A 230,686-nucleotide genomic window follows, 5' to 3' on the forward strand; every position below is an offset into this window, starting at 1 on the left:
GCGGGTTACCTACCGCCGCAGCAACGGCGAAGTGTATTCACACGACCAGCTCCGCGTGCGGATGTCTGACATCTCGTCCTGGGCCTTCGGTCGTTAGCGCCGACATCCCCTCACCGAGATGGACGGTAAGTCTCCAACTGTCGTCGGCGCCATCGCTTCACCAACTCGCCGATCTCCCCCGGATCATCGGCGATCACGAGCAAGTCGACGTCGGCACCCGACACCAGTCCCGTGTCCAACAGTCGGTCACGAATCCAACGTTCCAACCCGGTCCAGTGGTCCGAACACGCAAGTACGACAGGGAAGTTGCGTATCTTCTGAGTCTGTATCAGCGTCAGGGCCTCGAAAAGCTCGTCAAGCGTTCCGAAGCCGCCCGGAAGAACTACGAACGCCGAGGCATAGCGGACGAACATCAACTTGCGCACGAAGAAGTAATTGAACTGAAGTGAGAGGTCGATGAACGGGTTAGGCCGCTGCTCGTAAGGCAGCTCGATGACAAGGCCTATCGACCGCACACCGGCGTCGCGGGCGCCGCGATTCGCGGCCTCCATGATCCCCGGCCCCCCGCCGGTAATGATGTCGAACCCCAAGCTGCCTAAGTGTGCGGCCAGCGTGCGCGCCATCTTGTAGTGCTGATGATCCGGCGGCGTCCGCGCGGAACCAAAGAACGACACGGCATGGGTGACATCCGCTAGGGCCGCAAAACCATGCGCCACCTCGTCGCGGATCCTGGCGACCCGGCCGGGATCGCTGCCCGACAGCGGCGGAAAGCCCGGCCCCAGGCAGGACAGCAACTCCTCGTCGCATGTCGCGGGGACGCAATTTGATGACTCTTGCATTTGAGCCGATCGTGCCACGGCCAGGACAACAAGGAAACTGATGCGCCCTATACCACTTCGTCTTGTCACCGGTTGGGCTGAGGAGTGATCGCGACCGAATCTCCGTCAGTCGAGAATCTCCGCACTGGCTAAGGGCTGATACGTTATTTGAACGGCCACTGCCTGGCGACGACAGCGCCTGCGGACTAGCGCTGCCGATGGAAGTCATCGACGACTTGGGTTTAGAAGCGGCCGCGACGGTACCGAGTTCGTGCCACCACGACAGACGAGGAGCCGCGATGTATGCGGGTGTGGCGTGGACCCTGGCGGTTGTTGTTGCGGGGCTTGCCAGTGTGTACGGATTGCATCGCTTCAGTGCAATCAGCCCTAACACGTTGACGGTGCTGCCTTTTCAGTCAGGATGGCCACCTGAAGAGCATGCGTTGTCGCGGTATCACGTTCGCTGGTATCTGGCGACGCTGGTGTTTCTCGCCTTCGACGTCGAGATGTTGTTCATGTATCCGTGGGCGCTGGTGGTCATCAAAATGGGCGCGACCGCCATCACCGAAATGTTTGCGTTTCTGACGGTGCTGCTTGTGGCGGTCGCATGGGCTTGGCGCGAGGGCGTCCTGCGGTGGGTCTGACGCGGCAGCTGGCCCGATGCGCAGCACGACGGGCACACGTGCTCATCGTGGAGGCCCCTGGGTCGTGGATGTTGCGCGCACAGACCGAACACCGACTTCGAGTCCGCGGTTGGTGTGTGGCTACATCCCCCGCGGACGCTGACGTGTTAGCGGTCTGCGGTACCCCGGGACCAGAACTGAACGAGGCGATCGAGCGGGTCTGGGACCAGATGCCGGGGCCTCGGGTTCGCATCGACTTGGCTGGTCCCGACGCGGTCGAGTCGGCGCTGCATAGCGCGGGCACGCAGTTGGCGGAGGTCGAGGTGCACCGCCGGGACGCGCGAAAGCGCGCTCAATCTCCGAAGCTGAACGGCAACGACCACGGCGTACACGAGCACCACGTCACCAACCACGGCGAGCACCACCACCACACCATGGACCACGGCGAGCACCAGCACCACGCCACCAACCACGGCGAGCACCACCACCACGCCATGGACCACGGCGAGCAAGAGCATCACGAGCACACCGCCCCCAGTCCGGGCGGGCACGAGCACATGGACCACAGCGCACACCAGCACATGCACCACGGTGGGATGGACATGGCACCGGCTGGGATTGCGCTGGCCGAAAGCGGCGACGACCGTGACGGATTGGAAATGGATGTGCTGCACCTTCGCCTTGGGCCGGTGCTGCGCTACTGGCCCGCGGGGCTGGTGGTGCGGTGCTCGCTACAAGGGGACGTCCTCACCCGAGCCGAAGCGTGGATCGTCGACCGAGAAGTCGGCGAGCAGGTCCCGCCGACCGGACCGAGTACTCACATTGCGGCGCGACATTGTGACCATGTCGTTGATCTGCTGGCACTGGCCGGCTGGCCGGGTGCGGCAGCAAGCGCCCAAAGCGCACGTGACGCGCTGCTCAGCGAGGCGGACATCGGGCACGCCGCTCGCCTGCTGGACACCCTGCACAGCAAGCTCCGGCGCTCACGAACGCTGCGCTGGTCGTTGCGCGACATCGCAACGTTGACGCCCGAGGACTGCGACACTCTCGCGCTGCCGCCGGCCCTGGTCGGCGATTGTTACGACCGCCTCCTCGCGCAGGTCAATGCGGCGCAGCACGCGCTCACGAACGAACGAAGTGGCGTCTCCACAGCTGCAACCACCGTCGTTGACGCATTGCCCGATCTAGTCAGCGGACTGGACGTCGCGGCTGCCCGGCTGGGGATCGCCAGCCTCGGCATCGACACAGCATCGCACCCGGGTCGTCGCGATGGCTGACGTCTCGATCACCACGGTCCCAGGCGGGTGGGCGCTGGGCGGTGTGGCATTGCTGCTGTGCCTCGGCTTCTACGCGGCGACCCTCGACGGCTTGCTTGCCGCCCAAGGCGCCGGGCCGGCTAATGCGGTTTACGAAGTCGCCCGGCTGATGCGACAGCGCCGTCGCACCACCGTGGCCGCCGATGCGTTGCTGTGGCGTGCCGGTGGAGCGGGCCTGATCGTCGCCGCGTCTCTCATGGTGACTGTCGTGCCGTTCGGGCGCTGGACGCTGGCCGACCTCGACGTCGGAGTCATGTGGTTCAACGCCATGGACGTCATGGTGTGGGCACTGGTGTGGCTTGCCGGGTGGGGTCCGAACTCCGCCCATCCTCTGGTCGGCGGCTATCGATTCCTGGCTCATGGGCTCGGCTATGAGATGCCGCTCATGTTCGCGCTGGTTGCGCCGCCCATCGCCGCGCAGAGCCTACGGGTCGCCGATGTGGCCGCCGCGCAACAAGGGCTGTGGTTCGTGGTGTGGATGCCGATCGCGTTCGTCGTCTATTGCCTTGGAGCAGTGGCCTTTTCGGTGTGGGGACCTTTCTCGGCCGCGTTGGGAGTTGATATTGCCGGCGGTGTCAGCGCGGAGCTGTCCGGGGTGGATCGACTCGTATTCCAGGCGGGCCGCTACACCCTCTTGGCTGCCGGTGCGGCGTTCGCGGTGCCGATGTTCCTCGGCGGCGGTGCGGGTCCGCTGTTGCCGGCCTGGCTATGGGTGTTGCTCAAGACCCTCGGCTTGCTGTCGGTGTTCGTGTGGCTGCGCAGGCGGCTTCCGGTGCTGCGACCCGAGAAATTCCTGGAGATCGGGTGGATGGTGCTCTTGCCGCTCACGCTTGTGCAAGACCTCGTCGTGGCCGTCATCGCAGTGAGGAAGTGACTCGCATGATCGTTGACTTTGTGTTCTGGGTCGTCGCCGTGACCGCCGTGCTGACCGGAGCCGCGGTTTTCATCGTCAATTCGATGGCCCGCGCCACCTACGCCCTGGCCGTTTCGTTCATCGCGGTCGGCGTCGCGGTTGTGCTGTTGCAGCAGAACTACATCGGCATCGTCATCATCTTGATGATGGTGATGGAGATGGCAGTGATGGCGGTCTACATGGTGATGTTCATGGGCATGAACCCGGCGCTGATGCCCATGAGCATGGTGCATGACAAGCGACGCGCATTAGCCGCTGCGATCGGAACGTTCGTGGTGCTGGCGTCGGGGATCCTGCTCACCGACTGGCCAGCGCGGCGCGGCGCACCTCCCAAGGATCTGACCTTCGCGCTCGGCGAGGAGTTGATGGGCCCCAGCATGCTGGCCATGTCGGTGATCAGCCCGGTGATGGTCGCGACCATCGTCGCCGGTGTCGTCCTGGCGTCACGACGCAGCCGCTACGACCGGTTCGGCGACGACCTCAAACGCAGGCCCACGAGCGATCCACAACCCGGCGGGTTGGGGCGATGACACTGCAAACCGTTCTGTTGGTAGCCGCGGCGTTGTTCAGCGTCGGCCTTTACGGAGCACTCTCGCAGCAGGTCGTGGTCATGGTGATGATGGGCCTTGAGCTGATGATGAACGCCGTCATCCTGGCGGCCGGCGGCTTTTGGTGGTTTTCGGCACCCGCACCGCCCGGACAGGTGGTGCTGCTGGTGATCATCGCCGCGATGACCGTGGAGATGGCGATGGGATTCGCAGTGGCCACACTGCTGCACCGCGAGCGCCGCACCGACATGACCGATGCGGCCGCCGACTTGGCCGGATGAACGGATGATCTCGACGACGCAGCTGGCCTTGTGGCTACTGGTCTGCGCGCCGGCGGCCTGCGGTGCGGCATTGCTCCTTGCGCGCCGCTGGGATCGGTTCGCGCCTGCGATATCGCTCGCCACGTCAGCGGTAGTGGTCGGGTTGTCGATCGTGGTGGCAATGACTCGTCCCGCTGTAAGCGTCGCTTTCGTGGCTGGTGGGCAGTTCGGGCTGTCCATGGACAGCCTGTCGGCGGTGGTGGTTCCCACCGTCGCGGTGGTCACCCTGCTGGTCCTGGTGTTCGCCGTGGCCGACATCCGCGAAGCCGCAGGCCGATTCCACGGGTTGATGCTGCTTTTCGCCTCGGCCGCCCTACTGACCGCGACCGCCGCCACGTTGCCGGCGCTGCTGTTGGCGTGGGAGGTGATGGGGGCGGCTTCGTATGCGCTGATCGGATTCTGGTGGCGCGATGACTTTCGCATGTCGGCCGGCCTCACCGCGTTCGTGACCACCCGCAGCGCCGACCTCGGGCTCTATCTGGCCGCCGGCGCGGCGCTTGCCGGCGGCGCGGGGCTAGCGTTGGCGGATCTGCCCCACGCAACTACACTGTGGCGCAACACTATTGCGGCTGGGCTGTTCATCGCCGCCTTGGGCAAGGCGGCGCAGCTGCCGTTTTCCTTTTGGCTTTCACGCGCGATGGAGGGCCCCAGCCCCGTTAGCGCACTCCTGCACTCGGCGGCCATGGTGGCCATGGGCGCGTACCTGCTGCTGCGCATCCAGCCGCTGCTGGCAGCGACTGGATGGGCCGCCGAAGTAGCGGCCTGGACCGGCGCCGCAACCGCAGTGTTGCTGGGCGCTGCCGCGGTGGCCCAACGCGACCTCAAACAGTTGCTCGCCGCCTCCACTGCGGCGCAGCTCGGGTTCGTGGTGATGGCAGCAGGAGTGGGTACGGTCAGCGGTGGCGCCGCGCAGCTGGTCGCGCACGCCTTTACCAAGGCCGGGCTCTTCGTTGCCGCCGGCGCCTGGCTCTCGATGCTCGGCACCAAACAGCTTGACAAGCTGCACGGTGTGGCCCGGCGATGGCCGCTGGTCGGCTGGTGCGCCACCGTCGCTGCGGTCGCTCTGGCTGGAGTTGCGCCGCTATCCCTCTGGGCGACAAAGGACGCTGTGCTGGCGGTAGCGCTTGACCACTCGATCGCTCTGTATGCGGTCGGGTTGGTGGCCGTCGCGCTGTCGGCGGCCTATGCGGCGAAGATCCTCGTTGCGGTGTGGGGCGCGGCAGCGCCGGTCGGGGAGCCGAAGTCTCCGAAGCCCAAGGCGCTCAACGCCTTTGTGCAGCTGCCCATTCTTGTGTTAGCAGCTGGTGCCGCCGTGGCAGGGGTACTGGCGTTGCCGCCAATCGCGCCGACGATGAGCCGTGTTCTCGACCACGGGTCGACCGCACACGCCACAGCGCCCGAGTTGGCGGCGTCGGCGGCGTTGGCGCTTCTGGTGGTGGTCACGGTGATGCGCTGGGGGGTCCCAGAGCCGCGATGGGCCGCCGACTGGCTTGGCTTGCAACGGGCCGCCAATGCCGCGGTCGCCCGCCCCACCATGCGGCTGGCTCATGCGCTGGCCCGGTTCGACGACGGCGTTCTCGACCGGGCCGTGAACCGGATCGCCGCCGGTTCGCTGAGAGCCGGCCAATGGGCGGCCCGCACCGATGACCGCCGCGTCGATGCCGCTGTGGAATCGTTGGCGACGCGAACACGTCAGCTCGGGGCGCTGGCGCGCAGACCGCAGACCGGCCAGCTGCACCAGTACTACCTTGTCGCAGCGGTGGTGGTCGTGCTAGGCGTCGTGCTTCTTGTGGCGGTGAGGTGACAGGTGCTCAGTCTGATCGTTTTTATGCCGTTGGCCGCTGCGGCGGGCGTGCTCGCCATACCTAAGTCGGGCGAGTTCGCCGCCCGCTGGGTGTGGGTCGTCCTCACTGCCGTGGATTTGCTGCTGACGCTGCTGGTGTGGGCACGCTATAAGACACCGGCACCGAATGGCCTGGCTTTCGAGGAACGTGCCCGCTGGATCCCGGGAGTCAACAGCAGCTACCACATCGGCGTCGACGGCTTATCGCTACCGCTGGTGGTCATGACCGCAGTGATCTTTCTGGCCTGCGCGATCTATGGTTTGCGCGGCCGAGACCGGCCTCGGTCGCAGGCCGCCCTGTTCCTGTTTCTGCAGAGCGTGAGCCTAGGTCTGTTCGTCGCCGCGGATCTGATCTTGTTCTTCGTGTTCTTCGACCTGTCGATCGTGGCGATGTATTTCGTGATCGCCGGATGGGGCCACGGGGACGCGGCTCGATCGGCGCTGAAGTTCTTCCTCTATACCTTTCTGGGTTCACTGGCGCTGCTCGTCGGCTTCATCGGCCTCTACATCGCCGCCGATCCGCACACCTTCGACATGATCGAACTGGTTGCCGCTGCTCCGCTGACAGGTAGGCCGCTGGCCGGCGGGCTGGTCCTGGCGGCGATTCTGCTCGGGCTGGCGGTCAAGACGCCGACGGTTCCGTTCCACACCTGGCTTCCCCCGGCCCACACCGACGCGCCGGCCACCGGCTCGGCGGTGCTGGCGGGGGTGTTGCTGAAGATGGGCACCTACGGGTTCGTGCGGATCGCGATGCCGATGCTGCCGCAGGCCTGGCGTGCCTGGGCGTGGGTGATCATCGCCGTCGGAGTGGTGTCGGTGCTTTACGGTGCGCTGGTTGCGTTGGCGCAGAACGACTTCAAGCGCATGGTGGCCTACACCTCGGTCAACCACATGGGCTACATCGTGCTGGCCCTCGGCGCCGCCGGTCTGCTCTCGGGCAGCACCGCCGACGCGCGGGCGGTGGCGGTCACCGGAGCGGTCACGCAGATGGTCAGTCACGGTCTGATTACCGGGGCGCTGTTCCTGCTCGCCGGCGTGTTCTACGACCGTGCCGCCAGCTACGAGATGGACTCCTACGGCGGTCTGGCCGAGCCGGCACCGAAATTGGCTGCCTTGTTCGCGCTCGGCGCTTTCGCCTCCCTCGGATTGCCGGGATTTTCCGGCTTCATCGCCGAATTCCAGATCTTCACCGGCAGCATCGCCGCCGCACCTCTCACCGCGGCCGCGCTACCGGGCATCCTGATCACTGCTGCCCTGTTCTTGCGGGCCCTGCAGCGCATCTTCACCGGGGACACTGCAGGCCACTCGCAGGGCTTTCTCGATCTGCACCCATCCGAAATGGGCTCGGCCGGAACGCTACTGACGCTGTCAATTCTGATCGGCATCCTGCCGCGACCTCTGCTGGATCTGATCGAGCCGGCCTCGCGCGCGCTCATCGGGCTGGTCGGGAGATAGCCGGTGAACACCGAGACCGGGATGCGGCCGCTGCTGATGCTGCCAGAGATACTGACATTCGGCGGTGGCCTGCTGGTGCTGATCGGAGGATCATTTCTGCCGCGCAAGCGTCAATGGTGGGCCCGAATCGTCGCAGCCGCAACGCTTATCGGTGTCGTCGTGGTCGCGGCGGTCGGCATGGCGGCACCGGATCAGACCGCGTTCGAGGGGGCCTTGACCGTCGACACCACCACCTCGGTGGCGCGGATCACCGCCGCGATCGGGGTCCTGATGGTTCTGGCGCTAGCCGGCGACGACATCACAGGAACGGCCCGGGAAAGCGAAACCTATGCGCTGCTTCTGTTTTCGACCGCCGGGATCATGGTGCTCGCCGGAACTGACGACCTGCTCGTCCTGGCCACCGGATACCTGCTGGCCAGCATCCCGCTTTACGGACTGATCGGACTGTCGCGCTCGGGCCTGGCGGCCGAGGCAGCGTTGAAGACTTACCTGATCGGCGCCCTGTTCGGGATCACTTTGCTGCTGGGTGTGACCGTCCTGTACGGGATCAGCGGGGCAACCCGCTACAACGAACTCGCCGCCCAATTGCGCGGCGCGCCGGCCGCGGTAGTGGCGACTGGGGTCGTGGCGGTGGTGGCAGGACTGATGTTCGAAGCAGGCGGTGTGCCCGCCCACTTCTGGGTTCCCGACGCCGCCCAAGCTGCCAATGGTGTAGCAGCCGTCTTCTTGACAACGGTCCCCAAGATCGGCGCACTGATTGCGCTGTACCGCGTGGCCACCGTGCTGCCGGGCACGGTTGCGTGGCCACTGCTGATCGCGATATTCGCCGTCGCGAGTATGACTTTGGGCAACTTGGCCGCCTTCGGGCAGCAGGATCCCCGTCGGCTCCTGGGTTGGTCGACGGTAAGCCAAGTCGGCTATCTACTCGTGCCGATCACCGTCGCCGGCCGCAGCGAGCTGGCCCTTCCGTCGCTGCTGTTCTATCTGGTCGGCTACACCATGACGAACAGCGCGGCGTTCGCGGTGAGCACCGCACTGCCCGATCGGCGCGACCTCAAGGCCTACCGTGGCATGGCGCGAGCCCGGCCCTGGCTGGCCGGTGCGCTGGTGGTGGCGCTGCTCGGGCTGGTCGGCACCCCGCCCACCAGTGTCTTCGTCGCAAAACTCACCACCGCCATGGCCGTTTGGGACGGTGGTCTCGCATGGTTGGCCGTGGCGGTGTTCGTCAACAGCCTGCTCAGCCTCTTCTACTATCTGCGTTGGATCGCTCCGGTATTCCAGAAGCCGGAAATGCCAGACGATTTCAACACTGGCAGGTGGTCTGCACGCGCCGCGATTGTCGCGGCAGCACTGAGCTTGGGGCTCGGCATTGCGGCGGGACCACTGTGGGACGTGCTCCCGACGGCACCGCTGCGGTAGCCGATGTCGGCGTCTTAAGCGCTGAGTTTTTGTGGCAACGGACCCGGACGCGCTAAGTCGCGATGGCTACCAGGTGGCGGCCATGCTACCCGCGCTGACCACCGCCGATCTGGGCCTTGCGATGGGCGCTATGGGCACTGACGTGGCCATCGAAACCGCCGACGTCCCGCTCACCGGCGAATACCTGCGCCATCTGCCCTAGCCGCTCAGCCATGCCCGCCGGGCCCAGCGCATCCTGTGACAAAACGTCGGCCTGTCACTCGCCTTGATCACCGCGCCGATCCCGCTGGCGCTTGTCGGGGCCGCTCGCCTGGCCGCGATGGCGCTGGTGCACGAACGAGCCGAGGTCATCGTCATCGCCAACGACGTGCGAGCCGGCCGCAGCTCCGGTTCGCCTGACTTCTGCTGATCGCCCATGACGACAAATGCTTTGTTGCGCAGGGGCAGCACTCCGTCGACCTTTGTTTGTTGATAGCGCGGTTTGGCCGCACAGGCCCGTACCTCCGACGTGTCCGACAGGTACCAACACGTGAGGTACCCGACGGTGAAGGTCAGATCGGAAACAGCGCGGCCAGGAACAAGATCGACATGCCAGCAGCCAACATCGCCTGAACAAGCTGTCCCAGCGAACACTCAGCCGGCTGGTGCTGCCGCCGGTGGAAGTAGCGATAGGTCCACCACAGGGCGGCAACTGCAAAGCCGACGACACCGACCCAATTGGTCGCGCTGAACCACACGGGGTGCCCGTTGCTTCCCGACATGTGCGCCGCATCCATGGCCATCCCCGGCATCATCTCCATGCCCGGCATCGGCGTCGCCGGCTGGGTGCCCAGCAGATGGGGGTCCATGATGGCGTACATCCAAGCCGTCGCCAACATCATCAGCGCGTGATAGCCGTCAAGTGCAACGCGGTCACGAATCGGACCAGCCGCGACAGCGACCGCCACGAACCACACGGCTCCGAGCAGAAAGAACACCGCAGGTCCCGTCGCCGGCAAGCGCACCCCCACGGCCAAGCCATCACCGCCATGCCAACTGCCATGAGCAAATGCCACCCGTGGCTCACGGACAACGTCCACGGCCGGGGTTTTTTTGCGATCGCCCGAGCGCATTCAGCGGCCGAGATCACGAACAGTGCGGTTACTACCCACCGCAGAATGAGGCCATCAATCATGCACGGCGCTCCCGGGAGGCAATGGTTGACGCAGTCTGATACGGATGGAGCAATACGGCACTGTCACGAGTCGCGGCCGAAGCCCCGTAGCCGCAGCGAGTTCGTCACCACGCTTACCGACGACAATCCCATCGCCGCGCCCGCGACGACAGGATTAAGCATGCCCATGGCGGCAAGGGGAATGGCGGCGGTGTTGTAGCCGAACGCCCATCCCAGGTTCTGGTAGATCGTGCGTAGGGTCTGACGGGAGAGTTGAATCGCACGGACGACCCCGTCGAGCTGGCCGGATATCAACGTGATGTCGGAGGCCTCGATGGCTACATCGGTACCGGTGCCGATGGCGATGCCCAGATCCGCTTGCACCAGGGCAGGGGCGTCGTTGACACCGTCGCCGACCATCGCGACTATCCGGCCCTCATCTTGGAGCCGCCGAATCTCGGTGACCTTGTCCTGCGGTAATACCTCGGCCAGCACTCGGTCGATGCCGACCTGATCGGCGATCGCGGCGGCCGTGCGGGCGTTGTCGCCGGTGATCATGGCAACCTGCAGCCCCATGGTGTGCAGCCGACGCACAACGTCGGCGGCGTCGTCTTTGACGGTGTCCGCGACAGCCAGCACACCCACAACCTTCTCGTCGCGGCCGACGAACACTGCGGTGCGGCCCTGCTCTTCTAGATCCTGCGCCGCTGCAGCCAGGTGCTCAGGCAGCAGCAATTCCTCTTGGTCGACGAGCTTGCGCCGCCCGACCACCACCGGCTTGCCGTCGACCTGGGCCCGCACACCGTGTCCAGCGAGGTTGGTGAACTCCGTCGCCGCCGGAATCTGCAATCCGTGCTCCTGCGCAGCAGCGACGATTGCCGCGCCGATCGGGTGTTCGGAACCCGATTCGACCGCGGCGGCGAGCCGCAGGACCAGATTCGGCTGGCGCCGCTTGTCGGCGATGACGTCGGTGAGACGCATCTGGGCGCGGGTGAGGGTGCCGGTTTTGTCGAACACCACGGTGTCGATCTTTTTCGAGGCTTCCAGCACCTCGCCGCCCTTGACCAGGATCCCCATCTCTGCGCCACGGCCGGTGCCGACCGTGATCGCCGTGGGGGTGGCCAGGCCGAGCGCACACGGACAGGCGATGATGAGCACCGCGACGGCAGCGGTCATCCCGGCCACCGGGTTGGCGGCAATCAGCGTCCACCCGGCAAAGGTCGTGGCCGCAACACCGATGACCGCCGGTACGAAAACGGCCGAGACTCGATCGACCAGCCGCTGTACCGGCGCTTTGCCGCCCTGGGCCTGCTCGACCAGGCGCACGATCTGGGCCAGCGCTGTGTCGGCGCCGACAGCAGTGGCGCGCACCGTTAGCAGCCCGTCGGTATTGACGGTGGCCCCGGCAACACGGTCACCCACGGCTTTTTCGACTGGCACGGACTCACCGGTGAGCATCGACTCATCGACGGCAGCGCGCCCGTCGGTGACTTCACCGTCGACCGGGATCTTCTCACCAGGCCGTACTCGCACCAGATCGCCAACTTGAACTTGATCGACTGGGACGAGACGCTCCTCGCCATCCACTAGCAGCCGGGCTTCCTTCGCGCCCATCTCCAGCAACTTGCTGATCGCCTCTGACGCCTTCCCGGTGGCTCTGGCCTCGAAATAGCGGCCCAGCACGACGAACGCGATGATCAACGCCGCGGTGTCGAAGAACAGCGGCCCGCCGGCGAACAACTCATACGTTGAGTAGATGAACGCGGTCAAGGTCCCCAATGCGATCAGCGTGTCCATATTCGCTGTCAGCGCCCGTGTTTGCTGCGCCGCAGCTGTGAGAATTGGCCACCCGGCCAAAAACTGCACGGGCACTGTCGCGGCGAAAGCCAGCCATCCCGCCCACGGATAGGCACGTACCAGCATGGTCGATGCCAACGCCAGCAACCCCAATGGCACGGCCAGCCACACCCTTCGTAACCACTTCCGCCGTTCGCGACCACCGTCCTGGACGGGCGCGGAATGGCAGGCGCTATCTACCGCGGCCTCGTGATCGACGGCGGGCGTTCGACTCAGCAAGCGACGAAGCCCGCCGATGACTTTCTGCACCACTCCGGTCGCACTGCCATCGGCCGAGTGCGGGGCGCGCGCCGGTACTGATTCTGCCGGGATGTGCCGCGCTTCGGCGATCGCCGCCAGAACCAGTTCAGGGTCGCAATGCTCGAGCGAAGACCAGATCACAATCGAAGAGGTGCGGGGATAGGCCTGCACAGCATGCACGCCCGGCACCACGGCGACCGAGTCCTCGATCGCCACGGCTCGCACGTCATCGAACTTGAAACCATTGGTCTGCACGCGCATTCGGCCGCCAGCAGCTGATACGACTCGCAGCGTGAGATCAACGTCAGACAGGGTGTCAGTGGGCATGGTCGCGCGCCCTAGTCCACCACTTTGATCGGCGCACCATCCTCAGCAGAGCGCTCCCGCGCCTCGGCCAGCACGTCGGCGGCCGTCAATCGAGCCTGCTCGGCACTTTTCGCGGCGGTGCGTCCGGCCTTTCGGGCAGCGCTTAAGCCCCATGCAGTCACCGTCACTGTCGCCCGGCGCAACGGAGCCTTGCCGGCCGCCTTGCGCACCCCTTCATACGCCACAGCCCCCACCAGGCCGGTTACCACCGTCGGAACCGCCTTGGCGGCGACTCCGTGCAACGCCATCAACATCTCCCTCACTACCTTTCTATTGTCATGCCATAGGTCTGCGTTCAGTCCAGATCGCGGCTGGCACATTTACGTGCGGACGGCAGCCGGCTTGCCGGTCGGTGAGGGGGTGGTGACCACCTGCCACACGGGCGGCCGAAGGCGGCCACGAAGAATTCCGGTGTTCGTCATTCCACGCCCGCCGCGGTCATGAAGGGTTGGCCGCCGTTCGGTTCGCCGACGGCTGCGCCACTCAACTGCGCTTGCGGACCGGTCAGAGCTGACGTGAATTTCACCGCGTCGATGAGTTCGTCGATGGCGGCTCTCCCGTGCCCATCGAGCACCGCCGTGGAAAAACATGTCTCCAAATGATTGTGGAGCATTATTCGATTTGCCCGCTCTAGCGAGGATTGCACGGCGGAGATCTGCTTCATGACGTCCACGCAGTAGGCATCGGATTCCAGCATCCGAATTATGCCGTCCAGGTGACCCCGCGCCGTCTTCAGGCGATTGAGCGCCGCGCGCTTCTTGGCCGTCAATTCCATGTCAATACGTTCCGCCGAGTGTCACAACCGACACGGTACTCCACCCCACCCGGGGTGGGGAAGGGCATACGTCGACACCGTTGGCGGCGCAGGCGCTCTCAGGACGCAGCTAAGACTCAGAGCTGCGCGGAGGCACAGGCGCACAGCTCCACGTGTTCAGGTCGCAAAAGTCGTCCAGGCGCTGTTGCACAACGCATCACACGGATCGATGGGGCTTCAGCGCCGACCCCTAGTCCACCCTGGCCGAAATTACTCCGGGTGATCATGACTTGCATCGAGCGGACCTAGCACCGGCGGCGCAACCGCGTCATGAGCGCACAAGTCGCGCGATTGCTGCCGACGCTTCGGTGAGCTTGGCGTCGGCTTCGGTCCCTCCAGTTGCGATTGCCTGGGTTATGCAGCTGTCAAGGTGGTCATCGAGGAGGTTCAATGCCACAGATCGCAAAGCACTGCTGGCCGCACTGATTTGCGTCAGGATGTCGATGCAGTACTTGTCCTCGTCGATCATCTTCGCGATGCCGCGGATCTGGCCCTCGACTCTGCGCAGGCGCTTAGCGTAGGCGTCCTTGTTGGCCGCATAGCCGTATGTGGACATTACCTAGCTCCTGCCTCGTGATCGGCTAGTTTCTGATCGCTACCGCGCCGTGATCGCAATCAGCCGCCAAGCCGTCTTTGGTCACAGCATACCCGGTGGGGGTGCCGCCGGTTCGCAACTCACGACTACCTTTGGTGGCATTTGACGCTGGCTCAGGCCAGTCGTCAGGCGGCACGCCCGTTTGCGGTCGAGTCCCATTGACTGGCAATGCCATTGGCATCAGGGATCACCCTCCCCGCCGGTACTTCTCACACCGCTTGCGGTGCAGTACCCCGTGGGGGTACCTTCTTCGGCATGGACGAGGCCCGCAGTTGCACAGGCACCGGGCGCGGCTCCCGGCTCCCGACAGCTCGTCGCCGAAATGTCACAACGCTGGTTAGACCCGCAACATCAGCTTCAGACAACGTGGCGGACAGTATCTGTTCGCGACCTGTGAAGGTTCAACAATAGGAAGGAAGTGTTCAACATGGCCTGGCAGGGACTCCTGGCGAAGGCGGTGCCCACTGTGGTGACCGGGCTGGTCGGTGCCGCGGCGTTTGAAGCCTTGGCGAAGGCGCCCTGGCGGAAAGTGACGGTCGGCGCGACCGCGTTGGGCCTGCGCGCGGCGCGCACGACCGAGCGCAAGACCAAAGCGGGCGCCGAGCGTGCTCGGTTGGCCGTAGCCGACGTACTCGCTGAGGCAGCAGACCGCATCGGAGAACGGGTTGAACCCCCCACGGCGGTAGCGACGACGTCGACCTTGACTCCCAAGCCCGGCAATGCTTGCCACTGACACTCGGGTCGGTCCCGAAACCTGCCTCACGCTGACTGTCGTATCCCAGGGTGGCGGGCGAATGCGTGTGCGCGCCAGCGGTTTTGACTTCAACGACGTCCGGGCCGTAGCGATCGAAGATGCTGTTGCCAAGGTGGCTGGTGTGCAGGCGGCGCGTGCCTACCCGCGATCGGCTTCGGTGGTGATCTGGTATTCGCCGGATGACTGCGACACCGCTGCGGTCTTGTCGGCGATCGCCGAGGCCCAGCGGGTCCCCGCGGAATCCGTCCCCGCCCGCGCCCCACACTCCGCAAATTCCGGCGATCCCGGTGTGGTGCAAAGGATTGCCGGCGGCATCTTCCGGTTGCTCGGACTCTCGACCGGCCCTGCGGCCGAAGAGCCCCTCGGCGAGGGTGGCTGTCATCAGCCAGCGGCTTCGTGTCACGGGGCGCCAGCGGCAGATGCCGAGGGTGAGCAACGCAAGTGGTTGCGCCGCGTGTGGCTGGCCGTGCCGCTGGGGTTGATGTCGATGGCAGCGCCGATGGTGATCGGCGCCTCCTGGGCGGGGTGGTTGGCCTTTGCCGCGACGGTGCCCGTGCAGTTTGTGGCCGGCTGGCCGTTCCTGAGGGGGGCCGTCCAGCAGACGCGAGCGCGCACGGCCAACATGGACACGCTGATCACGCTGGGCACGCTGACGGCGTTCGCGTACTCCACCTACCAACTCTTCGCCGGGGGGCCGCTGTTCTTCGACACCGCGGCTTTGATCATCGCGTTCGTGGTGTTGGGCCGCTATTTCGAGGCCCGAGCGACCGGCAAGACCCGCGAGGCGATCAGCAAACTGCTGGAGATGGGCGCCAAGGAAGCCTGCCTGCTCGTCGACGGTCAAGAGATTCTGGTGCCCGTGGAGCAAGTGCAGGTCGGCGACCTGCTGCTGGTGCGGCCCGGGGAGAAGATACCCGTCGACGGCAAGATCATCGAGGGACGTGCCGCCGTCGATGAGTCGATGCTGACCGGCGAATCCGTCCCGGTAGAGAAATCGGTGGGAGACGGGGTGGCCGGGGCGACCGTCAACATCGACGGGCTGCTGACCGTGCGCGCCACTGCTGTCGGGGCCGACACCGCACTGGCCCGGATTGTGCATCTGGTCGAGCAGGCCCAAGGCGGCAAAGCCCCGGTGCAGCGGTTGGCCGACCAGGTCTCGGCGGTGTTCGTGCCCGCCGTCCTGGGTGTGGCCGCCCTAACGTTTGCCGGCTGGGCGATCCTGGCGGCCAACCCGATCGCGGGGATGACCGCGGCAGTCTCGGTGCTGATCATCGCCTGCCCGTGCGCGCTGGGCCTGGCCACTCCCACCGCGATCATCGTCGGCACCGGCCGCGGCGCGGAGATGGGGATCCTGGTCAAAGGCGGAGAGGTCCTCGAAGCGTCGAAAAAAATCGACACCGTGGTGTTCGACAAGACCGGCACCCTCACCCGCGGCCAGATGCAACTCACCGATGTCATCCCCGACAAGCGACAGAAAGAAGATACGGTGCTGCAGATTGCTGCCGCGGTCGAGTCGGGCTCCGAACATCCCATCGGGGCGGCTATTGTCGCCGGCGCCCGGGAACGCAGCCTCGATATCGAAACGGCCACAGCGTTTACCAACCTGGCCGGCCACGGCGTCCGCGCCCAGGTCAATGGTCAAGCCGTGCTGGTCGGGCGGCGCAAACTGGTCGACGAAAACGAATTGCGTCTCCCCGAATATCTCGCTGCGGCCGCCACCAAACTCGAAGAGCAAGGCCGCACAGCGGTATTCGTCGGCCGCGACGACCAAGTAATCGGCGTGCTGGCGGTCGCTGACACGATCAAAGACGACGCCCGTGACGTAGTGCGTCAGCTGCATGCGATGGGGCTGCAGGTTGCCATGATCACCGGCGACAACGCCCGCACCGCTAACGCCATCGCCAACGAGGTCGGCATCGACCGGGTGCTGGCCGAAGTCCTGCCCGAAGACAAAGTCAACGAGGTCCGCCGACTCCAAGACGAGGGCCGTCTGGTCGCCATGGTCGGCGACGGCGTCAACGATGCTCCGGCACTCGTGCAAGCCGATCTGGGGATCGCGATCGGCACCGGCACCGACGTGGCCATCGAGGCCTCCGACATCACCCTGATGTCCGACCGCCTGGACGGTGTGGTGCGCTCGATCCAACTTTCCCGACAGACCCTGCGCACGATCCACCAGAACCTGGGCTGGGCCTTCGGTTACAACACCGCGGCAATACCCCTGGCGGCATTAGGGCTGCTGAATCCCGTCGTAGCGGGCGCTGCGATGGGGCTGTCCTCGGTGAGCGTGGTCACCAACTCCCTGCGCCTCCGACGCTTCGGCCGCGACCAATGACAGCAGGCTCCTGTCTCGGCGATCCACAATTTCATCAACCACCGCGATTCGAGCGGCTTGCGATCGGATGATCCACGACCTACTGCTGCGCTGGGTCGTCACGGGACTCTTCGCGCTGGGAGCCACTGAATGCGGCTTGCCGCTCCTTTTTAGACGCCTCCCTCTGAGGGCGGCGATCAGCCACGGTCTGCACCTGCTGATGGCCATCTCCATGTCCGTGATGGCGTGGCCATGGGGCGCAAAGGTACCCACTCTCGGCCCCGCCGTGTTCTTCCTGCTGGCAGCTCTGTGGTTTGTCGCGGTAGCCATCACCGCGGTCCGATCGCGCTATCCACGAATGGCCAACGGCTACCACGCGTTGATGATGCTGGCCACGGCGTGGATGTATGTCAGCATGAACAACCCCGTGCACGTTCATTCCCCCCCCTCGCCGATCACTCCGATGCCCGGCATGGACATGGCTGCAATGAACGAACAGGCAAGCAGCGAATCGCCCGCCTTATTCACCGCACTGAACTGGCTCGGGGCGGTCGTCTTCACGATCGCCGCAGCTTTCTGGGTGTCCGCATACTTCGTCGAGCGGCGGCGCACCACCACGCGTTTCGGGCCACTCGGCGATGTCGCGCAGGCGATGACAGCAGCCGCCATGGCGATCTTGTTCGGGGCAACGCTTTTCGCGATCTGAGCAATGCAACACCCCAGCGCGCCGCACTCCGGTCCGATCCACATCTCCGTGCCCCGCTCCGCTTTTACCGCCAGATTTTGGCTGCCGCGACCGGCGGTGAGCAGAAATTTCTTGATATTTCGAGAAATTCACCGTTCGTCGTCCTGCATTTCTGTCACGCCGCAATCGGCCACCTTGGACGCCTCGAACTGTGTTGCATCACAGAACTTGCCCAGATCCCAATTCGGCACCTCAACAGGGGTATAGGCCCCTGCGGGACCATTCACCGCACCCACCGATGTCTGGCGTGCGGGCACACGATTTACACACCGGCACAAAGCGGTCGGTGCCAACCGAGAAGTCTCGACGGCCGCTAAGGTAACCCGCCGACCGGATCCGGATGGGCGAGGGAGTGTTGCACTGCACTACACCGCAACAACCTCGATCAGGTCGTCAAGTCCGTGGAATTCGCTGATATTGCGCGTGTAGAGCCTCGCCGAGTGTGCGTGAGCAGTCGCGGCGATCAGCAGATCCATCGATCGTGCGTGCGGCTGACGCCCAGCATCGACAACCGCAGCAGCGATGTTGCCGTAACTTGCGGCCACAGCCTCATCGAGCGGCAGCGCGTCGAATTCGCGTTGGACGAGGAGGAGTCGTCGTAACCGTTCACCGCGCACCGAGCGGTCCTTGGCGATAAGGACGCCGAAGTGCAACTCAGCCAATGTGACAGCGCTGACGGCGAGATCACCATCGAGAGAAGCGACATTCGTCGCGATCACCACACTGGTGTCAAGAAGCGCCTTCACCGCGCTGACCACGGGTCGCGCACGTCCTGGGCGACCTCTTCGCGGTCCGCATCCCATGCCGGGTCAGCGGGTCCTGCGAACAGCTCGGCCACGTCGGACCACCGCCGCCATCTGCGTGGTCTCGCGGGAACTAACCTGGCGCTCGGCCGGCCGGAAACGGTGATCGCGATCTCCTCGCCATCCTCTGCGCGCCTGACCAGATCGGAAGCATGTTGGCGCAATTCGCGTAGCCCCACAGTCTCCATACCTTATTGTAGCACTTGTGCTACCATTGGAGGATGGAGAGTTCGGTGCCGTCCGGGTACTCGCCATACACATTCGACCAATGCCGCGGCGGCCGCTGCCGGCCGCATCCCGACTCCGTTGCCCGCCCGCCGCAGTCACCGGTGATTAGCATGCGGCAACACGATTCGCACACCAGCACAAGACCTATCGGTGGCGCCCTAAAAGTCTCGACGTCCGCGAAGCGTGCGCGTGTGCCGCCACTCGCCGCCGTGCGGGGGATACGGCGTAGCCGCTGCGATCCAACGTTGACATCACGTCGACATCCGGATCCAACGACGAGGTCCCATTAGCGGATCGGGGCCGTCCTAAATCCAGGTCGCGGCCAGCAGTGCACTAATTGCTGTGGGCGGTGCGCAGCCCCACTCCCTACTTCCAGAACCCATTCATCGGCGTCGCATACATGTCATTAAACGTCAACGGCGCCAACGGAACTCCCACCGCCGGACCCAGCGCGTACTCGATCGTCGACATCAAGCTGTACTGGTCGTAGTAACCCTGGGTGACGAACTGCCCGGATTGCATTGGATGCACCGCCGCGGTTACGGCGCCCTGGTTGGGGATGACGATCATCGGAACATGGTTGCCCTCGTTGCCAATGCCCAGTCCAATATTGTTGAAGTCCTCGTCCCAGGTGATGATGATGGCGTCGCGCTGGCCGGCGGTGTTCCATGCGGTGGAGTTCTGAATGAGGGACACCTGTTGCTGCAGGAATTGGTCGCCGGCGGCGACGTTGTACTGGTGGTTCGTGAGCTGGCTGCCCACGAAGTTGAGGACACCCAGCGGCGAATCAACGGGCCCTTCCATGTCATTGGCGTTGTTGGCGACAATCCAGCTGAACCGCGGCGTGGTGTTCGCGTTCTGCAGATCCGTGCTCAACTGCGTCAGCGGCAGCAGGTGCTGCTGTTGGTAGGCCACGGTGTTGTTGAACACGTAGCTGTACTGCGCAGCCGGTATTTGGAACGTGCTGTAGTCACCCGAGGAGACCAGCGCGCCAGGGTAGGGCATGCTCTGCGCGTAGTTGGCCCACGTTATGTTCCCGGCATCCATCTCTTGCATCAGGCTAGGTGCGTTGATCGAGGGCGGGTTCGGGTTGTAGGTCAGACCGAAGTCCGAGCCGCCCAGGATCCGGAAGTAGGTGGGGGCACTCGGGTGGCTGTTGGCGAAGAAATTGTCGGCGGATCCGTAGGTGCCCAGCAGGCTGTTGATGTACGGGGCGTTCACACTGCCGACGATGTCACTGTAGCCGTGGTTTTCCATGTAAATCAGGAACACGTGATCGAGTTGGCCGACGTTGGAGGCCGGTACGGTGAGCGCCGCCGGGGTCAGACCGGGCGCACCGACGGTGAACGACAGGTTGTCGGCATAGGCGTTGTTGTAGTGGTTGAGGACGGGATTTAGGTCGTTGTAGGTGGCGGTGACCACCGCGGAGGTGGTACCTACCGGGACCGTTCCGGAGACCGAACGCGGCTGCAGCCCGGTGATTCCCAGGCGATCGATCACGCTGACCGAGGTCGTCGATCCGGTACCCAGCACGACGCCGTTGGCGTTGAGGAAGCTGACCTGCAGCGAGGTCGACGACGGGTCGATCATATAGCCACCGAGCTGCCCGCTGAGCGTGTAAGGCGTTGTGCCGGTGTTGATCCTGGCGGCTGCGGCGCTGAGGTCGACGGTTTGGCGGATGCTGGAGGTGGCCACGGGTCCACCGCCGCCGAAATTGGCGCCGGCACCAGGGGGCGGCGTGCCTGGGAAGCCCAGGAAACTCGGCAAATCCGGGAACGGGAACGAGACCCCCAACACATAGCTGACCTTCTGGGTGCCGTAAGTGATGATGGTCGGGGTGCCGCTCACGGACCAGCCCGGGTAGGTCACCGAGCTGGTACCCGACGGTGACGGGGTCGCGATTTCAAAGTTCCCGTTCACCAACAGGTTCGGGCTCATCGGCAAACCGGGAATCCCGTTGACACCCAACAGAATCCCGCCGGTGCCGACGGTACCGGGACCACCCAACAACGCCAGCGTCGCGGCGTTGCCGGCGTTGCCGCCGTTGCCGCCGGTGCCGATCAGTTGGGCACTGCCGCCGGGGCCCCCGTCTCCGCTCCCGTAACCGGGGGCCCCCTCGGCACCCGTCCCACCGGGACCGCCGCCACCCAGAAGCGCCGCGCCGCCCCCGCCCCGGCCGCCGGTCCCACCGGTGCCGAAGGCGGCGAATCCACCGGTTCCACCGGCCCCGCCGCCGCCGATCAGGCCCGCGGCTCCACCGAGGCCACCTCGACCGCCAGGGGTTAGCACCGCGGACGCTCCCGCCGTGCCGCCGGCACCACCCGCACCACCCGAGCCCACCCACCCGGCGGCGCCTCCACCTCCGCCGAGACCTCCGCCGGCGCTACCAAGCGCGGGCGACAGCACCGATCCGCCGGTCCCACCGGAGCCGCCGGTGCCGGCGAACTGCCCGCCCGTCCCGCCGCTTCCTCCTGCGCCCCCCGAGCCGTGGAAGCTGGCACCGCCGTCACCGCCGGACCCGCCGGCACCCAGCACCGAGCCCCCAATGGTGCCGGCCCCGCCGCCGAATATCGAACCGCTGATACCCGCGGCCCCACCGGTTCCGCCCGCACCACCGATGTCCCCGGCGCCACCGACCCCGCCGGTACCGCCGCCGGCACCGACCAAGCCACTGAGCGCCCCGCCGGCCCCGCCGTTCCCGCCGGCGCCGCCCCGCAGTCCCGCATTCGTCGAAGCAGCCATTCCACCGGTGCCGCCGGTCCCGCCAGAACCCAGAAGCCCACCTGTGCCGCCGGCGCCCCCGCCCCCGCCGTTGCCGTCAACCGCACCACCGACTCCACCGGCCCCGCCGCCCCCGCCGTTGCCGAAGAACAAGCCGCCGTTGCCGCCCTGACCGCCGGACCGTCCGACACCGGTCGCACCGAACCCACCGGCCCCGCCAGTGCCTCCGCTTCCCAACAACGCGGCAGCCCCACCTGGCCCGCCGGGGATGCCGTTCGCGCCCGATCCGCCGGCGCCGCCGTCCCCGAGCAACCAGCCGCCCGCACCGCCGGCGGCACCGCTACCTGCGGCGCCCGGGGCGCCGTTGCCGATCAGCGGGCGCCCGGTCAGCGCCACACTGGGCGCATTAATGACATTGAGCGCCGCCGCGGGCAGCAACAACCCATTGGCGCCGGTGGCGCCGCTGGCCCCAGCAGGTGCGCCGAGACCGCCTATCCCGCCGTTGCCGCCGAGCCCGAGCAGCACGGCCCGGCCGCCTGCTCCGCCCGCACCACCGGCGAAGGTGGGGGCGCCTTGGGCGCCTGCTCCACCCGCCCCGCCGCTGCCGAACAGCATGGCACCGGCGCCGCCGTTGCCGCCCGCCCCGCCGATGCCGGTCGAGGCAAATCCGCCGACCCCACCGGCGCCACCGAAACCGAACAGGCCCGCGTCGCCGCCGAGCCCCCCATGACCGCCGATGGCGCCGCCGGAGCTGCTGCCGCCGGCCCCCCCGACCCCGCCGGAGCCCAGCAGCCAGCCGGCGTGCCCGCCATTGCCGCCGGCGCCGCCATTACCCGAGAAGCTGGTGCCGCCGGTTCCGCCGCCGCCGCCGTTGCCGAATAGCGCGCCGGCCGCACCGCCGGTCCCGCCGGCACCGCCACCACCGCTGTCACCCAGTCCGCCGGTGCCACCGGTGCCACCGCCACCGAACAGCAGGCCACCGGCACCACCCGCCCCGCCGGCACCGCCGGTGACGCCGACTCCGCCCGCCCCGCCGGCCCCACCGCCGGCGCCGACCAGCCCGGCAAGCAGTCCACCGGACCCGCCGGCCCCGCCGACCCCGCCCGCTCCGGCCGCCGCGAATCCGCCGGTTCCTCCGGCCCCGCCGGCGCCGAACAGACCGCCCTCGCCCCCGGCGCCGCCGGCGCCGGCTGTCCCGGTCGCCGCGAATCCGCCAACCCCGCCGGCCCCGCCAGTGCCGAGCAGCCACCCGCCTCGACCACCCGGACCACCGGCACCCCCGATGCCGCCGGCCCCGCCGGCCCCACCGGTGCCGATCAATCCCGCATCCCCGCCGGCCCCGCCACCGTGACCGAACGGAGGACCGGCCGCGCCCGACCCGCCCGCCCCGCCGTCACCGATCAGCCATCCGCCGGGAGCTCCGTTGGCTCCGGTGCCGGGTGCCCCGTTGGCGCCGTTGCCGATCAGCGGACGCCCAGTCAACGCCATAACCGGCACATTCACCGTGTCCACCACTTCCAGCAGCGTCTGCTCCACCGTCTGCTCGAAGCCTTGCAGCGACAGTCCGTTGACGGCCTCCGCGGCCGCGTACGCGCCCGCACCGGTGCTCAACGCCTGCTGAAACTGCTTCTGGTACAGCGCAATCTGAGTTCCTACCGACTGATATGACTGGGCATAGCCGCCGAACATCTGGGCAATCGCCGCGGACACCTCATCAGCCGCAGCGGCCGCGATCTGCGTGGTCGACGGCGCCGCCGATGCCGTCGCTCGCCTGATCGACTCGGCGATCCCATTCAGATCCGCTGACGCCGCGGCCAGAGCCTCCGGTGCTGCAATAAGAAAGGTCGACATCTGCGGCTCCCGTCAGTCAACGGCACGATTCGATCGGGGTAACTCTATTCACACCGATTGCAAATGTGAACACATATTGCGTCGTGGTGGCGTGTCGATTTCAGCCCCCGAGTTCGTGTTGGGGCGGATCCATTGCTCCACAACGGCCAGGTTCACCGGGTACCGCTGCCCGCATCTTCAGCAAGAGCGGCATAACTGTGAATGGAGCCGGTGGCAGAGCCGAGACCCGTTGTGCTGGAGGGTATTACGGACGCCGAATCATCGCCCTGTCAGGCGCGCACCTTCCTTCGGCGGCTTGAGTGGCTTCGTCAAGCGGAGCCATCGACAAACTGCGGATGTATCCGTTCCATACAACCGCTACGACCAGAAGTCATTCATCGGTGTCGCATACAAGTCGTTGTTCGTCAACGTCGTAAGAGGTTGATTGGCCGTGGGGCTCAAGGCGTACTCAATCGTCGACATCAGGCTGTAGTGGTTGTAGTAGCTGTTGGTCACAAAGTGGCCGGACAGCATTCCTCCGGTGGCAACGGCGGCCTCGTTGGGGATGACGATCATCGGAATATGATTGCCCTGGTTGCCGATTCCCGTAGACAGGTTGTTGTAATCCTCGTCGAAGGTGATGATGATGGCGTCCTTGGAGCCGCTGTTCCACGTCGGCGAGTTCATGATGGTGGACACGTACTGTTGCAAGTACTGGTCACCGGCCGCGATGTTGTACTGGTGGTTGGTGACCTGGCTGGTAGCCCAGTTCAAAATGTCGAGGGGCGAACTCACCGGGCCTTCCATGTTGGCTTCCTCGGAGCCGCAGATCCAGGCGAATCTCGGAGCGGTGAGCGGGTTCAGCAGATCGTCGTGCAGTTGTGTCAAAGGCAGCAGGTGGTCCGCCAAGTAGGTGGGGCTGTTGTTGTAGACGTAAGTCAAACGGGGGAAAGGTAATTGGTCGACGTTGTACTCACCGGATGAGAGGTAGCGGCAAAGCAGATCGTTGCATCCACATTCAATGTGCGGCCATAGCGACGAGGACTTGCGGCTCAGCGCCTGCAGCCAGAGTCGCCCGAGCCAGCCCAATCAGTCCGACGCCGCCGGCGATTCACATCGGTTACGGGGTGCCGCACGTGGTCGAACGAGTCGCAGTGGTACAAACTTAGCAGTAGTCCGGCGAAATTGCGCCGCCGCTGGGTAATGCTTGAGTTCGCAATGGGCCATCAGAAGGGTATGGCCGCGACCCGAATTCCTCGCCGTCACAGGCCAGTTGGGTTCTCTGCGTCCGCGCTGTGCGGTACAGCAACTCGGCGCCGTAGGCATTATCCGGGTGCACGGATCGCATTTCGCGTGCCGATTTGGTGGGTCCGTTCGCGCGGCCACCTGCGCCCTTTTTTCGGAGGAAATCAGCGCGCCCGCACGTCTCTCGCACGGGTCGACGGCAGCGGCAAAGCTGTGGCGCCTGGAATGCCCGAGCGGTGGCCATGAATAGTGGCGTCGACCCGACGCTCGTTGTGATGTGCCGGCGATCACCGTCGACCACTAAACGGCACCGCGCCGGATTACTCGGCCTCGACTTCGTCCAGATTCCAGTTGCCCGGAATCATTGGCACCTTGGGCCCACTGCCGAACTCGTCTTCGGGCAGCGTAATCATGCCCGCCGCCGCACCGCCCGCTTCCTTACTCATCGTGCCGGCGAAGCCCAGATATCCGGCACCTTGATCCGACGCGGCGCTCGACAACTCCTGCTCACCATTTGGCGGTACGCCCCAATCCGGGTCGACATCGACATTCATATCCATGAACTCATCGCCGTGATCGTGCAGCGCCGCGCGCCGACGGCGACGTGCCCGCGCACGCGCGGCCGCACCGGCTTCCGCCGCGGCGGAATCGGGTTCCGGCGCCTTCTTTTTGGCAACGCCACTGGCACTGGCACTGGCACTACTGCTCATCCCGGACCCGAAGCCGAGGCCAGGGCCGCCGCCCACCAGGAACGGGTAACCGAAGCCCGCGGCGGCCGGAGCCGGGGGCGGCGGTGCTGTCCCAGCGCTGGTGACCGTGCCCGTAGCGGGCGCCGACGTGGAAGCCGGCGCAGCGGGCGCGACCGTGACGACACCCGGGGCCATCCCAGCGGCCGGCAACATCGGCGCTGCAGGCGCGCCAGGCGGCGCCACGACGGCAGGAATTGCCGTGGGCTGGATGGGGGCCAGGGCGGACAGCCCCGCCAAACCGGGGACCGCTCCCAGATTCGTGACTGCGGCCCCAAAGGCGACCCCCAGCAATAGCGGGGCCTGGTTCACCGCTTGAAGAATCTGCACTATGTGCTCGGGGTAATCGAAAAACACAAGTTCGAAGTAAGACTGCAAAGCCTCCTCGGGATTTGTAATAAGTTCCTGCAGAAACGACTCAAAATCTTTCGGGAATTCGATCGCACGAGCAACCCACCAGTACGGGTCAGCCGCATTCGTATATTCCTCAAAGCGCATCCCGTTCAGGGTGCCTTCGGCGGGATCCCAGATCACGCGGCCGCCGGAGATGACGCGCAAGAGTTCCGCAACGACGTTGTCAATGGGGGTGACCTCACCTCCGTGCGCGACCTCATCGCCCTGGTCGCCCTCCTGGTTCTCCTGCACGATCTCCGGTGCAGGAGCGGCCTGCGGTGTCGACGCCAGCGCCGCGTCGGACACTGCTTCATACGCCGCCATGGTGGTAGCAGCCTGGATCCACATCCGCGCGTAGTCAGCCTCGTTAAGCGCGATCGGGACGGCGTTGATCCCAAAAAAATTCGTCGCCACCAATATTCCGTGGAGGACGTGGTTGGCGGCTAGCTCGGCCAGCGTCGGCATGGTGGCCAACGCGGTCGTGTATGCCGCGGCCGTGATCTCGTGTTGGGCAGCGGCCTCGGTGCTGGTAATCCCGGCCTGCGTCAGCCACGCCAGATACGGCATGTGCGCGGCCAAATACTGCTCAGCGCTCGGCCCCTCCCAAGCCCCGCCTTGCACCGCACCCAGCAAAGCCGCGAGCTCGTAGGCCACCTCGGTGTACTCGGTACTTAGCGCCGACCACGCCCCCGCGGCCGCTAACAGCGAGCCGGGTCCCGCGCCGCTGGTGAGCAACGTCGAGTGCACCTCAGGCGGCGACGCCATCCACATCGTGTACTACTCCTCTACTAAGCACCGGCCCAAAGATTACTGAAGGTGACAATCGTTTTCAATAACATAGTAAAACGCAGGATGGTGCGTACTTTTGGCTGCTGACAAGGCGCCGCAGCCTGCCACACCGAAGCGCATGCGGGGCCTCGTCGGGCAAATGCGCGACATCACGCTGGATGCAGCTCTCCGTAGGGCCTTGTATGCGGGGGCTAGCCCTTGAGCGCGATGCGCTGCGGATCCCCCACGAACGGACCGCCGCCGAGCGCGCCGCCAACCTTCCCGGAAAGGTGAGCCGATGAAAGCGTTTCTAAGCCAATTGATCCGTGCGCGTGAAGGCCGCTGCGCAGGATGCGCGAGCCATCACCGACCGGGCCACAGCGGAGGGGTGGGATATGCTCACCGACGCAGAATCGCAGCAAGTCGCCGAGCTGCTCGAAGCACGCAAGGAGCTGGACGAGAGGATCGCGTTCACACGGGGTGAGATCGCCCGGAGCGGCGACGACAATCCTTTGGTCCAGCGGCTACGCGCGGCGACCGGCAACACCACCGCCCTCGCTAATGCGGAGTGGGCGCGGCGCGCGGCGCCCGCCATCGTGGGAAGCGGCGGCGAAAACCGTGCCGTCTCCGTGGGCAGCCTCGACGTTCGTCGTTGATCTTGCCGGACGTAATTGCTACACCCTGTACCGAAACGGCTCACCGATTTGTTTACGAATCACGTTGTCGCGCGAGGTAATAGCGTTGAACACTTCCAAGAGACTGAACCATCCCGCGTTTGATGCGCACCTCCTTCCTTGGGAAGGTGCATGTCATGCCGAGCAAGTACGACCGGGACACGCGGGCGAAGGCGGTTCGTCTTGTGCTGGACCATCGCGATGACTATCCGAGCGAGTGGGCAGCGATCACCGCGGTGTCCAAGCGGTTGGGGATGACCGCTGAGACGTTGCGTCACTGGATCCGTCAGCACCAGATCGACGAAGGTGATCGCGACGGTGTATCCAGCTCCGCGGCTGCAGAGATCCGCGCCCTCAAGCGACGTAACGCTGAGCTGGAGCAGACGATCGAAATCCTGAAGGCGGCAACAACTTTCTTCGTGCGGGAGAGCGACCCGCGCAACCGCCGCTGACCGCTACGGTCTGCCAGTTCATCGCCGAGAACAGGAACCGTTTTGGGGTCGCTCCGATCTGCCGCGTGCTCACCGAGCATGGGGTGCCGATCGCCCCGCGAACATTCCACGCCTGGGCCACGCGGGCGCCGTCGAAGCGGGCCCTGTGGGACGCCACGATCACCGAGATCCTGGCCGGCTACTACGAGCCCGACGAACACGGCCGCCGCAAGCCGGAGTCGCTGTACGGGTCGTTGAAGATGTGGGCTCATCTGCAGCGCGAAGGCATCCCGGTGGCCAAGTCCACCGTGGAGCGGCTGATGCGCAAAAACGGCTGGCAGGGCGTTCGGCGGAGCAAGACGGTCCGCACCACCGTCGCCGACCCAGATGCGGTGCGCCCGCCGGATCTGGTCGACCGCCAGTTCGGCGTGGGCGCCCCCAACCTGCTGCTGGTGGCCGACTTCACCTACGTCAGGCTCATCACCGGGATGTTCGTCTACGTCGCGTTCGTCATCGACGCCTACGCCGGGGCCATCGTGGGCTGGGAAGCCTCGGGTTCCAAGCACACCCGCTTCGTCGAATCGGCGATCCGCCAGGCCGCCGCACTGCGTGCACGGCAGGGCCATCCCATCGAGGACGGCATCCATCACAGCGACGCAGGCAGTCAATATACAAGTGTGAGATTCGGTGAGACACTGACTCTTTCGGGATTACGTCCCTCGGTCGGCAGCGTCGGCGATGCCTACGATAACGCGTTGGCCGAGACCACCATCGGGCTCTACAAGAACGAGTGCATCCGGGCGGATTCGCCGTTTCGCCGCGGCCCGCTGAACGCCCTGGGCGATGTCGAGTACATCACCGCCGACTACGTCGCCTGGTACAACCAGCAGCGCCTCATGCACCGCCTCGGGCGCATCCCACCGGCCGAAGCCGAAGCCCGCTACTATTCCGAACTCGTGACCGACCAACCGGCCGGCTCACAGAACCCCGAGGGTGCATGAAACTCGGGACGGTTCAGACAGCCAGGACGAATAACGCCACACCCGTCGCGGACCTCGACACCAAGCCGACTTCGGTTTCACCATCACTCCGCAAACCGATCGAACGAGGGTGATCGCTCATCTGTCGGAAAAAGTTCCGGTGCGGTTGTTGTCGGATGTGCCGCGGCTCCAAAGCTGGCTTGCGTCCGAGATGGCGAACGGTGTTTCGGCCGGTTTGGAGAACGAAGTCGTGTTGGTTATCGGCTCGGGTGAGGACCTGACCGGGTTGATGGCGACGCCAGGCACGACTCAGGTTGACTTCGCCACCGACGCGGCCACCAGGATTTCAAAGGCGTTGACCCGCTTGCAGATTCTCGGCGAGCAGCCCAACGGGATCGCGTTGCACCCCACCGACGCGGAAGCCCTCGACCTAGCCCGCTGGGGCGCGTCGGGCGGGTTCCTGTCGTCCGAGTTCGAGCACCCGAACACTCCGGGATATGGGTCAAGTGACAATGTATTCGGCGACCAGAGCACCATCAAGCGCGTCATAAGTCCATCTGTCCCATAAGGATTCGCGATCATTGCCAATTGGAACAGTATGGTTCTGGTTGTTCGCGAGGCGATGACGCTCGCCGATTCCTGGGCGGACGGACTATTCAGCCGGAACGCCTATGTCATGCGCGCTGAGCTACGCGCGACGGTCGGATTCACTCGCCCGCAGGCGTTCGCCGTCGCGACCATCCACGCGGGTTCCTGACATGATGCCGATGCCGCCGCTCCCGGACTTCGATGAGTCGCTTGAGTTCCTGCCGTTGGCCGAGTGCGCCGATGGGTGTCACTCCGCACGAGCTGCGGAAGCTAATTAAGGTCGGCGCGATGGCCTATCGCGACGATGGTTGGGGACTGACGGCCCGGCCAACTCTGCTGGTATGACTAAGACTCTCACCTGGCGGGTGAGTTGTGGGGGCGCGGTTCCCGCGCTGGAGCCGTCCATCGACAGCCACGCCCCCACTCTGGGCCTCTACCGCGCCCAACGGGCCCACGGCGGGCATTGTGCTCACCAGCTAGACGGTGGGAAGATCTTCGCTGTGGGGGTGCGGAGGTATACACAGCCAGACCCTGACCACCCGTGCCTAGTCTGTGATGCGCCCAGCGAACTTGTGGTCCAGGCGGTAGCCGCGTGGGGGGGATCTGATGAGGCCGTTGTTAGCCAAGTTCGACGCTGCACGGATCCGAGGTGTGACGGACGTCAGGGCGTGCAACTGTGCGATACCAGAGTTCCGCCCCCGAAGAACCCCGGCCTTCCGGGGTTACCAAGTAACCAGGCCCCGTAATCGGCATGACCTGCGCTATGAGCACAGACCGATAGGGAAGTCAAAACTAGCAAAGCCCACCTCGCAGAAGCTCAGTGCCTGAACTGGGCTCTCCAGTGAACAGTTTTGTGCGAATAGCTAACTACCTGCGCAAATGCGGCTTGTGTAGTCGAATTCCGACTTTTACCAACGGTATTCGTGTGTTGAAAGCTGTTGCTGCACAACATGTTCCACTAGCTTTCGCGCAGGCAGTCAAGTTTGACGTTGGGCGCGGTTGGTCGACCGGGCAGGATGCCCGGCGTTCGACGCGATAAACAGTGCACCGGGAAGATCCCGCCCATGTCGGACGAAGTCGGCAATTTCGTCGATACGTCACCGTGACGAAATTGCAGGATTGGGAGGCCCAGAACGGACGGGTATCATATCTTCGAGGTGCCGGGCGAAGGTTAGCACCGGATCACCGGATCACCGGATCACCGGATCACCGGATCACCGGATCACCGACCAATGAACCGTCCCGCGTTTGATGCGCACCTCCTTCCTTGGGAAGGTGCATGTCATGCCGAGCAAGTACGACCCGGAAACGCGGGCGAAGGCGGTTCGTCTGGTGCTGGATCATCGTGATGACTACTCGAGCGAGGGGGCGGCAATTACGGCCGTGTCCAAGCGGTTGGGGATGACGGCCGAGACGTTGCGTAGCTGGATCCGTCAGCACCAGGTCGACGAAGGTGAGCACGACGGGGTCTCCTCGGCGGCGGCTGCGGAAATCCGCGCGCTCAAACGCCGTAACGCCGAGCTTGAGCAAACCATCGAAATCCTCAAGGCGGCAACAACTTTCTTCGCGCGGGAGAGCGACCCGCGCAACCGCCGCTGACCGCATCGGTCTGCCAGCTCATCGCCGAGAACAGGGACCGCTTCGGGGTCGCTCCGATTTGCCGCGTGCTCACCGAGCACGGCGTGCCGATCGCCCCAAGAACCTTTCACGCCTGGGCGACACGAGCACCCTCAAAGCGGGCGCTGTGGGACGCCACCATCACCGAGATCCTGGCCGGTTACTACGAGCCCGACGAGAACGGCCGCCGCAAGCCGGAGTCGCTGTACGGGTCGTTGAAGATGTGGGCCCATCTGCAACGCGAAGGCATCCCAGTGGCCAAGTCCACCGTGGAACGGCTGATGCGCCGAAATGGCTGGCAGGGGGTACGGCGGAGCAAGACGGTCCGCACCACCGTCGCCGACCCGAATGCGGTGCGCCCGCCGGATCTGGTGGACCGCCAGTTCGGCGTGGGCGCCCCCAACCTGCTGCTGGTGGCCGACTTCACCTACGTCAAGCTGATCACCGGGGTGTTTGTCTACGTCGCCTTCGTCATCGACGCCTATGCCGGGGCCATCGTGGGCTGGGAGGCCTCGGGCTCCAAGCACACCCGCTTCGTCGAATCCGCGATCCGCCAGGCCGCCGCGCTGCGTGCCCGGCAAGGCCATCGCATCGAGAACGGCATCCACCACAGCGACGCAGGAAGTCAATATACAAGCGTGAGATTCGGTGAGACGCTGACTCTTTCAGGATTGCGGCCCTCGGTCGGCAGTGTCGGCGACGCCTACGACAACGCGCTTGCCGAGACCACGATCGGGCTCTACAAGAACGAATGCATCCGGGCGGATTCGCCGTTTCGCCGCGGCCCGCTGAACGCCCTGGGCGATGTCGAGTACATCACCGCCGACTACGTTGCCTGGTACAACCAGCAGCGCCTCATGCACCGCCTCGGGCGTATCCCACCCACCGAAGCCGAAACCCGCTACTATTCCAAACTCGTGACCGGCCAACCGGGCGGCTCACAGAACCCCGAGGGTGCATGAAACTCGGGAGGGTTCACAACATGCCAATCACCGGGCCGGCTGCGCGAATTGACCTGGCATCCGGCCAGACCAGTTCTGGTATCGCTCTGCGGCATGAGATGCTTGCTGAAGCCCGATTGTGCGTGCAGGAAATACAGCCTCACTCCGTGACGATATGAGCATGTCGCGACCGACGGATGAATCGTGCTTCGTTGGAAAGTAGTGATGGGTTAGCGAGGTGCTGGGTCGAGCCAGACCTTTTCGTCACGGTGACGGATTTGAGATTTTCCACCGACTTGAAGCGGTGGATTCTCTTGGCCGTTAAGCGGCGTTCGCAAATTCCGCCGGCCTAGGGGCAGGAACCGTGAGGGGGTCGGGTTTACTCTTGCTTCCCGCCTGGCTGTTCACCTCTCCGAATATCTCGCTGCGGCCGCCACCAAACTCGAAGAGCAAGGCCGCACAGCGGTATTCGTCGGCCGCGACGACCAAGTAATCGGCGTGCTGGCGGTCGCTGACACGATCAAAGACGACGCCCGTGACGTAGTGCGTCAGCTGCATGCGATGGGGCTGCAGGTTGCCATGATCACCGGCGACAACGCCCGCACCGCGGCGGCCATCGCCGATCAGGTCGGCATCGACCAGGTGCTGGCCGAAGTCCTGCCCGAAGACAAAGTCAACGAGGTCCGCCGACTCCAAGACGAGGGCCGTCTGGTCGCCATGGTCGGCGACGGCGTCAACGACGCTCCGGCACTCGTGCAAGCCGATCTGGGGATCGCGATCGGCACCGGCACCGACGTGGCCATCGAGGCATCCGACATCACCCTGATGTCCGACCGCCTGGACGGTGTGGTGCGCTCGATCCAGCTTTCCCGACAGACCCTGCGCACGATCCACCAGAACCTGGGCTGGGCCTTCGGTTACAACACCGCGGCAATACCCCTGGCGGCATTAGGGCTGCTGAATCCCGTCGTAGCGGGCGCTGCGATGGGGCTGTCCTCGGTGAGCGTGGTCACCAACTCCCTGCGCCTCCGACGCTTCGGCCGCGACCAATGACAGCAGGCTCCTGTCTCGGCGATCCACAATTTCATCAACCACCGCGATTCGAGCGGCTTGCGATCGGATGATCCACGACCTACTGCTGCGCTGGGTCGTCACGGGACTCTTCGCGCTGGGAGCCACTGAATGCGGCTTGCCGCTCCTCATCAGACGCCTCCCTCTGAGGGCGGCGATCAGCCACGGTCTGCACCTGCTGATGGCCATCTCCATGTCCGTGATGGCGTGGCCATGGGGCGCAAAGGTACCCACTCTCGGCCCCGCCGTGTTCTTCCTGCTGGCAGCTCTGTGGTTTGTCGCGGTAGCCATCACCGCGGTCCGATCGCGCTATCCACGAATGGCCAACGGCTACCACGCGTTGATGATGCTGGCCACGGCGTGGATGTACGTCAACATGAACAACCCCGTGCACGTTCATTCCCCCCCCTCGCCGATCACTCCGATGCCCGGCATGGACATGGCTGCAATGAACGAACAGGCGAGCAGCGAAGCGCCCGCCTTATCCACCGCACTGAACTGGCTCGGGGCGGTCGTCTTCACGATCGCCGCAGCTTTCTGGGTGTCCGCATACTTCGTCGAGCGGCGGCGCACCACCACGCGTTTCGGGCCACTCGGCGATGTCGCGCAGGCGATGACAGCAGCCGCCATGGCGATCTTGTTCGGGGCAACGCTTTTCGCGATCTGAGCAATGCAACACCCCAGCGCGCCGCACTCCGGTCCGATCCACATCTCCGTGCCCCGCTCCCCCTTTGTGTGCGCCACCGGTACGGTTCAGCATGCAGGGCAGCGTCGGGTCCGCTGTCAGCAAACTGGTCGCGGAGCATCGACCACCACACGATTGGACATTTCACCGAGCTGAGAGCGGCGGTCTGACACTGCTTCCGCTGCGCCGCGCCTGAGCCACGGGCGTTTGCGCCGCAACATGATTCGTGGCTTGTTATCGATGCCGCGACCAAGGCCGCTGTCTCTTGCCGGGCAGCATGTGTTAGATCTGTGCACCGGAGTGGTATCAGGCAGGTGCGCCGGCGCGCTCAGCTGCGTAGTGATGGCCTGCGGATTGTCCAATATCCTGGCCATCACTACCGCGGCCGCAGCCAAGCACAAGCCCGGCCGTCACACCGATTTACGTGGTGACGCAGCACTTACTTTTTGAAGAGGTCCGTAACCTTCTCGCCGGCCTCTTTAACCTTCTCGCCGGCCTCCTCAACTATCTCGCCAACCTTCTCGCCGGAGGTTGTCCCGGGTCTCGTAGAAGTTGAGGTGGCGGTCCCCCGCTTGCGACCTGCCGTTTGGTAGGTGTCGGGCGTTCCGCCAAAGAACACCAACAGCAAGGGGACCGCCGTGAAGAAGAGTAGCCAAATCCAGCCCGTGGATGCGAGTGCGTTTCCGGAGCAGGTGAGCGTGGCGATGGCCGAGATCGCCGAGAACATGCATGAGGGCCTGTTGGCGCTCGCCGTGGGCGCCGGTTTGCAGGTGATGGCGGCGTTGATGGAGGCCGACATGAGCGCGCTGGCCGGGCCGAAGGGCAGGCACGACGCGAGTCGCACTGCGGTGCGGCACGGCCGCGAGCGCGGGTCGGTGACGCTGGGTGGGCAGGCGGGTGGCGATCAACCGGCCGCGGGTGCGGGCTGCCGACGGGGCGGGTGAGCTATCGGTCGCCTCCTATGAGTTGTTTAGCTCGACGGAGATCTTGGGCAGGATGGCGATGGAGAAGATGCTGGCCGGCCTGTCGACTCGCCGTTACCCGGTCGGGCTTGAGCCGGTCGGTGAGCGGGTTGATGAAATAGCCTCGGCGACTAGCAAATCCGCGGTCTCGCGGAGGTTCGTGGCGATGACCGAAACCGCGCTGGCCGAGCTGCTGTCGCGCGATCTGTCCGGGCTGGATCTCGTCGCGCTTATGATCGACGGGGTGCACTTCGCCGAGTCCTGCTGTGTGGTGGCCCTCGGTATCGGCCTCGACGGGGTCAAGCACCCGCTGGCATTGGTGGAGGGCTCGACCGAGAACGCCACCCTGGTCACTGAGCTGCTCGTCGGCCTGCGCGATCGAGGCCTGGATGCCAGCCGCCCGATGTTCGTCGGCCTCGACGGCTCCAAGGCGCTGCGCAAGGCCGTCGTCGACGTGCTTGACCACCCGGTCATTCAACGCTGCCAACTGCATAAGATCCGAAACGTCAAAGATCATCTGCCGCAACGATTTCGGTCCGGTGTCGGCCGGCAGATGACCGACGCCTACCACGCCGGATCGGTGCTGGAGGCCGAGGCTGCGCTGCTGGCTCTGGCCAAAGAACTCGACCGCACCCACCCAAGCGCGGCGGCCAGCCTGCGCGAGGGCCTCGACGAGACTCTCACCGTGCTGCGCCTGAACGTGCCACCCACGCTGGCGCGCACGTTGCGCTCGACCAACTGCATCGAGTCGATGATCTCCGTCTGCCGTGAACACGCAAGCAACGTCAAACGCTGGCGCGACGGGCAGATGGCGCTGCGCTGGTGCGCGGTCGGGATGGTCGAGGCCGGCAAGCAATTTCGCCGTGTCAACGGTCACCTACACCTGCCGACACTCCGCGCCGCGCTCCAACGCGAGGTTGCCAAATCTGTCGGCACCATGGGGCATGATGACCAGGTGAGCGCAGCCTGATGCTCACCGGACCGCCGCCGAAGTTCCACGGAATTCGGGACAACCTCCCCGGGAGGTCGTCACATGGTTAGAGTCACGCGGCGGGCGGCGCTCGCGACGCTGGGCGCGGGCGCGGGCGCGGTTGTGGGTATCGGGTACGGGCTTCGCGGCGTCGTTGGTCCACCCGTGCTGCGGATCCGCCTGACCGACGGCAGCATGATGGGTGCCAGTGCGGCGGACATGAGCCTCTACATGGACATGTTCAACCGGCACACCGAGATCAGCCGCACGGTCCAGGAGATCCCCGGCGGGGCACGCACCACCACCCAGTCAGGCTCGCCGGATCTGGCGGCGCAGCTGCATGCGCACGTGTCGAGCATGTACTCCCATGTCGACCAGGGCTCCGAGGTCATGTGTATGAGCCAGAGCCTGCCGACGCTGTTCGGGAACGCCGGGGGCTACCGCCGCCAGTTGACGCTCACGCCCACCGGCGTCATCGCCGAGGAAACCTCCGATGATCCCGCCCTCACCGACGCCATCCGTGCCCACGCCGGTGAGGTGAGCGGGTTAGTGCACGACGGAATGCCCGCGATGATGCGCGGCATGATGGGCGGTTCCGGCGGCATGATGGGGCCCGGGGGGATGATGGGGCCCGGCGGCATGATGGGACCACCGTAGCCGCCAACAGCCGCCAGGCGTCGGCGAGTTCGGGAAACGCGAAACGGCCTAAGGATTTTCGCGGCGACGCCATCCGCATGCACGCTCTGCCGACGCGTGCATGCTCACTTGCGTCGGGCGCGTCTGGCCAGGCGCTGCAACGCAGCACGCAAACGCGCGGATTCTTCGGGGCTGATCTGTTCGATGAAGTGGCTCAGCACCAATTCGGAGCGCCCCCCACCGTCGAGTGCCGCACGCATCAGCTGGGCGCTGTGCTGCTCGCGGGTCAGCGTCGGCCAGTACCGGTAGGCCTTGCCGTCTCGTTCACGCGCCAACCAGGCCTTGGTGTGCAGGTTGTCCATGGTCGACATCACGGTGGTATAGGCGATTTCGCGTTCGGCGGCCAGCTCGTCGAAAATCTCGCGGACCGTCGTCGTCCCATCCCGGTCCCAGATACGGTCCATCACCACCGCTTCCAACTCCCCGAATCCACGTACCCGCACTGCCACGCCTCCGATCTGGCTGCCACCCTGCGTGCCCGATTCGATTCGCCTCGGGTATGTGTGCCGCCGCTGCGATCTCGGCCCGCCTATGCGCCGATGCAGTCGAGTATGATTGTGGGCGAGGTCGATCTAAATTACTATCTCCGTACATAGACAGTAGAACGTTGGCCAACGTGGCTCGCGGCCTTCGCGACGGGAGGACCGTGGACCAGGTCCGCACGTGCAGCGTCGGCCGCGATGGCGGCGCCTGCCAGTTGATGATGACTTGTTGGCGCCGGTGATGGTCGGGGTGCGGCCGAGTCGGCCCAAGCGCAAGACTGAGGCGTGGGAGGCGATCGCCGTCCACGCCGGGCAGATCAAGGCGTGGCTGGATCAGGGCTTGACGATGACCAAGGTGCATACACTGCTCGGCGAGCGTGGCGTGGTGGTGCCGTATCGGTCGTTGCTTGGTTACGCCACGGCCGAATTACATTGGGGGCGGCGGCAGATCACGGTACCGGTGCCCATCTGCGAACCTGGGTCAACGGTGCAGGTCGTCTTCGGCCGGCTGGGCATGCTCCCCGACGAATCGGACGAGCGGCGCCGGGTGGTGCACGGGTTGATCTTCACCGCGGTGTACTCGCAACACATGTTCGTTTATCCCACCTGGTGGCCGACGCTAGGCGATGTGATCGCGGGGTTCGAGGCGGCGTGGGCGTTCTTTGGTGGGGTGTTCCCGGCGGTGGTGTGTGACGACATAGGTGCCATCGTTAACCGCGCGTATGCAACGGACCCAATACTCAACGAAACGTTTGGCGAGTACGCCCAAGTGCGGGGGTTCGCTGTGGAGCTCACCGGCATCGGCAGTCGACATGACCGACCGCGGGTTGAGCGCAGTGTGTCCTTTGTGAGGTCGAATTTCTATGCCGGTGCACAATTCCGGGATCTCGATGATTGCCGGGCACAAGCTGAGCACTGGTGTGCTGAGGTGGCGGGGATGCGGGTGCACAGCACCAACGGACGCCGCCCCGCTGAGGTGTTCTTCACCGACGAGCAGACCAAGCTCAAGCCAGCACCGGACGAGGCGTTCGACATCCCGACCTGGACCCACCCCAGAGTTGCCCCAGACGGGCACGTGCGGATCGCCAACGCCTTCTACAGCGTGCCCGGTGAGCTGGTTGGGCAGCGACTGGACGCCCGGGTAGATGCCCGCACGGTGCAACTGTTTTGGCGCGGCGAGCTGATCAAGGTCCATCCGGTCGTGGGGCCCGGCCTTCGGCGCACCGATCCGGCCGACCCCCCGCCGATGTCTCGGCCTATGCGATGAGTGACCTGAACACCGTGCCGCGCAACGGCATCAGCGCACGTGATCATGTTTGCGCGTACGCCGCGGCGGCGCTGGATGGCCGTGACGGTGCAACACATCGTCGGCTACACCGATGAGTGGACCGCAGTGCTGCTTACGAGGTGACACTCTCGCGGTTGGGGTCATGCGTCAACGTCCGCGAACAGCCGACCCGACGGTGGTGTACGACGACAGCGGCCCGCGAAAGACCGGTGATGCTTGACAAAATACCGCCGATGGGTGCCACGGCGCAGGTTCGCCCTAATGGCAGGAACATGCCGTCGTGCCGTTGATACCAATGGGAGGAGCAGCCGATGACCGTGCTCGTTGAACGGGCGCGCGTCGTCGACCCGGATGCCCCGGGTCTGGACAAGGGCATGCCGGCACTCCTGCTGCCCGGACGTGCGGTTGGCGTGCTGTTGCGGCGTGCAGCAGGTGGCGCTGTTCTTGCTGTCCGATCAAACGCTGGTTCCGGTCAGAACATCGATCCGTTCGGTGGGGCGGGGGTGATATCGCGGGGAATCACCGGCGACCGCTGCGGTGAGCCCACCGTCGCGTCGCCGCTGCCCAAACAGCTCTTCTCGGTTCGTGATGGACGCCGCCTTGATGACGAGTCGCTGCCGCTGAGGGTCTACGACGTGCGGGTGAGGAATGGAATCGTTGAAGTCGTCCGCAAGTGATCCACTGGCAGGATTCACCATCGGGGTGACGGCGACACGTCGGTCGGAGGAACTGATCGCCCTGTTGGAGCGCCGTGGCGCTACCGTGGTGCACGCCCTGGCCATCCGGATCATTCCGCTCATCGATGATATCGAATTACGGCGTCACAACACTGCTCGTGGAGAAGCCACCCGATGTGGTCGTCGTGACCACCGGCATCGGCTTGCGCGGCTGGATCGAGGCCGCGCATGGTTGGGATGTCGCCGATGAACTGGTCGCCGCGCTCGCGTCGGCGCGCATCCTGGCGCGGGGACCAAAGGAGTGCGGGGCAATTGGCCAGGCCGGGGCTGCGCGAGGAGTGGAGTCCAGAATCCGAGGCGTCGCGGGAGGTGTGCGGCCGATCCGCGATGCACCCACATATGCGATCGGGTCTTGCGGTCGATCTCACCAAAGATATTGTGCTGCAAGGCTATTGGTCGTCAGTGACGCCGGGGTCGAAGATAGCTTCGGGCAAAGCGGCCGACCACGAAAAATTTTCGCCGATATCAGGCGAATGCCCGAATTCCCCGTCATGGTCATTCACCGGCGCGAGCGGAGTGGTGGAAAGCGCGGCGTTTCGAAGGTCATTCCAGGGAAAAGGCAGATAAATCAAGGTTTTCGCCAGAAAACAACGTGGCCGCACACCAACCGGTGTGCGGCCACACTGCTACTGAAAAGTGTTGCGTCAGGCCCAGCTGGAGCCGACGGCGCTGTCGGTCTGCGCCATGTTGTTGCCGGCGCTCTGCACCTTCTGGCCGTGCTGGTTGGCCTGCTCGTAGATCACCTGGAAGTTGCGGCCAAGCTGGGAGATGAACTCCTGGCAAGCCACCGAACCGGCGCCGCCCCAGAAGTCACCGGCAGCCAGCACATCGCGAACGATGGACTGGTGCTCGGCCTCCAGGTTGGCGGCCTGGGCGCGGATCAGCGCGCCGTGGGCGTCGACATCGCCGAACTGGTAGTTGATTGACATTGTTGTAATCCTCCTGAGTTGAAGCTGTCGGGCAGCTGGGGTTGTAGGGGTTAGCTGCCGAGGATCTGCTGCGAGGCCTGCTCTTGCTGCTCGTAGTTGTTGGCGTCGCGGACGAGGCCGTCGCGCACCCCGTGCAGCATGTTCACGATGTTGCGGAAGGCGGTGTTCATCTGGCCCATGGTGTCCAGCGAGGTCGCCTGCGCCAAACCGCTCCAGCCGGCACCCGAGATGTTCTGCGAGGACGCCCACATGCGGCGGGCCTCGTCCTCGACGGTCTGAGCGTGAGTTTCGAAGCGGCCAGCCATGGCGCGCATCGCGTGCGGGTCAGTCAAAAAACGTGTGGTCATGCTTGGTGTCTCCTTATCTTGAAGTCATCTTGAGGTCTTCGGTGTGGTTGAGCCGTCCAGCGGTTAAATTACGGCTTTGCGGTTGATTGCTGGCTGCAAACGGAGGACGAGTCCTCCTTTTTTCTCCGCGTCACACGACGAACGATTTGGGCATGACGATCGGCTTGACCCCGTACCGCGGTCCGGCGAAGGCACCAGACCCCTTGGCTGCCGATGCCATACCCGGCATCCCGGCCATCATCCCCGGTGCCGCGGCTTCCTCGGGAACGGTCCAGCCGCTGCCCGCCAAGGCGGTCGCGGCGGACGCCGCAGGCGTGGCGCTGGCCCAGCTGGCCGGCACCGACAGGCTCCCGACGAGAGACGCCTCGCCCAGACTGGCGGCCGCCCCGACCGGCGCCACCTCTCCGGCCACGCCCGCTGCCGCACCTTCAACGGCACCTTCGGCGGCGACGGCAGCTTCTGCGGGAGCGGCGGCTGCGAGGCCGGCAGCGGTGTGTGCACCCAATATCACGTTAGGAATAGCATTCATGGCCATCCAAGAGCCCGTGACACCTACCTGCTGGATGCCATTGAATATGAGCGGGCTTCCGATGAAGCCGTCCAGCGCGGTCAGCAGCTCCTGCACGGGGACAGGCAACGCGTTGAACAGGCCGGTACCAATGGACGACGTCCCGAGGGCGAGGTTGCTCAACTCGCCCTGCAGGCCAGTGACGATGTCGCCCAGACCCGCCGCGGGCTGAACCGCCGCCGCCGCGGCGACCGCCGCCCCCTGGACGCCCGCGGCACCCGGATTGGTGGTCGGCGTGGCCGGAGTCAACGGCTCCAACAGGGCAGCGACGGCCGCAGCGGCCTGATACGTGGCCATCGCGGTGGCGTCCTGGACCCACATTTCGGCGTAGTGAGCCTCGGTGGCCATGATCGCCGGGGTGTTGATACCCAGGAAGTTCGTGGCGACGAGCGCGGACAGCGTTGCCCTGTTGGCTGCGATCAATGGCGGAGGCACCGTTGCCGTAAACGCCGCCTCATAAGCGGCTGCCGATGCCGTGGCCTGGATACCCGCCTGTTCTGCCGCCGCCGCCGTCGAGGTCAGCCAGGACACGTAAGGCTGAGCCGCTGCCGCCGCTGCCGCCGACCCGGGGCCGGTCCACTGCTCGGTGGTCAGTGACGTGATGATGGACTCGTACTGCGTCGCTGTGGTGCTGATCTCGGCGGCCAGGTTGTTCCACGCCGTCGCGGCGGCCATGAGCGGTCCTGCGCCCGCACCGCTGTACATGAGCCCGGAGTTGATTTCGGGGGGGAATGCTGCGAAAGACATTTTCTATCCCGTTTCTTTTGGGTTAGTCCGTTTAATGACCGGGTTGAATTTGTGCGGTGCTTAGACGGCGACCGGCTTCGGCATGACGATGGGCTTGACGCCGTAGCGCGGCGCGCCGAAGCCGGCGCTGTTGCGCGCGGCCGATGCCATCCCCGGCATCCCGGGATAGAACCCGCTGCCCGTCGCGGCCGCCGGTGCAGCCGCGGTCCAGCCCGCGCCCGATAGTGCGCTCGGGCCAGTGCTCGACACCAGGGTGGTGCCTGCGGCCCAGCTGGGCGGCACCGACATGGCACCGACCGTGGTTGCCCCGCCGAGGCCGGCCGCGACCGGAGCCCCACCGCCGGCGGTCCCTACCGCGCCCACCTCCCCCACGGCAGCGCCCTCCGCGCCTTCTGCGGCGGCGCCGGCAGCGTCGGCCCCAGCATCCGCGGGCGCCGACATAAGACCACCACCGAACAGCCCGAAAAGGTCTGAACCGGCCGAGGTCCAGTTTCCAATCTGGAAGCTCGTAATGTTGGCCGTGTTACCCGACAGGCTGAACGGCTGGCCACCGACGCTGGTGAGGGGGCCACCGATCAGCGTGGATACCGTGTTGAGGAAGCTGTCCACAGGGGAAGCGGCCGCAGGGGCGGCCGCCGCGGCCTGCGCACCCGAGGTCAATGTGGCCGCAGCCGCGTTGGCCGCCTCGCTTTGTTCGTAGGTACCGCTGCTGAGCCCCAGGGTTTGTACGAACTGCTCTTGAATCGCCTGAGCCTCGGCGGAGACCTGCTGATAAAGAGCGCCGTACGCGGTGAAGATTCCGGACTGAATGATCGACACCTGGTCGGCGGCCGCGGGAGCGATGGCGGTCGTCGGGGCCGCGGCACCCGCGTTCTGCGCCGCCAGGGCGCTGCCGATCGCTCCCAGTTGCGCCGCCGCCGCGGCCAGCTCTTGCGGCACTGCTGTCAGAAATGACATCTATTGCTCCTCGTGTGTGAAGAAATACCGACCTTGTTCCCCGGGTCAGCCCTGTGTGTTTGCGTAACGGCCCCTGTGCGTTGGCGTAACACTAATCAGCCACGGCTCCAGAGTCGCCACGGAAAGCTGCAGCGTGACGGACGTTTACGGCGTTTTAACGAAGCGCGGGCAGTTTTAACAGGCTTCTCGCAGCCGACATAGCCATGTCATATGGATAAAGCCGGGCCGCCACCCCTATCCGGCGCGCGGCGCGCGGCCATACTCAGATCGTGGGAAGAGCGCAAGTCGGTTTTTTCACGGGAGGACTGCCGGTCATTGGAGACGCGATCTGTAGCTTCAATCCCGTCTACGGTCAGGGAATGTCGATCGCAGCACTCCGAGCGCAATTGCTGCAACAATGTCTCCGCGAAGGAAACGACCAGACTTTCGAGCCACCGCCAAGCCGATCGGTAACGGAACGCGTCAACACCACCAAGGTGGCGCCTATTCGTGCAGCAGACCTGTCCGCTAATCGGAACTGGTAATCGTCGGCGGCAGCCGATCAAACCAATCGAGTACCGCCCGTTCGTAGGTCAGCCCGAAGTCTAGGCCGAAGCTACGGTGCTGAGATCGGGCTAGTAGACCTCGCGGAAGCCGCCGATCAGCGTGATCGTCTTGCCATCAGGGTCGGTCAGCGCCGAGAGCCGCACACCCGTGTTTGCGGTCTGGATCTCGCCCGGAGCTAGTCCGCGACCGATGAGCTCGTTGACCGCGTTTTCCAGGTCATCGACGGCGAGGTTCAGTGCGGTATGCCCGGCTCGCTCGGCGTCGGCGAAGACCTGCACCCACCCAGTGCTCGTTGTTTGCCATTCAACCAGCGACGGCATCGGACAAGCCAATTCCTGATCGTCACGGGGCACTCCACCGCAGCACCCGGGAGTTGACGCGATAGATTCGGCGGCAGCCAACCGGATCGGTGCGCTGCGAACGGCATTCATCGATATGATGTCCACGAACATCACCGTGACCTCGCGGCGTTCCCCGGTGAAGACATCGTCACCCTGTTCAAGTAGCCGCGCCGCCGGGCCGGGATCGACATACGTCCCGAACGCCGCCTGAAGTCGTTGCCGCTCAGCCAGACCGGCCTGCATGCGGTTGAACGATGCCGCGAGCGCACCCAGGTCATCGTCCTGCACCACCGGCAGGCGCTGGCTGAAGTCGCCAGCCCCAACACGTTCGGCTCCTTGGGCGAGGTCGCGAATCGGTTGCAGAGACGGTGAAAACCCGAGGCCGATCGCCAACGCACCACCGATCACGACGGCGAGAACGGGGATCTCACTGGCCCGATTGAACACGGCCGCCAGCATCGCGCCTGCCAGGGCGAAGGTGAACGCGACCGCCACCACGGACACGTTCGAGCGCGCGGCAAAGCTGGGGCGGGAGCGCGGCAGTGCATCCCGATTCCGGTGTCACCGGCCAGAGCGACCCGCACTGACCGCAGCACTGCCTCCGCGATGTTGTGATAAGCGATCAGATCGACGCCCGTTGCATAGACGGCGCCGAGGATCGGGCACTGGAACAGCCGCAACCCCGTCGCCCCGGCGATCGCACCGACAGCGACCGACACCACCGCGACCCACACCCCGGTGCTCCACACCATTAGGGAAGACGACCGGCGGGCAAAGGAGTAGGTGCCCTCAAGGGCAGTCGCACGATCGACTTCGTGGCCTGTTGCCCACTGCTCCACTTAGCCGCATTTGCCGGTGGCCTGGAGAAACCATCAGGTATCCGAGCACCAGCGCGGCGCCAGCGGTGACGATTGCCGCCTCAAGGTAGTGGCCGGACTTTTCGAAAGTGGCAATCGACAACGTCAAGGGGAGGTAGACCGACAGCGTCACGGGAAAGAAGACCGCGTAGAGAGCCAACCTGTACCTCGTACCGTACCGCCCTGCGTGTCAGGGTGAGTTGAGTCCACTGGTTCACAGCAAATCGGCCTGACGCGGGGCGAGATACGGATCGGCACACGATGACCAGCTCCACGATTGCCGCGGTGAACCACAATGATCGGATGGATCCATCTCCCCCGAGAGCTGATGGGCCGCGGCGGCGTCGCGCGTTCACCGCGTCGGACAAGCTTGCCTACCTGAGCGCCTACGAACGGGCCTGCGAGCATGGTGAGGGTGGCGCCTACTTGCGGCGGGAGGGCTTGTATTCGTCGTTGATCAGCGAATGGCGCAAGCAGCGCGACGCTGGGGTGTTGGCAGGCAAACGGCCCGGCGAAAAGGTCGGCAGGCTCACCGCCGAGCAGGCCGAGATCGCCCGTCTCAGCCGGGAGAACGCGCGTCTGAGCAAGCGGTTGAGCACCACCGAAGCCGCCCTGGACATCATGGGAAAAGCACATGCTCTCTTGGAGACTCTTTCCGAGAGAGCGGATTCCGACGAGCAGCGCAAGAATCGATGACGCAAACCTACATGTCGCTGATCGCCGGTGGTGTTTCTACGAGGCAGGCAGCGGTGTTGACCGCAATGGTGCGCTCAACGGCGACCCGGCGGCTCAATGCTGCCAGGGCCCCCACGCCAGCGCTGTCGGCGCAACCGGCGGGCGACCCGGCCAACAAGCTGACTGATCTGGAACGGCGCCGGGTCCTTGAGGTGCTCACCAGCGGCCGGTTCGTCGATCGCGCCGTTGCAGATCTATGCCCAACTGCTCGACGAGGGCGTCTACCTGTGTTCGGTGTCCACGATGTACCGAGTGTTGGCGGAGAACTCGCTGGTCGTCGAACGCCGCCGGCTGGCGCGACACCCGGCCAAGGTATGCCCGGAGCGGTCGCGACCGCACCGCGGCAGGTGTATTCGCGGGATATCACCAAGCTCGCGGGCGCGGTGAAAGGCACCTACTTCGATGCGTACGTGATGATCGACATCTACTCCCGCTACATCGTCGGTGTCCACGTGCATACCCACGAATCCGGTGTTCTGGCAAAGGAACTGATGGAGCAGATCTTCAAGGTGCACGGTGTACCGCAGGTCGTGCACGCCGATCGGGGAACGTCGATGACCAGCAAGACCGTCGCTGCGCTGCTCGCCGATCTCGAGGTCACCCGGTCACATTCGCGGCCCCGGGTGTCCAACGACAACCCGTGCTCAGAGTCGCTGTTCAAGACCTTGAAGTACGGGCCGGAATTTCCTGAACGATTCGGATCACTCTGCCAGGCAAGGCAATTGATGGACATCTTCACCAATTGGTACAACCATGAGCATCGTCAGACCGGGATCGGGCTACACACACCCGCCGACGTGCACTTCGGGTTGGCCACCGACAAAGCCGCCGACCGGCGCGCCGTACTCACCCAGGCCCGCGCCCGACACCCACACCGCCTCGGCACCACCGGCCCACCGAAGATCCTCGACCTACCCGACACCGTCTGGATCAACCGACCAGCCCAGGACACCACTCAGGAGACCGACACGACAGCCGCCTAACACCCCTTGGACTCATCCACCTTGAAAAATTCCGAGGCTGCCATCCTGACGGCAAGGTCCACGAGGCTGCCCCTCGCTAAGGGCCAGTACACGCTCCTAGGGCCTTTAGTCACTTGTCTTCGCCGTGAGGCTATACCATCGGCGGATGGGGATAACAGCGAGTTCTCAGGAAGTGGAGCGGGTTGAGCTGGCCCCCGCGGCGGCACTATTCCGGTCGCTGGGCGACCCCACCCGGCTGGCGATCGTGCGGCGGTTGGCGACCGGTCCGGCGCGGGTGACCGACCTGGTCGACGCGGTCGGGTTGGCACAGTCCACGGTGTCCAAACACCCTTGGCTGCCTGCGCAAGTGCGCCCTGGTGGATTTCGAGCCGGTGGGGCGGGCCTCGCTGTTTCGGCTGACCCAGCCCGCCCTGATCGACGTGTTGACGTCGGCAGAGGCGGTGCTGCAGGCCACCGGTCAGGCGGTGGCCTTGTGCCCGACCTACGGCGTGCACAGTCCCGCCACGGAGCCGACGCACTGACTGCCGGGCCTCGCCGGTGATGCCTGCGTCGCCTTGATAGTGTGCACCCAGAACTGGTAGATCAGGTTGATCGAGAAGCGGGCGAACACCATCCACGGCGGAATGCCGAACAGCGGCAACCGAACCCACATCAGGATCTCGCCGCTGTTGTTCCACTTCTGCAGCAGCGTCTAAAGAAAGCCCGGATCCCGTCCACCCTGACACCTCCCGGCCAAGCAGTTAATCCACGGAATTGGCGGGTGGCGGCGCCGGCGCCCGCGACTACCGGAAGTGCAGCACCTCGCTGCCCCACGCGGCGCGGATGTGCGCGTCGATGTCGTGGGCGATCGTGTCCTGCTTGTCGATGATCAGGCAGGTGCGGTCAGTCAGCCGATACGGCAGCCACTGCGGTTCCCCCGGCGGGCCGATGGGCTTGGCCTGCGTGGCGAAATTCAGCCAGCGGGCCCGCATCCGCTCCGACACTGCTCTGGCTGTCTTCAGGCCGCCGAACCGGAACAGGATGGACTCTTTCGCGAGATTGCCCCACACGTAGGGCAATTCCGTGGCGTGGGCGCCGCCGATGCGCAGCAGCCGCAGCATCGGGGTGCTCGAGTCGAAGCGGTACAGATACACCGGTGCGGCCGCGCTGTGGCCTTCGGCGAACCACACCGACGGCATCCGGAAGCCGATGTCGCTGGCGATGCTCAATCCGCGGGCCTTGGCCCGCATCCCGGAATAGGCCGAGACGATCTGTTCCTCGGCCGGCAATTGCAGGTTGCAGGTCGGGCTGTTCGGCGGCGGGGTGATCGGCATCAGCCGCGCCGTAGGCTGCCCGGATGGCCTACGTGCGCACGGTGAAGACGTCGTCGGGGGCCACGGCGGTGCAGATCGTGTGGTCCTGATGCAAAGGCTCCCGCTCAATCGAGCATCTCGGTTCGGCGCGTGACGACATCGAGTTGGCGGCGCTGGAGGCCGCGGCGGCCGACCGGTTGGCCGCTTGGGCAGACCGAGCTAGATCTGGGGATCTCTGATCGTCTGGAGCCGGGTACGTTACCGATCCTGTCCTTGCAGATGAGTGCTTTGCGGGAAGCCTTCTGGCAGTTAGGCGGTCAGGGCCTCGTCGGGCAGGGGCGTGGCCAGCAGGTCGGACACGGTCGATTCGAACAGGGCGGCGACGTTGACGCCGCGCAGCTCGGCGAGCCGGGTCAATCGCTGGTGATCTTCGGGGCGGAGACGCAAACCCACCATCTTGGTGCGTTGCCTGGTCTCGGTACCCTTCCTGGTCCGAGCCTGGTGTTCGGTTTGTGTCGCCACAACTGTTCCCCTCGACAACATCGCTCTATAACTTGCCGCGATACCGCGGTCCTCGCTGCCACTAGTTTAGGGCATCGATGTCGTTAATTAGCGACATATACGGCCGCGCCGCGCGCCCATGTCGCTACAATGCCACTAATTAAGAGCATAGTGTCGTTAGGAGAGGAGCACTCCCCCGCGCGCGGATCGAGACGATGAGCGAGTTCAAAGAGGCGCCACCAGGCGTGGAGACGACACCAACGGGTCCCTACGTGTCGCTGCAGGAAGCCGCTGCACGGCTGGGCAAGGACCCGCGCACGGTGGTGCGCGCCATTAAGGCGGGGGAATTGCGCGGCGGAGCCATCCCGCGCCCCGAGCGGCTGCGGTGGTACGTCTACGCCGACGCCTTACCGGCTCCGGCGGTCCCCTCCCCCGCGACGCCATCAAGTACCGACCTTGCTGACCTACGCGCGCAGCTGGTCACCCAGATGGAGGTCAATCGGCTGCTGATCGCCGCGCAACAGAACATGCTGGCCGGCGAAAGCGCGGCCGAGAAGTATCGGGCCGCGGCCCAGAACTATCTGGACGCGCTGGCGCAGTTCGTCACGCCGGGTCACCTAGGTGAACTGGCTGATCACCTCTGACGCGCCGGTAGCATGCCAACCCCACCTAGGAGCGTCCGCGTGCGGCATCGCCGGCATGCCCGGGTTGCAGCAGCGCTAGCAGTCTGCTGAGGCCGTCGTCGCCGAGGTAGCTGCGCAGCGCGTCGGCGAGCAGGTTGGGTTCGGCGTCGAACTTAGCCAGGGCGGTCGCCAGGACACGCGACCGCGGGGTCGGTTTGGGATTCTCGGGTGTGGTCTTGTCGTCCCGGGACTGCTGTCTATCCAGGGCTGCGCGCCAGCGGGCGACTTGCTGTTCAAGGGGCACCCGGGCCAGGGAGCGGGCTTCGCGGATGGCGAGTTCCCCGCGGCGCAGGGCGGTTTGCAGTTCCGGGGCCAGTTTGAGCAGGGCGCGTCGCTGCGACACCCAGCTTTCGGTTCGGTGCAGACGCTGGCCGGCCAGATCGGCGCGGCCGCACTCGGCGACCAGGGCCTCCACGGCGCGGGCTTCTTCAATGACGTCGAAGTCTTGCCGGTCCACGTTTTCGGTGATCGCCGCCGAGATCAGGGTGATCCGATCCCGGGCGATGGCGTCGTTGACGACGATGTCCAGCTCGGCGCAGCCGTATTTGTGCGCCGCGGCCAGCCGCCGGCATCCGTTGACCACGACGTAGCGGGTGGTGATGCGGTCCTTGGGGTACAGCTCGAGGTAGGCGCTGGCGGTGACCACGACGGCGGGCTGGAGCTGCATGTCGGCGATGGAGGCCAGGTCGGTGAGATCACCGAGGTCCTCGCGCGGGTTGTGCGGGTTGGCGCTCAGTTCGGAAAGCGGCGCGCTGCGCGGTGTGGCGGCGCCGGGCTGCTGTTCGACGGGTGAGTTCTCGCCGACGTCGCCGGCCAGCGCGGCCAGGCTGGTGCGTCTTCCGCGCGGCGCCATCAGTGGCCTGCCCCGATGTTGAGCTCGAGCGCGAAACGGTAGAAGTCTTCGCGGGCTTGCAAGGCGACGCGGTTGGCGGGGTATTCGGTGACGACCTGCCCGTCGGCGCTGGCGCGGGCGTGCAGCTTGTAGTGGCGGATGACGGTGTTTGCCATCGGCCACTTGTTGAGTCGGATGAATTCCTTGGTCTCGTTGAGGTCGTGAGTTCCGTCTCGGGGGTCCCAGTTGTTGATCACCACGACGTAGGGCAGGCCGAGTGGTTTGACGACCTTATTGATGGTGCGCGCGGTCGGATCAAAGGACAGCGGTTCGGTCTCGATGGGGATGATGACTTGGTCGGCGACGTTGAGGACGGCGCGCAGCGCGTCGGCGGCGGGGCCGCGGCCCAGCGGGTCGGCGGTGTTGGCGCCGTCGAGGTCGATCCAGCCGGGGGTGTCGACGTAGACGTGTTTGATGCCGGGTAGGTGTTTGAGCCGGGCCAGGCCGGCCAGATCGTCGTGGGCCTGCACGATGTGGAACGGCAGATCGTTGATCCGCGAGGCCCACCACACTGCTGAGCCTTGCGGGTCGACGGAGACGGCGGCCACCGGTGAGCTGGCGTCCGGATCGTCGTGGTGGTTAAGGACGTCGGCGGTCACCGCGGCCAGATTGACCGTGATGGTGCTTTTGCCGACGCCGCCCTTCTGGTTGATGACGACGTGCACAGCCATAAATGGCCTTCCGTATGCTTCCCCCGCACGGCGGAGTACTTCGGATGGGTCGGCCCCGATGTTAACGGTCGACGATGTCTGGGCGCCGCAGTGACACGCGGACTTCCGGTGCGTCGGTCTCCCCGACCTGTCCGACAGATCAGCGCCAGCACGCTATTTGCCAGTTTACCGCGGTAAAGTGGGTTGACACGCTTGCCAGCTCCCCCAGCTCGGATTTTGTAGTGACGTCAGGTCCACATGCGATCTATACCTAGTTTGCCAGACTACCTCACCTCCGAGGTGTCGACGCCAAAGTTGCCAGACGGGGCGGCGTCCAGTGCCGTGATTGGTGATCGAGATCACTCGGTAGGCCCCAGTGTCGCAGTTAGTGATCGGATCACCCGGTGATGCGCTGATCGGGTCAGCCGATCACGGTGTGGCGTGATCACCGAGACACATGGTGATGGCCTGATTACGTGATCGGCTCACGGAGCCACCTCATCGCGTGGTGATTGGATCACCGCCTCCCCACGTGATCAGGTGATCAAGTGATCAAGTGATCAAGTGATCAAGTGACACGGTGATCCGATGACACGGTGAGCGCGTTGCCTCATCACCGAGTGGCGGCGCGATTTCATCACCCGGCCACTCCGCGATCAAGTGTTCGGATCACGGGGTGGCGCCGTGTCCGGGTGTTGCCATCACCCGGTGACCGCAACACGCCGTTACCGCGTCGCGCGAACACTGGGTCACGCCGTGTTCTAATCACCACTGTGACAGCTGTGATGTAAGGGGTGCATGTGAAAGCAGAGATTATTGCGATTGCGAACCATAAGGGCGGTGTGGGCAAGTCCTTCACCGCGGTGAGCTTGGCGGCCGGGCTGGCCCATGGGGGTTGGCGCACACTGTTGGTGGACTGCGACGCGCAGGCCAACTCAACGTCGATGTTCGACCCCGACGATGATGTGGAACTCGACCTGTACGACTTGATCGCTGAGCAGGCCCCGATCGCCCGGGTGATCCGCAAGACCCGGATTCCGAATCTGGAGTTGGTGCCCTCGACCTTGGCGGTGGCCAAGCTCGATCAGCAGCTGGTCATGATGCATCGTCGTGAGTATCAGGTGGCGATGCGCCTGGCGCCGGTCTACGGCGACTATGACGCCGTGGTGCTCGATCTGTCGCCGAACTTGGGGCAGCTGGTGATCTCGGCGCTCAACGCCGCCGACTGGATGATCGTTCCCACAGATGCCAGCAAGTGGGGCCGCCGCGGGGTTCACATGTTCTTGCAGTGGGCGGCCTCGCTGCGTGAGCACGAGGTCCTCTCGGCCGAGCTGCTGGGTGTGCTGTTGACCAAGTACGAGCCCAACACGGTCATCAGCCGCGAAACCCTGGCGGCCCTGCGTGCCGACGGGCTGCCGCTGTTCGAGGCGCTGATCCCTAAGCGCACCGCCGCCGAGCGGATGGTCAGCGGGGGATTCGTTCTGGGTGACCCCGAGGCCGACCCCGATCTGGCCCAGGCCTATGCCGCCTTCACCGTCGACGTGATGCAGCGCGTTGACCAGGGCCGCCGCAACCGAGGGAGACACCATGGCTAAAAACGTGTCGGACGTCGTGATGGGGATGTTGTCCGACGTCGGTTCGGCTACCCGCGCCGCGGGGGAGCCCGAGCGCCAACCCGTCGCCGAACCACGCCAGGCCCGCGCGGCTCTGGTGTCTCGCCGCCCCGCACCGCCGCCGCGTGCTGCTGCGCCGGTGCCGCTGGCCGTACCGGCCGACCCGCCGCCGCCCCCGCCGACCGAGTCTGAGGCGCCTGGGGCCCCGCGGACGCTGCGTTTGCGGCCCGAGACCGCGACCCAGCTGCGCGCGGCATGGCTGGAAGCCAAGCGCGACGACGTGCTGTTGACCGCGCAGGATTTCGCGTCGAATCTCGTTGAGGAGGCCCTGGTGTCCCGCCAGCGCCGGCGCCGGACTGCTGGCACGGCCTGACCTGGACCCTACGAGCAAACCGCATCCCGCCTACCTAGGCCGTAGCACACACCGCTGAACTCGCGTTATTGCGCGCTGGATCCCGAATAGCACTTTACCGCGGTAAAGTGGCAAACTCCCGGGCCCCGTCTCGGCGCACCGCCCGGCGTCGGACACCCCTCACAGGCCGCCGAGGACTCTGGCTCCGACGAGTTCGGCGAGCAGGTCGATAGCGTGACGTTCTTCGTCGATGGTGGGCGGTCCTGTGGCCAGTACCGCGCTCAGATAGTCCTGGCGGTCGGGGTCGATCGGCTCGGCGACAGCGGTGCTCACCGCGGTCTGGTTGTAGGGCTGCTCGCGGGCATCTTCGCGAATACTGAGCCAGTCGTGCCAGTTGGCGCGTTCGCGCTGGTGTCGTTGGATGCGTTGGGCCCGGACCTCGTGCAGGTGATGAGCCGTGGCGATCTCATCGAGGGTGACTGTTCCCGGGCTGACGTGGCCCCGCCGACGTGTGATCAGCCCAGCGGTGGCCAGGGCGGCAAGGGTGGCGTATCCGGTGCTGGTCGCCACGTGTGCGGCCGCGAACACGTCTTGGGGGTCGTTGAGCCCGCGGTGCACGATCAGCTCGTAGACGCGCCGGTGCCGGTGCCCGATGACTTTCCAGGCCGGGTGGACGTCTTCGACCCGGGTCGTCGCGATCACTGCTGGTGTGGTTTCCACCGGATTCTGTCGGGTCAGGGCGTAGTAGTCGGGCCGGCGTCCTTGCGCGACGCGGGTCCGGACCAGCGGAGAACCCGGTTGATCGCGGGTGTCGCGCAGGAATTGCCACACGGTGGTCTCGCTCAGCAGGCCGGTCGCGATCGACAGTGACCGCCCGCCCACCCCGACGACGGCCACGCCGTTGACGATCTCGCCGGCCCGTACCGCGTGCACCGCCAGCGCCTGGTAGATCGCCGCCCCGATCCAGCGGTAGGGGTGACCGGGGTATTCCCTTTCCACCCAGGCGGTCGCGTTGGCCAGCCAGCGCCGGTGGAGCTCGGGGCCCTTGCCACCCCCCCGTGTGTGTATCTGTGCTTGTGCGCAGACAGGCCGGAAAAGCGGGCTACTGGTGGCCGCCCAGGTGAGCGCCTTGTGGAAGTCGCGGTGCAGCGCGGCGCGGGCGTTGTGGTGGTAGCGGGCATAAGCGCGGCCCAGTCCGCGCTGCCAGGGCCGGCCGGGGGCGATCAGGGCCTCGACGGTGGCCAGGCTGTGGCCGTGTAGGACGGCGTGCGCCAGCACGGATTGGCGGGCCTCGGAGTGGCTCGCCCAGGTGGTGTCGGTTGGGAGCTGGCCGGTGGTGGCATACGCGGTGATCCGGTCGGGGAGGTCTGCGGTGCGGGTGTATTCGGGGCGCAGCTGGGTGTGGGCCCCGGTGCCGGTGAGCGCGTGGTGGGCATCCGGCGTCGGGTGGCCGGTCCAGCCGGTGGCGGCGGGGTGCAGGGCGCCCAGCAGGACGTGGAGCCGGGGGAGCAGGCCGGGGTCCGACCGGGTGGCGAAGGCGTCGACGGCGGTGCTCAGCTCTCCGTCGAGGCTGCGGTGTCCCCCTTCGCGGCACGGTGATCCGGGCGCGGTGATGCACCCGGTCTTGGGATTGGTCATCGGGGTCTTGTCCAGGCTGGGCAGCCGGGCCTCCAGGAGCCGCATCAGTGGGGTGATCTCCGCGGCGGTGGCCGAGGTGCCGGCGGCCAGGGGCACCAGGATGTGGCGGCCCCCGCTGCTGGATTGGTCGGTGACCGCCACCCCGCCGCATTCGGTGATCCAGGTCAGCGCGCGGGTGAAGTCGGCGTCGACGGTGTCCTGACCGTGGCGTTTGGTGTCGAAGTCCAGCGCCAGCACTTGGGTGCGCCCGCGCAGGTAGAGCAGCACGGCGGCCGGGACGCGGGGCAGTCTGCTGGTGAGGGGTCTGCTGCGGTCGAACTTGTTGGTGGCCGGGTTCCAGGTGCGGATGGCGGGTCGGGCCGCGATCAGGTGGGCCAGCGCTTTCCAGGTGGCGGCCGGGTCGGCGCCAGCACCGGCCGGGGCAGAGGTGGGCATGGGTCAGGCGATCCCGAACAGGTCGGGACCGCCGGTGGGGTGCAGGCGACCCCGGGTGTCGAGGTACACCCAGCGGTGTTGGCGCCACAGCATCGGCGCGGTGCTGGTGGTGGAGCGCGGGTCCACGAGGTATCCGAGGTCCAAGGCGGTGGGGGTATCGGTGTGTTCGATCAGGTCGATGCAGTTGCGGCAGGCGGCGATGGCGTCGGCGGGGCTGGTGAGCGCGGTGCGTGCCGTGCGGCGGCGTCGGGTGAAGATCGCCGACTGCTGGTGGGTGCAGGCCGGAGCCATGATTTCGCAGTGCCCGCTGGCGCGGGCGGTGATCAGCGCGGCCACTGCCGGGGCAGGGGGCGTGGTGGGGAGTTTGCCGACCCGGGCGCGGCGGGCGGGTGGGCTGCCGGCAGGCGCCGGTGGCGGTGGTGTCGGCGGATGTGGCTGCGGGTCAGGGGATTGCGGTGTCAGGCTGGGGCCGATGTCTGGATGGGGCAGGCCCAGCAGGTGCTGTTTGACGGCGAGATCGCCGTCGATCCAGACGCCGGCCCACATGCCGTAGCTGGGTCGGTGGCGTATCGCGGCGGCCGCGCAGTCGCTGCGATTGGCGCACTTGAGGCACTGCCGGCGGGTGAAGGCTCGTCGGCGTGGATCGAACCAGTCGCCGGGGTTTTGCTGGCAGGGTAGGGACGGTGACGAAGTGTCAGTCTTGTGGTTCACGCAGGTGTCCTCTATCGTGAAACCGGCCTGGCTAGGCGTGGTTTCTGTTGTCAGAGGCCATATCCGGAGTCGCTAGCTCCGGTGCAGGTGTCCCCGCTTCGGCGGGGATTTCTGCGTTTGGGCCGTGTGCAGTTGTCGTGGTCGGCTCGCCAGCGGCGGGGCGCTGGCGAGTGCGTGGGTTCCGGCGACTCCTAGTGACTCGTGTTGTCTGTGTCTTTGGTGGGACAAGAGTGACATAAGGGCGCGGTTTAACCGCGCAGACACGCCGCGCGGTTAAACCGCACGCACGCTGTGGCATCACCCCGCGCCGGCTGCCGTAGCGGCAGACAGTCTGGCCGCCCGGCTGTGGACCACGTACTGAGGCCGGCCGCACGGTGCGAATGTGGCCGTCAGGGTCACCGACATCGTGGTGCGCCGGGCGCGCCGGGCGTCGTCACCGGTTCTGTCGGCCTGCGACCGTCGCATAGCGACGTCGGCGCCGGTAGCGTTCTCGGGGCAGATAAGTGCAAGTCAGCGGTTATATAGGGGCGCTCATGACTGACCTGGTGCTAGATGCGATCGATAGCCTTCTCCCACCTGGGTTGCGGGTTCTGTTGAAGGGCGCTGAGACATTGTTCGGCGGCCACAAGCCGCCAGCGGGCGGGGATGGATTGACGCCAAGCCAGCGTGTCGAGCAGATCCTCAACGAAACACCGCCGCCCGGGCCGGTGACGCCGCCCGGGGGGAGTGGTGGTTTGCGCGATGGGCTGGACCGCGCCGGGGAGGCTTACCAGCAGGCTGGTGGTGCGGCAGCGGCGGCCGACGCGAAGCTGGCGCACCTGCTGAAACAGATTTTCGCGTCCAACGAGGCGCTTCGGAACAAAGTCACCGCCATCATCAGCGAGATCGAGTCGGCTCGCAAAAAGATCGCGGCCGATCCAACGTTGGCCAACGATCCGCGCGCGATGAAGCGATTCGGGGAGTTCGTAGACCACAAGCTGGGCGAGATCCAGCAGCTGATGGAGTCCGCCAAGGTCGAAAGCGCTCAACAGGCGGATCTGCTCGATGCGCTCACAGATGACTATCGCGCCGCGGCGGCAACTGCCCATCAGCAGAGCTCCGGGAAAGACGATTCCCACACCGGTGGCGGTAGCGGCGCGGGCGATGCTGCTGCTGACGGCAGGGGCGGCGGAGCCCCTGGCGGGGGAGATCCCGGTGCGGCCGGGGCAGGATTGAGCGATCCGTTGGCCGGCATGGGCTTGCCCGGCGGGTTGGGCGGGATGGCCGATCCGATGTCGATGCTGGGGCCCGCCCTGGCCGGGATGGGCTCGATTCCGGGCGCGCTGGGTGGGTTGGCCAGCTCGCTTCCGGCCGGTGCGATGGGGTTGGCGCCTTTGGCTGGCCAAATGGGCGGCGCTGGGTCCGGGGATGGGTTCAAAGACCGGGCCGCTCGGGATGCAGCGAAACCGGCCGATCTCGTCGACGATGGGCACGGCAAGGACGGCGGGGGTGCCAAGCCCGATGCTGCCGCCGACGACCATGACAGCGGGGACAAGAAGCCGGGAACCTCCCACTCGCCGGTGCCAGCGCAGACGCCGCCGGCTGGCGCGGTGCCGGCCAGCGCCGGCGCAGACCCGGCGCTCGTGGTGCAGATGCCCGATGGTTCGCCGGTGACCGCGCCGTCGGGGCAGCATGCGACGGCGCTGCGTTCGGTGGTCAACGGGATGTCGGTGACCGAGGCGTGGAAGTCGGCGCATGTCGATTTGCCGCCGCCGGGTACCCCGGTCACTGAGCCCGCCGATCCCAGCCATTTGGCGCCGGGCGCGATTGCTCAGTTCAAGACTCGCGAAGCTGTCATGTACATGGGTAATGGGAAGATTTGGTTGGACGGCCAGCTACAGCCCCAGAGCACATTGCCAACTGCGGATTTTTTGGGTTGGGTTGACCCGACTCAGCAGGCTGGCGCCGCGCCGGTGACGTTACCGGCACCCAAAGCGCCAGCAGGTACGTAATCGGTTGTGGTTGAAGGGATATGCGGGCGGATGGCCGACAGCGATGAGCAAGCCGCGTCCGAGCCCACTATCGTCGAGTGCTCTGCTGACGGCGCGCTGCTGATCGAGGTCGATTACTCCGGTGAGCAGGTGCGGGTGCAGTTGGAGCCGGAGGCAGCCACCTGGCCCATGGAGGTTCTGGCCGACCGGATCATTCGCTTGCATCGTTTGGCCTTGATGCGTGCCCGGGCCGACAGGCGACTGGCCGAGAATTTCGGGGTCAGCCCGACCAGGGGATGGCCAAGTCACGCGGAAGTCGACGAATACCGCCGCTCAGCCATCGATTTCTGAGCGTCCCCGACCATGCAGAAGGGTTCATCGAGTGGTTAGGCTAGCAAACAGCAAGTTCGGAGTGTAGGAGGTAAGAGTCGGTGGCCGCAGAGGTTGTGCTCGACGTCGACGAATGGCACGAACATGCACGGTGGTGGGATGCGGAAGGGCCTCGGGTTCGCGAGCAGCTCAGTGTGAGCCCTGAGGTCTTGAACGAGTCCCGCTCGATGTTCGGCAAAATCGGGTCCTCCACGGTGGGGGCCGCATTGCAGGAGCTTTTGCAGGCCCGGGCGGACGCCGGGCATTCATTGGGCCGCTATTGCGAGGGCGTGGCCGGTCAGATCCGTACCAGCCTTGCCGCCTACACGCAGTCCGAGGAAACCAACCAGCGAACGCTGCGCACGTAACGTTGGCCGATTCGGTGCGGGCCGACACCGCGGCACTGAGGTCGGCCGGATCACGGGCAGCAGCCGCGGCGGCCAGCGCCTCGCCGGGGGTCGGCCACGTGCAACCCTGCGCGCCGGACGTGGTGTCAGTGGGCGCCAGCACCCGCTTTGACGCTCAGGTCGTCCTGGCTCGCTGGTACACGACCGTGGCGAACCGGATGGCCCGCCAGTTCGGTGTCTTGCTGGATGCCGGTGCTGATGCCTATGACGGGCAGGAAGCGGCCTCGTCAGCGGTGTTGGGCGGGGCGGCGCTGCCAAGCGCGGCGGCCGGGGTGTCTTTACCGACGGCAGCACTCGAGGCTGCGGACTGGTTCGAGGGTGGGCAACCATCCTCGCTGCCGAGCGTGCCGGGCGGGCAGGTTCCGGCGTCACCCCGCGATATCGCCCGCTTGATCGACAGCGGCCGCGCGGGTCCTGGACCACCGGCGTGGCAGGCCGTGGCCGACAGTCTGCGGAAGGAGGCGGGCCGTCTGGAGCGGGCCGCCGAGCAGCTGGCAGGCGTGATCGCTGCAGCGCAACACGGGTGGAATTCGACAGCGGCTGATGCGGCGTTGGCGCGGATGCGTTCGTTGCGATCGTGGTTTGAAGGTCACGCCACCTACGTGCGCGGCCTGGCCGCCGCTGCGACAGGGCATGTGGAGGATTTCCGGACGGCCGCGGCGCAGATTCCGGAGTTTTCTGCCATCGTCGCGGCCGAGCGTGAGTTGCGCGCCGCCAACGACGCCAATGTTCGCAGCCGAGGCACATTGCAGCCGGCGGTGGTGCGGGCTCAGGTCCAGTTGAGCAAGCTGTACACGCAGTCGGCCGACGGCTTCAAGAACTACACGTCCGCTGCGGGGGCGACCTCGCCGCATCCCCCGCCGGCGCCGCCGGCGTGGACACCGGGGTCGCACCCGGAGCCGGTTCCGACCGCCGGCCCGGGCGACGCGGTGATTTCACACAAAACTGATGCGGCGCCGGCGAACGCACCGCTGGAACCAGTGGATGCCGGCAATGGGGTGGGGGAGGACGTGGTTTCCGCGGGTCCGACGTGGCCGCCGACCGGAGTGGACCCAGACGCGGTCGATGTGCGGCTGGCGGATGCGCTGCCGGATGCGGCGGCGGTCGCGCCGCAAGTGATCCCGGCGGTTGTCGGCGGCGTGGTTGGCGGAGCCGGTGGCGCGCTGGGCGGTCTGATGGGGGCCGGGGGCCAGGCCATGCAGGGGTTGCAGCCGGCGTCGATGATGAGCGGTCTCGGCGAGCAGTCGGGCGGCGGCGGGCCGCAGCAGGGCGGGGAAGAGCCGCCGCAGGAGGCGCCGCCGTCGCCCGGTGGTGGGGATGAGGCAGCGCCGGGTGGCGGCGGGGGCGGGGAGCCAGGGGACACGGAGCCGGCCTGGGGTCAGGGTTCGTTGAGTGCGCCGCCAGGTCTGTCGGCCGCCCCGGCGGCCGCTGCGCCGATGTCGGCGCCGATGGCAAGTAGCGCGTTGCCGGAGGCGGCGCCGGCTGCCGGGGCGCCGATGGGTGCGATGGTGCCGCCGATGATGGGCGGGCCGCGGGGGAGTGGGTCGGGGGATGACAAGAACGAGCTGTACAAGGATCGGGAGCTTAAGGTGGTGGCCCCACCCAATAGCGAGCCGGTGAAGGGTCGTCGCGAAGGGCGCGGGAGTAGGGACGGAGCTGCGAAGTGACCGACGACGAATACGTGGACACTGTGACGCAGGGCCTCAGGGAGTCGCGGTCCTGGATGGCGCAGTTCAATGATGTCGTGCAGCGGGCGATGCAGTTCGACCCCGTCAGTGACGTGGTGGCTGCGACGTTTGACGGGGATGGGTATTTGCAGGACTTGGTTATCGATCCGACCGCGCCTGCGCAGTACACGCACACCGAATTGGAGGAGCTGATCACGCTGGTGCTGCGCGACGGCAGCGCCAAGCTGCGTGAGGCGATGCGCAAAGCGGTGGAGCGGTACTTCGGGACCGACTCGGCATGGCGGGAGATGGACGCGCTGGCGGAGGAGTGGTGACCGCGATCGATTAGCTATCGGGCGTCCGTCTCACACGTGATTCCGTCGGCGCGCGGCGTCATCGAGAGCCTGCCGGACAGCAGCCCGGCCCGGACCGGACAGTGCTTGGCGGCCAACGAGTTTGGCCTGACGTGACTCGTCGAGTTCAGCTATTGATGGTTCCTCGCGGGCCTGCCGGAGGGCCAGCTCTTGCGCGTCGCGGGCGTCGTCGAGGGCTGCGGGTCGTTCGTCGAGGTTGTCGCGACCGTGCCGGGCCAGGATCGCACCGAGCAATCCGATGGGCTTGTGAGGGCTGTCGGGTATCCAGTGCCCGGTGCTCAGCCAGTCGGTGACCATCTGGTTGAGATCGCGAGGGGTCCAGCCATGACGTGCGGGACGAGCCAGGATCCGAGACCAGGCCGCTGAGCTGTGCCGCCGGCACCACGGCGGTGCTCCCGGATGCGCACGCCACGCTTTGGCCAGGGCCAGCCCCCCTTCGTCTGGGCTGTGGCGGCGCGTGGCGCCGCGTTGCCGGCGGCCGCAGTGCCGGCGGTGGGTCGTAAGAGATGTCAATAAAGACCTCTTCGAGGTAAAAACACCACTACGTGGGTGGGATGACAAGCTGTGGATAAGGCGGCTCAGCTGCTGGTTGTCGTGGAGCGCCCACACCGAGGCCCACCCGCGGCCGCGGTCACCGACACGCCAGGACGCCAACCGCTCGGCCCGGGTGCGCTGCCTGCCCCGCAGGACTTCGGTGGCCACGCCCAGCAGTCGTAGGGCTTCATCCACCCGCTGAACGGTGCGCACCGTGTAGCCGGTGTCTTGCGCGAGGCGCTCGTTGGTGGGCCGTGAGTTGCGGCCGGTGGCGTGATCGGCGTAGCGCGCCCGCGCCGCGGCGACGGCAACCAGGGCCTGGCGGCTGACACCTCCGTTGCGCATCAACGGACGAATCCGGTCGTAGTGCAGGTCGTAGGCGATCGGCACCGTCCAGTGCGCCCACCGGGCAGCCCGGCCCGCCCAGCACGGCAGCCCACGATAGGCATCGTCGCCGAGGTCGAGCTGGATGGCCGGCGGCGGTAAACGCCCGCCCAGGTCGCCGCAGCCGGCCGCCACAACGACATGCGCTCGCGGCCCCGTGCGCGCGACGCCGCGCCGCGGGGAGCGGGAGCTGCAGCCGCGGTCAAACGGTGGCGAGTGCGAGTGGTTTGGTGCTGGACTTGTTACTGAACAGCCACGGTGCGCCAGTGCAACCTGACATGGGTATGCGCTACCGTGAGACGGGTCGGGCACGACACGTCCCTTCGGGGAAATGGGTGGGAAGACCCAGAACCGAGCGCCAACTCGGATCGAACCTTCAGACATGGCCCCGCTTCGGCGGGGCTTTTGTCATGTCAGATGGGGGTTGGTCCCTACCCGTTATTGAGATGTTCACGTCTGCTCCGCGAAGCCGCCCGCCGGGCCACGGAGTCCGGGTTTCACATCGCCAGGGGCAACTCCTGCCGCTGCTTCGTCCCGAGCCCGCGGGCCGAATCTGGGCGGCCTGTGTGGATCGCGACAAGATCCGCTAGATGCTGCGACATCGAGGAGACCCCGGAGTCCACTGACTTCGCCTCCGGCAGAGGGACGACGTCGTTAGCCGGCCGAACGGTCAACGGCTCGCGTCGGCCTGGTGATGAGCCGGCACCGCCTTGACCTGCCCGCTCACCGGGATGACGCAGCATCAAGACACGCCGGAGGTCTCACGCTTTGCGCACGAGGCCCTGACGCCAGGGAACGCTTGGTCCCGGCCAGGGGGAGGTAGCGCGAAAAGGCTTGGGTGTCGATCAGATTCAGTCGTGCGCGCGGCATTGCCGGGGCGCCTACGCGGCGCCGGCGTAAGTCGCTGGGGGGCTGTCGCGATCTTCAACATTGTGCAGCGCGGCCACTGGCACGTCGCCGACTTCGCTGCGCCGGCACTGCTCGAACTGTTCGGCGAGGCGAGCGTAGATCGGCGCAAGTTTGGAGGGGTAGTCGCCGGGCAACACCATGCCACCCCACACACCGTGCGTGGCGCCGGTGGCCACGGCGTTGTAACCGCAGCGTCCGCGGAAGGGGCAACCGGCGCACAGGCTGACAGCCCGGCGCATCCGGTGGGGGTTGAAGAACATGTCGGGGTGTTGGCGGCAGGCCAACTCGGTGTCAGCGGTGTGAAACAGCCGTACAGAGGTCGGCATTTGAATGGATGCGAACGGCCGGCCCGAAGGCGATTTCGTGAGCGGGGCCGTGATCGGGCTGGTCATGGGCATCCTCCGTTTTGTGCTCAAGGGCAGGTACTCCCGGACCGGTCGGCCCGGTTCATCACCGGTGCGTAACCCGGCGAATCACCGCCAATCTAACAGATATTTTAGCGGTTCTAGCGCATATACCGCTAAACTATTGGTGTGGGATTATTTGGGACGCTGGGTCAGGCCTGTGGCTTGAGGTGCAATACCCGCATGTCAGCGATCATTTCTGGGCCCGCCTCGTAGAGAACCGCCGCGTGGTGGGCCGCAGCGCTGATTTAGCCGAACCGACGGGACGGATAGCGATGTTTAGCGGTCTGTCGGGCAAAATACTGGTCATGTCGTGGGAGCGGCTCGGCGACGAGGTGCGGCTTCGGCGCAAGCACCTCAAACTGACGCAGCCTGAGGTGGCCGAGCGCGGTGGGCTTTCGGTGGCCACGATCCGCGCTATCGAGACCAACCGCGCGGGCCGTCTCAGTCCGCGGCTGCGCCGCGCGCTGGAGCGCGCAATCGAGTGGGAGCCGGGCACCATCGACACCGTGCTCGAGGGCGGTGGCCCACGCCCAGTGGCTACAACCACCGCCCCCGCGTCGCGACCAGGTGACCAGAATCCGGCGGCGACTGCGGAGCGTTTCGCCAGGGCCCGCTGGATGCTCAAGATGCGGCGCTCGTTTTCCCAGCACCGAGACGGCATGGCTGCCTCAGCGCGGGCCGCGCTCGACGAAGAGTTCGCCACGGCGGCCCGCGAGATGGAAGAAGCGCTGATTTGGATGTTGCCTTGGTTAGAGGATGGGGAACGCGCCGAGGCGATCCGGATTCTGGCGGAGCTGCGCGACGGCTAAGCGGCGGTGTCAGCCCCTCCGCTTACGGTCTGCACATGTTTGACATTCCTGGGATGCGGACGGGCCCACAACGACTACCCGCCATCCGCACAGCCGCCGCCCCGGCGCGCGTCTGCGCCCCGGCGAGCCCGAGAGTGCGCGCCGGCCAAAATCCCCGAATTCCTGGGCGGCCACTCAGCGACGCCGAGCAGTGGTGGCAGTACAGCCGCAAGTGTGCTGCGGCGCTGCAGGCTGGCCTACCGCCGACACCGGTGAGCGTGTTCGGGCCAGTGCTCAGAGCAGGCGAGCTGGCGCTGCTCAACGTCGACGTCGGCTACAGCCGCTACAGCGGGTCAAAGGCGAGCTGCTCGCCGCTGCCGCTGATCGTGGCGGGCAGGCCGGGGGTCATGGTTGGCGCGTTGGCCGTTCAAGGACTGATCAACCACCGTCGGAAATCAGCAGCACAACGTCAAGCCGCACCGCAGTGGCGATGGCACCAAACCACCGCGGCGATCGTGACGACCGAGCGACTGCTGTGCGCCACCGAGCCACACGGCCTGGTCAGCTTGTGGTTCGGGGACTGCACCGAGTTCCACCCCGACCTGCAGCAGTGGACGTTGACACTTGGCTTCGGCTCGACTGTTCCGGTCAGGTTCAGCGGCGTCGCTACACCAGCGCTGAGCCTGTTGAGCGCCTACGGGACCTTCGGCGACGCCTGGGCGGATGATCCGCGACTGGCCGCGCTACTAGCCTGATCCGATTCGTCGCCTCGAATCAGTTGGTGCTGGTCGACCCACGTATAGCAGGATCGGCGACGGTAGCATGCCAACCATGTTCGAAATGGATCCTGCCGCCACACGTACTGGTTTGGCCGATGCGGATGCCTCCGCCGCGGCCCAACCGAGCGGGCAGATTCGGAGCCTGCGAATCGGCGGCTACATGACGCCGCTGCTCCACGCAGTCGATACGGTGCACGCCGCGCGGGATGCACAGGTGCAGGCCCACGCCACCGCCAATTCGGTTAGCCGCGAAACCAGTGTCACCACAGTCGAGACCACTGAGGCAGCTAACGCCGGCGCACTCAGTTGCTGACAAGGGGGACAATAGAAATGTCGTCGCCGTGGTCCAAGAACGCACCTTCGTCGCCGGTGACATTTCCACCACCACCCGCGACCTTCACACCACCACCCCTACCACAGTCGGCCAGCGGCATCCCCACACGCCCGCGCCGGCGCTGGCCCTTGGCTGTAGCGGCGCTCTTCGTCGTAGTGGGATTGGCCGCCGGGGTGGCGTCGGCAGTCACGTACCTAGCTATGCAGGGTGATCGGGGGACATTGCCTCCGGTAGCACCGCCACCGTCCACACCGACCGCACCACAGTTCGCCGCCTCCGAAGTGACGGCGGCCAAGAAGAACCTCTGCCAGGTATTCGATCTTTCCGTGCGCGGACAAACCGGTCAGGGCGGGTTACGGGTGGAGGGCCAACTAAACGTGCCAGCAGTGCTCCGCTCACTCAACAGTGCGTCAGCGGTGCAGAATGCACTCATACCGTCAGTGCCGCAGGAAATCGCGGCGGCAGCAAAGGAATACATCAGCACCACACTGGCCCAGACAACGGCTGCGATGAGCAACGCCTTGACCAGTGAGGTTAACCGACTAACTGACGTCCGCAACGAGGCTAGCAACGCCCTGCTCGATGCGTGTGGGCTGCCGAGGTAACCGGGGTGGCGGTGGTGACTGGGTCGGCCGAGGCGTGGGCCGAACGCAATAAGGACCAGGCTGGGCAACTGCTGAGGATGTTCACCAAGGCCAAGCCGTTATCCGGTGTGCCTAGCATTGAGACTTCTCTGCTGTCGGGTGGCGATCACCCGAGGCCGCAGGGTCTATTCGCCCCAACGCTGTTCCCGCCGTTTGTGTGGCCCGAGGATTCCGAAACGGAGCTGCATAGCCGGGCGGAGGCCGAGGGACAGCGCCAGAGATTCCGTGAGAATCAGTCCGATGACGTTCACACCGCGCGGAGAGGCGTGTTTACCCCCGGCGTGTGGCAAGGCAAAGGGGCGGACGCCGCCGACGCGGCCTACGCCACATTGGAGCGAATGCTCAACGACTCCGGCGCCGCATCTAAGCTCGCCCAGAGACTGCTCGCCCAGGCCGCGGCGGATGTAGAGCGCACGAAACGACTTATGGCGCAGGCGAACAACGCCATGCACGCCGAAATCGAGGCATACCTGCGCAGCGGTAGCGGACAATCCGTAGCTCAGATCGCGGTGATCACCAGCAAATACCGGACAGTCGTACAGGCACACATGGCAGACCTGCACAGCTACTCCGCCCAATACACCACACAGATGCTTGGCAATTTCCCGCTGACCCCAGAGGGCGGCGGTGTCAAACCAGCCGGCAATGGGACAAACTCAGATCAGTCGAGTGACGAACCGTCGCCGCCAGGCGGCGCCCCACAGCCTCAGCCCCAGAGTGCGACCGCGCCTCGGTCATCCGGTGGGGTGCCAAGTGGACCTGATAGCCGCACCGCGCCACCACACTCAACGGATAGTCCTGGTCTACACGGGCCGTTAGTACCTGGGCAGGGTCTGCCTTCGCCGCTGGGGTCCGGTGGTTTGCCAATGTCTGGACTGCCGAGCGTGCCCGGTGGGGGAGGCGGGTCGGGCTCGCCGTTGTCGGGGTTGCAGGGTTTATTCAGCGGTATGGGTTTTCCTCCGGGCGCTTCGATGTCGCCGGCTGGCCTGGGGCCGGCATCGCTGCCGAGTTCCGCAACTCCATCGACGGCAGGTCTGGACTTCGGTCGCGGCTTGGCCGCAGGTATGACGGCCGCAGGTGGGGCCGCGGCCCCGGCGCTTGGGCCTGTGCCGCAGGCACCAAGCGGGCCACTGGCTGCCCCGGCTGCGAGCGCGCCCACCGTTGCCGCCCCGGCCGCGGCAGTTTCCACGGCTGCGCCGTCAGCTGTTGCGGCACCAGCGCCAGCGGCGGGGATGCCGGCGGGTGGTTTGACTCCTTATGGGTCGGTGCTGCCACCGGCCGGACCTGCCGCGCCCGCGCCAAGTTCGATTCCGTCTATGCCGGGGCTTCCAGGCGAAAGCGTGAGTTCGGCCTCGCCTGGACCTGGTGCAGGGTTGGTGCCGGCGATGGGAGGACGAGCCGCGGCCGGGGTGTCACGTGACGATTCGGCGTCGGATGTGGAGCTGGCCAAGATGGCGGTGGCTGAACTGGCTGGCGCGTCGTGTGTGGTGGATGCCGGGCTTGATTGGGCGGTGGCTGTGGGCCACAACGGATCTGGCGGTACGACCTTGTGGGTGGCAACCAATGACGGGGCCTGCTACATCCCGCCGGGAGTCTTTTTGCGGAACGGGATGGCGGTTGCGGCGGGTTTCGATGAGGATTTCGATGCGCGGTGGCTGGGGTGGTCAAACCCGGCGGAGAAAGCGGTACGTGCGGCCCGCACGTATGGGGACAAAGTAGGCGCCGTCGCGACGACGTGGGCTTGGCCCTCGGAGTTCCTCGAGGATCCGGATGAGGGGGTTCGTCAGGTGGCGATCGGTGTGCCCCATGCCGGTCCGGATGGTCCGGCCTCGGAGTTGCGGCGCACCAGGATGCACCGGCTACAGACAGTGAGCCCTGGTTTGTATGCGGATTTGAAAGCGTTGGATGAGGCTGCGGTTCGCGGGTACTGCCGTGAGTTGGTTCGGCGAGTGGTGTTCGGCGGCGGGCCTGAGTTGTCGCCGGTTGCGCAGGCGGTAGCACATGCGCTGGGGGCGGGCGGGTGGCCCAAGGCTGACGAGTGGTCAGCGCTGAGCGCCGAATACGATGCCGAGCGGCTGATGATGGCCGCACAGCGCCCTGGCCTCAACGGCTTGGAGGATCCGGCGCAGGTCGTCAGTTACCACAATTGCTTCGTCAACTGTCGCAGGCTCGAAATGTTGTTGTGCTGGAAGAGATCTGATCCGTTGATGGCAGCCGATGTGGTGTACGCGGCATCGGTTGCGGGTGTGCGAGTGCCCATTCCCGATTACGTCTGTTGACCCGCGCCAGTCAGTGCCAGCAGCCCGCACCGTCGCCCTCCACCAGCTGTCGCAGCAAGCGCCGCGTCGAACGCGTCGGCGGCCGAATGATGCTGTCCGGCTACCTCCACAAGGAGTTTCATCTCTCCGCCCGTCGGTGAAGCCTTCCCGTTCTGGCTGCTGTCGCTTTGGAAGCCTAAGCACGCCGTCCGCGCAACGTTTGACGCAGCAATCTCGCCCGGTGAGGATGTCGGGAACGAGTTATACCGGGTTATACTATTGGCTTATGAAGACCGCCATCTCCCTACCGGATGAGACGTTCGATCGCGCTTCGCGCCGCGCGCGTGACCTCGGCATGAGCCGGTCGGAGTTCTTCACGCGGGCCGCACAGCGCTACCTCGACGAGTTGGACAGCCAATCGCTGACCGGGCAGATCGACGACGCTCTCGAGCATCTTGGTGAGCGGCTTGGTGACAGCGATGAGGGGCAAGCCGCCGCGGTGGCCGTCGGGCACCGGGTGCTTGACGCCGCGGACGACCAGTGGTGATCGGCCGCGCAGAGATCTACTGGGCCGACCTCGGCGTCCCCTCCGGCAGCCGACCCGGCAAGCGTCGTCCCGTAGCAGTGATCCAATCCGATCCCTACAACGCCAGTCGCCTGGCCACGGTGCTCGCCGCCGTGATCACCTCCAACACGGGGCTCGCAGCCATGCCAGGCAACGTGTTCCTACCTGCGTCCACAACGGGACTGTCACGTGATTCGGTCGTCAACGTCACGGCACTTGTGACGCTGAACAAGACCGACCTCAGCGATCGCATCGGGGAGATACCGCCGAGCTTGATGCACGAAGTCGACCGCGGACTTCGTCGCGTACTCGACCTTTAAGTTGAATCGGGCGTTTCCGGGGAGTATCCGAAATTCGGTGTAAGTGGCCCGACACGCCGGGTGTGAGCTTGGCGGGGAAGGTCCGTGATGACCGAAACGATAAGGGCTGTGACAGCAACAACCGAAGTCAACAATGATGATGTGATGGTCAGCTCGCCGACGCCGGAGGAGTTGGCGACGGCCCGGGAGTTGGTGCGCGCCGCTCAAGCCCGGGGGGTCTCGTTCTCCGACACCGCCGACGGGGTGCTCAAGGCCTTGACGAAAACGGTGGTCGAGACCGCGCTCGAAGAAGAGCTCGCTGACCACCTGGGCTATGACAAACACGACCCAGCCGGGCGCAACGGCGCGAACTCTCGCAACGGCATCCGTACCAAGACGGTGCTGACCGACACCGTGGGTGAGATCGAGATTGCGGTGCCGCGTGACCGCGACGGCAGCTTTGAGCCGCAGATCGTCAAGAAGCGCCAGCGCCGCCTGACCCGCGTCGATGAAATCGTGTTGTCGTTGTACGCCAAGGGATTAACGACCGGAGAGATTGCCGCGCACTTTGACGAACTCTACGAGGCCAAGATCTCCCCGGACACCATCAGTCGGATCACCGACAAGATCATCGCTGAGATGGCCGAGTGGGTGTCACGACCGCTGGAGCCGACCTACGCCGCGATCTTCATCGACGCCCTGAGCGTGAAGGTGCGTGACGGCCAGGTCGCCAACCGGCCGTTCTACGCCGCCATCGGCGTCGATCTAGCCGGGCACAAAGACGTGCTCGGACTATGGGCCGGCGACGGCGCCGGGGAATCAGCGAAATTCTGGTATGCGGTCTTGACCGACCTGCGCAACAGAGGCGTCGCCGATGTGTTCTTCCTGGTCTGCGACGGCCTCAAAGGTCTGCCCGACGTGGTCGGTGAGATATGGCCGGCCACCATTGTGCAGGCCTGCACGGTGCACTTGATCCGCAACAGCTTCCGCTTCACGCCTCGCCAGCACTGGGACGCGCTACGGCGCGACCTCAAGCCGATCTACACCGCTCCGACTGCGGCCAGCGCGGAGGACGCACTCGATGCGCTCAACGACCGCTGGGGCAGCCGATACCCGGCGCTGATCCGGATGTGGCGATCCTGCTGGAACGAGTTCATTCCGTTCCTCGATTACGACACCGAGATACGCCGGGTTCTGTGTAGCACCAACGCAATTGAGTCACTGAATGCACGCTACCGGCGGGCGATCAAAGCCCGCGGACATTTCCCGTCCGAGGCCGCTGCGCTCAAGTGCCTGTACTTGGTGACCCGCTCACTTGATCCCAAGGGCACCGGTCAGCAACGCTGGGCGGTGCGCTGGAAGCCCGCGTTGAACGCTTTCGCAGTAACATTCGCCGACAGAATGCCCGACCTCAACCGAGGCTAGGGAGAAGCCACTTACACCGGAAATCGGACAGACCCCGTTTCCGACCCGCGGCGCGGGTGGTGGTGTGTTGGCCACCTTCTTTCGATGTGTTCGGTTGTGGTGTGGGGGTTTTTGGCGGGTTAATTTTGGTGGGTGGGTGCTGGTGTGGCGCAGTTGGTCGCGGATGTGGATCGTCTGCTGACCCGCGCCCATGAGCTGTTTCCCGCCTCGGGGGGCTCCGCCGGCACGGTGTTCGCCGCTAGTGGCGGTCAGGGCGCTGCACCGCCGGCTCCTGGTGGTGGCAGCGGCTTAGGCTCCGGGGTGGCCGGCGCCGCCGGTGCGTATGGGGCGGTGCGCGGCCTGGTGTCCAGCCTGGATGCGGAGTCGGGTCACGGTGCCGGTGCAGCGGGGGCGGTGGGGCAGCGGGGACATGCGGGTTCGGGGTCGGTGCGTGATGTGGCGCGGGCCCAGGCGGCCGCGATCGGGCGGGTGGCCCACACCGGGGCGGGGATGCGCCTGATGGTGTCGGCGATGGATGAGCGGTTGGGCGCGATGCAGCGTCAGATCGAGCAGACCACCGCCCAGAATCGGCTGTTGACGCTGCGGTTGCGGCAGATGGCTCAGGCCTATCAGGGGTTGAGGGTCGGCGGTGGTGGCGGCGGGTTGTCGGGATTGAGCGGCATTCCGATGATGCTCGGCGGTGGTCGGGGCGGGGGTGTCAGCGGGCTCAGTGGCCTGGGTAGCTTACCGACGTCACTGCTGGGCCAGCTGGGCTCAGGCGGGGCGAGCGGAGGCACGGCGGCGGCGCGATCGGCCGGGTTGGCGGCGGGGGCCGCGGGGCTGGATCGGGGCGCTATTCCGCTGTCTGACGTGTCATTCGAAGGGAAAGGGGTCTGGCCTGGAGGCCGGGGGGCGATTGGCCGTTTCCTTGAAGAAGCGCTGGATCGGATGGGGATCTCCGATCCGGGGGCGCGGGCGAACTGGCGGGCGGGCATGATGACGATCGCCGAGCATGAGTCGAGTTTTCGGGCTGATGCGATCAATCTCATTGACGGCAATGCGCATGGGTCGCGTCAGGTGGATGGCGGGCCGTTGAATTCCAGCCGTGGGCCCTGGCAACTGGTGCCGGGCACTTTCGCTGAGCATCACCATCCGGGGACGTCGAATCACATTTGGGATCCGGTGGCCAATGCGTGCGCATCGATGAACTACCAGATGTCGCGTTATGGGGTGGCGCGTGATGGGCACAATCTGCGGGCGCTGGTCGGGCAGGCGAACCCTGGGGTTCACCACGGCTATTAACGGCGGCGGTTCAGCGTTACCGTGGTGGCGTGAGCGGCGAGGCTGATCCGGTGATGCAGGAGTTCGCCGATCTGGTGATTGATCGGCTGATGGCTCGTGGGTGCACGCTGTTTCCTGGTGCGGAACCTGCGGTGGCGTTGGCTGCGACGGATTCGGCCGCGGCGGTGCCGGCGGGGGGTGCGCTGGCGGACACAGTGGCCGGCGCGCAGGGTGAGCTGGCTCGTGTGCAGTCGTTGGTGCGGGGTGCGGATGAGGCCAGCGCGCAGGTGGTGGCCGCTGCTGGCCAGGTGGGCGTGGCTGCCCGCCGCGAGGCCGAGTTGCTGCGGGAGCAGGCTCGCGCGCAGGTGTCGGCGATTTTGCCGGTGACGAATTCGGCGGCCGGGATGCGGCTGCTGGTCTCGGTGCTCGATGAGCGTCTGGGGGATTTGCAGGGTCGAGTCGAGGCGGTCAGGGAGGCTAATTCTGCTGCGGCCGAGCAGCTTCGTGAGTTGGCGCGCGGCTACGGTCAACAATCTGTTTGACACCGCCGTCGGCGGTGGTGAACGGGTCCGCTTTCTTCCCTCCGTTGTGGTGTGGGGGTTTTTGGCGGGTTAATTTTGGTGGGTGGGTGCTGGTGTGGCGCAGTTGGTCGCGGATGTGGATCGTCTGCTGACCCGCGCCCATGAGCTGTTTCCCGCCTCGGGGGGCTCCGCCGGCACGGTGTTCGCCGCTAGTGGCGGTCAGGGCGCTGCACCGCCGGCTCCTGGTGGTGGCAGCGGCTTAGGCTCCGGGGTGGCCGGCGCCGCCGGTGCGTATGGGGCGGTGCGCGGCCCGGTGTCCGGCCTGGATGCGGAGTCGGGTCACGGTGCCGGTGCAGCGGGGGCGGTGGGGCAGCAGGGACATGCGGGTTCGGGGTCGGTGCGTGATGTGGCGCGGGCCCAGGCGGCCGCGATCGGGCGGGTGGCCCACACCGGGGCGGGGATGCGCCTGATGGTGTCGGCGATGGATGAGCGGTTGGGCGCGATGCAGCGTCAGATCGAGCAGACCACCGCCCAGAATCGGCTGTTGACGCTGCGGTTGCGGCAGATGGCTCAGGCCTATCAGGGGTTGAGGGTCGGCGGTGGTGGCGGCGGGTTGTCGGGATTGAGCGGCATTCCGATGATGCTCGGCGGTGGTCGGGGCGGGGGTGTCAGCGGGCTCAGTGGCCTGGGTAGCTTACCGACGTCACTGCTGGGCCAGCTGGGCTCAGGCGGGGCGGGCGGCGGTGCCGGAATACCGGCCGGTCTGGTGGGCGGCTCGGCTGGTGGGGTGTTGCCGCCGGGCGTGGCGTCGGAGAAGGGGTTGCAGCGCGACACGATTTTGGCCGCTCGGGCGGTGTCGGCGGCGTTTCCTGAGATCCGGACTATTGGTGGGGTGCGTCCTGATTCGTTGAAGTGGCATCCGAATGGTCAGGCTATTGATGTGATGATTCCTGATCCGGGTTCACCGCACGGCAAAGCGTTGGGGGATGCGGTTTTACGGTTCGCGCTGCAGCACACCCACCAGTTCAACCTGAATCACGTGATTTGGCACCAGACGTTATACAACCCGGACGGGTCGTCGCAGCTGATGGAGAACCGCGGGTCTGCGACGCAGAACCACATGGATCATGTCCATATCGCGACCAATGGCGGCGGGCATGCCCGTGGCGATGAGGTGTACCGGCTGTGAGTGAGAGAGGGCCTGTGAGCAGGTCTGAGGAGGATCGGCGGCCGGGCCGTGGCCTGGTGCTCTCGACGCGGGTGCAGGTGTCGGGGCACCAGTTCTTTGCCCGCCGCGCGGTGTTGGCGATGACCAGGCGGCGGGTGCGGATGGAGGCCGAGCCGGGGCGGCGGCAGTCGATGGCGGTGCTGGCGGGAGTGACGGCCACGGCGGTGTTGTGTCTGGGCGCGTTGTTTTTGTCGTTCGTGCGGCCGGCGAGCTCGGCGGGCTCGTCTCGGATTTTGGCTGACCAGCATTCTGGTGCCTTGTACGTGCAGGTGGGCGACAAGCTGTATCCGGCGCTGAATTTGGTGTCGGCCCGGCTGATTGCCGGTGAGCCGTCCATTCCGGATCGGGTGCGGCGCAGTGAAATCGACGCGCGCCCCCGGGGTCCGCTGGTGGGTATTGGGGGGGCCCCGCAGGAGATGTCGGCGACGTCCCCGCCGCGGTCGTCGTGGTTGGTGTGCGATGAGATTACGAAGGCGTTGGGCGCTGGAGCTCCCGAACCGGTGACGGTGACGGTGATCGACGGGCGCCCGCAGTTGGGGGAGCGGCGCCGTGTTTTGGGCCCTGATGATGCGCTGGTGCGCCGGTTCGGTGACGACGTGTGGCTGATCCGCGATGGTCGCCGTTCGCTGATTGATCGGGGCTCACGTGCGGTGTTGCTGGCGTTGGGGTTGGGGGCCGAGGCGTTGTCGTCGGCGCGGCCGATGAGCCGGGCGTTGTTTGACGCGATTCCGGTGGGTCCGGTGTTGTCGGTGCCGGTGATCGCCGGTGCGGGGTCACCGGCGAAGTTCGTTGGGGCACCGGGACCGGTGGGGACGGTGGTGTCGACTCCGCAGGTCGGTGGCCAGACGGCGTATTCGGTGGTGCTTGCCGAGGGTGTGCAGCCGGTGTCGGCGTTAGCGGCGCAGGTGTTGCAGAATGCGGGCCCTGCCGGGGTGGGGACGCCGGTTGTCGCGGGTGCGGTGTTGGCAAAACTGCCCGTCGTCAACGTGCTGGATCTGTCGGCTTTTCCGCCGGCCCCGCCGCGGGTGGTGGATAGCCAGGTGAATGCGTCGGCGTGCTGGCATTGGGAGAGGGTGTCGGGGGAGTCGATGGCGTCGACGTCAGTGATTGTGGGACCCACCATCCCGGTGGCCGACTCTGATACCGGCAAGGTGGTTGAACTGGTGAGAGCCGGCGGTTCGGCGTTGCAGGCCGACCGTGTGTTTCTCGGTCGCGATTACGCTAATTACGTTGTTTCCACCGGTAATTCACCGTCATCGTCCACGGCCGAGTCGTTGTGGTGGCTGTCCGATTCCGGGGTGAGGTTCGGTGTGGCTCGCGAGGATGAGACGTTGAGGGCATTGGGGTTGTCGAGTCCTCCGCGGCCGGCTCCGTGGTCGGTGTTGCGGCTGTTGGCCGCTGGCCCGATGTTGTCGCGTGCCGACGCACTGGTGCGGCACAACGCGTTGCCGGTGGACGGCAACCCTGCCCCGTTGGAGATCCCCAAGTGAAGGAAGCGTTTGCCCGGTCGAAGCCCGCTGCTGCGCCGGAACTGAAGCCGGCATCGATTGAGCTTCCCACGCCACTGAAAACGCCTCCGCCGGAGGGTAAGCCGTGGTGGACGGTGGTGCTGGTGATCGGGTTGATCGGCCTGGTCGGGGCGATGGTGGGGATCAGCTTTGCCAGCGGTGCGCGATCGTTCACCGGGGCGGGGTCGTTCTTCCCGATCCTGATGGTCGGCGGTCTGCTGGCGATGCTGTTCACCGGCCGTGGCGGTTCGCAGGAGTTGTCGCGCACCAAGTTGGATGCGTTGCGGGCCAGGTTCTTGTTGGTGGTCGACCAGTTGCGGACGAGCACCGCGGAGATGGCGGACCGCCTGGATGCCAATTACCGGTGGTATCACCCGCCGCCTGCGACGCTGGAGGCCAGCCTGGGCGGCGTGCGGATGTGGGAACGCAAGGCCGACGGCACCGATACCTGGTTCGGCGTGGTGCGCGTGGGCGTGGGTATGACGGATCTGGTGGAGTCCGGGGCGGCGAGATTCGCCGAGCCGCAAGACATGCCGACCGATATCGAGCTGGAGCCGGTGACGGGCAAGGTGTTGCAGGAGTTCGTGCGCTATCAGACGGTGGCTTACGGCACGCCGGCGTTGGTGTCGTTGATGGTCGAGCCGGGTTATGCGTTGCGGGGGCCGCGGGAGCGGGCGCTGGGGCTGATGCGCTCGGTCATCTGTCAGCTGGCGTTTTTCCACGGCAGCGATCACATTCGGCTTGTCGTGGTGACATCGGATGCGGCGGAATGGGATTGGGTGAAGTGGCTGCCGCATGCCGGTGACGCGGCCGTTGAGGACGGCGCCGGGCCGGTACGGATGGTGTATGGGTCGGTGGCGGATTTTCTCGCCGCTCAGCAGGAGGCGCTGGCGTTGCGGGGGCGCGGCGAGTTCCGGGCACGACATGGGGCGCTCAAAGAACCGATCGCACCGTTGCCGCAGACGGTCATCGTGTGCGACACCGACGAGGGTTGGGATCTTCTGGGGGATAGCGCCGGGATCAGCGGGGTGACTTTCTTCGATGTGCGGGGGAGCGGCGTGGTGCCGGCGTGCGCTGACCCGAAGCGGGTGCTGGATATCTCCGAGGGCGGGATCATCACGGCGGTTCCGCGCGACCCGATGACCTGGGACGCCAAGGAGGCCCACCGCGGGCAGTTTTTCGCCGTCGCCGACCAGATGAGCCGCGATGACGCCGAGGCCTTCGGCGAACGGATGGCCCGCTGGCGGTTGGCGGAGGCTTACGAGACCCTGGATATGAGCGGCGCGGACCGGTTCATGGCGCGAGACATCCTGGCGCATTACGGGATCGACGATGCTGCGAACATCGATTTCGAGGCGCTGTGGGCGAGTCGACGTGACATCAATTCCGCGCAGCGATTGCGTATTCCGCTGGGTAACCGAGCAGACAACCGCGAGTTGTTCTTCCTGGACCTCAAGGAGTCATCGCAGGGGGGCCACGGCCCGCACGGGGTGATGGCGGGAACAACGGGTTCGGGGAAAACGGAGATGCTGCGCACTGCGCTGGTGTCGCTGGTGCTGGGGCATCCTCCGCAGAACCTTCAGTTGATGCTGGCCGACCTCAAGGGCGGCTCGGGTGTCAAACCGTTCGCCGGCGTTCCGCACGTGGCGCACATCATCACCGACCTCGAGGACGACCAGAGCCTGTTGGACAGGTTCGTCGACGCGATGTGGGGGGAGATCGCGCGGCGTAAAGCGTTGTGCGATAAGGCCGGCGCCGATGATGCCACGGAGTACAACAAGATGCGCGCGGCCCGGTTGGCCTCGGGGCAGCAGCCGTTGCCGCCGCTTCCGGTGCTGCTGGTCATCATCGACGAGTTCGCCGAGCTGTTCAAGATGATGGCGGCCGACGTTCAAGACGCCCTGGATCAGATCTGCCGGCAGGGCCGCTCGTATTGGGTCCATCTACTGATCGCCAGCCAGGAGATCGACAACCGGGCCGAGAAGCTGCTGGGAAACATGGGGTACCGGCTGGCGTTGAAAGCGCAGACCCAGGCGGCGGCGACGGCGATGGGTGTGCCCAACGCGGTCAACCTGAAACAGTCCGGTGACTGCTATTTCCTGCACGGCACGCCGTCGAACGCGGACGTGACGAAGTTCCGGGGCGAATGGCTGTGGCGGGAGTACCGCAAGCCGGGCATCGAGGACTTCGACGACGACAGTTCCGCGGGAACTGGCCCGTCCGTGACATACGTTGCACCGCAACTCTTTACCACGGATTTGACACCCGTCCCCTCCACCGATGCCGGCGAGGACCCCGCCGGTGCACCCGATTCGGGCGTGCCGGCATCAGCGCCGCATTCGGAGCCCACCGCGGCTGAGCACGCGGTCAATGCGGCGCTGATGCGGCCCAAGGTCGCGCGCATCATCATCGATCAGCTGCGCCAAGTCGACTTTGAGCCGTACCGGCTGTGGCAACCTCCGTTGGACGAGCCGTGGAGCGTTGAGAAGCTGGTGAACGCGCACCTGGGCCGCAACTGGCAGGACGACTATGCCGGCACCCCGGACCTGGTGTTCCCGATTGGTGTGGTGGACCGGCCGTTCAAGCATGATCAGCACCCGCTGAGACTGGATGTGTCAGGCCCGGGCGCCAACGTTCTGGTTGTCGGCGCGCAGGGTTCGGGTAAGACGACCGCACTGCAGGACCTGATCTGCGCGGCCGCGATGACCCACACCCCCGAGCAGGTGCAGTTCTACTGTCTGGCGTTCTCCGGTGCCGCACTGGGCAGTGTGGCGGGTTTGCCACACGTCGGCGGGGTCGCCCAGGCGCTGGATCGGGATGGTGTGCGCCGCAGCGTGTTCGAACTGACACATCTGCTCAAGCAACGCCAGCGCAGCTTTGACGAACACCGGGTGATGTCGATGGAGGTGTTCCGGCGACGCAAGTTCGGCGATGAACCTGGCGACGTTCCCGACGACGGCTACGGCGATGTGTTCTTGGTGATTGACAACTACGCGGGCCTGGCCAGCGAGTATGAGGTGCTGCTGGACCCGGTCAACAAGCTGATCAAGGAGGGGCCCACCTTCGGGATTCATGTGGTGGTCACGGTGAGCAAGACCAGCGAGTTGCGCCCGGAGGTACGCAACAGCTTCGGGGTGGGGTCGCGGGTCGAACTTCGCCTCGGTGAGACCACCGATGCGCTGCTGGTCAAGCCGCGAATGGCCGACACGGTTCCGGCGAGCCGTCCGGGCCGGGGCATGATCGCGCAGAACTACGAGCGCCGCGGCGCGGACCCGGTGGGTTTGCACACCTTGATGGCACGCCCGACCACCGAAGCCGCAACGGGCGACGGGTTCGATTCACGCAGTGTCGTCGAGGCGGTGAGCGCGCAGGCGGCGCGATTCAGTGCGGCGCCCAGGGTGCGCCGCCTGCCCAAGCGGGTGACGTCGGCGGAGCTGACGGCGCTGGCCGGCGCCGTTTCCAGCGCAGATGAGTCGCTGGTGTGGGCGCTGAGCGAGACCGAGCAGCCGGTGCACTTCGAGGGACAGCATCTGCTGATTACGGGGCAGGGCAAGTGCGGGCGCACGTCGGCGTGCGCGGTGATCATGACCGAGCTCGCCCGGGCGTGTGCGCCGGCCGCTGAGGGGCATGCACCGCACTCCGATGGTCGTAAGGCGGTGCAGGTGTGGCTGATCGATCCTCGCCGGCAGCTGCACGACGTGCTGGGCCCGTCCTATGTGCACCGCTTCGCCTCCACGCCGTCGACGATCAAGCAGCGGATGGCGGAGTTGGCCGCGGTCCTGGCCGCGCGGGAGCCCGACGACAACCCACAGGCGGGCCCGATCGCGCAGAGCACCTGGACGGGGCCCGAGATTTGGCTGGTGATCGACGACGCCCAGCGCCTACCGCCCGGCTTCGATTCCCCGCTGGAACCCATCGCGCGATTCGTGGAGTCCGGGGCCGATGTGGGCCTGCGGATCATCTACACCCGCGCGTTCGGCGGGTTCGTCTCGGCGATGGGGGCCGATCCTGTCCTTCGCAGGCTGCGGGAGTCCAGGGCTCCGCTGCTGGTGATGGATTCCGACCCCGACGACGGTTTCATCCAGGCCCGATGGAAGGGGCACCCCATGCCACCGGGCCGCGGATTCCTGATGAATACCACCGAATCGGGAATATATGTGCAGGTCGCGGACCTGGGGCTGAGGGAAACGGGGCCATCGTGAACCGCGCGCATCCGAGTCGGTGGCGCTAGACTCCGGCAAAGAACCAACCATCAATTCAAGAATGTTTCCGATGCACTGACGTTTCAGGAGGGGTGTATGTTCGTTACCGCGTTACCGACGTCGATGGAATCGACGGCGTCGAGCCTGGCCGCAATCGGGAGCACCGTGGCGGCGGGCAATGCCGCGGGTGCCCCGGCCACGCTGGGCGTCCTACCGCCGGCGGCCGAGCCCGCATCTGCACTGCTGGCCGCCGCGTTCGGAACACATGCCGGGGTGTATCAGGTGACCCAGGCCATCGGAACGGTGGTGCACGAGATGTTCGTGGCGACGATGGGCGCTAGCGCCGGCAGTTACGCCGCCGCCGAGGCGCTCAACATCACCGCAATGATTTAGCCGCACCATGACCGGCTACGAGGTGCCACCGGAGATCAACTCGGGACGGATGTATGCCGGCCCGGGCTCGTCGTCTCTGGTCGCCTCGGCCGCCGCGTGGCAGGCGCTGGCAGTGGAGTTGGGCTCGGCCGGCGCGGCGTTCGGGTCGGTGGTCTCAGCGCTGGCCGCGGGTTCGTGGCTGGGGCCGTCGTCGATTTCGATGGCACTGGCGGCGGCACCGTATGTCGTGTGGATGATCGCCACGGCCCAGCAGTGCGAGGAGGCCGCCGCCGCGGCGGGTGCGGCCGCCGCGGCGTTCGAAGGCGCTCGGGCCGGGGTTGTGCCCCCGCCGGTCATCGAGGCCAACCGCAACACGCTGATGACGCTGATGGCCACAAACTTTCTGGGCGTCAACACTCCAGCCATTGCGGCCACCGAGGCCGCCTACGACGAAATGTGGGGCCAGGACTCGACGGTCATGTACGGGTTCGCCGCCGATGCGGCGGGAATCACCGGCACGTTGGTGCCGTTTCTGCCACCGCTGCCCAACTCCAATCCGATGGGCCTGGCCGCCCAGGCCGCAGCGCTGGGTCAAGCGGGCGGTACTGCGGCGGGGCAGCAACCGTTTAACCTCGCCAGTCAGAGCAGCGGGTTGACCAGTCTGCCGGCCGGCATTGACGCGCAAACGATGCTGACGATGGGGCCACAGCTGGTCACCATGATACCTTCTGCGCTGCAAGGGCTTTCGTCTCCGCTCAGTAGTGGCCTGGGGTCACCGGCCGGCGGTCTGGGCCAGTTCCAATCCCTGCTGTCCCCGTTCATGGGCATGCTGAACAATCCCGGCCTGATGGGGATGGGCACTGGCGGGGCGGGAGCTGCCGGTGGCCTCACGGGTTCGGGGTTATCCGGGCTCAGCGGGGGCGCGTCTGCCGGTGGCGGGGTGGAGGCGATCGCGGGGCGCGCGGCTTCACTGGGCGGGTTATCGGTGCCGGCGACCTGGACGGCCGGTGGGCCCAGCGAATCGGGCACGACAGCTGCCAGGGCTGCGGCGCCCGTGGTCGCGCCACCGGGTGCGGCGACGGGGGCAGCGGTACCCGCCTCCGCCTCGGGTGCGGGCATGTACGGAGGCGCACCGATGGCGGCCGGGCTGGGTGGACGCGGCAGCGACGGCGCCGGCACACCCCGCTACGGGACCCCGGTGAAAGTGTTCGATCGGCACTAATCTCGCTCGGGATTAAAGGCCAGGAATGGCGTTTCACAGAGTCTCGGACTTTCTTTGAAACTGGCCACCGGCCGCCGTTGCCCGACATTGTGCGGGGCCAATAGACTTGGTTCACAGCAACGGCTGAACAATAGTGCGCAATCCCTGTCGATTATGGAGAGAAGAGGATATGACAACACGGTTTATGACCGACCCGCACGCGATGCGGGACATGGCCGGGCGTTTCGAGATGCATGCCCAGACCGTCGAGGACGAGGCCCGCAAGATGTGGGCGTCATCGCAGAACATCGCCGGTGCCGGCTGGAGCGGTCAGGCCCAGGCGACCTCGCTGGACACGATGAGCCAGATGAATCAGGCGTTTCGCAACATCGTCAACATGCTGCACGGCGTGCGCGACGGGCTGATCCGTGACGCCAACAACTACGAGCAGCAGGAACAGGCGTCCCAGCAGGTTCTGAGCAGCTAGCCGCGGACGAGAACCACAACGGTCAGGAGAACGTGAACCATGTCAATCAACTACCAGTTCGGTGACGTCGACGCCCACGGGGCCACGATCCGCGCCCAGGCCTGCGCGCTCGAGGCCGAGCATCAGGGCATTGTGCGTGACGTGCTGGCCGCCGGCGATTTCTGGGGCGGCGCTGGCTCGGCGTCCTGCCAGGAGTTCATCACCCAATTGGGCCGGAACTTCCAGGTCATTTACGAGCAGGCCAACGCTCACGGGGCTAAGGTGCAGACCGCCGGGAACAACATGCACAGCACCGACGGTGCGGTCAGTTCTGCATGGTCGTCGGTATAGATCCGGGCGGCCCCGGCGCGGCGGCACCTGTTGGTGTCGCCGCGCTTCGTTGAGGAAGGGTGAGTTGGCGCGGTGAACGCTACTGCCGGTGACATCACCGTCAACCTCGACGGGTTGTGGCTGCTACAGGCGCTGCTGGGGGTGGGTCGGCTTGCTCCGGAGTTGCGCGGCCGGCCCTATGGGCAGCCGCGCTCGATGGAGTGGGTGATGCAGCACCCGGGTCTGGGTGTGCTCGTCGATGAGGGCATCTGCGACGAGGGTGCCGTCGTGCGCCCGGACATCGCAGCCCGCATGCGCGTGCTGGGCACCCCTGATGTGGAGGTCGTGGTCCTGGTGGCGCAGGGGCCGATGAGCTGGTCAGCCCCGGTGGCATTGGACGATCCGGCCAGCTGGCGCTCGATCCCGGAGGGGCAACTCAGGATCGTGCTGGCCCGCCGGGACGGGCGCTGGGCGTCGGCGGTGCGTGCCGGCTCACACGTCACCATCGATGACTGCGCCGTGGTGGATCCGGACTGGTTAAGCCGGTTGGTGTGTGAGGCGTTGGACTCGGTGCACCGCGCGGAGCCCGCGGCAATCAGCGCGGTGAACGTGCCGTTGGACGGGATCTGCGGTGCGGCAGCCGAATTGGCCGGGGCCAGTACTGCCGCGAGCCGTCAGGCGGCGCTCAGGTCGGTCGGGTTGGCCGGGCCGGCGCTGGCGCAGATGGCGCAGGCGCTCGAGGAGCCGGTGGCCGAGGCGGTGCTCTACGGGCGGGCGTACATCGATGCCACGACGGCACCCGGTGAGTCGGTACTGGACTTGCGCGACACCAACGCGGGCCGGGTGGCGCTGTACCGGGTGAATCCGCCGCGGGGTAGCCAGCAGCAGTGGATGGCGGCGGGTCCGGCGAATGCGGCGCAAGTGCGTCACGGGGTGGTGTCGGCTCTGGACAGTGTGCCGGTGAAGTCCTGGGATACCCACGAAAGAATGGGGTGAAAGGGTACGCCTCGTGACTCAGCAGAATCGACAGGAAGTGATTCCAGCAAACGGATTCGCGGAAAGTGCCGGGCGGCCGCGGTATGGCGAGAATTCGCGTCATAAGATTGGCGCAGACGGTCACACTGAACTGACTATGTGGGGTTACTGAATGACTACCGATAATGCAGATTTCATGGCGCGCTACCTGCCCCCGGAGGGGCCGGACCGCGCCAATCCCGCCGGCCCGGCCCTACAGCCGGGTGCGCCGTCGATGCCGGCCCCTGTCGCGCCGCCGCAGGCCCGGATGGAGACCGCGGAACCGCCTCAGGCGGCGGCGCCGCCCTCGGGGCCGTCATTCGCGCCGCCGGCCAGCGAACGCACCGCAGCGCCCCCGGCGCCTGCCCAGCCCACCGGAGCCGGGGCCGCCGGGGTGGGGCACCTGCCCGACAGCGGTAACCGGCCCGAGCCGGCGCCGCCGCTCCCGGCCGGGCACCAGCATGAAGTAGCCGCCGCGGCCCAGCGGTGGGCTCCGCAGGCCGACCCTCATGCCGCGGCATACGGCCACCGGCAGATTCAAGTCGGCGAGGTTGTCAAGCAGCGCCGGCGGCCACCCGAAATGGGTTGGCGCAAAGCGGTTTACGCAGCGACGATGCATCAGGTGAACTTGGGCGCGGGCCCGGCCGAGCGGACATTGCGGGACCAGACGGCACGGATCACGACCAACATCCCGGGCAACTACCAGATCAGCGCCATTTCCATCAAGGGCGGTGTGGGGAAGACGACGTTGGTCGCGGCCGTGGGAACCACACTGCGCAAGTTCCGCAACGAACCGGTCATCGCCGTCGACGCCAATCCGACCTACGGGGGCTTGGGCCGCTTGGTCTCAGATGGCACCAAGGCGCCGTCCTCCATTCGGGAATTCCTGGGACACGGCGACTTGACGAGCTACAGCATCGCCCGGCAATTTTTCGGCCACAACGAGGAAGGCCTCGAGGTCCTGGCCGGCAACCAGAACGTGGCCCATCCGCTGACCCTGACACCGGAGACGTTCGCCGACACCATCGCGCGCACCCAAGGCTTCTATCAGCTGTCACTGGTGGACTGCGGGGCCGAAATCGACCATCCGGTCATCCCGTCGGTGTTGTCGGCGTCAAACGCGCTGATGATCGTGGGATCGATGAACATCGAAGGCGGCCTCGCGGTCGAAAAGACGCTGGACTGGCTGGCCGCCCGCAACGGGCACGAGCTGTTGAAGCGGTCGGTGATCGTGCTCAACGACGCCTACCGGTGCGCGAACAAGAAGTTCATCACGCACGTCACACAGACACTGGGTCCGCGGGTGGCGGCGGTGAAGGTCATTCCCTTCGACGCGCACCTTCGCGACGCGCAGCCGCTGGACTTCGGTGGGCTGCGACCACGGACGCGCGCTGCGTTGATCGACCTGGCCGCCGAACTGGCCGACGGATTCCCCACCGCAGGAGCGCTGCACGGGTGAGCGCCGAGCAGCACGACGCCGCGGGCACACCGGCGGCGGTGTTACCGCCGCGGGTGCTGGTGGCAGTGACGGCCGCAACGACCAAAGTCGGTGTGGTTCTGGATGCCTGCGCGCCGGTGTCGGTGCAGATGTCGGCCCTGGTCGAGGTGATCAATGCCCGCCTGGACGAGCTTGGGCAGCCCGCCATGACCGCCGGGCAGGGCCGGGGCCGGTGGGCGTTGTGCTGGGTGGACGGCAACGCGCTCAAACCATCGCGATCGCTGGCCGATCAGGGTGTCCGCGACGGCACGCGCCTGTGGCTTCGGTTCGTGCCTGATAGTGAGGCGCGGATCAATGTGGTCGAACATGTGACCTCGGCGGTGGCCGAGGAGCTCACCAAGCGGTGGCCGGGTCTGACGCCGGCCTGGGCGGGGCGGGTCGGGGCGGCGATGGTGGTCGCCGGCGTGCTGGCCGCCTCGGTGTTGATGCTGCGGTGGCGTTATGGCCACCCGGGGTGGTGGCCGAGCCTGTTCTGCGGCGCCCTGGCGGTCATGCTGTTCACCGCGGCGGTGATCATCGTGGTGCGCTTGACCCGCACCGAACCTCGCCGAATCGGCGACACATTGCTGCTGACCGGTGGCGTGCCGGCGGGGGTGGGTGCCGCAGCGGTGGTGCCGGGCCCGGTCGGGGCCCCGCATGCGGCCTTGGGTTTGGCGACGCTGATCAGCGCGGCGGTGCTGATAGTTCGGTTCACCGGCCGCTATATCGCCCTGGGGACAGCGGTGGTCGTGGCCGGTGGGGCGGCCGGGCTGGCTGCGCTGGCGCGCATGTTCCTGGTGACCTCGGCGGTGACCCTGTTGACCACTGTGCTGCTGGCGTCAGTGCTGATGATGCACCTGGCGCCGACCGTGGCGCGGTGGGCGGCGGGGATCCGGTTGCCGGTGTTCCCATCGGCGTCGGGGCGCTGGATTTTTGAAACCCGCCCAGACCTGCCGTCGGACAAAGTGGTGGCCTCCGGCGGCATCGCCACCTATGACGGGCCGGAGTCGGTGCGTGATGTGGTGGTGTGCACCGACCGGGCCCACGCCTATTTGTCGGGGCTGCTGATCGCCACGGCCACCCTGATGGTGGTGTGTTGCGTGGGGTTGTGCGATCCGCACGGGCCGCGGCGATGGCTGCCGCTGCTGGTGGCGGGATTGGTGGCGGTGGCTGTGTTACTGCGAGGCCGCTCGTTCACTGATCGGTGGCAGGCCACGGTGCTGGCGGCGGCGGCCGTCGCGGTGGTGATCGGTGTGGCGGGCCGTTACGTGGTGGGGTTGTGGACGGTGGCGGCTTTGGTGGTCGGGGCATCGGTGATGGTTGCCGTGCCGGTCGCGGGACTGGTGGCCGGGGTGGTGGTGCCGCACCGGTTTTACACCCCGACGTTCCGCAAAGTCGTGGAGTGGATCGAATACCTGTGTCTGGCCGCCGTTTTCCCGTTGGGGTTCTGGCTCATGGGTGTGCTGGCCGCGATCCGGTACCGGTAGGCGGGCGGTGATGTCGGTGCAGGGTTGCCGCAAGACGGTCGCCGCGGGGCTGAGCGTGGCGGCTGTGAGTGTGAGTGCGATGTGGGTTGCCGCGCCGACGGCCACGGCGGTGGAGCCGCCGCAGATCGACCTCGCCGCGTTGCCTGCCGATGGCCCGCCTGGCCCGGATCAGCCGATGCGCCAGGGCGCGTACTGCACGCGGGTGGGGACGCTGCCGGGCACCGACTACCGGGTGCAACCCCACTTCATGGACATGCTGGAGTTGGCTGAGGCGTGGCGGTTCGGACGCGGCAGCGGAGTGAAGGTGGCGGTCATCGACACCGGGGTCAGTCCGCATCCGCGACTGCCCGATCTCGTCGGCGGCGGGGACTACGTGGCGGCCGGCGGTGATGGCCTGTCGGACTGCGACGCACACGGCACGGTGGTGGCCTCGCTGATTGCGGGCGCCCCCGCCGACGGCAAGACCCCGCTACCGGCGCCGCGGCAGACGCGCCGGCCCGACTCGGCACCGACCACCGAGGCCCCACCGCCCCCTCCGCCGCCGCAGACGGTGACGGTGCAGGTGCCTCCTCCACCGCCGCCGGAGGAGGGACCGGCGCTGTGGCACCGGTCGGCCTCGCCGGTGATCGTCGCGGCCGGGGCCGGCGTGCGACCGCCGGTCAACGTGCCGGGGGCCGCTGAGGACCCCGCACCGGCAACCAGTGGCGAACAGCCGCCGCCCGGCCCGCCCCCTGCACCCCCGCCGCCTGCGGCGGACGGATTCAGCGGCGTGGCCCCGGGTGTGCAGATCATCGCGATCAGGCAGAGTTCGCGGGCGTTCAGTCCCAAGGATGCCTTCGGCGGGGACCAGGACCCGGCGACGCGGCGCAAAGCCGGCGACATCCGCACGATGGCACGGGCCATCGTTCATGCGGCCAATCTGGGCGCGGCGGTGATCAATATCTCCGAAGTGTCGTGCATGAGCGCGACGAACATCATCGACCAGCGGGAACTGGGGGCTGCGATCCGCTATGCCGCCGTGGAGCGTAACGCGGTGATCGTGGCGGCCGCGGGCAACAGCGGGGAGAGCGGTAACAGTGACTGCAAACAGAACCCGGTGTATGACCCGTTGACCCCCAACGATCCTCGGGACTGGGCGGGGGTGACGACCGTGGTTACCCCGGCATGGTTCTCCGACTATGTGATGACTGTGGGTGCCGTGGATGCCACGGGTGCGCCGCTGGATACCAGCATGGCCGGGCCGTGGGTGTCGCTTGCGGCGCCGGGCACCGATATCGAGAGCGTGTCACCGCGCGAGGACGGGTTGATGAATGCCGTTGAAGGCAGGGACAACACGATGGTGGCGCCGGTCGGGACCTCGTTCTCGGCGGCCATCGTGTCCGGGGTTGCCGCGCTGGTGCGCGCCAAGTATCCGCAGCTGACCGCTCATCAGGTGATCAACCGCATGTTGGCGACGGCGCGGGCTCCGGGCCGCGGGGTGGACAACCGGGTCGGGCACGGGATCATCGACCCGGTGGCCGCGTTGACCTATGACATTGCACCGGGGGAACCGGTTGGCCCGCAACGGTTGTCCTCACCATTGGTGCTCGCACCACCGAAGGTGGGCCGCGACATGACTGCGGTGTGGGTCGCCGCCGGCGGCGTCGGGGCGTTGGCGGTGGTGTGCAGCGCGGTGTTGGGAAGCGCGGCATTGATGCGAAGCAGGGGGCAACGATGAGGCCGATGCTTGCGCTGGGCGCGGCTCTTGGATGGCCCCGCGTGGTGGCGGTGTTTGTCGCCGATGTGGCGTTGCTGTGGGCCGGCGGCGCCGTGGCAGGCCGGGCTGGTTGGTGGGTCGCGGCCGTGCTGGCGGCAGCGCTGAGCGTGTCGGCACTGCTGCGCTGGCGGGGCGCACCGCTGTTGACGTTAGCGTGGCGCACAGTGACGTCTCGGGGCGCAGCGCTCGTCGTGCCGGCAGGCGAGGCCGCCGACTATGACCGCACCTACGGGCAGGGGCCGGTCGGAATCCGAGGTATGGGGCCGTATTTGGTCGCGGTGGTGGCCGTGGACGGCCAAGCGCACAGCCCGTCGGCTCTGGACCACCATCGGGTCGCCTCGTTGGCGACGTTGCCGGTGGCCGCGGTAGCACAGGGATTACGCCAGTTCGATGTCACCCTGGAAGCGATCGACATTGTCAGTGTCGGAATGCGCCGGGCTTCAGCACGACACCACAACTACGCGGCGGTGTATTCAAGCCTGGTGGGGGATCATCCGGCGGTGGGGCAGCGCCGGACCTGGCTGGTCGCGCGATTCGACGCCACCGCAAGCGCCCGGGCGATCCTCTGGCGGGAGTCGGTGGCGGCCACGTTGGGAGCCGCGGCGGAGTGGCTGGCCCAGGAACTCACGAGCCGGCGCTGCCCCGCGCGGGTACTGACGGCTGCCCAGATACGGGAGGCCGACATGGAGCTGTTGGCCGGGGCCGATCCGGCAGCGCTTCACCGCGGGTGGAGTGGGCTGCGTCATCCCGACGGCTATGTGCAGACCTATTGGATGTCGCCCGGCGACATCTCCAGCGACACCGTGGACCGGCTGTGGACTCCGGACACCGATGCGACGGCGGTCACCGTGCAGCTGCGCCCGACCCCCGACGGTGCCACGACAGTGGGGGTGGTGGTGCGCTACCACACCGGCGGCTCGCTGCCCGAGCCGCCGTTGAGCGGACTGAACCCGCTGACCGGCCGACATGATGTGGGTTTGGCGGCCGGATCGATCACCGCCAGAGCACCTTTGGCGGTGCCATCCCGCGAGCTAAGCGATGACGCCGAGTCGCTGGACGTCGCGATCGGGGCTACCGGCATCGTCGTGGGCAGTAACGCGACCGGGCATCCGTTGTTAGTCGATCTGGGCTTCCCCACGGCGGCCTCGACGGTGACGATAGCCGGTGAGCTCGCGTTGACGGTCCAGGTTGCGCTTCGCGCGGCCGCGACCGGCTATCAGGTTCTGGTCCACACCGACAGGCCGCAGCACTGGAAACAGGTCACCGGGGCCGGGTTGCAGCTGGTGGGGCCCGGCGGGCTGGACGCACAGTTGCCGCTGACACGGCGGCGCTGGATGGTCGTCTATGACCAGGTGCCCGGCACATCCCCGGAGGGGGCGGCCGTGACCGTGCGTACCGTGCCCGCTGGTACGGCCAGCGGCGCCGACATCCATCTCGAGCAGGAGGGTGCGCGCAGCGCCGTCATCCGAACGTGGGCGTTTCGGTACCGTCTGCGCATTGACCTGGACTACGAACGCCATCTCGTTGATGCCCGGCCGCACCGGGCCGCCTGAAGACCCGAGGGAGCAGCGATGACAGGCATCGATGCGGAAAGCCCGGCGCGCAGCGCGTTTCGCCGCGGCTTGTTGGCGTCGGGGATCGGTGTGGGCGGCCTGGTGCCCAGTCATAACGATCGGGTGGCCCGCGACATGTTCGCAACGGTGACGCGGACCGATCCCAGTGTGTGCGATGGATGGCTGGGCAGGATTCTGACCGGTGAGGACACCCTGGAGGTGCTGGCCGGCGCGTGGGGGGCCGCAGAATCCTACGGGTGGGAGATCCGCCGACTCGGGGTGGCGGGCACCGAATTTCGCCCCGCGGTCTTCGATGGGCTCTTCTTGCAACTGCCGATCTTCTCGATGGATTCTCTGCGCGCAGCGTTTGCCACCGTGCTGATCCGCGAACACAGCTACGGCCAGGCCCACGAGTTGCTCACTGCCGGGGCCACGCCGGCGGATCCACTGGATGCCGACATGCATCGGTATGTGTCGGGTTTGCTGCATTTCCGTGCTCAACGCTGGACCGATGTGCTGCGGGTGTTTCCCGCGGACAAACGTTGGTACCGGCCGGAATACGAGTGCGCAGCTACCGCGATGGCCACCACGGCGCTGGCGTCGCTGGGGGTGTTCGAAGATGCCTTCCGCCGCGGCGAGCACGCCCCAGGCGATGATCGCGTGCCGCCGGCGACAACGGTGATCCTGTACACGCAGGCAATGTGTCTGCGCCACCTGGGCCGCGAGGCCGAGGCCGCGCAGCTGCTGCGGCGGGTGTATTCGCGGGATCCGAAGTTCGCGCCGGCGCGCCAGGCGATGGACGACACTGCGCGGCGGCTGGTCCTGACCGATCCCGAGACGATCGAGTCCCGCACCGACCCTTGGGATCCGGCCAGCGCCCCCAGCCCCCGCGACAACGAAGTCGCCCGTGACGCGGAGATGGCCTCTCAGTATTCGGCCGAGGGCCAGGCCGAGCTCGACGCGATGCTGGGCATGGACACGGCCAAGCGGGAGATCAAACGGATCCGGTCGACGACGAAGGTGAACCTGGCACGCTCCAAGGTGGGGCTACGGGTGCCGGTCACCTCACGCCACACGCTGCTGCTGGGCCCGCCGGGTACCGGGAAAACGTCGGTGGCAAGGGCATTCACCAAGCAGCTGTGCGGTCTGAAGGTGCTGCGCAAACCGCTGGTGGTGGAGACCAGCCGCGCAAAACTGTTGGGCCGCTACATGGCTGATGCGGAAAAGAACACCGAGGAAATGCTCGAAGGCGCACTCGGCGGGGCAGTGTTCTTCGACGAAATGCACACGCTGCATGAGACCGGCTACTCCCAAGGTGATCCCTACGGCAACGCGATCATCAACACGTTGCTGCTGTACATGGAGAATCATCGCGAGGAACTGGTCGTGTTCGGCGCGGGTTACGCCAAGGCCACCGAGAAGATGCTCGCAGTCAATCAGGGTCTGCGGCGGCGCTTTTCGACGGTGATTGAGTTCCACAGCTATACCCCGTCTGAGCTGATCGGCCTGACCAAGTTGATGGTCAGCGAGGATGACGATGTCACTACCGACGAAGCCGTCGAGGTGTTGCGACCCGAGTTCGAAAAGTTTTACGCCGAGCAAACCATGACGGCTGACGGTGATCTGATCCGGGAGATCGACATGCTGGGCAATGCCGGGTTCGTCCGCAACGTTGTGGAAAAGGCGCGTGACCACCGCAATGATCGCCTTGACACCGCCGAACTCGACGAGCTGCTGACCAGCGACGAGTTCACCATCACCGACGAGCAACTGCAGAGCTTGCGGGAGCTCACCGGCGAAGATTTGGCCGAAGGCTTGCGCGCGGCGGTGTCAGAAAAGCGGGAACGACATGGCTGAGGGTGGGTAGGAGGGTCGTGTGGGCCCAGCCTGTAGCGCCGGGACCGCTGAAGCCGCGACAACGAGATGCAGCCCGCGTGCTGCTGGGCTATGCACAAAGCATCTTGCGCGACGGTGGCTGTCATTGCCGCGTTGTTGACAGCACCGCCAGCCTGCGGCGACACCGCTTGAGCCGTTGGAGGAATCTAAAAGGGAACTCCAACGTCTTCGGCTGAAGATTCGGCGCGACGACTCTCTGGCGTCTTCTACGGAGCGAGAGGATCTTGCTGTGCCTCAACCGCGGACTTGCGCACTGCGTCGCCAATAAGGTTGTAGATGTTTCGCACGCGGTCCGTTCTGAGACTGCCGCGCCTGGCCAGTAGCTGTCGTGACACTTTGAGTAAGCCGGCGGCCTGCAGTTCGGTGGTTCCGCGCGCCCGCGTAGCAGTGGAAAGCTCCCGCTCGACGACTTCTTGGACGGCCTCCTTGATGAGGCCGCGGAGTGCTTGCGCGGGCCGGTCGGCGACGTGGCTTATCGCTGCCGCGTTCGCTCATCAGTCCGCTCAAAGGTGTTGTGATCCAGCCATTCCGCGACATCTGACCAGCGGTACAGGACCCGGCGTCCACGCTTGATGAATATTGGGCGCGATCCCCGGTAGCGATCCTGGGCGAGCGAAGGGGTTGTGATGTGGAGATATTCGGCGACTTCGGTGGGCGTCGCCAGCGCCGGTAGTTGGTTGGACATGACCGGCGATGGTAGCCAGCACTGACCTAAAACTCTGCCGGGCGCGGCAATCACGAACCAAGGGTTCTCCGTGCGGTCGCACGTTGATCCGGCGAACCTGCGACCACTTGACCCCCAGGGAACCGGACAGTGTGAACTACTGTTTTATTGCGTCCAACACGTCCAGGTCAGGGCGTGCCGTTAGTCCGATCTGTGTCATCATGTCCAGTCTGTTCGCGCCTATCTTGGGACACTGGCGGGACACTGACGAACGGGTGTTCGGCGCTATCACGGCGTCCTCGTCGGTGGGTCGGCGCGCACCACGACGTTGCAGGGCAGCAGCAGCCCGATCTGGCGGTCTATGGTGACCGCCCGGTGAGCCAGCGGAGTTGCAGGCGCCGAGGATCAGGTAGTCCTCCATGTCCTCACCGAGCTTGGCCTTCAGCGTCGCCTTCATGTCGATTTCGGTCAATATGCCAAACCCTTGATGGGACAAGGTTCCCGGGTGCGGGCGACGGAGTCTGGGAATGCGGTGTGCAGTGTGGTTGAAAATGCGATGCTCACGGTCTCATGCGTTTCTGGCTGCAACACGGTGAGAACCCACCCGTGTTCACCGGTGTTCATGCAGCAGCGTTACCCGCCGCCGAAATTCTTCCTCATCGATCTCGCCGCGGGCAAAGCGCTCGGCCAGCACATCTTCTGCCGCCCGCGCCGAACCCGCGCCGGCTTGGCCGCGGTGACTGCCGCCGGTGACGTAGCGGACGGCGAAGACCACCGCTGTAATCAGCAGCGCGAAAAACACCACCATCACAACGGCTGTCAGGATCCAGCCGCCCCAACCCCAGCCGCCGTAGCCGTCATGCCACATCCATCCGTTCCCGCCGTTCCCGCACATCGTCGCCCACTTTCCTGTTGGCCCCGCCGCGAACCGACGGGATGGGGCCAGAATGCGCGCGGACACTGCGCGGTTCTAGGGCCGATGGTCTATTTCTTCGTGAGCTGGCGATAACATCGCTAGATGGCAATGATGACGACTGTTTCTGCCGAGGTGCGGCGAATGGAGCTGGCGCCGGCGGCGGCGTTGTTCCGTTCACTCGGTGATCCCACCCGGTTGGCGATCGTGCGGCGGTTGGCGGTCGGGCCGGCGCGGGTGGTGGAAATAGTTCAGGCGGTCGGACTTGCGCAGTCCACCGTATCCAAACACCTTGCCTGCCTGCGGGACTGCGGTTTGGTGCAGTCCGACCCGGTAGGGCGGGCGTCACTGTTTCGGCTGACCCAGCCCGCAGTGATCGACGTGCTCACCGCCGCCGAAACGGTGCTGGAGGAAACCGGTAACGCGGTGGCATTATGCCCGACGTACGGCGTGGACAGCTGCGCAGACGACAGAGACAGCCGATGAGCGACGCGTGCGGCTGCGGACACCACGAACCCAGTACTGACGAGCAGGCCGAGGACCACGAACCGGAACGGCTGTGGCAGGTCAGCGAACTACGGCTTGCGGCCGTATCGGGCGTATTTCTGCTGGCCGCGTTCATCGCCGGCTGGGCCGATGCGCCACGCCCGGTGATCCTCACGTTGGAAGCGGCGGCGCTGGTGGTCGGCGCCTACACCTTCGTCCCGACCACCCTGAAGCGGCTGGCCAAGGGCAAGATCGGGGTGGGCACGCTGATGACCATCGCCGCTGTGGGCGCGGTGATCCTCGGCGAGGTCGGCGAAGCGGCGATGCTGGCGTTCCTGTTCTCCATCAGCGAGGGCCTGGAGGAGTACTCGCTGGCCCGCACCCGCCGCGGACTACGCGCGCTGCTATCTCTGGTTCCGGATCAGGCCACCGTGCTGCGCGAGGGCACCGAGATCGTTGTCGCACCAACCGAATTGCGGGTCGGGGACCGGATGCTGGTCAGACCCGGCGAGCGGATCGCCACCGACGGGATCATCCGCGACGGCCGCACCGCGCTGGACGTCTCAGCCATCACCGGGGAGTCAGTGCCCGTCGAGGCCGCACTGGGCGACGACGTGTTCGCCGGGTCGATCAACGGCACCGGCGTGCTGGAGGTGGAGGTCACCACCACCGCGCAGGACAACTCGCTGGCCCGGATCGTGCGGATCGTAGAGGCCGAACAGGCCCGCAAGGGCACCTCGCAGCGACTGGCCGACCGCGTCGCCCAGCCCCTCGTGCCCGGGATCATGATCGTCGCGACGCTGATCGCGGTGATCGGCAGCCTGCTCGGCGACCCCGCCACCTGGATCGAGCGTGCCCTGGTCGTGTTGGTGGCTGCGTCACCGTGCGCCTTGGCGATCTCGGTGCCGGTCACCGTAGTCGCCGCGATCGGCGCCGCGAGCAGACTCGGGGCGTTGGTCAAGGGCGGCGCCGCACTAGAGGCTCTCGGCGCGGTGCGCGGTGTCGCACTCGACAAGACCGGCACGCTGACCGCCAACCGGCCCACGGTCATTGACGTCGCCACCTCCAACGACGCCACCCGCGAACACGTGCTCGACCTGGCCGCGGCGCTGGAAGCGCGCAGCGAACACCCCCTCGCGGCGGCGATCCTGGCGGCCGTCGACCAAGTCAGCCCGGCCACCGACGTGCACGCGGTGCCCGGCGCCGGGCTGATAGGCCGCCGCGACGGACACACCATCCGGCTGGGCCGGCCCGGCTGGCTCGAGCCCGGACCACTGGCGGAGGAGGTCGCGCGCATGCAGCAGGCCGGCGCGACCGCCGTGCTGGTCGAAGACAACGACCGGCTGATCGGCGCGATCGCCGTACGCGACGAACTACGCCCCGAGGCCGCCGACGTCGTCGCTCAGCTGCGCCGCGACGGCTACCACATAGCGATGCTCACCGGCGACAACCAGACCACCGCCAACGCGCTCGCCCACGAAGTCGGCATCGACACCGTGCACGCCGAACTCCGCCCGGAAGACAAGGCACGCCTGATCGCACAATTGCAAGCCCAGCGCCGGACCGCCATGGTCGGCGACGGCGTCAACGACGCCCCCGCGCTGGCCACCGCCGACCTCGGTATCGCCATGGGAGCGATGGGCACCGACGTGGCCATCGAAACCGCCGACGTGGCCTTGATGGGTGAAGACCTCCGCCACCTGCCGCAGGCGTTCGCCCACGCCCGCCGCGCCCGGCGCATCATGCTGCAAAACATCGGCCTGTCCCTGGCGCTGATCACCGCGCTGATACCGCTGGCGCTATTCGGCATCCTCGGCCTGGCTGCCGTCGTGGCCGTGCACGAGCTCGCCGAGATCATCGTCATCGCCAACGGGGTGCGCGCCGGAAAAGCCAAGCCACTGGCCATCACCGCCGTCGAGCGGGCAGCATCACTGCCCCGCACCGCGGCACCGGCCGCGTCGTCCTGACACCAGCAGTCCCACCCCTGGCGTCGATGGACCCGACCGTGCACAGCGGAGGCCGCGCGTTGGCGTGCGCTTACTGCCGCATCGCCTGCAACCAGGCCGTTCAGTGGACTCAGGACGCGTGCATACCGCCCATTATCCCAGGACCCATCATGCCGCCCGGCCCATCATCGACTGCATCATCGCCGGCATGCCCTCCACGACAAAGCCGGTGACTGCGCGCGCATGCGCGCGGATGGCGTTGGTCAGGTCGGGATCGGCGGCGGTTTCCACCACGACCAATCCCTTGGCGGTGAAGGTGATCTGGCGCTGATAGTCCGCAGCGCGGCGAAACAGCGTCGGCAGACTCGAGCTCATGGACGTCATCTCGGCGCACTGGTCGAGATGGGTATATATCGACGAGGCATGCGCCGGCGACGAGGTGGGCAGAGTCCGATTCGGTGGTGGTGTGCACACCTCCGGGAATGTCTTCGACGCTGCCGTCGGAGTTCAGTGTGCCGCATGAACATGTTCATGTATTTGCTCATCTCCATGCCGTTCACGCCGCCAAAGTCCGGTTCCGCGCGGCTTACTGACGACGACGCTATGGGGATATATCCCAGACCAAGCAGACCGCCACCGGTGGCGAGCATGACCAGCACCGCCCGCCTCGTCAATTTGGCCCTGTCCGATTATCTCTGAGCCTGTATCCCTTCCGACGCCGAACCCAAACCGCCGGCGCCCGTGAGGCCGTCGGTGATACCGCAGCGGCGACCTGACCGATTGGGTGCTCGACCCGCGCAAGGTGGGTGGTGTCGACTCGCAGTGCTGGCGGCCGCGTGCGCAATTCGCGAGGATGCTCAGATCGGACGGGGATTGGAGCGCCGACGAGGACCGACGTGCTGGTGGACCTGCCTACTCGTCGCCGCGGGTTGGCAATGACCCGGTGATCCTGGTATTTGAACATGCGCATGAGCTAATGTGTTCTCGGGTTGTCGATCCGAAGTGGCCGCACGCTCGTAACGAGACGCAATACCACGGGGTGCCAGACACGGGTGATTCGAACTGGTGGGAAGGTTCTGCGGGATGGGGCATGAGGACAGGCACGGCCATGCCCACAGCCACAGCCATAGCCATGGGCTGTCGGCGGAGGCGGATCGGCGGTGGCTAGCCATCGCGATGGTGTTGATTGTCGGGTTCATGGCCGCCGAGGTGGTCGTGGGCGTGCTGGCGCATTCGTTGGCGTTGATCTCCGACGCCGGCCACATGCTCACCGATGCGGGCTCGATCGCGTTGGCGTTGGTGGCGATCCGGCTCGCCGCGCGGCCCGCGGGGGGCCGATACACCTACGGTTTCAAACGGGTGGAGATTCTCTCGGCGCAGGCCAACGGGATCACACTGTTGCTGCTGGCGGCCTGGTTTGTCTACGAATCGGTGCGGAGGCTGATCGAGCCACCGCAGGTCTCGGGACCGCTGGTGCTCATCACCGCCCTGGTGGGGATCGTGGTCAACATCGCCGCGGCCTGGAGCATCAGCCGCGCCAACCGCAGCAGCCTCAACATCGAGGGGGCTTTCCGGCACATCCTCAACGACTTGTATGCGTTCATCGGAACCGCGATCGCCGGCGCCGTGGTGTGGGTCACCGGATTTGCCCGTGCGGACGCGATCGCCGCGCTGCTGGTGGCGGTGTTGATGGCCCGCGCCGGCTGGGGATTGGTGCGCGAATCCGGACGGATCTTCCTGGAAGCCGCCCCCGCTGAGGCCGACCCAGCAGTCATCGGGCCGCGCATCGCCGCCATGGATGAGGTGGTCGAAGTGCACGATCTACACGTTTGGCAGATCACGTCGGGCCAGCTGTCGCTGTCGGCGCACGTGCTAGTCGGCAGCGACGTCGACTGCCACGCCGCGCGGGGCGACATCGAAAACCTCCTGCATACGGAGTACCACCTCGACCACACCACCTTGCAGGTCGACCACGCCGGCAGCGAACGCAGCGGCGGGCAGGGCCACGACGAGCATTGCATTGCACCGCACGGACCGGTTCACCGCTCGCCAGAACAGCCGGACTGACCCAAGTATCGTGTCGTCGCGGAAGGAGCCACATGGCTGTCGTTGCAGCTCCGCCGCGATCATTGATGGGCGGTGGATGCGGCTGGTGGGCAGGGCTTTCGGTGCGTCGCCACCACCGACTGCGGCGGGAGTGGTGACGAACTCGTCACGGTGGCTCGTGCTCACGCGCGGCGGACACGAGTCCAGCACCAAAGCCGTCGGGGTGCTTCGAACCGTCGGACACCTGTAAACCCACACACGGCATCATTGACCGTCTAAACCGAATCGAGGCGCTATGGCCACCATCGTCGTTGGAATCGACGGCTCCCCGGCATCCGGGAAGGCACTTCGTTGGGCCCTCGAAGAGGCGCGCCTGCGCGGCGCCACGGTGAGGGCCGTCTACGCCTGGTCGTTTCCGTTCCAGGGCGGCGAGATCGCCCGCCTTGCCGCCCAGGCCGCCCACGAGGCGCTACAACAGGACGCCGAGCAGTCAGCACACACCGCTGTCCGTAAGGCGTTGGGAGCCGATGCCGATACCGTCGAACGCGTCGTCACCGAGGGGCCCCCAGTGCAGGCGCTGACCGCGGCCGCACGCGACGCCGACCTGCTGGTCGTGGGTTCCCGAGGCCGCGGCGGCTTCACCGGGCTGCTGCTGGGTTCGGTCAGTACCCAATGCGCCCAGCACGCCCCGTGCCCCGTCGTGATCATCCGCCCATAGATGACGCGTCCATCCCACCCATGCGATACAGGCCTGGCCGCCCAACTCCATCTGGCATCGGGCTCGCGGTGGGTCGGTCCCGGCCACGACCTTCGTGGGCGTCAATGTCGCGGCCTTGTCCAGACCCGAGTTCCACCACCTCGCGGATGTGCTGTTGCCTAAGAAACTCGGCAGCGTACGCGCCCGGCTTGCCCGGGTGGGTGCCGTTCATATTCGGATTCACCTGAAACGTGACCTGCCAGTGTTCCCGCTGCCCATCGAGGTTACCGTTCGTGGTCACTCCGCTTCTTCTTCCCAAGAGCGGCGAGGGATTGGCAGTAGTACTGCGCCCGCCAAGCCTCGGCACCAGAGTCCGTGGTCCCGATCAGGTCGTCTTCGATTTCGTTGCCCGCTCTCGGTGTGGCTGACCACTTTAAGAGAGACACTAGTTCGGTGCCCACACCCCAGCAGGGACGCTTCAGTGTGAACATTGCCGCGCCGCCTCAACTGGTTTACGACCTAATCGCGGACATCGCCCGCATGGGCGAGTGGAGTCCCGAGTGCTATAGCTGCGAATGGCTGGACGGTGCAACGGCTGCTGCCGTTGATGCCCGATTTCGTGGATACAACCGGCTGGGCCGCTATCGCTGGGAAAGAACGGCGATAATCACCGCCGCTGAGCCTGGCCGGGAATTCTCGTTCGTGACGGTCGACGACCGTACAGGTCGTGAAGAAACCCGGTGGCAATACATCATGGAGCCATCGCCATCTGGGACACTGCTCACGGAGTCGTTCCAGTTTGTGTGGTGCTCAACCCTGGACAGAGTAATGGAGTTGTTGCTGCCTCGGGGAAGGCAGGTGGAACGCGGCATGAAGGAAACACTGCGGCGTCTCAAGCTCGCAGCAGAAGCACACCAAGCGACCAATCCTGGCTAGCTCGCCGACCCTCCACCCAGTCTCAGAACTCTAGTTGTGAGAATGCCTGTCCGTGAGAGGCAGATCAGCGGCGGAAGCCACCCGCGCAGCGGGTCGTACGGGCTAACGCTGCGGCCCCATACTTGAGCGGCCGTGACGCGGAACTGTGAGCGGGGCAGCGGCTCCAACACAATGACCTCCGCCTCGATCGCCTCCGGTTCGGCCTCGGGCTCGCCGGGCTTGGCCTCGGGGTGCTCTGCCACGGTGCGCGGCGGCCGATCGGAGTTGGTAACGACCGCACGACCGTTTGCCTCGGGCACCAGCTGCTACCCGCCGGGTCCCATCATGCCGCCGGGTCCCATCATGCCGCCGGGTCCCATCATCCCGCCGCAACCGCCCATCATGCCTTGCATCATCGCGGGCATTCCGTCGCGTACGAACCCGGTGACCTCGCGGGCGTGGGCGCGGATGGCGTCGGTGAGGGCGGGATCGTCTGCGGTTTCCTCGGCGATAACACCGGTTGGGGTGAAGGTGAGTTGGCGGCGGTAGCCGCCGGCGTTGCGGAACAGTGTTGGCAGGCTCTGGCTCATACACATGACCTCGGAGCCCTGGTCAAGGTGGGAGTACATGCTTGACACGTGTGCGTGCAGTTGGGCAGCGAGATCGGGAGCGTCTGACTGGGTGGTGGTGCGCACGCCGCCGGGGATCTCCTCGACCGTGCGCGTGATCTGCGTGTGTCGGTTGAACATGTCCATGTAGAGGCTCATATCCGCCGGGGTGGCACCCATCATGCTGCCGCAGTCGCTCAGGCGGATGCCCAGGCCGGGTGAACCAAGGACTCCGCGAAGCACATACCCGACACCCATGACTGCGCTAGCTCCGAGCGCCGTGAGCGCCGCCCGCCGAGTGACTCTAGCCATCGGATTACCTCCTGAACACCTCGATCATGTGTCTGTGGTCAATGAGCTTCGCGATCACCCATTCCCAACCATCGCTGTGCGGTGAGAATTACCGCGTCAATGCCAGTGCGGGTTCCGCAGGCTGGGCGGGCCCCCGTCGGGTGTCGCGGCCGAATTGGCGTAGGCGCAGTGAGTTCGTCACCACGCTCACGGAGGAGAGCCCCATCGCAGCGCCAGCCACGACGGGGTTCAGTAGGCCGAGTGCGGCGAGGGGGATGGCGGCGGTGTTGTAGCCGAAGGCCCAGCCGAGGTTCTGATGGATCGTGCGCAGGGTCTGCCTGGAGAGCTGGATGGAACGCACGACACCGTCGAGCTGGCCGGACATCAGTGTGATGTCGGAGGCCTCGATAGCCACGTCGGTGCCAGTGCCGATCGCAATGCCCAGGTCGGCCTGTACCAGGGCGGGTGCGTCGTTGACGCCATCGCCAACCATGGCGACGACCCGGCCTTCGTCTTGGAGTCGGCGAACCTCGGTGACCTTGTCTTCGGGCAGCACTTCGGCCAGCACTCGGTCGATGCCGACCTGTTTGGCGATTGCGGCAGCTGTGCGGGCGTTGTCGCCGGTGATCATGGCGACCTGCAGTCCCATGGCATGCAGCTGACGGACCACGTCGACGGCGTCGTCTTTGATGGTGTCCGCCACGGCGAGCACGCCGACGACCTGGCTGTCGCGGCCGACGAATACCGCGGTGCGGCCTTGCTCTTCGAGCTCTGCGGCCGCCGCAGCGAGGTGGTCGGGCAAAACCAAATCGTGATCGTCGACGAGCTTGCGCCGCCCCACCAGCACCGGCTGGCCGTCGACCTCGGCCCGCACCCCGTGCCCGGCCAAGTTGGCGAACTCCGTGGCGACTGGAATCTTTAACCCCCGCTCTCGGGCACCGGCGACGATCGCCGCGCCGATGGGGTGTTCGGAGCCCGATTCGGCCGCGGCGGCGATCCGCAGTACCAGATCGGGCTGCCGACGCTTGCCGGGGATCACATCGGTGAGCTGCATCTGGGCGCGGGTCAGGGTGCCGGTCTTGTCGAACACGACAGTGTCGATCTTCTTCGAGGCTTCCAGGACCTCGCCGCCCTTGACCAGGATTCCCATGTCTGCGCCGCGGCCGGTGCCGACCATGATCGCGGTGGGGGTGGCCAGTCCGAGCGCACAGGGGCACGCGATGATCAGCACAGCCACCGCCGCGGTCATACCCGCAATCGGGTTGGCCGCGAGCAGCGCCCAGCCGGCAAACGTCGCGGCGGCAACACCGACGACGGCCGGCACAAACACCGCCGAGACCCGATCAGCCAATCGCTGTATCGGCGCCTTGCCGCCCTGTGCCTGCTCGACCAGGCGCACGATTTGGGCCAGCGCGGTGTCGGCCCCGACGGCGGTGGCGCGAACGGTCAGCAGCCCGTCGGTGTTGACGGTTGCCCCCGCAACACGGTCACCCGTCCTCTTTTCGACTGGGACCGATTCGCCGGTCAGCATCGACTCATCGACGGCGGCGCGCCCCTCGATAATCTCGCCATCGACGGGGATCTTTTCCCCGGGACGCACCCGCACCAGGTCTCCGACTTGTACCTGACCAATCGGCACGAGAATTTCTTGCCCGTCGACGAGCAGGCAGGCTTCCTTGGCGCCCATCTCGAGCAGTTTGCTGATCGCCTCGGATGCCTTGCCGGTGGCTCTGGCCTCGAAATAGCGGCCCAGCACCACAAACCCGATGATCAACGCCGCGGTGTCGAAGAACAGCGGCCCGCCGGCGAACAACCCATACGTGGAGTAGCCGAACGCGGTCAGCGTGCCCAGCGTGATCAGCGTGTCCATGCCCGCGGACCCCGCACGCGCTAGCTGCACGGCCCCCTTGAGGAACGGCCACCCGGCCACGAATTGCACAGGCACCGTCGCGGCGAACGCCAACCACCCCGCCCACGGATAAGCACCGAACAACATCGGCGCCGCCATCGACAGCAGCCCCAACGGCAAGGCCAGCCAGACCCGCCGCAACCACCTGCGCTGCTCGCGCTTAGTCTGCTCAGCAGGCGACAACTCGCTGGCTGTGATCGGTCCAGATTGGCAGCTGCCGCAACTCTCGATGTCGGGTGTGCGGTCGTCCACGCGGCGGTGCAAGCCGAACAACGCCAGCCCGATCCCGCTGGCAATCCTTCGCACCACACCGATCCTGGGGATATCAGCCGAATGCGGGGAACGCGGTGGCACCAACTCTGCAGGAATGTGCTCGGCTTCGGCGATCGCTGACAACACAGCAGCGGTGTCGCACTGCTGGGGCGAATACCGGATCACCACCGATGCCGTTCGCGGGTAGGCTTGCACGGCTTGCACGCCGGGCACCTTTGCGACCGCCTCCTCGATCGCGACGGCCCGGACCGCGTCGACATCAAAGCCGTTGACGTGCACCCGCATTCGTCCGGACGCGTTGGACATGACCTTCAAAGCGACGTCGACGTCGCACAGGACACCAGTGGTCATTCGTCGCCCGAGCCCGCCACCGTCAGCGGTGAACCTTCCTGCCCGGCACGCTCTCTCGCCTCGGCCATCACGTCCGCGACCGTCAATCGAGCCTGCTCAGCGCTCTGGCCCGCCTTGCGCTCCGCCTCACGGACGACCCGGATACCCCAGGCGGTAGCCATCACAGTCGCCTTCCGCCACGGCGCTTTCGCCAAGGCCTCGTAGGCGGCAACCCCCACCACGCCGGTCACCACCGTGGGCATCGCCTTCGCCAAGAAGCCGTGCACTGCCGTCATCGTGAACACTCCCTTCCTTGTTTGGTGCCTCGCTCAACGGTGCAGTGACTTCTCTGACGCCGCACCTGGCCTGTGTGACGATGTCGACCCAGGGCCGCCATCAAGCCGTGACCGATGGTTTGCTCAACCCGCGCCTATGCTCGTTGTCATCTCAGGGGCGCCCTTCCGCCGCCGGCCCCTCATCAGCGGCCTCGCCGACCGCGACGGCGCTCAATCGCGCCAGCGGACCGGTCAGCGCTGGCGTGAACTTCACCGCATCAAGCAGCTCCTCGATGGCTGCTTGTCCGTGGCCATCGAGCACTGCCGCGGAAAAGCAGGTCTCCAAGTGGTTGTGCAACATCACCCGATTTGCCCGCTCGAGTGAGGACTGAACCGCTGAGATCTGCTTCATCACATCCACGCAATACGCGTCGGACTCCAGCATCCGAATGATCCCGTCAAGGTGGCCCCGAACCGTCTTCAGACGATTCAGCGCCGAATGCTTCTTGGCCGTCAGTTCCATCTCGCCACACCGCATAGGGGGAGCATAGCCCACCCCACCCGGGGTGGGCTATCGTGCGTGTCGAGAAACGAAATTAGTCATCGCGTTCTTGTCGTGCGCGGTTTAGGAAGTGCCCTTAGGCTGGGCGCCAACCGAAGGGAGCAGCCGAGTGAGCGACGGCCACGGACGTGTGCGGTTGGGAGGCGATGTTTGGTTGCCGGCAGTCCTGCTGAGTTTGGCAGCTCTGGGCTGGTGGTGGTCAGTTGTCAGCGCCGCCGGCATGCGCGGCGCCGACATGTCGATGGGCACCCAATCCGCGATGCCGCTGGCCGCGTTCCTTATCGCGTGGGTGGCCATGATGGCAGCGATGATGCTTCCCGCCGTCCTACCCGTTGTTCGCCAATATGCCCGCGCCGCAGCCGGCAACGTCATCCCAGCGCTCATCTTCGTCGCCGGATACCTGGTCATTTGGACCGCGGTGGGCATCCCCGCCTTTCTGGCGTCGAGCCGCCTCAGCCCGATGGACCACACGTGTACCTGGGTCGGACGCGTCGCCGGCGCGGTGGCACTCGTCGCGGGACTGCACCAGCTCACGCCGCTCAAGGCAATGTGTCTGCAGCACTGCCGCTGGCCCATGTCCTCATCCCGCGGCCCCGGCAATCACAACCTCAACAGCCCGGCTCGGTCATTGCTTGCCGGAGGCCGCTACGGCATCTATTGTCTCGGATCCTGTTGGATGCTGATGATCGTGCTGATCGCCTTCGGCACAATGCAATTGGCGTGGATGCTGGTGCTTGCGGTTGTGATCTGGCTGGAGAAAGTAGCCCCCTTCGGCGATCAGCTAAGGCGTCTGACGGCGGCGATGCTCACAATTCTCGGTGTTGCACTACTGGTGCACCCCACATTTGTCACCTACCTCATCTCATAAGCCGACACCGCGGTAACGCCGACGACAGCACACTTCCCTCATAGCGCCGCAAAAGCGCTGTGTCGCGAATTCTGTAACCGCTTCCGCGCGTCGCTGACATCCGATGGAGCTTGCGCACCCTCGGCCGCAAGGTTGGCGCAGTATCGATGGCGTAGCCACCGGCTCAAAGGGACGCCCGGCCGTGTTACCGCCGGACCGCTTCACCGCTCGGAGAGCCGGTCGGCAGGAATCGCGATCCGACCGGCGGCCTCCTTCGGCCGGCGGAGAGTTTTCCATACGGACATACCTACCCCGTAGGTGAAGATGACGGGGTCGGGACGGATCCGGATGAAGCACAGGTCACCGCTGCGCGACACGATCCGTCGCTCGGTCGACAGGATTCTGCGGAGAAACCACGAAGAATTGAAGGCGCGGAGCGCGCCTTCCTCCTGACCGTCGACGATCTCGGCCGTGCCTTGGAACTGAGCTGCACGGGGCGGAAACCACGGAGCGGAGATGCGGGCAAGTGGGACAACGAAGGCCACGTCCGGACACGCCAGAATGTTGTGCACTTTGCGCGTGGCGGTTCGGGTTGTGACGTAGAAACAAACGGGTTCACCGGGTTCCGACATGGCGTAGATCACCTCTGTCGCGTGCGGGCGCCCGTCCTTGCCCAGCGTTGCGACCGTCGCGAACTTTCGGCGGCCCAAAACCCGCGCCAGGGCGTCGAAATGGTCCCGGCTCCGGCTCACATCGATCAGTCGTTGCAGGTGCAATCGGGGTGGCCGCACTGGCATCCCGCCGCGTGGGTGCAAGCAGAGTCGCCGCACGTGCAGCCGGTGGACTTACATTGGCAGGATTGTGTGTTCGTCATGCCTGAACCATACCCCTGTAGGGTATGTACGTCAACCGGGACATCTCAAGACCGAACGAGTCGCGCGATCGCGGCGGAGGCTTCGGCAAGCTTCGCATCCGCTTCGTCACCCCCCTGCGCGATCGCGCTGCTCACACAGTGGTCGAGGTGTTCGTCGAGCAGGTTCAACGCCACCGCCCGCAGGGCACTGCTGACGGAGCGGCGGCCGAGCTTACAGCTCTCGGGGCCTTCTCCGGTGAGGACCCAGTACCGCCAGGTCGAAGCTGGTATCCCGGTCAGCTTTTCCAGCGCGGCAGAGCCCAGATAATCCGTTGTCGCACTGGCGTTTACGTTCAGATTCATCGGTAAACCTTTCACTACCGTGTGACTCTCGAAATAGAGCGATGGTCAACGGCCACCGACGGAACCACGTTTGGCGCGCTAGTCGCGGCGGTCAGCATGCCCCTGTGGGCTTCCCGGGCACCAAATCTGTACCGATGCTCCGCCACCAATCCGCTTGACGATGGTGAAGGCGGCGAACGTGCAACCACTATCCAGTGGCATAGGTAGACGCTCCTAACGTGTGCCGCATTGCCGACCCTGCACAGGTGGATGGTCTGAATGTTCGGGGAGATCAAGCGGGGGGAGGACAGCGGAGCGCGGAACGGGCGGCCCAACTCTTCCAGCGCGGCCGCCAGCTGGTCCCTCTGCGACGGCGGCCCCTGTAGTGCCGGGCCGGGGCCTGGGGCCGCCGCCGAATCCGTTTTCGCGCGAAGGAACTTTGCCTGCGGCCGGCGATTTGGGGGCAGATGGGCGCTGACCGGCTGAGTGTTGCCGCCCATTGCTGACACGGGATGCGACCGCGGCCACGGCGACGACTTCGGGTGCCACGGCGGCGGCCGCAGCAGCGGCTTCGGGGGCTACGGCAGTTGCGTCGCCGCCGCCGGCGTCTGCGCTGGCGGCAGGCTCGGACGGCCGGTCAGCGGGTTGGGTGCGCCGGCCTGTGGCCGGTGGGCGCCCGCCGGGGGGGCGGCCGTCGACGGGGTTGCCGGTGAGGGGTGGATCGTCGGGGTCGTCGCCGGTGGTGTCCGCCTTTGTGGACAGCGATGTGCGGGGCAGGAGTCGAGTGAGATCGCGGGTGCGGTCTGCGCGGTCACGGCCGCGTTCATACCCTTGGCGGGCTTCGCGGCCGAGTGCGGTGACGAGGTGGGTGATGTCGTGGCGGGTGTGGTCGCCGAGTTCGCGTTTGAGCCACCAGAGTCCGCCGATCGCCACAGCGGAGATGAGGGCGATCATGACCAGGCGGGCCAGGGGATGGGTCATGCCGACTTGGTCGGCGTAGCCTCCGCGTGCAGCCATTTTGAGGACGATCACTGCGGCGATGGAGACGTAGGTGGTGTAGGCGAAGACAAGCACCGCGTGTTTGAAAAACAGCGTCAGGCGCCGCAGGGCACGCTGTCGTGGCCGGCCGTGGATCATGGCGGGTGCGGCGGCGACGACAGCGAGAAGCGCGTTGATGAATGCGGCGCAGCAGACCATCACGTAGCTGTAGGTGACGTAGAAGACGAACAGGGTGAACGCCGCGCCCAGCAGGAGGTAGAACGCGCCGAGGGCGAGGTTGGCGCCGTCGAGCTGCTGAGCGAAGGCCAGCGCTTGTTGGGCGCCGCAGCTGCCCATTGCGTGGGCGGGGCCGTCTGGTTTACCGCTGAGGATGGCCGCGGTGTAGGCGTTGCCGCAGCTGCCGATGTCGTCAACGGGAGTTCCGAAGTTCATCAGTTGCAGGGGCATTCGCAATGTGGCATCGGCGATGAGGCCGGTGAGGTGCTGTAGTTGGGCACTGGTGCCGCCGCCGGTGACGGGGCCGTTGTTGGCGAATGCTTGGGCGATCTGGAATCCGAGGCCCCGTGCTCGGCCGAGCAGCCCGTTTTCGTTGTAGAGCTCGGTGAGTGGATCTCTGGTGAGAACGAGGCCGAGGATGCCGATGATGAAGGTGGACAACATAATTCCGGAGCCGTGGCCTTTGCGGCCGTGCCAGAGGATGTGGTAGGCGCCTACGGCTAGCCCGGCAAGCATGCACAGGGGGAATACCCACAGGTCGGTGAGTAGGGCTCGGATGATGTCGAAGAGGGGTCGAAACCAGGTGGCAAGCCAGTACAGCCAGGTGTTGGACATGGCGAACCGCATCAGCCAGAGGGCCGTGGTGATCATGAAGATGTACAGCGCTGCCTCGAGTTGGAGCAGCTGGACGATGCTTTGGTGCGTGAGCCCGGTGGTGACGGCGTTGGCCAGCCAGCGTGTCCAGCTGGTGGGGTCCGCGGTCAGTTCGGGTCCGGCTTTGGTGAGCGCTTCGCTGGTGGAGACGACCGAGAGGTAGTAGTTGCCGACCGGTACTGCGTGGCTGTCGGCGACGCCGGTCCAGTTCAGTGCGCCGGCCAGGGTGGAGGCCGCCGCCGTCGGGGCGGCCACGACCGACCAGGTGGCCAGCAGGTGCGTGGTGAACCATAGCGTGCAGATGCGGCGCAGTCGAGGCCTGGTGGCCAGGTGGTAGCCGAGGTGCTCCGCTGCACGTTGGGCGAATGTTGTTGGGTGCGTGGGGTTCATGCGGCTCGTCCGGGTGTGGTGTCGTAGGCGTCGTGGATGGCTGCGTCGGGTTCGGCGGCGACCCTGATGGGTGATTTGCGGCGGAATTCGTCGACGAAGAAGCCGTAGCCTTTCCGGTCGCTTCGGTCCGGGGTTCCCGAGGTGTCGGCGTCGTCGAATCCGGTGGGGTCGCGCATCTCGTCGGTGCTGGGTTGGGCGAGGAAGAATTCTTCGATGTCGCCGTAGTCGTCGGCGCGGATGCCGACTTTGGCGGCGACTTGGCGTGCGAGGTCTTCGTTTTCGAACGGCATGATGAGTTGTTGGGTGATGAATTGGTCGCCCATGAGGGCCAGGTCGGCGATGGGGTCTTGGGTGATGATCAACAAACCGGTGTAGTGCTTGCGAGCGCGGCGGCTGATCAGGTGCGCGTCGTCGGCGCCGGCCCGGGAGTTCAGGAGGGCGGCGGCTTCCTCGATGACGATGAGCCCGAAGCGTTGTGTGTTGGCGAAGAAGGTGACTCGGGCCAGGCGTACCAGCATGCCGTAGATGGCCACCGAGGCGCGTTTGCGGTCTGAGAGGCGTTCGTAGAGGTGCGGGGTGGCCATTTCCTCAGCGCTGGGTAGGTCGAGACTGCCGGTGAGCCAGACGGTGACGTCGAGATTGGCGAGGTCGGGAACGGGCAGTGTGTCATCGAAGATGGCTCTGGTGAACTCGTAGGTGGCCCAGGATTTGAGCGCGGCCAGGATGGGGGCGAGGTCGGTGGCGAGTTGGGCGACCTGCGGTGGCCGGTGGTCGGGTCCGCCCGGAGCTTGGATGGCGGCGATGTAGGTCATCAGCGCGGTGGTGCTGGTAAGGCCGAATCTTTTGCGGGCTGAGGGTTCAAGTAGGGTGCGCAGCCGCTGCACGCTGGTGGTGCGGGGGTCGATTCCCATCATGGGCACCATGTAGTCGAGCCAGTATCCGCCGGCGATGTCGTCGGGGAAGGTGCGAAGCGGATCGCAGCTGTATTGGTTGCCGGCCATGTCGATGACGGCTGTGTTGGTGACGTCGGCTAGCGCGGTTTCCCATTCGGTGCCGGGGTCGACGATGAATGCTTGTGCGCCGCGCTGGATTTCGGCGCGGGTGATGCGTTTGGCGGCGTAGGACTTGCCGTAACCGAGGGCTCCGCTGCACACCAGGCATGGGTTGCGGTTGCGTCGGGCAGTGCCGGGCAAGTCGAGCAGGACTGCGCTGCGTAGTGCGTTGTTGGTGTTGAAGCCCAGCAGGGTCCCGGTGGTGTTGCCGACCATGGATGAGGTGAAGGGGACGAACCGCGACCATTTCTTGGTGGTGGTGGGTTGAGCGAATTGGTCGACGGCGGTCTTGTGGTTGGGTGCGCCCGGGTTGAAGGCGGCCCAGAGCCGGGTTTGGGCGCCGTGGTAGTGGCGGATGGCGATTTGTCCGGATTGGGTGAGTTCCTCACGCAGCCGTTTGACGCTGTAGTCGAGGGTTTGCGGGTCAGGAGCCCCGACGGCGATGAGGAATGCGGCTTCAACGGGGCGTTCGTCGATGTTGGCCGACAGTTGGCGGTTGTATTCGGCGAGCTGGCGGGCGGTGGCGATGAGTTCGGCGTCACCGTTGCGGACGTCGCGGCGCTGGGTGAACTGGTCGTCGATGTTGCCTTTGGCCCGGTCGTTGCGCACGAATTCCATTTCGCGGCTTCGTGCGACGAGGTTGAGGGCGAAGTCAAAGGTGGCTCCGGTGTCGAGGTCGTCGAGGGCTTGGAGGAATTCGGAGCCGGGGAAGACGATGCCGGCTTTGGGCATATCCACGACGGGCAGGATCGCCTGGTAGCTGTCGGGGTAGAGGCCGTCGGGGCTGAAGATCCGCAGGGTTTTGCTCCAGGAGGGGATTCGGCGAATCCCGAGGTTCCAGGCCGCCGTGAGCAGCCCGCTCAGGCCCGCGGCGAGCAGCGCGGGCGCAACGGCTCCCGCGGCGGCGGCGAGGACTGCGGCGAACGCCAGGATTGCGGCCAGGGTGCGCAGTGGCAGGGCCCGCCCGGCGCCGTGCTGCTGGTCACCTTCGTCGAAGTCGGCCGGCGGTAAGCAGCCGCCGACACCCGCTGAGGTGTTGCGGTGGCGTGGCAGCGGGTCGTTGAACACACCGCGCCAGGCGTTGTGCCGCCAAAACCAGTCGATCATGTCTTCGCTGGCCGGTGTTGGGGTGAATTCTTCGGGTAGGGCGGTGATGATGTCGTGGGCCAGGCGCTGGTATGCGGCAACGGAATTGTCGGAGTCTTTGTCGCGACCGATCATCCAGTCGCGCAGCTTGGCGGCGTGACCGGCCGGGCTGTGCCCGGCGCGGCCGGCGTCGACAGGTAGTGCCAGCCAGTAGATACGGGTGCGGGGTTGCTGGCCGGCGATGACAGGGGCCATCTGGCGGCAGGCCTGGACCCAGTCGTGTTTGTCGCGGTGACCGTGCAGCATCGCACCCAGCAGTTGGCGCTGGTTCTGCGGAACACAGAGGCCGTAAACCCAGGTACCGGCGGGGATTTCGCGGGCAAGCACCTGGTGGCGGTCAGCGACGCCGATGCGGCGTTTGGTGGATTGCAGATAGTAGGGCAGTCCGCTGATCAGGTAGTGGGCGTAGACGCCGTGGGCGGTGAAGCTCACGTTGGAGGTGATGCGGGTCGGCGGTGCGAGCAGGGAGTGGTCGGTGCTGGATGATTGCACCGGCCGAAGCACCTGCCACCAGCTGCGCAGCCGGAAGCGCAGGGTGGGTCGCCCGCGCGGGATCAGGGCCGCTATCCCGGCCGCGGCGCCGCTGAGCAGCGCCCCGCAGATCAGGGTTGCGCGGGCATGTCCGGATTCCAGCGTGAGCACGGTGAGCACAATGGTCAGGCCACCGCCTCCGTAGAGGCTGACAGCCACCCAGAGGCGGAGGGGCTTTCGGAAAAGGATGTCGGTGTAGACGGGTGTGTCGTGAACACCTTTGAAGATCTGTGCTGACTCAGCCATGTGAATCCCTTTGACAATCCGTGATGTTGGACACGAACGCGGGCCGCAGGGGCCGGCCCGCGCGGGTGGGGCGTCGCGAGGGGCCGGGGTTACATCCCGAATTGCCCGGTAGTGATGCCGGTGCGGTCAACGGTGCGCTTGCTGGAGATGTAGATGGCGTAGCCGGAACCGACGACGACGGCGACGATGACGCTGGTCAGCGCCCAGGCGACGGTTTGGCCGATGCGTCCTCCGAAAAATGCTGCGGCGGCGCGTATTCCGCCGGCAAGCAGGATGAAGATGACGAGGACCGCTACCCCGATCGTGTAGAGGGATCGGCTGCCCGAGACCAGATCGGCGGCGGCGAGCAGCGTGGGGGTGGATGTGGCGAAATACATGGGAGTTGCCCTTCGTGTGCGTGGATTTCAGAGTTGGGTCGGGTCCGGTGGCTATCGGGGTGCCGCGGGGGTGGGGAGGACGGGGGTCAGTTCGGCGTTGTCGGCCAGAAGTGGTGCGTAGTCCAGCGCGGAGACCGTCCATCGCCCGCTGGTGACGGTGAGCGAGATGGGGTAGTCCAGTTGCCGGGGTGCGAATTGGCTGGTGACTGCGTTGACGGCGGCCAGCACGTGCAGGGTGGTGCCCTCTGCCGGCACGTCGTGGTCGGGTGCGTTGTGGTTGGCGCTCAGGCGGGTCAGTTGAACGGATCGATAGTCGGCGGCGGGCAGCAGCCCAGAGTCGGGGGTGACGTAGCGTTCGAGGCCGCCGGCGGCGGTGAGGTAGCTGGTGAGGAATCCCGCGACGGTGCTGAACGCGGGGGAGGTGTCGGGCAGGGTGGCGGGGTAGGCCAGGGGGGCATCGGCACCGGCCCCCGGGCCGTTGACGCGGGCGGGCAGGGCGCTGGCGCGTACTCCATAGCTGCTGTAGACGACGGGCAGCCGGTAGTAGGTGGTGTGCGGGGTGGCGGCCTGGTAGGGCCGCTCGGACACCGACACGACGACGCTCCATTGCTGGGCTGTGCCGGTGTCGCCGATGAGGGTAACCGCTGATACGGCAGGAGAATTCACGACGACGGCGGGGGTGGTGGGCAGCCGCAGGGGGTCGCGCAGGGTCCAGCAGTCGTGCAGTGACTGCTGGTCGGATTGGGTGGCGGTGAGCCAGCGTGTGACGCAGTCCTGGGCGTAGGAGCCGATCAGGGCGGTGCGGTTGACAGCGGTGCGGGCCGGGCCGGCGACGTCGACGGGGCTGTCGAAGATCGCGCCCCAAATGGTGGCGATCGCCACCACGCTGCAGGAACCGATGCCGGTGATCAGTGCGCCGCGCCGAAGCAGGGCGCTGCTGCGGTCCAGGCGTGTGCGCCAGGTGTTGGTCAGCATGGGGGAGCCCTTTACTGGGGTGGGTGGCCGAAGATTTTGACCGACGACACCGCGAACGTGTGGTCGGCGGGGTCGGTGCGGGATGGGTCGGCGGGCAGGCCGGGCAGGACGGCGGTGGTGGTGGGTGCCGGCTCAGCAGGGCTGGGTGTCGGCCCGAGAATGTCGCCGAAAAGCCCACCGCCGCCGTGGTCGGGGTGAGGGGCTGAGCTGGGGGCCGGATCAGTGGCGGCGCGGCCGGTCTCCTGGATGAGCACGATGATTCGGGACGCAAGGACGCCGCGCCCCGGCAGTGCCTGGGGAGCGTCACCGTGCACGCCGTGGGTCTCTTGCGGGATGACTGTGGGTGGGCTGTCGTTGAAACTCCACTGCACCCGTTTGACGACGAGGTGCTGCAGCCACTGGTCGGCGCCGGAAGCGTCGGTGCCGACCCAGCCGGGGGTCAGCGAGACGCCGGTGATGACCATGGTGCGTCCCAGGTTGAGCACCAGGTGCTGGCCGACGGTGGCGCCGTGCACACACACCCATGCCTGGGTGGGATCGGTGCCGGCAACCGATTGGGCGGCACTGGATCCGGCCAGGCAACCGACGGCGGTGGCGGTGTAGGGGATTGGCGCGTCTTGACCGCCGGCGCTGGGCCCGGTGCTGGTGGTGGGCGCGGCCACGACGCTGACCTGGGTACTGGGACGGGTCGGGTGGTCTTGGTCGTCGGTATGGGGGCTGTGGCGCATCGCCAGCAGCACCCCGCTGACCACCAGTGTGGTCACCAGGGTCGCCGCAGCAAACCCAACAGCGATGGCCTTGTTGTAGCGGGGTGACTCGGCGTCGGGTTCCTCGCCCGCCGCGGCGGCGGCAGGATCGAGGGCGACGGCATCGGGAGGGGGGTTGTCATCGTGGTCACCGGTGTCGACGTGACCGGCTTGGCTGCCCGGCTCATCCGAGGAGTCGGGTTGAGCTCCGTCCGCAGCGGTCGATGCCCCCTCATGGGCGTCTGCGTGGTGTTCGTGGACCCGGCCTTCGGCGTCGCCGCCCGGTTCACCGGCCCGGGGGTGCGGGTCAGGAAGGCCGGGTGCGTCGAGTTCCACCGGCGGGGCGTCGCGGCCGTCGGGGTCCCCCGGCAGAGCGTGCAGGTCGTCGAGCTTGTCCGGTAGGGCGTCGAGTTCGCCTCCACCTTCGTGTCCGACGAGTGAACCGTCCTTGTCGTTGATCCACTCTTGGGTGTGACACCAGAGCCGCTCGGGGTCGTCGGCGGTGCCGCTCACGGAGAGGTCCGCCGAGATGTCAGGGGCCTGGGATGGTCGCAGCGGCGAACCGGCGCGCCGGACGTCGCATGCGCGGGAGGTGACGAGCGCGCGCCCGCCCGGGGGGAGTGCGTCAGGGGGGTGCAGCGGAGCGGCTCACGTCGCCGTGGCGGGCGGCTGCGGTATCGGCGGTTCGGCCACGCTCCGGGGATATTGGCCGCCGCGAGCAACGCGTTGACGGCGGTGCGCCGCGCGACCAACAGTGCGGCTTTCACCGCAGTATTAAGGCGTTGCATTACCCTGCGCAGGAACGCCCCGATAATCACTGGCATGATCCCAACCTCCTTACCTCGGGTCAGCTTAAAGGGCGGCATAACGAATATTCGACGGCCGTAGCGAAATAACTTGACCGATTGTTACCGTCATTGGCGTGGACCCAATACCAACGGACGGTATGAAGCGGTTGTTCTTTTTCGTGGAGGACCGCCTGGCGCAACTGCGCTGGACCCGGGACGACCTCGCCTGCGCGGGTGGCCCGGCCCCGTCGACGCTGCGTAAAGCCGGTCAGCGTGGCGGCGGCCTGACTGCGCGGACACTGGCACGCCTGGACTTCGCCCTCGGCTGGCAGGAGGGGTCAGCGCAGCGGGCGTTGCTGGGCAACAGCCCCTCTGTCCGCATATCTGAGCAGTTCAGCGCGTATTCATCCACGATTGATGCCGCGATGCGTGAAGCGGAATGCGAGGGAACGAGGCGCTGCGCGACGGAGTTGAAAAACTTCTTATTGGACGTCGCACAACGGTTGGGCGACTTCTACACTGATTCAGTAGAGCCGGTTAGGGACAGCGCTGATGCCGGTTGTTGCTGACACGTTCGACGAGGTCCGCCGTAAGTGGATCGCCCGTCATCAACACACTTTCATATTTCAGAAAAGGCGCGCGGAACTGTTGGCGCGCCAAATACGTGACCGCGACACGATAGCGAGCGGCGCGCGCGATGATCCCGCCGATGATGATGTTATTCATCCGTGGTTTATGCGGCCCGTTAAAACGCCTTACGCAATGCTGGACTGGGCCATTTTCATGACGGCAGGCGTGTTGGCGCCGGCGGGCTGGGTGCTTGGCAAATCGCTGTCGAAAACGGTGGTTCAGCTAATCCCTGGTGAACTGCGCTCGTACCCCATCGCCGCGTTCATGTGGTCGGCGGCCGTCGTCGGATTGCCGGTGCCGGCGTTGGTGATGCTGATCGGGCCCAGCGCATCCCTGGATGAGGCGGTGGGGATCCCGTGGCTGCTGGCCCAGATTCCCGCTGCCCTCCTCACCGCAGGTCTCTACGGCATTTTGGAGGGGTGGCTGGCCGTCGACGGGGCCCGGGACTGGTGGCCGATGCGTCCACCGGGCAAGGCCGATGAAGTCGATTTCGGCTTCGAGGCCGACGACCTGACCGGCCCCGGGATTTTCCCGACGCGCTACGACCCACTGGGTGATCCCACCCCGATCAGAAAGGCATAGTGATGGCCCCACGGCCCATCGCCCCGTATTGCGGCTTTGTCCGCAGCGATGACGAACGGCTGGTGCTGGCCGACGCACCCGCACACGTGCTGGTCTCAGCCCCCACCGAGACGGGCAAGACGACCGGAGTCCTGGCGCCGGCGGCGGTGCTGTGGGGCGGGCCCGCGGTGTGCGTGTCGTCGAAAGATGACCTCATGTGGCTTGTCGGGCAACGCCGTTGGGGACCAAAGCAAGTCATCGATCCGCGGCCCGACTATTCACCGTTGTACCCCGGCGACGTCGAGGCCCGCTCGTTCGATCCGACCGCACTGATCACTACTGCGGATCAAGCTGTGACCGCGGCCAACACGATGATGCAGATGTCGGCGGTAGGACTGGGGTCGGGCGTCGATCAGGTCTCCGATGGGGGGGTGTGGGAGGCCAATACGGAAGCACCCCTGGCCGCGATGCTGTACGCGGCATCACCATGCGGAAACGGCAAAGGGATCGAGTGGGTACTGCTGGCGGTCGACAACGTCCGCCAGGATGACCAACACCCAGATGCCCCCGGCTGGCATAGCGCCGCAAGGCGAGTGGCCGACCAGCCGTTGTTTCGGAATGCGCTGCTGCGGACACTGGACATGGATCCCAAGCAGCGCGACAGCATCGCCTTGACCATGCGCAAGGCCGTGACGCCGTGGATGAGGTTGGGGCTGCGGGGAATAACCGCTCCCACGTTCGACGAGTCGTTCCTGTGTCAGCCGGATGCGACCCTGTACATCTTGACCTCCCCTGAAGGCGCCATCGCCGGGGCGGCGGTGACCCTGCTGGAACACCTGGTGCACAGCTGGCGCGGCAAGACGGCCCGCAAGGAAATGCTGCACCGCCTACTGATCCTCATCGACGAGGCCGCGAACGTGGCACCCATGCCGGCCCTGCGTCGCCACGTCTCCGAGGGCCGCGGCCTGGGGGTCAATCTGCTGCTGTCGGTGCAGGCGTCGAGCCAATTCGACACCGTGTACGGAACCAGCTACGCGCGCGAGCTACGCGACACTTTCCCCGCCGCGCTGATCATGTACGGGGCCGCGGAGATGGACATGCTGCAACGCGCCGAGCAGTGGTCACGGCAAACCACGCGCCGCCAGGAGACCTTCGATCAGGCCAGCGGTTCTAAGACGTTGTCATCGCATCTGAGCAGCAGCCTGGACTACCGGCGACTGCTGCCGTCAAACCAGGGATACGCGCGGCTGCTGCGGCGGGGGACGGCCGGTGTGATCACAGAGCTACCGGACTGGGGAACTTTCGTAGAGCGGTACGACGGCGCGGTCAAGAGGCTGCTATGCCAACCGGAGCTTCGAGAGCGCGAGCCAAAAAGCCTGTGGGAATGGGTCGCCCAGCGGCATCGCCGCGCAACGGCAGCGATGGGCCGTTGAATGGAGGCCGCACAACTTCGCGCTGAGCTCTTGGCGGTCCTGGCCACCGCTGAGGGGCCACTCACCACGACTGATGCACGGATGGCGGTCGCCGACAAGCTTGATAGGCAGGACCGTCCGGTGGTGGCCGAGCAGGTCTACCACGCCTTCATGGTTCTGCGCCGCCGCGGCGTGGTGCGCCGCGTCGATGAACGCTCAAGCCGGCGAGCGCGGTGGGAGTTGGCGGTGCTGTTCGGCGACACACTGCCCGGTGTCCCGCCGCGCCCACCGATATCGGCTGAACAGTGAGCGGTGTTGCCACCGAACAGATCGTCGCGGGACTGCGGCGGCGAGGTGTCGATGCACGCACATTCGTCGATGCCGACGAGTCAGGGGGTCAGGGCCACCGCGGCGCGGCCGTACACGGGATCTGCGTCTTGGGTTGGCGATATCCGAACGACCGTTCGGAATTCACCGACCGGCCGCCACGGCTGATTGAGCCTGACGAGCACGACCCTTCCGGACGCTGGATCTGGGACGACATCTTGAGCGTTTGCTGCCAGCCCGCGGCCGCGGTATCTGATCAGGTCCAGGTGGTTGTGGGGCGGGTCGCAGAACTGCTTGCTGCGGGCTCCAATCAACCTTGCTCGCAATGCTTTGCGGATTTCTGGGCCTGGGATGCGTTGTGTCGGGACAGCGCACAGGCACCCGATCGATGGTACCGACAATGGTGTGACCATTTGTTTGCCGAGTTGCGTCCTGAAGAGGCTCGGGCGGGCTACACGCCGGACACCGCGCGGTTCGCAGATCACATGTGCAGTCCGCGGGCAGTCGTGCAGTGCGTCGACACAGTAGGGTGCGTGACGTTCATCTGCGAACCGACTTTTCCACCTGGGCACAGATCGGGCATACCTCAGATCCGGTCGACTGGCCTGCCCTCGTCGCCGAGATGCATCAACACCTGGGCTGGGACAACCAACGGCTCGACAGTGAGCACGGGGCCGGTTCCAGCGGCGTACTTCGACGCGTCCAATCCGAACCGCCTCTCGAAGTCACACTCAGCGTGGGACCAGACGGGCGCATATTGGTGTCCCCGACCGCCTGTCGCTGTGTCAGCAGCCCATCACGCAGGAGAGCAGAATAGTGACTAATTCCCGTCGATTCCCTTGGCTCAGTGGACTTATCGCGGCGATCACCATCGCTGTCTGGCTGGTCTACGAGGTCATCGGTGATGCGATAGCAGTGATCGGCAGCAGCATCGACATCCACCGCGGCGGTGTGAGATGAACGTGGGCAGAAACGCAACTGGGGTCGGTCTGCTGCACGAACTGGTGACAGTTTGACCTGACCCACCGCTTAAGTTCCAGATTTGGTGACCAACTGACGGCCTGTACGAAAGGCTGACCGTCATGCCCCTCCCCTATCCGGCAGACTTCCGTGCCCGTGCGATCGCGTTTGTACCCGCCGGCAAGCCGCAGAAGCAGACCGCCGACGATCTGGGTATCCACCCGGTCACGTTGTCGACGTGGATCAAACAGGACGACATCGACCGTGGTGTGCGTCCAGGAGTATCTACGAGCGAATCCGCGGAACTGCGGGCCGCTCGGCGGCGGATCAACGAGTTGGAGACCGAGCTGGCCATCGTGCGCCAGGCCGCCACGTTTTTGGGTGAGGACAAGCCCCGCCCAAAAGGATCTACCCGGTGATCGACCGTCGCGTCGACGCCGGGGCACCGGTAGACCGCTGCTGCAAAGTCCTTGGGATCAGCCGACAGAACTACTACAAGCACAAACGCACACCCACCACCGCTCGGCAGTTGCGGCGCCACTGGCTGACTGGACTGATCCGTGAGATCCACGTCGCCTCCCGGGGCACCTACGGGTATCGCCGCGTCCACGCCGAACTCACCTTGGGCATGGGAGTCACGGTGTGTTCTCGCACCGTGTCGGTCCTGATGACGCAGGCCGGCATCTACGGCCTGCCCGGACCAGTACGCGTCAAACGCCTCCGCGGGGTGGTCACCGCCGATGATCTGGTCAACCGCAAGTTCCACCGACTGGCTCCAAATGAGTTGTGGGTCACCGACATCACTCAGCACCGTACTCGCGAAGGGTGGCTGTACTGCTGCGCGGTTCTCGATGCGTTCAGCCGCCGGATCGTGGGCTGGTCGATGGATTCACGTGCAGACTCCACGTTAGTAGTCAACGCATTGGATATGGCCATCCGCAACCGTCGCCCGGCCATTGGGGCAATTGTGCATGCCGATCACGGAACCCAGTTCACCTCTTGGGTTTTCGGCGAGAAGATCCGCGCGGCTGGACTTGCGCCGTCTTTCGGCACGATCGGCGACGGACTGGACAACGCCATGATGGAGAGCTTCTGGTCCTCGATGCAGATCGAGCTGCTCGACCGAAAGAAGTGGAAGACCCGCGTCGAGTTGGCCAACGCGATCTTCGACTACCTCGAAATCTTCCACAACCGCCGACGGCGCCACTCCGCGCTGGGCTACCGCACCCCGGTCGAATACGAACTATCCTTCACCAACAACACCCTGACCGCCGTCAGTTAGTCACGGAAAATGGAACCCAAAAGATGGGTCAGGCCAGTTTCAGTTACGCGGCACCTGTCCCGCTCACGACGCGAGCCGTGGGCGGCCGTACGTCCTGACGTGGGAACACCTGCGTATCCGTTCTCCGCGTCGGCGCGTTGATATGCAGTCGCCCAGCAATCGTGGTCAGCCGCTAAACGTCAAATCAGCAAGCCGCACGCCCAGCGCAGCCGCAACAGACTTCAACACGGGTGGCGAGAGCGACTCGCGGTTAGCCGGGATCGTAAGCGGTTGCTTGCCAACATGTTTGAGTCGAATATGTGAACACTTGCCTCGCCCCGGATCGATTTTCCATCCCTGATCTTCCAGGTGGCGGATGGCCTTTCGGCTACTTACTGAAGGAAGGGCGGGCGTGTGGCCGATCCAGGGGAGGATCGGCTTCTGGCCTGTCGGCACGAGCACATGGGTGATGCGCTGGCAGTCGAACAGACCGCGGCACAGATGAGGGGTTAAGTTCCACTCTCTGGCCGCGCGCTTGGGTGCGGCGGCAGCTTCGTGCACTTGGCTCATCAGCGTGCGTCCGGCTGGGACCAACGGGCTTGTTATATGTCCCAAAAGTGTCCGCGACGGCGCCGAGGGCGGGGTCGACGCGGATTTCTCGGCAGCGGATGCCTTGGGTCTGCGGTTTCCGAGTCCTGACATGGTGGCCTCGGCGGCGGCACTGTTTGAGCCGGCGCAGCCGTGGGCTGCCGGCTGGGAGTGGAACCGGAGTCCGGGCCGGTTCCGGATCACTATTGGCCCTGGCGTCGTTCGGCTGGGCTGGACCAGGCCCGTTCGTGCGGAGAAGGCATCTGAGCGGACCGTCGATCGGCGCCGGCTCGATGTAGCTAACGAGGAAGATCGTTTGAAGGCCGGCCGGGACGTGTCCGATCCGCCTGGGCGGACGATTACCGAATGGTCCCGCAAGTCACGTGCTGCAATGTGCCGCACCTTCGCCGAGCTGGACTACACGCCGCTGGTGGAGAGCGGCCGCGTGCCTGCAATGGTCACGCTGACCTACCCCGGTGAGTGGGAGTCCGTTGCTCCTGACGGGGCCAGCGTGAAGCGGCACATGGTCTTGTGGCGCAAACGATTTCAACGCGAGTGGGGCGAACCGGCACGGTACTTATGGAAGCTCGAATTCCAACGCCGCGGCGCACCACACATCACTTATGGATGGCTCCCCCGCACGGCGCTGGCAGGTCAGGGCGCAGGTTCCGAGACTGGCTATCCCAGGAATGGGCTGACATAGTCGCGCATTCCGACCCGGAACAACGCGCTCGACACATATATGCCGGCACCGCGATCGACGTCCTCAATGGATTGCGAGCCTGCGATCCGAAACGCCTGGCGATCTACTTCACAAAACATTCATCACCGAATCAGCAGGGTGACAAGGAATATCAACACATCGTCCCCAACGCCTGGCGCCAAACGGGCAAAGGTCCCGGTCGGTTCGGGGGGCGCACGGCCTGAAACGTGCAACGGTTGTCACTGAGATGACAAAGGAGGCCTATGTAACGGCGCGCCGGACTCTGCGGCGGTGGTCGCGCAACCAGACCGTCTACCGTGACCCCAACCAGCGTTTCCCGACCAGCGTCATTCCCAGGACGGCGAGCTTGCAAGGGGAACGGGTCGAGGCGTCCACGGGTCGCATTACCTGGAGACGAGTCCGCCGGCGGCGGGTTTTCTGCAATCAAGGCGGCCTGAACGGCGGTTACCTTCTCCTCAACGATGGCCCCGCTTTCGCGACCCAGCTTGCGGCGGCGGTCCGAAGTTCTCCCCCTGGGCGAGACCCAGCAGCCAACGCAACGTAAACGCCTACGTCGCTCAGCAACAAACACGCGCCCGCGAGGACGCGACTCAAGCGCATTGGCTAGGTCGCGATTCCGTTCGAACTCTTCCCCTCCGCCCAGGCCTGCTGGAGTAGTGTGCTCTCAAACCCTGACACCGGAACTGTCGCGTGTAGAGGGTCACGCGGTGAGGGGTCTGGCGTTGTTTGATTGGTGTTGGCGTACCCACGTTTGGGCTGCCATTTGGGTTGCGTCCCAAGGGGACCCGAGTGGCGGGGTGTAGGACAAGTCGAGGTTGCTGAGGCTGTCGACGGACATGCCATGGAAAAGGGCGGTGGCGTAGGTGTCGACGCGTTTGGCGATTTCGGCGCTACGGTGTCCGACGAGTTGCGCGCCGAGGAGCCGACCGCTGTGTTGGTCGCCGGTGATGCGGATGTGAACCGGAGTTGCGCCTGGGTAGTAGGCCTTGTGGTCGTCGGGGTTTGATTGGCTGCTCACGGGAGCCCACTCGCGGTTGGCGGCGAGCGCTTCGTGTTCGCGGAGACCGGTGCGCGCGGCGACGACGTCGAAGACCTTGACAACCTGGGTGCCCAAGCTGCCGGCGAAGCGGGCCTGTCCTCCAAGCGCGTTTTCTCCGGCCACGCGACCTTGCTTGTGAGCAGTGGTGCCCAGCGGCAGCCAGGTAATACCGAGGAGTCGGTGGTGGGTGTGCGCGCAGTCTCCGGCCGCGAAAACGTCAGGCAGGTTAGTGCGCATGGCTTCGTCGACAACAATGGCGCCCTTGACGCCGAGCTGGGCGCCTGCGTCGGCGGCAAGTCCGGTGTCGGGCCGGACCCCAACCACGACCAGGACGAAATCAGCTGTCCGCGAGATAAATTCGCCATCGCAGCTGGCGGTGACAGTCACTGCGCCGGTGTCGACGCGGGTAATGGCGGAAACGGTGGTGTTGGTGAGGACTTCCACACCATTACTCTCGAGTTCCGCGTGCACGAGAGCCCCAAGTTCCCGGTCGACGGTGGGCAGCACTTCGGGCAACGCTTCAATCTGGGTGACACGGATGCCACGAGTGGTTAGAGCTTCTGCCATTTCCAGCCCGATGTAGCCGGCACCGACGATCACCGCAGTGGCAGGGTTGCGCCGCTGCAGGAAGTCCATGACTGAGAAGGTGTCCCCCATTGAGTGCAGCAAGTGCACCCCATCGGCGGGCCTCAGCGCATCGGAGCCGCTGATGCCGGGCATGGATGGGCGAGCACTAATTGCCCCGGTGCCCACGATCAGGGCATCGTAGGACAGCTGCTCTTGAACGCCGTTTGGATTCAGGACGTCGAGAATATGGTCCTCGACGTTGATCCTCACTGCGCGGGTATCCGTAAGCACTCGCATGCCCGTGGCGGCCAGATCAGCGGCGGTGCGATGGGCCAGGCTGGTCCAGTGAGCGACTTCTCCGGAGACGTAGTAGGGGATACCGCAGATGGAGTAGTTGGGATAGACGTCGGCGACGACCACGGTGACATCGGTGGTGGGGTCGAGCTCGCGGGCGCGCAACGCCGCGCTGATGCCAGCATCGCTGCCGCCGACGGCGACGATATGACGCACGGCCATAAGGGGTTTGGCTCCTGTTGTGTCGGGGCGCCGAGGTGCAGCGATGCGCCACAGCACTTGTGAGGTCTTAGCGGATGGCGTTGGCGGCGCTGAGCACCTTCGGCTGAAACTGTTCTGGCAGCGGGAAGTATCCGTAGTCCTCTAGATCGGCCTGGCCCGGCCCGAGAGCGGATTGCAGAAATGCCCGCACCGCCATCGCGGTCTGAGTGTCACCGTATTTTGAGCACACCAGTTCGTAGCTCGCCAGCATGATCGGATATGCGCCGGTCTGGGTGGGCTCGTAAAACGACGAGATGTTCAACACTATGTTGTTGCCCTGACCGGCGATCGTGGCACTGGTGATGGCCTTGCCGACTGTTTCGCGGTTGATGGCTACTGGATCTGGCCCGGCCGAGGTCACGATTCTGGCTGCGAAGAGCCGCTGCTGCTGCGCGAACGACCATTCGTTGTAGGTGATCGCGCCTTCGGTGTTCCTCACCATGGCAGATGTGCCCTCGTTGCCTGGGGCGCTTTGGCCGGTTCCGCCGTTAAAAATCTTGCCGCTGCCCTTGCCCCACGCGCCGCCTGAGGCAGCGTCGAGGTAGAGCTGGAAGTTGTCGGTGGTGCCTGAAGCGTCGCTGCGGTACATCACGCGGATGGGTTCGGAGGGCATCTCCTCGCCGTTGAGTGCCTTAATCGCCGGGTCGTCCCAGCGGGTGATCTGGCCGTTGAAGATCTTGGCCAGCGTTCGGGCGTCGAGCACCAGCCGGTCAACGGCTTGCAGGTTGTAGGTGATCGCCAACGGGCCGAACACCACGGGCAGATTCCAGGCATCCGAGCCGCACCGCTCTTTGGCCTTGGCGTACTCGTCTCCGGCGAGGGGCGAATCGGAGCCACCGAAATCGGTTTGTCCTGATAAGAATTCGCTCACCCCGGCACCCGATCCGTTCGATGTGTAGGTGAGTGTCTGCCCGGGACAGGCTTGTTGATAGGCGTTGATAAACCGCGTCATTGCGTTGGCCTGTGCGGTCGAGCCACTGGCCTTTAGCGTTTGTTTGCCACCGCACTCCACTTTCGCCCCGGTGGCATAGGAGGGTGTGACCCGTTCTCTGGCGCAGCCGGCGAAAACCAGCCCGGAGGCCGCCAGCAAGCTGAGTGCGGCCACAGACAACTTCATTGGACTGCGCATGGTTGTTACCTCCGGTGGTAGATGCAATGCGCCACTGGTACGCGAAATGGGCTCGGCTGCTAGCGGGGGTCGAGGCAGGGTGCCAGGTGATCGATACGCACGGTCAGCTCATCAAGGGCTCGGTCGAAGGCAGCAGAGCGGCCGGTACGCACCGGGTCAGGGATGGACCAATGCAGGCGCCTGCTGTCGGCAGGCAGTTCTTCGTGGGCGTTATCGCAGACCGCAATGACCACATCGGTGGGCTTGACAACGTTGTCCAGATGGCGCGGGGTGTGCGGGCGCATCGGCAGATTGCGGCGCGCCGCGGCGGCTAACGCCTTCGGGTGTACTTCAGCCGCAGGATGAGTGCCGGCCGAGGTGGCTGGCAGCGAGCTGCGCCGATTCCACACTGCAACCGCCAACTGGCTCCGCGCCGAATTGTGGGTGCAGACAAACACCACCCGCTTCGCGTGCCATGCGGTCGAGGGCACCAGCAGGTCAAGTGACTCCGGGATCAACTGCAGATAGCTACGGCGGCGATCTCCTTCGGAACGGACGCGGCGCACGACGCCTGCGCCCTCAAGCACCCCTAAATGGTGGGCGATCAGACTGGACGATATTGACAGCGCGGTTTGGAGCTCCGACGGAGATGCGTCGGCGAGCAGCAACCGATCCACGATGATCAACCGACCCGGGTCAGCGAGAGCGGCATGTATCTGAACCCGCCGTGTTGAGTCCGGAGATAGCTTAATAGTCATTGAGTCAATTCCTACTGAGCTATCCAGACTGGGTCAAGGCCAAACTTGGATTCGTGGATACCTTTGTTTGTCGTTCACGCAGAAGACGATTGACGTTAACGAAGCCCCAGCGCGCACGGCCCATGTCTTGGGAGAGTCGCGAAGACAAGCGGCCCGCAGCTATCTCGTTGGCCTGAGGTAAAAGTTCGGTGCATGTATCGAAGCCGTAGTGACCGACCCTTCCCGCTGCGCATTTGCCACATCACCCAGCGGCCATACTGAGAGTCTGCATACCCCTGCACCGAACATCCATTTGCGTTGGAATTCGATCTTTGTCAATATCGATCTATGTCGAAGCAAGGGCCCGGTTCCTGTCCGGTGGTCCCACTGGTGTCCGAGCCGTTGAGCATGGCCGCGGCGGTGGATCTGGCGGTAAAGTTCAAGGCACTCGCCGATCCGGTGCGGTTGCGGTTGCTTAGTTCGGTGGCCAGTCACGCCGGTGGTGAGGCCTGCGTGTGTGACGTCTCCGCGGGCGTGGATGTGTCGCAGCCGACGGTGTCACATCACTTGAAGGTGTTGCGGGATGCCGGCTTGTTGACCTCTCAGCGCCGGGCATCGTGGGTGTATTACGCGGTGGTTCCTGAGGCGCTCGCGGTTTTGTCGACGTTGCTGATTGCGGGCGGCGATTCGGCTGCGGCGGTAGGGGTTTCGGCATGACCGACACTGTGAACGCCGACGCGCATGTGACCGACAGGCTGTCCACGCTGGATCGATTCCTGCCGGTGTGGATCGGTTTGGCGATGGCCGCGGGCCTGTTACTGGGCCGCTGGATTCCGGGGCTGAACACAGCGTTGGAGAAGGTGCAGGTCGACGGGATCTCCCTGCCGATTGCACTGGGCCTGCTGATCATGATGTACCCGGTCCTGGCCAAGGTGCGCTATGACCGCCTCGACGCCGTGACCGGGGACCGCAAGTTGCTGCTCAGTTCGCTCGTGTTGAACTGGGTGCTGGGTCCGGCGCTGATGTTCGCCCTGGCCTGGCTGATGTTGCCGGACCTGCCGGAGTACCGCACAGGGCTGATCATCGTCGGGTTGGCCCGGTGCATCGCGATGGTGATCATCTGGAACGACCTGGCCTGCGGGGACCGGGAGGCCGCCGCGGTCCTGGTGGCGTTGAACTCGTTGTTCCAGGTGCTAATGTTCGCGGTGCTTGGGTGGTTCTACCTGTCGGTGCTGCCGGGCTGGCTGGGGTTGGAGCAGTCGGGGATCTCGACCTCGCCGTGGCAGATCGCCAAGTCGGTGTTGATCTTCCTGGGCATCCCCCTGCTGGCCGGCTACCTGTCGCGGCGGATTGGGGAGAAGACCAAGGGCCGCCAGTGGTACGAGACCGTGTTCCTGCCCAAAGTCGGCCCGTGGGCGCTCTATGGCCTGCTGTTCACGATCGTGATTCTCTTTGCGCTCCAAGGTGATCAGATCACCAACCGACCCTGGGACGTGGCCCGTATAGCACTGCCGCTGCTGGCCTACTTCGCGATCATGTGGGGTGGAGGATTCCTGCTCGGCGCCGCCCTGAGGTTGGGGTACGCCCGAACCACCACCCTGGCGTTCACCGCCGCGGGTAACAACTTCGAACTCGCGATCGCGGTGGCCATCGCCACCTTCGGCGCCGCCTCCGGCCAGGCCTTGGCCGGGGTGGTCGGCCCGCTAATCGAAGTGCCGGTCTTGGTCGCCTTGGTCTATGTCTCGCTGGCGCTGCGTCGCCGATTCCCGGCGACCGGCCGGAATTGATGTCTTTCCGCGTCACACCCCCATAGAAAGGGTTCTCTACGACATGGCTTCTCGCCCGAGTGTGTTGTTCGTCTGCATCCACAATGCCGGCCGTTCCCAGATGGCCACCGGCTTCCTGCGGTCGCTGGCCGGGGAGGCCATCGAGGTCCGTTCCGCGGGCAGCGATCCGGGCGAGCGGGTGAACCCGGCAGCGGTGGAGGCGATGGCCGAGGTGGGCATCGACATTTCCGACCAGACACCGAAACTGCTGACCCACGAGGCGGTCGAGACTTCAGATGTGGTGATCACGATGGGCTGCGGCGACGCATGCCCGGTCTTTCCCGGGATCAGCTACCGGGACTGGGCCCTCGAGGACCCGGCCGGCAAGGGTGTCGATGCGGTGCGTCCGATCCGCGACGAGATCAAGACCCGGGTGCAGGCGCTGGCCGCCGAGCTCCTGCCCGTTAGCTCATCCGGCCACCCGCAGGGATGACGACGCCGAAAGTGCTGTTCGTCTGTAGGTCGAATAGCGGCAAGTCCCAGATGGCTGCGGGGTTGATGCGCCAGTTGGTCGGTGACCGTATCGAGGTGTATTCGGCGGGCACCGACCCGGGTACCGCGCTCAACGCGCTTTCGGCGGAGTCGCTGCGGGAGGTGGGCGCCGACATCAACGCCGAATATCCCAAGCCGATCGACCCCGCACTGGTCCGCGTCGTCGATGTGGTGGTCGTCCTCGGTCGTCAGGCTCTTGTCGAGCCGGTAGCGGGCACGCGATTTGAGACCTGGTACACCGACGAGCCTTCTGAGCGGGGGATCGACGGGATTGAGCGGATGCGGCTGATCCGCGACGACATCGCCGCCCGCGTCGAGACGCTGGCCCACGAACTGAATCCGGCTGTTGCCCAATCTGATGAGGAGATCTGATGAGCAAGATAGAGGTATTCGAGCCCGCCCTGTGTTGTGCCACCGGGGTGTGCGGGGAGGATGTCGACCAGCAGTTGGTGATCTTTTCCGCGGACATGGATTTCATCCGCAGCCAGGGCGGTGACATCACCCGCTACAACCTGGCCAGCGAGCCACAGGCCTTTGCCGACAACGAGTCCGCCAAGGCCTTTCTGCATGTGTCCGGTTCGGCCGGGCTGCCTCTGGTGCTTGTCGACGGTGTCACTGCGATGTCAGGCCGCTACCCGGACCGGACCCAACTGAGCACGTGGGCGGGGCTGCAGGCGGCAGCGGCTCCCGCCGGCGGCGGGTTGGGCATCACCGCGACCGGCTCTGAGGGCGGCTGCTGCGGCGGCGCGGCTTCGAGCTGCTGCTAGCCCCTGAACAGCACAATGCCTGTGCTGGTGGACTTTTGGGCGCCCTGGTGTGGGCAGTTCAAGATGGTGGCCCCGGTGCTCGAAGACATCGCCAATGAGAGGGCTGGGGTGATGACGGTGGCCAAGGTCAACGTCGACGCCAACCCGGCCAGCGCCCCCGAGTTCCAGTTGATCTCCATCCCCACGCTGGTCATGTTCACGGACGGCAAGCCCTCACCCGGATCGTCGGGGCCAAGAGTGAGGCTGCCCTGCTCACAGCGATCGCCGACGTCGTCCAGGTCTTGGGCGATCAACTAACGCAAAGGAATTCGTATACTGTGATGAAGTTCCTCGTCGATCCGCCGCGCTTTTTGTTCTTCACCGGCAAAGGCGGCGTTGGTAAGACCTCCGTCGCATGTGCCACCGCGATCACCTTGGCCGGCCTCGGAAAGAAGGTGCTGCTGGTGAGCACCGATCCCGCCTCCAATGTCGGGCAGGTGTTCGGGTTGACGATCGGCAACACCATCACCGACATCCCCGACGTTGCGGGGCTGGCGGCGTTGGAGATCGACCCCGACCAAGCCGCGCAGGCCTACCGGGAACGCATTGTCGGACCGCTCCGCGGGCTCCTACCCGAAGCCGAGTTGGCTTCTATCACCGAACAGCTCTCGGGGTCGTGCACCACCGAAATCGCCTCGTTCAACGAGTTCACCGAACTGCTCACCGACTCCGAAGGCCGCATCGGTCAGTACGACCACGCCCTATTCGACACCGCCCCCACCGGGCACACCATCCGGCTGCTGCAACTACCCGGGTCCTGGACGGACTTTCTCAACGAAGGCAAGGGCGACGCGTCCTGCCTGGGGCCGCTGGCCGGCCTGGAAAAGCAACGCACCGTCTACTCCGCCGCGGTCGAGGCGCTGGCCGACCAGCAGCGCACCCGCCTGGTCCTGGTCGCCCGCGCCCAAACCTCGACCCTGACCGAGATCACCCGCACCCAACGAGAATTGGCCACGATCGGGCTGACGCACCAATACGTGGTGATAAACGGGGTCCTGCCCGCACCCGCCGATGACAGCGACCCGCTGGCCTCGGCCATCTACCGCCGCGAACAAAAGGCCATCGCCGCCCTGCCCGACGAACTACGTGTCCTGCCCCAGGACCAGGTGGAACTCAAGGCCAGCAACATCGTCGGCATCGACGCCCTGGCCACCCTGTTCACCCCCGACACCGCCACGCCCGTGCAGGCCGATTTGCCCCCGGTCGAGGTGCCCGAGGCACCGTTGGCGGCGCTGGTCGATGAAATTGCCGCAGGCGGCAAGGGATTGATCATGTGCATGGGCAAGGGCGGTGTCGGCAAAACCACCGTCGCCGCCGCGATCGCCGTTGTACTCGCCGAACGCGGCCACCCCGTTCACCTGACCACCACCGACCCGGCCGGGCACCTCACCGACACCCTGCACGGCACACTGAACAACCTGAAGGTGTCCAGCATCGACCCCGCCGAAGCCACCCGCCTTTACCGCGAGCACGTCCTGTCCACCAAAGGCGCCCGCCTCGATGAGCAGGGACGGCTGACGCTCGCCGAAGACCTGCGCTCACCATGCACCGAGGAAGTCGCTGTCTTCCAAGCATTCTCGAAAGTCATCGCTGAATCGCGCCGCCAATTCGTCGTCGTCGACACCGCCCCCACCGGCCACACCGTGCTGCTCCTCGATGCCACCGGCTCCTACCACCGCGAAGTTGCCCGCCAACTCGGCGACCGCCACTTCACCACACCCCTGATGCGGCTACAGGACCCCCAACTCACCAAGGTCATCATCGTGGCCCTGGCCGAAACCACCCCCGTTTTGGAAGCCGCCGGCTTGCAAAGCGAACTCGAACGCGCCCGCATCCACCCCTGGGCATGGGTCATCAACAACTCCCTGGCCGCCGCCCAACCAACCTCACCACTGCTCCGTCGTCGCGCCGCCGCCGAAATCGCTCAAATCACCACCGTGCAAAAGGATTACGCTGACCGGATCGCGGTCGTTCCCCTGCTGGCCGCCGAACCCGTCGGGATCCCCGCACTTACCGCGCTGGCCGGATAGCGGCATTTCCCAGCTGCGTCTGCGGCCGGCAGCGGTCTTTGAGGTGCGCAGCCAATTGGACTGGGCTCCTGTCTCCAGGATCTGAGCGTTGACAGCGGCGCGATCGACGATGGCGACGAGTGACCCAGGGATCGGGGAACACCGATCCCCACTCGCTGAAGCGCAAATTGCTGGCCAGGCATACACTTGCCTTTCCTCACGTTCGGCGATGATCTGTAACAGCAATTCGGTTCCGCGGTAGTCAATTTGGACATGCCCCACTTCATCCAGCAGGAACAGGTCCAGACGGGCGTAACAGGCCACGACCCGGGGCCGGACATGCTCGTCGGCACCCTCGACGAGTGCGTTGACCAACGCCGGCTCGCCCGCATTCCTGTGATGCCCGGCAGCCAGCGCGGCCAGCTGGTCGTCCCGACAAGCCGTTCCCGGAGCGGCCTTGTTCAAGAATCCGGTACAAGATCGACACCATTGTGGGCGCGCGAATAAGTGCCGTCTTCGAATGCGTCTAGCACGCGGACCGCGAAGGCGGGGCTCATTGCCGACTCAACTTCTTCGCTTGTCATCCAACGAACTTCGCGCGCCTCATCCGTCGAGTGAGTGTCGCCGTCGACCGGACGGCAGCGGTAGACCAGGGCGACAATCCCCTGGGTGAGGTTCTTGCAGACGCCGGTAAGGCGTTCTACCGTGACCGTCAATCCGGTTTCCTCGAGGACCTCGCGCCGAACACCATCCTCGAAGGATTCGTCCAGTTCGAGCACGGCAGTAGCGCCCGGCATCCGAAAGCGGACCAATTCAGCCGGCCAGGCACGCTACCAGGTGCGTTACTTGGTGCGCGATCCAGATTCCTCATCGGGATGGGTCGAGACGTCATCGACGTTCGCCACACTGCGGGAAGCGCGAGCGTTCAAGGCGGACCGCGACGGTGAGGCTGCGATCGGTGCCAGACGCTTCGACCCCAGGCTGGGCCGGGTCAAGCTCTCCGCAATCTGGACCCAGTACAGCGCATCGAAACGGCCGGGCGTCTCACCCAAGACGTGGAGTGGCTATACACAGCACTGGGAACTGGGCATCAGTCCACGCTTCGGGCATGTCCCCGTCGACGAAATAAGCCGCGCAGACGTCCAGCAGTTCATCAGCAGCCTCACCGTGGGCCCGTGGGCCAAACTCGCCACCCTCCGGCTGCTGCGCTCGATTCTCGACATGGCTTGCGAGGACGGCCGAATTCACATCAACTGCTTCGTACGATTTCAACGTCACTTGTTAGTCGAGGGATTGTGTGAAGATTGCCGTGCATGAGCAAGCAGATAATCCGGTGTTGTACTGCGTGAGGACAAGTGTAATGAAGGTTGCTAAGTGCAGTCTGGACCGGAACGATTGTTCAGGCGGTTCCACATGAACCGCAGGAGTCAACTGCCTCCTGCGGCGAGTGGTCCCGCGTATGTGCACTTACGGCACAGACTTTGGCCGATGATCACCACGGGGGGAGTCCACAGAGCGGGTCCTTTCCGACATTGTTGCTGAGCACGTTCATCGTTCGATGCCGTGGCTGTTGTCGCGGTCGCGAATTTGCCCGCGTCGGGTGACCGCGTCGAGTTGGGCTTGGGTGGAGTCGACGTCGCGGAGATGTTCGAGGAGTTCGTTTCGACGAGTGAGTAGTTCGGCAGCTTGGGTGCGCGCGCCGGAGGGGTTATTGGTTGTGGCGAGGTGGTGTTCGGCGCGGGCGATGGCAGTGCGGGGCTGGGTGGGGGTTGTGGGGGTGCCGATGTGTTGGGTGTGGGGCAGGTTGTCAGCCAGCACGTCGAGCAGGGTGTGCGTGGGTTGGCGGTGGTTCTCGGGGGTGGTGATGAGGATGAGTTTGGCGTTGGTTGTTGCCGCGGTGTGGGTGAGCCAGCGTAGTTGGTCGGGGGGGAGTTGGTCGGCGTCGTCGACGATGAGCAGGGTTCCACGTGGGAGTTTCCAGCGTTGGTTTTCGATGTGGGCTTGGGCCTGTCCGGGGGTGGCGGTGAATCGCCCCGGTGAGTCCGGAGACTTTCTGTTTTGAGGATTCAGCCGGCGGCTGGCCTCTGGTGTTGAGCGTAGTAAGCGGCCTCAAGCTGAGCGGGTGGGACGTCGCCGCAGTATTCGTAGATCCGGTCGCAGTTGAACCAGTCGACCCAGCGTGCGGTGGCCAATTCGACGTCATCGACGGTGCGCCAGGGCTTACCGGGTTTGATCAGTTCGGTCTTGTACAGGCCGTTGATGGTCTCGGCTAGGGCGTTGTCATAGGAGCTGCCGACCGCGCCGACCGAGGGTTGGATGCCGGCGTCGGCGAGGCGTTCGGTGAATCGGATCGAGGTATATTGAGAACCTCTATCTGTATGGTGGACAACATCTTTGAGATTCAGGACTCCTTCCTGTTGTCGGGTCCATATGGCGTGTTCGATGGCGTCGAGCACCATGGTGGTGGCCATGGTGGCAGCAACCCGCCAACCCAGAATGCGTCGCGCGTAGGCATCGGTGACAAACGCGACGTAGGCGAATCCTGACCAGGTCGACACGTAGGTGAGGTCAGCCACCCAGAGCCGATTGGGAGCCGGCGGTCCGAAGCGACGCTGCACGAGATCGGCCGCCCGCACCGTCGTGGAATCGGCGATCGTGGTGCGCTTGGCCGTGCCGCGCACCGCACCGGTCAAGCCGAGGTCGGCCATCAACCGCTCCACCGTGCATCGGGCCACGTCAATGCCTTCGCGGTGCAGTGCCAGCCACACTTTGCGGGCACCATAAACGTGATAGTTGTCAGCGTGTACCCGGGTGATGTGCTCTTTGAGTTCGGCGTCGCGGACCTGGCGGCGGCTGGGCTGGCACCGCATCTGTTCGTAGAAGGTAGAGGGGGCGATCGGCACACCGAGCCCGGTGAGCTGTGTGCAGATCGACTCGACACCCCAGCGCAAACCATCTGGGCCCTCACGGTGGCCCTGATGATCGGCGATAAATTGGGCCACTAGTGCGTTGGCCGGTCGAGTTCGGCCGCGAAGAAAGCCGATGCAGTCTTCAAAATTGCATTGGCCCTGCGTAACTCCGCATTCTCCCGGCGCAGCCGCTTCGAGTTCGGCGGATTCTTCGGTCGTGGTTCCCGCCCGCTGACCTGCATCGATTTGAGATTGGCGGACCCATCTGCGGACGGATTCGACCGTACCGATGCCCAGCAACCGGGCGACCTCACCAATCGCCGCCCACTCCGAATCGTGCTGATCGCTGATCTCGGCGACCATCCGCACCGCCCGCTCGCGCAACTCCGGCGGATACCTCTTCGTCGAACCACCTGGCATAACTCCAACCTTCCCAAGAAGTGGAGTCTCCGGACATCCCGGGGCGATTCACGGCGGTATCGGCGTAGCGGTGGGTGGTGGCGTAGTCGATGGCGGTGGGGCTGGCGGGTAGGGCCAGTATGCGGTGGTTGTGGTGGTGTGCGGAGGCAGCGAGTGCGCCGAGCAGGCCGGCTTTGTCGGCGCCGGGGTGGATGTGGAGGGGTTGGACGGTGTGGATGCTGCTGGCCAGCGCGGTGACGGTGTGGCGGTGCGGTTCGTCGAGGCCGGTGAGCGCGGTGGCCGGTGGGTGGTAGAGGGCGGCGGGGCTGGCGGCGCTCGCGGCGGCGAGGTAGTCGATTTCGCCGCGTAGTTGGGGCAGTTCGGCGGCCAGATCGTAGGTGTAGGCCGGGTTTTCGGCGAAGGATCGGGCGGCGAGGTGTTCGGCGCGGGCGAGTTGGTTGTCCAGGTCGCGGGCATGGCGGCGGGCCGCGGTGAGGGCTTGGGTGTCGGCGTGGATGGCTGGGGCGCGCAGGGTGTGAATGTGGCGGTCGGTGACGATGCCCTCGGCGCCGCCGGCGGTGCCCAGCAGTGCGCTACGGGCAGTGTCGAGGCGTTGGCGCGCTGTGTCGACTGCGGTGGTGATGCGGGGGGTCTGTTGGGTGATGTCGTGGTGGTGTTGTCGGTAGCGGTGTGCGGCTGCGGTGTCGCCGCGTTGGTGTGCGGCGGTGATGGCGGCATCGAGCTGGGTGAGCAGTTGGTGGTGCAGTTCTGCGGTGTCTTCGGCGTGGACCCATAGTTTGTGGGCGTGGGCAAGGGCGTGTTGGTGGGGCCGCTGGTGATGTTGGAGGCGCCGCAGTTCGGCGAGTTCGTCAGCAGCGGCGCGTTCGGCGGGTCCGCCGCCGCGCAGGATCTCTTCGGCGAGAGCTTGGGCGTGTTGGTGGGCGGCGTGGCGGCGGGCGCGTAGGGCGGGGATGTCGATGTCGTCGACGCGCTCGGTGGTGGCGGGCCGCTCGGTGGGGAGGTCGTTGATGTCGAGGCCGGCGAGGTCGTCTTCGGCGAAGCCGTAGGGGTAGTCGTAGGGGTCTGGGGGTGGTTCGTCGGGGGTGTCGGCGGGGTGCGGGACCGCGGGGGTGAACAGGTCGAGTTGTTCGCCGGGTTGGGGTGTGTGGAGGCCTTCTGCGGGGTGGGGGATGTCGGGGTCGATGGTGGCGGCGCGGTGGGTGAGCAACTCGATGCGGTAGGTGAGTAGGCGGGCGTATTCGTCGGGGCGCAGGGGTGTGGTGGCGGCGATGTCGTGCAGGTGTTCGGTGGCGGCGGCGAGTAGGTCCGCGGGTGCCCAGTCCGAAGCGGTGACGGCGGCGACGAGCGCGGGCCAGGCGGGGTCGGTGATGACGGCTTCGGCTATTCGGGTGCCGAGTAGGTGGTGGAGCTCGTCGGTCCAGGCGGGCCGCAGTTTGGTGTCGGCGCGCTCCAAGGAGGGCGGCGCGAGGGTGCCGGCGAGGCGCCACCAGAGGGCGGCGGCGGGCATTTCGTCGGGCAGTGGGCCGCCGGCGTTGATGGCGTTGTACAGCAGGGTGGGGATGTCAGCGCCGGCGCGTGCGGCGCCGTCGAGGTGGGTGGCTAACCGGGGCCAGAAGGGGTCGCGGGCCAGGTGTGGGTTGGTGCGGTCGGCGAGTTGGCGCCAGCGGCCGGCGGTGTCCTCGGCGCGGGTGAGGCTGGCGTCGAGGCGGGTGTTGATGAGGTGTTGGACGGCGGCCGAGCGGTTGGGGCGTTGTTCGGGTCCGGTGATCCGGGTGTCGGCGGTGTCGACGTCGTGGGCGGCGCGGAAGACGGCAATTTCGGCCATGAGTGGGGCCCGGTTGTCCAGCAGTGGGCGCGCCCAGGTGGGTGCGGTGTCGGGTGTCCAGTGGCGGGCGGTGTCGCGGATCTGGTTGGCGAGGTCGGCGACGAGTTGGGCGCGTTCGGTGAGGTAGGGGCCCCAGGTGGGGTGGGTGGTGAGCGCGTCGGGGACGGCGGGCAGCCAGCGCAGTGGTCCGACTCGTTCGGCGGCGGTTCCCGGTGGGGTGGGCAGGCGCCATTCCAGGACTGCGGCGGGGTCGTGCGGGTCGCCTAGGGGTGTGGCTGCGGCCTGGTGCAGAGCGTCGATGGGGTCGTGGCCGTCGACGGCGAGCAGGGCCAGGTTGCGGCGTAGCACGGGCCAGGCTTGGGCGTCGGTGAGGTCGCCGCGCACGGCGGTGGCGGCGGTGTCGATGCTGGACATGATGGTGGGTCCGGCGTGTTGTTCGGCGGCTGCGGCGAGTGCGTCGGTGTACATGGCGGCGGCGCGGTGCAGGCGGGTGAAGGGGGCGGCGTCGGCGGCGGCGGCGCTGTGGGCCGATTGTTGTGCGCCGTCACGGCGAAGGATGGTGGACAGGACGTCGACGGCGGTGGGCGGGTGGGTGGCTTTGGGCGCGAGGATGCGGTGCGGGTCGGCTTCGGAGGTGGAGCCGTAGAGGTGGTTTTCGGTGCGCCCGCGGGTCAGTGCGACGTAGAGCAGTTGGCGGGAGAGCCGGTCGTTGATGACTGTGTGACAGGTGCCTTCGAGGTCGCGGCCGCCGGCGGTCATGCCTTGGGCGGCGTTGATGGTGCTGGCGTATCCCAGGGTGGTGCAGGTGCGCACGTAGCGGGCGGGCAGGCGCACCGGTGTGGCGTGTCCGCGCAGCGGCACAACGGTCAGCGAGCCGTCGTCGTGGACGGTGCGGATGGTCCATCGGTGGCCGTTTTTGACCCAGCTGCCGTTGCTGTCGGTGACGAGGTAGCGGGCGTTCTTGCGGGTGGCGATGCAGTCGCCAGCCGACGCGGTCAGCCCGTCGGCCAGGGTCAGGGTGGCCGCAGAGGTGCTGTCGTGGGTGCCGGCGAGTCGGTCCAGCCGGGCGCGTTCGTTGAGTTGGGCGACGATCTCGTGGGTGGGGGCCAACAGGATGGAGTCGCGGCCTGCGGCGCGGTCGGCTGCCCACGCCTGATAGGCCATGTCGGCGGCGGTGTAGTCGGCTCCGACATGGACGCGGTGGTGGTCGATGTAGAAGCCGATACCGGCGGGGTCTCCGGCGCGGATGGCCAGGCTGGCGGCGGCTTCGGCGTTGCCGGTTTCGGGGTGGGTGAAGCGCACGACGGTGTTCAGGGTGACCGCGTTGTGGCGGTCGGCGAGGTCGCGCAGGATGCCGCCGGCGGAGATGGATGCCAGTTGCTGGTCGTCACCGACCAGGCGCACGCTGGCACCGCGTGCCAGTGCGTGGGAGATGGCGGTGTCCAGGTCGAAGGTGGAGGCCATGCCGGCTTCGTCGACGATGAGCAGGGCGTCTGCGCTGATGGTGTCGAACCACTGTCGGGCGGGGTCGTCGTTGGGGGTGTGCGGTTCGCTGCGGGTGCCGGCGAGCTGGACGAGTTTGGCGATGGTGTCGGTGGCTGCGCCGAGGTCTTCGGCCAAGACTTCGGCCGCTCCGGCGGTGGGGGCCAGCCCGATCACGGTGCCGCCGCTGTTGCGCCAGGCCGCCGCCAGGGCGGCCATGGCGGTGGTTTTGCCGCTGCCCGCTGGGGCCAGTGCGAGCTGCAGGCGGGCACCGGAGGTGGCCATCTCCTTGACCAGTGCGGTTTGTCCGTCGTTGAGCGCCAGACCGGTGTTGGCGTGGGTTTCCAGCAGCGCCAGCCGGATGCTGTCGTCGTCGACGGTGCGGCCGTCGCGCCGGGTGGCGGCGGCCAGGATGCGCCGCTCGGCAGCCATGACGTCGGTGCTGGTGTAGACGGTGGAGTCGTGGCGGGTGTAGACGCTGGCACCGTCGATGCGGCGCAGGACGGCGGGCTCGTTTTTCTCGGTGTCGGCGTGGCTGGTCAGCGCGATACTGTGCTCGCCCACGGCGGTGGCCACGATGCGGTTGACCAGGTCGGGACCGCCAGGGTGGTGTGCGTAGCGCAGTTGGCGTTGGGCTTCGGCGCGGACGTGGTTGACCGTCCACGTGGCGCGGGTTTGGGCGACGTTGTCGATGACATGGGTGGCTTGGGTGCTGATCCATTCCGTGGTGATCTGGGCCCGCACCGGCGGGTCGCGGCTGGTGACGTCGGCGATCATGTCGGTGACGGCGCGCTGGCCACCGAGGACGCCGATCGCTTGGCCGCGCCAGGTGTGGCGTTGCTCGCCTCGTGAGCGCGGTTCGTGTTTGGCTTGCCGGGTTTCCAGGGTTGCCTGCTGGGACAGTGCGAGCATTTCAACGGCGGTCGGTTCGCGGCCGTGGGCGGTGTGGAATTGTTTGGCCAGCTGCCCGACTCGGTGGTCGATCGCGGTGCTGCGCGAGGAGTAGGCATTGAGGAGTTCCTCGGGGATCCCGTCGATTTCACGCACCGGCCGCTTGCCGCGTGTGGCCGGTCTGGCCGCGAACCGGACCCCGAGTTTGTCGATAAGCAGGGACTCGATGCGGGTGTTGTAGAACTCTGAGGCGGCCACCGTGGCGTGGTGCAGCGGGGTGCCGTCCAGGGCCAGCCAGCGGGGTATTCCATCGGCTCCGATGACTTGCACTTTGTTGCTGACCACGAGGTGGGTGTGCAGGTTGGGGTCACCGGCGCGGGAGTCGCGGTGATCGAATGCCGCTGCGATCAATCCGGTGGTGTTGACCTGGGCGACACCGTGGGCTCCCATGCGCGAGAACGCCGCATTGTCTTCCAGGAACGCCAGCGTTTCGGCGACCGCTTGGTGGTGGCAGTCCTCGAGGGTGCGCGCGATCGGCGCCGGGGCTACCGCCCATAACGCTGACACCGATTTGACCGGGGTGAAGGTGAGGTCGTAGCCGGCCACGGCGGTGGTTGCAGCCCGCGACTGGCGGGCGATGAACCCGGACAGTTCGCGGTCGTCAGCTGGTGGCCGACTGTAGGTTTCAGCGAATAGTTCCTTGCCTACCGCAGTGCGGATCCGGGCGCGGAGCTCCGGGTCCAGACCGGCTTTCGGGTCGGCGGCGGCGGCGATGTTGTAGTCGCGGTAGGCCTGCCGCACACGGGTGCTGAACCGGTTGTCCTTGCTGCTGATCGGGAATGGGCGACCCAGCCGTGCCGCCGCCAGCGCGCCCACCTTTCCCACCCCGAGCCCCGTCAGATGGCGGGTGATCTGATCGGCGTTGGGGTGCAAGCCTTCCCCGAACAACGCCTTCATCTGGTCCTCGCTGACCTGGGAGCCATGCTCGACTCCCCAGTACTGGGCGACCAGGGGATCGGAGGCGTCACGCGAGACCGGCTTGCTCAGCGCGGCCAGGCCGCGGCCGATCCACACACCCGGGGTTTCACCTTTGGCGCTGTAGTAATCGGCCAGGCTCGGCCTGCCCCGATCGGTGGCATCCGAGGCGGCGACCTGCCGGATCAGGTACATGTACCCGTCTCCGGCGGTCAACTTGTGCAAGCCCATCACCGCGTCATCACCTCAGCCCGAAACTATGGGGGGGCTACCCCTTAGGCCTGGGCCGTTATAAAACCGTGACCCTGAGTGCAAGAGGTGTGATGTTCGGCGGTAGGGAAAAGTTAGGGCACCCTAAGTGCCGTTCGGGTCGGCGGTGAGTGCTCGGGTGCGATGCCCGGTGATGGGTTCGGTCGGAAAGATTTTTGGCTTGCGTTGCGGCGCTGGGGGGTTGGTGGGGCTTAGCGTGTGATCCATGGCGAACACAGTGATCAGCAAGCAGGCCCGCCGCGCCGCGCGTGAGGCCGCCAGCGCCGCCCAGGACGACGTGGTGCGCCGCACCCGGGCCAACGTCGAGGACCTGGGACGGTACTTTTCCGCCCGCGAACGCGTCGAGGCCGTCGACGGCTGGCTTGCGGCGCGCCAGCAAGTGTTGCGCGAGGACGCCGAGCGGCGCCGCGGCGCGCAGCGCGTGGTGTGCGGGCAGGCGCTGGCCGCGATGCGCGACCGGGGGGAGCCGCTGCGTGAGATCGCGCGGATGGCCAAGCTCTCCGAAAAGCAAGCCCGCGAACTGATTCGGGAAGCCGAGACCGCCGCGGCCGATGCCACGCCGCCGGCCGCGGACGAGTCGGCAACGGCGGCGCAGCCGCCGGGTGCAGACGCCGAGGCCGGGCGGGCGGTTGCTGAGCCATCGCGCGATGCAGTCGAGGCGAGCGAGGCGCCAGGAGTGACGGCGGGCGACGCGAGCCGAACCGATGCCGCTGCGAAGGCGCTGGCGCCGTCCTCGGCGTAGGCCTAGGCGGCGGTGTCGGTGGCCGCGGCGATGATGGGTGCGGGTGCGGCAACCGGGCCGCGCTCAGGCATCGAAACGCAGTGGGGTCATGGGACGTTCGCAACCGTTGCAGCTGGTCGTTGATCCAGTCGCGCATGGAGAGGAGCTGGCGCGTTTTGAAGCCCACGTGGTGCGCGGCCCCGGAGCGGAGGATTGCGCGATCTGGACAGGCGCGGTGGGAACCGACGGCTACGGCCGGTTCTGGGTCGGCCGCGGGTCGGACCGGATCATGGTGCGACCGAACCGGTATGCGCTGGCGGCCGCGCTTGAAGGCGAACCGTTGGCGCCGTGGGTGCGGGCTCTGCATGGCTGTGACAATCCGGCGTGCGTGAGGGTGAGCCTGCCCGGGGAGGTCGGCCTGCTGCACATCGTGGGCGGGACTCAGCGCGACAACATGGTGATGATGGCGCGGGCCGGTCGCGGCGGCGGGCGGCTGCCGATCCGTCAGGGCGGCAATGGTCTTCGCGCGCGCCGCGAGCGGGCGGTGGCGTTACGCGAAGCGGTGCGCCACGGGTGGGACGCCGAGGCGGTGCGCGCGGCGCTGCTGGGATCGAGTGATCCGACTCTGTGGTGAGTGGTGGGCCGGAGGCTAAAAAGGGTGCCCGACCGCCAGCGCTGTCGGGGCGGCTGGCGGTCGGGCCCCTGGGTGGCGCTTACTGGCGCGCGGTCCAGCCGGGCCCGGGGTGGTTGAGCCGGTAGTGGAGTCGGTCGCGCGCCCAGGCCCCGAAGTTCTGCGAATTGGGTGTGGTGCGTTCGGATTCGGCGGTCAGCGAAGGCAACGGTGTGCGCCGCCACCCGGTGTGGTCGGCACGCAGATCGGTGTGGGCGAGGTATTCGCGCTTGTCGAGGTTGCACAGGTAACCTCCGGCGGTCGCCGCGGCCGCGGGGCGCGGCGGCGTGTTGGGTGCTACGCCGTCGGCCACGAGTCCGTCGAACCGCACGAAATGGCGGTCCTCGACGAGGAAGTACAGAGCGGCCTGGTGGCCGGGATCGGGGTCGGCGCAGTCACCGGCCCAGACCAGGCGCAGACCGCCGTCGAGAGCCAGCAGCGTGAGCACCGCAGACATCAGCGGGGCGTCGGCGCGGGTGTGGCCGGCCAGTTTGAGGCCCGAACCGTAGTCGGCGGGGTCCAGCGCGCAGACGATGTGCCCGGCGGTGTTGAGAAAGGTCGGGGTGAAGTACTCGCCCATGAGCTCGGCTCCTTTCGGTGTTTGGGGGTCAGCGCAGGATGCCGGCGGTCAGGGTGTCGGCGGAGACAGGCTTCCATCCGATCGGGGCGACTGCCCAGGCGGTTTCGCCGGTAACGACGACGTCGCCGACCGACAGGCTGCGGTGCCCGGCCAGGCGGTAGCGCAGCGCCCAGATGTGTTCGGGCTCGTCGATGTTGAGCTGTTCGAAGACCACGTCGAGGGCGGCGTCGACGAGAGCGGCTCCGGTGAGGTGCTCGGGGAGCTCGAGGTCGAAGGTTTCGGCCATGCGCAGTTGCGCGGTGGTCTCGTTGAATCCGAAGAAGCGGGCGTGGGCGTGGTTGAGGTACACGGTGGTGCGCACAGTGGTCATGGGACAGTCCTTCCGTCGAGGTTGGTGTGCCGGTCGGCACGGGGTGCGGGCAAGCGGGTGAGGGTGGGCTGTCCACCCCGAAGAGTCCGGTGGTGGCGCCGGCGGATTTTCGGCCCGCGAGCGGCAGCGAGCTGGTAGGGCCGGAAATGTCCTCCGCCGCCGGCGCCACCACCGGGCGTGGGTGGACAGCTCGGGCCCCCGCCCGGTTAGCGTGTGCGCCCCGTCGAGCGGCAGAAGGTGAGTGGCTACGGAGGAGGAGGTGGCCGCCGCTGAGGCGGCCCGCCCGCGCGCCGTCAGGCGCGGCGGTGAGGCCGAAAGAAAAAGGGGGGCCCGGCCAACCCCCGAGTGTGGGGAGCTGGCCGGGCCCGGGCAGGGTCGGGTTAGAGCGTCTGCAGCATCCGGAAGGCTTGGCCTTTCAGCGAACTGGTGCTGGCGGCGCTGGCGATGTTGCGCAGCGCGCGGGCGTTGGCCGCGTCACTGCTGGTGCGGGCACCTCGGACCGGGACGTGATGGTCGAGGTATTCGGTGACGGCGTTGTAGGCCGCCCACCGGGTTCCAGCGATCGGGGTGAGGGTCGGCGAGGACGTCCACAGCTTCACGATGCCGCCAGCGCGTTCGCGGCGGTGCCGGCGGGTGGCGGTGCTGGTCGCGGCGTCGACCTCGAACAGCTGGTGGGCGAAGTCGCGGACCTGATCGGTGTCCATCTCGCGGGCATACAGCGCGGCCGCTTCGGCCTCGAACGCCTGGGCGTAGCGCCAGGTCAGTTTCAGCGCGTTGCGGGCCTCCAGGATGGCCGCCCGGGCCCCTCCGGTGTGCCGGATTCCCCAGCTGGCCTTGGCATCCCGCAACGCCGCCGATTGGGTGTTGGCGCACACGATGCGGATCGGGGTCACGAGGAAGGTGAACTTCGAGGACCCGTCGTGAGAATTCAACGCCGCCAGATAGAGCTCGGTGCGGTCTTGGGTGCCGTCGCGGCCATCGAACACGATCGCCTCAGGCAGCTTCATGGTGACGAAGGTTTCCCGCCCGCCGCGCAACGCGCCGGCGGTCTCGAAGTGCGCCCCGCTTTCATCGACGAGGGCGTCGAGCAGATCACACGACGCCTCGTTTTGGACGGGCTCGTACTTGCTGCCCACGACACCAAGGACGTCAAGGCGCCCGTTGATGGGGTTGGTGCGCACGGTGGCGTAGAAATCGGGCACCGCCAGGGGTTCGGGTGCGGTGACGCCGTTTTCGTCGATGACGGGCTCCTGGGGCACCTGCAAGGCCATCTTGCGAACGTTCCAGCCGGCCAGGTGGGCGGCGTCGAGGGCTTCCCGTGCGGTCATGGTGTGACCGACGGTTTGGCCCAGCCGGTGCCAGTGGTCGCTGCGGGAGTTGGCGAAGGATGCGATGCCGCCGGTGATGTCGAGTTCGTGTGCCATGAGAGGTGTTCCTTTCGGGAAACGGTGTTGTTGTGCGCCGGTCGGCGCAGGGGTGCTTGCAAGCGGGTGGGGGTGGACGGTCAACCCCGACGAGTCCGCGGCGGGTGCTCGCCGGGTTTTCGGCCCGCGCCCGCCCGGCGCGCAGCGCCTTCGGGCGGGCTGGCATAGGGCCGAAAACGGTCACTCGGTACGGCGATGCCCGGCCGTGGGCGTGGGTTGAGCGGACGGGCCCCCATCCGGTTACCATTCGCGCCCTGCTGACAGGCAAAAAAGGTGAGGGGCTGCGGATTACGCGACGCCACGGGCGGCAGCGGCAGGGGTTGCCTACGGCGGCTGGCCGGGCGTGGGGCCGGAAGAAAAAGGGGGCCCGGCCAACCCCCGAGTGTGATGGGTGCTGGCCGGGCCGCGGGTAGGTCGGGTTCAGGTCAGGCCTGCGGCGACCAGGGCGCGCCGGATGGCGGCCAGGTCGGCGATGGTGTCGTTGAGCATGGCCCAGGTCTGCCAACCGTGCAGGGCGGCGTCGACGTCGGTGTGTGCGACGCGGGGGCGGGTGAGCGCTTGGGTGCGGCCGTGGTCGGGGCGGCGGGTGTCGTCGATGACGGCAACGAGTTGGCCGGTTCCGTCGAACAGGCGCGGGTCACCGGGGGGTGCCCAGTTGAGTTGAAACCGGAGCTGGCGGGTGATGTTGTCGGCGGGGTCGACGAAGTCGAGGGCCAGTCCGTAGTCGATGTCAGGCATGAGAGATCTCCTTGAAGGGGTTGGGGTAGGGGAAACCCGGCCCGCCGAGTCGGTGGCGGGCCGGGCTGTGAGGTCGTCGGTGAGTGCTAGGCGGCGCGGCGACGGTGGTGGTCGACCAGGTGCTCGATCGCGTCGTCGAGGGCGTCGTAGTCGGTCGGGCGGTGGTCGTCGATGGTGGTGGTCCACAGCGGGTCGTCGGCGTCGTGGAGTTCGTCGCCGGTGGCGGCGGCCAGACGGTAGGTGTGGCCGGCGGCGGCCGCCGACCAGGCCCACTTGTTCTTGGACAGGGCGTGGAAGGTCAGGTCGCCGGCGCGGACTTTGAGGATCCGGGTCACTGGGCGGGTGTGCAGGTTCGGTGTGGTGGCTTCGACGGCGGCGAGCTGGCCGTGGTCGTCGGTGGCCAGCAGGATCAGGCGGTGCCCACCGTCGGCGGTGCGTTCGTGCACGGTGGTCAGTGCGATGTCACCGTGGTTGTGGGCGGTGATGTGGGTAATTCCGTAGGCCTGCTCGGTGATGCGGCCCGCGGCCTCGTCGCACAGGTTGAAGGCGTGCTCGAATTCTGAGATCTCCATGATCGTGTTCTCCGTTCGCTCAACGTGATTGGCTGCGCCGGTCAGCGCTAGGGGTGCGGTCAATCGGTCGAGGGTGGGCTGTCAACCCCGAAGAGTCCGGTGGTGGTGCCGGCGGATTTTCGGCCCGCGAGCGGCAGCGAGCTGGTAGGGCCGGAAATGTCCTCCGCCGCCGGCGCCACCACCGGGCGTGGGTTGACAGGTCGGGCCCCCGGCCGATTAGGCTGCGCCCCCTTGCTGACGGCAAAGAGGTGAGCGGCTACGGATTACGCGACGCCACCGGCGGGCTTGACCGGCACTGCGTGCGGCAGCCAGCCTGCTTCCGGGCCGGAAGAAAAAAGGGGACCGGCCAACCCCGTGCGGTGGGAGTTGGCCGGTCCAGGCTTGGTGGTGATCAGTCGGTGTCGGGGGTGCGGGGTTCGGTAGCGGCAATGAGCGCTTGGCTGATCTTTTCCGGTGAGAGCCCGGCACGCAGTGCGGCCGAGAGCAGACCGGCCAGGTGCGGCTCGGGTGTGTGGCTGGTGTGGGCTTCGTCGAACGCGGCGTCTAGGGCGATGCCGGCGCGTACGGTGTCCCCGTTCAGGCACAGGCAGGCTGCTGCCACGGTGAGGGCTTCGGCGCGGGGTGCTCCGCGCAGTCGGCGTGCGATGTGGGTCCACAGGTCCGCGGCGTATTCGGGGGTGTCGACGGCCAGCCCGATCATCGCGTCGCGCAGGGCGGGGTGTGCGGTGATCAGGATGCCCGCGCGGGTGGCCAGGGTGGGGTTGGTGATGGGCCCACCGGCCAGGGCGGCGGTGATCTCCTCGACGGTCGCTGCGACGAGGCGGGCGTGGTCGCCGACTGTGGCGGGCGGCGCGGGTGGCAGTGGGCTGAATTCGTCCTCGATGTCGCTGCGGTTGGCGCGGATGGTGTGGCCGCGGTGGACGAGTTGGGCGGTGAGCACGGCGTCGGTGTAGGGGTAGGTGGGTCCGTACTGGCCGGTGTCGATGTCGAGCCACTGGCCAGTCTCGGTGACGTCGCGGGTGTGCAGGCAGCGCAACACCTCGATGTTGATGGCGCGCAGAGCGTCTCGGGTGGCTTCCAGTAGGTGGTGGGCGTGGGTGTCGTGGGGTTGGTCGCAGACCGCGAGGATGATCGCGGCGGCGAAGTTCCCGGCACGCAGGTTGCAGGTGGCAGGGAAGTTGGTGGCTTGCTCGGTGCTGTTGGTGATGTCGAAGCGGGCCGCGCAGCGCACCCCAAGACCGGTGGTGGGGTGCTGGGCGAGCAGGTAGACCACGATGCTGTTGGTGGGAACGAATCCGAGCAGGCCGGGTGCGGCGGCGACGATGTCGGCGGGGGTGCGCAGTGCGTTGAAGTTCTCCATGGTGTTCTCCGTTCGGTCAAGGTGATTGGCTGCGCCGGTCAGCGCTAAGGGGTGCGGTCAATCGGTCGAGGGTGGGCTGTCAACCCCGAAGAGTCCGGTGGAGGGGCCGGCGGATTTTCGGCCCGCGAGCGCAGCGAGCAGGTAGGGCCGCAAAATGTCCTTCACCGCCGGCGCCGACGCCGGGCGTGGGTTGACCGCTCGGGCCCCCGGCCGATTACGCTGCGCCCCAAGCTGACGGCAAGAGAGTTGAGCGGCTACGGATTACGCGGCGCCACCGGCGGGCGTGACCACCACTGCGCGCGGCAGCCAGGCCTGGTTTCGGGCCGGAACAAAAAGGGGGCCCGGCCAACCCCCGGTGTGAAGGGTGCTGGCCGGGCGTCGGTGGGTGGTTAGCGTTGCGCTTCGGTGGTGTCGGTGACGTATTCGGCTGCGCCGGTGGGTCCGGCGAAGGCCGGCTCGTGGCGCTGTCCGTCGATGCGCAGATCCCAGTATTCGCGGAAGCTGGCCGGGTTGAGCCGGCGGCTCAGTTGGTAGTGGTGGTGACCGGACGCAACGAAGATCGCGGCGTCGGTGGGGTCGGGGCAGGCGTCGTCGGTGATGCGGGCGGCGGCGTTGTGCCATGCCAGTGGCCCGCTGCGGAAGGTTCTGATTCGTGAGCTGATGGCCGTGGGCAGGGGGTGGATGGCGGTGGCTTCGGCGGCGGCGTGCAGGTTCCCGTGGCTGTCGGTGGCGTGCAGTTGGGCGCTGTATCCCCAGGGGTGGGTGGTGTGCAGGGCGGTGACGGTGTGCCCGTCGATGGGGGCCAGGGTGCGGTGGCCTTCGGTGAAGCGGTAGAGGCTGTCGATGGCCAGGCCTTTGAGTCGCTCGGCGAGGTGGTAGGTGGTGGGGTCCGGTGTCGTTGTGGTGTGAATCTTGCTGCGCGCCATGATGTTGTCTCCTGATTCGGCGATGGTGATGTGTGGGTTGGTGGGCGGGTCGGGGACACACCCGGCCGGCCCCTGTGCGGTACCCGGCCGGGGTGTCGTGTTAGACCGCGACGGCGTGGTGGTGCTCGCGGACGCGGTGGTCGAGTTTGAGGACCTCGAGGAGGTGCGGTGCCTGGGTGTGCTCGCGGCGTGCTGCGACGTCGACGCGGTCGATGAGGGTGGCGCTGATGCCGGGGTTTCCGCCGGCCAGGGCGAAGGTGGCGGCCAGGGTGAGGCTTTCGATGCGGGCCTGCCCGCTCAGGTGATCGGCGATGCGGGTCCACAGCAGTGCGGCGGCCAGGGGGCGGCGTTCGGCGATGTGGTGCAGCGGGGTCTTGTTGAAGGTGTCGTCGAGGACGAGTCGTCCGGCGAGCTCGGCCAGGCCGCGGCTGGGGTCGGGTTTGCCGGCGAGCAGTTGGGTGTGTAGTGCGGCCAGGATAGCGATGCTGTTGTAGGACATGATGTTTCTTCCGTTCTCCTGTGGTGCTTGGTTGCGCTGGTCAGCGCTAGGGGTGCGGTCAATCGGGTGAGGGTGGGCTGTCAACCCCGAAGAGTCCGGTGGTGGTGCCGGCGGATTTTCGGCCCGCGAGCGGCAGCGAGTTGGTAGGGCCGGAAATGTCCTTCGCCGCCGGCGCCGACGCCGGGCGTGGGTTGACCGCTCGGGCCCCCGGCCGATTACGCTTTACCCCCTTGCTGATGGCAATAGAGTTGAGCGGCTAAGGATTACGCGGCGGGCGGGCGGCAGCGCAGCCCGGGCGGCAAACTTGGCCGGGTTGGGCCGGAAGAAAGAGGGGGACCCAGCCAACCCTCGGTGTGGCGGGGGAGTTGGCCGGGCCCGGGGTGTTAGAACAGGCGCCCGGCGCGGTGCGGGTCGTTGTGGCAGGAGCAGCCACAGCGCCAGCAGAAACCGGGCAGGGACAGCTTGAGCAGAATGCCGCCTTCGTGCGGGCCGCCGAGGCGATGCCCGCACTGATCGTGGCGGCCCTGGTCGCACGTTTTGGTCGGTGCGTTCTCGGGCATCTCGACGATGACTGGGGCGCCGTTGATTTCGTCGGGGAAGGTGATCCAGCGGCGCCGGATGACCAGGCCGAGGTGGCGTTCTTCGCGGAAGGCCACGGTGGCGCGGCGTTTGAGGCACTGGATCGGTGCGGCGGTGGTCGCGGCCCATTGTTCCCAGAACTCGCTCATGATTGGTCTTTCGGAGTGTGGCCGGGTCAGGACCGGTCGGTGACGTGTTGGGTCAGGGCGTAGGCGGCGCGGGTGAGCCGCAGGCTTTCGGTGATGAACGCGGCCACGTCCTCGCCGCTGGTACCTTCGCTGAACTCGACGTCGTAGACCTGGTCACTGAGCAGGGCGCTGACCGCTGCGTGGGCTCCGGTGAGTGCGCTCAGGGCGGTGTTGAGGCTGGCGACGAGTTGGGCGCGGTGGTGTTCGATTTCCAGATCCCAGTCGGCGTAGAGGTTTTCGGCATCGGCGTCGCTGCCCGCAGCGGGCGGCTGGTGCGGGTCGTGGTCGGTGCTGGTCCACGGGTCGATGGTGTGCTCGGTGGTGTTCATGGTCAGGATTCCTTTGCGGTAGTGGTGATCTGCGCCTGGTGGCGCGGGCTTCGGGGGACCGGTGGGGTGGCGGTGTCAACCCCGCAGAGGCCGGCGGATCAGCAGGAGGCGGCCCCGGCCGCCGGTGCCGCACGGGCGCAGCGGGAGCCCGCCCGTCAGGGCGGCGGGAGCGTAGAACGGGCGAGCCCGCCGGGTGTGGGTTGACAGCGACGGGGTCCTCACCGGTCATACTTGCTGCCCGCTGACAGGTAAAAATGGTGAGGGACTACGGATTTCGGTGAATACTCCGCATCAGAGTCCGTGTAATATGCATTGCAGCCTATATCGCTTTCAGGCCATACTTGGGTGGTGTTGATCGATTGGACAGCGGAGTTCGATGGTTGGCTCAATCGGTTGGAATCCGCCGCCGAGGAGGGCAGCCGGATTGCCCGGCTGCAACTCGACTACATCGTGCCCAGCTGGTGGTTCTTGAGGAACCCGTCGAGGAGACCCGCGGTACTGCGGCGTGTGCGCCAGTCGAGAAAGTTTGCGGTGTTGGCGGGTTTCGCATCCGTTCGATCCGGATGTCGCGGTTCGGCTGACTTGTTGGTTTCCCGATGACCAGCACGTGGTGGTGGCGCTGTTCGCCGGCGACAAAGCCCGCATGGGCGATGTGTTTTGCAACATCGGCGCTCGCGCGGACGCGGCGATCGCGCAATGGCAACGAGAGGTGCAACGAGATGGCTAGGGACAGGGGTAATCAACGCCTGCAGGACATGCGTGCCGATGCGCAGCGGGCGGCGCGGGTGGCCGCGATCCGCGAGGGGATGCGCGAGGTGGACCGCCAGTACGCCATCAATCTGGCGGCCATCCGCAAAGCTGCCGCGTTGACACAGACCGACCTGGCCGCACGGTTGGGGATCAGCCAAGGCTCGGTGTCAAAGATTGAGGGCCAGCAGGACTGGCTGTTGTCGACCCTGGCGGATTACATGCGCGCCGCGGGCGTCGAGAACGCGCGTCTTGCGGTGACTGTCAACGGCGAGGACATGGAGTTCACCCTCACCTAGCGCGCGGTCGGGCGCGTCGGTGGTGGTGGAGCTGGTGGTGCTCTTGCCGTGCGAGCAGGGCACGTCTCGTCCCGGCAGGTGCGGAGGTCTGTCGTACAGCTACGTCATGATGGGAGCTATGAGCACCGACAGTCGCTACCCCCCGACAATCGTTTCCGTACCGCAGGGGCTTACAGCGATCGATGCGGACGGCAAGGTTCTGCCGATCGTCGCGCTGCGCGTCGACTACAACCCGGCTGCCCCTGCTGACTACGGCGAGCCCGCGACGAAGATCACCCCGCTTTACCTTGCCGAAGGAGGGTCAATCGGTGCGGTCTTCAACGAAGCGACAATTGGTTTGAGCGAGGCCTGGACGCCTGCGTCTTTCGTCGGCTACATCGAGACAGCACTATCGATGGACGATCCGGGCCCTTTCCGTTGAGGTTGAGAACGCGTGGCGGTGAATGTCGCTGTCGCAGTAATCTGGTGGCGTGATCGAGACGGCGTTGTGGCGGTTGATGGTGGATTCACCGGGTCCGGTGCCGGTTGCGCTGGCGGCGTGGGTAATCACCGGTGAGTGGCCAGCCCACCAACGGCGTTGCGACGTCGCAGTGTGCGAGTTGCCGTACTAAGTTGTGGCGCGCCTGTTTTAGGTGGCTGTTGGCGGACGGTACAGGTAGGGCGTTCCCGCATCGGGGCACCTCGCTCCGAGGAACTGCAGCCGGCATGAACAGCGCCGTAATGCCAGGATCTCGCTATCTACGGTGATGAACTCGGCCCCGACACGACGGTGTCGCGTGGTGGGAATGCCCACGTCGCCATCGCCATCGGCGGGCGGGAACACAGAGGGTGGCACGGGTCGATTCCTCGGATCAGTTCAGCAGTTGCAGGCCGTCGGCCAGGGAGGCGAAGCGGCCGTGTTCTTGGCCGTTGGTGGTGGTTTTTTCGCCGAGCCAGATGCCGATGATTTCGGCGGATCCGGTCGCGGTGGTGAGCCAGACGGGGCCGCCGGAGTCGCCGGGAATGCTGGCCGGCATGCCGGTGGTGAGGTATTGGTTTTTGCCGGCGTATCCGGTGATGGCTCCGCAGTGTTGGCCGCTGGAGACTCCGGTGCGGCAGACTTGCTGGCCTTTTTCGGGTTGGGGGTGACGGTTGGTGGTGGGGGTGTCACCGATGTAGGCAAGCGGCAGTGATCGGATACCGAAGTCGATCAGGCCGTAGTCGGGGCCGCCCTGGTAGGGCGGTTCGACGATGGCGCGGGTGAAGTCTCCGGTCAATCCGGTGCGGGTGGCGCGGGCGTAGCCCGCGGTCTTGCCTCGGCAGTGCCCGGCGGTGACGGCGTAGGTGTGCAGGTCGCGGCCGGTGTAAACGTAGCCGATGGTGCAGAACATGGTGGCATCGGCGGCGGCACTGAGGTATTCGATGCGGTCACCGGGGCTGACCGTGGGTATGTCGGCTCGGGCCGGTGGTGATCCGGCTACAGCCAGGACAGCCAGGAAAAGGGCGGTCGCGGCCGCGCGGGCTGGGCTGGTGATGTGCATGGGTTCCTACCTCGAGGAGTGCGGGCGGTGGGGGCGGAGGTGTCGTTCGGAGCGCAGCTGGGCGCGTGCGCACAGGCCGTCGATTCAGGCGCGGGCGGCGTGGGCGGCCGGGCCGCCGGTGCGGCCTGCGGCCGCGGTGATGGCGGTGGTGACTTGGGCAGTGACCAGGGTGTCGATGCCGGTGTTCATGCGGACTCCTGCAGGCGGGGTTCGGCAGTGGCGCTGCGCCGGTAGTCGGCGGCGGCGCGGGTGCGCAGTGCGGTGACGGTGCGCAGGGCCGTCTCGGCGGTTGCTGAACGTTTGTGGCGCACGATCTTGGTCAGCTGCTGGTGTTGGTGGTGCACGGCGCGCAGCTGGCGGGCGGCTTCGGCCAGCCACCGGCGGTGGGTGTGCGCTTGGGTGACGGTGGCGCGCGCTTCGGCCAGCGCGGTCGCGCATTGGTCGGCGGCCTCGGCGGCGGTGGCGGCCAGGGCCAGGGCGTGCAGTTCGTCGAGGCCGACCACGGTGAGTCCGCCGAACGGTTCACCCGGTTGCCACAGGCCGGCGGCGAGGTGATCGGTGATGTCGGATTTATCGGCATGCAGCGCTGCGAGCACGATGACAACCTGCGCGGCGCGCCGGCGCAGCCGGGTGTGCAGGTCCAAGGCGCGCCGGTAGCCGGCCAGATCCCGGTCGGCGGCGATGACCACCTTCAGGCCGTCGAAGTGCGCCAGCAGGTCGTCGGTGAAGTTGGCGGCTCCTTGGGCGTTGGTGGTGGCCAGACGGCCTGCGCCGGTGAGGGTGTCGGCGTCTTTCTCGCCTTCGGTGATCCAGATCCACTGGTCGCCAGCGGCGGCGGTGCTGATCGCGCTACTGCGGTAGAGCACGGGGGTGAATCCTTCGGGTTTGCGGTACACCCAGCGGCGGCCGTCGCGGTAGCGTTGCTGAAATCGTTTGTGCCGGTTGCCGTTGCATCCGCATTCTTGGCGCACCACTTGCTGGTGGGGCAGTCCGCGGTCGGTGGTGTAGGTGTAGACGCGCACCGTTGTCCACTGGTGGTCGACGCGCTCGGCGGTTCGGGTGATCCGCGCGGGCAGCGGACCCGAGACGAGCGCGGGTCGCGCAGCGGCGGTGCGACGGTGCCGGGCGGGGTGATTCGCGGGTGCCGGTGCGGGGGCGTCGAACAGCTCGGCCACCCGCAATCCGAGGGCGGCGGCGAGGTCGGCAATGCTGGCCTGGCAGCTAAAGCAGTGCATCAGGACCGCGCCCCCCTGCTCGCCGCGCCCGGTGGGCCGCCAGGTGACCGACAGCGACGGGCTGTGGTCGGTGTGCAGCGGGCAACTTGCCATGAAGGCATCGGTCCCCCGGGGGCGGATGAGGTGACCGGCAGCCTCGAACGCCTGGTGGACGTGCTCGAATGCATCACGCGGCCGCCAGGTGTGGTGTGCGGAGCTCATCGCGGGACCCCGTTGTCGATGACGGCGTGCACGACGGCGTAGGTGGCGCGAGCGTTGCGGATGGCTTCGTCCAGGAACGCGGCGACGTCGCGGCCATCGCGGCCGTCGATGAAGTCGACGTCGTAGATGGTGTTGCTGCACAACCGATCCAGGGTGTCGGCCGCGCTTTGCAGGGATTCGATGCCGGCCGCGATGTGGGCGAGCAGTTGGCCGCGGGTTTCACCGATGCGTTCGAGATGGTCGAGTTCGAACGCATCGGGCAGGTCGTGGTCCAGGGCGGCGAAAGTAGGCATGGCAGTCGTCCTTTTCGATGGAAGGCGGCCTAGGCGGCCAGCGCCTTAATGCGGTCCGGGCGGAAGCCCCCCCAGTGCGTGTCCTCGGCGACCACCACGGGTGCTTGCAGGTAGCCCAGCGCCATCACGTAGTCGCGGGCCTCGGCGTCGGTGGTGATGTCGATTGTCTGGTAGTGCACGCCTGCTTTATCGAGGGCGCGGAATGTGGCGGTGCATTGCACGCATGCGGGTTTGGTGTAGACGGTGAGAGTAGACATTGGTAGCCTCCTGATAGTAAATGCGGGATGGGTTATCGATAATTCAATATTACTGCGCCAATTAGGCTGGCGCTACATCGGTGAGAAACAAATTTGTTGATCTTTTGTCACGGATTCCCTGTGCGTATCGGACGCCGGAATCACTGCTCTTCACCGCAGGCCGACACTAGTCAGTCCAGTTGTTTGACAGCGCATTTCGCTTGGGACGGGTCTCCTTGTCTGGTCACTGTGCAGCGCGGCGGTGTCGCCCTGATTCTCGCGCGGAGTGACCCGGCGAAGAAATGCATTCTCTGACGGATTCCGCCCATCCAGTAACCAAGATTGATTGTCGTAATTTATTGGCTGATGCGTTCCCCTCCTGCACACTTCATTTGATTCCCGTCCGTCTGTGACATCTATTCTTTTTGCCCTTCTGGCAGCACGATCTAGACCGGGTTACGGGCGGTGGAGCGCAAGGCCCGGGCGCGAAGTTTTGCCAGGGAGCCCGTTGTGTGGGCGAGCGGCTCGGGGAAAAGTTCGCGAGCCCGCCACGGCCCGGAGCAACGCGCAGGCCGGTGCCTTGCGTGCAGCCGATCCGGCCGGTCACGATCGACAAGCCAGAAGGCAAGATGCGGTGTGCTTGTTGCACAACGGGGTTGGGCCGGTCAGATGGGAGTGGGGGCCAGCGCCGAAGCCCTGACCCCCACCAGCCGCCGAAGTTACTGCTTCCCGGCGTCGGACAGATACTCGCTGTAGACGGTCTCGGCATCGGTTGTGCCGGTGATGATTTCCTCGACCGCTGCCAGTGGGTAGTCGTTGGAGGCCAGCCACCGCAGGTAGTCCGCGCTGCCGACGCGAGGGCCGTAGCCGTGCGCGGGCCTGCGCCAGGCGTCCTTGGGGGTTTCGGCTTATGTATGACTGAACACTGTTCGTGCCCAAGAAGAAGTGGTGGGACACCATGCGTAAGCGACGGTCGGCCCGTTAACGAGTGTTGGTGTGTCGAATGTCCCTCGGCAGCCGTCTTGAGCCGATGCGCTGCAGGTGAGCGGGGCTGTCTCTTGCAGTTGGTGCCCGCTTCAGGCCCGCGCCGCGGCGTCATCGGGTCAGCCGCGCGTTGTTGGGCGCGGCTGTGTCGGGCCCACATCGATTCGCCGATCGGTTGAACTCGCTGCGATGCTTCAGTCGCTGGTTGGGTTGGTGGAGGCGGGTTCAGCGGTGGCGGCGCGGTGAGTGTCGCTGGCCGCGGCTGGGTGCGTTCGTCGCGGGAGTGTGACTAGTGCGGTGCTGATGGCGATGATGGCGAATGCGGCTGTGGCGACGAGTGTTTGGTGCGTGGTGATCCAGGTGCCGACTCGGGCGACGCCGGTGGCCAGGGGATCTGGGGGGAGGCGGTGTCCTGTGAGTTGTGGGATCCAGTAGTGGAGCAGATAGACCCCGGATGCAAAGAGAATGGTCCCGGCGATCCGGGTCATGTGCGGCATCAGTGGCCGCATGCGCTGTGTGGCAACGGTGTTCGCGACGGCGGCCAGTAGTGCGACGGTGAGCAGAAGGGTGGCTGAGCCGGCGGTGTAGGCGCCGAAGACAACGAGTACACCGGACACGTTGCTGGTGGCCAGTGCCTGGCTGATAACCGAGAGCAGGATCGCGATGCTGCAGGAGGCCGAGGCGATCGCGTACCCGACACCGTAGAGGAGCATGTCCAGGGGCCGTTGAGGATTGCGGCCGAAGTGGGGGCCGGGCAGCCGGATTGGGATATGGCGCCCGGCCAGCATGACCAGTCCGGCAAGGGTCAGCATCGCCGCGAGGACGGTCGCGGCCCACGGGACGGCGCCGATGAGTTGGCGCAGCCCGAGTGCTGCGGCCACGCCGAGAACTGTGAAGGTGCCGGCAAATCCGATGGTCAGCGCCGCGCCGGCGCGCAGCCCCCGGCTGATCCTGGCCGCCAATCCCGCGGACGTGTGCTCACCGGTGGCGGTGTAGGCCAGCACGGCGGGCAGCACCGCGAATCCGCACGGGTTGATGGGGGCGATCATGCCGGCGCCGAAGGCAAGTGCCAGTAGTCCGTTCACCGATCGGCCACTTTGGCTAGTGCCGCTTGGAGTTGTTGGGCGGAGGGTTCGACGGCGCGGAATACTTCCTTGCCGGTGGTGTCGATGATCACCACGGTGGACAGTTGGGTGATATTGAACCGGCGGGCCCAGGCGGTGTCGGTGTCGATCGCGTTGGCCACCCCCGCTGCGTTGTTGGCGGTGAGGAAGCCGGCGACTTCGGATTGCGGCTCCTGCCCGGCGATGTCCACGGCGACGAAGTCCGCCCGGGTGGGGTTCTGGGCTTGGGTTTGGGCGAGTGTTTGGGCGGTAGGCCCGCAGGTGCCGCATTCGACGGCGAAGAACAACACCACTGCGGGTCGGGAACCGGGCACGGTGAGCGGTGTGCCGGTGGCGGTGTGCGCAGTCAAAGTAGGTGTGGCGCCACCGTTTTGGTCTGCCGCAGCGTCGGTCCACGGGTGCCAGCAGAGCACGACATAAGCGATGGCCGCTGCGGCGACTACCACGCCGCCGATGATGATCAGGAGCCGCCGTCGCGGGCCGGTGTGCACGGTGGGTGTGCTGGTGTCGGTCATGATCGCTCTCCGTTAACGCGGTGCTGGTCGCCGGTGTTGGGGTGTGTGGGTGGATCGCAGTGCGGTGACTGCTGGCCGTGGTGGCGGGATCGGCGGTGATACACGGTGTAGGTGAGCGCGGCGAGCAGCACCGCCGCGGCGGTGCCGATGACCCACCCGTTACGCACGAGGCCGCCGATCACGGCCAGCGCACCCGAGGCGATGAGCAGCGGCGCCGCGCAACAGGCGATCGCGGCCACGGCCAACGTTATGGCGCCCAGGATCGCTGCCAGCGTCCCGGTGTCGTGGTGTTTGGTCACGGCGCGATCTCCTCGCGGCTGGCCGGGGCGCTGCGCATACAGGCGGCCAGCGCGGCGGCGTTGTCGGCGGCCACCGAGCGCGCCAGCAGCACCAGTTCGGCCACCCGCGGGTCGCTCACCCGGTAGTAGGCATAGCGGCCGTGGCGGCGCAGCTGCACATAACCGCAGTCCGATAGGCAGGCCAGGTGGGTGGAGATGCGGCCCTGGGACAGGCCGATGTGTGCGATGCATTCGCTGACGGTGTGTTCCTCGTTGAGCAGGAACTCCAATAGCCGCAGCCGGGCCGGGTCCCCGAGGGCGCGGAAGAACTTCGCCACCATCTCGACGCCGTTGGCGGTGGCTGGCAACAGCGTGGGGCTGGGGTGGGGAGTCTCGGGCACGAAAACACGGTCCTTCGATTGAGTCGCTGATATTCGGATAAACAGATACTAGGATGCCATCTATATATTCGGCAAGGCGGATACGTGAGGATGGGAAGCATTGTGGTCAGTTATGACCTGGCGGTGATCGGCTCGGGGGGTGCCGCGTTCGCGGCGGCGATCGCCGCCCGCGGCAAGGACAAAACCGTGGTGATGATCGAGCGCGACGTGACCGGGGGCACCTGTGTCAATACCGGTTGCGTGCCGTCCAAGGCGCTGCTGGCCGCGGCCGAGGCCCGCCATGTGGCGCTGGACCAGCACTTTCCGGGCATCGCCACCGCGGCGGGCCCGGTGGATGCCCCCGCGCTGATCGGCGGCAAGGACGCCCTCGTGGAGGGGCTGCGCGCCGACAAGTACGCCGACCTGGCCGCCGAATATGGGTGGGAGATCGTGCCGGGGCAGGCCCGCTTCGCCCCGGGGCCGGTGCTGCAGGTGCAGTTAGGGGACGGGGGGCGCGCGCGTATCGAGGCCGAGCACTATCTGATCGCCACCGGTTCCGCGCCGCGCATCGACCGGCTCGACGGCCTGGATGGCATCGACTACCTGACCTCCACTACTGCGATGGCCCAGACCGCGCTACCGGAATCGCTGGTCGTGGTCGGCGCCGGCTATGTGGGGCTGGAACAGGCGCAGTTATGGGCGCGGCTGGGGATGAGGGTCAGCATCGTGGGCCGCTTCACCCCGCACACCGAACCCGAACTGGCCGAGCGACTGGCGGCGGTGTTCGCCGATGAGGGCATCACCGTGATCGGCGAGCGCGCTGTCCGCGTGGATCCCGACAACGCCGGCGTCATCGTCGCGACCAGCGGCGGTCAGCGGGTGAGCGGGCAGCGGCTGCTGGTGGCGACCGGGCGGGCACCGGTGACCGCCGGGTTGAACTTAGACGCCGTCGGCGTGGCCACCGCTGACAGTGGTCGGGTGGTGGTCGACGGGCAGCTGCGCAGCGCCAACCCGCGGATCTGGGCGGCCGGTGATGTCACCGGTCATCCGCAATACGTCTACGTCGCCGCCGCCCACGGCGCCGTGGTGGTCGACAACGCTTTTGACGGGGCCGGGCGCAGCGTCGATTACCGCGCGCTGCCGGCGGTCACCTTCACCTCGCCCAGCCTGGCCACCGTTGGGCTGACCGAGGCCGATGCCCAGGCCCAGGGTTATGACTGTGAGTGCCGGGTGCTGTCGCTACAGAACGTGCCCCGCGCGATTGTGAACCGCGACACCCGCGGCGCGATCAAGCTTGTCGCCGAACGTGGCACCGGGCGCCTACTCGGTGCGCATGTGCTGGCCGCCGGCGCAGGTGACGTCATCGCCGCCGCCGTCTACCTGCTGGCCAACAAGATGACCGTGCAGCAGGTGGCGCAGCTGTGGAGCCCGTATCTGACGATGGCCGAGGGCCTCAAACTGGCCGCGCAAACCTTCACCCGCGACGTCACCAAACTGTCCTGCTGCGCCGCCTGAGAAACATGCAGTATCGAGGGAGGGCTACATGACTACCATCGCGCTCGCCCCGCCGAACCGGGTGCCCGCCACAGCAATCACACTTTGGCGGGTGGTGTCGTGATGATCTGGTCCAGCAGAGGCGAATTCGCCGAAGATCTGCTCGTCGGGGCTGTCGGCGGCTATGTGGGCACCAAAGTGATGGAGCCGGTGAGCAGCAAGCTTTACCAGCGCGAATCCCAGCGGGATCGCCAGCGTGAAGACGCCGCCCGGCCCGGCCCGCCGTTTCAGGTCGCCGCCGACAAGACGCTCGACCTGCTCGGCATCCACCTACCCGACCCGGTGCGAGAGCGCGCCGGGATGGTCGTGCACTACGGGCTGGGCATCAGTTGGGCGCCGGTGTATGCGGTCCTGCGCCGCGCGGTCGGCCTGAACCCTGCGGTGGCCGGTCTGCTCACCGGCGCGTCGATGTCACTGATCGTCGATGAGATGCTGACCCCGCTGCTGGGGTTCAGCGCCGCAGACCGCGCCTATCCGGTCAGCACCCACGTGCGCGGATTCCTGGCGCATCTCGCCTATGGCGCGGTCACCGCCGCCGTCATCGAGGGCTGGTGGGCGCTGCGGCGCCGCCGCCCCTGACCACCGCACCCACCCGAAGGAGACAATCCGTATGGCAGAGCACTTCGACGCCGTCGTGATCGGCGCCGGCCCGGGCGGCGAAGTCGCCGTCGGGCGGCTGATTTCCGCCGGCTTGCGCGTGGCACTGATCGAGCGGGAGCTGATCGGCGGGGAATGCGCCTATTGGGCGTGCATCCCATCCAAGACGCTGCTGCGGCCCACCGAGGCCCGCGCCGAAGCCGCGGCCGCCGCCGGGTTATCGCGGCCGGCGCTGGATTGGCCGGCGCTGCGGGACTATCGCGACTACATGATCCGCCACCTCGACGACACCAATCAGGTCACCGGCTATCAGCGGCAAGGGGTGACGGTCCTCAAAGGCACCGCCCGGTTGACCGGTCGTGACCCCTGGCGCATCAGCGTCGCCGACACCGAGATCACCGCGGCGCATGTGGTGATCGCCACCGGTTCGCAGCCGGTGCGCCCACCCATCGACGGCCTCGACGACCTGGACGCGACTGTGGTGTGGACCAACCGCGAGGCCACCACCCTGCGCGAGATCCCGCAACGGGCGGTGATGATCGGCGGCAGCGCGGTCGGGGTCGAGTTGGGGCAGTTCCTGGCCCGCATGGGCAGCCACGTCACCCTCGTGCAGCGCGGCCCGCGGCTGCTGGACCGCGAAGACCCGCGAGTCGGTGAGCTGGTCGCTGCCCGGTTACGCGACGACGGCATCGACGTGCGGCTGGGCCGCCAAGCCACCCGGGCGCGCCGCGACGGCGCCGACGCCGTGGTCGAGTTCGACGACGGCACATCGGTGCGCACCGATGTGATCGTGCTGGGCGCCGGACGCGAACCCGCCACCGCCGGCCTGGGCCTCGACAGCGTCGGCGTCACCATCGGCGATCGCGGCGAGCTGGCCGTCGATGAGCACTGCCGGGTGACCGGTGATGGGTTGTGGGCGCTGGGCGATGTCACTGGTGTCGCGTTGTTCACCCACGTCGCGATGTATCAAGCCCGGGTGGTCGCCGACAACATCGCGGGCACCTCGCGGCGGGCGCACTACACCGGCATTCCGCGGGTGGTGTTCGCCCAACCCGAGATCGCCGCCGTCGGAATGACCGGTGAGGAGGCCCAAAGCGCAGGCCTGGACGTCGTCAGTACCGAACTGAACCTGCCTGATGCGTTGGCGCGGCCGTGGACCTATGAAACCCAGCCCGCCGGCACCCTCGGGCTGCTCGCCGACCGTAGTCGCCGCGTCCTGGTTGGTGCGTGGGCGGTGGCTCCGATGGCCGGGGAATGGATTCATCAGGCCGCGTTGGCCATCCGCGCCCAGGTTCCCATCGACGTCTTGCTCGACGGCATCGCCCAATTCCCCACCTACAGTGAGGCCTTGCTGCATGCCGCCGAACGACTCGACCTCGGTCCACGCAAGCCGCAGGAGAATTCATGAACCACCACAGTTTTCACGCTGACGTGTTCACGGTCGGTGAGCTGTCGCGCCGCACCGGCATCCCGATCAAGGCGGTGCGGGAGTACACCGATCAGGGCTTGGTGAACACCATCGGGCGCAGTCCCGGCGGGTATCGCACCTATACCCGCGAGGCGCTGCGCTGCCTGCAGTTGATCAGCACGCTGCGCGGTATGGGACTGACGCTGCGTGAGATCGGTGACCTGACCCGCCCGCACCCCCAACCGCCGGGGATACGACTTGCCGCACTGCTGGCGGCGTCGCGGCAGCGCACGAATGAGCGGATCGCGGCGTTGCAAGCCACGCTGGACCGCATCGACGCCTACGAACTGCCTCACGTTCCTATCGGGCTCACACCGGCGAGGCGGCCCGGAACGCATCGACATCACCGGTATCGACCTCGCCGACCTGGTGCGCCAGGAGCACCACTCCTACCTGTTTGACCACTGGCCCGAACTTCGGTGGGCAGCGCGGGTCACCGTTCCGCTGCGCGCCGGTGACGTCACCTTGCACCACCGCCGCACCGCACACTGCGCCGGTGCCAACCACACCGCCCAGAACCGGGTATCAATGCTGATCACCTACACCGACGCCCAAGCCACCTACCAGCCGCTTCCCGGCCACGACGGGCTCCCATATTCCCCGGGTCAACCACTGCCCGATGAACGTTACCCATTGATCAGCTCAGCGCCATGTGATGGTTAAGCATCAGCCGAGCCGTCGGTATACCGAATTGACATGGTGCACACCAGCTCCCGCACGACTACACGCAGGACCGGTTCGGTCACAGTCATCAGCTGGGCAGGCCTACTTGAGTGGCTGGGTCATCGACTGACACCTTGATCGCGGCGACTCCTGCTGAAGCAGCGGGCGCCCAGACATCGACGGATTGGCACATGCGAGTGTCTGCCGTGTGTCGGTCGCGCGCATGCGATAGACGCCGCGGTAGCTTTCCAGGCAATGCCGATCTTAGGTTGGCGAGTGCATTTCACGCATCGACAATTGGTGATGCCGCGCACGGCGCGGCCAACGCTGCAGAGCCTGAACACAGACGTAGTCGCAGAGTGGTTGGACAGCAAGGGCATTGAGGACGGCGTGCCATTCTTGATATCGCCTGACGGCCACTACGACATCGACCTGAACACCTACTTCCTGTTGCACCCGGCGCCGGAAAACACTCAGGCAGCGATCGCCTACGACCTAGCGAATTTCCTGACGTTTCTGTGGCACCATCGCCAACCGCTCGGAAAGCGATCGTGGCGCGACGCGACCCCCGAAGATCGCGCAGCCTATCACCGGTGGCGGCGCATCGATGAGCGCGGGCCTGGGGTGAGGGGTGCCACGTGGGGCCGCGAAGTCGCCACCGTGAACTCGTTCTACCGGTGGGCAACCGAATCGGGATTCGTTGAGCACAACCCGATCTTGCAGCGGGCAGCGCGCGATCGCCGATGGCGCCGTCGCGAGGAGGCGGGACTGACGCCTGCCGAAGCACCCAAGGACGGCCATCGTGAAGACTTGGCGTGGTTGCCACCGGCGTCCTATCGCCGCTGGCGCGATGTTGGTGTTCGCGGGTATCTGCCCACCGGTCTGCTCGATCAGTCGTTCGGTGGCCGAAACGCTGCCCGCAACGCCACCTTCTGCGATCTGATGGTTCGCACCGGATTGCGGCTGACCGAGCAGGCCAGCCTGACCATGTTCGACGTGCCCGACATGGACACCCATCGCGCCTACTCGCCGACCCGATTGCCGGCGGCGATCGCCAAGAATGGTTCGGGCCGCCGGATCTACATCCCGGCCACGGTGTTACGCGAGGTGTGGGACTACATCCGCTTCGACCGCGCCGAGCTGATCGAACAAGCCCGCAGCCGCGGCAGCTACAACCAGATTGCGGCCAAACTGGTTGTTGAGGACCCGCAATGCGCGGTGATCGCGCCGCGCACCAGCGGTGGTCGCCGCCGCCCGGTGGAGACTCTCAATCCACGCCAGCGTCGGCGCCTATTCATCTGTGGCGCCGAGGGTTTGGAACCGGCGACGCTGTGGTTGAACCGCAACGGGCTGCCAGTCATGCCGGGAACCTGGCAGTCAATGTTTGGTGATGCCAACGACCGCTGCCGACGCCACGCGGTGGACCTGCGGGCTCACCCGCATTTGTTGCGCCACACCTACGCGGTGGTGACGTTGGAGCAGCTACAACGTGAGCACATCCGCGAGCTGGGCGCCATGAACCCGGCGCAGCGCACGACTTATGAGCAGATTTTCGGTGATCCGCTGGACTGGGTGCGCCGGCGCTTGGGGCATCGATCGGTGGAAACAACGTTCAAATATCTGCACACCCTCAACGAACTCGCCATGGAAACTCGGCTAGCGCTGGTTCCTGACGAGTGGGCCGAATTGCAGCTGCCGGCCGGCGAATTGAGCGGCGAGATCGCCGACGAGAAGATCGTTGACACCGCGGATTCGGCGTGACGAGCCCAGAGCCGAGCGAGGCGCCGCGCCAAGGACCCCTCACACGCAGGGGCCGCCCCGCCGATCGCCCTGAGGGCGTCTACGAACCACCCGAGCGGGTGCAGCCCACGGGCAGCGGATTGGAAGTGGCGGTGGTGGGGAGAACGGGCGTCGCCGCACGTTCAAATTGAAGACGTTCCCACTGCCGGGCTGGCATAAGCCGTTGGCCGACGCCTTCGCCCGCTGCACCGGTGCCAGTGGAACGCTACGGACACCCGAGAGTGCAGCCGGAGTGTTCTGGTGCTGGCACCGCTTCCTGGTCGCGTTGGCGTCGCTGGTGGATCCGCCGGCGACGCCCGGGGAGCTGACCGTCGACCATCTCGAGTGCTACTGGCGGCAACGCCATGCGCAGGTGAAACAACGCGGACTGGTGCATGAGGTTAGAGCTGTGGGCCGTGTCGTCGGCGAGATGCCGGCGGGCATGATCGCCGAGGAGGTCGATGCGTGGCTGCATCGCCGTCGTTCTGTGGGCCAGAATCCCGCCATCGGCGGGTATTCCGACCGGGAATTCAACGCGATCATGGCGGCGGCCCGGTCGGAGGTCGCCGCGATCCGATCGCGGCTTCAGCGCGGCCAACGCCTAGTCACCCGCTATGAGCGTGAGCCTGACACGTTGAGCGCCGAGGAGCGTCGACTCGCGAAGGTGCTGGCCGAGATTGCGGCTACCGGTGAGATTCCAGTTATCGCCCACGATTCCAGGGCGTGGGACAACCACCCGATGATGACGCTGGCACGCCAGCTGTTTGTCACCGGCTTCGATTTGGGCCCGCTACTGACATTGGCCGTCGGAATCTCGGGGCGCAACCTGGAAACCCTCAAAGATCTCACGATCGAGCACGATGTGTTGGAGGACAAGGCTGTCCGGGTGGAGGTGATCAAACGCCGGCGCGGTCCTGCACGCATGTTCGAGACGGTGCACTGGGAGATCGGCACTCCCAGCCAGCAGCTACGCCGCCCCGGCGGCTATTACCTGCTGCTCGAGCAGATGATGCGGCTGGGTCGGTCGTTCAGCGGCACGTCGTCGCTGTGGTCGGTGTGGGATCCGCCCGACGGTCACCACGGCCCGTTCGACGTGGGATTGCATCTGAAGGACTGGCATATGCAGCGCTGGAAGCAGCGCCACCCCCTCCTTGATGACAACGGTCAACCGCTGCAGATCACTTCGCTGCGCTTGAAAAAGACAGTGGACATTCGCAATACCCGCGCCGCCGGCGGCCATCTGCCCTCGTCGATTCGCTCCAACACCATGCCGGTGCTGTTCACCAACTATCTGCGCGGCGATCCGTCGGTGCATGACTGGGCGGGCGGGGTGATCACCGCGGCGCTGTCAGACGCCGAGACCGCAGCCCAGGCTTGCCACGCCCGGGTGCTGGCCGGTCAGGTGACAACGCCGAACAACGCAGCCCTCCAATTGGATGTGACCGCTACCACCGCCACAGACCTGTTGGCCGGAAATCTCGATACCGCCGTGACCGCCTGCGCTGATATCGATCACAGCCCTCTCGATGGCGGAGGTCGCTGCGGTGTGTCATTCCTGATGTGCTTCGGCTGCTCGAATGCCCTCGTCACCCACAACCACATCCCGAAACTGAAAGCGTTGCTGGACTGGTTGATCGATGAGCGCGGCAAGATCGCACTGGATCTGTGGTGGCGCCGTTACGGCATGGCGTGGATAGCGATCACCGAACACATCCGCCCGAAATTCACTCCAGCGGAATGGGATCGAGCACAGCCCGCTGAGGGTCTGCCCGAGCTGTTGGCGTTGCTGGATGGCCCGCAGGAGCCACGATGACGACGCCCCAGGTGGCTCACACCCCGGTGTTCATCGACCCGGACGCCTTCGTCCTGGGTGGACACGAACTCCGCGAGGGAATCGAACTTGCCACCACGTCGCGGTTCGGCGATGACATCTGGGACCTGCACCCGATCAACCACCAGGACCAGCTGGCTCGCAGCATCTTGAACTTCCCCACGCTGCCCGAGCCGTTCCGCGCGGTCACCAAAGAACTGTTCTACGCCTTGCTGGTTGGCGAGCTGCCACCCGGGGAGGCCCGCCTCAAGCAGGTCTCTATTCGTATTGCCTTTAGCCACGTGAAGAAGTTCTTGGACTGGTCACACGGTCGGGGCCGCTGCACACTAGCCGCGATCACCCGCGAGGACCTCGTCGACTATCAACAATGGGTCCTGCTCACGGATTTGAGTCCAACACAGCGCGGTATGCACCGGCGGGCCGCCCGGCTGTTTTGGGTGTTCCGCGACGCCCTACACACCGACCGGCTCACCGTCGACCCGCAACGTTTGCAGGCATGGCACAACCACAGCAGCCATCCACCCCGGCGTATCGAGAACGCCACCGATCGGATTCCCGAGGAAGTGATCAGCCCGCTGCTGGTCTGGGGGTTGCGGTGGGTCAACGACTTCAGCGTCGACATCCTCGCCGCACGTGAGGAATGGTGGTCGCTCTACACCGCCAGGCATGCAATGGATCAACGCAAACCCTTCGCCGGCGGGCCACTCCCAGCACGACTGGCCAAGCTGCAGCACCTGCTAGATGACTACCGCAGCCAGCGCCGCCCGCTGCCAACGACTGCTGACGGCGAAGTCAATGCGAACTTCCTTGCCCGACAACTACACACGGAATCCACGTTCATCAGCCGAGCGACCGGACGTGCGATGGTCGCGGCCGCCGCGGCAGAGGTAGGCTTCGCAGACGGCTGCTATCTGTTCACACCAGTACGGGCATGCATCGACAGCGCGCCCTGGCTGACCGGATTCGACTATCACCGAATGCCCGAGCTGAGCCGAATGTTGCTGACCGCCTGCTACGTGGTGATCGCATACCTGTCAGGGATGCGCGACAGCGAAGTCAAACATCTCCAGCGAGACTGTGTGAGCCGCCAACGAGACGCCCAAGGGAACGTCTACCGACGCACCATCACCAGTCGCGCGTTCAAGGGCGAGACCCCGAAAGGAGTCACCGCCTCATGGGTAGTGTCGGAATCTGTTGAGCGAGCAGTCGGCGTTCTCGAACAACTCCAACCCGACGACGCGAAGTACCTATTCACAGCACTGTCCGCAACGATGGGTTCTTGCGGAACCGATCGCTCCCGCTCGGTGACCATCAAGTGCACCAATAAGAATTTGAACGAATTCGTCGACTGGATCAACGCCTACTGCGCCGCACACAACCGGGCCGACGACATCCCGCTCATCCGGCGCCAACGCTGGCGGCTCACCAGTGGCCAGTTCCGCCGCACCCTGGCATGGTTCATCGCTCGCCGCCCCGGCGGCGCCATCGCCGGCACGATCCAATACCGCCACCACAGCATCCAAATGTTCGAGGGCTATGCGGGAACAACCGAATCCGGGTTCCGCGGCGAGGTCGAGGCCGAACAATCACTGCAACGCGGCGAGCGCCTCTTGGCCATGATCGAGAACAATGAGCACCATGACTTACGGGGACCTGCGGCCCCCGAAGCCGAAGAACGGCTCACCAACTGAATCGCCCCGGTGAGTCCGGAGACTTTCTGTTTTGAGGATTCAGCCGGCGGCTGGCCTCTGGTGTTGAGCGTAGTAAGCGGCCTCAAGCTGAGCGGGTGGGACGTCGCCGCAGTATTCGTAGATCCGGTCGCAGTTGAACCAGTCGACCCAGCGTGCGGTGGCCAATTCGACGTCATCGACGGTGCGCCAGGGCTTACCGGGTTTGATCAGTTCGGTCTTGTACAGGCCGTTGATGGTCTCGGCTAGGGCGTTGTCATAGGATTATCCGGCTAATCGGTGGACGGTTTGGTGGTTAACCGGTTAAGACGTCGGATTTGTTGGTCATGGCGGCGGATTTGGTCGGCGAGTTCTTTGATGGCGATGCGGAGGGTTGCGACGTCTTCGTCGAGGCGGTCGAGAGGGCTGGTCGGTGTGCTGGATCGCTGGTGGTGTTCGACGAGGGCGTGGAGGGTGGGGTTGCGGTAGAGGGTGGCGCGGGAGATGTGCGCGGCATCTGCAACGGCGGTGAAGGTGACGGGCTGGTGGTTGTTGGCGAGATCGATGCAGGCTTGCTCGACGCGAGATGGTAGGTCGTTCATCCGGTTTGGGCCTGGGCGATCGCGGCGTCGAGTCGTTCGATGAGTTTGCGGTGGCGATCTGCTTCGCTGATCCAGCCGCGTTGTTCGGCGTCTTTGGCGAGGGTTTCGGTGTCGGTGCGTTGGGCGGCGAGGACGGGCAGGTAGCTGGTGTCGGTGCGGAAGTTGGGACAGTGTTCGCAGATGTTGGCGTAGGTGCAGGCGCCTTGAGCGGGGGCGCGTAGGCAGAAGCCGCCGGCGAGGCGGGACTTGATTGCTGGTGCGTCGGTCCATGTTCCGCCGCCGGTGATGTCGGCCAGCGGCAGGGCTTGGCGTGCTGAGGTGGTCGATGTGGCGGGCAGGGCGGTGAGGTGGTCTTTGGCGAGGGTGAGGGCACGCTCGTATTCGGCGCGGACGGTGGTGTCGAACAGGCGGCCGTAGCGCAGGCTCATCTGCGCGGAGACGTGTCCGAGCAGCGCCATCAGCGATTGCAGGGACACTCCGGCGTTGACCAGTGCGGTGGCGTAGGTGTGTCGCAGTTGGTGTGGGGTGATGTGGTCGAGTCCGGCAGCGGTGGCGGCGCGGTCGAGTTCTTCTCGGATCGCGTTCTGGGACAGGCGGTGTCCGTGTCGGGTGAACAGGAATTGGGCGGGTCGGCCGGTGCGGGGATGGTCCAGCGGCCTGCCGCTGGAACGGATCTCGGCGATCCGGTCGATCAGCTCGACGGTCTCCTCGTCGAGCGGGATCATCCGTTCGGTGTCGAGTTTGCCCACCGGCACCTTCAACCAGGTTCCGTGTCCGGGTATTTCGTGCACGCAGTCCAGTTCGAGGTCGAGCAATTCCCGATCCGCAGCCCGCAGGACCGCTGCAGCAGCAGCGCGGATGCTGCAAGTTCGTAGTCGCTTGCCCTCAGCGCCTGGGTGAGTCGGCGGTCGGCGTCGACGGGCAGATGCCGCGGCAACGGCTGCGGCAGCCGCGGGATGTCACCACGGAACACCAGCCGCCGGGTCGGGGTGTCGGCCCAGCCCCATTCGGCGATGTCGGACAGGAAGTTTCCCAACGCCAGCACCCGGCGGGAACGTTCGGCGGCGGTGATCACACCGTCGGTCTTGGTGTTCACGGTGTCGACGAGCGCGCTCAGATACGGTTCGATGTGGCGACGCCGGTCCAGCTGCGACAGCCGAGTCAGGCCGGGGTCGGTGGCGGTGAGGAACCGGCCGAAGTGCATCAGCCGGGTCGACAGGCTGGAGACGGTCTTGCGGGTGCAGGTCGCTTTCTTGGCGTTGAGGTAGGCGATCATCGCCGTCGCGATCGGTTCGGTGATCCCGGCGAACCGGTCGGCGAAGGGCACCGGTCCGCCGGTGCGTGGCGGTGTGGGCAGGATGGCGAGGTGGAACAGCACCAGGTGGGTGTTGCTCAGCGCAGCCTTGTAGTGTCCCCAACCGGCGCCGGTACGGGCCTGGCGGTCCCGGCATGCCGCGGCGAACTCGTCCAGATCCGCGGCCGTGAGCTGGTCGAGGCGTTTGCCGGTCTGGATCAGCAGCCGCGCCGGCGCCTGCGAGCCGGTCGCCGACCGCACTCGTTCGGTAAACCCCAATTGGGTTGCCGTAGAAGTGAATCGAGTCAAATCGGCGCCGATCGGGGAAACGTCGATCTCACGCCACAGGCTCGAGATCTTGCGTTCGAGCAGATAGTCGTAGCCCGGCCGGACGAACCCATACAGCATCAAGAAGGTAATCATCGGACGAGTGGAACCGTTAGCCGAGCACCGCACCGCCAGCGGCTCATCCGCCCACGCCCGCGGATCGGGCCAGCGCTGCAGAAACGAGCGCGCGGCGCTGTCGTATGCAGTGTTGCCGCGACCGGTGCGGGCTAGATGCGCCTGGTAGGCGTCATACACTTCCTGCGGGTCGGTCGCGGTCGCGGATACGTGCGCGGGCAGCATCGAATTCCTCCTTCACCCGGGTCGGTGCCAAATGGATGTAGCGGGCCGTGGTGTCGATATGTGTGTGTCCCAACAGATCCCGCATCACCGTGAGGTCGACGCCAGCCTCTGCCAAGGCGGTGCCGAACGAATGCCGCAGCGCGTGCGGATGCCCGCCGACGATCCCGGTGACCTGTCGGTGGTAGCGGAAGATCGTGCGCAGCCCGGCCGCGGTCAGCGGCTGCCCGCGACTCGGGCCTTTCGCGACGAGGAACATTCGGCGGCTGTCGGATTCGGGGCGTTCGGTCAGCAGATACACCTGGACCGCGCGGGCCACGTCAACATCCAGCGGCACCCGGCGTTCCTTGCTGCCCTTGCCCCACACCGCAGCCAACGCCCGCCGATGTCGGCGTCAGTCACATCCAGGGCGAGCACCTCGCACGAGCGCAGCCCGCAGTACAGCATCAACCCGGCGATTGCCCGATCCCGCCACGTACGAAGACTTTCCAGTAGTTCGCCTGCCTGCGCGCTGGTCAGCGGCCGCGGCAGCCGTTTCGGGCTCCCGCAGCCGCAGCGTGGACCGGGGCCGCGGCTTGCGCACCGTATGACCCAGCAATCCGGTCTTCTCTCCGGGCACCACCCGCCGCGCCTCCCGGCCTTTGGGGACCGGATTGGGCTGGTCGGGGTCCCGCATCGCCCGAAACGCGAACATGCCCGAGATCGCCGCCAACCGGCGGTTGATCGTTGTGGCCGCATACGCATCCGCCGGCCGACCCGCCATGGTGACAACATTCGGGCCCGGCCGCCCAGGCAGCCGCGCCTCCCGGCACGCCGCCAAGAACCGCAGCAACATATCCGTGTTCACCTCACCGAGCGCGGCATCCTCGCTTTCCAACCAGCGGCAGAACGCCAACAGGTCGAACCCGTACGCGCGCACCGTTTTCGGCGAGTAGTTCCGATCCGCGAGATACCCCAGGTACTCGTTCACCAGTCCGTACCGACCCGCGGCAGGACCGGCCAGTCGCCAGCCGACCGAGCCTTCGAGCCTCAGGTCGGAAGCCGCGGGTTTCATAGCGACAGATGTATCCGTCATGTCGCAGCGACGCAAGCATCAACACACCGCGTGTCGCATCTCCCACCAGCCGATTCTCTACGATTAGCCGGTTAAGAGGCAGCTGCCGACCGCGCCGACCGAGGGTTGGATGCCGGCGTCGGCGAGGCGTTCGGTGAATCGGATCGAGGTATATTGAGAACCTCTATCTGTATGGTGGACAACATCTTTGAGATTCAGGACTCCTTCCTGTTGTCGGGTCCATATGGCGTGTTCGATGGCGTCGAGCACCATGGTGGTGGCCATGGTGGCAGCAACCCGCCAACCCAGAATGCGTCGCGCGTAGGCATCGGTGACAAACGCGACGTAGGCGAATCCTGACCAGGTCGACACGTAGGTGAGGTCAGCCACCCAGAGCCGATTGGGAGCCGGCGGTCCGAAGCGACGCTGCACGAGATCGGCCGCCCGCACCGTCGTGGAATCGGCGATCGTGGTGCGCTTGGCCGTGCCGCGCACCGCACCGGTCAAGCCGAGGTCGGCCATCAACCGCTCCACCGTGCATCGGGCCACGTCAATGCCTTCGCGGTGCAGTGCCAGCCACACTTTGCGGGCACCATAAACGTGATAGTTGTCAGCGTGTACCCGGGTGATGTGCTCTTTGAGTTCGGCGTCGCGGACCTGGCGGCGGCTGGGCTGGCACCGCATCTGTTCGTAGAAGGTAGAGGGGGCGATCGGCACACCGAGCCCGGTGAGCTGTGTGCAGATCGACTCGACACCCCAGCGCAAACCATCTGGGCCCTCACGGTGGCCCTGATGATCGGCGATAAATTGGGCCACTAGTGCGTTGGCCGGTCGAGTTCGGCCGCGAAGAAAGCCGATGCAGTCTTCAAAATTGCATTGGCCCTGCGTAACTCCGCATTCTCCCGGCGCAGCCGCTTGAGTTCGGCGGATTCTTCGGTCGTGGTTCCCGCCCGCTGACCTGCATCGATTTGAGATTGGCGGACCCATCTGCGGACGGATTCGACCGTACCGATGCCCAGCAACCGGGCGACCTCACCAATCGCCGCCCACTCCGAATCGTGCTGATCGCTGATCTCGGCGACCATCCGCACCGCCCGCTCGCGCAACTCCGGCGGATACCTCTTCGTCGAACCACCTGGCATAACTCCAACCTTCCCAAGAAGTGGAGTCTCCGGACATCCCGGGGCGATTCAAACCTCCAACGCGGCAGCGCCTACACAGGCAGTGTGGTCACCGACCCACGACGACTCCGAAGGATCATGCGCAGCGAAGACCCCAACATCTACCTCGGTCACTTCGTCACCTGCGTCTACAACCCGGACAAGGCGCTCTGTCGACGCCAACTCGCGCCCGCAGGCGATCCGAGCCTGCCGGACCTCGCCAACTGCCAACCCCTGCAGTGCCGCAACGTCGCACTCACCGCCGACAACCTCCAAGCGCTCACCGACCAGCTGCATCAACTCGACGCCCACCTCGCCACTGCGGAACTCTTGGCCCCCTTCGTTGCTCACCGCCTCACCCAGCAGCGCCGCGATCTTGCTGCGCTACTTGAGGCTGCCACTGCACCGAAGGACATTGTGTGACCGGGCACCCACTTCCTGGCGACGATGATGTGCGCTCCGCGGCTGACGCATTGCTCACCGAACACCGCGAAGGCGGCGCCTACCCCAGCGTCTCCGCATTGGCGAAGACATTCAACGTCAACCGCACCACGTTCTATCGGCACTACGCCGCCATCACCAACGCGATGCTCGACAGCGCCGCACAACGACAAACCGATGGCCCAAAACGACGACATCCTCGCCACAGTGACGATGGCCGCGACGAGACCATCCGGCGCCTCCGCACCGAAAACACCGACCTACGAAAGCATCTCGAGATCTACGAAGAGCACATCCGGATGCTCACCATCCACAACGCAGCCTACAGAAACCAACTCGAGCGACTGGCCGGCATTACCGATCTGAGCTCACACCGAGACAGTTAACGGCCAACAGGACAGACGCCCCGGCCCACAGACCGAACCTAAATCGCCCTAGCACTGCCGAACCATCTCCTGGCGGGCATCCCCCGATACCGGCATCCCTGACGCTGACTGATCCGAAGGGGTAACACGTCCGAACAATGAACAGATCCAGATACGCCACATAAGCGGGCTTCCAGCGCTCCCAGGACCAGGGCCAAGGTGATGACTTGGGCGCGAGCATCGCCGCCGGCCGACAGGGTGGCACCGACTTTGGTGACCGATTGCGCACCGTCGAGGCCGAGAAGGTCGGCGATGGTGTCGGCAGCGTTGTGGTTGGTCAACAGGTAGCCGTCGCGGGCCAGGCAGTCGGCGACGAAGATGGCCGCGCCCTTGGGTGCGGTCTTGCGGGCCAGCAACTTTGTCACGAAGTCCCGACGCACGGTCATCGCTGCTGCACCGAGCTTGTTGAGCGCTAACACCTTTCGCCGCTCCCGTCTGTCGGCCTCGGCGCGCTCGGCCTCGGCCTTGTGCCGTTCGGCCTCACGTGCGTCCCCGTCGAGTTCGACGGTGTCGTCAGCGCCGGTGTCCACCAGTCCCGCGTTGCGGGCGAACCCCGGCTCAGGCTTGAGTCCTGCTGCCCGGTAGTCCACGCAGAAGTACTGCGGCTCAAACACTGTGGCTTCGGTGACGGTCGATGCGTGGCGCAGTCCCTCGCCAGGTGTGGCGTCGGGCTGATCCTGGGTGTCCCAGTCCACGTCATCCTCCTCGACAGTGGCACCGGTTTCCGCATCAACCAGAGCGGTGGTTTCGAACAGCAGCACGGCCCAGTGGCTGGGATCGGTCACGACCTGCTCGTCGGCTTCGGCACCATCGGCGGTTTGCAACCGGTACAGCGGTATGCAGGCCGGGTCGAACGACTCCGGACGCTGCTCTAGCCAGGTGAACCCACGCTCGATGTAGGCTTGCGCCGCGTTGGCCTCGGCCTCGGCGGCGGCCTTTTCCTGACGCAGTTGTGCAACCATGTGCTCGAACCGCCGACTACCCGCAGCCTGCGTGAGGCGGCTGATCGCGCCGGGCATGCCCTCGAACTCGGTAAGGGCCGCAGCCTCTTCGAGACTCAGCTGACCATCGGCGAGACCTTGCATCGCGGTGTCGGATTTCACCACTGCTGCCGCCGCCTTCACGGTGTCTTTGGGCGCCGAAAGCTTCTTGGCGATTCGGGTGATCGATACCCCGGCGTCGATCATCTGCTGGATTCCACGCGCCCGCTGAGCATCGGTGAGTTGGCGCCGCTGGTCGTTCTCCACGATCTGCTCGGCAACCCGTTCGACCAATTGCGCCTTGTCGTTGGTGTCGGCGGCGCTGCGCACATAGACCGGCACGGTGGACAAACCGGCCTCGCGGGCGGCGAGGGTACGGCGCTGTCCGGCGCGCACCAACAGTTGGCCATCGCCGCGACGGATCGCGGCGATAGGGATCAGCACGCCGTGCTCTTTGATGCTGGCCAGGAACTGAGCATCGAGGGCAGCGTCGTCACGGACGTTGTCGTCGAGGATCAACGCGTGGGGATCGACGTGCTCGATGGTGCCCAGGCCGGGGTGCTCGATGTCGGGGACAAAGGTGTCGGTCATGTCAGTACCTTTCAGAGAGGAAGGCGTCCCTGCGGGCCGCCTGTTCTTTTTGCCTTCTGGCACTGATGATTCGGGCCGGCACAGGGCCCAGCGGAGTGCAAGGTCCGGACGCAAAGTGTTCGGCGCGAGCTCGCGAGCGTGGCCGGACACGTTGCGGGCCCTGTGCCCGTAGCGAAGCGGAGGCCGTGGCCTTGCGCGCAGTGGGCCGCCGGCCATAATCGAAAGCCAGAAGGCAAAATGTGTGCTCGGACCTCTCGCCGAGGGCCAAGCCAGCACCATTTCAGCAGCACCGCAGGCGTTTCAGCTTGTTAGCGCCGCTGGGGGCGCTTCAGCGAGAAGGGCAGTGCGAACGGCAGTTTGGACGTTGACACGGCGCCGACCCAACCGTCGAACGGCGCGAGACGGTAGGCCGGCTATTCCCTGCGTTAACGCCGCATCGGGCGCCCGCCAGAAGCAGCAGAAAGGGCGCCCCCTCCACTGTGGGCCACACCTGGATATGACGCAGTGAGCGGCTCTACAGCGGTGCCCGGAGTTGAATGGCACCGCGCGGCCGGGTAATTGATGTGGTAGCGGATCGACAGCCGCGATCCGTCCTCACCGTCGAATTGCGGCTCACGGCTTATGAGGCCGCGTGTTTCCAGTTCGTTGACCGCGCGTAGGACGGTACTTCTGCCAGCACCAGACTGGGCCGCCAGTAGGCGGATCGACGGAGCGCAGAAATAGTTCGCAACGGCCTCATCGGCCATGCCGGCCAACAGGATAAGAATCAATCCTTTAAATCGGAGACCCCACGTCGGCGTGGGCTGACCAGGCGCGAACGCCGCCGTTCGGTCGTCGGTCCACGACTATCACGCTAGGGCCCAGATGATGAAAGCCTCACCCAGCTTAGTTGCACACCGAGTTGACGATCTTCCCTCCACCCAACCTGTTTAAGGCGTCAGTTTCTGCCGCTGCACGAGAGAAGCCCCTTCCACCTTGGTAATTCGAGCCGTCGGACGCGACCGCGCCACAAAGGTTGAAGCTAATGATCACTCGGCATCCGGGGTCGCCGCACTTCTGCAACGCGACTTGTTCTGCCTGTGCCTTGACTGGGTGACCTTGCGATGTACCCGACGCCCCACTCGGGGCGTAGGCGATTGCCCCGTAGCGCATCACATGCGGGACGGGCATTTCCGGCCTCATGCCCATCTCCGATAGGACAGCGTTGTCGAGATTGGCGCCTACCTGCGGAACCAGCGGAACCGCGAAGACCATCAGCCCGGCGGTAGCCCCCAGGGTGGCGACTGTGAACGCGATTCGATGACGGCGTGTATTAATCATTTTCTTGACTCCTTTTTGAAGGCGGTGTTGTGGTGGCCTGAACGCGTTGAGCTGAAGCTAAATAAGCCTCACCACAATGGTTTTGGCGTACTAGGGTGCGGGGTTGGTTGCGGGTTGGCGTAGTAGCTTGCTGGGGCGGCATCGAACCTCCCGGGCCCATCATCCCGGGTCCCATGCCTCCGTCGGAGCCCATCATTGGGCAGGCGCTCCCACCCCCGCTGTCAAAGGCTTGCTGCCCGCCGTAGGGGCCGTGTGTGGCCCGGCCCAAAAATAACCCCGAGAAACGGATCAGCGCCACGACGAAGACGACGCCAGCGGTGATACTCACTATGGTCCACACTTGATCCAGCCGAGTGGGCCGGCCAGTAAGACCCGAGCGTTCCGACTGCTGTGTTGCGGTGGGCGGTTCCACGGACTCTGGTATTTGCGCCACGCTCAGTAGCATGACACCATATACCCCTTGGGGGTAGGGTCGAAGGTCCCAAGTATTGGGGCGCAGCCGCTGGCTTGGTGACACACCCGGACGTTCTCAGCGCTGCAGCGCGAGGGTCCATTTTTGTGGGCCCCGCCCCGCTCGAGCAGCCTGGGGAACTGGGGAATTTCGCTGTCGTGTCCGATCCTGACCCGCAACATCCGCGCACGCGGGGCCGCCGTCGCGCCCCAAAAGTGGCGGCGAGCATTCGTGCGCGCACGGCGTATCCGTCAGAGATTGTTCGATGCGATATCGGTTGCATCCCTTAACGTTCGCCTAGACAACCCCTCACTCGCTGCGTTGCCGCGACCCAATCCTCGCGCATCGGACAGCATTGCGTCGGCTGCAGTCAGAGCGGCGGGTATCAGCGGCCCCCCAGCAATGAGAAGCGTTGTGGCGGTGAGCAACAGCCCGGCTGGTCCCAATGCCGCATTTGGGTCGCAATGGAGAGGCCTGCGGCGATCAGCCACCACGCGACAACGCTGACCATCGCCACCAACCACGCAAACGCCCCAAACCGCGGCAAGGCGCCCGCCCGGGTCAGGCTCAGCAACGCCCAAGGTGAGAGCATCGCTACCGCGAAGCTGTACAACAGCGAACACGCCACGACACCCATCACGCCGCCCTTCCTCCTTGCCACTCCCCGGTTGTTACCCAGACATCACTGGTTCCTGGTTGCTCTGATGGCCGGGTGAGCTGAAATAGACTGATAGTCCTTCCTTTTCGGTTCACCCGGGGCCCGACCAGCGCGGCACCATGGCGGGGCGCTCCAAGAACCGGCCATCAGGAACCAGGCCGCCTCCCGCACGCCCGCTCATAGGGGCCAAGGGCATCCCGCCCAACACGCTTGCCGGCCCGCCTGCCTGGACTGGCGAGGCGGCGCCCAGGCCGGTGCCGGGCAGCGCGGTGGCAGCAGGGCTGAGCGCGGGGGCAGCAGGGCTGAGCGCGGGGGCCGCCGCGGCCCAGGACTGCGGCACCGACAACGCTCCGATCAGCGCCGGCCGGCCCGTACCCGCAGACACCGCCGCTGCGCCGAATCCCGCTGAGCCCGTTGACCCGAGCGCGCCCGGACCGAGCCCCCAACCCAGACCCGAAGTGAGCCCGCTCGTCAAACCCGATCCCGAAGCCGTCTGGCTGACAGCGCGGCGCCGGCCGCGGCCGCAGCGCGGGAGCAGGCCCGGGCGCGGCGACGCAGGCGCGCGGCGCGGCTACGGCGACGAGTTTATGGATACCGACATCGACCCAGACTGGGGCGCGCCGCCGGGTGAGGAGCCCGTCGCCTCCACGGTGGGTTCCGATCAAGATGCCGGACCGTTGGGGTTTGCCGGGACGGTCCGCAAGGACGGCGCACCGCAGGCGGCAGGGGAGACCGTGCTGGCCGAAGATGAGTTCGGCGGCGGCCCGCGGATACCGATGCTGCCGGGCACCTGGGACCCAGGCCGCGCCGGCGAGGCCCGAGAAGCTGGAGAGCGCAGCTGACACAGCTACGCGTATCGCCATGACCAGCGCCTGAATTTGAAAAGCAATCACTATGAGTCGGCCGGACGCCCGTGTGCGGGCAATTGGCTGTATTCCGCAATTGGTGGCTGCGCAGTCGGCGTTTGCCGCGAAGGCAGCGCTGATGCGCCACATGTCGGTCAGACCGAGCAGTCCGCACTGTCATCCGGCGGACCGGGCTTTGCCCCTGGTTGAATGTGCTCGCAGGGGGAACGTTTAGGCGAACCCGCCACTAGCGCGTGCGGCCGCGACCGGCGGATGCCTCTATGGTCCCATTCCTGCCGATGACCCACCCGCCACCAATTCTCCGCGTGCCGCTGCACGCCCAAGCGGGCCGCCTTCGTGCGCCATCGATGCACTTGGCGCGGAGGCGGATTCGTCCGCGGTTCCCATGTAGGCTCCTGCTCGTCGTTGTGCTAATCCGCATGAGCGCTTAAGCGATCACGGTGAGCCCGTCGGTGTTGATTCGGGCAACGGCCGTGGCGCGGCGGGGTGCGGTTCCCGCGGGGCGGGCAGCGAAAGTCGTTTGAGCATTAGGGCGTTGACCGCGACGATGAGGCTGGAACCCGACATCGACAGGGCGGCGATCTCTGGGCGCAACACCAAACCCAGCCACGGCTCGAAGACGCCGGCGGCGATCGGTAATGCGATCACGTTGTAGCCGACCGCCCAACCCAGGTTCTGTCGCATCTTGCGCAGGGTGCCGCGCCCAATCCGCAGCGCGGTGGGCACATCGAGCGGATCCGAACGCATCAGCACCAGATCCGCGGTTTCAATCGCGACGTCGGTACCCGCCCCGATAGCAATACCCAGGTCGGCCTGCGCCAACGCCGGTGCGTCGTTGACGCCGTCGCCCACCATCGCGACCTTCTTGCCGCCACGCTGCAGCGCGGCGATCTCGGCGGCCTTGTCGCCGGGCAATACCTCGGCGATGACGGTGTCGATGCCCAGCTGCGCGGCGATGCGCTTGGCGGTGGCCTCGTTGTCGCCGCTAAGCATCACCACCTCCACGCCCAGCTCGTGCAGCGCGGCGACCGCATCGGCGGAGGTTTCCCGAGCCGCGTCGGCCAGCGCGATGACCCCGACCCCGCGCCCGTCCACAGCAACCAGCACCGCCGTGCGCCCGCTGGACGCCAGTTCGTCGCGCCGCTGCATCAGCGCGCCGAAGTCGACGTTCTCTGCGATCATCAACTTGCGATTACCGACCGCCACCCGCCGGCCCTGCACCTGCGCGGTGGCGCCGTGCCCGGGCACGGCACGAAACCTGTTGAGCGGCAAAGGCGTAACGCCACGGTCGGCGGCATAGCGCACGATCGCAGCGGCCAGCGGATGTTCGGATTCGGTTTCAACCGCGGCGAGCAACCCCAGCAGCTCGTCCTCGTCGATGCCCTCAGCCACCACATCGGTGACCTCGGGCTGTCCCTTGGTCAACGTGCCGGTCTTGTCCATCACAACGGTGTCGACGCGGGCGGTGGTTTCCAGCGCGGTGGCGTTCTTGAACAGCACGCCGCGTTTGGCGCCCAGGCCCGTTCCCACCATGATCGCCGTCGGGGTGGCCAAACCCAACGCATCGGGGCAGGTGATCACCACGACCGTGATCGCAAATAGCAGCGCCGTCTGCACGCCGGCACCGACCGCCCACCAGACCAGAAACGTGGCGGTGCCGCCGACAAGCGCAACGAGCACCAACCAGAACGCGGCGCGGTCGGCCAGCCGCTGGCCCGGTGCCTTGGAATTCTGGGCCTCCTGGACCATCTCCACGATCTGGGCCAACACGGTGTCGGAGCCCACCTTGGTCGCGCGCACCCGCAGCGTCCCGGTGGTGTTGATCGACGCGCCGATCACCGTGGAGCCCGGATCCTTGGTCACCGGCAGGCTTTCTCCGGTGACCATCGACTCGTCGACCTCGGAATGACCGTCCTCGACAGTCCCGTCGACGGGAATCTTCGCGCCCGGGCGAATCAGCACAAGATCGCCAACGGCCACCTCAGCGGTGGGGACTTCCACGGGCTCGCCGTCGCGCAACACCACGGCCATCGGCGGTGCCAGCTCCAGCAGCGTGCGGATGGCGTCGTTCGCGCCCCCCCCCGCGCGCGCATCTCAAACCAGTGCCCCAGCAGCACAAATGTCGTCAACACCGAGGCGGCCTCATAGAAGACGTCACCGCCGCCAGTCAGGGTGACCCCGACGCTGTAGAGCCAGCCCGCCGCCACCGCCACCGCCACCAGCACCATCATGTCCAACGTGCGTGCCCGCAGCGCCCGCCAGGCGCCGTCGAAGAAAATCCACGCCGAGTAGAACACCACCGGCAGGCTCAACAACAGCGTGAACACGTCGTCGCGCAACCCGAAGGGCGCCGGCACCGAGAACCCGAACATGTCGCGACCCATCGGGGACCACAACATGATCGGGACCGACAACACCATCGCCACCAGGAACCGGTTGCGCATATCGCGGACCATGTCGTCCATCGACATCCCATGCGCGCCGCCGTGGCCCATCATGTCCTGCGGCGACCGCCCCGCAGGCGCCTCGTGCTGCGCGTGCATCTCGCGGGCAGCAGGCTCAGCGGGTGCGGCGAGCGGCCGGGCAGGGGCGTGTGCGGCCTCGTCATGTGAAACGGGCGGCTCAGACATCGGGTCGCATACATGCTCAGGCACCGAACGCCCGGCGCAGTGATATCCGCAGTCGCGCACCCACTTCGACAGCTCGACCACCGATGTCCGGTCGGGATCGTAGGTGACGGTGGCGGTCTGGTTCACGGCGTTCGCCTCAACGGAGATGACCCCCGGGCGACGCACCAGAGTGGCCTCAACGGCTGCCGACGAGCTCGCCCAGTTCAGTCCACCCACTTCCAAAACGGTGGTGCGCTTCATTGGCTATAGCCTTTCGTTGCGGCGACACCGAATCCGGCGCCCCCTACCATCACTGCTATCTATCGGAACGAGTGCGCGGACCCACCCCCACCAGGCCGGGTGCCTCCAGGCTAGAAGACGCTCCCGGCGACGGCACCATGCTGCGGTGCTGAGCACGGCTGCCCTCACACGGCCAGCATTTACCGTTGACGCGCGATGTTCACAGGTATTCGGGCCGCCTGCACCATGGCTGCGCTTACAGAGCCGAGCAGCATCCCTGCGAATCCGCCGCGGCCGTGACTGCCGACGACGAGTTGGGTGGCCTCGGACCGCTCGACAAGCTCACGTGCGGGCTGATCCCACACGACGATTTGACGCACCGCGACGTCGGGGTAGCGTTCATGCCACCCTGCCAGCCCCTGAGCCAGGATCTCGTCTCCCTCAGTTTTGATCGGCGAGAAGTCGACATCGCGTATCTCGAATGCACCCACGTCACTCCACCCATGCAGGGCGGCTGATGCCAGGCATGGGGACCGGTGGCGATATCATCATCGGCGCGGTGAGCACGTGCAACATTGCGCATCGCCGCGTCGCGGGCGGCCCAGCAGACCGCCACATCCGAGGCAGGTGATCCGTCGACGCCCACGAGAATTCCCGGATATGTTATGAGAGCGGATATTTCGGTCTCCTGTCATAGGTGATTGAGTCGCAGGGCGGCTGACAGAGTTCCCCTTGTACACGCGGGTGACCGCCGCGCCGATGACGTTAGGAGTCCGGCTGTCGTCGGTCGGGAGGCATTGGTCACCGGCCAAATGGTCATAGGGCCCACGCCGCTGCTGACCACGCCGTAACCGATTGCCATTCCGATCACCTCCGATGCGCCGCGTCGATATCGTCGCAATCGTCGATATTCTCTTCGGATACCCCTGCCGGGTAGGGGACTTGGGTTGATGGGCAAGGTGTCTTTGGTCCCACATCCCAGGGAGGTTGTCCCCTTGGCATCGTTGGCGGATGAGCGAAACCTGATGACGAAGGTTGTCCAACAGGAGGAAATGGCATGAAACGTCAATACTTTCCGTGGTATGCGATCGCGTTGGCTATTCTGATCGTCGGCCTGGTGTTGGCGGGGGTCCCGGCTGCGACGCTGCTGATCGCGCTGGTCGTGGTCGCATGCCCAGTGATGATGATGTTCATGATGGGCGTTATGGGCGTTAAGGGCGGTCACGGTCACGGCTCCAGGCACGAGGACTCCAGCCACGAGGATTCCAGCCACCAGGCCGACGTTCAGCACGTGCATCGCCCCACACCAGGCCAGCCGTGGCACGACGCACGGACCGATCGCGAACAAGGGCAAAGCGATGGCTGACGCGGCATCGGGGTTGTGGCCGTTGGTGATTCTGAACACCATGTTGTTCGTTGCGTTCGGACTGAGTTAATTTCACCCGCGGACCAAGCGGGACTGGCGGATCATGAGCGGCTGACAGCACCCCAGTGTTATCCATCCAGTGAGCTGGAAGGTCAAAGGAGAGGCACTTGCAGATCGGCGAGCTGGCGAAACTCACCAACACCAGCACCAAGACCATCCGCTTCTAGGACTCGGGCCTGTTACCGCCACCTGCGCGCAGTGCGTCCGGGGTATCGCGATTACGGGCCCGAGATCGTGGGTCGGCTGCAGTTCATCCATCGAGGCCAAGCGGCGGGGCTGACCTTGCAGAAGGTGCGCCAAATCCTGACGATCCACGACCGGGGAGAGGTGCCGTGCGGACATGTCCGACAGGTCCTGAACACCCGTCTCGACCAAGTCCGCGCGCAGGTCGCCGAACTCGTCGCTCTCGAAGGCCACTTGCAGACCCTTCTCGACCGCGCGTCACACGGATCACCCACTGAACTCGACCATCCCGCGGTGTGCTGGATTCTGGAATACGACTTGGATCCACCCGCCAACGGCGAACTCACCGACTTCCGCGTATAAGGCCGGCGGCGTAGGGGAGGGCACTGCGCGAGCAGTTCCTCCCCGAGAGGCTACTATTTCGGCACGTAGGCCAGCGCCAGACGGCGCTAGGTGAACAATGAAAGCCTCTGGTGTCCTTGGTATTCGGCTAAGGTCACGGCGCGCTCGCTCGGGTTGTCGGAGCCGATGTCGACGACGGTTGACCGGGCCCCGGAGGCCCGTACCGCCATCGGAACCGATACTCTCGCCGGGCCTGTCCATCTGAAACGCATCGTCTGCGGTCGGTTGGAGCGCGCGCCCGGGAAAACCTGGCATGACGGGGACGATGAAGACAACACCAGCGACGAGGCCCACGCCGCCTCGACTTGATTGAGGCGGCGGGGCCGAGCACTGCCATCAGTAGCTGTGGCGGTGGATTCGCTTGCGGCTAAGGGTGGTTGGGTCATGCGTGCCTCCGGTATAGCCCGATGCCATTGATGGCGACGACCCGCGCGGCGGCGGTCTTCTGCAAGGAGTCGTGGTGTGCGCCGAAGTGCTGGCCCGGACGCGCTTCGCGGATGACCACCTCGGTGCATCGGAATGGCCAGCGCGTTCATCGCTTGGATCCGCCCCACTTACGTTGGGCAGCTCACGCTTCCGGTCCGGATCTACCGACTTTCCACGGCAATCCAAAAGAGCGACCTTGGTGCCGTCGGGCCGGGCCACCCGTGAAGTTTGATGGGTAGTTATGTAGCCCAGCGTCGTATGCTGAAGACCGACGTGGTCGTAGTTGTAGGCGGGCACAAAGATGCGGTGGCCTGCGTCTTCGCTTTCTCGATTACCCGACTATTCTGCGCAGTCAAACTACCGCGTCAATGGCTTTGCACCGCTGCGGATGGCGGCAACTGACGGGATCACGACAGTCTGCGGTGCGGGCCCCTGGCGGGCGTCGCGGCCGAAGCGGCGTAGCCGCAGCGAGTTGGTCACCACGCTGACCGAGGAGAACCCCATCGCCGCGCCCGCAACGATCGGGTTGAGCATGCCGACTGCGGCCAGGGGGATGGCTGCGGTGTTGTAGCCGAAGGCCCAGCCGAGGTTTTGGTAGATCGTGCGCAGGGTCTGCCTGGAGAGCTGGATCGCCAACACGACACGGTCGAGCTGGTCAGACATCAGCGTGATGTCGGAGGCTTCGATGGCCACGTCGGTACCGGTACCGATCGCAATGCCCAGGTCGGCCTGCACAAGGGCGGGGGCGTCGTTGACGCCGTCGCCAACCATCGCGACGACCTGGCCCTCGTCCTGCAGCCGCGCAATCTCGGTGACCTTGTCCTGCGGCAACACCTCGGCCAGCACTTTGTCGATGCCGACCTGCTTGGCGATCGCGGCAGCCGTACGGGCGTTGTCGCCGGTGATCATAACGACCTGCAGCCCCATGGCGTGCAGCTGACGGACCACGTCGGCGGCGTCGCCTTTGACGGTGTCAGCTACCGCGAGCACACCCACGACCTGGTCGTCGCGGCCGACGAACACCGCTGTGCGGCCCTGTTCTTCCAGCTCCGCGGCCGACGCAGCGAGGTGGTTGGGCAGCAGCAATCCTTGCTCGTCGACGAGCTTGCGCCGCCCGACCAGCACGGTCCGGCCGTCGATCTCGGCCCGCACCCCGTGCCCGGCGAGGTTGGCAAACGCAGTTGCGGCCGGAATTTCCAACTCCCGCTCGCGCGCACCCGCAACGATCGCCACGCCGATCGGGTGTTCGGAGCCCGACTCGACCGCGGCGGCGATCCGCAGCACCAGATCAGGTTGCCGCCGCTTGCCGGCAATCACATCGGTGAGCCGCATCTGAGCGCGCGTGAGGGTACCGGTCTTGTCGAACACCACGGTATCGATCTTCTTCGACGCTTCCAGCACTTCCCCGCCCTTGACCAGAATCCCCATCTCCGCGCCCCGGCCGGTGCCGACCGTGATAGCCGTTGGGGTGGCCAGCCCCAGGGCACAAGGGCACGCGATGATCAGCACCGCGACCGCGGCGGTCATGCCGCCCACCGGGTCGGCGGCGATCAGCGTCCACCCGACAAAGGTCGCGGCGGCAACACCGACGACGACCGGCACGAACACCGCCGAGACCCGGTCGGCCAGCCGTTGCACTGGGGGCTTGCCGCCCTGTGCCTGTTCGACCAGGCGCACAATCTGCGCCAGTGCGGTGTCGGCCCCGACGGCGGTGGCGCGCACGGTCAGCAGCCCGTCGATGTTGACTGTTGCCCCGGCAACATGGTCGCCGACTCTCTTCTCGACCGGGACGGACTCACCAGTGAGCATCGACTCATCGACAGCGGCGCGCCCGTCGGTGACCTCACCGTCGACCGGGATCTTCTCCCCAGGCCGTACCCGCACCAGGTCTCCGACTCGGACCTGATCAACCGGCACGCTGCGCTCCTCGCCGTCCACCAGCAGCCGGGCTTCCTTGGCGCCCATCTCCAGCAGCTTGCTGATCGCCTCCGACGCCTTGCCCGTGGCTCTGGCCTCGAAATAACGGCCCAGCACCACGAACGCGATAATCAACGCCGCGGTGTCGAAGAACAGCGGCCCACCGGCGAACAACTTATACGTGGAGTAGATAAACGCGGTCAATGTGCCGAGCGCGATCAGCGTGTCCATGTTCGCGTTCAACGCCCGCGCCTGCTGCACCGCCGCCTTGAGAATCGGCCACCCGGCGACGAATTGCACCGGCACCGTCGCGGCGAAAGCCAACCACCCCGCCCACGGGTAAGCGCCGAAAAACATCGTCGAGGCGGACGCCAGCAGCGCCAACGGCCAGGTCAGCCAGACCCGCCGCAACCACTTCCGCCGCTCGCGAGCACTGTCCTCACCCGACGACGAATGGCACGCGGCGACCGGCCCCTGATGACAGCTCCTGCCATCGCCTGTCCCGCGCAGTATGTCGACATCGGTTGGGCGGCCTAGTACACGACGGCACAGACCAAACAGCGCCACCGCGGTCCCACCGATGGCATTCCGCAACACACCGGTATTGCGCACATCAACCGAGTGCGGGGCACGCGCGGGTACCAATTCTGCAGGGATGTACTCCGCGTCGGCGATCGCCGACAGCACGGCAGCGGTGTCGCAGCTTTCAGGCGAATACCAGATCACCACCGATGCCGTTCGCGGATAGGCGTGCACGGCGTGCACGCCTGTCACCTTGCCGACCGTCTCCTCGATCGCGACAGCTCGAACCGCATCGACACGAAATCCGTTGGCGTGCACACGCATCCGTCCCGCCGCGTTGGATATAACTTTCAGCGTGACGTCGGCGTCAGGGAGAGTGTCAGTGGTCACAGTCATGGCCCGAGTCCACTACCCGTAGCGGTGGAACTTCCTCCCCGACGCGCTCCCTTGCCTCGGCCATCACGTCAGCGACCGTCAGTCGAGCATGCTCGGCGCCCTCTTCGGCCTTGCGCTCGGCTTCGCGGACAGCGCGCAGCCCCCAAGCGGTCATGGTGACGGTTGCCTCGCGCAGCGGAACCTTCGCCACCGCCTTGCGGAGCGCCCCATACGCCGCAACCCCCACCACGCCGGTCACCACCGTGGGCGCTGCCTTGACTAAGAATCCCTGCCACACAACCATCTCGAACACTTCCTTCATATCGTTGCCCCGCCCAATGAATCGCCCCGGTGAGTCCGGAGACTTTGATGTGCCCCGGGTTGCATGGAGTCAGTTTGCTTGACTTTTGGTCACGACATCCGATGAAGGAGCCGTGTCCGTGCCCAAGCGTTATCCCGAGGAGTTCCGCCGTAAGGTGCTCGATCTGGTGGCCGCTGGCCGCCCCGTGGCCCAGATCGCTGCCGATCTGGGCATCAGTGACCAGACGATTTACGGCTGGCGCAAACAAGAACTGATCGACACCGGGCAACTACCCGGTTTGAACCGCGCCGAACAAGCCGAGCTGACTGCGGCCAACAAGCGCATCCGCGAACTGGAGAACGAGGTAGTCATCCTGAAAAGGGCTCGTGAGCTGCTGCGGGAGCCGGACGACCCAAAAGGCGGTACGCGGCCATAGCCACGATGGCCGCGGAAGGACTGCCCGTGCAGCTAGCCTGCCGACTGTTGTCGGTGGCCGAATCGGGCTATTACGAGTGGCGCTCACGACCGCCGTCAGCGCGGGCTGTTCGTCATGCGTGGCTGACCGAACAGATCCGCGCCGTGCACAGCGCCTCACGGGGCACCTACGGCGCCCGCAGGGTCCACGCTGAACTGACCCTCGGGCTCGGACTGCAGGTCGGCCACAACCAGGTCGAGTTGTTGATGGCGCGGGCAGCGATCAAGGGGCTGCCGGGTAACCGCCGTCCTCGGCCGCGTCACGAGACACCGACAGCCGCTGATCTGGTCGAGCGAATGTTCACACGTGAAGCGCCAAATCGGTTGTGGGTCACCGACATCACCGAACATCGCACCTACGAAGGCAAGGTGTACTGCGCGGTGGTTCTTGACACCTTCTCCCGCCGGGTCGTCGGGTGGTCGATCGATTCCAGCCAGACCGCAGCGCTGGTCACCAACGCGCTGAGCATGGCCATCGCAAACCGTGATCCGCAGGGCGGTGGCGTCATCCACTCCGACCACGGCGTGCAATTCACCTCTTGGGCATTCACTGATCGAGCCAAGCGCTCGGGGCTGGTGCCCTCGATGGGCTCGATCGGGGATTGCTATGACAACGCAATGATCGAATCATTCTGGGGCAGAATGCAAACCGAGCTACTCAACCGCAAACGCTGGAAGACACGCATCGAGTTGGCCAACGCCATCTTCGACTACCTGGAAATCTTCCACAACCGCCAACGCCGCCATTCCGCCCTCGGGATGCGCACTCCGATAGAGTTCGAACTGCTACACCAATCCGCCCAACCCGTGGCCTGAAACCAAGTATGACGACACCGCCGAACCCGGGGTACATCACTTTCTGTTTTGAGGATTCAGCCGGCGGCTGGCCTCTGGTGTTGAGCGTAGTAAGCGGCCTCAAGCTGAGCGGGTGGGACGTCGCCGCAGTATTCGTAGATCCGGTCGCAGTTGAACCAGTCGACCCAGCGTGCGGTGGCCAATTCGACGTCATCGACGGTGCGCCAGGGCTTACCGGGTTTGATCAGTTCGGTCTTGTACAGGCCGTTGATGGTCTCGGCTAGGGCGTTGTCATAGGAGCTGCCGACCGCGCCGACCGAGGGTTGGATGCCGGCGTCGGCGAGGCGTTCGGTGAATCGGATCGAGGTATATTGAGAACCTCTATCTGTATGGTGGACAACATCTTTGAGATTCAGGACTCCTTCCTGTTGTCGGGTCCATATGGCGTGTTCGATGGCGTCGAGCACCATGGTGGTGGCCATGGTGGCAGCAACCCGCCAACCCAGAATGCGTCGCGCGTAGGCATCGGTGACAAACGCGACGTAGGCGAATCCTGACCAGGTCGACACGTAGGTGAGGTCAGCCACCCAGAGCCGATTGGGAGCCGGCGGTCCGAAGCGACGCTGCACGAGATCGGCCGCCCGCACCGTCGTGGAATCGGCGATCGTGGTGCGCTTGGCCGTGCCGCGCACCGCACCGGTCAAGCCGAGGTCGGCCATCAACCGCTCCACCGTGCATCGGGCCACGTCAATGCCTTCGCGGTGCAGTGCCAGCCACACTTTGCGGGCACCATAAACGTGATAGTTGTCAGCGTGTACCCGGGTGATGTGCTCTTTGAGTTCGGCGTCGCGGACCTGGCGGCGGCTGGGCTGGCACCGCATCTGTTCGTAGAAGGTAGAGGGGGCGATCGGCACACCGAGCCCGGTGAGCTGTGTGCAGATCGACTCGACACCCCAGCGCAAACCATCTGGGCCCTCACGGTGGCCCTGATGATCGGCGATAAATTGGGCCACTAGTGCGTTGGCCGGTCGAGTTCGGCCGCGAAGAAAGCCGATGCAGTCTTCAAAATTGCATTGGCCCTGCGTAACTCCGCATTCTCCCGGCGCAGCCGCTTGAGTTCGGCGGATTCTTCGGTCGTGGTTCCCGCCCGCTGACCTGCATCGATTTGAGATTGGCGGACCCATCTGCGGACGGATTCGACCGTACCGATGCCCAGCAACCGGGCGACCTCACCAATCGCCGCCCACTCCGAATCGTGCTGATCGCTGATCTCGGCGACCATCCGCACCGCCCGCTCGCGCAACTCCGGCGGATACCTCTTCGTCGAACCACCTGGCATAACTCCAACCTTCCCAAGAAGTGGAGTCTCCGGACATCCCGGGGCGATTCACAACGATGGCGGTGGCTTCTCTGACTCTGTTCTCCCCCTCGTCCAACCGCAATGGCGCAATCACGCGGTAGCGATCACGAGCGAACGAGTCGTGCGATGGCGGCGGAGGCCTCGGCGAGCTTCACCTGGGCCTCGTCGCCGCCCTCGGTGACCGCGTCGCTCACGCAGTGGTCAAGGTGCTCGTCGAGCAGGTTTAAGGCCACTGACCGCAAAGCACTGCTGACGGCACTGATCTGGGTCAGGACGTCGATGCAGTACTTGTCCTCGTCGATCATCTTCGCGATGCCGCGGACCTGACCCTCGATTAGGCGCAGCCGCTTGGCGTAGCTGTCCTTGTGCGCTACGTACCCGTATGTGGCTGCCACCTGGCCTCCCAGCATCTTCGTCATCGGTTCGATCTCAGCCCAATTGCTGCGTAATGACACTATTCTCGACCACTAACAGGACGGCAATGTCAACGCTGGACACCATGAACTCCTCGGGAGCGTGGACCAATTAGGGGCTGCGCTGTGGACGGCGCCCCGGGATGGCCGGCCGCGCGAGGTCGTTCATGCGGGCCCGGTACGTCTCAGCATCGATCTCCCCAGACAGCCGCTGTCGGACGATGAGCGCCTCCGCGATCAGGGCCCGACACCGCCAGAGACTCGCACCCATGTCCGACGGCAATGGGTCGGATAGCCGAGCGATTGGCTCTGGCAGTGTTTCTTTGCGACGCAGCCGGTATCTTCGCATGATCGCCGCGGTCGTGGTCGCGACGTAGATGAGCAGCATCACAACACCAATCAGCACGGCGGGCCAGTAGCCGCTCGTGATCTGTCCGTATGCCGTCATGACGGTACTTACCTTTTCCGCTACCGCAGCGCAAGCCGCCGCACATCTGGTCTAGCATGGCCCACGATACCCCCTAGGGGTAGGGACTTATGTCACTTCTCATGGGCAATAGGTCTCTAGCCGACGCACGCCTCCGCCCCAATAGCGTGGGCTACCGCCTCGAACTAACGCACCGGACGGCCCGCCTGATACCACCGCGGGCCGACATGCGGCCGCCGCAAGATTGAGGGTCGAAGGTCATGGAAACTTGTGTCCTACGGCCCCTGCGGCCCAGGTCGTCGCGAGAGAGACTGGAGTAAGCAGCTTTCGGGCTGCCCCGATTGGAGGCTAACCACGATGATGTTCTGGTACGACCACAACATGGGCTGGTGGGGGTGGGCCGGAATGGGCATCGGCATGGTGTTGTTCTGGGCGCTGATTATCGCCGGCATTGTTGCCCTCATCGCCTACGTCACGCGAGATCGCCAAAACCGCCAAATCCCCCCCGAACTAACCTCGACAACCTCGCCGGAACAGGTGCTCGCCGCTCGGTTCGCGCGCGGTGAGATCAACGAAACCGAATACCGCGACCGACTGGCTGTGTTGCGCGATCACGCGCATCCGTGACGTAACCAGGTACGGCAGATTTCGCAAAGCTCTATAAACAGCGTCGATAAGTCACGACGGCAACGAACCCCCTCGATTTTCACGATCCGCCTTATCCTGACGCGACGACTAATGTTGGCGCGCCGCTCAGGATGCGATCGTGTCGACTCGCTGCAGTGCACCAGGGTAACCCCACTCACGATGAACAGCCCTGCAAGCCAGAGCAACCGGGTTTTCCTCCAGTTCTTGCGCGCGCAGGGCTGGACCAGCCCAGACCCCAAGCCTGGTCCCCGGGGACAGGGGACACCCGGCGAAAACCCCGGGCACACTCTGAATAACGTCCCGAACATAAGGGACGAGTTCCATGACGCGGTTGATTTCGCTGTGCCGCTGAAACATCTCCGTATAGCGGCTCATGTCCACCGGATCGGCACCCCATAAAGCCGCCTCCGTCGGTCAAGCGGACAGCCATCGACGGTGATTCGACGATGCTGTGACGGCCATACCGCAGACCGAGACACTGCCCGCACCGAGCGCACCGAGCGCACCGAGCGCACCGAGCGCACCGAGCGCACCGAGCATGGCGAGTGCTGCCCGCCGCGTCAACCTAGCCATAGTGGTTAGCGGCGTTCGTGCAGCAGCGCAATGCGCTGCCGGTATTCGTCTTCATATATCTCGCCACGAGCGAAGCGTCCGGCGAGCACGCCCTCGGCGGCAGCTGGTACCGGGCCGCCGCTAGCGCCCCCCGAGCCCATCAGGTAGCGGACGGCAAAGACGATGACGGTGATCACGACCACCCAGAACAACACCATCCCAACGCCAATTGACGCCCAGCCGCCCCAACCCCGGCCGTCCCCCCACATCCCGCCGTCGTACATCATCGCCGTATCCTTCCGAGACGCTTTCTAGGCAACAGCAAGGAAAGCAAGCGCGCCCTCTTGCAAGCACCCTTAGCAAGCTGACCAGATGCCGGGGTGCGTTTTTTAAGGCCGTTAGTTCCTACCCCGGTTGGGTATGTGGTGGCGTCGTTCGAAACATGACGCACCTGAATCCGGGGCCAGGGCGAATCACGCACGACATCGAGCGCCACGGTGAACCCTCCCGAGTTTCATGCACCCTCGGGGTTCTGTGAGCCGCCCGGTTGGCCGGTCACGAGTTTGGAATAGTAGCGGGTTTCGGCTTCGGTGGGTGGGATACGCCCGAGGCGGTGCATGAGGCGCTGCTGGTTGTACCAGGCAACGTAGTCGGCGGTGATGTACTCGACATCGCCCAGGGCGTTCAGCGGGCCGCGGCGAAACGGCGAATCCGCCCGGATGCATTCGTTCTTGTAGAGCCCGATCGTGGTCTCGGCAAGCGCGTTGTCGTAGGCGTCGCCGACACTGCCGACCGAGGGCCGCAATCCTGAAAGAGTCAGCGTCTCACCGAATCTCACGCTTGTATATTGACTTCCTGCGTCGCTGTGGTGGATGCCGTTCTCGATGCGATGGCCTTGCCGGGCACGCAGCGCGGCGGCCTGGCGGATCGCGGATTCGACGAAGCGGGTGTGCTTGGAGCCCGAGGCCTCCCAGCCCACGATGGCCCCGGCATAGGCGTCGATGACGAAGGCGACGTAGACAAACACCCCGGTGATCAGCTTGACGTAGGTGAAGTCGGCCACCAGCAGCAGGTTGGGGCGCCCACGCCGAACTGGCGGTCCACCAGATCCGGCGGGCGCACCGCATTCGGGTCGGCGACGGTGGTGCGGACCGTCTTGCTCCGCCGTACCCCCTGCCAGCCATTTCGGCGCATCAGCCGTTCCACGGTGGACTTGGCCACTGGGATGCCTTCGCGTTGCAGATGGGCCCACATCTTCAACGACCCGTACAGCGACTCCGGCTTGCGGCGGCCGTTCTCGTCGGGCTCGTAGTAACCGGCCAGGATCTCGGTGATGGTGGCGTCCCACAGCGCCCGCTTTGAGGGTGCTCGTGTCGCCCAGGCGTGAAAGGTTCTTGGGGCGATCGGCACGCCGTGCTCGGTGAGCACGCGGCAAATCGGAGCGACCCCGAAGCGGTCCCTGTTCTCGGCGATGAGCTGGCAGACCGATGCGGTCAGCGGCGGTTGCGCGGGTCGCTCTCCCGCGCGAAGAAAGTTGTTGCCGCCTTGAGGATTTCGATGGTTTGCTCAAGCTCGGCGTTACGGCGTTTGAGCGCGCGGATTTCCGCAGCCGCCGCCGAGGAGACCCCGTCGTGCTCACCTTCGTCGACCTGGTGCTGACGGATCCAGCTACGCAACGTCTCGGCCGTCATCCCCAACCGCTTGGACACGGCCGTAATTGCCGCCCCCTCGCTCGAGTAGTCATCACGATGATCCAGCACCAGACGAACCGCCTTCGCCCGCGTTTCCGGGTCGTACTTGCTCGGCATGACATGCACCTTCCCAAGGAAGGAGGTGCGCATCAAACGCGGGACGGTTCACGGTGACGCAGTCGACATCCCGATAGCAGGCGACCGCCTGGTGGCACGGCGGATGTGCGAGCTGTCCGCAGGCCGCCCCCGCCGGTGTTCGCCCACCTATTGGTCTACGGCAACAACTGCACCCAGCGCCACGCCCAACTGGCGGCTCAATCGTGGTCGCGGTACGCCTCAGCGACGGCCCGATAACCCTGCGCCCACAAGCATGTCGTCGATTAGATGACAGTCGACCAGTAATTCCACAATCGCACCACAATCAACAGAATCACCGTGGTGAACCATAGCGCGGTGATCGACCACCGCCACCGATAGAGCGTCCAGATGGCCAGCCAGTGGAGCGCGTTTGCCGGAGTTATTCGAGCGCTTGGATGGCGTAGAGAGTGGCGGTTGCGATGGCTGATACGCCTAGGCCCACTTGGAGGACTCGTTCGGGTAGGCACGGTTGGAGCCGTGCGCCGAGGTAGCCGCCGATCAGTCCGCCTGCGCCGGCGACGAGTCCGATTGTCCAGTTGGGTGTGATGTGGTGTCCTGCGGTGGCGAGGGCCAGAACGACGTAGGTGATCGCCCCGGCCGCCGAGGTAACGAAGGTGGAGACCAGGGTGGCGGGTGCCACGATGGCGATCGGCAGCCCACGGCCTACCAGGATGGGGCTAAGCAGTGACCCGCCACCGATGCCATAGATCCCGCCGATCACGCCGACGCCGGCTGCGAGCGCCACCATGGAGTAACGCCGTGGCGGTACTGCCGGTGGCGGGCCGGCCCTTCGCTTGCTCGGGACGCAAAGCCAGATCCCAAGTGGCAGAAGAAATGCGGCCACCAAAATACGGAAGATTTGTGAGCCGGGGATCAGGAATACCCGGATGACCGCACCGATCACGACGCCGGGCAGCGTGCCAATGAGCAGCACGGTGGTCAGTGGACTGTTTAACGGCGCTTGGGCGCGATAGCGGGCGAGCGCGCCCGGGATCGCCACGATGTTGAACAACAGATTTGTCGGTGTGACCGCAGGGCTGGGAACGTGCAGAACGGTGAGTTGAATTGGCAGCAAGAACACCGCGCCGGATACACCCACCGGAGCGGTGAGGACCGCCACCCCCAACCCCGCAACGAAGCTTAGGAGCACAACCTCGCCGATATCCACCACTGCCACTATCACGGCACGGTGCTGTCGTGGCCAGGGTTTCGATCACCGCCTCGAGGGGCGGCGGTGCATTAGTCGGGGTGCGGTCTTTGGCGAGCACTTCGCGGCGGGGGTTGGGGGTGCGGTAGGAGTCGCCGTTGGGGCCATCGAAGGACAGTCCTACCGGCAACCGCAGAAGCCCCGTACGTCGGGCAACGCGAACCTTCCTGAAGACCCAACGGGCAATCTCAGTCGCCGCCCATATGTGAGACTTGCTTTGATGAGCCACCTCGATGAGGCTGCACGCCGATCGCTGCTGCGGCGCGGATTTGCCCTCGAATACGCCACGCTGACCTGGAACGTGATCGGAAATCGTCATGCTCGCAGTGGCGGCGATCCACGCCAAATCAGTGGCCCTGGCAGGGTTTGGCTTGGACTCGCTGATCGAGATCGGCGCCTCACTCAACGATTCGCGCTGCGACTCATCGGCGCCGGCTTCGCGGCGCTCGCGGTCTATCTGCTGGTGCAGTCAACGGTGGCATTAGTCATCGGTTTCCACTCCCCAGCACTCACCCCTGGGCTTCGCCTGGACAACGATCACCGCGGCGGCGATGTTCGCGTTCGCGGCCGGCAAGGCCCAAACCGGTGCCGCCCTGGATAATCCGGTGCTGACCGCGGAAGGGCGAGTCACACTAATCGACGGCCTCCTGTCCGCCGCCGTGCTGCTCGGCCTGCTGCTCAACAGCCTCCTCGACTGGCGGTGGGCCGACCCTGTCGCCGGCTACGTCCTCGTGTTCTATGCGCTGCACGAGGTCAAAGAAAATTTCTTCACCCAGACGACCGCACATTCGACGCACTAGCAAACCGAACGCTGTGTCTGCTGAGTGATGACACCGATGTTGATCCATGCACCGGACCAAGGCCAATAGGCATTGGCCGCTTGGCGGCTCCGGAGCCATGGCAGCTGCCCGGCGCGTCCGAATACGACGAGATCGAATATGCAGGGTTATTTGTAATGTGGTGCCCGATTGATGCTGACGAGTGGGGGAGCGGCCAGGCCGTACTTGATTGCCAACAGGGCAGCACTTAACCAGCGGTGGCCGCGACGGTCAGGCCAATGCTCTTCGCGCGCTTCACAAGTGTGTCGTCAAAAGTGGCGATTGTGGCGTGATGGCGCTCGGCGGTGTACAGCACGTAGCAATCGGGCAGCTTGAGGCCAGTCGTTGCGCGCAACTCACCCAGGCGGTGTGCGGCGTCGGCTGGTAGTTCCAGGCTTCTGATTGCCAACTGCGCTAAGAGCTGCTCGAGGCGATCTGCTTGGCCGGCCCGTGACGCGCCGACGTAAACCTCGGCAAGGGTGACGACGCTGGAAGCGAACGAGTCAGTCAGGTGTGCCTTCAGTAGTGCCGTCGCGTCACCATGATGCGAGTCGGCCGGCTCGAAGTGCCCGATGAGCACGCTCGCGTCCAGGACGATCACGCGGGCCAGTCTTCGCGGAGCTCGTGCAGGTAATTGGGCCCGAAGATGCCGGCCAGCGCTCCGGCCGTCGCATCGATTGACTGCTCGCGAGCGTCTTCGGCCGTCGCACGATCGTGCACCAGGGTGTTTCGGCCTAAGAGGATAAGTCGCCGCAGCAACGCACCCGGCTTGTCGGCGACGTCAGGCCATGTTTTCGCGGCCATTTCCAGGGCGCCGGCAATATCGTCGGTTTCGGTGATCGCGTGTCGCCGCTTGGTTGTTGGCACGCCCGAAGTGTAACACCTAGCACAGTAGTGTCACACCTTAATGTGTGGTCCAGTACCGCCTCGGAGCGTTTGAATACCGGGACCGCCGACGCCCGCGCCGATGTCTACGCCATGCCGCCGTGCGTTCCCTAGCTCGTCAGAGGTGGTCGTCGAATCGTGACTGAGCAACTTCATAAACGTGTGTAGACGCTGAGGTCGCGGCGTTGGCCAGTTCGGTGGCGCCCACTGAAACGGTTGGCGTGACGACGCGTCGACCCCATGGCAAGGATAGGCACAAGTGATCTGGTGATCGGGTGATTCGGTGATCGGGTCCAGTGGTGTGCCGGTGGTCGGAGTGGACGGGCGGCCAAAGAGCCGCCCATCCCGGGCTCGGGGTGGTCAGCGGCCGCGCCGCGGCGTAGATATCGAAACCTGTTGTCCAAGCACCGTTGTCGGTTTTCGTCACTGTGACAATTTGGCTGGCGCAAGCCAAGCTTGGGAGAGTTGCCCGGGCAATGTCGGTGAACCGATGGCATCATGAATCCCGGCTATATTGTCGTCAGGGCGACGTAACGAATATCGCACTCTGGCAGAGCAGTAAGAACATCGGACAATCAATTTCATTGTGCTGCAATTCATTTCGCCGATAATAGTGATTATGTCAACTAAACGTCGCCGTTTTCATCTGATGAATCATCCCCGCCTGGAGCTTGTTGGTCCCGGACGTCCGGGGCTGTTTCGCCATAACTGTTGCTTCGCAGCGTCTTTGATCTGTCGGGTTGGTTAGTTCCCGATGGCGCTGGCAGACGGCCGGCTCGACACGATGCGACGAGTGCCCTGCAGTTGATGGATCTACCTGGACCGATGTGGTAATGATTCATTAGATGATTCATTGAATCATCTAATGAGACCAGCTGGGAGGCCGAATTGCCAGTCGATAAGAGCGGTCGCGTGTTCCTGGTTGGCTCGGTACCGCTGCTGCATCCTGAGGTCCAAACGGTCGAAGAAATGCTCGAGGGATGGCGGAACCAGCAACTGTGTCGCAACCTCGATCACGACACGATCGACGGCCGTATCGGTCTGGTTCGCCGGTTCATCGGTCACACCAATGAGTTCCCCTGGTCGTGGACACCGGCCATCGTGGAAGAGTTCTTCGCCGATCTGCGCGGCATCAAGGGCCGGCGCCAGTCCACCATCCGTGGGTACCAGAACGGCCTTCGCCTGTTCTGTTCCTACATCGCTGACCCCGACTACGGCTGGGACCGCGTCTGTGAACAACGATTCGGCACGCACCCGGCCCAAGTGTTCTTTGCCTGGAATACCGCCATCCACGTTCAGGACAACGAGCAGGATCCCGAAAAGCGACCCTTCACAAAACAGGAGTTGCAGGACTTTTTCGACCACGCCGACGACCAGGTCACTGTGATCGCCGCCACGAAGAAGAAGGGTTGGTTGCCGGCATACCGGGACGCGGTCATGTTCAAGGTCGCCTACTCCTATGGCGTCCGGTTTAACGAACTGCGGCACCTGCAGACCGTCGACTTCTCCCGAAACCCGCACGCGCCGGAGTTCGGTCGCTACGGCGTGGTTAAGGTCCGCTACGGCAAGGCCAAGAAAGGCTCCCCACCGAAACGCCGCACCGTGTTGACAGTGTTCGACTGGACACCGGAGATCATCGCCGACTGGCTCACTCACGGCCAGCCGTACCTCGACGACGGCATTGATCTGTTCCCCAGCGAGCGTGGCGCCCTGGTCGCCGAACGCACCCTGCTGCGCCGATTCCGCCGGTACTGCAACGACCTCGAGCTCTCCGCCGGGCTGGATCTGCACTCCTTCCGACGGTCCTACATCACCCACCTCATAGAAGACGGCTGGGACGCCAAGTTCGTCCAAGACCAGGCCGGCCACGATTACGCCAGCACCACCTCGCTCTACACCGGCGTCTCCAGCGACTTTCGCACCCGGACCCTACGAAGGGTGCTCGACCGAACCATCAAGGACGCCCTGTCTTTCGGTGAGGAGGAGACATCGTGAAACGCGAAGTCGACTACACCTGGCGCCTGGCCGAGCTAATGGCCGCGCACGGCATGCACAACAGCACCGACCTCATCCCCCGACTGGCCGAGCGTGGAGTGCAACTGTCCCGCCCGCAGGTCTACCGCATCGTGCACCAACGCCCGAACGCGTCGCCCTGCAGCTCATGGCAGCACTATGCGACATCCTGGGCTGCGGCGTCGAAGATCTTGTGACCGTAACCGCCACCGACGTCCGCAAGAAGAAGACCGCCTCCGGCACCGTTGCGCCACCCAACGTCGTCGAACTCAACAAGTCAGTCCGCCCGCGGCGAGCACGTGTGGTCACCGATGACAATTGATGCCACCCCTCGATCTGTAAGCCGCGGCCGACCACGTGTGACTAACGGGGCCGTCGAATGCAGCCGCTGCCACCGCATGGCCAACAGACTGCGGGTCTACTGGCCGGGCGATCGGCTGTGCGACAGCTGCTTCTACACGGCCATGCGCACCCACGGGCTCTGCCCGACCTGCGGACACGACGGCGTCCTGCCCGGCCGCCGAAACCGCGCCGACCCACGCCCCGTATGCATGACCTGCGCCGGTATCCCGGCAACTTCACCTGCACAATCTGCCAATGCGAAGGCGAGATGTACCGCCGCGGCCAATGCGCCCGCTGCGCCCTACGCGACGACCTCTGCAAGATTCTTCTCCACCATCCCGCCGACCTCACTGCCATGCAGACTTTGATCGAAGTGCTCTGCGGCGTCGACCGGCCGGAAAGTATCCTGACCTGGAAACGCAACATCGAGGTACTGCAGCTGCTTGGCGGAATCACCTCCGGCGCAATACCACTCACCCACGACGGCCTCACGGCGGCGGGTCGCGGTAAACACGTCAGCCACCTGCGGTCAATCCTGGAACACCACGGGCTGCTCCCGCCACGCGACGAGCACCTCGCACGGTTCGAACTGTGGCTGGCCGCAAAACTCGATGCCATCGACTCCCCCACAGTTCGCACCCCGGTCGAGCAGTTCGCGAGCTGGCACCACCTACGCCGCCTTCGCAGTGAATCCAAACCCGGCCAATCATCCGACGGCCCAAAGCGATCGGCGAAACAAGAGATCACCGAAACCATCAAATTCCTCACCTGGCTTGAACACACTCACCAGCGCACCATCGCCGACTGCACGCAACAAGACGTCGATGAGTACCTCACCTCAGGCCCGACCACCCGTCACCTGATCCGAACATTCTTCATCTGGGCCAAAAAGAGCAAGCTCAACGTCGCCGTGCTGATCGGATTCAGAGAGGCGAAAACCGCCCCGACGATCACCCATGACCAACGCCTCGCCTGGCTCAAAGAACTGCTCACTGGCGACTCCGAAACCCTGCCCTACCGTATTGCCGGCATCCTGCTGCTGCTCTACGCCCAGCCACTAACCAAGATCGCCGCCCTACAGTCGACGGCCATCTCCTACGCCGACGGAGAGACCCGAATTGCGCTCGGGAAGGAGCCGATATCGGTTCCCGAACCCTTCGCCTCTCAGCTCAACTATCACCGCTACAACCGACCGAACCTCCGGACAGCCGGTGGCGCGATCGGCACGCCCTGGCTGTTCCCCAGCAGCCGACCCGGACGGCATATTGACCCGCAGGCCATCATGCAACGCCTGCGGGCGCTAGGCGTCAACATGCTCGGATCACGCAACACCGCTCTCCAAGAACTTGTCTCCGAGATCCCCGCTCCCCCTGGTCGCCGAAATGTTCGGATACAGCGACCAAGTCACTCAACGCCACGCTGCGCTCGCGGGAACGACCTGGGCCAACTACGCGACTGCACGGAACGTGGCGAATTCGAAGAAGGAAGCGGATTGGTGAATCTCCCTGAGCATGAGGAGCGATACATCCGGGACTACGTCAACAGCCAATCGCCCGACGATGATCAGGCTGGGTTGGTCCAAAAGATTGGATCGCGACGCGTCCTGGGCCGTACCCACGAAACCTACGATGTGCATTGCACATCCACGCGCTGGTGGGTGATCACCAACCCCACTAATCTCTACCTACAGACGGACTTCCCGCAGGCCGAACAAGCATTGATATTTCACATCGGCCTCGGTGCAATGATCGCCGAACGGAGTCGGTCGGAAATCGACAGCGAGGACGAAGTCCACGTCTCCACGTCGTGGCGTCGCTACCGTCAGGCAGTTCTGGCGATGAACGAAGCGACCGAAGCCGAGGACTACCAAGCCGTCGGAATCAAGTGCCGAGACGCGCTCATCGCTATGGCGAAAGGACAGGTTGACGCGGAATGGTTAGGCGAGGTCGCCGAGCCACCTAAAGCCGCGGACTTCAAAGCTTGGGCCAATATCTATGCAGACCGTCTCGCCGACGGGCGCATGCGGTCTTATGTAAAAGCCCTCTCGGAAAAGACTTGGGATCTGACGGTCTGGCTCCAACATTTCAGCAATGCAACCGAATTCGACGCAGACATCGTCCTCGGCGCTACGGCGCATCTGCTCAGCACATTCGGTAAATTGATTCGCCGAACCGAATCCGACGAACCCGAGCGATGTCCTCGATGCGAGTCCTACAAACTTGCTGAGGACATCGAACCCGATGACTCTGGCGAAGGATTTTACGAGTCCATCGTCTGCAGCGCGTGCGACTGGCGATCAGAGCCCACCTACACCTCATGGGCTGAACACCTCAAAGACGCTGACATCGAAGGATACTTATCCGGGCCGGGCTCGGTCTGTGCGACCGGTTGCACCATGACCACAACGATGACGAGAAGTGATAGCGAGGCAGGCAATGGCGGCGACACCCCCACAGATCCGGCTCTGGGACGACAACCCCAGCACCTTGGACCTCCTCGGGTTTGACGCCGTGGTCGAGCCAATCGTTGCCGCGGTCCGCGAACGCAACATCCATCCGCTTACGCTGTCGGTGCAGAGCCCGTGGGGCGGCGGGAAGTCCACGATCCTGAAGCTCATCGAGGCCGAATTCAAGGACGACGACACCTGCTTCGTCGTCTCCACCAACCCGTGGGCCTACGACGACCAGGTGGACGTCAAGGGCACGCTGATCTCTGAGATTCTGCATGGCATCGAGAGTCAGATCCCCGATCCAAGTATCAAGGCCAAGGTCGCTGAGAAGGCGAAGGAGCTGCTCGGACGCATCAGCTGGAGCCGCGCTGCGGTCGCTATCGCCAAGGGAGCACTGACATTCCAGGTCGATCCGAAGCAGATCGCTGAGATCTTCCAGCCCAAGGACCCGGGGGGGCCGGACTCGATGGCGGGCTTCAACGACGCCTATAAGGAACTGCTCGCGCTGATCCCGAACGTCGAGCGCGTGGTCATCCTAGTCGACGACCTCGATCGCTGCCTACCAGATGCAGTGACGGCAACGCTGGAGGCCATCAAGCTCTTCCTCTCAACTGAGAAGATGGTGTTCGTCTTGGCAGCGGATCAGGACATGGTTCGAGACGCCATTTCAGTCAGCCTGGATGGTGCTCGACGCGGCGACATCTTTGCCAAGCGCTATCTGGAGAAGATCGTTCAGCTTCCGATCGCGCTGCCGCGCCTGTCCGCCACCGACGCAGAGGCTTACATCGGCCTCTTGATCGCCGGCCGCTCGATGAAGGAGACGGACCTGCGTGTCCTAGCTGCGCACGTTCGTGCGCGACGGAACGCCCATCAGACCCCGCTGCTGCACGACTTCGAAGCACTGGCCGTCAAACCGGCCGAGGACGATCTCGCGCTGGCGACCCAGCTCGCCGAAGGCTTGAGTGCGGACCGCCGCTCGAATCCCCGCCAGATCAAGCGCTTCCTCAACGCGTTCGGTGTCCGGGAGTCCATCGCTCGCGCTCGCGGCGTTACGATCCCGCCAGCCGTCATGATCAAGATGCTGCTGCTGGAAGAACTCCACCGCACGTCCTTTAACACCTTGGCGGCCGCGAATGTCCAAGAGCGCAAGACGATGGTGGCCCGATGGGAGGCATGGTCGAACCCATCAGGTGAGGAGGGCGAGGACGCGACCCTTCCAGAGGGGATCGACGAATCGACAAAGGAGTGGGCCGCCGCCCCCCCTTCTCTCAGCAGCGAGAACCTTGATCCCTATCTCACACTCGCCGCGAGCTTGATCAACGTCAGCATGGGTGCTCAAGTCTCCGATGAGGTGCTCGCGCACATCAACGACTTGCTGGGTGCGAGTGAAGCTGCACGGAACGTGGCCGCCGACTCCCTGAGCGAGCGCGGCGAAGACGAACAGCTGGCAGCCCTGGATGTTCTGTTCGCGACGACCAAGCGTATGGAGGACGGCGAAGCGGTGATCCGCGGCGCCGTGCTCTGGGTGGGAAGACTCCCGCACTGGAGCAAGCAGCAGCAGCCGGAGTCGAGGCCCACTGCTGGGGAGTACGTCTGACCCCAGGAGCCGTCGTCGAACTCGCGACCAGCGGACGACCCGCGCTCATTGGGCTGGTGCGACGCGCGGCTCAGGACACCTCGCTGCACCCTTCCACTCAGGCGGCGGCATGCGAGGAACTGGAACAGCTCGATGGGAACTAGCGGCGCTTACGGCGGTAGCAACTCCGCCGAATGGAACGACTTCCGGGAAGCGTGGTCAGACCTCGGCTCAGGGAGCACCGAGACCAGCACCGGCGATCCAGACCCAGCCCAATCTCCCGATTATCTCTATGAGCCGACGCAATCGGCGTCCGACCTCGACCGCGTCGGTCAAGCACTCATCGACGCCCTCTGGCGCGACGACCCGGCCACCAGAGGAAAAGCCGTCCCGACCATTCCCCGCCCCGTATCCCGGCCGCCGCGGAGCCGGCGCAGAAGGAGCAGGCGGAGCGGGAGCCGGCCAAGGCTCCGCAGGGGCTGGCCGGTCTGGAAGCAGGTCCACTCGCCAGATAATCGGAGGAGCCGCACGCGGCGGCGCGACGATCGGAGCGGCGTACGCCCTGCGGGACCGCGATGCCCAGAGGCTGTCCGACTACGGCCTCAGTCTCGCCGAGTTCGACTCACTCAGCCCACGCGCTCGGATCAGCAGGCTGGTCACTCTCATGATCGGAGACGACGGGCACCCCGACGACCGAGCCATTCGCCAAGCAGCTACGGAACAGGTCAAGAAGATCGTCGCAACCGAGGGCGAACCTCCAACCGCGACCGAAGCAATCAAGGGCTTCGTCAGCGCCTATATCTTCCAACTCGGGCTCGTCGAACTCCAAGACCAGATCACCAACGGAACGCTCGACGGTAACGAGGCGGTCGTGCGCGAGCGCATGCTGCGAGGCTGGATCGACGCGAAGGTTCGTGGCCTCGACATCGACGCCAGCCCCGCACTCTCAGCGAACGCCCTACATCAGGCGGCTGCAGATCTTGCCCAACGAGCAGTTCGCGTCCTGAGGGCGAGGTAGACGACATGCCGCTAACGCATTTCCACCTATCTGGCGAAGACTCCACGAACGAAAGCCCGGCGGATCATCACCGTCTGCGGTGGCCCACCGCGGCCGGCGAAACCGACACCGTCAAGAGTGCCGTCGGGTGGTCGCTGCCCTCACTGGGCCCAGTCCCGACGCAGGCCATCGATCTGGTTCGCATCGCTGGTGGTGCATACCTCGTCGACCGGCTCTCCGGCAGGCCGAGCGCATTCACCCGACGACTTCACCTCACTGTCGAGGTCACGGATCCCACGCCATGGGAAGGCGAAGCGATCACCCAACTCGCCCAGCTGCTGTTCTGGCTCACCGGTGACACCTGGGAGCTCGAGCTAACCCAGGACCCCATCACCCCCGAGGATTCGGCCGCCCAAACCTCTGAAGGACTGGAGGCTATCGCACTGCTCAGCGGAGGACTTGACTCCTATCTTGGCGCACTGCACCTACTCTCCACTCTGAGCGAGCCGCCGCTATTCGTCGGCCACTACGACACCGCCACCGCCGTCCGTCGTGCCCAGAACACCGTCCGCAAATGGCTCCAGGAGGCCTTCTCCCCCGCGCCCTCATACACCCAGATCGAGTTCGCACAAGTCGCGGACAAGAAAGAGAGCTCCAGCCGAAGCAGATCCTTGCTCTTCGTCGCACTCGGGATCGCCGTCGCAACCAGCCGTGGCGTCTCCACCCTCTTCGTGCCAGAGAACGGATTCACCAGCCTGAACCTGCCACTGCATCCCAACCGGGCCGGTGCGCTCTCCACGCGCTCCACCCACCCCGAAACCTTCTACCGAGTCAACGCGCTCCTTCAGGCGATCGACCTTGCAGTAACGGTGACTAACCCCTTCGCCTCATATACCAAAGGTGAAGAGATGCGCCTCGTCGCTGATAGCCACCCACCGAGCGGCTGGGATCGCGTCGCAGGACTCACGGTCTCATGCAGCAAGCTGGACGGCGCTCGGATCAAGGGTGGCAACTCCACCCTCAACTGTGGCCTTTGCTACGCGTGTATCACCCGTCGTGGCGCATTCATCGCGGCCGGCGTCGACGACCCGACCATCTACCTGTCCAACGAACTCACAGGAGACGCGCGCCTTGAACTCCTGGAACGGCGCTATAGCGACCGGGCCGCAATCTCCTACGCGACAACCCGCGGTATCGACGACGACGCGATTGACGCAGGCACCTGGCCCCCAGACGCCGACCTCGACCAGATCAGCGAACTCGCCCGCCGCGGGCTTGCCGAACTCGGGAAAGTGGCCCTGACGTGACCGGCTCCATCCTCCCCGCATTGGACGCGCACGCCCACATCGCACCGGACGTCACGCCAGCACAGATCGCGGCGCTCGGGCAGTCCGTGGTCTTCGCGATGACTCGAAGCCTGCACGAAGCTCGCCAAGTCCGGAACCGACGAGAGACTGCACTTGTCTGGGGGATCGGTGTCCACCCCGGCGTAGCGATAGCACGCGAGGCATGGGATTCGGAGCAGTTCACTGATCTCCTTGGCTCTTTCGCATTGGTCGGTGAGATCGGTCTGGACCGTCGTGGCGGTGACATGGCGCGGCAGCGCTCGATATTTAAGGAGCTGCTGAGTATCGTCCGTGACGAACCGGTGCTGCTCTCCATCCATAGCAGCGGTGTCGCAACCGAGGTTGTCGAGCACCTCCACGACGCCGACATGCGCGGCGCGATCCTGCATTGGTTTAACGGTGATGCCACCGACGTCGCACGCGCCCTCGAAGCCGACGCCTACTTCTCGGTTAACGCTGCGATGTCCGAAGACCAGATCCGGCTGCTGCCCCCTGAAAGGGTCCTGTGCGAGACGGACTTTCCTGCTCGCAAGGTCCGCGCTCGTAAACCCGCCGACATACAACGAATCGAACAGCGCCTGAGCCAGTTCTGGAACAAGACACCGAAGAAGTCCGCGCCCAAACCTGGTGGAACCTCCGCACCCTGTGTGAACAATCCGGAGCCATCGAACGACTCCCGGAGTCTGTTGCAGACACCCTCCTCTACCTATAGGGCCCATGGGCCATCAGTGGCCCACTCCCTGCCAGGAATACGGCGCAATCGAATATGGCCGGGTTACTAGCAGAGTCAAATTAGATTGCCCTGCAATTGGTTTCGCAGAATGCTAACTACCGCTGGCTATGACAGTTTGATTCAGGACCGGTGTGACGGCCTGATTCAGGACCACCTTCTTTCAGACCGGTGTGTTGTGACGGTTTGATTCAGGACCACCCTCGACGGTTGGCGTGTCGATTATTGGCTCGCTGTCGGAGGGTTCCGGATGGGAAGTCGTGTGGAGCTGTTCGCCCAGATACGTAGGGACGCCCGGGTCGAGGGTTTGGGTATTCGGGCGCTTGCTCGTAAGTACAAGGTTGGCCGGGATACGGTCCGGCACGCGTTGGCGAATCCGGAGCCGCCGAGGCGGAAGACACCGGTGCGGGAGTCGCCGAAACTGGGCCCGCTCAAACCTGCGATTGATGCGATGCTGCGGACCGATCTGGATGCGCCCCGCAAGCAACGCCACACTGCGACAAGGATTTGCAATCGTCTGGCCGATGAACACGGCGTTGAGGATGTGTCGTATTCGTCGGTGCGTGACTATGTCCGGGTCCGTCGTGCGGAGATCATCGCCGAGTCCGGTAAGCAGGCGCAGGAAGCGTTCGTGCCGCAGGAACACCCGCCCGGCGCTGAAGCTGAGGTTGATTTCGGCGAGGTTCACGTCATCCTCGCTGGTGTCAGAACCCGCTGCTACATGTTCGTTTTCCGAATGTCGATGTCCGGCAAGGCAGTCCATCGGGTGTATGCGACTCAGTCGCAGGAGGCGTTCCTCGAAGGCCACATCGAAGCATTCGACGTGATCGGCGGCATCCCGGTGCGCCATATCCGCTACGACAACTTGAAGTCTGCGGTCACCTCGGTGGTGTTCGGCCGCGGTCGGGGCAGGGTCGAGAACGACCGGTGGGTGCTGTTCAGATCGTTCTACGGGTTCGACCCGTTCTACTGCCAGCCGGGAGTGAAAGGCGCCCACGAGAAAGGCGGAGTCGAGGGCGAGATCGGACGTTTCCGCCGCACCTGGCTCACGCCCATGCCGGAAGTGGACTCGCTGTCAGAGCTCAACGACTACATCCGCCGCTGCGAAGCACGTGAGGATCATCGGCGGGTCACCGGCCGGCTGCACACCGTGGGCCAGGACTTCCAGACCGAACGAGAACATCTCGCCGCTCTGCCTGCCGAGCGGTTCGACCCGGGGCTGGTGCTGCATCCACGGGTGGACCGGTCGGCGCTGATCACGGCGCGGTCGGCGAAGTACTCGGTTCCCGCCCGGTTGATCGGACGCAAAGTCAGGGTGTCGCTGCGGGCCTCGGAGTTGGTCGTCTTCGACGGCCGCACTATCGCCGCACGCCATGAACGCGTCACGACCCGCAACGGGCAATCGATCAACCTCGACCACTATCTGGAGGTGTTGCACTGCAAACCCGGCGCGTTGCCCGGCTCCACCGCGCTTGCTCAGGCCCGCGCCGCCGGCACTTTCACCGCAGCGCACGAGGCGTTCTGGCAGCAGGCCCGCCGCGTCGACGGCGATGCTGGCGGGACTCGCTCGCTAATCGACGTGCTGCTGCTGCACCGCAGCATGCGCGCTACCGATGTGATCGCCGGGATCCACGCCGCCCTGTCGGTCGGTGCCGTTTCAGCGGATGTGGTCGCGGTCGAAGCACGCCTGCATGCCGCCGGTGGTGGTCTCGAATCAGACCGTCACGCCGGTAACCATGCCAATACCGTCGATTACCGGGTCGTCAGTCTGACCCAGCGCCGCCTGGCTGATCCAGCGACCGTGATCGCCGGCCTGCCACCGACACCCGGCCGCTGCCTGACGTCGCGGCCTACGACGAGCTGCTCCAACGCAGACCCCCAACACCGCCACCCGGTGACGGAATGGAAGGAACGACTGGATCATGAGCACGGCCACGAAAGTCACCAACACCCTGCGCCGCCAACGCGGGATGACCCCACAAGCGGCCCAAGCCGCCGTCGATTCCGCATGCCGACGCCTGCGGTTGCCGACCGTGCGTGCGGTGATCGACGAAGCAGTGAAAGTCGCCGAGCGTGAACAGCTCACCTACCACGGCTTCCTCGCCGAACTGCTCCTGGCCGAATGCGATGACCGGGACCGCCGATCCACCTTGCGGCGAGTCGCAGCGGCCGGGTTTCCACGTCAGAAATGGTTGGGCGACTTCGATTTCGACGCCAACCCAAACATCAACGCCGCCACCGTACATACCGTCGCCCAAGGCGATTGGATACGCCGAGGCGACCCGCTCTGCCTGATCGGCGACTCGGGCACCGGCAAGTCCCACCTGCTCATTGGTGTGGGCACCGCCGCCGCCGAGCAAGGCTTCCGCGTCCGCTACACACTGGCGACCAAACTGGTCAACGAACTCGTCGAGGCCGCCGATGAAAAGCAACTCGCCCGCACGATCGCCCGCTACGGCCGCGTCGATCTTTTATGTATCGACGAACTCGGCTACATGGAACTCGACCGCCGGGGCGCGGAGTTGCTGTTCCAAGTACTCACTGAACGCGAGGAAAAGGCGTCAGTAGCCATCGCATCCAACGAGAGTTTCTCCGGCTGGACCAAAACCTTCACCGACCCCCGACTCTGCGCCGCGATCGTCGACCGACTCACCTTCCACGGCACCATCATCGAAACCGGCACCACCTCATACCGGCTCAGCCATACCCGCGGTAGCAGCTCGCGATCACAGCCTACGAAGACGCCTGAGCCACCACCTCCTCGCCGAGGTGGTCCCGAATCAAGCCGTCACAGTGGTCCTGAGTCAGGTTGACATAGAGATACCGCACCTTTGCAGATTCCCAGGGTACGTTGACATGGATGAGAACACCAGCCGCGATAGGGCTCCGCCCCCGGCACCCCGGGCAAGGTCTGCGACAGCCAAAAGGGTTCTTCGGCTTTTGGTTTCGAGCGCGGGCGCTGTCGAGCCAGCATCACTGCGGCGGTGATGATTTCCGCCAGGGTGGTATGCCTGTCTGTCCATACAGCGCACGCTGTAGGCGGCCGAGTGCAGGCCGCGGCGTCTCGTTGTGGTATTCCCGATACACGCCGAAAGCCACCAACACGTTACCCATGAATTTGCTGTCGTCATCGAGGCCCTTCGTTCCCTCATCGAGGTAGTCGTGCATCGTTTCGCCAGTTGCCCCTTCTGCGAGACGCTTATTGATCTCGCGGTACATCATCAGAGCCCATGAGGCACTAATTCGCGCGCGATGTCGATGCAGCCAGAGTTCACGGAACACTCTGAGTTCGGGCGTGACGTCGACATCGGTGAAGTAAGTGGAGGCGCCTGCGGGGATCTTCCAAGCCGAACGTCGCTTCGACCGGGTGGCCCATTTGCGGCCTACCGCGTGGGCTGATCCTCGTACAGTGATTGCGCCGGCGCGGGTGCCGTGTTCGTGGGCGGCGAGAGCGGGCCACAGGTAGAGCTCTGCAGTAATGTGTCCGCCCGGCTCCAGCCGGATGGGGTTCGCCAGGTCGGGCGTCAGATCCTTCGGATCGGTTTCCTTTTGGAGGAACTGCCACGTCTGGATGGTTGAACGCCGTCGCCGTGGGGTCCAGCGATAGCGGCGCCGGACCTCGTAAGAGATGTTCTCGACCGACACCGCTGTGCGGCCCACGTTGGTGACCCTTATTCGGCCGTACTCAATGCCGAAGGGCGACATGTCGTTCATGCCGGATCTTGCAATGTCTGTGAAGGCGGGCCGTCCACGACCGGTCGTGCTCCACGTTTGCCGCCCACCTTCGTCGGCGTAGCAGAACACCAGCTGCACCTTGAGCCGCGCTCCCGAGAGCTTGTACAGGGCGAGATTGGCCAGGAAACCGAGGAGCGCCACGGTCGCGCTGCATATCGAGACGACGAGTGCGGCGATTGATAGTCCGCTAACGGGATCAGCCACGCTACGTAAGCCTAGGTCGCCGGCGGCCACTTCTTCGCAAAGGAAATCCGTGTACCGCTCACGCGTCGCGGATGTCTACCTAGTCGCGCTCTGGCTGGACGCGCACCCCCCCCCCCTCGTTCGCCATCGCCGCGTCCAGATTGACCGGGTAGGCACCTCAGCAAACCACCGAACCACGCCCCGCTCCACACGATGCACCGGAACACGTGTCGCAACGATTATGTGCGGACGGGGCCTCTACCCCGCTGCGCCCTCAGGCGCCCGCGACTAATACCGGAGGAATACGGCGGAATCGTATATGGCGGGTTACCAGTAAAGGGCGAAACGCCCTCTCCTACTGGATTTTTAGATGACCGATAACTAATAATGGCCGGCCGCACTGCTCCTAGCGTTTTTCCTCATCAGAGTTGGCGGTCTGACAGATCGTGTGATGATTCGCAATCAAACTGGCGGTCGCGCCGGTGCCCAGGGGCAGCTCGTCGGCCGCGTGACAGCCGGTCAGCGACCTTATCGGTGTGCTGGAGCAAGTTTCACCACCGAGCGGATGACAATCGTGCGACACCACGACGCCCACCTTGACGGCCCGGTCTCCCAGGGACGACGGGCTCGGGAAAACACTCTTTGACTGTGTAGGTTCTTGGCCGCCCGGGTTGCTCCGGCGTCCTGACCTTGGCTGGCGGTGTCGGCGCCCGTGCGACGACGCGTTGCCATTCGGTACTATTGAGTCCAGAGCCGTCTCGCATGGCTGACCCCGAGTCGTTGTGGTGCCTGTACCACCAGCGGCAATGAGGGCAAGACCCCCTGAGGGTCTGCGAGGAACCGTCACTGCTGGGGTGGCGGCGGGTACAGGGCGCTGCCGATACTGGTATACGGAGAAGAGATTATGGGTGCATCCCACAAAAAAGCTGCACGCATGTTCATGCGTGAGCATCCCGGAACTACTTTCCCCGCCGCGAAGCGCGCTGTCGCGCGAGGCACCGTCGCTGCCTCCGATTCGTCTGCGCCGCAGTCCATTCCGTGGCTGCGGCGGCGCGTCTCCCTGGACAATCCCACGTCGTGCTACTTCTGCGGCGCCAACACCCTCATCCGGTCCAGTGGTGACTTGTCGGTGGACTACCGTCGCGTCCAGGTTTATTGCGACAACGACCAGTGCGACGCCCGAGCGACCGAGGTGGTGGTGGTCGACGACGGCACCAAGGAGACTGCGGCACGCACCGACGTGCGGGTCCTGGCGGAGTACGGCCCCGTCCTTGACCGCCCGGCGTCGAGCTTGATCGAGGAGGTCGGAGATTGGATTCCTGGAGCTACTCCGGCGGCGCGGACCAGGACCTCTGTGTGTCTTTTCTGCGGTGAGGCCAGTTGCCGGCCGGCTCCAGCCGACGCTGCGGGCGACACGGGGCGGGTCCGCCTGCGCTGCAACAACACCGGCTGCGACGTGATCGACGTCGAAGTCCTCGTCTTGGGCGACGGGACGCCGTGGACGCAAGGCCGCGGTGACGTCGAGGGGTTGGAGAAGCTCATTCCGCGCGGGATAGGCACGAAGTCGGGCGGTATCACTTTCTACACCTCGGCCGACTTCCGCTTCACCGACCAGGAAATTCTCGCCCACCGGGTCTGCGGACCGATGCCCTGACGGGGAGCCCCGAATCTCGACACCGAATCGCTTTCAGGCCAGGCCAAGAGGTTCGCGGCGTGCACAGCCGATCCGCCAAGCTGGATGAGACTGGCAACTCTTTCCGCTGTCTCGGCGGGTCACCTAGTTCGCGGGAGCTGGCCACGTCGTCTTCGCTCGCTCTCTCGGGGACGGTCAACACCGCGTGCGTCGCGCTAGGTGCGTTGACTTGGTCGTGCGGGTGCGACAATCGCGGCGCGTGGACGCCCCGCTCCCCCGGTTCATCGCCGCCGCGGCTGATCGGGCCTCGTCTTGGTGGTTTCGGCGCCTCCGTGCGTCTGAGGGGTCGTGTCACCGCCGCTGCCCACGGTCGGTCTGCGCCTCGGGCCCTGGTGTGGCACTAGGATGCCTTCGGGAGGGGCCGCGCGGTGGCGCGGTGACGAACAGGCGGGTTGCGTGGGCGGGCAGAGCGGCGAGATCGGGGGCGCGGGGACCGGCATCTGTGGCGTGGGGCCGGCGAACGGCCCTGTTGATGGGTACCTAGCGCAGTGAGCGCCAGATCGCGGCCCGATCGGTCGAGCACAGTCACCGAGTCGTGTGCCGCGCAGTTCAAGCGGGTTAGCCGCGATGCCGGGTTGCGGTTCGTCGCCGACATTGCCTACCGAGTCCACGGCAGCTATCTGGCCCAGCTCAGCGTGTGGCGCGAACGCGGCAGCGAGGACGCGCAGTCTGAGCTGCGCTGGCGCGCCGGGATCAAACCGCTGGTGCTTGACGACATCTTGTGGGCGGCGTTCTTGCCCCAGGCCGACCTGGGTGGTGAGCGCGCCCGCCTCAACCTCAAAGTCCGAGGCGGATTCACCGCAGATCCGTTGCCGATCGGCGAGGGCGTCATCGCTGCTGGCCATCCGGGCGACCTTGATGGCGGACTGCGCGCAACCATCGATCAGTTCGACTGCGTCACAGCGCAGTTCATCGATCGCTATCCGGGCGTACCGGATTACCTGATAGCGCTAGGCGATCTGATCGCGGACTCTGTGCACCCACTTCCGCGCCACCAGTTGCGTCAGATCCTTGCTCTGATCGCCGCCGACCGCCCTGGCGAGGCGGCCGCGCTTGCTGATGCGCAAATCGCTGCAGGTGAGACCGGGCCCTTTTCTGGTCCCATCCTGGGTAGCCGTTACCACGACGGTGTATTCCAGCACCTGGCGCTGTCGTGCAAACCGGCCCATGCCGCGAGACACTATCTGGCCAGCCGCACCCCGACTCACCGCCTGCAGCTACTGGCCGAGAGCGACGGGTACCGCCGCGATATCGAACTCGCCCGCGGCTTTGCCCGTCACCGCCGGGTGTTCGCCCGGTTGCGCGATTTCACCGGCGCCAGCCTGTGGGGCCTGATCCTGACGCCGCTGCCCGATTCCGGGCCATTGCGATACCTGCAGGCAGCGGGGCGCGCTGAGGCCATGACACTGGAGATCTGCACACCCAACGACCCGCCCGGGGAAGGATCAACCCGCTACGTCATCGGACATGACGCCCTTAGTGGCGCCGCGCGCATCGCGATTGAGCTGCCCTACAGCACCGAAGTGGTCTGGGAGAGCGAATTATTCGTTGCCGAGGAAGCCATCGGCGTCTTCGAGACCTACTACGACACCGGCGTCCTGGATCCGCGCTACCCCCTGCGGCCTGTCGAGCGGCACCCGTGCGGCCCGCCACATTAGCTGATGCGCACCCGCGGTTTGGCCAGGCGGCGCCCCCGCGGTTCATCTCACTAAAACGCCGCGGTGATTCCGCCCTTGCCCGCCGCTCGGCCTGGGCTCGACCGTGGTGATCTCCTGAGCAGCTCGTCACCGACCGCGTGACAGCCGGTCAGCGACCAGCCGCTGCTTACCGCGGTGGCGTGATGTTCAGAATTTCAACGTCTCCCTATCGGTACGGGCTCATCTGATCGAGAACCTGTGCCGCGGTGTCCGCGATCACCTGCGCCTTGCCCGCATCCTCGCGAACATCATCGGCGACAACCGATCCTTCGGGGCTGTACTCGATCACGTTGCGGCGGCGCCGCATTCGATCGAATGGCATCAACTTGCCTCCCAGCGGCGGTTCCAGCTGGGCGCGTACTGCCTCGAGCACCGCGATATGGCCACCGCGGCTGGTGGCCCGCAAGCCCTCGTTTTCCAGGACCGCGGCCAACGCTTTGCGGGCGGCGTCATACACCAACGCATACGCGCCAACGGCGTCGGAGTCTGCGATCTGCGCCGCCGATTCCAGGTGCGAGCGAGCTTGATCGAGTAGCCGATCGGCAGCGGCCCGACTCGGCTGCACCTGTTCGATGCGCTTGTCTGCGATCAACGCCTCGACGGTCTCGCGCCCCTGATCCCACCTCATTCGGTATCCCCCACTGCGATCAGCACGGTCGGTTTGCTGCGCACATCGGCGAGGAACGCGTCATCGTGGGCAGGGCTGTCCCACCGCTCAGGCAGGATCCGGACGATGTGCACGGGAAGCTGCAGGATCTTTTCCACCCGGCGTGCCGCCTCATCCAGGACATCGAGGTCTGTGTTACCTACGACGAGGATGTCGACATCGCCGGGCGGTGGTCCAGGCTCACCGGTGTAGCGCCGCGCCCACGAACCAAAGAGGTAGGCCTGGCGGATCCCCGGCACCTCGGCGAGTTTGTCGGGGAGCACCGAAATCGGCCCGTATGTCAAGGCCAGCAGTTCGGTCAACGGCCGCGTCAGGCGACTCTGCGCGGCCCTAATCAGTCGCATATTGCCGTGCCGCCGCTCGTCGATGAGCCCGCCGGCAACCAAGCGCTCAACCTCGTGGTGCACCGCGGTGACGCTCGCCCCGACGGATCTGGCCACCTCGGTGAGGCTGTATTCGGTATCGGGGTGCAGATACAACTGCGCGAGAAGCCCACCCTGCAACTGCGACCGCAGGATCGGCAACAAAGCTGAAGTTCTCATAACTTGCAATATACCTTGCGAGTTATACAAAGGTACAGGCCAGCGCGCGGGTTCTTGTGTTGAACGTAGGCCCCCCGAGGTCTCCAACCCCTGGGCCGCGCCAGGCAAAGGCGAGGGGCACCCCCCGCCTCCGCACCCCGCCCTGGGCGGCCAGGGCCGGGCCCACCATCGAACCACCTCCACAGTTACGTTGCGTTGCGTTTCGTTACGTTGCGTTGCAATCGAAAGAAACGTAAGGTATCCTTCGGGGCTATGAGCGAAGACGTTGGCGCAGTCGCGCAGCAGCCGTGCCGCTACCCGGGTTGTTCGCGACCGTCGCGGCCTGATTCGGCGACCGGGCGCCCGTCGTTGTACTGCGAGCAGGCCGACGCCAAGGGCCAACCGGTGCACAATCGGGTCAACGCGTGGCGCGCCCGGCATGCGGGACAGGTGGCGACCGCGGTCGCCACCGATCAGTCGGTAGCAGCGCCGGTGTCGATGGCACGGGCGACGCTGGAGCAGCGGCTGTCTGATTTCCCCGGCAAGCTCACCGAATTCCGTGACTTCCTCGACACCGCGATCGCCACCATCCGCGAGGCCAGCGACATCGAGGCCGCCGGCGTCGAAGTGGAGGACGCCCACCGCGACGCGTTGACCAAGGTCGCCGAAGCCGAACGGCGCGCCTCGGCGGCCGAACGCTCAGCGCGCGTGGCTGAGGAGCGCGCTGAGGTGGCCCGGCGGGAGCGTCAGGAGGCCGAGGCGGTGGCCGAGGATTCGGTAGCAGAGACCGAACGGGTCGCACAGGAGCTGGGTGCCGAACTGGCGGGCGTGCGCGAAGACGCCGAGGCCACCGTCGCCGCGGTGCGCACGCAACTCGACACCGCCCGAGGTCAGCATGCCGAGGAGCTGGCCCATCGCGCCCGCGCCGTCGAAGCAGCCCGGGCCGAGGCCGAGGCCGCCAAACGCGACACCGCCGCAGCGGTAGCCGCCAAGACCGCGGCCGAGGACGCTCTGAATAGGGAGATTGCGATCAGCGGACAATTGCGCACCGATGTGGACAGCAGTCGACGCCAGGCCGAAAACGACCGCGCACAGTTGCAGACCAAACTCGACACCGCCGAGAGCGCCCGCCAGCAAGCTCAGGAACAGCTTGCAGCGATGCGCCTGGAGCTTGCCGCGGCGCGGGCAGCCACGAGCGCCGCGGAGCAAGCCGCGCAGTTCGCCCACGAGACCGCCGAGACCCTCCGCCGCGAGCTCGAGCAGACACGGGCCGACATGAGCGCTGAGCGCGACGCCCTGCGGGCCGCGCACGAGGCGCAGATCGACCAAATCCAGCGCAGTGCCGATCAGCGCGCCGACGCACTGAACCAGGCCCTGCAAGCACTGCAACGCCAACCAGCCCCCAGGACCCGCGCCCCCCGCAAATCCAGCCCGGACACCCAAACCTGATGCGCGACACCCGAGACCAGCATTGGGTGGTGGGTTGTCCGAAGGTGTCTGTGCGATACCGCCATCGGCGTCGATAGCTTCCCACCACTACCCTCGGCCATCGCGGGGGCAACGTTGCCGGTAATGCCGTCGTACACGTGCCACTACGACTGAATCGCGGACGACGGTTCCGGTAAAGCCAGCGCTAGGAGGTCACCCGCCGGTATTTGCTGACAATGTCCCACTTGTCAACGATGATCCGTGCCATGACCATCTTCGACATCCCGGTTGTCCTCTTCAGCCAGCACCACGTCGCCCTCATATTGGTCCCCGTCATCGCAGCGATGATCTGGGCCTGGATCAAACGACGAAATGTGCGTCGGGTGTTCGTCGCCGGTTGCGCGACGGCAGCTGTGCTGCAGTTTGTTATTCTCCCGGCTCCTTCAACACACCCAGAGCCACCCCCGGGGCCAAAGACATACCGCACCCGATGAGGTAAGTGCGCGCGCCTGAGACGTTGTTGTTAAAGATCGGCGGCGAGGCCACCCAACCCCGGTCGATGTGTCAATTGTCCCGTGTGAACCCCGGTCGGGTCGTTCCAGGTTTGTGGTGCATACGAAAACCTCACCTGGGCAAAGAGATTCGGATTGGTGTGTCGCGCACATCAGCCAATGCTTGGCGCGCTTCTTCGAGGTAGACGTAGGCGGTGGCCTGACCGGTGAACCGCGGATGTCCGGGCACTGGGCGGCATCCGATACGGACGCAGTCGGGGTCGATGTGGTCGGTAGGGATCAGCGTGTGCCGGGGCTCGGCGGCCGAGGGCAGCGCCGGCATCAGGACAAGGCCGGCGGTGGTGGGCAACATGGTGTGGATCGTTTCGGCGAGGGCCCATGCCCGCAGAGGTGAGTCGGGCGCGACATTGGTGTCCACGACGGCCTCCAGCACGACCAGTATCGTGCTGATCGGCATGTCTGCAGCGAAGTCCTCGCTCTCGTCCAACTCCGGATCCAGCCAGTCGTCGTCGAACAAATCCACGAACGTGGCGGCGCGGGGGCCGAATAGAGGCAGGACCTCGGCGGGGCTTTCGTATCCCGCCTGCAAAACCAGGAACTGCACCGCGGCGACTTCAAGATCGGCAATGTCGTCGCGGTGGCCGTCGAGGGCCGACACCCGAACGGTGGCGCGCCACTCTCGGCACCCCGATAGCGACGGCCACCTGTCGGTGGTCTCGAAATGCATTCGCGCAGCGCTGAACTCGACGAACGCCTCGGCGGTAGCAGCGTCGTCGACGTGAGCACCGCGTTCACGGCGGAAGGTGCTCAGGCCGGTAATCGAGGCCGCCATCTTTAGCTGTCGCCTATCGGTTCGTTCTGCGCGGAGGTACAGATGATCCACGTCGGGCCAGGGAATGCCTGCGGGGTGACTAGCAAGGGTGCCGTCCACCAAGACGGGGTAATCCTGGCCGCAGGTAGCGCATATCCCGTGAGGATGCAGGTCAGCAACGTGCGAGCGGGAATGCTTTGCGGCGCGGCGTTGCAACGGGGGTTGTAAGCTCCCAGCGCACATAGGGCGGGCGACATCCTCGTTCGCCGTCTTTACGAAGTCGGAGAACTCTTCTGGCGACATGAATTCGTCGTCAGGCGGAGCGGCCGTCACTTCGCGATCATCACCCATCGTCTCAGCCTAGATCGGCAATCCCAGTGGGGGTAAGCCCTCACCTGTTTCGCGCCGGTCGCGATGTACTCCCCTGGCCAGACAAACACGCGCCGACCGGCGCCGGTGCCGGGTTCGCCGCACCCAACCGGCCCCGGGCCCAGCGTGCCCTTGATCGACACGGCCGGGACCGCGCGCACATAAAACGCCGTCAGATCACGTCTTTGAGGAGTGCTGCTGGGGTGACGCCGAAATGGTCAGCGATGTCGAAGAGCCGGGCTATAGAGATGTTGCGTTGTCCGGCTTCGACTCCGGTGAGAAACCAGCGGTTGAGCCCGGTGGCTTGTGCTGTCGCGCTTTTGGTCTCCCCGGCCGCTTCGCGCAGCTCGGTGATGGCTGCTCCCAGCGCAACGAGGCGCTGCTGGCTTCTTTCATCCGGGGCATCCATGTCGCCTACTATAAGCCACGGCGCGTGCGGCCTCCACCGGTCAGTGCCCTGTCGCCCCCTCTTCGAGTCCACCTGAATCATGTTTATCCACAGGCTCTTTCGACTATCCACAAGTGTCGGCCTGATCCGCCTAGCAGGAAGACGACAGCCGTACCCTCCGCTAGACTGACTACTATAGTAGTCACCCTTACCGGAAAGGATCCATTCATGACCGCCACCGCCTCGACAGCGAACACCGCGACAACCTCACAGGGCACTGTGGAGCATCTGGACCCGCACGCGTTGGCCTTGGAGCCGCCACAAAATTCTCAGGTTGGACTGGGCAACCGACACACCGAAAACGCATTACGCGGAGCCGCCGCACCGTAAGGCCCGCAGCCCCGTGGCCAGCACGCCGACGGACAAAGACCATCGTGCACGTCTTTCGAGACCTCACCATGGCGGCAAGTACGTCTAGCAGCCGACGCGAGAACTAGCGTGACGGACTGCCCCGTCGCCTGCTTTCGATGAGTCGGCGGTTGATCCAATCAATGGCGTGCGCGCCGAGGGCTGCAACTAGCAGCAAGCCGCACGCGTCGAGGGGCGGACGGGTCAGCTCGGCGGTGAAGAGCGCGGCGAACAGCGGTGCACGTTGGGTTACTCCGAGGACTGCGGCGCCCCCAATCAACGCCGTCGTCGGAATGCTGACGTGCCCGCCGAATTGGCCGATCGCCAGCGCGATAAACGCGCCGGTCGCCGCGCCGGTCGACAGCGCCGGGGTGATCAATCCGCCCACCGCGCCGGCGCGAAGGCACGCCGCGGTAAGCGCTGGCTTGAGTAGAATAGCGACCCCCGCAACCGCCAACGGAGCCGCGCCGGAAAGACTTTCAAGCACAATGCTTTTGCCGTTGCCCGGCAACTGGGGAAGCCAGATCGATCCCACTCCGGTGGCCAGACCGGCGAACCCGATCGCCGGAACTAGGGTCCATGTCTTTGGAGGTGTAGCAGGTCGTGAACGGCGCATCAGCTGAGTGAACCCCGCTCCGACCAGCGCGCCGATTGGCATCACTGCGACAACCGTCCACGCTGCCGGTCCCGTCAGATCCGTGGGTGGCCAGTCGAAGGTGGGCGCGCCGTGGCTGACGGGCCACGCGGTCACGGTGGCCAGAGCTGAGGTAACAAGTGCGACCAGAATGGCTGATGGTCGCCAGGAGTGGAGCACGACGCCCACGGTGAACACCGCCCCAGCCGCGGGCACGTTATAGACGGCGGCCAGGCCGGCGCCAGCCGCGCCGGCCAACACCATGCGGCGCTGCTCCGGTGAGAGGGACCCGGACCGGATCAGCAATTCAGTGCCCACCGCGGCGAGCGTCCTGGGGGCTTGCTCGCGACCCAAGGAGGCGCCGGAGCCGACGGCCAGTACCTGCAGGAGGGCATCGACGGACATCGGCAGCGATGCAAATGGACGATTCGCTCGGATGGCGTGATTGAGACCCGGGACCGTGGTCTTGCGGCGTAGCAGCCACCAGCCCAGCCCAGCCAAAGCGCAGCCCAGGGTGGGACCCAGCAGGCGGCGTTCGGGAGATGCGGCGAGCACACCCAGGAGCAGGGTTCCCCGTGTGTAGCCGTAGGTGAGGTGTTGCACGGCGCGGACCAGCAGGGTTATCGATGCGCCGATCAGGCCGCTGAGCACACCAGCAACAACAATGGCGGCAGCGAATATCAGCTGTGGGCGTACACATTTCATCCGCGAACCGATAAGTTGAGTGCCGACGCGGGACATAAGGTGGTGTAGCGCAACGGGTTCGTTCGGTGCGACACCGGCCAGTTGGCAGGCCCCGTCCCTAGGTTAGCCGTCCGAGCGCATGGGAGGCGGCGACGAATTGCGCATCTGCGCGAGATGCTCATCGTGGCAATGCTATGCGGGGGCGAGCTGAGCAGCGCACGGGGCAGACGCGCAGATCCTGCATCGCGACCAGTAGTCGACCTGGCAATAGGGATTGCGCGGATGGTTGAGCAGCCCCGTTCGACGAACTCGTCGCCGCAGTGCACAACTCCGGTATCGGTCCCGGTGCTATGTCTCCAGCCTGTACGGGTCTCCCTGGCGAAGCGCGCCCAGGCACCATTCCCACACCGGTCCGAGGCAATCCGGCGGTGAGTCAGTCAATGGGCGTCGGGTGAGCGCCAAAAGCGCGCCTGAACGACTACGCGCACGGGTCGACGCCAGCGGCAAGCTGTGACGCCTGGAATGCCGCGCGGCGGCCATGAATAGGGCGTCGACCCGACGCTCGTTGTGATGTCCTCGGCCATCACCGCGTCCCGTCCTAAACGACACCGGGCCGGATTTACTCGGCCTCGGCTTCGTCCGGGTTCCAGGTGCCCGGAATCATCGGCACCCTGGGCCCACTACCGAACCCGTCCTCGGCCAGCGTGATCATGCCCGCCGCCGCACCGCCCGCCTCCTTACTCATCGTGCCAGCGAACCCCAGATCTGCGGCACCCTGATCCGACGCGGCGCTCGACAGCTTCTGTGCACCATTTGGCGGTGCGCTCCAGTCGGGGTCGACATCGACATTCATATCCATGAACTCATCGCCGTGATCATGCAAAGTGCCAGTGCCAATGCCGGTGCCAAGAAGAAGGCGCCGGAACCCGATTCTGCCGCGGCGACAGCCGGTGCGGCCGGGCGTGCGCGGGCACGTCGCCGTCGGCGCGCGGCGTGCTGCTCATCCCGGACCCGAAGCCGAGCCCAGGGCCGCCGCCCACCAGGAACGGGTAACCGAAGCCCGCGGCGACCGGCGCCGGTGGCGGCGGTGCCGTCCCCGCGCTGGTGACCGTGCTCGTAGCGGGCGCCGGCGTTCCAGCCGGCGCAGCGGGCGCGGCCGTGACGACACCCGGGGCCATCCCAGCGGACGGCAACATCGGCGCTGCGGCGGCGCCAGGCGGCGGCAACACAACAGCTGGGATCGCCGTGGGCTGGATGGCGGCCAGGGCGGACAACCCCGCCAGACCGGGGACCGCTCCCAGATTCGTGACGGCGGCACCGAAGGCGGTCCCCAACAATAGCGGGGCCTGGTTCACCGCTTGAAGAATCTGCACGATGTGCTCGGGGTAGTCGAAAAACACAAGTTGGAAGTAGGACTGCAAAGCCTCCTGGGGATTTGTAATAAGTTCCTGAAGAAACGACTCAAAATCCTTCGGGAATTCGATCGCACGAGCAACCCACCAGTACGGGTCAGCCGCATTCGTATATTCCTCAAAGGGCAACCCGTTGAGGGTGCCTTCGGCGGGATCCCAGATCACGCGGCCCCCGGAGATGATGCGCAAAAACTCTGCAACGACGTTGTCGATGGGGGTGGCCGCGCCCCCATGCCCATCTGCCTGGCCGGCCTCTTGAACAATTTGCGGTGCCGGGGCGGGCCTCGGTGTCGACGTCAGCGCCGCACCCGACGCTGCTTCATATGCCGTCATGGTGGTGGCGGCCTGAATCCACATCCGCACGTAATCGGCCTCGTTGAGCGCGATCGGGATGGTGTTGATGCCAAAGAAGTTCGTCGCCAGCAGCGACCCATGGATGATGTGGTTGGCGGCCAGCTCGGGCAGCGTCGGCATCGCCGCCAGCGCGGTCGTGTATGCCGCGGCCGCAATCTCGTGCTGCGCCGCGGCCTCCCCGCTGCGTGTGCCGGCCTGCATCAACCACGCCAGATACGGCGCGTGCGCGGCCAGATACTGCTCGGCGCCCGGCCCCTCCCATGCCCCGCCCTGCACCGCCCCCAGCAAAGCCATTAGCTCGTCGGCCACCTCGGTGTACTCGATACCAAGCACCGACCACGCCGCCGCGGCCGCCAACAACGAGCCGGAACCCGGCCCGCTGGTGAGCAACGTCGAGTGCACCTCAGGCGGCGACGCCATCCACATCGTGGCCATATGAAACTACTCCTCCACCAAGCACCGGCCCCAAAGATTACTGAAGGTGACAATCATTTTCAATAGCATCGTAAAAACCTAGGAATGATGCGAGTGGTGCCGGCGCCAACGTGCTGGACGGAGCTACCGTCTGGTGGCACCTTCACTCCTTCAGCCGGGCGGGGTCGGCCCCCCGCGCGTGCAACCGCGTCAGCACCGTGCCACCTGATCGGTCGGGTCGTCGGCGGGCGGCACGTTCGCTCGGCGGGGGCAAACTCCAGCAGAACGTGTTGGCGGCAGTACCCCCAGGCCCCAGGGTGGTGGCCGCACTTTCCGACGCTGACAAGGCGTCGCGGCCTGCCACACCGAAGCGAATGCGGTGTGTGGGAAAACCCGGCGGGTCTGCGACAGTGCGCAATGGTGCAGACCCGCGCTGGGGAACCGCTGGGCACCCTGACCGATTCTAGTTTCACTCGGCAGAATTCCCGCAGCGCCTCCCCTTCTCAGCTCGGGGCAGCAGACTGTCGGTTTCGGTCCAGAAGTCAGCAGGTAATTTTAGAAATCACCGTGCCCGCCGCTGATCAACTTTCGTTTGCGTTGACAATACGTGGCTATCGCAGGCTTGGTTCGACCCAACATTGTGCGCAATAATCGCTCGCGAACATTTGGCCGCGAGTGCCAATGTCGCCCGCCCACTTGACGTCTCAGTTGCACCCCAGTCGTGACACTGACCACAGAAGTGTTGGTGTGTTCACTGCGATAGCATGCGGCGATGGGGTAGCGAAATCAATGATCAACGAGCCGAAGTTCATGTGCAAAAACGACGTATGGATATGCGACGAATAAAGACAATTATGCCAGGCAATTGCGACCAAATGAGGGCCAAGTTCAAGACCGCGGGGCCAATTTCCAACGGTAGGGGGCGCATCGCGAAAATGGTTGACGAGGATAAGTGCTGTAACAACGTCCTTACTCAAATCGGCGCGGCCAGCAGTGCCCTTCGGCCTGTGGCTCCGAAGCTGCTCGATGATCACCTCAACGATCGGGTAAGCGAAGCGGTTGCCCGGGGAGGAAAAGAAGCGAACGTGAAACTAAGCGAAGCCCCCGCGGCCCTCGCACGACTCGTTCGTTCCTAGCCGATTCGGTCGCGAGCCAATAGCGCTAACGCGGCTCAACAAATCCGCGTCATGCTGACACCTTGCACTTCGCGCCTATACATCAGCCAACCTTGTCGCCGCCACGCGGAGCGTTCACGTCGCGCCGACGCGCCGACGCGCCGCTTCAACATAGCCGGTCATGCTGACGACCCCTGGGCCCGCAGCGAAAGCGGCCCGGAGCTGGCATGGTCTGTCTGCTGTTTGACCCGTTTCATTCCGCATGGCCGGCAACCCGTTTGGCGTGGGGCTGCTTGCCACTCATAGCCGCAAGCGGGGCATTGCCACCACACGCGGGTGTGACTGTTGGGGTTCAGGTCTCGGGGTTTGATGTCGGTGTTGCGGGTTGCGTGCCAGAGCGGCAGTAGTTCGGGTTTCACCTCTATCAGCGAACGTCCCGGCAGAGGCCTCCTATTTGTGATGCTAAGTCGTGTCAACGCGCACTTCATGCATCCGTAGCCTAGAAGAGCGCGGGTGTCGACTCGAGCATTCCAAGCGTGCCCACATCTTGAGCAACGCCACCATGCTCGTTCGAACCTGTTGGCCTTCACCGATGTTGGCGACAACCCTGGGTTCTTCTCAGGGATCCACTCGCCAGCGAGGTGTGGATGAGTATCAGCCAGCGACTCACCGTGAGCGGGCATCATTCTGGCAGCACCTGCTTTGCCGGCGGCGCAGCACCGGCATCCCGACCTGTTAGCAACACGTGCCCCTGGGCTTCGTCGCCATTCGTGGCCGCAGTCCGCGCACAACCACCACACGGGTGTGGCGCAGCCCTCACGAACATGGGAGGAAAGCAGATTCTTGTTCTTGGTCGGGTGCCACTGCTCAGCGATGGCTGGGTGAAGGTCGGCCAATGATTGACCTGCTCTGGGTCTGGCGGCCTTTTGTCCCTGTCGCTTTGAGGCGCACGGGCGGCAACCGGAGCGTCTGGCGGTCCCTGTCCTCCACTGATGTCCGCAGTCGGGGCAAAGCCACCAGATTTCGTGTGTTGTTCCTCCGTTCAGAGCGCGCAGGTCGAGATCCCCATTCCTGGTTGGGTGGAAGATTTTGAGGAGGTGCGGATGTATCTCAGCCATCGACTTTCCCGGCTTGGGGGTCCGATTCTGTCGCGCACGGCGGCTGGCGGCACATTGTGGACATCCAGTGCCGCCGGCTTTCGTTCGATGCCCAGGCCGTACCCGCCATTCGTGCCCACATTCTGCGCACTGCCACCAGACGGGAAGCTTGCTGCCCGGGTTCACATCTCGGGGAGTGCGAGATCCGTTGCGCGTAGGGTGCCACTCGGCGGCAATTCTCGGGAACTCATAGAGCAGGCTTCGTGATTTGAAATGCAGCACAGCGCGGTCAGCCTCGCCACCAGCCCATAACTCGTCATCAGCAAGATAACCATCCAGATTCGAGGGCGTGTGCCCCAGAAGAGACAGTTTGCGCACAACTGCGCTAGCGATCTGCTTAATGGTGGCGTTGGCGGCCACCCGCACGCTTTGGCTATCGATCGGTACCAACGGCTCGGGCCGGATACGCACGACGGTCCAACTAGCCGCGGTTAACAAAGCGGTTTGGAGGCAGTCACGTTCGAATGCGTCCGCAACGGCATGATGATAACTGCCGTCGTATTCGATGATGACCTTCATGCCGGGCACCACGATGTCGGCGGCGACCGGCCGGCGACCTGTGACTGGAATCTTGGGATGGTTGAGCACCACGGGGACGCCTACCGCGATGAGTTCGTAGGCGATCCTGATCTGGGCGGCGGAGGTACCCCACATCGTGCACGTTGGACAGGACGAAGCGCGAGGCCCGTTGCGCTTGGCGATCGACGCTTGCCACTCGTGTCCGCGGGCCAAGCATTTCCACCAAGCCTTAAAACCGCTGGCGGGCTTAAACTCTTCGAGGCGGCGGTCTCCGTTTCGTATCGGGTGCCATTCGAGGGCCCTTTCTGGATTGAGATCAGCAAACGACTCTCCGGGCTCAGGCAGGTGCACACACCGCGGGCAGCGCGTCGCCTTGCCGGTCCTGGCGGAGACGCGGGCCTGCCAGCGGTGTCCGCGCCGGGCGCATCTCCACCAGACATTGAGGTCCGTGCCGGGTCTCAAGGTCGCCGGATCGACCCCTTCATTGGCCTCCCAGTCCCACTCGGCCACGACCTGCGGATACACCTCGACAAGCGAGTTTTGGGCTGGTGGCGTGCGTCTTAGATTCCCGCGCATCTTGTGGCTGCACAGCCGACAACCAGTACCAGCGGTGGCCCGCGCCGCGACGATCGCCGCCCATTCGTGTCCACACACGCTGCACAACCACCACGCAGAGGCCGAGGACCCGGGCTTGATCCGCCTAGGATCTAGGTCCACATTCGACGTCGGATGCCATTCCGTGAGCAGTTCAGGGTACAGATCAGCAAACGATTTCCCTGGCGCCGGCTGGTACTTCGCAACGCGGCTGCACACCGGACAACCCGAACGTTTCCCGGTCGTCCGGTTGGCCACGGCGGTGCGCCATTCGTGACCGCCGCCGGGTTTGCGACACAGCCACCATGCCCGGAATCCGCTGGCGTGACTGACGGCGTCGGGCCCGGTCTGACCGTTTCGGGTGGGATGCCACTCAGCGGCCACCTCGGGATGCCAGTCTCGCAGGGATTCCCCGGCTATGGGCGTACGCAGCTGTTCTCCCACCCTGCGATAGGCGCACGGTGGACGAGCACAAAACGGTGCTGCCGTCCGGCGCGGCGGTATTTTGAAAATCTGGCCGCACTTAGCGCGTCACCCCCAGACATTGGTGTGTGAATAGGGAAAATAGATGTTGCCTGTCGGACGCCGTCGCCGGCGAGATGAAGCTCTGCCGCGATGGTCGGGTTCCGGTGGGCCTGTGGGGCACCCGACCGCAGTTGATGCGCCGTCTTGACCAGCCGTTTGCGGGGGTAGGACTGACAACCCAAGCGTTGCCCGGTGAGCTGGTTATTGATGACGAATTTCCATATGGCACCGCAGCAGGAACACTTCCTTCAACATTCAACCCCACCACTCTTCGCCGTTGCTCCGCGAACGGACATCACCCGGCCCGATTTTCCCGCGTATTTTCGGTCGCCATTCGCGGGCCTGCAGGGGGTACCGAACCGCGAGCGACTTGCAGGTCTCGGCTTCGCTCGCCACGATTCAACCTAACTAAAATAATAGGTCCGCGCGACAGCACCGCGCGATTGAGCAGGTTCGACGCCATGCCGCGGTCGCTCGTCGGTGTCACTCGTTAGCGCGGATCAGCGCTAGGCGGCAGGGGGCTGACCGCCCTCAGTGCGTATGGCGGCTCGAAAATCGAGGCTGCAAAACCGGTCAATCGCTAGCAATTCCCTGATTTGCTGCGCACTGACCGCAGCCAACGCGCTGCGTAGTCGTGATCTATCGCCTTTCCTATCCCGCCGACGGCGGGGCGGCGATCACGGTGGGCTTAAATCCGTATCGGGGAGCAGCAAAGTTGGCAACGGTGCGCGCGCCCCCGGCGCCGGGCATGATCGGTAACCCACCGAAGGCACTGGTACCGCCTTCAGCGGCCGCGCCGGACGTGAGACCGCCAAGAGCGGCATTGATGGGTGCTGCCACCGGGGTGCTGACCCAGCTGGCCGGAACCGACACTGCTCCGACTTTGGCCGCGTTACCTACGGCTCCCGCAATCCCGCCCAAACCACTTCCCAGGTTCGGCAACGCGTTGGCTGCGGCGTGAGCGGCACCTTCGGCGGCCTTGGCGGCGCCCTCGGCCGCCTTGGCTGCTGGGAAAAACGCACGGCTCAGGCCGTCTATGTCCCTGAAGGTCGTGCCGAACAGCCGGATAGGTGAGATCATTCTCGTGAAACCATTGATAGGCGAGCTGGCATCCAAGACATTAGATCCGGTCAAGCTCGACAGCACGTCGCCAAACGCTCCGGCTACGACGATCCCGTCGCCGTTGGAGTTCCAGGCGCTCCCGGTCAGACCGAGGGCTGCCTGGGGGTTGGCGAGCCAGGGCGGTGTATTCGTCAGCCCGGCCAGCTGGCTGAGGGCTTTTGGTATCTCGTGATATCCCTGCGCCGCCAGTGTTGAGTTGACGGCGTTGATTTGCGCGTTGACTTGTTGGCCAAGCCCGGTCAGGGTAGTGGCGATCGCCTGCGGGGTGAACGGGGGTAAGTCTGCTGCGGCCGCCGATGCAGCGGAATAGCCGTACATCGCTGCCGCGTCCTGTGCCCAAAATTCGAGATATTGCGTCTCGGTAGCGGCAATGGCCGCAGTGTTCTGACCAAGGAAATTCGTCGCCAGCAGCGCCGCCAGCAGGGCTCGGTTGGCGGCGATCACTGGTGGGGGCACCGTCGCAAGGAATGCTGCCTCATATGCACTCGCCGCTGCCACGGCCTGCGAGCCGGCCAGTTGAGCCTGCTCGGCGGTGGCGCTGAGCCATGAAATTTGGGGCGTGGCCGCGGCCGCCATAGACGCCGCCGAGGGTCCCTGCCACGGGCCGTCGACTAAGCCGGTGACCACCGCTCCATAGGAGGCCGCAACAGCCTGCAGGTCGCCGGCCAGTCCATCCCAAGCTGCCGCGGCGGCCAACATCGGCCCCGAGCCGGGTCCGGTATAAATCAACGCGGAGTTAATCTCCGGCGGTAGAGCTGCGAAATCCACCATGACTGCGTTGTCCTATCTAACCACGGCGGCGTTGGCCGCCTCAGTGATCTCATACGAACCGGCGCTGACACCCAGCGTGGTCGCCAACTGCTCTTGCACAGCTGCGGCCTGCGCACTGATGTCCTGAAACAGCCGCGCGTGATTGGCGAACTGCGTAGCGGTCAACAGCGACACCAAGTCCGCGGCGGCCGGAACCACCGCGGTCGTCGGGCCCGCCGCGACTGCACTGCCCGCGCGCATCGTCTCGTTGATCGACAGCAGCTCCCCCGATGCACCGGCCAATATGTCCGGCACAGCAATAATGGTCGACACGTTGAGTCCTCCCTCAAATCCCTTTGCGTTAACAGCAGCCCAGCGATGAATGACCTCACGTCACTCGTCGCTGAGCCGATCCCCCGCCAAGTTAAGCCAAGCGAGTAGGAACATCACAGGGTTCTGGCACCTTGTTCACTGCTGAGTCAGTAATTATTCATTTGCTGCCTCGCATCAACTGGAACATTTGAATTCACCATGAATCATATATGATTCAAATATGATTTGAATTTAATATGAATTGGGTGCGATCGCTTGACTATGGGCAAACGCGTCCCCTTCTCCGCAGCCTTCGGCATGAACCGCATTGACGGACGCCCACCACGTGACACGCGGCGCGAGAAGGTTTGCACCACAAAGAATCAATACGGCAAGCTCCAAATGTCCACTCGTTGCAGCAGGTACCGCCACCGCAGCGGATTAACCACATTGAGCAACGGCAGAGTATGGAACGCATGTCGACGCACGGCGTGCAGCGAGCCCAAGAGGATGTACTGCTACCTGCAGGTATCGGGGCCGTCTCGGCAAGCGTCTATTCCGTCGGCGATCGCAAATCAATCATCTGGCGCAGCCTGATTCTGGTGAGGTGGACCCGCACGACATACTTAGTCGTGCGCGCAGCGCATTCTGCGATTGTTTGCTGGATTTCGGGTGCTGCGCGTGGCGCGGGCGGTAGGTGAACGCTGCGACACGCTGTTGGGCGTCGTTCATTGGGTAGGAATTGCCGTCGGTGATGACGACGGTGGCGGTGCAGGAGGCGGTCGAGGATGCTGAGGGCTGTGGTCTGCTCGAGCAGGAAGGGCCCCCATTGCTCGAAGGGCCAGTGTGAGCTGGTGGCTAGGGATCCCCGTTCGTAGGCGCCAGCAACAAGCCGGAACAGCAGTTGGTCCGGTGTCGTCGAGTGGTGCGAAGCCCACCTCGATGAGCTCGGGTAGCTTCCGTTGCCCGCCGACGCCGCTCGGGCTGTCTCAGCTTCTCTCCCATCGGTGCCTGACGACCAGCATCGTGATCACACCAACCGCGGGATCGGTACCTGGGGTGAGATCCTCGGCGACACCACCATGGCCGCCCGCCGCCACGCTCGACCGCCGGCTGCATCGCGCGGTCGTCACCAACCTCGACGGCGAGTCTTACCGTCTGCGTGACCACCAAGCCGCCGCCGAAACCCTGCGCCGAATCACCGCCGGAAACCGCCAACAACGACACTGACCGCTGCTCACAGGTGAGAAATTCCGGCGAGTACGACCAGGGATACTCGATGAGCGCGATCACTGGCAGTGCCGAGTGCCAAATCGCTTTGATTCATCGGTCAATAGCCGACCGCAGGTGCGCCAACGGCTGCACAACCAAATCTTCGGCGACAAGCAGCACGTGCAACACAACCGTGTAGGCCGCCTCATGTACCGCGTGACTAGCTCGATTTTTAGCGATACATGGGGTGCCCGCTCAAGCCAGGCAACGGCACAAAAATCGCCCATGCCGATTCGCTTGCTCGCGGGCCTACGACGCTTGGTTGGTTCCAGGTCGCCAGTCGAATGCGAAGTGCTTGCTAGAGCCGCCGCGGTACTCGCGGGACCAATCGAATCCGCGGGCATAATCCCTTTCCACGACGCCCCAGGTGGCGACCTGGCCGGGCCCGACCTCGGCACCCGGTGCGTTGGCGGTAGTGACGCGCCGATCGGGATCGGAGGTGGGACCGGTCAAGGCCGCGACGTGGAGGTCGACTTTGCCGGGAATTTCGGCCCGCCAGTAGCGCAGATCTTCAGCGGCATCGAATTCGATGGGTGCGGATTCGATACCGCGCAATTCCTGGATCAGGCTCGCGAACTGGGCCGGCCAGCCTCCTTCCCTGCCGGTGAAGATTCGCTCCAAGGCGTCGCGCTGGTCGGGGTCGGCGGTGGCATCAATGTAGAACATCAGCTTCATCTTTGCGTTCGGATCTTCGACCCACATGTTGCCGCTGAACTCGCCAAGGGAGACAACGTTCAAACCGGCGAGGTCCACCGCACCGAAGTGACCCTCCCGCACGTGCCAGACCAGCGTGAACAGGCAGTCACCATGGGTCGGCTCCTGCGCAAAGCTGCACGGGCAGGGCAACTTGCAGCTGCATACGTCGAACCAGTCACCAAGAAGATGCCAGTCGACCTGTGGAGTTACCGATGTCATAACACGCTCCTCTCATATACCCCATGGGGGTATCTATCACTTTTGGGAGGTTAGCGCGGCGCGGATCGCAGCGCAAGTGCTGACGCTACGTTTGGGCTTGCCGAAACTATGAACAGCGCGTAAGCCCCCCCGGGGTACTCGGTACCTACGCTGACCCTGCAGCGCCCGCCCAGACAACGCGCCGGGTCCCAGGCACTGCTGAGCGAGGTCGAGCGCACCCCAGGGGCGACGCCATCCAAACCGAGGCCGTATGAATACTTCTCCCGAGCGCCAGCCGCAAAGCTTACTGGGGTCGAACATTCCGAAAGAGCCGGAACCAACAGGAGCGGTCACAAGATCGAATGTGCGAAAGGTCAAGTAGGTCAACGTGGTTGCGGCGGAGTCAGGCGTGAGCTGCTTTCACCCGGGAGCCCGACAGCCGCGAGAGGAAGTTTGATCTGTTGTGTGTCCGAGCATTCAGGACAAAGCGGTTGTGTCGGGCGCTCTGTAACGCAGATCGCAGAAGCGTGAGCCCGTAGTCGTGACCGGGCATGTGGACCTCAGCACGTACTCGGGTTAAAAGTAGAGTGATGGATTTCCAGTATCGGCCAGTGCCCGGATTCCGCCTCGGGTGGCGACTCGAAAGTCAAGGCGCTGTTACCGATGCCGTCGTTGAAAATCTCTGCGAGGTCGAGGTGGCCATAGCCCGGGCCATCACCTGCCACGAAATGCCGTCGCACTCACGCTCGTTCGCGGCGCCCACGGATGGCGCGACTTCACCACCACAAACGGCAACGTCATTTCGTATCGGTGGACGATGGTCTTACGTGACTTGCGTTGCGCAGCTTGTAAATACGACACCTGGGATGAGACGTACAGGGTCGAGGACCGGCTATGGGCGGCTGCCGGCGATGTCTGCGGCCGGCTTTGTATCGGCTGCCTTGAACGACGATTACACCGACCACTTACACCCGGTGACTTCGTCGATGACAACGACGTTCCGAAGAACCGACCAACCTCTCAGCGGTTGACTGACCGCCGAATTCGTCCACAGCCCCCGCGATCGAACATTGGCTTCGGCGCCCCGATCGGCAGCGTTGACCTGTGCGCTTTTTACGACGCAGGGAACGCCTACGAGATCTTGGCATGCCCGGACTGCCTACCCTGGCGTGCTGAAGTCGTGCGTGATCCGCGAACGAACGAACTTTTGATTCGTGAGTGGCATGCAGTCGATCGCGAGCTTTTTCAGGAGCTCATCCGCGACGATCACTTCCGCTGGCCCCAACCGACCGCTTGTGTTCAGCCCGTTTGGTCTACGGCGAGGTCTGGAAACCCACTCGGTACACTGGCCCAGAATGCGTTGTTAGTGTCCACAGCGTTAGCGTGCGGCGATGGAGTAGCGAACCAATGATCAACGAGCCGGAGTTTGCGTGAAGAAAACGACGTACGGATATGCGGTGAACAAAGACGATTATGCCAAGCAATTACGAAAAATTGAGGGCCAGGTTCGCGGCATCGCGAAGATGGTTGACGAGGACAAGTACTGTATTGACATCCTCACGCAAATCAGCGCGGCCAGCAGTTCTTTGCGGTCCGTGGCGCTGAAGCTGCTCGACGATCACCTTGACTATTGCGTAAGCCAAGCAGTTGCCCGCGGAGGGAAAGAAGCGGACGTGAAAATCAGGGAAGCCTCCGCAGCGATCGCACGGCTTGTTCGCTCCTAGCCAATCGGCAGCGGGCCAAGATCCTGACGCACAAAATTTGTGCCTACGTTGACGACTGCGCCTCGCCGACCCGCTGCCGTTAGCAATCGCGAGGCTTGGTGAACAAAAGCGATCGATCACCTCCGACGATTCTAAGCTCAATTCACGGAGGCTGCAGTATCGGATTGTGCAGTCACAAATTTTCGCACGGTTGACATCTGCGCTGCGCACCGTTACCTCAGTCACCGTCTCGCCGACCCGCGGCTCTACCTCACGTCTAAGCGCCACCCTTGATCGCACCACCTCCGAGTTTGCGGTCGCGAGCACGATGGAGAATGCCAATTTCTGCAACATCAGTAACTATTTGATGGGCCCCACGCCTGGGGTCCGCGGCAAACCCGCACCCCCATTCGCGGCGCTGCTCACGGACCGGGCACCCCTCCCCTGGTTGTGCCGCGGAGCGCTACTTGGGGCAACCCGACGAAATCACTTTCGCACCCGACCACCCTCGGGGATGCGTGCGGCCCGGCGAGCACCGGATGCCAGCCACGCTTTGGGCTCATCACCCGTAGCCTTCACCTGACCGGCTAGGCGGTAGTGATCTCCAAACCCTAACTGGCGACTTCCAACCCTACCCCCGTTGGGTACGGCATGGGACCTCGGATGGACCCAGCCAATCAATCGCTGGAAAGGAGCAACGAAATGGTGACGGAGTATCTGCGTCGAGCCGCGCTTGGAGTCGCCCACGATGTTTCGATCCCTGAGCTACCCATCCCCCCGCGCATCTACTTTGGAGCCATCGCTTATGTCCCCACCGGAGAAGTCGGCATCGCGCGGCGGCAGGTGAGTAGTGCACTGGCGGAGGTGACAGCCATGCAGCAATGCGGGGTTAACGGCTGCAAAGGGCTCAGCAGCTGCTTCACCCGATGCGGCGCAGTGGCCTACAACGGCGCAAAAGTATCAAGGGGGGACCGGTTACTGTCGGCGACGCCTGAAAGATAACCCCGTGTCGACGTCTGAATTTTGACCCCCTGCGTTTGATCCTCGGCTTACCCGAGCCGAGGGAGATGAAGGGGTGTTATCCGTGGAGGACTGGGCTGAGATCCGCAGGCTGCATCGAGCGGAGGGGTTGCCGATCAAGGCAATCGTGCGGGTGTTGGGTATTTCGAGGAACACGGTGCGGGCGGCGATCGCCTCAGACGGGCCGCCGAAGTATCAACGGGAGCCGGCGGGGTCGATCGTCGATGAGGTCGAGCCGCGCATTCGTGAACTGCTGCAAAGCTATCCGAGGATGCCGGCGACGGTGATCGCCGAGCGGATCGGCTGGACGCGTGGGCTGACGGTTTTCAAGGAGCGGGTCGCTGAGCTGCGTCCGGTGTATCTGCCGCCGGATCCGGCGGGTCGGACGAGTTACGTGGCTGGGGAGATCGCCCAATGCGACTTGTGGTTCCCGCCGATCGATCTGCCGGTCGGGTTCGGACAGGTCCGTCGCCCAGCGCTACTGCCGGTGTTGACGATGATCACCGGCTATTCGCGGTGGCTCTCGGCGCTGCTGCTCCCGACGCGGTCGGCGGCGGATCTGTTCACCGGTTGGTGGCAGCTGATCGAGAACTTGGCCGCAGTGCCGCGGGTGCTGGTCTGGGACGGTGAGAGCGCGATCGGGCGGTGGCGGGCCGGGAAGGTCGAGCTCACCGAACAGTGTCAAGCGTTTCGGGGGACGCTGGGTACCAAGGTGTTGGTCTGCAAACCGGGTGACCCTCTCTTAACCGGCTAATCGGGATAATCGATTTCGCGCGACACGCCGTTTTCCTGCGGTTCTAGACCGTGGTGGTGCGAGATGAGATATGTACATCTCATGACGAAGGAACTCTCTGCGGCTGTGGACGACGATGGCGTCTGGCAGTTGCGCGGGACGGCCGCGGAGAAGTTCGGGTTGGTGAATGAATTCCTGGGGTTTCTGGCTGACCGTAATTTCTCCCCTCGGACCTGCCGTGCTTACGCCTATGACCTGTTGGCGTTCGCGCGGTGGCTGAGTGGCGAGCAGTTGGTTCTGGCGGAGGTGAATGTTGATGTGCTGCTGCGGTTCTTGACGGCATGTCGGGAGGCGACGTTGCCGGGTCGGCCGGGTGGCAACGTGTATTCGATCCGTGATGGCCGTAATCAGGGGTATGCGCCGGCGACGATCAATCGGCGGTTGGCGGCGATTTCGAGCTTGTTTGCGTTTCGGGAGATGCGTGACCCGGATGCGCGTAACCCGGTCGGTAGCGGTCGGGCGGCCCGATTGCGTTCGCGCAGTGAGCGTTCCGGGCTATTGGCGCACACGGCGAAACCGAAGTCTCGGTCGCAGCTGCGGGTCCGTGAGCCGCGCCGGTTGCCACGCGGATTGTCGCGGGAGGAATCTGCGGCGCTGCTGGGCAGCTTCCGTAGCTGGCGTGACCGCGCGATCGGCGGGTTGATGCTGTTGTCGGGTCTGCGTTCGGCGGAAGTACTTTCGCTGCGGGTCAGCGATATCGACATTGCGCGGCGCTGGGTTCGGGTGCTCGGTAAGGGCGGCAAGGAACGCTCGGTGCCGATTGATACCGACGTGGCTGGTGCGATCCAAACCTATCTGCTGGCTGAACGCCCCGAAACTGACGCTGATGCACTGTTCGTTGTCGCCAAAGGCGCCCATCGCGGACAGCCGCTGACCCCTGCGGGGCTGCGCACGGTGTTCCGGTATCACCGCGAGCGCTCCGGTGTCGCTGCAGGGCATCCACACGCGTTACGGCATTCGTTTGGCACCGCACTGGCCGAGGCTGGGGTCGACCTGTCGGTGATCCAAGCGCTGATGGGCCACGACCACGTCGATTCCGCTGCCGCCTACATCCATTTGGCCCCAACGTTTCTGCGTGAGGAGTTCGATGCCGCCCGTGCTCGCCTACGCACCCGCACCTGAGGTCGACCTGCTCGCCGCCTACGACGAACACTGCGCTCGGCTCGGTTTGACCAGTGTGAACCTTGGCTCGGCCGCGCGAACGTTCCTGCGGCGCTGGCCTGATCCGCAGCGGTGGGCCGGTGAGCCGCTCGAAGTGCGGTTGACCGTTTCTCATCCCACCCGCTCGTTCGTCACGTTTCTGATGTTGGCCCGCTATCTGCGGCCCGGCTATGACTACCTGATCCACCGCAAACTGGCCGTGTTCTGGCGGCATCTGCCACCGGGGCCGTTAGCGGAGGACCTGGCCGAGTTCTTGGGCGCCGCGCAAGAACTCGGCTTCACCGAACGCACCCGCAGCGCGGCCGCATCACAGGTGATCGGCAGGCTACTCATCCAGACCGGCCGACGGTTGGATACGTTGACCGACAACAATTTCGACGACTTGCTGGCCGCAAGCGCAGCCCGCCACGGCCTAGGGAAAGCCAGTCGTCACTACAGCAGCGCCACCCACACCGCCCGGCAGGTCATGTTTCACCTCGGTGTGTTCACCGAACAGCCGGTCAACGCGACCAGCCTGCTACGGCAGAGCTTTGCGCAACGGATGCGGGATGCCACCCCGGCGCTGCGCGGCTCGTTTGTGGCCTACCTCGATCGGTTGACCGCCACCCACAGCCGCAGCACGGTCACCGGCACCGCAACCCGGCTCAACCACTTCGCCGCGCATCTGGCCTCGGTCGACCCGACGCTAACGAGCTTGACCGACCTGGACCGCCGCCGCCACATTGAGACCTACCTGACCGCGACTGCCGAGGCGACCAACACCCGCACCGGTGCACCGATCCAGGCATCTGAGCGCCGCGGCCGGATCCTGGCAGTGCACTGCCTGCTCAACAACATCGCCGAATGGGGCTGGCCCGAAGCACCGCAGCGGCGCCTGGTGTTTCGCTCCGATATCCCCAAGCTGCCCCGACCGTTGCCGCGCTACCTGACCCCCGATCTGGACCGGCGCCTGACTCAAGCGCTGCAGGCCTGGCCCGAGCGGCTGCCCGCTGATGCGTTGCTGCTGCAACGAGCGACCGGTTTGCGCATCGGTGAGCTCGTCGACCTGGAACTGGACAGCGTGCACGAGATCCCCGGCCAAGGCGCCTGGCTGAAGGTTCCGCTGGGCAAGCTGAACACCGAACGCATGGTGCCGCTAGACGAGGAAACCGTCGCGCTGATCGACCGCATCGTCGCCCACCGCTCACCCGGACGGCCGTTGCCCCACCCGCGCACGGCTCGACCCACCGACTACCTGCTCACCCACCACGGTCGGCGCCTGACCGCCGATCACCTTCGCGACGTCCTGACCCGCGTTACTGCCGACGCCGGCCTGCCGCACATCACCCCACACCAGCTGCGCCACACCTACGCCACCGCACTGGTCAACGCTGGCGTATCCCTGCAGAGCCTGATGGCCTTGCTCGGCCATCTCTCGGCGGAGATGAGCCTGCGCTACGGACGGCTGTTCGACTCGACCGTGCGCACCGAATACGAGCGAGCCTTGGCCGCCGCGAAAGCCCACCTGGGCACCCTGCCCACCGAGCCACCCCACGGGCGCACCCAATTGCCGATCTTCGACGGCGACTGGAGACAGGCGCCCGCGGTCAAGGCCCGCCTGGCAGGTGGCTTCTGCATCCGCGCCCAAGTCCAAGGCCCGTGCGCCTACGCCAATATTTGCGAACACTGCCCCAACTTCCGCACCGATACCGGCTACCTGCCCGTCCTGGCCGCTCAGCGCGCCGACACCGAAACCCTGGCCCGTGACGCCGAAGCCCGCGGCTGGACCGGTGAAGCCGAACGCCACCGCCGACTCATCGAACGCCTCGACGCCCACATCAGTCAGACACAGACCGGATGACACCCCAACAGCGCCGACAACACGTCGAAGACGCTTGCGCGGCAATCATTCTCGAAGGACAACAAGTGACCTTCGATGACGTCGCGGCACGCACCGGACTCGGCCGAGCCACTCTCTACCGCAACTCCGAGCTACGCAGAATCATCGAAGAACACCGCACCCGCGGCAAGGAAGCCCACACCCTGTCCGGACTCACCACCGAGATCGCCCACCTACGCATCGCGCTGGACACCATCGCCACCACCGTGCGCCGCCACGAAGAAGAACTCCGCCGCCTACGAAAACCAAAAGCCGACTAACACACCGCCCAACAGCTGAAACCGCGCCAAGATTAGCCGGATAACCCGAGGCCAAGGGACTAGTCGAACGCTGTCACGATCATT

The 230,686-nt window shown here is 65.5% G+C and carries 193 protein-coding genes and 37 pseudogenes (2 of these 230 only partly in view); 125 read left to right on the forward strand and 105 right to left on the reverse strand.

Features of this window, described 5'->3' with window-relative positions:
* Positions 1-97, forward strand: the final stretch of a protein-coding gene (locus MKCMC460_RS29610) for a hypothetical protein (protein WP_238306193.1). It extends 314 nt beyond the left edge of the window; only the last 97 of its 411 coding nucleotides appear in the window; its start codon lies beyond the left edge, outside the window; the stop codon is at positions 95-97.
* Between the two features lie 13 nt (positions 98-110).
* Here the strand turns inward: MKCMC460_RS29610 and MKCMC460_RS29615 are convergent, their stop codons facing one another.
* A complete protein-coding gene (locus MKCMC460_RS29615) occupies positions 111-857 on the reverse strand; it encodes a TIGR00730 family Rossman fold protein (protein ID WP_238306194.1) in 747 nt (248 codons plus the stop codon).
* Positions 858-1,117: 260 nt separating this feature from the next.
* On the opposite strand from MKCMC460_RS29615, the gene MKCMC460_RS29620 reads away from it, so the two are divergent.
* The 9 genes and pseudogenes from MKCMC460_RS29620 to MKCMC460_RS29660 all read left to right on the forward strand — a co-directional run.
* The gene (locus tag MKCMC460_RS29620) at positions 1,118-1,462 is read left to right on the forward strand and encodes an NADH-quinone oxidoreductase subunit A (RefSeq protein WP_264890987.1); all 345 of its coding nucleotides are present in this window, start codon (positions 1,118-1,120) and stop codon (positions 1,460-1,462) included.
* A 116-nt stretch (positions 1,463-1,578) separates the two neighbouring features.
* Positions 1,579-2,718, forward strand: coding sequence for a hypothetical protein (locus MKCMC460_RS29625; RefSeq protein ID WP_238306195.1), 1,140 nt, complete (start codon positions 1,579-1,581; stop codon positions 2,716-2,718).
* Positions 2,711-3,631, forward strand: coding sequence for a complex I subunit 1 family protein (locus MKCMC460_RS29630; RefSeq protein WP_238306196.1), 921 nt, complete (start codon positions 2,711-2,713; stop codon positions 3,629-3,631). Before MKCMC460_RS29625 ends, MKCMC460_RS29630 begins: the two co-directional genes overlap by 8 nt.
* A 5-nt stretch (positions 3,632-3,636) precedes the next feature.
* Positions 3,637-4,200 carry an NADH-quinone oxidoreductase subunit J gene (locus MKCMC460_RS29635; RefSeq protein WP_238306197.1) on the forward strand — a complete coding sequence of 188 codons (564 nt, stop codon included), beginning with the start codon at positions 3,637-3,639 and terminating at the stop codon, positions 4,198-4,200.
* Positions 4,197-4,499: an NADH-quinone oxidoreductase subunit K gene (locus tag MKCMC460_RS29640; RefSeq protein ID WP_238306198.1), complete on the forward strand. Its 303-nt coding sequence runs from the start codon at positions 4,197-4,199 to the stop codon at positions 4,497-4,499. Before MKCMC460_RS29635 ends, MKCMC460_RS29640 begins: the two co-directional genes overlap by 4 nt.
* Before the next feature lie 4 nt (positions 4,500-4,503).
* Entirely contained in the window at positions 4,504-6,342 is a 1,839-nt protein-coding gene (locus tag MKCMC460_RS29645; RefSeq protein WP_238306199.1) for a proton-conducting transporter membrane subunit, read from the forward strand.
* A gap of 3 nt (positions 6,343-6,345) precedes the next feature.
* A complete protein-coding gene (locus MKCMC460_RS29650; protein ID WP_238306200.1) occupies positions 6,346-7,836 on the forward strand; it encodes a NuoM family protein in 1,491 nt (496 codons plus the stop codon).
* A gap of 21 nt (positions 7,837-7,857) precedes the next feature.
* Entirely contained in the window at positions 7,858-9,255 is a 1,398-nt protein-coding gene (locus MKCMC460_RS29655; RefSeq protein ID WP_238306253.1) for an NADH-quinone oxidoreductase subunit N, read from the forward strand.
* A gap of 43 nt (positions 9,256-9,298) precedes the next feature.
* A pseudogene (locus MKCMC460_RS29660) lies at positions 9,299-9,664 on the forward strand (cation-transporting P-type ATPase); the annotation flags it as partial.
* Positions 9,665-9,806: 142 nt separating this feature from the next.
* Here the strand turns inward: MKCMC460_RS29660 and MKCMC460_RS29665 are convergent.
* From MKCMC460_RS29665 to MKCMC460_RS29685, 5 genes and pseudogenes are all read right to left on the reverse strand, one after another.
* Positions 9,807-10,429: pseudogene (locus MKCMC460_RS29665) on the reverse strand (DUF5134 domain-containing protein).
* Positions 10,430-10,492: 63 nt separating this feature from the next.
* On the reverse strand, positions 10,493-12,766 hold the full coding sequence (locus MKCMC460_RS29670) for a copper-translocating P-type ATPase (RefSeq protein WP_238306255.1): 2,274 nt from the start codon (positions 12,764-12,766) through the stop codon (positions 10,493-10,495).
* Positions 12,767-12,843: 77 nt separating this feature from the next.
* Positions 12,844-13,119: a DUF1490 family protein gene (locus tag MKCMC460_RS29675; RefSeq protein ID WP_238306201.1), complete on the reverse strand. Its 276-nt coding sequence runs from the start codon at positions 13,117-13,119 to the stop codon at positions 12,844-12,846.
* Between the two features lie 170 nt (positions 13,120-13,289).
* Positions 13,290-13,652, reverse strand: a complete 363-nt coding sequence (csoR, locus tag MKCMC460_RS29680) for a copper-sensing transcriptional repressor CsoR (RefSeq protein WP_238306256.1) — start codon at positions 13,650-13,652, stop codon at positions 13,290-13,292.
* Positions 13,653-13,953: 301 nt separating this feature from the next.
* Complete coding sequence (locus tag MKCMC460_RS29685; protein ID WP_084023276.1) at positions 13,954-14,241, reverse strand: metal-sensitive transcriptional regulator; 288 nt, start codon at positions 14,239-14,241, stop codon at positions 13,954-13,956.
* A gap of 466 nt (positions 14,242-14,707) precedes the next feature.
* Here MKCMC460_RS29685 and MKCMC460_RS29690 point away from each other — a divergent pair, with 466 nt between their 5' ends.
* The 3 genes from MKCMC460_RS29690 (at position 14,708) to MKCMC460_RS29700 (ending at position 18,054) form a co-directional block, all read left to right on the forward strand.
* Positions 14,708-15,013, forward strand: coding sequence for a DUF1490 family protein (locus MKCMC460_RS29690; protein ID WP_238306202.1), 306 nt, complete (start codon positions 14,708-14,710; stop codon positions 15,011-15,013).
* A gap of 61 nt (positions 15,014-15,074) precedes the next feature.
* Complete coding sequence (locus MKCMC460_RS29695; protein ID WP_238306203.1) at positions 15,075-17,369, forward strand: copper-translocating P-type ATPase; 2,295 nt, start codon at positions 15,075-15,077, stop codon at positions 17,367-17,369.
* A gap of 67 nt (positions 17,370-17,436) precedes the next feature.
* The gene (locus MKCMC460_RS29700; RefSeq protein WP_238306204.1) at positions 17,437-18,054 is read left to right on the forward strand and encodes a DUF5134 domain-containing protein; all 618 of its coding nucleotides are present in this window, start codon (positions 17,437-17,439) and stop codon (positions 18,052-18,054) included.
* A gap of 404 nt (positions 18,055-18,458) precedes the next feature.
* Here MKCMC460_RS29700 and MKCMC460_RS29705 read toward each other — a convergent pair whose 3' ends face one another.
* The 6 genes and pseudogenes from MKCMC460_RS29705 to MKCMC460_RS29725 all read right to left on the reverse strand — a co-directional run bounded on the left by MKCMC460_RS29705 (position 18,459) and on the right by MKCMC460_RS29725 (position 26,764).
* A complete protein-coding gene (locus MKCMC460_RS29705; RefSeq protein WP_238306257.1) occupies positions 18,459-18,839 on the reverse strand; it encodes a type II toxin-antitoxin system VapC family toxin in 381 nt (126 codons plus the stop codon).
* Entirely contained in the window at positions 18,836-19,084 is a 249-nt protein-coding gene (locus MKCMC460_RS29710; RefSeq protein WP_238306205.1) for a type II toxin-antitoxin system Phd/YefM family antitoxin, read from the reverse strand. Before MKCMC460_RS29710 ends, MKCMC460_RS29705 begins: the two co-directional genes overlap by 4 nt.
* 406 nt (positions 19,085-19,490) lie before the next feature.
* Positions 19,491-21,062 (reverse strand): alkaline phosphatase family protein, encoded by a 1,572-nt coding sequence (locus tag MKCMC460_RS31960; RefSeq protein WP_370653220.1) that lies wholly within the window; start codon positions 21,060-21,062, stop codon positions 19,491-19,493.
* 99 nt (positions 21,063-21,161) lie between these two features.
* Positions 21,162-23,696 (reverse strand): annotated as a pseudogene (locus MKCMC460_RS31605) (PE family protein); the annotation flags it as partial.
* A 357-nt stretch (positions 23,697-24,053) separates the two neighbouring features.
* Positions 24,054-24,617, reverse strand: a complete 564-nt coding sequence (locus MKCMC460_RS29720) for an alkaline phosphatase family protein (RefSeq protein ID WP_238306207.1) — start codon at positions 24,615-24,617, stop codon at positions 24,054-24,056.
* Between the two features lie 623 nt (positions 24,618-25,240).
* Positions 25,241-26,764, reverse strand: coding sequence for a PPE family protein (locus MKCMC460_RS29725; RefSeq protein ID WP_370653221.1), 1,524 nt, complete (start codon positions 26,762-26,764; stop codon positions 25,241-25,243).
* Between MKCMC460_RS29725 and MKCMC460_RS31965 the strand changes: the two genes are divergently transcribed.
* The 7 genes and pseudogenes from MKCMC460_RS31965 to MKCMC460_RS29755 all read left to right on the forward strand — a co-directional run bounded on the left by MKCMC460_RS31965 (position 26,718) and on the right by MKCMC460_RS29755 (position 33,796).
* Positions 26,718-26,873, forward strand: coding sequence for a hypothetical protein (locus MKCMC460_RS31965; RefSeq protein WP_370653227.1), 156 nt, complete (start codon positions 26,718-26,720; stop codon positions 26,871-26,873). The genes MKCMC460_RS29725 and MKCMC460_RS31965 overlap by 47 nt on opposite strands.
* Positions 26,874-27,153: 280 nt before the next feature.
* Positions 27,154-27,483, forward strand: coding sequence for a hypothetical protein (locus MKCMC460_RS29730; protein WP_238306210.1), 330 nt, complete (start codon positions 27,154-27,156; stop codon positions 27,481-27,483).
* 155 nt (positions 27,484-27,638) lie between these two features.
* A protein-coding gene (locus MKCMC460_RS29735) for an IS3 family transposase (RefSeq protein ID WP_238306211.1) occupies positions 27,639-28,933 on the forward strand; the annotation gives its coding sequence in 2 pieces (ribosomal slippage) (positions 27,639-27,912 and positions 27,912-28,933; 1,296 coding nt in all).
* Between the two features lie 109 nt (positions 28,934-29,042).
* Positions 29,043-29,480, forward strand: a complete 438-nt coding sequence (locus MKCMC460_RS29740) for a phage major capsid protein (RefSeq protein ID WP_238306212.1) — start codon at positions 29,043-29,045, stop codon at positions 29,478-29,480.
* Positions 29,481-30,784: 1,304 nt separating this feature from the next.
* Positions 30,785-32,079, forward strand: a protein-coding gene (locus MKCMC460_RS29745) for an IS3 family transposase (RefSeq protein WP_238306213.1) whose coding sequence is annotated in 2 segments (ribosomal slippage) — positions 30,785-31,058 and positions 31,058-32,079 — 1,296 coding nt in all. Because the reading frame shifts where the segments join, the coding sequence is not laid out codon by codon here.
* Positions 32,080-32,466: 387 nt separating this feature from the next.
* Positions 32,467-33,111: pseudogene (locus MKCMC460_RS29750) on the forward strand (HAD-IC family P-type ATPase); the annotation flags it as partial.
* A gap of 67 nt (positions 33,112-33,178) precedes the next feature.
* The gene (locus MKCMC460_RS29755) at positions 33,179-33,796 is read left to right on the forward strand and encodes a DUF5134 domain-containing protein (RefSeq protein WP_238306214.1); all 618 of its coding nucleotides are present in this window, start codon (positions 33,179-33,181) and stop codon (positions 33,794-33,796) included.
* A gap of 457 nt (positions 33,797-34,253) precedes the next feature.
* Here the strand turns inward: MKCMC460_RS29755 and MKCMC460_RS29760 are convergent, their stop codons facing one another.
* A complete protein-coding gene (locus MKCMC460_RS29760; RefSeq protein ID WP_238306215.1) occupies positions 34,254-34,541 on the reverse strand; it encodes a hypothetical protein in 288 nt (95 codons plus the stop codon).
* Here MKCMC460_RS29760 and MKCMC460_RS29765 point away from each other — a divergent pair.
* Positions 34,540-35,746 (forward strand): annotated as a pseudogene (locus tag MKCMC460_RS29765) (IS256 family transposase). The gene MKCMC460_RS29760 and the pseudogene MKCMC460_RS29765 sit on opposite strands and share 2 nt — an antisense overlap.
* A 63-nt stretch (positions 35,747-35,809) precedes the next feature.
* Entirely contained in the window at positions 35,810-36,403 is a 594-nt protein-coding gene (locus MKCMC460_RS29770) for a hypothetical protein (RefSeq protein ID WP_238306216.1), read from the forward strand.
* A 104-nt stretch (positions 36,404-36,507) separates the two neighbouring features.
* On the opposite strand, the gene MKCMC460_RS29775 is transcribed toward MKCMC460_RS29770, so the two are convergent.
* Positions 36,508-36,885, reverse strand: coding sequence for a BlaI/MecI/CopY family transcriptional regulator (locus MKCMC460_RS29775; RefSeq protein ID WP_238306217.1), 378 nt, complete (start codon positions 36,883-36,885; stop codon positions 36,508-36,510).
* Positions 36,886-37,153: 268 nt separating this feature from the next.
* Here MKCMC460_RS29775 and MKCMC460_RS29780 point away from each other — a divergent pair, with 268 nt between their 5' ends.
* From MKCMC460_RS29780 to MKCMC460_RS29790, 3 genes and pseudogenes are all read left to right on the forward strand, one after another.
* Positions 37,154-38,191, forward strand: coding sequence for a hypothetical protein (locus MKCMC460_RS29780; protein WP_238306219.1), 1,038 nt, complete (start codon positions 37,154-37,156; stop codon positions 38,189-38,191).
* A 395-nt stretch (positions 38,192-38,586) separates the two neighbouring features.
* A pseudogene (locus MKCMC460_RS29785) lies at positions 38,587-38,889 on the forward strand (nitrite reductase (NAD(P)H) small subunit).
* Positions 38,861-39,270: pseudogene (locus tag MKCMC460_RS29790) on the forward strand (uroporphyrinogen-III synthase); the annotation flags it as partial. The pseudogenes MKCMC460_RS29785 and MKCMC460_RS29790, both read left to right, overlap by 29 nt.
* Positions 39,271-39,593: 323 nt before the next feature.
* On the opposite strand, the gene MKCMC460_RS29795 reads toward MKCMC460_RS29790, so the two are convergent.
* The 5 genes from MKCMC460_RS29795 to MKCMC460_RS31970 form a co-directional block, all read right to left on the reverse strand.
* On the reverse strand, positions 39,594-39,878 hold the full coding sequence (locus MKCMC460_RS29795; RefSeq protein ID WP_238306221.1) for a WXG100 family type VII secretion target: 285 nt from the start codon (positions 39,876-39,878) through the stop codon (positions 39,594-39,596).
* 50 nt (positions 39,879-39,928) lie between these two features.
* Entirely contained in the window at positions 39,929-40,225 is a 297-nt protein-coding gene (locus MKCMC460_RS29800; RefSeq protein ID WP_238306222.1) for a WXG100 family type VII secretion target, read from the reverse strand.
* 130 nt (positions 40,226-40,355) lie between these two features.
* Positions 40,356-41,540, reverse strand: coding sequence for a PPE family protein (locus tag MKCMC460_RS29805; protein WP_238306223.1), 1,185 nt, complete (start codon positions 41,538-41,540; stop codon positions 40,356-40,358).
* A gap of 60 nt (positions 41,541-41,600) precedes the next feature.
* Positions 41,601-42,497 (reverse strand): PE domain-containing protein, encoded by an 897-nt coding sequence (locus MKCMC460_RS29810; RefSeq protein WP_238306224.1) that lies wholly within the window; start codon positions 42,495-42,497, stop codon positions 41,601-41,603.
* A gap of 614 nt (positions 42,498-43,111) precedes the next feature.
* On the reverse strand, positions 43,112-43,879 hold the full coding sequence (locus MKCMC460_RS31970) for a HAMP domain-containing protein (protein WP_309297879.1): 768 nt from the start codon (positions 43,877-43,879) through the stop codon (positions 43,112-43,114).
* 665 nt (positions 43,880-44,544) lie between these two features.
* Between MKCMC460_RS31970 and MKCMC460_RS29820 the strand changes: the two are divergent.
* Both MKCMC460_RS29820 and MKCMC460_RS29825 read left to right on the forward strand, forming a co-directional pair.
* A pseudogene (locus MKCMC460_RS29820) lies at positions 44,545-45,959 on the forward strand (IS3 family transposase).
* Between the two features lie 145 nt (positions 45,960-46,104).
* Positions 46,105-46,480 (forward strand): annotated as a pseudogene (locus MKCMC460_RS29825) (ArsR/SmtB family transcription factor).
* A gap of 38 nt (positions 46,481-46,518) precedes the next feature.
* Here MKCMC460_RS29825 and MKCMC460_RS29830 read toward each other — a convergent pair.
* The 3 genes and pseudogenes from MKCMC460_RS29830 to MKCMC460_RS29840 form a co-directional block, all read right to left on the reverse strand.
* A pseudogene (locus MKCMC460_RS29830) lies at positions 46,519-46,647 on the reverse strand (C-5 sterol desaturase); the annotation flags it as partial.
* Between the two features lie 94 nt (positions 46,648-46,741).
* A pseudogene (locus MKCMC460_RS29835) lies at positions 46,742-47,275 on the reverse strand (carboxylesterase family protein); the annotation flags it as partial.
* A gap of 285 nt (positions 47,276-47,560) precedes the next feature.
* The gene (locus MKCMC460_RS29840; protein ID WP_084023282.1) at positions 47,561-47,773 is read right to left on the reverse strand and encodes a hypothetical protein; all 213 of its coding nucleotides are present in this window, start codon (positions 47,771-47,773) and stop codon (positions 47,561-47,563) included.
* Positions 47,774-47,967: 194 nt separating this feature from the next.
* Between MKCMC460_RS29840 and MKCMC460_RS29845 the strand changes: the two genes are divergently transcribed.
* Complete coding sequence (locus MKCMC460_RS29845) at positions 47,968-48,396, forward strand: helix-turn-helix domain-containing protein (protein ID WP_238306225.1); 429 nt, start codon at positions 47,968-47,970, stop codon at positions 48,394-48,396.
* A 25-nt stretch (positions 48,397-48,421) separates the two neighbouring features.
* Here MKCMC460_RS29845 and MKCMC460_RS29850 read toward each other — a convergent pair whose 3' ends face one another.
* Together MKCMC460_RS29850 and MKCMC460_RS29855 are read right to left on the reverse strand one after the other, a co-directional pair.
* Entirely contained in the window at positions 48,422-49,288 is an 867-nt protein-coding gene (locus MKCMC460_RS29850) for a ParB N-terminal domain-containing protein (protein WP_238306226.1), read from the reverse strand.
* Positions 49,288-49,998, reverse strand: coding sequence for a ParA family protein (locus MKCMC460_RS29855; protein WP_238306227.1), 711 nt, complete (start codon positions 49,996-49,998; stop codon positions 49,288-49,290). Before MKCMC460_RS29855 ends, MKCMC460_RS29850 begins: the two co-directional genes overlap by 1 nt.
* Before the next feature lie 779 nt (positions 49,999-50,777).
* Between MKCMC460_RS29855 and MKCMC460_RS29860 the strand changes: the two genes are divergently transcribed.
* Both MKCMC460_RS29860 and MKCMC460_RS29865 read left to right on the forward strand, forming a co-directional pair.
* Entirely contained in the window at positions 50,778-51,572 is a 795-nt protein-coding gene (locus MKCMC460_RS29860) for a ParA family protein (protein ID WP_238306229.1), read from the forward strand.
* Positions 51,565-51,963, forward strand: coding sequence for a hypothetical protein (locus MKCMC460_RS29865; protein WP_238306230.1), 399 nt, complete (start codon positions 51,565-51,567; stop codon positions 51,961-51,963). Before MKCMC460_RS29860 ends, MKCMC460_RS29865 begins: the two co-directional genes overlap by 8 nt.
* A gap of 159 nt (positions 51,964-52,122) precedes the next feature.
* Here the strand turns inward: MKCMC460_RS29865 and MKCMC460_RS29870 are convergent, their stop codons facing one another.
* Both MKCMC460_RS29870 and MKCMC460_RS29875 read right to left on the reverse strand, forming a co-directional pair.
* Positions 52,123-54,015 carry a hypothetical protein gene (locus MKCMC460_RS29870; protein WP_238306231.1) on the reverse strand — a complete coding sequence of 631 codons (1,893 nt, stop codon included), beginning with the start codon at positions 54,013-54,015 and terminating at the stop codon, positions 52,123-52,125.
* 3 nt (positions 54,016-54,018) lie between these two features.
* Positions 54,019-54,726 carry a WhiB family transcriptional regulator gene (locus tag MKCMC460_RS29875; protein ID WP_238306232.1) on the reverse strand — a complete coding sequence of 236 codons (708 nt, stop codon included), beginning with the start codon at positions 54,724-54,726 and terminating at the stop codon, positions 54,019-54,021.
* Between the two features lie 533 nt (positions 54,727-55,259).
* Between MKCMC460_RS29875 and MKCMC460_RS29880 the strand changes: the two genes are divergently transcribed.
* The 5 genes from MKCMC460_RS29880 (at position 55,260) to MKCMC460_RS29900 (ending at position 59,474) form a co-directional block, all read left to right on the forward strand.
* Positions 55,260-56,717, forward strand: a complete 1,458-nt coding sequence (locus MKCMC460_RS29880; RefSeq protein WP_238306233.1) for a DUF4226 domain-containing protein — start codon at positions 55,260-55,262, stop codon at positions 56,715-56,717.
* A 30-nt stretch (positions 56,718-56,747) separates the two neighbouring features.
* Positions 56,748-57,047, forward strand: a complete 300-nt coding sequence (locus tag MKCMC460_RS29885) for a hypothetical protein (RefSeq protein WP_238306234.1) — start codon at positions 56,748-56,750, stop codon at positions 57,045-57,047.
* A gap of 80 nt (positions 57,048-57,127) precedes the next feature.
* Positions 57,128-57,433 carry a hypothetical protein gene (locus MKCMC460_RS29890; RefSeq protein ID WP_238306235.1) on the forward strand — a complete coding sequence of 102 codons (306 nt, stop codon included), beginning with the start codon at positions 57,128-57,130 and terminating at the stop codon, positions 57,431-57,433.
* A gap of 14 nt (positions 57,434-57,447) precedes the next feature.
* Positions 57,448-59,139, forward strand: a complete 1,692-nt coding sequence (locus tag MKCMC460_RS29895; protein WP_238306236.1) for a PPE domain-containing protein — start codon at positions 57,448-57,450, stop codon at positions 59,137-59,139.
* Positions 59,136-59,474: a YbaB/EbfC family nucleoid-associated protein gene (locus MKCMC460_RS29900; RefSeq protein WP_084023363.1), complete on the forward strand. Its 339-nt coding sequence runs from the start codon at positions 59,136-59,138 to the stop codon at positions 59,472-59,474. Before MKCMC460_RS29895 ends, MKCMC460_RS29900 begins: the two co-directional genes overlap by 4 nt.
* A gap of 30 nt (positions 59,475-59,504) precedes the next feature.
* On the opposite strand, the gene MKCMC460_RS29905 is transcribed toward MKCMC460_RS29900, so the two are convergent.
* Entirely contained in the window at positions 59,505-60,566 is a 1,062-nt protein-coding gene (locus MKCMC460_RS29905) for a helix-turn-helix domain-containing protein (RefSeq protein ID WP_238306238.1), read from the reverse strand.
* A 746-nt stretch (positions 60,567-61,312) separates the two neighbouring features.
* Complete coding sequence (locus tag MKCMC460_RS29910; RefSeq protein ID WP_162951648.1) at positions 61,313-61,666, reverse strand: WhiB family transcriptional regulator; 354 nt, start codon at positions 61,664-61,666, stop codon at positions 61,313-61,315.
* Positions 61,667-61,914: 248 nt separating this feature from the next.
* On the opposite strand from MKCMC460_RS29910, the gene MKCMC460_RS29915 reads away from it, so the two are divergent.
* From MKCMC460_RS29915 to eccA, 23 genes are all read left to right on the forward strand, one after another.
* Entirely contained in the window at positions 61,915-62,556 is a 642-nt protein-coding gene (locus tag MKCMC460_RS29915; protein ID WP_238306240.1) for a helix-turn-helix domain-containing protein, read from the forward strand.
* Between the two features lie 134 nt (positions 62,557-62,690).
* Positions 62,691-63,290, forward strand: a complete 600-nt coding sequence (locus MKCMC460_RS29920; protein ID WP_238306241.1) for a hypothetical protein — start codon at positions 62,691-62,693, stop codon at positions 63,288-63,290.
* A 76-nt stretch (positions 63,291-63,366) separates the two neighbouring features.
* Positions 63,367-63,627 carry a hypothetical protein gene (locus tag MKCMC460_RS29925; RefSeq protein ID WP_238306242.1) on the forward strand — a complete coding sequence of 87 codons (261 nt, stop codon included), beginning with the start codon at positions 63,367-63,369 and terminating at the stop codon, positions 63,625-63,627.
* A gap of 302 nt (positions 63,628-63,929) precedes the next feature.
* Positions 63,930-64,253, forward strand: coding sequence for a hypothetical protein (locus tag MKCMC460_RS29930; protein WP_238306243.1), 324 nt, complete (start codon positions 63,930-63,932; stop codon positions 64,251-64,253).
* A 1,475-nt stretch (positions 64,254-65,728) separates the two neighbouring features.
* Positions 65,729-66,571, forward strand: a complete 843-nt coding sequence (locus MKCMC460_RS29935) for a chemotaxis protein (RefSeq protein ID WP_238306244.1) — start codon at positions 65,729-65,731, stop codon at positions 66,569-66,571.
* 265 nt (positions 66,572-66,836) lie between these two features.
* Positions 66,837-67,097 (forward strand): CopG family transcriptional regulator, encoded by a 261-nt coding sequence (locus MKCMC460_RS29940; RefSeq protein ID WP_238306245.1) that lies wholly within the window; start codon positions 66,837-66,839, stop codon positions 67,095-67,097.
* A complete protein-coding gene (locus MKCMC460_RS29945; RefSeq protein WP_238306246.1) occupies positions 67,091-67,435 on the forward strand; it encodes a type II toxin-antitoxin system PemK/MazF family toxin in 345 nt (114 codons plus the stop codon). Before MKCMC460_RS29940 ends, MKCMC460_RS29945 begins: the two co-directional genes overlap by 7 nt.
* A gap of 87 nt (positions 67,436-67,522) precedes the next feature.
* Entirely contained in the window at positions 67,523-68,839 is a 1,317-nt protein-coding gene (locus MKCMC460_RS29950) for an IS256 family transposase (protein ID WP_186246668.1), read from the forward strand.
* A gap of 132 nt (positions 68,840-68,971) precedes the next feature.
* Positions 68,972-70,120, forward strand: coding sequence for a transglycosylase SLT domain-containing protein (locus tag MKCMC460_RS31465; RefSeq protein WP_255736022.1), 1,149 nt, complete (start codon positions 68,972-68,974; stop codon positions 70,118-70,120).
* A 29-nt stretch (positions 70,121-70,149) separates the two neighbouring features.
* Positions 70,150-70,641: a hypothetical protein gene (locus MKCMC460_RS29960; protein ID WP_238306247.1), complete on the forward strand. Its 492-nt coding sequence runs from the start codon at positions 70,150-70,152 to the stop codon at positions 70,639-70,641.
* Between the two features lie 82 nt (positions 70,642-70,723).
* Positions 70,724-71,809, forward strand: coding sequence for a hypothetical protein (locus MKCMC460_RS31470; RefSeq protein WP_255736024.1), 1,086 nt, complete (start codon positions 70,724-70,726; stop codon positions 71,807-71,809).
* Positions 71,810-71,823: 14 nt separating this feature from the next.
* Positions 71,824-73,338 (forward strand): type VII secretion protein EccB, encoded by a 1,515-nt coding sequence (gene eccB / locus MKCMC460_RS29975; protein ID WP_238306249.1) that lies wholly within the window; start codon positions 71,824-71,826, stop codon positions 73,336-73,338.
* Positions 73,335-77,558, forward strand: a complete 4,224-nt coding sequence (gene eccCa / locus MKCMC460_RS29980; RefSeq protein WP_238306250.1) for a type VII secretion protein EccCa — start codon at positions 73,335-73,337, stop codon at positions 77,556-77,558. Before eccB ends, eccCa begins: the two co-directional genes overlap by 4 nt.
* A gap of 96 nt (positions 77,559-77,654) precedes the next feature.
* Positions 77,655-77,951, forward strand: coding sequence for a PE family protein (locus MKCMC460_RS29985; protein ID WP_238306073.1), 297 nt, complete (start codon positions 77,655-77,657; stop codon positions 77,949-77,951).
* A gap of 7 nt (positions 77,952-77,958) precedes the next feature.
* A complete protein-coding gene (locus MKCMC460_RS29990) occupies positions 77,959-79,152 on the forward strand; it encodes a PPE family protein (protein ID WP_238306074.1) in 1,194 nt (397 codons plus the stop codon).
* Positions 79,153-79,321: 169 nt separating this feature from the next.
* On the forward strand, positions 79,322-79,618 hold the full coding sequence (locus MKCMC460_RS29995; protein ID WP_133437441.1) for a WXG100 family type VII secretion target: 297 nt from the start codon (positions 79,322-79,324) through the stop codon (positions 79,616-79,618).
* A gap of 39 nt (positions 79,619-79,657) precedes the next feature.
* Positions 79,658-79,948 carry a WXG100 family type VII secretion target gene (locus MKCMC460_RS30000; protein ID WP_238306075.1) on the forward strand — a complete coding sequence of 97 codons (291 nt, stop codon included), beginning with the start codon at positions 79,658-79,660 and terminating at the stop codon, positions 79,946-79,948.
* 72 nt (positions 79,949-80,020) lie between these two features.
* Positions 80,021-80,923, forward strand: coding sequence for an ESX secretion-associated protein EspG (locus MKCMC460_RS30005; RefSeq protein ID WP_238306076.1), 903 nt, complete (start codon positions 80,021-80,023; stop codon positions 80,921-80,923).
* A gap of 151 nt (positions 80,924-81,074) precedes the next feature.
* Positions 81,075-82,400 (forward strand): MinD/ParA family protein, encoded by a 1,326-nt coding sequence (locus tag MKCMC460_RS30010; protein ID WP_238306080.1) that lies wholly within the window; start codon positions 81,075-81,077, stop codon positions 82,398-82,400.
* Positions 82,397-83,905 (forward strand): type VII secretion integral membrane protein EccD, encoded by a 1,509-nt coding sequence (gene eccD, locus MKCMC460_RS30015; RefSeq protein ID WP_120795068.1) that lies wholly within the window; start codon positions 82,397-82,399, stop codon positions 83,903-83,905. The genes MKCMC460_RS30010 and eccD overlap by 4 nt, the downstream gene beginning before the upstream one ends.
* Positions 83,906-83,915: 10 nt before the next feature.
* Entirely contained in the window at positions 83,916-85,622 is a 1,707-nt protein-coding gene (mycP, locus tag MKCMC460_RS30020) for a type VII secretion-associated serine protease mycosin (RefSeq protein ID WP_370653211.1), read from the forward strand.
* On the forward strand, positions 85,619-87,214 hold the full coding sequence (gene eccE, locus MKCMC460_RS30025) for a type VII secretion protein EccE (RefSeq protein WP_238306081.1): 1,596 nt from the start codon (positions 85,619-85,621) through the stop codon (positions 87,212-87,214). Before mycP ends, eccE begins: the two co-directional genes overlap by 4 nt.
* An 18-nt stretch (positions 87,215-87,232) precedes the next feature.
* Positions 87,233-89,071: a type VII secretion AAA-ATPase EccA gene (gene eccA / locus MKCMC460_RS30030; RefSeq protein WP_238306082.1), complete on the forward strand. Its 1,839-nt coding sequence runs from the start codon at positions 87,233-87,235 to the stop codon at positions 89,069-89,071.
* Positions 89,072-89,582: 511 nt separating this feature from the next.
* On the opposite strand, the gene MKCMC460_RS30035 is transcribed toward eccA, so the two are convergent.
* The 3 genes and pseudogenes from MKCMC460_RS30035 to MKCMC460_RS30045 form a co-directional block, all read right to left on the reverse strand.
* Positions 89,583-89,795: an AlpA family transcriptional regulator gene (locus MKCMC460_RS30035; RefSeq protein ID WP_238306083.1), complete on the reverse strand. Its 213-nt coding sequence runs from the start codon at positions 89,793-89,795 to the stop codon at positions 89,583-89,585.
* A gap of 285 nt (positions 89,796-90,080) precedes the next feature.
* Positions 90,081-90,338 (reverse strand): annotated as a pseudogene (locus MKCMC460_RS30040) (DUF302 domain-containing protein); the annotation flags it as partial.
* Positions 90,339-90,384: 46 nt separating this feature from the next.
* Positions 90,385-90,669: an SHOCT domain-containing protein gene (locus MKCMC460_RS30045; RefSeq protein ID WP_238306084.1), complete on the reverse strand. Its 285-nt coding sequence runs from the start codon at positions 90,667-90,669 to the stop codon at positions 90,385-90,387.
* 132 nt (positions 90,670-90,801) lie between these two features.
* On the opposite strand from MKCMC460_RS30045, the gene MKCMC460_RS30050 reads away from it, so the two are divergent.
* Both MKCMC460_RS30050 and MKCMC460_RS30055 read left to right on the forward strand, forming a co-directional pair.
* On the forward strand, positions 90,802-91,173 hold the full coding sequence (locus MKCMC460_RS30050) for a helix-turn-helix transcriptional regulator (RefSeq protein ID WP_238306085.1): 372 nt from the start codon (positions 90,802-90,804) through the stop codon (positions 91,171-91,173).
* A complete protein-coding gene (locus MKCMC460_RS30055; protein ID WP_370653212.1) occupies positions 91,122-93,140 on the forward strand; it encodes a heavy metal translocating P-type ATPase in 2,019 nt (672 codons plus the stop codon). The genes MKCMC460_RS30050 and MKCMC460_RS30055 overlap by 52 nt, the downstream gene beginning before the upstream one ends.
* Positions 93,141-93,249: 109 nt before the next feature.
* On the opposite strand, the pseudogene MKCMC460_RS30060 reads toward MKCMC460_RS30055, so the two are convergent.
* Positions 93,250-93,769 (reverse strand): annotated as a pseudogene (locus tag MKCMC460_RS30060) (hypothetical protein).
* A gap of 433 nt (positions 93,770-94,202) precedes the next feature.
* Between MKCMC460_RS30060 and MKCMC460_RS30065 the strand changes: the two are divergent.
* The 3 genes from MKCMC460_RS30065 (at position 94,203) to MKCMC460_RS30075 (ending at position 96,798) form a co-directional block, all read left to right on the forward strand.
* Positions 94,203-95,186 carry a cation diffusion facilitator family transporter gene (locus tag MKCMC460_RS30065; RefSeq protein WP_238306088.1) on the forward strand — a complete coding sequence of 328 codons (984 nt, stop codon included), beginning with the start codon at positions 94,203-94,205 and terminating at the stop codon, positions 95,184-95,186.
* Positions 95,187-95,460: 274 nt separating this feature from the next.
* The gene (locus MKCMC460_RS30070; protein ID WP_238306089.1) at positions 95,461-95,883 is read left to right on the forward strand and encodes a universal stress protein; all 423 of its coding nucleotides are present in this window, start codon (positions 95,461-95,463) and stop codon (positions 95,881-95,883) included.
* Positions 95,884-96,315: 432 nt separating this feature from the next.
* The gene (locus MKCMC460_RS30075; protein ID WP_238306090.1) at positions 96,316-96,798 is read left to right on the forward strand and encodes an SRPBCC family protein; all 483 of its coding nucleotides are present in this window, start codon (positions 96,316-96,318) and stop codon (positions 96,796-96,798) included.
* 305 nt (positions 96,799-97,103) lie between these two features.
* Here the strand turns inward: MKCMC460_RS30075 and MKCMC460_RS30080 are convergent, their stop codons facing one another.
* From MKCMC460_RS30080 to csoR (MKCMC460_RS30095), 4 genes are all read right to left on the reverse strand, one after another.
* The gene (locus MKCMC460_RS30080) at positions 97,104-97,697 is read right to left on the reverse strand and encodes a hypothetical protein (protein WP_238306091.1); all 594 of its coding nucleotides are present in this window, start codon (positions 97,695-97,697) and stop codon (positions 97,104-97,106) included.
* Positions 97,698-97,785: 88 nt separating this feature from the next.
* On the reverse strand, positions 97,786-100,143 hold the full coding sequence (locus MKCMC460_RS30085) for a copper-translocating P-type ATPase (RefSeq protein ID WP_238306260.1): 2,358 nt from the start codon (positions 100,141-100,143) through the stop codon (positions 97,786-97,788).
* 62 nt (positions 100,144-100,205) lie between these two features.
* On the reverse strand, positions 100,206-100,484 hold the full coding sequence (locus MKCMC460_RS30090; RefSeq protein WP_238306092.1) for a DUF1490 family protein: 279 nt from the start codon (positions 100,482-100,484) through the stop codon (positions 100,206-100,208).
* 151 nt (positions 100,485-100,635) lie between these two features.
* Positions 100,636-100,986 carry a copper-sensing transcriptional repressor CsoR gene (csoR, locus tag MKCMC460_RS30095; protein ID WP_238306093.1) on the reverse strand — a complete coding sequence of 117 codons (351 nt, stop codon included), beginning with the start codon at positions 100,984-100,986 and terminating at the stop codon, positions 100,636-100,638.
* A 148-nt stretch (positions 100,987-101,134) separates the two neighbouring features.
* On the opposite strand from csoR (MKCMC460_RS30095), the gene MKCMC460_RS30100 reads away from it, so the two are divergent.
* On the forward strand, positions 101,135-101,893 hold the full coding sequence (locus MKCMC460_RS30100; protein ID WP_238306094.1) for a DUF2182 domain-containing protein: 759 nt from the start codon (positions 101,135-101,137) through the stop codon (positions 101,891-101,893).
* A 200-nt stretch (positions 101,894-102,093) separates the two neighbouring features.
* Here MKCMC460_RS30100 and MKCMC460_RS30105 read toward each other — a convergent pair whose 3' ends face one another.
* The 7 genes and pseudogenes from MKCMC460_RS30105 to MKCMC460_RS30135 form a co-directional block, all read right to left on the reverse strand.
* Positions 102,094-102,663, reverse strand: coding sequence for a pyridoxamine 5'-phosphate oxidase family protein (locus tag MKCMC460_RS30105; protein ID WP_370653213.1), 570 nt, complete (start codon positions 102,661-102,663; stop codon positions 102,094-102,096).
* A 128-nt stretch (positions 102,664-102,791) separates the two neighbouring features.
* Positions 102,792-102,944, reverse strand: a pseudogene (locus tag MKCMC460_RS30110) (metal-sensing transcriptional repressor); the annotation flags it as partial.
* Positions 102,945-103,301: 357 nt separating this feature from the next.
* Complete coding sequence (locus tag MKCMC460_RS30115) at positions 103,302-105,326, reverse strand: hypothetical protein (RefSeq protein WP_238306097.1); 2,025 nt, start codon at positions 105,324-105,326, stop codon at positions 103,302-103,304.
* Positions 105,323-108,301 (reverse strand): ATP-binding protein, encoded by a 2,979-nt coding sequence (locus MKCMC460_RS30120; protein ID WP_238306098.1) that lies wholly within the window; start codon positions 108,299-108,301, stop codon positions 105,323-105,325. Before MKCMC460_RS30120 ends, MKCMC460_RS30115 begins: the two co-directional genes overlap by 4 nt.
* Positions 108,302-108,390: 89 nt before the next feature.
* Positions 108,391-108,678 (reverse strand): glycosyl transferase family 39, encoded by a 288-nt coding sequence (locus tag MKCMC460_RS30125; RefSeq protein ID WP_238306099.1) that lies wholly within the window; start codon positions 108,676-108,678, stop codon positions 108,391-108,393.
* A 51-nt stretch (positions 108,679-108,729) separates the two neighbouring features.
* Positions 108,730-109,653, reverse strand: coding sequence for a conjugal transfer protein (locus MKCMC460_RS30130; RefSeq protein WP_238306100.1), 924 nt, complete (start codon positions 109,651-109,653; stop codon positions 108,730-108,732).
* Between the two features lie 11 nt (positions 109,654-109,664).
* Entirely contained in the window at positions 109,665-110,912 is a 1,248-nt protein-coding gene (locus MKCMC460_RS30135) for a hypothetical protein (protein WP_238306101.1), read from the reverse strand.
* A gap of 433 nt (positions 110,913-111,345) precedes the next feature.
* On the opposite strand from MKCMC460_RS30135, the gene MKCMC460_RS30140 reads away from it, so the two are divergent.
* The 6 genes and pseudogenes from MKCMC460_RS30140 to MKCMC460_RS30165 all read left to right on the forward strand — a co-directional run bounded on the left by MKCMC460_RS30140 (position 111,346) and on the right by MKCMC460_RS30165 (position 116,359).
* Entirely contained in the window at positions 111,346-111,756 is a 411-nt protein-coding gene (locus tag MKCMC460_RS30140) for a hypothetical protein (RefSeq protein ID WP_238306102.1), read from the forward strand.
* The gene (locus MKCMC460_RS30145; protein WP_238306103.1) at positions 111,740-112,399 is read left to right on the forward strand and encodes a hypothetical protein; all 660 of its coding nucleotides are present in this window, start codon (positions 111,740-111,742) and stop codon (positions 112,397-112,399) included. Before MKCMC460_RS30140 ends, MKCMC460_RS30145 begins: the two co-directional genes overlap by 17 nt.
* Positions 112,400-112,401: 2 nt before the next feature.
* The gene (locus tag MKCMC460_RS30150; RefSeq protein ID WP_238306105.1) at positions 112,402-113,811 is read left to right on the forward strand and encodes a type IV secretory system conjugative DNA transfer family protein; all 1,410 of its coding nucleotides are present in this window, start codon (positions 112,402-112,404) and stop codon (positions 113,809-113,811) included.
* Positions 113,812-114,099 carry a hypothetical protein gene (locus MKCMC460_RS30155; protein WP_238306106.1) on the forward strand — a complete coding sequence of 96 codons (288 nt, stop codon included), beginning with the start codon at positions 113,812-113,814 and terminating at the stop codon, positions 114,097-114,099.
* A gap of 834 nt (positions 114,100-114,933) precedes the next feature.
* Positions 114,934-115,077 carry a hypothetical protein gene (locus MKCMC460_RS30160; protein ID WP_238306108.1) on the forward strand — a complete coding sequence of 48 codons (144 nt, stop codon included), beginning with the start codon at positions 114,934-114,936 and terminating at the stop codon, positions 115,075-115,077.
* A 122-nt stretch (positions 115,078-115,199) separates the two neighbouring features.
* Positions 115,200-116,359 (forward strand): annotated as a pseudogene (locus MKCMC460_RS30165) (IS3 family transposase).
* A 165-nt stretch (positions 116,360-116,524) separates the two neighbouring features.
* Here the strand turns inward: MKCMC460_RS30165 and MKCMC460_RS30170 are convergent.
* Positions 116,525-116,908, reverse strand: coding sequence for a type II toxin-antitoxin system HicA family toxin (locus MKCMC460_RS30170; protein ID WP_238306109.1), 384 nt, complete (start codon positions 116,906-116,908; stop codon positions 116,525-116,527).
* A gap of 4 nt (positions 116,909-116,912) precedes the next feature.
* On the opposite strand from MKCMC460_RS30170, the pseudogene MKCMC460_RS30175 reads away from it, so the two are divergent.
* A pseudogene (locus MKCMC460_RS30175) lies at positions 116,913-118,194 on the forward strand (hypothetical protein).
* Positions 118,195-118,350: 156 nt separating this feature from the next.
* Here MKCMC460_RS30175 and MKCMC460_RS30180 read toward each other — a convergent pair.
* The 3 genes from MKCMC460_RS30180 to MKCMC460_RS30190 all read right to left on the reverse strand — a co-directional run bounded on the left by MKCMC460_RS30180 (position 118,351) and on the right by MKCMC460_RS30190 (position 121,677).
* Positions 118,351-119,772, reverse strand: coding sequence for an FAD-dependent oxidoreductase (locus MKCMC460_RS30180; RefSeq protein ID WP_238306111.1), 1,422 nt, complete (start codon positions 119,770-119,772; stop codon positions 118,351-118,353).
* Positions 119,773-119,839: 67 nt separating this feature from the next.
* Positions 119,840-120,928, reverse strand: a complete 1,089-nt coding sequence (pstS, locus tag MKCMC460_RS30185) for a phosphate ABC transporter substrate-binding protein PstS (RefSeq protein ID WP_238306261.1) — start codon at positions 120,926-120,928, stop codon at positions 119,840-119,842.
* A 71-nt stretch (positions 120,929-120,999) separates the two neighbouring features.
* Positions 121,000-121,677 (reverse strand): ArsR family transcriptional regulator, encoded by a 678-nt coding sequence (locus tag MKCMC460_RS30190; RefSeq protein ID WP_238306113.1) that lies wholly within the window; start codon positions 121,675-121,677, stop codon positions 121,000-121,002.
* A gap of 327 nt (positions 121,678-122,004) precedes the next feature.
* On the opposite strand from MKCMC460_RS30190, the gene MKCMC460_RS30195 reads away from it, so the two are divergent.
* The 7 genes and pseudogenes from MKCMC460_RS30195 to arsA all read left to right on the forward strand — a co-directional run bounded on the left by MKCMC460_RS30195 (position 122,005) and on the right by arsA (position 126,810).
* Positions 122,005-122,373 (forward strand): metalloregulator ArsR/SmtB family transcription factor, encoded by a 369-nt coding sequence (locus tag MKCMC460_RS30195; RefSeq protein ID WP_238306115.1) that lies wholly within the window; start codon positions 122,005-122,007, stop codon positions 122,371-122,373.
* Positions 122,370-123,423: pseudogene (arsB, locus tag MKCMC460_RS30200) on the forward strand (ACR3 family arsenite efflux transporter); the annotation flags it as partial. The gene MKCMC460_RS30195 and the pseudogene arsB, both read left to right, overlap by 4 nt.
* A 63-nt stretch (positions 123,424-123,486) precedes the next feature.
* Positions 123,487-123,915 carry an arsenate reductase ArsC gene (locus MKCMC460_RS30205; protein ID WP_238306117.1) on the forward strand — a complete coding sequence of 143 codons (429 nt, stop codon included), beginning with the start codon at positions 123,487-123,489 and terminating at the stop codon, positions 123,913-123,915.
* On the forward strand, positions 123,912-124,346 hold the full coding sequence (locus MKCMC460_RS30210) for a low molecular weight phosphatase family protein (protein WP_238306118.1): 435 nt from the start codon (positions 123,912-123,914) through the stop codon (positions 124,344-124,346). The genes MKCMC460_RS30205 and MKCMC460_RS30210 overlap by 4 nt, the downstream gene beginning before the upstream one ends.
* A complete protein-coding gene (gene arsD, locus MKCMC460_RS30215) occupies positions 124,346-124,741 on the forward strand; it encodes an arsenite efflux transporter metallochaperone ArsD (protein WP_238306119.1) in 396 nt (131 codons plus the stop codon). The genes MKCMC460_RS30210 and arsD overlap by 1 nt, the downstream gene beginning before the upstream one ends.
* A gap of 3 nt (positions 124,742-124,744) precedes the next feature.
* Positions 124,745-125,016: pseudogene (trxA, locus tag MKCMC460_RS30220) on the forward strand (thioredoxin); the annotation flags it as partial.
* Between the two features lie 45 nt (positions 125,017-125,061).
* Positions 125,062-126,810, forward strand: coding sequence for an arsenical pump-driving ATPase (gene arsA, locus MKCMC460_RS30225; protein ID WP_238306262.1), 1,749 nt, complete (start codon positions 125,062-125,064; stop codon positions 126,808-126,810).
* A 440-nt stretch (positions 126,811-127,250) separates the two neighbouring features.
* Here the strand turns inward: arsA and MKCMC460_RS30230 are convergent.
* Positions 127,251-127,568, reverse strand: a pseudogene (locus MKCMC460_RS30230) (NUDIX hydrolase); the annotation flags it as partial.
* Between the two features lie 58 nt (positions 127,569-127,626).
* Between MKCMC460_RS30230 and MKCMC460_RS30235 the strand changes: the two are divergent.
* Positions 127,627-128,043: pseudogene (locus tag MKCMC460_RS30235) on the forward strand (site-specific integrase); the annotation flags it as partial.
* A gap of 294 nt (positions 128,044-128,337) precedes the next feature.
* On the opposite strand, the gene MKCMC460_RS30240 reads toward MKCMC460_RS30235, so the two are convergent.
* From MKCMC460_RS30240 to mobF, 3 genes are all read right to left on the reverse strand, one after another.
* Entirely contained in the window at positions 128,338-128,607 is a 270-nt protein-coding gene (locus tag MKCMC460_RS30240) for a hypothetical protein (RefSeq protein WP_238306120.1), read from the reverse strand.
* A 248-nt stretch (positions 128,608-128,855) separates the two neighbouring features.
* Positions 128,856-130,118: an IS3 family transposase gene (locus MKCMC460_RS30245; RefSeq protein WP_370653214.1), complete on the reverse strand. Its 1,263-nt coding sequence runs from the start codon at positions 130,116-130,118 to the stop codon at positions 128,856-128,858.
* Positions 130,009-135,522, reverse strand: coding sequence for a MobF family relaxase (gene mobF, locus MKCMC460_RS30250; protein ID WP_238306121.1), 5,514 nt, complete (start codon positions 135,520-135,522; stop codon positions 130,009-130,011). Before mobF ends, MKCMC460_RS30245 begins: the two co-directional genes overlap by 110 nt.
* A 244-nt stretch (positions 135,523-135,766) precedes the next feature.
* On the opposite strand from mobF, the gene MKCMC460_RS30255 reads away from it, so the two are divergent.
* Positions 135,767-136,303, forward strand: coding sequence for a hypothetical protein (locus MKCMC460_RS30255; RefSeq protein ID WP_238306122.1), 537 nt, complete (start codon positions 135,767-135,769; stop codon positions 136,301-136,303).
* A gap of 88 nt (positions 136,304-136,391) precedes the next feature.
* Positions 136,392-136,916, forward strand: coding sequence for a hypothetical protein (locus tag MKCMC460_RS30260; RefSeq protein WP_054586038.1), 525 nt, complete (start codon positions 136,392-136,394; stop codon positions 136,914-136,916).
* Positions 136,917-136,995: 79 nt separating this feature from the next.
* Here the strand turns inward: MKCMC460_RS30260 and MKCMC460_RS30265 are convergent, their stop codons facing one another.
* The 10 genes from MKCMC460_RS30265 to MKCMC460_RS30310 all read right to left on the reverse strand — a co-directional run bounded on the left by MKCMC460_RS30265 (position 136,996) and on the right by MKCMC460_RS30310 (position 144,517).
* Positions 136,996-137,532, reverse strand: coding sequence for a hypothetical protein (locus MKCMC460_RS30265; RefSeq protein ID WP_054586039.1), 537 nt, complete (start codon positions 137,530-137,532; stop codon positions 136,996-136,998).
* Between the two features lie 28 nt (positions 137,533-137,560).
* The gene (locus MKCMC460_RS30270) at positions 137,561-137,902 is read right to left on the reverse strand and encodes a hypothetical protein (RefSeq protein ID WP_054586040.1); all 342 of its coding nucleotides are present in this window, start codon (positions 137,900-137,902) and stop codon (positions 137,561-137,563) included.
* A 380-nt stretch (positions 137,903-138,282) separates the two neighbouring features.
* Positions 138,283-139,326, reverse strand: coding sequence for a DUF932 domain-containing protein (locus tag MKCMC460_RS30275; RefSeq protein WP_054586041.1), 1,044 nt, complete (start codon positions 139,324-139,326; stop codon positions 138,283-138,285).
* 420 nt (positions 139,327-139,746) lie between these two features.
* Entirely contained in the window at positions 139,747-140,064 is a 318-nt protein-coding gene (locus MKCMC460_RS30280) for a hypothetical protein (protein WP_238306123.1), read from the reverse strand.
* Between the two features lie 86 nt (positions 140,065-140,150).
* Positions 140,151-140,699: a hypothetical protein gene (locus MKCMC460_RS30285; protein ID WP_238306124.1), complete on the reverse strand. Its 549-nt coding sequence runs from the start codon at positions 140,697-140,699 to the stop codon at positions 140,151-140,153.
* A gap of 328 nt (positions 140,700-141,027) precedes the next feature.
* A complete protein-coding gene (locus tag MKCMC460_RS30290) occupies positions 141,028-141,996 on the reverse strand; it encodes a DUF4192 domain-containing protein (protein ID WP_054586044.1) in 969 nt (322 codons plus the stop codon).
* A 389-nt stretch (positions 141,997-142,385) separates the two neighbouring features.
* Positions 142,386-142,922 carry a hypothetical protein gene (locus MKCMC460_RS30295; RefSeq protein ID WP_054586045.1) on the reverse strand — a complete coding sequence of 179 codons (537 nt, stop codon included), beginning with the start codon at positions 142,920-142,922 and terminating at the stop codon, positions 142,386-142,388.
* Between the two features lie 100 nt (positions 142,923-143,022).
* Positions 143,023-143,421, reverse strand: coding sequence for a hypothetical protein (locus MKCMC460_RS30300; RefSeq protein ID WP_054586046.1), 399 nt, complete (start codon positions 143,419-143,421; stop codon positions 143,023-143,025).
* A gap of 383 nt (positions 143,422-143,804) precedes the next feature.
* Positions 143,805-144,149, reverse strand: a complete 345-nt coding sequence (locus MKCMC460_RS30305; RefSeq protein ID WP_054586047.1) for a hypothetical protein — start codon at positions 144,147-144,149, stop codon at positions 143,805-143,807.
* A 26-nt stretch (positions 144,150-144,175) separates the two neighbouring features.
* Positions 144,176-144,517, reverse strand: coding sequence for a hypothetical protein (locus MKCMC460_RS30310; protein ID WP_054586048.1), 342 nt, complete (start codon positions 144,515-144,517; stop codon positions 144,176-144,178).
* 719 nt (positions 144,518-145,236) lie between these two features.
* Here MKCMC460_RS30310 and MKCMC460_RS30315 point away from each other — a divergent pair.
* The 3 genes from MKCMC460_RS30315 (at position 145,237) to MKCMC460_RS30325 (ending at position 146,174) form a co-directional block, all read left to right on the forward strand.
* Entirely contained in the window at positions 145,237-145,563 is a 327-nt protein-coding gene (locus MKCMC460_RS30315) for a helix-turn-helix transcriptional regulator (protein ID WP_197521993.1), read from the forward strand.
* Positions 145,564-145,681: 118 nt separating this feature from the next.
* On the forward strand, positions 145,682-145,984 hold the full coding sequence (locus tag MKCMC460_RS30320) for a hypothetical protein (protein ID WP_131811263.1): 303 nt from the start codon (positions 145,682-145,684) through the stop codon (positions 145,982-145,984).
* A gap of 49 nt (positions 145,985-146,033) precedes the next feature.
* Positions 146,034-146,174, forward strand: coding sequence for a hypothetical protein (locus MKCMC460_RS30325; protein ID WP_156803067.1), 141 nt, complete (start codon positions 146,034-146,036; stop codon positions 146,172-146,174).
* A 240-nt stretch (positions 146,175-146,414) separates the two neighbouring features.
* Here MKCMC460_RS30325 and MKCMC460_RS30330 read toward each other — a convergent pair whose 3' ends face one another.
* The 8 genes from MKCMC460_RS30330 to MKCMC460_RS30365 form a co-directional block, all read right to left on the reverse strand.
* Positions 146,415-147,083 carry a hypothetical protein gene (locus tag MKCMC460_RS30330; protein ID WP_054586051.1) on the reverse strand — a complete coding sequence of 223 codons (669 nt, stop codon included), beginning with the start codon at positions 147,081-147,083 and terminating at the stop codon, positions 146,415-146,417.
* A gap of 185 nt (positions 147,084-147,268) precedes the next feature.
* Positions 147,269-148,519, reverse strand: coding sequence for a hypothetical protein (locus tag MKCMC460_RS30335; protein WP_054586053.1), 1,251 nt, complete (start codon positions 148,517-148,519; stop codon positions 147,269-147,271).
* Positions 148,516-148,812, reverse strand: coding sequence for a hypothetical protein (locus MKCMC460_RS30340; RefSeq protein WP_054586054.1), 297 nt, complete (start codon positions 148,810-148,812; stop codon positions 148,516-148,518). Before MKCMC460_RS30340 ends, MKCMC460_RS30335 begins: the two co-directional genes overlap by 4 nt.
* Positions 148,813-148,841: 29 nt before the next feature.
* Positions 148,842-149,069, reverse strand: a complete 228-nt coding sequence (nrdH, locus tag MKCMC460_RS30345) for a glutaredoxin-like protein NrdH (RefSeq protein WP_054586055.1) — start codon at positions 149,067-149,069, stop codon at positions 148,842-148,844.
* Positions 149,070-150,226: 1,157 nt separating this feature from the next.
* Positions 150,227-151,117 carry a cytochrome c biogenesis CcdA family protein gene (locus MKCMC460_RS30350; protein WP_174900778.1) on the reverse strand — a complete coding sequence of 297 codons (891 nt, stop codon included), beginning with the start codon at positions 151,115-151,117 and terminating at the stop codon, positions 150,227-150,229.
* A complete protein-coding gene (locus MKCMC460_RS30355) occupies positions 151,114-151,671 on the reverse strand; it encodes a redoxin family protein (RefSeq protein ID WP_055576801.1) in 558 nt (185 codons plus the stop codon). The genes MKCMC460_RS30350 and MKCMC460_RS30355 overlap by 4 nt, the downstream gene beginning before the upstream one ends.
* The gene (locus MKCMC460_RS30360) at positions 151,668-151,970 is read right to left on the reverse strand and encodes a hypothetical protein (protein WP_055576802.1); all 303 of its coding nucleotides are present in this window, start codon (positions 151,968-151,970) and stop codon (positions 151,668-151,670) included. Before MKCMC460_RS30360 ends, MKCMC460_RS30355 begins: the two co-directional genes overlap by 4 nt.
* Positions 151,967-152,290, reverse strand: a complete 324-nt coding sequence (locus tag MKCMC460_RS30365) for a helix-turn-helix transcriptional regulator (protein ID WP_238306264.1) — start codon at positions 152,288-152,290, stop codon at positions 151,967-151,969. The genes MKCMC460_RS30360 and MKCMC460_RS30365 overlap by 4 nt, the downstream gene beginning before the upstream one ends.
* Positions 152,291-152,440: 150 nt before the next feature.
* On the opposite strand from MKCMC460_RS30365, the gene merA reads away from it, so the two are divergent.
* The 8 genes from merA (at position 152,441) to MKCMC460_RS30400 (ending at position 161,912) form a co-directional block, all read left to right on the forward strand.
* Positions 152,441-153,844: a mercury(II) reductase gene (gene merA / locus MKCMC460_RS30370; RefSeq protein ID WP_065132389.1), complete on the forward strand. Its 1,404-nt coding sequence runs from the start codon at positions 152,441-152,443 to the stop codon at positions 153,842-153,844.
* 102 nt (positions 153,845-153,946) lie between these two features.
* Entirely contained in the window at positions 153,947-154,462 is a 516-nt protein-coding gene (locus tag MKCMC460_RS30375; protein WP_055576805.1) for a hypothetical protein, read from the forward strand.
* Positions 154,463-154,493: 31 nt separating this feature from the next.
* The gene (locus MKCMC460_RS30380; protein ID WP_055576806.1) at positions 154,494-155,888 is read left to right on the forward strand and encodes an NAD(P)/FAD-dependent oxidoreductase; all 1,395 of its coding nucleotides are present in this window, start codon (positions 154,494-154,496) and stop codon (positions 155,886-155,888) included.
* Positions 155,885-156,349 carry a MerR family transcriptional regulator gene (locus MKCMC460_RS30385; RefSeq protein ID WP_063892812.1) on the forward strand — a complete coding sequence of 155 codons (465 nt, stop codon included), beginning with the start codon at positions 155,885-155,887 and terminating at the stop codon, positions 156,347-156,349. The genes MKCMC460_RS30380 and MKCMC460_RS30385 overlap by 4 nt, the downstream gene beginning before the upstream one ends.
* Entirely contained in the window at positions 156,291-156,611 is a 321-nt protein-coding gene (locus MKCMC460_RS31975) for a phytanoyl-CoA dioxygenase family protein (RefSeq protein WP_232007743.1), read from the forward strand. Before MKCMC460_RS30385 ends, MKCMC460_RS31975 begins: the two co-directional genes overlap by 59 nt.
* Before the next feature lie 276 nt (positions 156,612-156,887).
* On the forward strand, positions 156,888-158,372 hold the full coding sequence (locus tag MKCMC460_RS30390) for a site-specific integrase (protein ID WP_232007736.1): 1,485 nt from the start codon (positions 156,888-156,890) through the stop codon (positions 158,370-158,372).
* Between the two features lie 202 nt (positions 158,373-158,574).
* A complete protein-coding gene (locus MKCMC460_RS30395) occupies positions 158,575-160,203 on the forward strand; it encodes a hypothetical protein (protein WP_238306126.1) in 1,629 nt (542 codons plus the stop codon).
* Positions 160,200-161,912, forward strand: a complete 1,713-nt coding sequence (locus MKCMC460_RS30400) for a hypothetical protein (protein WP_238306127.1) — start codon at positions 160,200-160,202, stop codon at positions 161,910-161,912. Before MKCMC460_RS30395 ends, MKCMC460_RS30400 begins: the two co-directional genes overlap by 4 nt.
* A gap of 39 nt (positions 161,913-161,951) precedes the next feature.
* On the opposite strand, the pseudogene MKCMC460_RS30405 reads toward MKCMC460_RS30400, so the two are convergent.
* The 7 genes and pseudogenes from MKCMC460_RS30405 to MKCMC460_RS30430 form a co-directional block, all read right to left on the reverse strand.
* A pseudogene (locus tag MKCMC460_RS30405) lies at positions 161,952-162,173 on the reverse strand (integrase core domain-containing protein); the annotation flags it as partial.
* Between the two features lie 8 nt (positions 162,174-162,181).
* Positions 162,182-162,490, reverse strand: a complete 309-nt coding sequence (locus MKCMC460_RS30410) for a hypothetical protein (protein ID WP_238304610.1) — start codon at positions 162,488-162,490, stop codon at positions 162,182-162,184.
* Positions 162,487-163,305 carry a tyrosine-type recombinase/integrase gene (locus MKCMC460_RS31980; RefSeq protein WP_238304612.1) on the reverse strand — a complete coding sequence of 273 codons (819 nt, stop codon included), beginning with the start codon at positions 163,303-163,305 and terminating at the stop codon, positions 162,487-162,489. Before MKCMC460_RS31980 ends, MKCMC460_RS30410 begins: the two co-directional genes overlap by 4 nt.
* Entirely contained in the window at positions 163,248-164,411 is a 1,164-nt protein-coding gene (locus tag MKCMC460_RS31985; protein WP_370653215.1) for a hypothetical protein, read from the reverse strand. Before MKCMC460_RS31985 ends, MKCMC460_RS31980 begins: the two co-directional genes overlap by 58 nt.
* The gene (locus MKCMC460_RS30420) at positions 164,359-164,775 is read right to left on the reverse strand and encodes a tyrosine-type recombinase/integrase (RefSeq protein ID WP_238306266.1); all 417 of its coding nucleotides are present in this window, start codon (positions 164,773-164,775) and stop codon (positions 164,359-164,361) included. The genes MKCMC460_RS31985 and MKCMC460_RS30420 overlap by 53 nt, the downstream gene beginning before the upstream one ends.
* Before the next feature lie 27 nt (positions 164,776-164,802).
* Positions 164,803-165,462: a site-specific integrase gene (locus tag MKCMC460_RS30425; RefSeq protein WP_238306128.1), complete on the reverse strand. Its 660-nt coding sequence runs from the start codon at positions 165,460-165,462 to the stop codon at positions 164,803-164,805.
* A 102-nt stretch (positions 165,463-165,564) separates the two neighbouring features.
* Positions 165,565-166,604: pseudogene (locus MKCMC460_RS30430) on the reverse strand (IS3 family transposase); the annotation flags it as partial.
* Between the two features lie 117 nt (positions 166,605-166,721).
* Here MKCMC460_RS30430 and MKCMC460_RS30435 point away from each other — a divergent pair.
* Positions 166,722-167,045 (forward strand): hypothetical protein, encoded by a 324-nt coding sequence (locus tag MKCMC460_RS30435; protein ID WP_238306129.1) that lies wholly within the window; start codon positions 166,722-166,724, stop codon positions 167,043-167,045.
* The gene (locus MKCMC460_RS30440) at positions 167,042-167,449 is read left to right on the forward strand and encodes a hypothetical protein (protein ID WP_055576810.1); all 408 of its coding nucleotides are present in this window, start codon (positions 167,042-167,044) and stop codon (positions 167,447-167,449) included. The genes MKCMC460_RS30435 and MKCMC460_RS30440 overlap by 4 nt, the downstream gene beginning before the upstream one ends.
* 38 nt (positions 167,450-167,487) lie before the next feature.
* Here MKCMC460_RS30440 and MKCMC460_RS30445 read toward each other — a convergent pair whose 3' ends face one another.
* The 3 genes from MKCMC460_RS30445 to MKCMC460_RS30450 form a co-directional block, all read right to left on the reverse strand.
* The gene (locus MKCMC460_RS30445) at positions 167,488-169,059 is read right to left on the reverse strand and encodes a ParB/RepB/Spo0J family partition protein (protein ID WP_238306130.1); all 1,572 of its coding nucleotides are present in this window, start codon (positions 169,057-169,059) and stop codon (positions 167,488-167,490) included.
* A gap of 425 nt (positions 169,060-169,484) precedes the next feature.
* A complete protein-coding gene (locus MKCMC460_RS31990; protein ID WP_370653216.1) occupies positions 169,485-169,805 on the reverse strand; it encodes a helix-turn-helix domain-containing protein in 321 nt (106 codons plus the stop codon).
* Between the two features lie 139 nt (positions 169,806-169,944).
* Positions 169,945-170,379, reverse strand: a complete 435-nt coding sequence (locus MKCMC460_RS30450; RefSeq protein WP_238306131.1) for a DUF4189 domain-containing protein — start codon at positions 170,377-170,379, stop codon at positions 169,945-169,947.
* 915 nt (positions 170,380-171,294) lie between these two features.
* Between MKCMC460_RS30450 and MKCMC460_RS30455 the strand changes: the two genes are divergently transcribed.
* Positions 171,295-171,546, forward strand: coding sequence for a hypothetical protein (locus tag MKCMC460_RS30455; protein ID WP_238306132.1), 252 nt, complete (start codon positions 171,295-171,297; stop codon positions 171,544-171,546).
* A gap of 33 nt (positions 171,547-171,579) precedes the next feature.
* Here the strand turns inward: MKCMC460_RS30455 and MKCMC460_RS30460 are convergent, their stop codons facing one another.
* A complete protein-coding gene (locus MKCMC460_RS30460) occupies positions 171,580-171,873 on the reverse strand; it encodes a PE/PPE C-terminal domain-containing protein (protein WP_238306134.1) in 294 nt (97 codons plus the stop codon).
* A 73-nt stretch (positions 171,874-171,946) separates the two neighbouring features.
* Between MKCMC460_RS30460 and MKCMC460_RS30465 the strand changes: the two genes are divergently transcribed.
* Positions 171,947-172,330: a hypothetical protein gene (locus tag MKCMC460_RS30465; RefSeq protein WP_238306135.1), complete on the forward strand. Its 384-nt coding sequence runs from the start codon at positions 171,947-171,949 to the stop codon at positions 172,328-172,330.
* 52 nt (positions 172,331-172,382) lie between these two features.
* A pseudogene (locus tag MKCMC460_RS30470) lies at positions 172,383-172,516 on the forward strand (hypothetical protein); the annotation flags it as partial.
* A gap of 273 nt (positions 172,517-172,789) precedes the next feature.
* Here the strand turns inward: MKCMC460_RS30470 and MKCMC460_RS30475 are convergent.
* Positions 172,790-175,224, reverse strand: a pseudogene (locus MKCMC460_RS30475) (heavy metal translocating P-type ATPase).
* Positions 175,225-175,403: 179 nt separating this feature from the next.
* Positions 175,404-175,694, reverse strand: coding sequence for a universal stress protein (locus MKCMC460_RS30480; RefSeq protein ID WP_238306136.1), 291 nt, complete (start codon positions 175,692-175,694; stop codon positions 175,404-175,406).
* Between the two features lie 566 nt (positions 175,695-176,260).
* On the opposite strand from MKCMC460_RS30480, the gene MKCMC460_RS30485 reads away from it, so the two are divergent.
* The 3 genes and pseudogenes from MKCMC460_RS30485 to MKCMC460_RS30495 all read left to right on the forward strand — a co-directional run bounded on the left by MKCMC460_RS30485 (position 176,261) and on the right by MKCMC460_RS30495 (position 177,175).
* Positions 176,261-176,569, forward strand: coding sequence for a hypothetical protein (locus tag MKCMC460_RS30485; RefSeq protein WP_238306137.1), 309 nt, complete (start codon positions 176,261-176,263; stop codon positions 176,567-176,569).
* Positions 176,562-176,636, forward strand: a pseudogene (locus tag MKCMC460_RS30490) (isoprenylcysteine carboxylmethyltransferase family protein); the annotation flags it as partial. The gene MKCMC460_RS30485 and the pseudogene MKCMC460_RS30490, both read left to right, overlap by 8 nt.
* A gap of 169 nt (positions 176,637-176,805) precedes the next feature.
* A pseudogene (locus tag MKCMC460_RS30495) lies at positions 176,806-177,175 on the forward strand (MerR family DNA-binding protein).
* 822 nt (positions 177,176-177,997) lie between these two features.
* On the opposite strand, the gene MKCMC460_RS30500 reads toward MKCMC460_RS30495, so the two are convergent.
* Complete coding sequence (locus MKCMC460_RS30500; RefSeq protein WP_238306270.1) at positions 177,998-180,403, reverse strand: copper-translocating P-type ATPase; 2,406 nt, start codon at positions 180,401-180,403, stop codon at positions 177,998-178,000.
* A 55-nt stretch (positions 180,404-180,458) separates the two neighbouring features.
* Entirely contained in the window at positions 180,459-180,776 is a 318-nt protein-coding gene (locus tag MKCMC460_RS30505; RefSeq protein WP_238306138.1) for a DUF1490 family protein, read from the reverse strand.
* Between the two features lie 118 nt (positions 180,777-180,894).
* Between MKCMC460_RS30505 and MKCMC460_RS30510 the strand changes: the two are divergent.
* Positions 180,895-182,045 (forward strand): annotated as a pseudogene (locus tag MKCMC460_RS30510) (IS3 family transposase).
* 56 nt (positions 182,046-182,101) lie between these two features.
* Here MKCMC460_RS30510 and MKCMC460_RS30515 read toward each other — a convergent pair.
* The 3 genes from MKCMC460_RS30515 to MKCMC460_RS30525 form a co-directional block, all read right to left on the reverse strand.
* Positions 182,102-183,363 (reverse strand): IS3 family transposase gene (locus tag MKCMC460_RS30515; RefSeq protein WP_238306139.1). Its coding sequence is split into 2 segments (ribosomal slippage): positions 182,102-183,075 and positions 183,075-183,363, totalling 1,263 coding nucleotides; the frame shifts between segments, so codons are not numbered across the junction.
* A 125-nt stretch (positions 183,364-183,488) separates the two neighbouring features.
* Positions 183,489-183,794: a metal-sensitive transcriptional regulator gene (locus MKCMC460_RS30520; protein WP_370653222.1), complete on the reverse strand. Its 306-nt coding sequence runs from the start codon at positions 183,792-183,794 to the stop codon at positions 183,489-183,491.
* Positions 183,795-183,909: 115 nt separating this feature from the next.
* Positions 183,910-184,245, reverse strand: coding sequence for a hypothetical protein (locus MKCMC460_RS30525; protein ID WP_238306140.1), 336 nt, complete (start codon positions 184,243-184,245; stop codon positions 183,910-183,912).
* A 336-nt stretch (positions 184,246-184,581) separates the two neighbouring features.
* Between MKCMC460_RS30525 and MKCMC460_RS30530 the strand changes: the two genes are divergently transcribed.
* The gene (locus tag MKCMC460_RS30530; RefSeq protein WP_238306141.1) at positions 184,582-184,851 is read left to right on the forward strand and encodes an SHOCT domain-containing protein; all 270 of its coding nucleotides are present in this window, start codon (positions 184,582-184,584) and stop codon (positions 184,849-184,851) included.
* Between the two features lie 599 nt (positions 184,852-185,450).
* On the opposite strand, the gene MKCMC460_RS30535 is transcribed toward MKCMC460_RS30530, so the two are convergent.
* From MKCMC460_RS30535 to MKCMC460_RS30550, 3 genes and pseudogenes are all read right to left on the reverse strand, one after another.
* Positions 185,451-185,711 (reverse strand): SHOCT domain-containing protein, encoded by a 261-nt coding sequence (locus MKCMC460_RS30535; protein ID WP_370653217.1) that lies wholly within the window; start codon positions 185,709-185,711, stop codon positions 185,451-185,453.
* 227 nt (positions 185,712-185,938) lie between these two features.
* A pseudogene (locus MKCMC460_RS30540) lies at positions 185,939-187,232 on the reverse strand (IS3 family transposase).
* Between the two features lie 400 nt (positions 187,233-187,632).
* On the reverse strand, positions 187,633-188,424 hold the full coding sequence (locus tag MKCMC460_RS30550) for a sulfite exporter TauE/SafE family protein (protein WP_370653223.1): 792 nt from the start codon (positions 188,422-188,424) through the stop codon (positions 187,633-187,635).
* Positions 188,425-189,011: 587 nt separating this feature from the next.
* On the opposite strand from MKCMC460_RS30550, the gene MKCMC460_RS30555 reads away from it, so the two are divergent.
* Entirely contained in the window at positions 189,012-189,260 is a 249-nt protein-coding gene (locus MKCMC460_RS30555; RefSeq protein ID WP_238306143.1) for a cation transporter, read from the forward strand.
* Positions 189,261-189,486: 226 nt separating this feature from the next.
* Here MKCMC460_RS30555 and MKCMC460_RS30560 read toward each other — a convergent pair whose 3' ends face one another.
* The gene (locus tag MKCMC460_RS30560; RefSeq protein ID WP_238306144.1) at positions 189,487-189,879 is read right to left on the reverse strand and encodes a PIN domain-containing protein; all 393 of its coding nucleotides are present in this window, start codon (positions 189,877-189,879) and stop codon (positions 189,487-189,489) included.
* The gene (locus MKCMC460_RS30565) at positions 189,876-190,145 is read right to left on the reverse strand and encodes a hypothetical protein (RefSeq protein WP_238306146.1); all 270 of its coding nucleotides are present in this window, start codon (positions 190,143-190,145) and stop codon (positions 189,876-189,878) included. Before MKCMC460_RS30565 ends, MKCMC460_RS30560 begins: the two co-directional genes overlap by 4 nt.
* Positions 190,146-191,051: 906 nt before the next feature.
* Between MKCMC460_RS30565 and MKCMC460_RS30570 the strand changes: the two genes are divergently transcribed.
* The 10 genes and pseudogenes from MKCMC460_RS30570 to istB form a co-directional block, all read left to right on the forward strand.
* Positions 191,052-192,158, forward strand: coding sequence for a site-specific integrase (locus tag MKCMC460_RS30570; RefSeq protein WP_236983307.1), 1,107 nt, complete (start codon positions 191,052-191,054; stop codon positions 192,156-192,158).
* Positions 192,155-192,498: pseudogene (locus MKCMC460_RS30575) on the forward strand (helix-turn-helix domain-containing protein). The gene MKCMC460_RS30570 and the pseudogene MKCMC460_RS30575 overlap by 4 nt, the downstream one beginning before the upstream one ends.
* Positions 192,499-192,574: 76 nt before the next feature.
* Positions 192,575-194,017: pseudogene (locus MKCMC460_RS30580) on the forward strand (hypothetical protein).
* Entirely contained in the window at positions 194,014-195,024 is a 1,011-nt protein-coding gene (locus MKCMC460_RS30585) for a hypothetical protein (RefSeq protein WP_238306147.1), read from the forward strand. Before MKCMC460_RS30580 ends, MKCMC460_RS30585 begins: the two are co-directional and overlap by 4 nt.
* Positions 194,954-196,564: a P-loop NTPase fold protein gene (locus tag MKCMC460_RS30590; RefSeq protein ID WP_238306148.1), complete on the forward strand. Its 1,611-nt coding sequence runs from the start codon at positions 194,954-194,956 to the stop codon at positions 196,562-196,564. The genes MKCMC460_RS30585 and MKCMC460_RS30590 overlap by 71 nt, the downstream gene beginning before the upstream one ends.
* 643 nt (positions 196,565-197,207) lie before the next feature.
* Complete coding sequence (locus tag MKCMC460_RS30595; RefSeq protein WP_036446029.1) at positions 197,208-197,561, forward strand: hypothetical protein; 354 nt, start codon at positions 197,208-197,210, stop codon at positions 197,559-197,561.
* Positions 197,562-197,566: 5 nt separating this feature from the next.
* Positions 197,567-198,847, forward strand: coding sequence for a queuosine biosynthesis protein queC (locus MKCMC460_RS30600; protein WP_238306149.1), 1,281 nt, complete (start codon positions 197,567-197,569; stop codon positions 198,845-198,847).
* On the forward strand, positions 198,844-199,668 hold the full coding sequence (locus tag MKCMC460_RS30605) for a TatD family hydrolase (RefSeq protein WP_238306150.1): 825 nt from the start codon (positions 198,844-198,846) through the stop codon (positions 199,666-199,668). The genes MKCMC460_RS30600 and MKCMC460_RS30605 overlap by 4 nt, the downstream gene beginning before the upstream one ends.
* 198 nt (positions 199,669-199,866) lie before the next feature.
* Positions 199,867-201,542, forward strand: a pseudogene (gene istA, locus MKCMC460_RS30610) (IS21 family transposase).
* Positions 201,539-202,336 (forward strand): annotated as a pseudogene (gene istB, locus MKCMC460_RS30615) (IS21-like element helper ATPase IstB); the annotation flags it as partial. The pseudogenes istA and istB, both read left to right, overlap by 4 nt.
* Before the next feature lie 253 nt (positions 202,337-202,589).
* Here the strand turns inward: istB and MKCMC460_RS30620 are convergent.
* Both MKCMC460_RS30620 and MKCMC460_RS30625 read right to left on the reverse strand, forming a co-directional pair.
* A complete protein-coding gene (locus MKCMC460_RS30620) occupies positions 202,590-203,555 on the reverse strand; it encodes a hypothetical protein (protein ID WP_236983322.1) in 966 nt (321 codons plus the stop codon).
* 385 nt (positions 203,556-203,940) lie between these two features.
* On the reverse strand, positions 203,941-204,120 hold the full coding sequence (locus tag MKCMC460_RS30625; protein ID WP_238306151.1) for a hypothetical protein: 180 nt from the start codon (positions 204,118-204,120) through the stop codon (positions 203,941-203,943).
* A gap of 348 nt (positions 204,121-204,468) precedes the next feature.
* Between MKCMC460_RS30625 and MKCMC460_RS30630 the strand changes: the two genes are divergently transcribed.
* Entirely contained in the window at positions 204,469-205,188 is a 720-nt protein-coding gene (locus MKCMC460_RS30630) for a hypothetical protein (protein ID WP_238306152.1), read from the forward strand.
* A 527-nt stretch (positions 205,189-205,715) separates the two neighbouring features.
* Positions 205,716-206,885: a hypothetical protein gene (locus MKCMC460_RS30635; protein WP_238306153.1), complete on the forward strand. Its 1,170-nt coding sequence runs from the start codon at positions 205,716-205,718 to the stop codon at positions 206,883-206,885.
* A 205-nt stretch (positions 206,886-207,090) separates the two neighbouring features.
* Here MKCMC460_RS30635 and MKCMC460_RS30640 read toward each other — a convergent pair whose 3' ends face one another.
* Positions 207,091-207,552, reverse strand: coding sequence for a hypothetical protein (locus tag MKCMC460_RS30640; RefSeq protein ID WP_238306154.1), 462 nt, complete (start codon positions 207,550-207,552; stop codon positions 207,091-207,093).
* Positions 207,549-208,133: an ArsR family transcriptional regulator gene (locus MKCMC460_RS30645; RefSeq protein ID WP_238306155.1), complete on the reverse strand. Its 585-nt coding sequence runs from the start codon at positions 208,131-208,133 to the stop codon at positions 207,549-207,551. The genes MKCMC460_RS30640 and MKCMC460_RS30645 overlap by 4 nt, the downstream gene beginning before the upstream one ends.
* Positions 208,134-208,385: 252 nt before the next feature.
* Between MKCMC460_RS30645 and MKCMC460_RS30650 the strand changes: the two genes are divergently transcribed.
* Positions 208,386-209,561 (forward strand): hypothetical protein, encoded by a 1,176-nt coding sequence (locus tag MKCMC460_RS30650; protein ID WP_238306156.1) that lies wholly within the window; start codon positions 208,386-208,388, stop codon positions 209,559-209,561.
* A 603-nt stretch (positions 209,562-210,164) separates the two neighbouring features.
* On the opposite strand, the gene MKCMC460_RS30655 is transcribed toward MKCMC460_RS30650, so the two are convergent.
* The 4 genes and pseudogenes from MKCMC460_RS30655 to MKCMC460_RS30670 form a co-directional block, all read right to left on the reverse strand.
* Positions 210,165-211,214, reverse strand: coding sequence for a hypothetical protein (locus MKCMC460_RS30655; RefSeq protein WP_238306157.1), 1,050 nt, complete (start codon positions 211,212-211,214; stop codon positions 210,165-210,167).
* 190 nt (positions 211,215-211,404) lie between these two features.
* On the reverse strand, positions 211,405-211,641 hold the full coding sequence (locus MKCMC460_RS30660; protein ID WP_238306158.1) for a helix-turn-helix domain-containing protein: 237 nt from the start codon (positions 211,639-211,641) through the stop codon (positions 211,405-211,407).
* Positions 211,642-212,113: 472 nt separating this feature from the next.
* Complete coding sequence (locus MKCMC460_RS30665) at positions 212,114-213,367, reverse strand: chloride channel protein (protein WP_238306159.1); 1,254 nt, start codon at positions 213,365-213,367, stop codon at positions 212,114-212,116.
* A 598-nt stretch (positions 213,368-213,965) separates the two neighbouring features.
* Positions 213,966-215,532 (reverse strand): annotated as a pseudogene (locus MKCMC460_RS30670) (PPE family protein).
* Positions 215,533-216,461: 929 nt separating this feature from the next.
* Between MKCMC460_RS30670 and MKCMC460_RS30675 the strand changes: the two are divergent.
* Positions 216,462-216,662, forward strand: coding sequence for a metal-sensing transcriptional repressor (locus MKCMC460_RS30675; RefSeq protein ID WP_370653224.1), 201 nt, complete (start codon positions 216,462-216,464; stop codon positions 216,660-216,662).
* 158 nt (positions 216,663-216,820) lie between these two features.
* Here MKCMC460_RS30675 and MKCMC460_RS31995 read toward each other — a convergent pair whose 3' ends face one another.
* The 4 genes and pseudogenes from MKCMC460_RS31995 to MKCMC460_RS30690 all read right to left on the reverse strand — a co-directional run.
* Entirely contained in the window at positions 216,821-219,355 is a 2,535-nt protein-coding gene (locus tag MKCMC460_RS31995; RefSeq protein ID WP_370653218.1) for a zinc-ribbon domain-containing protein, read from the reverse strand.
* Between the two features lie 732 nt (positions 219,356-220,087).
* Complete coding sequence (locus MKCMC460_RS30680; RefSeq protein ID WP_289624956.1) at positions 220,088-221,329, reverse strand: PPE family protein; 1,242 nt, start codon at positions 221,327-221,329, stop codon at positions 220,088-220,090.
* A gap of 12 nt (positions 221,330-221,341) precedes the next feature.
* Entirely contained in the window at positions 221,342-221,641 is a 300-nt protein-coding gene (locus MKCMC460_RS30685; RefSeq protein ID WP_264891048.1) for a PE family protein, read from the reverse strand.
* Positions 221,642-222,337: 696 nt separating this feature from the next.
* Positions 222,338-222,567 (reverse strand): annotated as a pseudogene (locus MKCMC460_RS30690) (ATP-binding protein); the annotation flags it as partial.
* Here MKCMC460_RS30690 and MKCMC460_RS30695 point away from each other — a divergent pair.
* Positions 222,559-222,850 (forward strand): annotated as a pseudogene (locus MKCMC460_RS30695) (ATP-binding protein); the annotation flags it as partial. The pseudogenes MKCMC460_RS30690 and MKCMC460_RS30695 overlap by 9 nt on opposite strands.
* 291 nt (positions 222,851-223,141) lie before the next feature.
* Here the strand turns inward: MKCMC460_RS30695 and MKCMC460_RS30700 are convergent.
* The gene (locus MKCMC460_RS30700) at positions 223,142-223,807 is read right to left on the reverse strand and encodes a DUF1326 domain-containing protein (protein ID WP_238306161.1); all 666 of its coding nucleotides are present in this window, start codon (positions 223,805-223,807) and stop codon (positions 223,142-223,144) included.
* Between the two features lie 1,409 nt (positions 223,808-225,216).
* Between MKCMC460_RS30700 and MKCMC460_RS30705 the strand changes: the two genes are divergently transcribed.
* The 7 genes and pseudogenes from MKCMC460_RS30705 to MKCMC460_RS30730 all read left to right on the forward strand — a co-directional run.
* A complete protein-coding gene (locus tag MKCMC460_RS30705) occupies positions 225,217-225,510 on the forward strand; it encodes a metal-sensitive transcriptional regulator (protein WP_238306163.1) in 294 nt (97 codons plus the stop codon).
* 681 nt (positions 225,511-226,191) lie between these two features.
* Positions 226,192-226,491 (forward strand): DUF4189 domain-containing protein, encoded by a 300-nt coding sequence (locus tag MKCMC460_RS32000; protein WP_370653225.1) that lies wholly within the window; start codon positions 226,192-226,194, stop codon positions 226,489-226,491.
* A 73-nt stretch (positions 226,492-226,564) separates the two neighbouring features.
* Positions 226,565-227,248: pseudogene (locus MKCMC460_RS30710) on the forward strand (DDE-type integrase/transposase/recombinase); the annotation flags it as partial.
* Positions 227,249-227,344: 96 nt separating this feature from the next.
* Positions 227,345-228,424, forward strand: a complete 1,080-nt coding sequence (locus MKCMC460_RS30715; protein ID WP_236981470.1) for a tyrosine-type recombinase/integrase — start codon at positions 227,345-227,347, stop codon at positions 228,422-228,424.
* Complete coding sequence (locus MKCMC460_RS30720) at positions 228,390-230,303, forward strand: tyrosine-type recombinase/integrase (RefSeq protein WP_238306164.1); 1,914 nt, start codon at positions 228,390-228,392, stop codon at positions 230,301-230,303. Before MKCMC460_RS30715 ends, MKCMC460_RS30720 begins: the two co-directional genes overlap by 35 nt.
* A gap of 65 nt (positions 230,304-230,368) precedes the next feature.
* Positions 230,369-230,602, forward strand: coding sequence for a hypothetical protein (locus MKCMC460_RS30725; RefSeq protein WP_238304753.1), 234 nt, complete (start codon positions 230,369-230,371; stop codon positions 230,600-230,602).
* A 44-nt stretch (positions 230,603-230,646) separates the two neighbouring features.
* A pseudogene (locus MKCMC460_RS30730) lies at positions 230,647-230,686 on the forward strand (IS21 family transposase) (its annotated part continues 524 nt past the right edge of the window); the annotation flags it as partial.

The sequence above is a fragment of the Mycobacterium sp. 20KCMC460 genome (genome assembly GCF_022179425.1).
In the GTDB taxonomy this organism is placed as follows: Bacteria; Actinomycetota; Actinomycetes; order Mycobacteriales; family Mycobacteriaceae; genus Mycobacterium; species Mycobacterium kiyosense.

Excerpts from the sequence above, each read along its gene's own strand:
- MKCMC460_RS31985 (WP_370653215.1), bottom strand. The coding sequence starts at position 164,411 with ATGCTGCCCGCGCACGTATCCGCGACCGCGACCGACCCGCAGGAAGTG.
- MKCMC460_RS30375 (WP_055576805.1), top strand. The coding sequence starts at position 153,947 with ATGATCTGGTCCAGCAGAGGCGAATTCGCCGAAGATCTGCTCGTCGGG.
- MKCMC460_RS30115 (WP_238306097.1), bottom strand. The coding sequence starts at position 105,326 with ATGAACCCCACGCACCCAACAACATTCGCCCAACGTGCAGCGGAGCAC.
- MKCMC460_RS29985 (WP_238306073.1), top strand. The coding sequence starts at position 77,655 with ATGTTCGTTACCGCGTTACCGACGTCGATGGAATCGACGGCGTCGAGC.
- MKCMC460_RS30265 (WP_054586039.1), bottom strand. The coding sequence starts at position 137,532 with ATGGGCGAGTACTTCACCCCGACCTTTCTCAACACCGCCGGGCACATC.
- MKCMC460_RS29640 (WP_238306198.1), top strand. The coding sequence starts at position 4,197 with ATGACACTGCAAACCGTTCTGTTGGTAGCCGCGGCGTTGTTCAGCGTC.
- MKCMC460_RS30640 (WP_238306154.1), bottom strand. The coding sequence starts at position 207,552 with ATGAGGTGGGATCAGGGGCGCGAGACCGTCGAGGCGTTGATCGCAGAC.
- MKCMC460_RS30445 (WP_238306130.1), bottom strand. The coding sequence starts at position 169,059 with ATGACCGACACCTTTGTCCCCGACATCGAGCACCCCGGCCTGGGCACC.
- MKCMC460_RS30320 (WP_131811263.1), top strand. The coding sequence starts at position 145,682 with ATGAGCACCGACAGTCGCTACCCCCCGACAATCGTTTCCGTACCGCAG.
- MKCMC460_RS30305 (WP_054586047.1), bottom strand. The coding sequence starts at position 144,149 with ATGAGCGAGTTCTGGGAACAATGGGCCGCGACCACCGCCGCACCGATC.
- MKCMC460_RS29620 (WP_264890987.1), top strand. The coding sequence starts at position 1,118 with ATGTATGCGGGTGTGGCGTGGACCCTGGCGGTTGTTGTTGCGGGGCTT.
- MKCMC460_RS30410 (WP_238304610.1), bottom strand. The coding sequence starts at position 162,490 with ATGAACGACCTACCATCTCGCGTCGAGCAAGCCTGCATCGATCTCGCC.
- MKCMC460_RS30180 (WP_238306111.1), bottom strand. The coding sequence starts at position 119,772 with ATGGCCGTGCGTCATATCGTCGCCGTCGGCGGCAGCGATGCTGGCATC.
- MKCMC460_RS30315 (WP_197521993.1), top strand. The coding sequence starts at position 145,237 with ATGGCTAGGGACAGGGGTAATCAACGCCTGCAGGACATGCGTGCCGAT.
- nrdH (WP_054586055.1), bottom strand. The coding sequence starts at position 149,069 with ATGTCTACTCTCACCGTCTACACCAAACCCGCATGCGTGCAATGCACC.
- MKCMC460_RS29865 (WP_238306230.1), top strand. The coding sequence starts at position 51,565 with ATGGCTAAAAACGTGTCGGACGTCGTGATGGGGATGTTGTCCGACGTC.
- MKCMC460_RS30300 (WP_054586046.1), bottom strand. The coding sequence starts at position 143,421 with ATGTCCTACAACAGCATCGCTATCCTGGCCGCACTACACACCCAACTG.
- MKCMC460_RS30055 (WP_370653212.1), top strand. The coding sequence starts at position 91,122 with ATGCCCGACGTACGGCGTGGACAGCTGCGCAGACGACAGAGACAGCCG.
- MKCMC460_RS30520 (WP_370653222.1), bottom strand. The coding sequence starts at position 183,794 with ATGCTGGGAGGCCAGGTGGCAGCCACATACGGGTACGTAGCGCACAAG.
- pstS (WP_238306261.1), bottom strand. The coding sequence starts at position 120,928 with ATGAAGTTGTCTGTGGCCGCACTCAGCTTGCTGGCGGCCTCCGGGCTG.
- MKCMC460_RS29805 (WP_238306223.1), bottom strand. The coding sequence starts at position 41,540 with ATGTCTTTCGCAGCATTCCCCCCCGAAATCAACTCCGGGCTCATGTAC.
- MKCMC460_RS29675 (WP_238306201.1), bottom strand. The coding sequence starts at position 13,119 with ATGGCGTTGCACGGAGTCGCCGCCAAGGCGGTTCCGACGGTGGTAACC.
- MKCMC460_RS30660 (WP_238306158.1), bottom strand. The coding sequence starts at position 211,641 with ATGGATGCCCCGGATGAAAGAAGCCAGCAGCGCCTCGTTGCGCTGGGA.
- MKCMC460_RS30170 (WP_238306109.1), bottom strand. The coding sequence starts at position 116,908 with ATGAGCCAAGTGCACGAAGCTGCCGCCGCACCCAAGCGCGCGGCCAGA.
- MKCMC460_RS30080 (WP_238306091.1), bottom strand. The coding sequence starts at position 97,697 with ATGGCTAGAGTCACTCGGCGGGCGGCGCTCACGGCGCTCGGAGCTAGC.
- MKCMC460_RS29800 (WP_238306222.1), bottom strand. The coding sequence starts at position 40,225 with ATGACCACACGTTTTTTGACTGACCCGCACGCGATGCGCGCCATGGCT.
- MKCMC460_RS30310 (WP_054586048.1), bottom strand. The coding sequence starts at position 144,517 with ATGAACACCACCGAGCACACCATCGACCCGTGGACCAGCACCGACCAC.
- MKCMC460_RS31960 (WP_370653220.1), bottom strand. The coding sequence starts at position 21,062 with ATGAGCCCGAACCTGTTGGTGAACGGGAACTTTGAAATCGCGACCCCG.
- MKCMC460_RS30715 (WP_236981470.1), top strand. The coding sequence starts at position 227,345 with ATGACGAAGGAACTCTCTGCGGCTGTGGACGACGATGGCGTCTGGCAG.
- arsA (WP_238306262.1), top strand. The coding sequence starts at position 125,062 with ATGAAGTTCCTCGTCGATCCGCCGCGCTTTTTGTTCTTCACCGGCAAA.
- MKCMC460_RS29950 (WP_186246668.1), top strand. The coding sequence starts at position 67,523 with ATGACCGAAACGATAAGGGCTGTGACAGCAACAACCGAAGTCAACAAT.
- MKCMC460_RS29870 (WP_238306231.1), bottom strand. The coding sequence starts at position 54,015 with ATGCCCACCTCTGCCCCGGCCGGTGCTGGCGCCGACCCGGCCGCCACC.
- MKCMC460_RS30155 (WP_238306106.1), top strand. The coding sequence starts at position 113,812 with ATGGAGGCCGCACAACTTCGCGCTGAGCTCTTGGCGGTCCTGGCCACC.
- MKCMC460_RS29995 (WP_133437441.1), top strand. The coding sequence starts at position 79,322 with ATGACAACACGGTTTATGACCGACCCGCACGCGATGCGGGACATGGCC.
- MKCMC460_RS30435 (WP_238306129.1), top strand. The coding sequence starts at position 166,722 with ATGCGCAGCGAAGACCCCAACATCTACCTCGGTCACTTCGTCACCTGC.
- mobF (WP_238306121.1), bottom strand. The coding sequence starts at position 135,522 with ATGGGCTTGCACAAGTTGACCGCCGGAGACGGGTACATGTACCTGATC.
- MKCMC460_RS30190 (WP_238306113.1), bottom strand. The coding sequence starts at position 121,677 with ATGACTATTAAGCTATCTCCGGACTCAACACGGCGGGTTCAGATACAT.
- MKCMC460_RS30530 (WP_238306141.1), top strand. The coding sequence starts at position 184,582 with ATGATGTTCTGGTACGACCACAACATGGGCTGGTGGGGGTGGGCCGGA.
- MKCMC460_RS30650 (WP_238306156.1), top strand. The coding sequence starts at position 208,386 with ATGAGCGAAGACGTTGGCGCAGTCGCGCAGCAGCCGTGCCGCTACCCG.
- MKCMC460_RS29940 (WP_238306245.1), top strand. The coding sequence starts at position 66,837 with ATGAAGACCGCCATCTCCCTACCGGATGAGACGTTCGATCGCGCTTCG.
- MKCMC460_RS29635 (WP_238306197.1), top strand. The coding sequence starts at position 3,637 with ATGATCGTTGACTTTGTGTTCTGGGTCGTCGCCGTGACCGCCGTGCTG.
- MKCMC460_RS30700 (WP_238306161.1), bottom strand. The coding sequence starts at position 223,807 with ATGACATCGGTAACTCCACAGGTCGACTGGCATCTTCTTGGTGACTGG.
- MKCMC460_RS30050 (WP_238306085.1), top strand. The coding sequence starts at position 90,802 with ATGACGACTGTTTCTGCCGAGGTGCGGCGAATGGAGCTGGCGCCGGCG.
- MKCMC460_RS29700 (WP_238306204.1), top strand. The coding sequence starts at position 17,437 with ATGATCCACGACCTACTGCTGCGCTGGGTCGTCACGGGACTCTTCGCG.
- MKCMC460_RS29755 (WP_238306214.1), top strand. The coding sequence starts at position 33,179 with ATGATCCACGACCTACTGCTGCGCTGGGTCGTCACGGGACTCTTCGCG.
- MKCMC460_RS30720 (WP_238306164.1), top strand. The coding sequence starts at position 228,390 with ATGCCGCCCGTGCTCGCCTACGCACCCGCACCTGAGGTCGACCTGCTC.
- MKCMC460_RS30400 (WP_238306127.1), top strand. The coding sequence starts at position 160,200 with ATGACGACGCCCCAGGTGGCTCACACCCCGGTGTTCATCGACCCGGAC.
- MKCMC460_RS30535 (WP_370653217.1), bottom strand. The coding sequence starts at position 185,711 with ATGATGTACGACGGCGGGATGTGGGGGGACGGCCGGGGTTGGGGCGGC.
- MKCMC460_RS30630 (WP_238306152.1), top strand. The coding sequence starts at position 204,469 with ATGTTCATGCGTGAGCATCCCGGAACTACTTTCCCCGCCGCGAAGCGC.
- MKCMC460_RS30500 (WP_238306270.1), bottom strand. The coding sequence starts at position 180,403 with ATGCGTGTGCACGCCAACGGATTTCGTGTCGATGCGGTTCGAGCTGTC.
- MKCMC460_RS30450 (WP_238306131.1), bottom strand. The coding sequence starts at position 170,379 with ATGATTAATACACGCCGTCATCGAATCGCGTTCACAGTCGCCACCCTG.
- MKCMC460_RS29770 (WP_238306216.1), top strand. The coding sequence starts at position 35,810 with ATGGTTAGAGTCACGCGGCGGGCGGCGCTCGCGACGCTGGGCGCGGGC.
- MKCMC460_RS29925 (WP_238306242.1), top strand. The coding sequence starts at position 63,367 with ATGTTCGAAATGGATCCTGCCGCCACACGTACTGGTTTGGCCGATGCG.
- MKCMC460_RS30665 (WP_238306159.1), bottom strand. The coding sequence starts at position 213,367 with ATGAAATGTGTACGCCCACAGCTGATATTCGCTGCCGCCATTGTTGTT.
- MKCMC460_RS29685 (WP_084023276.1), bottom strand. The coding sequence starts at position 14,241 with ATGTCCACATACGGCTATGCGGCCAACAAGGACGCCTACGCTAAGCGC.
- MKCMC460_RS30600 (WP_238306149.1), top strand. The coding sequence starts at position 197,567 with ATGCCGCTAACGCATTTCCACCTATCTGGCGAAGACTCCACGAACGAA.
- MKCMC460_RS30485 (WP_238306137.1), top strand. The coding sequence starts at position 176,261 with ATGAAACGTCAATACTTTCCGTGGTATGCGATCGCGTTGGCTATTCTG.
- MKCMC460_RS30125 (WP_238306099.1), bottom strand. The coding sequence starts at position 108,678 with ATGTATTTCGCCACATCCACCCCCACGCTGCTCGCCGCCGCCGATCTG.
- MKCMC460_RS29880 (WP_238306233.1), top strand. The coding sequence starts at position 55,260 with ATGACTGACCTGGTGCTAGATGCGATCGATAGCCTTCTCCCACCTGGG.
- MKCMC460_RS30365 (WP_238306264.1), bottom strand. The coding sequence starts at position 152,290 with ATGGTGGCGAAGTTCTTCCGCGCCCTCGGGGACCCGGCCCGGCTGCGG.
- MKCMC460_RS30245 (WP_370653214.1), bottom strand. The coding sequence starts at position 130,118 with ATGCCAGGTGGTTCGACGAAGAGGTATCCGCCGGAGTTGCGCGAGCGG.
- MKCMC460_RS31990 (WP_370653216.1), bottom strand. The coding sequence starts at position 169,805 with ATGGCCGATGAGGCCGTTGCGAACTATTTCTGCGCTCCGTCGATCCGC.
- MKCMC460_RS30070 (WP_238306089.1), top strand. The coding sequence starts at position 95,461 with ATGGCCACCATCGTCGTTGGAATCGACGGCTCCCCGGCATCCGGGAAG.
- MKCMC460_RS29990 (WP_238306074.1), top strand. The coding sequence starts at position 77,959 with ATGACCGGCTACGAGGTGCCACCGGAGATCAACTCGGGACGGATGTAT.
- MKCMC460_RS29845 (WP_238306225.1), top strand. The coding sequence starts at position 47,968 with ATGAGCGAGTTCAAAGAGGCGCCACCAGGCGTGGAGACGACACCAACG.
- MKCMC460_RS30260 (WP_054586038.1), top strand. The coding sequence starts at position 136,392 with ATGGGACGTTCGCAACCGTTGCAGCTGGTCGTTGATCCAGTCGCGCAT.
- MKCMC460_RS30645 (WP_238306155.1), bottom strand. The coding sequence starts at position 208,133 with ATGAGAACTTCAGCTTTGTTGCCGATCCTGCGGTCGCAGTTGCAGGGT.
- MKCMC460_RS30120 (WP_238306098.1), bottom strand. The coding sequence starts at position 108,301 with ATGGCTGAGTCAGCACAGATCTTCAAAGGTGTTCACGACACACCCGTC.
- MKCMC460_RS30280 (WP_238306123.1), bottom strand. The coding sequence starts at position 140,064 with ATGCCTGACATCGACTACGGACTGGCCCTCGACTTCGTCGACCCCGCC.
- MKCMC460_RS30290 (WP_054586044.1), bottom strand. The coding sequence starts at position 141,996 with ATGGAGAACTTCAACGCACTGCGCACCCCCGCCGACATCGTCGCCGCC.
- MKCMC460_RS30085 (WP_238306260.1), bottom strand. The coding sequence starts at position 100,143 with ATGCGGGTGCACGTCAACGGCTTTGATGTCGACGCGGTCCGGGCCGTC.
- MKCMC460_RS30355 (WP_055576801.1), bottom strand. The coding sequence starts at position 151,671 with ATGACCGACACCAGCACACCCACCGTGCACACCGGCCCGCGACGGCGG.
- MKCMC460_RS30340 (WP_054586054.1), bottom strand. The coding sequence starts at position 148,812 with ATGCCTACTTTCGCCGCCCTGGACCACGACCTGCCCGATGCGTTCGAA.
- mycP (WP_370653211.1), top strand. The coding sequence starts at position 83,916 with ATGTCGGTGCAGGGTTGCCGCAAGACGGTCGCCGCGGGGCTGAGCGTG.
- MKCMC460_RS30010 (WP_238306080.1), top strand. The coding sequence starts at position 81,075 with ATGACTACCGATAATGCAGATTTCATGGCGCGCTACCTGCCCCCGGAG.
- MKCMC460_RS30065 (WP_238306088.1), top strand. The coding sequence starts at position 94,203 with ATGGGGCATGAGGACAGGCACGGCCATGCCCACAGCCACAGCCATAGC.
- MKCMC460_RS30425 (WP_238306128.1), bottom strand. The coding sequence starts at position 165,462 with ATGAAACCCGCGGCTTCCGACCTGAGGCTCGAAGGCTCGGTCGGCTGG.
- MKCMC460_RS30675 (WP_370653224.1), top strand. The coding sequence starts at position 216,462 with ATGGTTGACGAGGATAAGTGCTGTAACAACGTCCTTACTCAAATCGGC.
- MKCMC460_RS30385 (WP_063892812.1), top strand. The coding sequence starts at position 155,885 with ATGAACCACCACAGTTTTCACGCTGACGTGTTCACGGTCGGTGAGCTG.
- MKCMC460_RS32000 (WP_370653225.1), top strand. The coding sequence starts at position 226,192 with ATGGTGACGGAGTATCTGCGTCGAGCCGCGCTTGGAGTCGCCCACGAT.
- MKCMC460_RS30210 (WP_238306118.1), top strand. The coding sequence starts at position 123,912 with ATGACGACGCCGAAAGTGCTGTTCGTCTGTAGGTCGAATAGCGGCAAG.
- MKCMC460_RS30130 (WP_238306100.1), bottom strand. The coding sequence starts at position 109,653 with ATGCTGACCAACACCTGGCGCACACGCCTGGACCGCAGCAGCGCCCTG.
- MKCMC460_RS30035 (WP_238306083.1), bottom strand. The coding sequence starts at position 89,795 with ATGTCCAACCAACTACCGGCGCTGGCGACGCCCACCGAAGTCGCCGAA.
- MKCMC460_RS30255 (WP_238306122.1), top strand. The coding sequence starts at position 135,767 with ATGGCGAACACAGTGATCAGCAAGCAGGCCCGCCGCGCCGCGCGTGAG.
- MKCMC460_RS29695 (WP_238306203.1), top strand. The coding sequence starts at position 15,075 with ATGCGTGTGCGCGCCAGCGGTTTTGACTTCAACGACGTCCGGGCCGTA.
- MKCMC460_RS29630 (WP_238306196.1), top strand. The coding sequence starts at position 2,711 with ATGGCTGACGTCTCGATCACCACGGTCCCAGGCGGGTGGGCGCTGGGC.
- MKCMC460_RS30455 (WP_238306132.1), top strand. The coding sequence starts at position 171,295 with ATGGAGAGGCCTGCGGCGATCAGCCACCACGCGACAACGCTGACCATC.
- MKCMC460_RS29850 (WP_238306226.1), bottom strand. The coding sequence starts at position 49,288 with ATGGCGCCGCGCGGAAGACGCACCAGCCTGGCCGCGCTGGCCGGCGAC.
- merA (WP_065132389.1), top strand. The coding sequence starts at position 152,441 with ATGGGAAGCATTGTGGTCAGTTATGACCTGGCGGTGATCGGCTCGGGG.
- MKCMC460_RS30590 (WP_238306148.1), top strand. The coding sequence starts at position 194,954 with ATGGCGGCGACACCCCCACAGATCCGGCTCTGGGACGACAACCCCAGC.
- MKCMC460_RS30380 (WP_055576806.1), top strand. The coding sequence starts at position 154,494 with ATGGCAGAGCACTTCGACGCCGTCGTGATCGGCGCCGGCCCGGGCGGC.
- MKCMC460_RS29795 (WP_238306221.1), bottom strand. The coding sequence starts at position 39,878 with ATGTCAATCAACTACCAGTTCGGCGATGTCGACGCCCACGGCGCGCTG.
- MKCMC460_RS29760 (WP_238306215.1), bottom strand. The coding sequence starts at position 34,541 with ATGTTCTCGGCGATCTCGGCCATCGCCACGCTCACCTGCTCCGGAAAC.
- MKCMC460_RS30270 (WP_054586040.1), bottom strand. The coding sequence starts at position 137,902 with ATGACCACTGTGCGCACCACCGTGTACCTCAACCACGCCCACGCCCGC.
- MKCMC460_RS30045 (WP_238306084.1), bottom strand. The coding sequence starts at position 90,669 with ATGTGCGGGAACGGCGGGAACGGATGGATGTGGCATGACGGCTACGGC.
- MKCMC460_RS30505 (WP_238306138.1), bottom strand. The coding sequence starts at position 180,776 with ATGAAGGAAGTGTTCGAGATGGTTGTGTGGCAGGGATTCTTAGTCAAG.
- MKCMC460_RS30140 (WP_238306102.1), top strand. The coding sequence starts at position 111,346 with ATGAAGCGGTTGTTCTTTTTCGTGGAGGACCGCCTGGCGCAACTGCGC.
- MKCMC460_RS29710 (WP_238306205.1), bottom strand. The coding sequence starts at position 19,084 with ATGGAGACTGTGGGGCTACGCGAATTGCGCCAACATGCTTCCGATCTG.
- MKCMC460_RS30275 (WP_054586041.1), bottom strand. The coding sequence starts at position 139,326 with ATGGCACACGAACTCGACATCACCGGCGGCATCGCATCCTTCGCCAAC.
- MKCMC460_RS30680 (WP_289624956.1), bottom strand. The coding sequence starts at position 221,329 with ATGGTGGATTTCGCAGCTCTACCGCCGGAGATTAACTCCGCGTTGATT.
- eccE (WP_238306081.1), top strand. The coding sequence starts at position 85,619 with ATGAGGCCGATGCTTGCGCTGGGCGCGGCTCTTGGATGGCCCCGCGTG.
- MKCMC460_RS29810 (WP_238306224.1), bottom strand. The coding sequence starts at position 42,497 with ATGTCATTTCTGACAGCAGTGCCGCAAGAGCTGGCCGCGGCGGCGGCG.
- MKCMC460_RS29655 (WP_238306253.1), top strand. The coding sequence starts at position 7,858 with ATGCGGCCGCTGCTGATGCTGCCAGAGATACTGACATTCGGCGGTGGC.
- MKCMC460_RS29690 (WP_238306202.1), top strand. The coding sequence starts at position 14,708 with ATGGCCTGGCAGGGACTCCTGGCGAAGGCGGTGCCCACTGTGGTGACC.
- MKCMC460_RS30145 (WP_238306103.1), top strand. The coding sequence starts at position 111,740 with ATGCCGGTTGTTGCTGACACGTTCGACGAGGTCCGCCGTAAGTGGATC.
- MKCMC460_RS30525 (WP_238306140.1), bottom strand. The coding sequence starts at position 184,245 with ATGACGGCATACGGACAGATCACGAGCGGCTACTGGCCCGCCGTGCTG.
- MKCMC460_RS30000 (WP_238306075.1), top strand. The coding sequence starts at position 79,658 with ATGTCAATCAACTACCAGTTCGGTGACGTCGACGCCCACGGGGCCACG.
- MKCMC460_RS30595 (WP_036446029.1), top strand. The coding sequence starts at position 197,208 with ATGATCGGAGACGACGGGCACCCCGACGACCGAGCCATTCGCCAAGCA.
- MKCMC460_RS30335 (WP_054586053.1), bottom strand. The coding sequence starts at position 148,519 with ATGAGCTCCGCACACCACACCTGGCGGCCGCGTGATGCATTCGAGCAC.
- MKCMC460_RS29885 (WP_238306234.1), top strand. The coding sequence starts at position 56,748 with ATGGCCGACAGCGATGAGCAAGCCGCGTCCGAGCCCACTATCGTCGAG.
- MKCMC460_RS29645 (WP_238306199.1), top strand. The coding sequence starts at position 4,504 with ATGATCTCGACGACGCAGCTGGCCTTGTGGCTACTGGTCTGCGCGCCG.
- MKCMC460_RS30655 (WP_238306157.1), bottom strand. The coding sequence starts at position 211,214 with ATGGGTGATGATCGCGAAGTGACGGCCGCTCCGCCTGACGACGAATTC.
- MKCMC460_RS30330 (WP_054586051.1), bottom strand. The coding sequence starts at position 147,083 with ATGCACATCACCAGCCCAGCCCGCGCGGCCGCGACCGCCCTTTTCCTG.
- arsD (WP_238306119.1), top strand. The coding sequence starts at position 124,346 with ATGAGCAAGATAGAGGTATTCGAGCCCGCCCTGTGTTGTGCCACCGGG.
- MKCMC460_RS29670 (WP_238306255.1), bottom strand. The coding sequence starts at position 12,766 with ATGCGCGTGCAGACCAATGGTTTCAAGTTCGATGACGTGCGAGCCGTG.
- MKCMC460_RS30090 (WP_238306092.1), bottom strand. The coding sequence starts at position 100,484 with ATGACGGCAGTGCACGGCTTCTTGGCGAAGGCGATGCCCACGGTGGTG.
- csoR (WP_238306093.1), bottom strand. The coding sequence starts at position 100,986 with ATGGAACTGACGGCCAAGAAGCATTCGGCGCTGAATCGTCTGAAGACG.
- MKCMC460_RS29855 (WP_238306227.1), bottom strand. The coding sequence starts at position 49,998 with ATGGCTGTGCACGTCGTCATCAACCAGAAGGGCGGCGTCGGCAAAAGC.
- MKCMC460_RS30195 (WP_238306115.1), top strand. The coding sequence starts at position 122,005 with ATGTCGAAGCAAGGGCCCGGTTCCTGTCCGGTGGTCCCACTGGTGTCC.
- eccA (WP_238306082.1), top strand. The coding sequence starts at position 87,233 with ATGACAGGCATCGATGCGGAAAGCCCGGCGCGCAGCGCGTTTCGCCGC.
- MKCMC460_RS30555 (WP_238306143.1), top strand. The coding sequence starts at position 189,012 with ATGTTCGCGTTCGCGGCCGGCAAGGCCCAAACCGGTGCCGCCCTGGAT.
- MKCMC460_RS30150 (WP_238306105.1), top strand. The coding sequence starts at position 112,402 with ATGGCCCCACGGCCCATCGCCCCGTATTGCGGCTTTGTCCGCAGCGAT.
- MKCMC460_RS30205 (WP_238306117.1), top strand. The coding sequence starts at position 123,487 with ATGGCTTCTCGCCCGAGTGTGTTGTTCGTCTGCATCCACAATGCCGGC.
- MKCMC460_RS30295 (WP_054586045.1), bottom strand. The coding sequence starts at position 142,922 with ATGGCGCGCAGCAAGATTCACACCACAACGACACCGGACCCCACCACC.
- MKCMC460_RS29910 (WP_162951648.1), bottom strand. The coding sequence starts at position 61,666 with ATGCCGACCTCTGTACGGCTGTTTCACACCGCTGACACCGAGTTGGCC.